The organism is Micromonospora sp. NBC_00389, assembly GCF_036059255.1.
Taxonomy (GTDB): Bacteria; Actinomycetota; Actinomycetes; order Mycobacteriales; family Micromonosporaceae; genus Micromonospora.
In genome coordinates, this window is the sequence record NZ_CP107947.1 from 4,332,270 (window position 1) to 4,559,049 (window position 226,780).

Below are 226,780 nucleotides of genomic sequence, written 5' to 3' on the forward strand. Positions count from 1 at the left end.
ACCCTCAACCCATGGCCGCGCCTGCACGTGACCCACAGCATTGACGACGCGCTCACCGTGATCGAGTCCCGGCTGCTGCACCGCAGCCGCATCCTCGACGAACACGCCCTGACCGACTTGGACGAGCTGCGGCGGACGGTGCCCGACGAGGAAGCGCTACCGCCGGTCATGCTCATCGCCGAGACCCCGCCCGCGAGTGCCCGCATGCGCGCCAAGGTTGCCCTCGCCTTGGGTGAAGGTCTGCACGTGTCCGCGCTGCTGCTCGGCGAATGGGCCCACGGCGCCACCGTCGAGGTCGCCCCGGACGGACACACCACGCTCATCTCCGGGCAGTCCGCCGAACCGCTGCCGCCGAGACTTCCTGTGCTCGAACCGGCCGCCGCCATGCAGATCCTGACGACGCTGCGCGAGGCGCAGACCGGCGAACCGCCCGCGATCACCTCACCGGCCGTGCCGGTCACGATCGTGCCCCTGCACGCCAGCCGTACCGAGATCACGCCCACCGCCACGGACCCGGCTACCCCGATCGCCGTCAAGCCCACCGCCGACGCCGTGTCGGGACGGGCGCGGCTGCGCGTGCTCGGCACCCCGCGCATCGACGGCATCACGGCGGAAGGCCGGCCGCTCCGCGCCAAAGCCCTGGAACTGGCGGTGTACCTCGCCGTCCACCCAGATGGAGCCGGCACCCGCGACATCGGCGAATACCTCGAACCCGACGCCCGCATCAGCCAAGCCGACCAACGCGTACACACCAACGCCTCGAACCTGCGGCACGTCCTCGGCCGCGCCGGCACCGCTGAGACGAAGAACGCCTACGTCATCAAGTCCGCCGGACGGTACCTGCTCGACCCGGCGACCGTGGACGTCGACGTGTGGACACTGCGCGACCTGATGCGCAGCGCCACCATCGCCACCGAGCCGCGCCGCCGCCAACTCCTCACCGCCGCCTGCGACCTCTACACCGCACCCCTTGCGGATGGTCAGGACTACGAGTGGCTTCAGCCACACCGCGAGACGGTCCGCCGCTGGGGCACCGAAGCCCACCTACTGCTGGCCGACGACCTACTCGACAGCAACCCGCAGGCCGCATCCGACCTACTCGACAAGGCCATCGGACTCGACCGCTACAACGAGGCCCTCTACACCAAGGCGATGCACGCCCGACACGCCCTCGGCGACGCCGACGGCATCCGCACCCTGCTACGCGCCCTGACCAAAGCCCTCGCCGACCTCGACGCCGAACCGCAGGAAGACACAATCGCGCTCGCCACACAGCTACGCAACACCCTGGACGAGAATTGACCGTGCCCGCCAGGCCGCCCCGCGCACCTTTGCTACGCCTGCTGGCGCTCGTGCCGATCCTCCACTGGGCGATTGCGTGCAAGGTGCGCCGGACAGCCAGCCATGGCGAGCCGCATACTCATGCGGACAACCCCTCTGGATCAACGCCATCCGCCCGCCAGTTCGCTACACCTCGTGCGGCCTGCGCATCGGCGCGCCCCCGTTAACCGGTCGAAACCGCCACCGTGCTGGCCGCCGTCGCCCTCCCGCTGTCGGGCCGGCCAGCTGGGTGCTGGCCGCCTTCGCGTGGGCAGCGGAATGATCCTGCTCGTGTTCATTGACCTGGCCGAGATGCGACTATCACCGCGATCGGCCTCGGCCTCCGCTGCATGGGTCGCCGGGTGGCCGGAGCCTTCCTGCCGCTCGGATCGTTCCTGGTTGCCGGCGCTGCGGTCGCCCTGCTATCTCCTTGACCAGCGCCTCGAAGAAGCGGGGACGGAACCGCACGTGACCCTTGATGACAGGAGATGGGGTCGCCAGCATCCGCTTCTGCCGAAGAGCGGATGCCGGGCGGGTTGTTGGCAACGCGATCGCCAGTGAGGTGTGCCGGCAGGGCGGCGGTGTCCGTCTGCGTACAATCCGTCCGTGACGGACGAGGACCGAACACTGCCGCCCGCGCTCAAAGAAGCACACGCATCGAGGTTCTTCGAGGAACACGACGGTCACGACTTCCAGCCGGACGACGTGTTCATGTGGTCCGCTGAGACCACCGAGTGGTGGCGCCACTGGACCGGCGACCCGGCCGCTTGGGTCCCACCGTTTCGAGTCTTCGGACGCGACGGGTCCGGCGGGCTGGCTGCCTTCTGGATCCGTGTGCCGGGCGCCGCAGTCGAAATCCAGCCTGTCGTGTTCCTCGGTTCGGAAGGCGAACTACAGGTCATCGCCCGAGACCTGGGTGACTATCTGTGGCTGCTGGCGAACGGTGTCGGACCCCTGGAGACCGTCGACGGTCTCCACCGCGTACCCGAGCCCATCCCCGAACTCGTCGCTATTGCTCGGCGGCACACCGGCACCGCGCCGCCGCCCGTCGAGGCACTCGTCGCCGCCGCCGATGCCGAGCTACCCGCGTTGACAGCTCTGATCAACTCTGCAACCAAGTAGGCACGCCGGGAGCGGTACGGCCGGCGCGTCGTCGTTGTGCCTCCGCCCGACGTCCGGATCTGCCGCGATCCGCACGGTACGCAGCTTCCCGGCCGGCTACCACGGTCAGCGTCCGGTCATGCCGAGAACAGTTCAGGCGATCAACGCCTGCGAGTCTCCGGGATGCCAGGCGCCAGCGGGGCGGGGCTAGCCTGTGCATGACGCCCACACCGCCGGGAGCTCAGTGATGCTCGATGACATGCGCGTCCTGCGTGACGCGGCGGCGGAGTACCGCGCGGCGGCGACGGCTGCGGGCCTTGACTGGCCCGATCACCCCGAAGCGCCCGTCGGGCAGCCACCCGACCTGGTCTACCGACTCTTCGACGTGGACCACATCGCCGAGCAGCTGACCTGGTTGCAGTCGCAGGAATGGCCGCCCCGGCGGCCGCTGCCCAACGGCGGATGGGTCATGCCGTGGCCGACCGACGGGGGCGAGGAACTCGACACCCTGGCGATATCGATCGGCACGCCCTTCCCGTGGCGGCATCAAGTGCGGCTGTTCAACTTCGAGCGCCTCGTCTACACGTTCGTGCTCGCGGGCGACCACGAGGGTGAGATCTGGCGCTACGAGTTCACCCCCGATGCCTGGGGTTCGGCTCGTGCCGCCACCAGTCTCGCCGCGCTCTTCACCGGATGGACGAAGGGGATCACCGCCGGCGCGGTCGTCTACGACGACCTCAACGGTTGGCTTCAGTTCAGGGAAGGCGTGCAGGACGACGTCGCCATGCTCCGGGAACGCGTTCCGGACGTCGATTTCCTGACCTTTCCGGTGTATGTGGCGGATGAGTCGCTGCTGCGGGCGCGACAGCGCGACTGCGGGGTCGACATGGACTGCATCGAGCTGGGCTTCGACTGCTACGAGAAGTTGTTCGACACCGTCCAGGCCACTCGAAGGTCCCTCGGCATCTGATCCGGCGCCGACCACCCGGGGGACCACGAGGAGGATTGCTCACCGCAGCGGTCCGGTTATCCGGCGGGGCCGACCACGTAGGTGCCACGCAGGAGTAGCCGCCACACTCACACGATCGACTGCGCCATCCGCCACCGGCCGTGCGTCATCCAAGGTCACGTGCACGGATCTGCCGCAATCCGAACGCTACTTACCGGGAGTGACGGCAGGCTACTCAGCTGGTGCGCACTTCTGCCGATGACAGTGCGTCCGCCGCGCGCGGGATTCGCCGAGATGGTGCAGCGCTATGCGGCGCACATAGTCGAAAGCTGAGAATGGTCCAGCCGTTGGCGGAGAATACAGTCTCCGACGTGTCGAGGAGACCGCTGGCCACGGGCGGAAGACTCTTCTGGTACCTCGGATAGCCCATGCGCCCGGTGTGGACGATTGCGAAATCGAAGGTCTTACTGACACCCTGTACGCTGCCGTCCCATGAGCCTCGGGGGGCCTCGTGTTCGGGTAGTGGTGGCGGTTGTGGTTCTCTTACTACTCCCGCTTCTCCTCCTCGGCACCACCGTTGCCAACTGGGTGGCGGTTGACCAGGCCGTCGACACAGCGCTCCGGCACGATTCCGGGGCTCATCGCTACTTCATCGAGACGTACGGGTCTGGGATACGCGGCTTCCTAGTCCTCGGCGCGGTGCTACAACTCGGGATCGCCGTGGCGCTGTTGAGCGTGGGGGCGGCGGTCCTGGAGGACCGCCGTTCGGTGAAGGCCCTCGCCATCACCACGCCATGGGTCACGATCTGCTGCGGACTCGGAGCACTCACGATCAACCCGGTCACCAATGTCAGCTGGGTCGGTGAACCGGACGGCGAGTCCATTGTCGGCAACCACTTTCCCGCCTGGCACTGGCCCGTGCTGTGCACGCTGCTCGTGCTCATCGTGCTGTGCTGCGTGACCACGACCATACTGTTCGCCACCACTCGGTCTGCTGAGTTCCGGCAGGCGAGAGACCCCGCTTGAGCACGTCACCACGTTGCCGCGTCGCTACGTCCGCAGCGAGGCGCACCTTGCCGACGCCCGAAAGCGTGCTTCCCGATCTGGAGATCACTCACCGTCTCGCCGAAGGACCCCAGCCGATCGGCGGGTCCAACGAGCAATCCCGCCTCTTCGAACACTGACCGCTGTTAGAACAGCACTCTGGGTGCACTGTTCTGCCGCGATCCGCGCGGTCATGCCGATGACAGGCCGTCTTGCCTCTATGAAAAGGTGAGGATGTGGCTTCCCCGCTGATCCGTTCGGCAAGACAGTCGGAGCTCGATGACTTGGCCCTGCTCGAGGTCCAGGCTGGCGAGCTCTTTCACTCGGTTGGCATGTCAGAGGTGGCCGACCATGTCCCCGATCAGCAGGCCCTGAGTCGAAGTCAGCAGCAAGGGCTGATCTGGGTTGCCGAGGAAGACGGGAAGATCGCCGGCTACATCGTGGCAAGGGTGCTGGACGGTAATGCCCACATAGAACAGGTATCGGTAGCTCCCACTCACGCTCGGCGGGGCATCGGCCGCCGGCTCATATCGCACCTCGAGACATGGGGCAGGCGCAACGATCGGCCAGCGACGACCCTGACGACATTTCGCGACGTGCCCTGGAACGGCCCCTACTACCGGACACTTGGGTACCGAGAGCTACCCGGCGCGGAGATCGGACGCGAGCTGGCAGCCGCGATGCAACACGAAGCGTCGCTGCCCGGACTAGATGCTTCCCGTCGCTGCGCGATGATCAAGTGCAACGACGACGTTTCTTGACGTGCGTCGTCAGGTGCCGCCGATGGTCGCCCTCCCCACGTGCATCCTCAACTGCCGCTGATCGCGCGGTCAAGCCGATGAGCGGGCGTCTGGAGCCGCTCGGACGACGTCCGCGCCTGCCTCCCGTCACGACAGTGCGTAAGGTCGGGACATGCTCGAGTCCCAACGCGAAGCCGTGCCGCGCAACGACGGTGGCGAGTTCGACACCGCCCTTGCCTTCTTGTCCTTCGCTCGATCATGCGTGCTGAAGAAGGTCGCGGGATTGAACGAGGAGCAGCTGCGGCGCCGCCTGGTCGTCTCCGACACCACACTGCTGGGCCTGGTCCAGCACCTGACCGACGCCGAACGGTACTGGTTCGGTTACACGTTCGCCGGCGACCCGCGCTACGCCGACGTCGACTTCGACATGGTGGTCGAACCGGACCGGTCCGTGGACCAGATCATCGCCGGCTACCGGGCTGCGATCGCCGAAAGCGATGCCCGCATCATCGCAGCCGCTGGCCCCGACGTTTCTCACCGCGCAGCCGGTCGGTGACGCGCCTCGTACGCTTCGCTGGGTGCTCGCCCACATGACGAGTGAGACCGTCCGGCATGCCGGTCACGCCGACATCCTGCGGGAGCTTATCGACAATGTCACCGGCCGGTGAGAGGTCGCGACTCGGGCTCGCACGCCGTCCGGTGCTAGGCAGCCTCGTCGGGCGCTCGGGGGCCACCGGTCCGAAGGTTCGGCCAAGTGACGGTGAGGAACGCACGGATCTGCCGCTGACCGCGCGTCACGCCCAGTAAGGGTGGACGCGCCGGCTCACCGTCCGGTCGTGCCGATGAGCGCGCGTTGTCCGGGCAATCACGATCGCCTACAGCTGCGTCCGTGCCTCCTCCACCCAGCGGAGAACACCCAAAGCATCGCAGGCCCCGGCGACCGCGCCCGCCTCCTCGACCAGCGCCAGCGCGTCGTCGCGGTGCCCCTCTCCGGCGCTCAGGTAGGCCAGCGCAAGCAAGCCCGCGGCGACGCCGGGTGAGAACCCGATCTCCCGGCGAAGCCGTACAGATTCCTCCAACCGCTCACGCGCCGCACTACCGGCTCCGGCGGCCATGTCCGCAAAGCCGAGGTGCCGAACCGCATACGACAGCGTCAGCTTGTCACCGGCTTGCGTCGCCAGCTCGTACGACCGCGCAAGAGCCGGAACCGCGCCGTCATTGTCACGCCTGACCACTTGGTGGAAGGTGCCGACCCAGAACAGCGCCTCCGCCTCGCCGCGCACGTCCCTGAGCAGTTGATACAGCTGCGCCGCACGCTCGAATAACGCTAGCTCGTGCGGATCTTCGTTGCCGTCCTTCAGGAACCGCGCATGAAGGATCCGGCCACGGGCCAGGGCGAGATCTGCCTCGACTCCGTCCAGCTCCCGCTCGGCGATCCCCAGCGCGTCGGCGTCGCCGCCGAAGACGGCCCGCTCGTATAGCAGGCGGGCGTGTTCGATTCGTTGTTCACCGCTCATCGCCGCCCCGTCTCCCAGACCCGCCTGTCGGTTGCGTATCGCCCGACGCGGATCCTTCGTGGTTGCATCCGTGGCCCCGGAGCCTAGAGTGCCCGGCGGGGGCTAGCCAGCCCCGGTCGAATGCTCGCTCATGCCGCCGGCCGCTCGATCGCCAGGCAACTGCCGGTGGATCGCAGGTCAAGGTGCGAGCCGCGCTAGAAGCTGAGCGGCACGGCCTCCACGTAGAACTCGGCACCCTCGACTGGATGCCGCGATGTTAGGTAGTCGTCGGCGGCTTGCCGGGTGAGGAACGCCCCGACGGGCGCAACGGTGCCACTCTGACCGGGCCAACTCGTCCTGACCATGACGACGTGCAGGTAGGCGTACTGCGGGTCTGCGACGTCCGTTGGTCGATGGCCTGCCCGCACCGCGGCGACGACCTCCTCCAAGGAGGAGGCGAGGCCATGACTGAGGCCGCCGTCGGCTCCATCCAATGACCGCTGCACCACCGGCTTTCGGCCTTGGTCGAGCCAGACGAAACGGCTGATGTCGCCGGCGTCGTCATCCTCGTGCCACCCGACAGCCATCGCCACGACCCAGTCCAGCGAGTCCGCCGTTTCCAGCGCGAATACCCGATCATCCATGCCTCGCAAGCCACCGGGCATCTGCTGCTGGATGCGCTCCTGCTCCACGCCGCTGGGACAGCGGATCACCAACCCGTCGTAGATCCAGCGGACCTTCTGCGCTGACACGGGCTTGAACAGCACGTCGATGCGGGTTGGGTGGTCAGACGACCGCGGCGAGCGCAGCAGGAGTTGGCCGTGGCTGACCGTCTGCGCCCACAGCCGGAACCTGCGGTGTGACCGGAACAGCTCACGGCCGGGAGCGAAGCGATCCGCCGTGTTCAGCCAGTCCTGCGTATACACCCACAAGATCCTGACATAGGCGGTGCCTGCGGACGCAAGGCCGGCGACAACATCCGCTACTGCCGCCGACCGAGCGTTAGCCAACGCGACAGACCTTCGCGGAGGCTCTGCGTCCGAGTTGTCAGGGTCGGTTGTGCACGAACCACGCGTCACCGGCGGGCAAGGCAACGGCGACCTCCCACCGGCTCAGGTCGAGGTTCGGGGCGAGCGCCTTGAGCTGGCCGGCCGCGGTCCACGCCTCGTCACCCGGCGCCGGGCGACGACCCACCTGGAACTGGAGCATCGTGCCCCACGACGCGACCAAGCGGGCGTCCCACCGGTGACGCCACTGCGCCAGCACCTCGGCGAGCGTCTGCCGGTACTCCCGGGTGAGCGCACCGTAAAAGTCCACCCAGTACCCCGAGCTGCGGACGTCGCTGGTGGGCAGCAACATGAGCAGGACCCTGTCAGGCGTGTACCAGTAGTCGGTCTGCGTCATGAACCGCACGCTGCCAAGCACCCGGGCGTACAGGTCGACGTCGGCGAGCAGCCGATCGTACAGCGCCCGCTCCAGCGCCTGGCGCGGAGTCGGCAGCACCACATCCGACACCAGGGCCGTCAGGTCGACGCCGGCCATGCCACGCGTGTAGTACTCGACCTCGCCCTCGTCGACCTCGTCGTCCTCGCTGTAGTGGCGGTAGGCCAGCCAGGGTTCGGAAGACTCCGCGGCCTCGGCGAACGCACGCAGCTCCGACTCCGACGGACCCGGCTCGGGCTCGGGCCGGATCCTCAGCGTGTCGTCGAAGTCGTCGGTGACCATGACGGGCCGGCGTCCGATGACCGGCACCAGTGCGTCGGCAGCCTGCCAGGCCTCCTGCAGGCGATTGGGGTCGACGTCGGCGACGAGGACGGTGCCCGACGGGCCGTGCCCGATCGGCAGGCCGGCCAGTGGCGTGCCGACGAAAGCCGCTTCGATCTGGTCGAGGTCGTTTCGCACGGTGAAAGTGTCTCCGATCATCGACGCGACGCGGCGTAGAGATGGGTACATGCAGCACCGCCCAGGTCTGGTCGAGAGATTCCTCGCCGTGACCGGATGACTGTCACCGCCCTTATGCCACCCGCAGAACCCACCTTGACCGGACCCTGACCCGTGAAGCTCGATGATTCTACGACATACCAACCAGCCGACGGACGACTGACTGCAGCGCGCACATCTGCCGCTGACCGCGCGACTTTGCCGAATACAGGGCGTCCGGGTGAGGAGGGTCGGTGGGAGTTTGAGCGGCTCAGTGAGAATGCCGGTATGCCGCTGACGAACCCTTGGCTTGCCGGTCCAACTCCTGATCGAGACCTGCCGCGCGAGCAGCTCGAAGAACGCATCCTGAATCTGCTGTCGACTCACAACCTCGCTGTGATCGCCACCGTCAACAAGGACGGCAGCCCTTCCGCGACCCCGGTGCGCTACTGCAGCCTGGGCTTCGAGATCTTCTACACCAGTTGGAATGCCTCGGTGAAGTCCCGGAACCTCAAGCGCGACCCGCGGATCTCCGCAGGGATCGTCGCGCCCCTTGTCGGACAGTCGAGCAGCCGCGGGGCGCAGCTGTTCGGCAGGGCACGGACTCTAGAGCGTGACGACCCCGAGGTTGAGCAGTATTGGGAGGCGTTCCGGTGGCAGTCGGACCACGTTGAGCAAGGACGCTCCCTGAGGGAGCCGCCCACCGACCCTCTGACGATCATCACCCCCAACCGCATCCTTTACACCGAGCACTGGCTGCGACGCGCTGGATACCGACCCCGGCAGACCTGGCGCCCTGCATAGGCGCTGATACCCGCTGCTGGCACCCCTCTGTGTCATCCATGAAGGAGCGGGGCCGGTCAAGGCTGGGGTGTGGCGGGTCAGGGAAGTGACTTTTCCGAAGTGTCGATCTCGGGGTTCAGGTCGGCCGCGCTGGATTGCAGAGTCGCCCCCGCGTGTCCTCCCGGACCCGTCCTGACCAGCTTCGCGTCGGCCATCATCTGCCGGTAGACGATGTCGGACAGGCGCCGCTTCAGTGCCCGTAGGGCCTCCATCGGGGGCGCAGGCCAGATGAGAGCCACACAACCAGCGTGGGCAGCCGAGATGAGAGCGACAGCCCGGGCGCCTCGACCGAAGCCGGGCCGGGCCGGGCCGGGGTCGTAGGTCAATGAAACAAGTAGCCGAATTGAGTATGCCACTCGTGTTGGTTACGGCGATGTGCTGCCCGGCCTCGGCCGGCGCCGCGCAAAGGCCTAGGGCGAGCAGGGGCGTGCCAGCCCAGCGATCGGTGATACATCGTCTCCGGGGGCATGCCGGTCATCGTCCGAGTGTCTCCCGCCGCATCGCATGGCGTGCTCATAGCCGCGCACAGAGAGCCAGTTGGTCACCTGGATGGCCCACTGATCTAGCAATCGGCATGCCTCTGCGCCCGTCGAGCAGTGCGACTCGACTGCATGCGAGCGAGTGGAACGTCCGCAACTGCCGCTGAGCGCGCGTGGCGGAGCGTGACGGCGGCCGCTACCGCTCGGCATCCTGATCTGTCGAGATGAGTGCGTCCTAAAGGGTGTGTTTGTCGAGTTGGGCGCGAAATCCCGGTATCTGTCTCGATACACGAATTGCGCGGGAGCATCGATCTGTGACTACGGTTGAGTGGCGCGGGATTCGAGGTATCGCTGTTCGGGCAGGTTCAGGGCGCCTTGGGCGGCGAAGTGGTAGTGCTCGCGCGCTGTCGCGTGGTCGCCTGTGAGGTCGAGCAGGTGCGCGCGTACCGCGTGGATCCGGTAGTGGTGGGTGAGCGCGGGGTCGGCCTCGGCGGCGGCGAGTTCGGCCAGTGCGGTCTGCGCGCCGTGGACCATCGCCACGGCGACGATGCGGTTGAGCGTGACCATGGGGCCGGGCGCGATGTTGCGGAGCAGGGTGTACAGGCCCAGGATTTGCGTCCAGTCTGTCTCCTTGGCATGGGTGGCTTCGTCGTGCACGGCGGCGACCGCTGCTTGTAGTTGGTACGGGCCGATCGGGGCGGTCGCCATGGTGGCGCTGATCAGGGCGGTTCCTTCGGCGATGGCCGCGGCGTTCCATTGGGAGCGGTCCTGTTCGGCCAGCGGAACCAGGGAGCCGTCTTGGCGCGTGCGTGCGTGTCGGCGGGCGTCGGTGAGCAGCATGAGGGCGAGCAGGCCGGCGATCTCCCCGTCTTGTGGCAGTTGCCGGTGGAGTTGGCGGGTGAGCCGTATGGCCTCTGTGGTGAAATCGACGCGGTGCAGCGACGGCCCGGAGCTGGCGGTGTGTCCCTCGTTGAACACCAGGTACAGCACGTGGAGGATGGCGGCGATCCGCTCGTCCATCTCGGCCGGCGGCGGAATCTGGAACCTCAGGCCGCTGGCCTTGATCCGCTGTTTCGCCCGGCTGATTCGCTGTGCCACGGTCGCCTCGGGGACGAGCAGCGCGCGGGCGATCTCTGCCTTGGTCAGCCCGCCGACGGCGCGCAGCGTCAACGCCACTTGCGATCCGCGGGTCAAGGCAGGGTGGCAGCACATCAGCATCAGGGTGAGCGAGTCGTCGGCTGCGGGGGCGGCGTCCCGGCGGGGCTGGTCGAACTCGGCGAAGGCGTCCTCGCGGCGGCTGCGAGCGGCCTGGTTACGCAACAGTTCGATTCGGCGCCGGGACGCCGTGGTGATCAGCCAGCCCTTCGGGTTGCCGGGCACACCCTGCGCCGGCCACTGCACAGCCGCCGCGAACAGCGCTTCCTGGGTGGCGTCCTCGCAGTCTTCGAAGCCGCCGTAGCGCCGTACGAGCGCGCCGAGGACGTGCGGCGCAAGCTCGCGCAGCACGTCCTCGACGGGTGGCGTTGTCATAGGTCCAACGCCCGGATGTCGAACACCGGACGGAGTTCGACGTAGCAGCGTTGGGCGTCGGATGCTTTCGCGGCGATCTCGATCGCGCGCTCGTGGCTGTCGCACTCGACGAGGTAGAACCCGGCAACGTACTCCTTGATCTCCGCGAACGGCCCGTCAGATGTCACCGTCCGGCCATCGCGCACCGACACCCGTGTCGCCAGCGACTGATCAACCAGAGCCTCGGAGGCGATCAGCTCGCCCGAGGCGAGGAGTTCCTCGGTCAGCCGAAGATGGCTCTTACCGAACTCGATCCGCTCCGCCTCGGTCAGCGTCTCCCAGACCGCGCGGGACTGCTCGTTGCTCTGGATCAGGATCAGGTACTTCATCAACGTTCTCCATGTGGGGCGGACGCGGGCCGGTAGGTCACCTTTACCACGCCGTTGTCGAACACGGTCGATTCCGTGAGTATGAGCTCGACCCGGGCGTTGTCGTCAAACAGCCGCAGACCGACGCCGGCCAGGATCGGAATGATCAGCAGACTCAACTCGTCGAGCAGCCCGTCCCGCAGCAGCGAGCGCACGAGCGCGGTGCTGCCCTGGATGAGTATGTCCTTGCCCGGCTTGGCTTTCAGCGTGGCGAGCTCCGCTGCGAGGTCGCCGTTCAGCTGCGTCACCGGGCCCCAGTCCAGGCCCGCCGCTTTCGAGGTGACGACGTACTTCTGCGTGTCGTTGAAGAACTCCGCCGACCGGTTGCCGCGTTGGTCGGGCCACCGTGTGGCGAACTCGTCATAGGTGCGCCGGCCGAACAGCAGTGCGTCCGTCTGCGCCATCGAGCTGGTGATGCTGGCCATGACGTCGGCGTCCAGATACGGGAACTGCCACCCGTCCGGCGCGTCTGCCACCCCGTCAAGCGACATGAACAGACCCGCGATCATCTTACGCATCATTACCTCCTTCGACACCCCCGTCGGGCGCCTCCAGAAGAGACGTCGATGCTGAACGCCCGAGTTTCGACATCGCGGCTCGTCGAGCGTGCTCGCTGGCCCAGCGACGACGGCTCACGCTCATGCCGCGATCCGCGCACTATGCAGCGTCACGCCGAGCTGGCCCGGTTGCCGTCCCGACGTGCCGAGATGAGTGCGTGTCTGCTGTGGAACTTCGACGACGATCAGCAGCTGGGTCAACGCCTGCCGCGGCTTGCCGCCCTGTTTCTGGAATTAGGTGGCCTGGCCTGCCGTGGTCACCGCATCGGTCGTGGCGGTCGGACGTTGGGTCATCCGAGCCACCGGTCGAACCATGCGCGGGTGCGGCGGAGTACGTCGAATTGGTGGTTGCGTTCGCGGATCGAGTGGTTCTCTCGGGGATATACGACGTACTGGTGCTCGACTCCGAACCTGCGTAGCGCGCGGTGGAAGAACGCCGCCTGTGATACCGGGACGTTGGTGTCGTTCTCGCCGTGCAGGATCAGCACCGGCGTGCGGATCTTGGAGGCGTACGAGATTGGGCTGAGCCGGTCGTGGCGGTGTGGACCTGTTCCTTCCCAGCCGCTGCTGCCGCCGAGGGCGGACTCGAACGGCTCCTGTTCTCCGGTTGCGGCGAGCATTCCCCAGTCGCTGATGCCGGCTCCCATCACGGCGGCCTTGAACCGGTTGGTCTGCCCGACCGCCCAGGCGGCCATGAACCCGCCGTGGCTCCAGCCGCCGATGCCCAGCCGGTCCGGGTCGGCGACGCCGCCGGCGATGAGCAGGTCGATGCCGGCGCAGATGTCGGTCCACTCGTCGAGGCCGACGGCACCGGCGACGCGCACCGCGAAGTCGTGGCCGTGCCCTTTGCCGCCGCGCGGGTTCGGCAGGAACACGGCGTAGCCGGCGGTCGCCAGCCACTGGCCGGACGGGTCCCAGCCGAGCATGAGCCGGTCGGCGTGCCGGTGGTACGGGCCGCCGTGGACCAGTGTCACCAGTGGAAAGGGCCCGTCCTTGTGGGACCGGCCGGCGGGCAGGATCAGCAGGCCGTCGAGGGCCAGCCCGTCGGATGCCTCGTATGACAGGCGTTCCTGGACACCCCACCGGATGTCGCGGAGTTCGGGCCTGAGGTCGGTCAGCCTCGTCAGCGGCCCGCAAGTGGGGCCGGCGTGGACGTTTCCGGGCTCGTAGGACGTGCTGACGACCGCCGCGACGGCGTCACCGTGCCGGTTTGTGGTCAACGACGTCGCGAGGCCGTCGACCCGGGACAGCTCGACGAGGGTGGGCCCGACCGGATCGAGCCGGTGGATCGCGGTATCGAGCCCGTCGGCGACCAGCGCCAGCGGCGGACCGGTGTCGACCTGGACCAGGTTGCTCGGGCAGCCGGTCGTGCCGGCGGTCAGGTTACGGTGCGCGCCCACCGGCCCGCTCACCGGTACGACGACATCGAGAACCGCGTGTCCGCCCACCAGAGCGGGCGGGGTCTTCGCGACATATGCCAGGTGCCAGCCGTCGTCGGCGGACCACCAGACGAGCGACGACGCGTCCGCCGCGGCCGGGCCGAGGTCCCGCGTCACGCCGCTGTCCGGGTCGAGGAGGTGGAGACCGGGCTTGACCAGGCCCGGGTCCACGTCGGGGGTCGACCAGGTGAGGACCGCCAGCATTCCATCGTCGGGCCGCTGGGCCACCTCGACGACATGGCGATCGCCGAACGCATCCGGTGTCCGGATCTCGCGGCTCCGTACGTCGAGCAGCCGCAGCCGGTCCGGGCGTACGCGTTCACCCCACACCCGAGCGTCGTCACGCTCCCTGCCCCGACGTTGGTCCTCAGCGGACGGTTCATCGGCTGCGATCACGATGACCAGGTCGGCATCGGCCAGCGGGAGGTGCCCGGACACCCCACCGGCCCAGGACGTGACCGCCTCCACGACACCGTCGACCAGCCCGACCCGGTGTACTTGCGCCGTGCCACGCTCGGCCCGGTCGGAGAGAAAGTAGACCAGCAGCGAATCCGCGGCCCACCGCGGCGCCGAATCGTGCGCCTCACCCGAAGTTAATCGTCGCGGCGACCCGGTCCCGTCGGTGGCGGCGACCCAGAGTTCGCTAACGGGGTGATCACCAGCCCGTCCGACCGGGGCGACCACGTAGGCGACCCACTTGCCGTCCGGCGACAGCGCCAATGCGCGCGGAACACGACCGTCAACCACCAACTCGGCGGTGAGCTGTGTACGGGCCACCGATGCACAGTAACGATCGATTCCCACGGTGGCCAGCCGCTGCCGCAACGCCTCCGCAGCATGGCTGCGGCGTCCTCGCAAGCAGCCCCGATCTCGACAAACAACGCCAGGAGGAGACGATCTCGCTACTTGATCGGACGCGCACATCTGCCGCCGACCGTGCGTCATGTGGACGACTACGCCGTTGTGGCTCGGGCATCGACGGTGTGCTGCTGGTTTGCTGCGGTGCGCCGGACGACCTGGATACCGCCGGTCGTGGTGGTCACGAGTGCCACGGATGCGGCGACCAGCAGCAGGGTGGTCTCAGCCAGGACAGTGCGCATGTACTCGCCCCCGTTTGCGGTGGCGGACAGGTACTGCACGGCTGCGATCAGGTTGAGGGGTACGGCGACGATCGCGCTCATCCGCCACCACGCCACTGGCGCTGTGGGTGCGACCGGTGGTCCGGTGCGCCAGGCCCGGATGAACCAGTTGGCGACGCCGGCCCAGGCGGTAAGCAGCGTGAGAAGCAGCAGACAGAACATCGCTGCGGACAGCTCGCGAAGCGGCACGATGCTGTCGAGCATGTCCACCGTGCCGGACCCGTCGTGGGTCACTACGCCGATCCGGTGCTCGTACGCCGCGAGGGCGACGATGGTGTGGAAGACGTCAACGATCGTGAGGGCGACAAGGGCGGTCACGGCGGTGCGGGCACCGGGCATCTGACGACGATAGCTGAAGGTGAAACATCGCTTGAGCGTTGATCCTTGGTTCACGGGTCGCCTCGTAGAGTCCACGCTCGCGTGCACGGATCTGCCGCGGATCGAGCGCGTAGGCGGCCGATGCGGCCATCACCGTGCGTAGCTAAGCCAGCTCGACAGATGTGCTTCGCCGGTGTGAGTGCCCGGGTAAGGGGCTACGCCCAGGGCGGGATGTATCGGCCGACGTAGTCGTGAGCACGGGGGAGCGGGTCATGCCAGTACTGGTTCGGCATGCGGTGGTGGTGCTTCTCGCAGAACTCAGCGAGACTGTCTGTGATCTTGATGCGTTCTAGCGGATGGCCTTCGAAGTCTGTGTTGACCGCCAGCAGTTGCGGCTCGGGATTCCAGCCCGAGTGGTCGAACGCCCAGCCATCCCAGGCCGCGTAGGTGTGGAAGACGTGCCGCTCGCCCGGGAAGCGCACCGCGGTTATCTCGATGGGCCGGTCTGGATAGGAATCCCGGCAGACCCAGGCGAGGATGTGACACGCTCCGGCAGCGAAGAAGGCATGGTCCGTCCGTTCCCATGCGACCCGCTGGTCTGATCGCTCGATCGACGTCCGACGAAACGCTCCCGCTGCTTTGGCTGCCACAGCCCGGACGGTAGTGGATGAGCCGACGCATCCGCTCACTGCGCAGACTCATGCCGCCGAGCGCGCGCCTACCAGCCGCTACCGCCCGACTCTGCCGATGAGCGAGCACGTCGTTCCGCCCGCCCGCCGAGAAAACCCATTGCGAGTGGCCGGCACCGGATGTCTGGTTGATCGGCCACCAATCACAGGAGGGAACATGACGCCCATGTCGCTGCCCACCCCCACGCTGCACACCACTCGCCTTAGACTGCGTCCCTTCGACGACGCGGATGCGAACGACCTCTTCGCGCTGCACAGCAGCGCCTACGTGCTGCGCTACTGGGACGCGTCACCGTGGAGCGAGCGCGTGCGTTCTGAGCGGTTCATCACGGCTTGCCGGCAGATGGCAGAGGGGGGCACCGGGGCGCGGCTGGCCGTGGATCGTGACTCCGACGGGGCGTTCATCGGCTGGTGCAGCCTGAACCGGTGGAATCCGGACTACCGCAGCGCATCGCTGGGCTACTGCTTCGACGATGCAGCGTGGGGCCACGGCTACGCGACGGAGGCCGCGCGCGCTTTGCTGCGGTGGGCATTCGACACGCTGGACCTGAATCGCGTCCAGGCTGAGACCGATACACGCAACGTGGCATCTGCCCGCGTGCTGGAGAAGCTCGGGTTCGTGCGTGAAGGGACGTTGCGGGAAGACTGCGTCGTGAACGGCGAGGTCTCTGACTCGTGGGTCTACGGGCTGATCAGGCGAGAGTGGCGGCCGTCGTCCGAGCCGGTGCCCGCCCGCTGAGTCCTCGCTCCCTCGCGCGACGTCGCCCGGCATCCGGGCGCTTCGCTTCGCTGCGGCGAGGGGCCGGCACCAGGCACTCTCATGCCGCAGACAGCTTGCGCTGCGGCCATCCGGACATGCCGCAGAGCGGGCGGGTTACGGGACATCGCGTACAGGTCCGATCTGCTGGACCTGATCGTGGTCACGGCATCAGATGGACGCGGATCCGTCTGGCCGTAACCGCCGCATCCTCCAGGATGGCCAGACGGGGCTCGGCGGATTCGAGCAGGTGTGGATGACGCAGTAGCGCCAGTGGCGACAGACGCCGGTCTGTCAGCACCGCGTCGATCATCGACCGGTCGCCGCCACAGACCAGGGCACTGACTGCATCGTGAGGGTCGGCGATAACACCGGGCGCGTGGGGCAGCATGATCCGCGCGGCGATGTCCGCAGCCCGCTGAGTAGCAGCCTGGGCCTGGTTGGCGCGGCGACGTGCGTAGCGCTGCTGCGAGGAACCGCCGGCCGCGGTGCGACCCTGCACGTAGAAGCGCTCGACCTTCGAGACGGTGATGGTCGTACCGTCTGCGACGCCGGCGGCAACCGCGCCCTTTCGGGCCAGCAGCACGGCGATCCGGGGCGGTCGGATGATGCGGGTCAGCAGCGTGTCGACATCCTGCGCGTCGGCAAGCCCCGGCGGCGGATACAGCGTGGCGGTATCACCGTTGCTCACGCCGGTCAACACGAGGCCCTGCTCGGTGGCGCCGTCGTGGCGGCTGTAGAAGCCGTCGAGCCAACCACGAATCCGCTCCGGTGAGATCTCCACCCACCGCCCGCCACCCGCGGCGGGTCGCGCCTTCACCACGTGAACACCACCTATCGGGAACGGCCGGCCTGCACCCACCATGCTCACATGAAGCGGGTCGCGCCATCGAACACAGCCCAGCTGATGCCCGGTTCTGTCGAATTGAGGGCGTTGGTCGCAGTCTCATGTTGGTCTTCGGCACGGAAGGACTCCCTGAGACCGAACGCTAAGATCGCCGGATGCTGTTCAAGGCGGACCTGGGCAAGCGGGTCGACAACCTGGTCGGCGCGGTGGACAGCCGCGACGACAAGCGGTTCTTCGCGGCCCTGCGGGGCATCGTGGGCGCCACGCCGAAGGCGCGCCCTGACGAGGTCGACGCGGCCCTGGCCAGGTTGACTTCGGTGCTTGCCGAGATCCCGCTCGGGATGGGCGGCGACCTGGCCCAGATTGCCGGCAGCATGGCGGACTACGGCACCGATGCGGCGGTGGTGGTGCCGACGCTTGTCAGGCGGGCCACCAACGCGTTGGAGCAGGCGGCACGCTTCGCCGAGTTGTACGGTGCGGTGTTCGGGGACCTGCCCGACCCCGATGATGCGGAGCAGATCGGCCCGACGATCGGGCGGTTCGTCGAGACGGCGCCCAACCGGGGGATGGCCGAGCCGGACGCCTATAACCTGGTGCAGGCGTGGTTCTCCGGCGGCAATTGGGTTCAGCCGGTGCTGTATCTCTCGCAGCGCAAGGACGTGCGGGCCGTGCTGCCCGAGCGACCGCGGCTTACCGCCGCCATCGACGCGACGCGTGAGCACATCGGCACGGCGCATTGGTTGTACGGGCTGATGCTTGTCCTGGACGACGAACCGCTGGTCGTGCTGCACCGCGCGACCCGACGCGGCTATCGGGTGACGATAAGCGGCGTCGGCGACAACTTTCAGCTGCACACGCTCCTCGCCGCCGCCCTGATCGGCGACGAGTCGCAGGGCCTGGTGCCCGGTCAACGGCCAAGCGCCGCGGAGATCGCGGCGGCCTCCGACGGCGAGGACCTGACACCGGCAGGCGGCATCCGAGGCAACTTCAACCTGGTCGACGCCCACGGCGAATGGATCTGGAACGAGGGCCGTCCCGCGGATATCCCGAAGCTGGAAGGAAAGCGAGTCGTCGTCATCGATCCGCCGCCGTACCCGCGGAGCTGGAACGCCGGCCGGCCATACCCGTTGATGCGCCCGACGGTAACCGTTGATGGCATGCTTCCGGCCGATGAGGCCGCGCATTGGCTCGGTCTGGTCAAACCTTCGCAGCGCGGGTAGGCCCTCACACGGTTCCAGCCTGACAGCGCCATGAAACCTTCGCAGCGGTCGGCTGGCGCTACGAGCGCCGACGCCCGCCAGCTGCGCTGCCGAGTATGTGCCATCTCGAATGATCGAGGCTGACTTGCGTTTCTGCCGCTGGTCCCGCGGTCGCTGGTGGAAGCGCGGCGGGCAGCGGGTTTATGGTGGCCGGATGCTTGACCTGAGCCGGCTAGACCTGGAGGAGATCGCCGCCGCGCTCGAGGACCAGACCGACTACGAGCACCGATGGCTGATCAACCCCCAGACCGGCGAGACCGTGTTCTGGACGACGGACGGCGGCATCGATGGACACGCGCCCGTCGACCTTGGCGATCTCGACCTGATCGGCATCGATCCGCTGCCGTCCTACGTCTGGTACCAGGACATGGCCGACTTCGCTGAGAGGATCAGTGACGCGGTGGCCGGCCGCCGACTCGCGCGAGCTATCCAGGGCAAGGGGGCCTTCCGCCGGTTCAAGAACGAGTTGCACGAGGAGTATCCGCACCTGCTGTCGGCGTGGTACGCCTTCCGCGGCGTGCGCGCGAAGCGGCGGGCGGTTGAATGGCTGGTCGACAACTCGCTGGTCGACGACGAAACGGGCGAGCGTTTCGTGGCCGAGCACCGAGATCTCGACCTTCCATGAGCTGGCGCCCGCGCCGCGCGACTTCCTGTACGACGAACGCACGCATCTGCCGGCGACTGGGCGTCACGGTGCGTCACGAATTCGCGGTGGCACTCGAGGCGCGGTCGTGCCGGTGACCGCGCACCCAGACAACGTCCGCTCGTGCCGAATTGAGTGTGGTCAGTGTGTTTGAGTCGCCCAGACCGGCTGCTGGGGCTCGTCGTTGTGCACGATGATGTTGGCGTGATCGGTCGGGCGGACCGTAGCGAAGTAGAACTGTTGGGAGGGGATGTAACGCCAGCGCCAGCGCCGTTCGACGTCGGCCCGAGTTAACACCCGGCGCTCTCGGATCACGGCACGATCGACAGTCTTGTCGAGGGCGGTCGACACGAAGATGCGCAGGTCCCACCGATCAATCAGTTCCGGGCGCATGAGGAAGACGCCGTCGAAGATCAGCACGGCGTCGGCGGGGGCAGTCGTGACCGGCGGGGACAGTGCAGTATCCGCTGTGCGGTCGTAGACCGCGTGTTGGAAGCGTCGATCTCCGCTTGGGCCGAGCGGAACCCGGTTCAGCGCGTCGTAGTTGTGGGTGTCGAAGTAGCAGCCTTCGGCCGAGTACTCGCCGCGCGGATAGCGCTGTGCCCGGGGGAAGAGGAAATCGTCGATCGTCGCGCGGATGACGTCGCGACCCTGTTCGCGCAAGGCGACGGCCAGCTCATCGGCGAGGGTGGTCTTGCCTGCGGCGGGCGGTCCGTCGATGGCAACCCGCATCGGGTGTGCGACTGTGACGGCCCCGACTGCCTCAGCCAGGCGGCCGAGCATCTCGTCGCGGGTGCCTTGGTCCATGCCCTGCCCCGTCCTAGTCTCGCGAAGGTCGCCATGTCGAGCCGACCTTATGCGCGCCAGCCCTTTCGCGCCTGCCAATGCCCGAGTGAGCGAGATTGCTGCATGCGGAAGTGGCTGCGGTCGTGGCGCAAACGCACTGTCATGCCGGTGCTGGTCGCTCGGTATTGCGTGACCGTTCTGCCGCGTCCCGCGCGGCCATCCGGTTCTGCCGCCTGGAGAGCGTTGCCCACCGACTGTAGTTGTGACGCACCGTGAGGTATGACTACCTCTCCTGCTTCCGGTCCCGGTGTCGTCTCTCCTGATCGTGTCGTTCTGCGTGCAGAGGCCTCTGCCTATCTCGGTCGGTACCGAGGTGACTCGCGGCTGCACACCGAGTCCGACCTGCGGATCTTCCTGACCTGGTGCACCAGCCATGATCTGGATTCGCTGTCGGCCACGCGCGCGGACATCGAGCGGTACGTACGCTGGCTCCAGGACGTGCGCCGCTTCCAGCCCTCGACCGTCTCTCGCCGCCTGTCGGTGGTGGTCGGCTTCTACCGTGTCTGCGTCATCGACGGCCTCCTGCCGCACTCGCCGGCCGACTACGTGCGCAGACCGGTGGTGCCACCGGAATCGCCCACCCTGGGCTGGGTCACCTGCAGTTCGAGGCCCTGATCACCACCGCACGGCAGTCGGCCAACCCGAACGACTTCGCGCTGATCGCCATGCTCGGCCTGCTCGGGTTGCGGATCTTCGAAACCTGCGGCGCCAACATCGGTGACCTCGGAGAGGAACACGGCCACCGCGTCCTTCGCGTCCGCGGCAAGGGCGGCAAAGTCGTCCTCGTTCCGCTGCCGCCTGCCGTGGCCAGGGCCGTGGGCCATGCGGTCGACGGTCCGATCCTGCGCAACACCCTCGGAGCGCGGATGGACCGGCATGCGGCAACCCGCCGGCTCAAGCACCTGGCCGCCACCGCCGGGATCCCGATGCCGGTACCGGCACCTTTCGGGCCGACGGTCGAGGGCTTGACCTTCGGTGGGTTAAACGGTGGTGAGCAGTGCGTCGAGCGGCCGCGGCAAGGTATCCCGGCCAACTGCCGCCTCAGCGAGCAGGCGTGCGTAGCGCAGGTTGCGGCGCGAGCTGCTGCGCAGGAACCGCCACATCTGGGCTTCGGGCTTCTGGCCGCGCCAGGCGGGCTGGCTCTGGAATGAGCGGAACGATCGGAGGTCGCCCTGCGAATCGAAGAGTGCTTCGACCCCTGCGGTGCCGACGGCGCGGATCAGCTCCTCCTCCAGATCGTTGACGCAGACGTAAAACCCGAGGTGCTCCATGTCGGTGCGCGTCCGAGGTGAGCCAACGTGGGTCACGTTCAGTCCGCGCCGGAATATCTCCTCCTCACGCAGGTCGCACAGACCGGCAAGTCGCACCCGGGTGACCAGGGGGCCCAACCTCGTCAGGAAGCGGCCGATCGCGTGCGCCCCGCCGATCGGCACGATCACGACCCGCTCGGCCTCGAGATCCCGGCCGCGGCCCACTGCGGCCGTTTCCAGTGCGATCTGGTCGCTGATGCCCTCGACGAGCACCACGGCTACGGCGGACTCGACCTTCGCTAGGGCGCGGGCCGTTGCCCGGATCGAGGCGGCATTGCCACCCAAGTGGCCATCGAGCGCCCTGCGGGCAAGCTCGCGGCCCTCGGTGACATCCATGGTGGTTTCCCGTCCGGTTGTGATAGCAGAGAACTCTCGCGCACATCCGCCCAGCGGCCTGGTCGGCCATTTGAGTCAACGTCGGCGTCACCGCCTACGACGTGTACGCCAACAACGCGCTGCTGACCACGGTCGGGGGCTCGGGTGGGTTACTGGCCTATGCGTCCATCGATACGCTCGCGCAACAGGTCGACGTGATCCATGTTGCGGGCGTACTCCTCGATCATTCCGACCAGCACCTCGCGCAGCGACATCGGCCCTCCACCGCTGCCATGCTGATTCAAAGGCTCGGTGCCGGTGATGTCGAGACTGGGCGCCGCGGCCATAAACCGCGTGGCGAAGTCCACCTCCGCACGCCATGCGTGCCACGCTTGCGCAACGACTTGGGGGTCGGGAACAGCACCATCGAAGTCACCGTCACGGTCGGTGTCGCAGCAGAACAGCCGGGGCAGGTGCTGTCCCGCCATCAGCCCCCGGAACGTCGCGCGCTCCACCTTGGCCAGGTGCCGCGCCAGCCCCAGCAGCGACATCGTCGAAGGCTCGACGGAACGCCGCGCCATCGCCTCCGCATCAAGACCTGCGCATTTCATCTCGAACATGAGGCGTTGACAGCGCATGGCTTCGACCAGCGTGGTGCGCTCGTTGCCCAACCTTGGTCCGTTCTCACGCGGGCCGTCGTCGGACGGCTCACCGTCCGCGGTGAACATGTCGGCTCGTCGGGTCGTGGCCATGGCCGCAATCATCGGTAATACGCCTATCGGTCGACCAGGGATTTAACTACGGCCCATCTCGTCGACAAGCTTCGCACCCGATACCGCTGAGCTACGCCGCGGCCGGCTGTGTTAGCGGCCAGGTGGGATTCCCCGCTGGCGGCCAGTTAGCGGGGGAGACAACTGGCCGCCACCCGTTACTGAGTGTTAGACGACGCGGGTGAGATCCATGGTCCAGTTGGTCCGCCAGGTGGAGCCGTCGTCGTAGGAGAACGCCTGCTCCCAGCGCGCGGTGTCCGGGCTCGGAGTGGTCCATTCGAATCGGATCTTCACCGCGTGGCCGCCCAGGACGTCGTCGCAGAAGAATCGGCCGCGGCCGTCGCTGAAGGAGTGTGCGCTAGAAGGCGTCGCTTGAGCGATCGGCGAACTACATCCAAGTAGTTCGTTCCAGTCCGGGCACCCTGGCTGACCTAGCCGAGAGGCGAGCGGGGCTCAGCTCGACCAGTACATGACTGGTTCAGCCGAGGCCGGTCCCGACTACGCCGAATTCAGGTCATTCCCCCGACGGGTCCAATTCGCGCAAAACGCCTGGCCATTGAGGTTTGACCGTTTAGCGCGTAGGGTCCAGATGTCGCTCAGGTCCCCAGTGGCTGACAGTCTGCAACGCCGCGCGGACGCAATCACGCCGAGGCGACCACGACCGAGCAGACCGCCGTGTGCAGAAGTTATCAATGTGTCAGGCCGGGACCCTGCTCACCTGCGTCGTGGTCGGTACCGGTTGACGGTATTTTGCGCTGTAGCGCGATGCCCGCCTCTGAATGCACCGGTCACGCTCTGCTCGCGAGTCGGCTGAGCCCGGCCGTCATCGTCGCCCGAACCGCGCTGTCGAGTCCACTTTGCACCGAGGACACCCACGCGGCCTGGGTCAGGCCGGGCTCGACCGGTCCAAGGAACTGAGCACGACGTCCGTTCGGCCTGGCCACGGATTGCGGTCCTGAGTCATCTGGCCGCACCCCAGACGCGAGAAGAGAAGTCATGGAAACAGCACAAGTCCGAAATGACGCCAGTCGCCCGGCCAAGCAGAAGATCTGCATCGTCGGGGCCTCCGGAAAACTCGGGCAATACATGGTGCAACACGCGCTTGACCGCGGCTACGAGGTCGTCGGCGTGTGCCGGGAAGGCAGCGTGGGCAAGCTCGACGCGTTCAAGGGCCGCATCACCGTCATTCCGGGAGCGACAGACGACCGCGACGTCATCAGACGCGCGGTTACCGGGTGCGACGGCGTGTTGACCGTGTTGGTTCCGCGAGGGGTCCACCACTACTCGGCGGGAACGGCCCAGGCGGTCCTCGACCACGCACGTCCCGGAGCACGCCTCGTCTTCTCGTGCGGGTGGCACATCACGCGCGACGGCCGGGACGTGTACTCGTGGAAGCTCAAGGCCATCGTGAAGGTCGCCGGTCCACTGGCGAAACTCGCTCGCTTCGCCGACCTCGACGACCAGGTGGAAGCCTGCCGCCGGGTGTTCGCCAGCGACACGCGGTGGACCGTTGTGCGGGGCAGTGACCTGGAGGAGGGCGACAGTCAGGGCCTACCCGTGTGGAGCGAACATGCGGGTGACCCGATTCTCAAGAGCAACATCACGCGCCGAGTGGACTTTGCCCTATTCATGGTTGAAGCCCTCACCGACGACGAGCTCGTCCATGAGGCACCGGCAATCGTCGGCCGCCAAACACCCTCGGCACTCGCGCACGCCGTCGCCAATCGGGACGGGTCGACATGAGCCCAGCAAGACCGAAAGGAGCTCCGATGACCTCGCTGAGGAAGATCGCGCTCGTCGCGGGCGCGCTCTACCTGCTCACCTTTGTCTCGATCCCGACCCTGGCTCTCTACGGTCCGGTGCGCGAACCGAACTACATCGTCGGCCCCGGCCCGGACACTGCCGTCATGGTCGGCGGCGTCCTGGAGATGATCGTGGCCCTCGCCTGCATCGGCACCGCGGTCGTGCTGTATCCGGTGGTCAAGAGGCAAAACGAAGCGGTCGCGTTGGGCTTCGTCGGCGTACGGGTCCTGGAAGCCGCCACCATCGTTGCTGGCGTCGTGATCCTGATGTCGGTCGTGACCTTGCGGCAGGCCGGAGCCGGAGCAGATGCGTTGGTCACCGGCCAGGCGCTGGTCGCCATGCGTGACTGGACCTTCATGCTCGGCCAAGGCTTCCTCCCGGCCGTGAACGCCCTGTTGCTGGGCTTCCTGCTGTACCGGTCGCGCCTGGTGCCGCGGGTTCTTCCCCTGCTCGGATTCATCGGAGCGCCCCTGCTCGTCGCTTCCGCCGCCGCCACGTTGTTCGGCCTCTGGGAACAGGCGTCCGCGCCGTCGGCGCTCCTGACCATCCCGATCGCACTATGGGGAGCTGTCCCTTGGCGTCTGGTTAGTGGTCAAGGGCTTCAAGCCCTCACTCATCACAACTGGCATGGGCGCCACCAGCACCCCGCCCGCCAGCCGCGTCCCCACCCTCTCTGGGCAGAGCATCTAACCGCCGAACACACGGCCGGGGCCCACAAGGCCCGGCCGCTGTCCGCGCCGCCAGACGGGCGCGACGCACGCTTCTGCCGCCGACCGGGCGCGGCTCTCAATAGTTGATCGCTGCGGCCGAACGTCCGGACGTGCCCGATGAGAGTCCATCGTTGCTGAGAGTGCATCGTTGGGCATCAGGCTATGGATGCTGACGCTAGCCGCTTTACACGACGCGGACGTGCAACGCCGTGGCGTCCGGTTCCGAGGCGAACCGCGCAGCGAACTCGTCCTGCAACGAGAACAGCTCGGCCATGGGCGCCGGCCGCCGGGTGGTGCCAGCGAGGTCCTGGTGCGCTTCGCGCGACCACAGAAACGGGTAGACCGTCATGCCGTGCGACAAGGGCAACCCGCGTGTCTCCTCTTGCCAGCCCGGCCAGCGCAGGGACTCGTAGAACTGGCCGGTACCACCCTCGGCGATCCATGACAGCCAGGCGCCGTGACCAGCGCCGAAGGACTCCCACTCCAACGTGTCCGGCCCGAAGTAGCACACCTCGCCGGGCTCCCCGGGGCGGCCGATGGTCGCCGGATCGGGGCCGTTGACCTCGAATCGTCCGCCGAGCACGTCGTAGCCGACCACCAGCGCCGCGGGCGCCTGCTCATCGCCCGGCAGGCCGTTGACCTCCGCCAGCGAGGGCAGACCGCGCTCGCCACCACCGCCGAGCACACGCAGCCAGCCGTCGTCGACCAGCAGACCACCGGTGTGCAATGCCAACGCACCCAGCCGCGACCGCGTGGAGACCTGCAGGCGGTACAGGCTGTCCCGCCCGACGGTTGCAGAGACCGGCAAGATGTTGATCTGCGGATTCGACAGCAGTTCCATCTCGAGCGCTGGCCACGCCGGATCGGATGTAGCCGTCAGCTCCTCTACGGTGCGCATCCGATCATCATGCCCCGGCCGCTGCACGTCGGCGAAGTGCGTCCCGCTGACCCGCTGACCCCGGTCGAGCAGCCTGACTGCCACCAGGTGGAGTTGGTTTGTGGGGTCGTGCGGGGACGCCCTCATCTGGGCCGCGGTCCTAGGGCAATGAAACAAGTAGTCGAGATCAGTGCGTTCATGGGGTCAGCCGACTCGCCAAGCGGCCGGGTCTACACCGCCGGGCACCGGCGCCGCCGAGTCGTAGGGCTACCGAGTCGTAGGGCTACCGGGTCGTAGGGCTACCGAGTCGGCCGCAGCACGTAGGGGGCCGGCCCCCAGTACCAAGGGCCAGCGAGGTTCAGCAGCTCCGGATCGACCGCGGGCAGCGGCGCCACGGCGCCGGGATCCGCGGCTCCCGCTCGGCGACCGTCCGCACCAGGTCAGCGGCGGTTCGCTGGGTAGACGAACGCCCGGTCGAAGTCCGCCGTCGTTCGCCACCGCCCGTCGGCGTGCGTCGCGGTTTGTTACTCCGTTGGGCGTGCACCCACGCCCCGTCCCGGCCCGCGGTGGTCTGCGCCACCGTGATGGCCAGCCTCACCGCGTGGACCAGCCCACCGATGACATCGCCCTGCTGGCGATCCGCGCCGCCGAGGGCAACCGCGACCGGGTCCTGATCACAGCGCTGACCAGGGCCGTCAGCCGGCCTCGTGGTTCCGCTCCGGCTCAGACCCGTCTCTGCGCGGTGACCCGGACTCGCCGCTCGGTCCCGGTCCGGCCCCGCCGGTCGGGTCCGGCCCACCCTGCTCGCCGGTCAGCTCCGCGTCGGGCTGATAGCGGTACGCCGCCTCCCGTACCGCCGAGTCGGACTCCAGTCCGGCGCCGAGCGCGCCGCCGACCGTCGCCAGCGAGCTGGCCAGCCAGCCCAGCTTGACCTGGTGGGCGACGCCGGCCGGTCGGCCGGTGGATTCAGCGAGCAGGTCCCAGGGGACGAGGGCGATCGCCCCGATCATAGTCAGCGCGGCGAGCGCCACGTACAGCGCGAGGACGCCGATCACCACGGTGAGCACGGTGACCACGTTGAAGAGGACGACCTGCTCCCGGGCACCCGGGTCGCGCGGAACCCGCTCCCAGAGGCGCGCGCCGAGCACCATGGTCAGCACCACCGCCAGGACGGAGCCGGCCGCGAGCAGGCCGAGCCGCAGGTTGCCCAAGGCCGCCGACAGCTGCCAAATATCGGCGCTCACCAGGGCGAGGACGGCGGTCGCGAATGCACCGACCAGCAGCCGGGAGAGCCGGACGGCCAGCCGCCACGGCCGGTTGGCCCGGAGCATGCCGAGCAGCAGCCGCAGGTTGCCTCCGATCACCCCGGCCAGCAGGCCGATGCCGGACGCCTGGTGGTTCACGCGCGCGCCGAGTTCCTGGGCCCGCCGTCCGGTGGCCAGGCGCCGCCGGCGCGGGCCGGCCCGTACCGGGTCGCCGACTGCGTCGGTATCGCCGATCAGTGCCGCGAGGAGCCGGTCCCCGGCCTCGGCCATCCGCCGGGCCACGGCGACGGGGCCGAGCGCGGGCATGGAAAGGACCGCGACGCCGTGGGTGGTGCTGGCGTGCGCGACCACGGGCCGCCGCGCGGTCTGCAACGGCAGGTCCGTCACACAGAGGACCAGACTCCAGCCCTCGGCCAGCATCCGGCGCCGGGTTGCCTCGATGAGCTGACCGAGGTCGGCCGGCCCTTCGACGAGCCGTGCCACCTGGAGGCGTACCGCCCAGTCGACCTCCGGGACGCGGCGGCGGAGCCGGTCGGCGAGCTCCGTGGCGGCCTCCCGCGCCAGGTCGGCCGCGGCCCCGGGGGCGGCCACGACACCCACGACGACGGACCCGCGCCCGGTCACCACACTCCCGGAGCCGGCCCGGCCGCTCCCCCGGGCGTGGCGCCGGTCCGTGGCGCCGTCGTCAACACTCGAGGTCGTCCTTCAGGATGCTCATCGCCATCTTCAGCCGCTCGGTGTAGAGCGGCAGCAGATCCTCCTTGATGGCCGCCCCAGGCCGGCTCGTCCACCGGGTTCAGGGCGTACGTCCACTCGATGCTCGTGGTGCCGTCCTCCTGGTCGCTGACGTACCAGGACCCCTCGATGCTGTCGACCACCTCGCGCAGCCGCTGCGAGCTGAAATTGTCGACCCGGTACGAGAACGAGTTCGGCGGCTCCACCGTCAGTAGTTCGTCCTCGTTGGTCGAGCCGTCGTCAGAGGTGTTCGTCCGGCGCACGCCTGGGGTGTTCCAGCCGGTGGTGACGCTGCTGGCCACGATTGCCGGCGAGTGTCCAAATCTGGGAAAGATGTGGCTCAGGTCGACGTCGATGACGTACTCGAAAACCTGGCCGATGGGAGCGTTGATGGTACGGGTGACCCGGACGAAGTCGTCCCCCACCTCGGTGCAGTCCCGGTCGACGCCCATCGCCGCCTCCCGTCCCTTTCGGCCTGGTCCAGCTAGTCCCCGGTAGGCGCCGACTCATTCATCGGCGCCCGGCGGCCACGCCGGACCCGCCGGTCAGGGCTGGTACTGGCTGCGGGTGCGGGGCAGCCACTGGGGGTGCTGGTCGCGCAGGTAGCGGATCAGTCCCTCGCGTAGGTCGCAGCGTAGGTCCCAGGCGCTGGCGCCGTCCGCGGCCGAGGCCTGCACCTGGATGACCACGGTCTGCGGGGTGGCGTCGACCATCTGGAGCACCCACCGGTCTCGATCCCACAGCGGTGAGGACTCGACCAGTCGGCGTGCCTCCCGGCGCAGGTCGTCCAGGTCGGCGGTGTGGTCGACATGTAGCTGGATCTTGCCGATTACCCGCGACTCGTTCCGGGTCCAGTTCTGGAACGGCCGCTCGGTGAAGTACGTGGTCGGCAGGATGAGCATCCGTTCGTCCCAGAGCCGGATTACCACGTTGGTCAGTTTCACCTCTTCGACCCGGCCCCATTCGCCGTCGACCACCAGTACGTCGCCGACGTGCAGCCCGTCGGCGAAGGCGACCTGGATGCCGGCGAACGCGTTGCCGAGCGCGGTTCGGGCGGAGAGGCCGATCACCGCGCCGACCACCCCGGCCGAGGTCAGAATGGAGATGCCGAAGAGGCGTACCGGCCGGAAGGTGATCAGGATCAGGCCGACTGCGAGGACCGTGACAACGGCCACCGTGAGCCGCCGCACCGGGCGGATCTGGGTGCGGGCCCGCCGGACCCGCCGGTTGGTGACCGGATCGCTCGGCAGTCGGCTGAACGCGACCGCTTCGGCAACGTTCAATGCCTTGATCACCAGCCACGCACTGACGGCGACCAGGACCAGCTGGATGGCGTGCCGCAGATAACGCTGCCACTCGGCCGGTCCGGGCGGCAGCGCGTAGTACAGCGCCCCGACCAGCAGGATCGCGGCCGCCGGGCGGCGGCAGGCGTCCCGCAGCGGCTCCAGCAGCCACTTGTAGCGGCCACGGGCACCCCGGCGGATCAGCACGCCGGAGACCAGGTCCACGACCACGGCCGTCGCCAGCGCGGCCAACACGATCAACGCGGTACGCATCAGAAGCCGTTCACCGTGATCCCGATGCCGCCTCTCCTGGGCTCGCGACCGCACTCCCGCGTTCAGAGTGTCATCAGATCCGGTGGCAAGCGGCGGATATCGGGAATGCCAGACGGCCGTGACCGACGTCCGGCGGCTGCCGAACGAGACGGTCGGCCCGCCCGCAGGCTTCCTGCGAGCCGGCGCAGGATCCATGATCGGCACCCTATGGCCGGTCGCCGACCTGCCGTGGCCGCTCATGCAGCGCTATCAGCTGCTCTTGGGCGTGCCGGAACGTGCGGCCCGGTGCCGTCCCCCGAGGCGCTGCGCGCGGCCGAGCGCTGGCTGGCCGGGGCAGGCGACGCGGAGCTGGCGGCGTACTTCGCGGGCGAGCCCGCGCCCGCCGAGGCACCGCACGACGAGCGTTGGCTATTCGCCGACTCGCATTACTGGGGCCGAGTGCTGTCGGGCCGGTGCAGGACGCGGGCAAGGTGAACGCGGTCCACACGCGGAAAGTACATCGGCGCGGTTGTGTTCGGTCCGCCGGAGCGGTCTCTGCGGCCTCATCCCTGGCCGTGACAGATGCACGGATCTGCCGCCGACCGGGCGCACTGGCTAGGCTTCCGCCTCGTCAAACGGCTCGTCACTCCACCGCTACCACGCCTGGTCGCCATCGATGTGGAGCAGGAACTCACGAACCTCCTGGCCCTCCGGACGCCGAAGTGTCACGGCGTTACGGACTGCCTCGCACGTACGCTCCCAGGACTCGACATCCTCATCGACGCCATTGAGTACCCGCAGTTCCTCGACGAGAAGCGGCCGGACCTCCGCGAGCCCTCCCTTTAAAGCGACACGAGCGTTCCGCCATGGGAAGTCGCCACCAGTCTCCACGAGATCAGCAAGTATCTTGCCGTCGTCGCGCCGGTGGAGCGCCCAGGTGCCGCCGTAATGATCGCTCACGATGACGACGCTAGTGACCGCAGAGAATTGCCTGCTGACTCGTACCCGACTTCGGCCCGGCCACTGGTCACACCGGCCATCGTCTGATGCACGCTTCTGCCGCGGACTGCGCTAGAGGGGCGACGATTCCCGGCGGGCCGCTTCAACGGCTTTCCGCATCACGTCTCGCACGCGCGTCGGCCCCGCTGCCAGAGTTCCTCGAACTCTCTCATCGTGACCAGTTCAAGGGCCGGCTGACCGCCACCAGGGCTCTCGGGGAACCGCGCCTCCGGGACGATGCCGTAGTGGCGTTCGTAGTCAACGACCGCAGTTGTGCCGCCAAGGTCCCTGGCATGAAGCACCTCATCGAGTGACGCTGCGGCGACAACGGCCTGGCCGCTGGCCTGAACCTCAACATGTCGCCTTGCCCACCGCTGATCGTCGAGTTCCTCGTAGCACCACAGATCGCTGTCGGCCCGATACCAGCGGACGTACGTCGCCACACCGTCAGTATCGGCTACGGCGACTTGACCGAAGGCGCCGGAAGCGCACCGTTCTGCCGTGATCCGGAGACGCCGCGTTGGTCGCCTCCCGCAAACTTGGCAAATCTGCCATAGCGACTGAGAAGATCGTGACAATCCGCCAGCGGTGATTCGACCCATCGGTGATCAGCGAGTCTCGATACGGCGAATCGCCGCGATGTCATCGATCCAGCTGCTCAACTTGGTGATCTTGACGATGTCGCCGGTTCTTGGGGCTTGGATGATGAGCCCGTCGCCGAGGTACATGCCGACGTGGCGGGGGTTGGCCATGGTGCCTTGGCTGCCGGGGATGAACACGAGGTCGCCGGGTAGCAGAAGCGTCGGGTCGGCCGCCGGCTTGCCGGCGTTGAGCTGGTCGGTGGTGACCCGCGGGATGGAGATGCCGGCGGCCCGGTACGCCGATTGCATCAGCGAGGAGCAGTCGCATTGTTTGTCGGGGTCGCCGGAGTGCGGGTCGGTGCAGGAGCCGCCGAAGTGGTAGGGCGTGCCGAGTTGGTTCACGGCCCAGGCGATGGCGGTCGCTACGGCGGGTGGGGTGTTGGCGGGTAGCGCGAACCCGGCGGGGAGCGCGTCGAGGGCGTCGGTGGTGCAGGCGGCGAGGGTGTTGGTCAACTGCTTCACGAGGTGCAGGGCGTCGTCGGTCCACGTGGCGTAGGCGTCGGGGAACGCGGACAGCTGGACGGCTTGCGCGGCCTGGGTGAGCGGCATCGTCTGCCAGCCGGGCACGGTCTGGAGCTTGTCGAAGAACTTGCCGGCCTGGTAGGCGGGCTCGGACAGTTGCGCGATGGTGCCCCAGCCTTGGCTGGGGCGTTGCTGGAAGACGCCGATGGAGTCGTGGTTGTTGCGGTCGCCGAGGAAGGGCAGGTTGCGCAGGGCGGATTCCTGCATGGCGGTGGCGACGGCGACGATCCAGCCCCAGCGGGGTACGCCTTTGGCGACCCCGACGTCGATGATCGTTGCGGTGATGTCGAGTTGCTCGGTGTCCCATCGGCCGGGGCCGGGCGGCTGCCCGGAGGGGCGTATGGCGGGCGGGGCGGCGATGGCGCATCCGCCGGGGCCGCCGCCGGTGACGGAGGACAGCAGCAGGAGGGGCAGGCCGAAGCAGGCGGTGACGACGACGGTGACGACGCCGATGATGATCTTTGTCATGGTGATGACCTCTCGGGATAGTGAGAAAGGGCCGGTCTGCGTGAGGGTGCGCGGCCGGAGGCCGCGACGTGAGTTCTAGAGGCGGTAGAGAAGGGGGAGTAGTTCGGCGTGGGTCTCGCGGAGGAGACCGGTGATCAGGGTGCTGGCCGGGAACAGCGGGTGGCCCCTGTCGACGGGGTGGCGTAGCGCCAGTCCCAGTGGCCGGGCTCCAAGCTGGGCACGTACCAGAGGGCGTTGGTGACATCGAGGAACACGGCGCCGTTGATCTGTGGGACGAGCAGGGTCAGGGGTTGGCTGGCGCAGGTGGCCAGGCAATGGCACTCGGGGTTGTTGTAGATCGAGCGCGGTTGGCCGTGGTGGATCGGGCAGCGGCAGTCGCAGGCGCGCTCGCGGGCATTGCGGTAGGTGCGGTGCATAGATGTCTCCCTCGGTCGTGAAGAACGAAAAGGCCGTGGGCCGTCCACATGGGCGGCCCACCTTGAGCGGTCGGGTCAGTCGATGGACCAGCCGAGGACGTTGGCGGCCTGGCGTAGCAGGTGCCCGATGACGAGGCCGGCGTCGTCGACGTCGGCGCGGGTGTCGATCTCTGTGGCGTTGTCCCAGTCCCAGGTGCCGTTGGCCATGGCGGGGACGTGCCAGAGGTCGCCGCCCTGGTCGAGGAAGAGTGCGCGGCCCCGCTGGTTGGCCAGCAGCGTGATGGGTTGGGTGGCGCAGGTGATGGTGCAGGCGCAGCCGGGCTCGTTGTAGGTGGTGCGCGGCAGGCGGTGGTGAATGATGCAGCGGCAGTCGCAGACCCTGCGCCACGGTGGCGTGTACGTCACGGGTTCCTCCGCAAGGGGTGAATGCGCGGACGCCTCGGTCGCCGCCGGCGTAGGGGCGGCTTCCGAGGCGTACGCGGTGGGGACGGGTGGTGTCAGGCCGTCATCGGGTCGACGGCGGGGTGCTGGAGATGGCGTGTGGTCCGAGGAGCAGGTCGTCCTGGATCTGGCGGGTCTCCTGCACGGTGAGCAGGTGGGCCGGCAGGCGGGGCACGTGTTCGCGCCAGGCGCGGTAGAGACGGTGGGTCCCGTCGATGAGCAGCGGGCCGGGCGGGTGTCCGCTGATGCTGAGCTGGCCCACGATCAGCGGCTGGCTCAGGTCGGTGGTCATGGCATAGGCCCGGTTGAGGGCGGTGCTGGTCGGGCCGATGAGGCTGGTTGCCCACGTGTTGGGGTTGTCGAGATGGGCAAGGCCATACGCGGCGGCCCACGCCGGCACGTCCACGGGCCGGGTGTCGCGGGGCGACGCCGCGATCAGCGCCTGCGCGGCGTCGATCGAGAACACCCACGACCCGAAGTGGAACCACTGGGGTAGCCGAGGGCCGGTCACTGGTGGTCCTTCTTCGCGGTGACGCGGGTGTAGATCGCGACGCAGCGCAGGATCAGCTCGTGTGACGGCAGGGTCAGCAGCCGTTGCCGCTTGTCGTCGCGGAGCTGGTCCCAGATGAGGACGGTGACGCTGGCCGACCACAGGTCGACGAGGACACCGTCGATCTTGGCGTGCTGCCGGTCGGCGACGATGCGCCACAGCGTGTCGATGAGCGTGGGGTCTCCGGGTGGATGGTTGGCGTCGTCGGGTCGGGCGGCTTCGGGCAGCAGAGCGGAGCAGTCCTCGCAGGTGGACTCAACGCGTGGCGGGTCTTCGGTCTCCCACCGCTGGACGTCGGCGGCGGGCAGGCCACACACGGACTGTCGGAGGTCGCGGGGGTGGCGGATGTGGCCGATCATCGGCCGGCCGTTCCGTCTGATCCGCGCCGCCTGGTGCTCGGCGGTGCCATGGGGTGTGTCCGTTCTCTGCGGGCCGGGGCAGCGGTCGGTGGACCGCTGCCCCGACGGATCGAGGTGCGGTCAGACCGTCAGCAGGTCGAAGGCGGCCACCTTCAGCTCACCGACGTTGCCGGTGAGCACCCGGTTGGCGCGGGCGAACTCGTTCTTGGCGGGCTGGTAGTGGTCGAGGTACTCGGTGATGGCCTGGTAGCCCGCCCACCTGCTGCCGGCGATGGCCTTCTGGGTGTCGGCCTCGCGGATCAGGTACTTGAGGGTGCCGAGCCGCTGCTTGGCGTTGTTGCGGGTCTGGTCGGAGGCGTTGTCCTTGACCTGCCACACCTCGCCGACGACCTTCTCGAACTCGCGCATGGTCAGCTCGGTCTGGAGCATCCGCTCGGCGGCCTTCTCGAAGGTCTCCATGTACGTCCACATCAGGCCCAGCGCCTCGCGGGCCTGGCTGATCTGGGAGTTGACGTTGGAGGTGTGCCGGAACGTGTAGTGACCGACCGAGTGGGCGAAGGCCGCGCGCTGCGTGTTCGCGCAGATCACCCGGATCGGGCTGGCGTCCACCCGCAGGGCGGCGGTGCCGTCGTGGGAGGTCGTGCCGATCAGGTAGAGGTCCAGCCGGTCCACCCCGGCGATCTCCATCGACGTAGGCAGCTTCATGGTGACGAACACGCTCTTGCCCCGGCGGAGGCTGCCGGCGGTCTCGAAGTGGGCGCCGCCCACCTGATCGACCAGGCGGTCGAGCATCTCGGCGCACTGCTCGTTCTGGACCACCGTGTAGTCGGTGCCGACGATGCCCAGGTACTCGGTGCCGCCGGTGACGGGGTTGCGGCGCACGGTCATCCGCTTGTCGTCGGCGGGGATCTGCACCTCGACACCGTCGACGAGGTCGATGCCGACGGTGCGGATGGTGCGCACGCCCCAGTCGCCGAGGCGGGCGGCGGCCATGATCTCCTCTGCCTTCATGGTGTCCTGGGTGACGGTGCCGAGCTGGTGCCAGGCCGACAGGCGGGCGCTGGCGAAGGCGGTCGTTCCGTCGGCGAACGTCTCGAGTTCGTGCGGCACGGGTTTCTCCTTTTCGATGTGTCGTGGGGGCCGAGCGCATGCGCTCGGCCCCCGCGATGGGTGGGGATGGTGCGGGTCAGGACTGTTCGGCGTGGCCTTCGCCGGTCGCGGTGGGGTAGGCGAGGGCCATCGGTTCCTCGGTGACCTGAATGAGGTGACCGGTGGCGGCGGCGTGCAGGCAGTAGTTGATGACGGCGCTGGTGCCGATGGGGCGCCCGTCGAGGGTGGCGGTGATCCCGCGGGCGATCTCGTGCGGCTTCAACGGATGCCTGGCCTCTCGGCGAGGTAGTCCAGAACCAGGTCGGACAGTGGTCGGACGTCGGGCATGAGGGTGCTCCAGTCGCGTCGCTGCGGGACCGCAGGTTGGCCCGGCCCCGCAGCGTGATCGGCGTGTACCGGGTCAGGACTGCTCGGCGTCGTTGTCGTCCTGCCCGGGGTGGTCCGCGCTGGCGTGCGCGGTGGGGTTCTGGTCGGGCTGCGCCGGGTAGGCGAAGGTCAGCGGCGCATCGGAGACCAGGAGGATCCGGCCGGCGGCGGCGGCCTTGGTGCAGTTGTTGCGCACCGCCCCGGAGCTGACCGCGCGACCGAGCTGTCCGCTGATGGCGGTGGCGATGTCCTGCGGGCTCATCGCCCGGCCCGGGTTCGCGGCCAGGACGTTGAGGGTCAGCTTCTCCAACTCGCCCCGGCCGAACGGCTGGCTGCCGTCGGCGTTGGCGCTCGCGTCGCCGCGGCCCACGCTCGCGGTGATGCCCGGCGTACGTTGCGGCGTGCGACGGGGCAGGGTGACGACGTGGGTCTCGCCGTCCGACGCGATGACATGCAGCGTGCCGTCCGCCCGGATCAGGGGCAGCACCGCCGCCGTGGCGCTCGGCGCCGTCGCCAGGCCGCGGATGACCTGGTAGCACAGCGGGCAGCGGGGCGGCTCCGGGTTCGGGCCGACCTCGCTGGCCTTCGTCGGGCCCGGGATCCACCGCTCCGGCAGGCCGGGCAGCCGGCGGGCGGCGTCGGCCTGCTCCATCGCGGTCAGCAGCCGCGAGGCGGTCGGGTGACTGATACCGCTCTCGGCGACGATCACGTCGAGGGTCGCGCCGGCGTCGCCGTAGTCGGCCAGGACACCCTTGATGGCCATGACCTTGCGGTCACCGGGTCGAGAGGGCTGCACGGCGGTGACCGTCGGTGCCTGCTCGTCCTCGCCACGGTCGGCGTCGTCGTCGGGTGTGTCGTCGGGGTCGGTCGCGTCGTCGCTGTCGATCTGGCTGCCGGGCTGGTCGGTCGTCTCGGTGTCCGGCTTGTCGGCGGCGTCGCTGCAGTCGTCCGGTCGGTCGTTCTTGGCGTCGGCGCCGTGGACCGCATCGGTGAGCTGGTGGCCCATCTCCATATGCGGCTGGTCGTTCGCGTTGTCGGCGTCAGGGTCGCCGACGTCGGTCTCGTCGGCCGCGTCGGCAGGCATGAGGGCCTCGGCGTCGCTCGGCGTAGCGAGGGTCCACCGGGCGGGGGTGCCCTCGGCGGGGTCGGCGCCGGTGTCCACCGCGACGATGACACCGGCGTCGGCCAGGGTCTTGATCGCCTTGTCAGCGGTCGAGCGGGGCTTGCCCGACTTGTCGGCCAACTCGTGGAGGTTGCCCTGACCGAGGTCGGTCAGGGCGTCGAGGACGGCCTGCGTGGCAGGCGTCAGGGACAGGTGTTCCATCAGGGTTTCCCTCCTCGGGAACTGGTGGGGACGCCTGGCACGGTGGTGTGCCGGGCGGTGGTGCGTCGGGTCGCGGGCAGCGGTCGGTGCGGCAGGCGCGTGACGTAGTGCGCTGCCGAGGGGTGCGGCCCGGTGGTCGTGGTGGTGGGTGGTGCCGCGCCGGCCGGTCAGTGGCCGGGGACGGCCTCGTCGGCGGCGGCCTGCAGGATGTAGAGGCGGTCCTCGGTCGGATCGCGGTAGATCCCGGCGTCGGCGTGGGACAGCCACAGCGGGTTGACGCTGCCGGGCGGGCGGAGCCTGGCGTCGGACGTGCCGACCTTGATGTGGGTGGCGTGTCCGGCGAGGTTCTGTCGGCGGCAGGAGTCGGTGTGTGGCAGGACGACCAGGACCGTGTCACCGGGGGTGACGTAGCGCCGCCGCACCGACCGGCCCGGGTTCGCTTCGGCGTACGCGGCCCGCGCCTCGTCGCCGATGAGGGTGTCGATCCAGTTGCGGGTGTACCGGTACTCGCGGGCCAGTTCCCTGATGGTCTCCACCGGGCTGGCGACCGTGTTGGTGGAGCCGTTCAGGTCGTCGTCGTTGATCAGTAGGGTGCGCAGCCGGTCCACCGCGAGCAGCAGTTCGGTCCGCAGGTGCCGCAGGGTGGCGGCGGCTTCGGGCAGGTGCGCGGCGGCGGGGATGGGGTCGGTGGCGTGTTGGTCGAGGGTGCGGTCGGTCGTCGCGGTGATCCAGCGGCTGATCGTGTCGAGGTGCGGCATGGGGTTCCCCGCGTCAGGTGGTGAGGTGGGCGAGTTCGGCGGGGTCGAGTTGGTCTGGGGTGCGGTTGCGCCAGGTGTCGGAGTGGCGTAGGTGCCACCAGCGCAGCAGGGACCGGCAGGCGGGGGCGAGGTCGTCGCACGCGGGCAGGGGATACGCCATCGTGGGCGGGGGCTGGTGCAGCGAGGCGATGTACGCGGTTGGCGTCCACCCAAGGGCGCTTTCGCTGACCTCGCCGATGACACGGTCCGAGTAAGGGATGTCGAAGGCGCTGGCGGCCTCGCTGTCGGGCAGCACCAGCCAGGTGTCTGCCTCGCTGCGGTGCAGGGTGGCGACGCCGCGCGACGGATCACCGGGGTACAGCAGGAGGTGCCGCTGGTCGCGGTCGCCGATCGTTCGGTGGTTGCGCCAGGCGCGGTAGGCGCCAACGAGCACGGTTGCGAGGACGATGTGTCGCTCGCGGGCGACGAGCGCGTCGGTGAGGGCTTGGTGGTAGCCGGCCATGTGCAGGTCGGCGCGGGCGGCCAACCCCTGTCGTGCCCGCTCGGCGAGCCCACCAGTGCGGGCGAGGGCCTGGTCGAGCGTGGTGGTGCTGTCGGTGAACTCGCGGGCGGTTTTGTGTAGGACGCGGGCGAGGTCGCCGAGGGCGTCGAGGGTGGCCGTGTCGTGGCGCCAGAGGTGCTCGGGTAGGACGTCGTTGGTGTCGGCGGCGATGCGCCGCAGCGCGGGATCGGTCAGGAACACAAGTTTCTCCTTCGCAGGCGGTCGGGTTGTGGGCATGGCGGGGACCGGTCGCAGCGGGGCTGCGACCGGTCCTCGGTGTGGTTAGGCGGTTAGGCGATGGTGACGGCGCACAGTCGTGCGCTGGAGCGCAGGCTGCGGAGGTAGCCGCATGCCTCGTTGAGGAAGCGGAACCGGTCGGCCACGGAGTCACTGGCCGGCATGAGTAGGCGGCCGTCAGTGGTGATCAGCGCGTCGCCGATCAGCGCGATGCGCCAGTACAGCCCGACGTAGGTGGCCTCGCCTGCCTGGTAGACGGACAGCTCGTACGGGTTGAAGGAGAAGGCGAGCATCGCCAGGACTCCGGGTTGCTGCTCGAAGCGGCGGCGGGCCTCGGCCAGGCTCACCTTGGTCGGGTCCGCGTGGTGCTGGGCGAGGTAGTCCTCGAAGGGACGGGCCGGACGGGTTGTCGCGGCGATGTGGGTGTGCCAGGCACGCCAGCGCAGGGCGGCGTGGTGAGCAGCCTTGGCCGCGGTGCCGGTGAGGTCGAGGCGACCCTTGCGGCCTCCGGCGGCCATGGTGAGCGCGCCGAAGCGGCGGGCGGCGTCGAGGAGGTAGTAGCCGAGGAAGCGGGTCAGCCAGCCGATGAGGCGGCGGTGGCGGACGTGGTAGCGGCGGGCCGGGGTGCCGTTGGCGTGCAGGAGGTCGTTGACCTTCTCCGAGGCGGCGAACCAGTCGGCGTCTTCGCCGGGGGCGAAGCAGACGGTGACGACCGGGGCGGTGAGCGGCATGGACGTGGGCATGGCAGGGTGCTCCCTTCGGGCAGGAGTGGGCGTGGAGGGTGTGCGTCGTGGTGCCACCGGATCGCTGCGTCCGGGCCGGGAAGCTGCCGTGGAGGGCGCGGGGCGTGGATCACGAGCCGACCGGGAGGTGGGCTGTGGGTGATCCCGCTGGCGCGGGCAGGTCCAGGGGACAGACGGGCGGCGGTGCGAGCAAAAGAAGAAGCTGCACCGTAGCGTCGCGACCTGACAGCGCCAGCTCTGTCAGGATTGCCGTCCATGCCTCTGAGCTGCGCTGACAGGATTTCCTCGCGGGACTGTCAGGGTCTGTCAGAGCACGAAGCCGCTCTCGTCGTAGTTCGGGTTGTCTGCCACGGGCTGGCCGTGGTCGCTGGGCAGCTCGGTGAGCCGGACTCGGCCGGTGGCGCCGCCAGGAAGCCAGACCGCTTCGGCGGGGTCGGTGGCGTGGGTGGCGGTCGCGAGGGGAACGTTGTCGCGTCGGCCGCGCAGGAGCCGGTGCAGGTGTTCCTCACGGTGTTCGCTGCCGAGCCAGAACAGCACCGGGTAGCGGGGGCCGCCGCGGCGGATCAGCTGCGCGTACCGGTCGAGCTTGGCCACCACCCGACCCAGCGGCTCGGTGCCGGTATCGGCCTCCAGGAAGAACCCCACCGTGGTGTCCGCGACGCTCCACAGGCCGTGCCCGTCGGCGGTGATGGTCCGGAACTGCCTGGTGGTCGTCGTCTCGGACCACCACCGGTCCAGCCGCGCCTGCGGGTGCTGGCGGGCGTGCACGGTGAGCCGGACGAAGAACTCGTTGGCCATGAGCAGGTGGGTCAGGTTCGGGTTGGCCGAGAGCCGGTCGACGCTCTGGCGGCTGGTGCGCACGGTGGGCTCAGGCCGGTGGTGAGCGGCGGCCTGGAACCGGTGCCCCTGGTGGCCGAGGGTCCAGTGCCACGGATGGCTACCACCCCCGGCGCGGGCGAACCGGAACCGGTCCAGTAGACCCAAAGCGGCCAGCTCACCGAGCCGGATCTGGCAGGTACGGCGGGCGAGAAACAGCATGCGGTGAATCTGATCGGTGGTGAGGACCCGGTGGTCGTCGAGCAGCTGGAGAAGCCGACGGTCACGGCCGGTGATGTGGGGATAGATGGCCAGCAGACTGGCCGGGCGCGATTGCGGCATAGGTGGTCACACCCCTGGAGAGAGAGTCCCGTAGGGAGTCTGGATGAGTTGATCTCGATTTCGGTCCTGGCGCCGGGTGGGTTAGGGCAGCTCAGGCACCTGACAGACCAGGTGCGGAGGGCTCGTGTGGGGTCTCGTGTCGCGGACACCCCCCGACGAGCCCCCGGTGCCGCACCCAACCGAGCACCCGAACGCCCGGCCGGGGTCAGCGGTCGCGGTCGGTCATGCGCCGCTTCATCGCGGTACGGGCGAGCTGCTGCATCGGCGGCTCACCACCGGTGCGGCTGTGGGTGGCGGCGCACTCCTGCCGGATCGCGGTCGCTTCACCCACCGGTGGCGCCGGCGGGTTGGTCACGAAGGTGAACGCCGGCAGCTCCCGGTTGCCGACCAGCAGCCGGGCGGCGGCGGTGTAGACGTCGAGGTGGGCGAGGTCGTGCTCGTCCAGCTCGGGTTTGGTGTGCCGGGACAGGTCCCGCGCGTCGGCCGGGTCGACGTTGAAGAACAGCTTCGACCGCGCGTTGGCCGACACCGCCGCGGCGATGTCGTGGGGCAGTTGCGCCAGGTCCTGGTGGGCCAGGACGAGCCCGAGCCGGAACCCGCGCGCCTCGGCCAGCATGTCCCCGACGTTGCCGGGCAGCGTGAGGAAGTTGTGGCACTCATCCACGTAGAGGCTGGCGTCTCGTCGCTGGTCTTCGGGGATGCTGGCGCGGGCGATGGCGGCCTGCCACACCCGGGCGACGATCATCGAGCCGAGGATGCGGCTGGTCTCCTCGCCGAGGACGCCCTTGGGTAGGCGGCAGAGCAGCACTCCGCCGTCGAGTACCCGGCCCATGTCGAACGACGAATGGGCGTTGCCGATCACGCTTTTGACGAAGTCCCGCAGCAGGAAGGCCCGGAGTCGGGCGAGGACGGGTGCGATGACCTGGCCGCGGAACTGCTCGTTGATGCCGTCGTACCAGAGCCAGAACCCGCCGAGGCCGTCCGGGTCGTCCAGGCCGTGGGTGAACCGGGCCCGGAAGTCCCGGTCCTGCAACAGCGACGGGACCAGGCTCAGGGTTGGTTTCGCGTGGCGCATCAGCGTGAGGCAGGCGACCCGCATGGTGTCGTCCATGCGGGGCCCCCACTGGCCTTGAAAGATTTTGGCGAAGATGCCGACGAGGTTGTCCACGGCCAGGTGCGGATCGCCGCCGTCATCGAGCGGGTTGAAGCAGCCGGGGTTCTCCTGGTCCGGGTCGATGATCACGATCTTTGTGGCGTGAGAGGCGGGCAACCGGTCGAGGATGTCGGTGATCAAATCCCCGCGGGGGTCGATGACCACGGTCCCGCGCCCGGCCTTGATGTCGCCGAGGATCATGTTCAACAGCAGGGTGGACTTGCCGACGCCGGTCTTGCCGACGACGTGCACGTGCTGGCGGGCGTCGACGACCTTGAGGCCGACGCTGTGGTGGCCTATCTGTGAGCGGCCCAGCACCTTCACGCCCCGGCCGCCGGAGGGGACCTGCACGGGCGCCGGCACGGCCTTGGCCCGGGCCCGATCGAGGCCCGGGACGGCGAGGTCTTGCGGCAGCGCGGCGAGGGCCGCGAGTTCTGGCACGCTGGCCAGGAACCCGTGCCGCAGTCGCCTTCCGGCGATCGTGGCCACCGGCCGGGGCATCTTCATGCGCCGCAGCCGGTTCGGGCCGGTGTACGCCGCGGCGGCCGAGGCAATGGTGTGCCCGAGCCCGCCGAGGCGTGAGCGGACGTGGGTGGCCCGCTCCGGGTCTGGTGGGGACGTGCCGGCGTCGGCCGCGACGGCGAACCGGACCGCGATCTCGTAGTGCGGCACCCGCACGGCCTTGTCCACCATGGTGCGGGCATCGGCGGTGGCCACCGGGTCCCGCTCGGCCGGACGCACCACTGGGGCATGACCCGGGGTGCGTGGCCGCGACGAGCCGGGCGTGAACACGTCGAGGAACCACAGCAGGGGCTCGATGGCCAGCCGCACCGCCCCGGTGACGGCGCGGGTGGCCAGGTCAGGCCGCCCGTGGCGATGATGGCTGGTGCTCGCCGCGGCCCTGCGGGCCGAGCGGACCCGGCCGGTGGGCGCCGGGCGGGCCAGGATCTGCACACACGCGTGTTCGCGGTGACGTACCTCGGCCCCGGCGGCGAGCAGCGCCCGCAGTGGGTCGGTGTCGTGCTCGCTGCGCAGCGGCAGCCCGTCGGTGTGCTGCGGCCAGTGCGCCCCACCCACCTCCTCGGCGACGGTGCGCGGAATCGGCGGTGCGGCGTGGGCGGTGGTGAGGGTGGCCGCAGGCCATGCCGCCCGGACGGCGGCCTCGACCGCGCCGCCCGGCACCGTGCCGGGCACCCAGACCCGGATGGTCAAAGACCGGCCGGTCCAGATGTACTCCCACCCGACGTGCGCGATGCCGAACAGGCGCTGCTGCCACACCGACGGCGTCAGCACGCCGACCAGCGTGGTCCAGAACGCCGCGGCAGCCTCGGCGGTGACCTCCGGCGGGGCGGCGATCGTCAGCCACCGGGCGCCGGCCGCGAACCGCTTGTGCCGCCAGGCAAGCACCTGATCATGGCCGAACACCGCGCTGACGACCGCGGCGGCGGCGAGGAAGCCCAGCCACGGCCGGGCGATGACCCAGTCCCCGACGTCGGCGGGCCAGGTCGGGGTCGGTGTCATTCGGCCTCCCCGATTCCAGTCACGGCCAGCTTGTGCTCGGCCGCCGATCCGACACTGCGGAACGGAATCCGGCTACGACCAGCGACGAGCAGGCCCTCACCGCGCGGCGCCGACAGCAGCAGCCTCGACTCCCCGGCGGTCAGACCGAACGCCTCGGACACCGCGTCGATGGACTGCGTGGACTGGCGCATCAGCACCTGCGTGGCGGCGTTGGACACCACCGCCAGGCCGAGATCCGTCGACAGGACATCGGAGGCGTCCTGAGTGATGACACACAAACCTGCGGAGCGCTTCCGCGCGGCCTTGGCCATCCGGAACAGGAACCGGGCGCCCTCGCCGTCGCGCATCAGCAGCCACGCCTCGTCCACGATGACAAGCCGTCGACGCCGGCGGGCGCCGGCGGGCGGAGAGTCGATGCCCGCCCAGATCCAGTCCAGGGCGAGCAGAGTTCCCACGGTGCGCAGCTCGTCGGGCAAGTGCCGCAGGCTCCACACCACCAGGTGGCCCTCCGGCCGGGTGGATGTCGGCCCGTCGAACATGCTGGCGAAGTTGCCGAGCGTCCACGGCACGAGCCGGGCGGCCAGTTGCCCGGCGGCAGGGTCGTCGTCCGCGTCGAGGGTTGCCGCCAGGTCGCGCAGCAGCGGCGCCGGTTTGGTCCAGGTGGCCGGGTCACCGTTGATCCCGGCATGGGCGTAGGTGGCGGTGAGGGCCCGGTCGAGAGCGGCGCGTTCGGCCGGCGGCGGGGTTCCGCCGAGCATGACCGAGATCAGCGTGTGCAGGTACAGCCCGCGCCGGGTCAGGGTGTCAGGACGGTTGTCGGCGGGCAGGTCGAACGGGTTGACCCGGACGCCGGGCTGACCGAGCTGCACAACGGTGCCGCCAACGTGCTCCGCTAGGGGCGTGTACTCGTCCTCGGGGTCGATGACCGACACCGTCGTGCCCTGGTACAGGTTGCGCAGCACCTCGAGCTTGACGAAGTAGGACTTCCCGGCGCCGCTGCGCGCCAGGACCACGCTGTTGTGGTTGTCCTGCGCCCACCGGTTCCAGATGAGCACGCCGTTGCTGGTGGTATTCACCCCGTACAGCACACCTTCCGGCGGGGCGACGGTGCCCGGTGCCGGCGCGGCCAGGTCCGCCGAGGCGAGGGGGAACGCCGCCGCGAGGGCGGTGGTGTCGAGGAAGCGGCGCATCCGCAGCGGGTCCACGCCGACCGGCAGCGTGGCCACCCAGCCCTGCTGGTGCCGGAACGTCGCCGGCTGCACGTCCAGCAGCACGCTGGCGGCGGCGGACTTCACGCCCGCGGTAACGGTGGCAAGTTCGTCGAGGGTCCGGGCGTGGATGGTGACGTAGATGCCGACGTCGAACAGCTTCGCCGCCCCGCGGGCGACCCGCTCGGCGAGGTCGGCCGCATCCGCCGCTGCCGCCTCGACCATCGGATCACCCAAGCGTCCCTGGTCGGCGTCCAGCCGGCGCGAGGATTCGAGGCGGGCGCGCTGGCGCTTGAGCATCGGCGCGGCCAGTTGCGGCGCCACCGGGTCCAGGTGCACCGCGACGTCGACCCGTCCGGGGTAGGACAGCAGCGGGTCGAGCCACGCCGGGCCGACCTCAGCCGGATAGCCGCACACCGCGTAGGTGGCGGCATACCCGTCGCCGACCTGCACGTGCCACGGTGTGACCGACAACGCGGCCGGGGAGGGCATCCCCTCCCCGGCTGTGACACTGATCTTGGACTTTTTCAACAGGTTCACGATGGGCTCCGCAGGGTGATGGGGGCGCCGGGTACCGCACGCGGACCAGGCACAGGCGGGGAGAACGGATCGACCGAGCCGGCCAGCGCGGAGGCGACAGCCGGCCCGTCCAAGACGGCGGCCTCCACGCCGAGCGCAGACAGGGCGCGCACGGCGGTGTCGGCCGCGTGCTCTCCGGTGACGACGGCGAGGACCTGGCGGCGCAGCGGATCGCGCCGGTTGTCGAGGTCCAGCAGGAACTCGGCGTAGTCGGCGGCGGCGGCCTGCAACGCCGGATGCGCCAGGCGCGGCGCGTGGTCGACCGTTGCCTGCGCGTAGACGGTCAGGTCGTGCCGCTGCGCAGCCACGACGATCTGCGCCGGCCCGGTCAGGCTGTTGAGGAACCGGCCGAACCCCTCCAACAGCGCGCCCTGCTCACTCCCGGTGCGCAGGTGGATGTTCGTCGTGCCGCAGGCGATCAGGACCTTGACGCTGCCCTCCGAGATCAGGACTCCGGTCGGACTGACCGCCGTGACCGGAGAGCGCAGCGGCGCCGGAAGGCTCGGCTTGCCGGCCACGACCGCGACCGCGCTGACCCGAGCACCACCCGGAGTGAGGGTGCGCGGCCTGCGGCTGAGCGCGAACCCGTATCGCAGCCACACGTCCAGCGGCAGGCCGTCACGGCGGCCGAGCGCCACCACGACCGCCACAGCGAACACGAAAGCCCCGGCGACGATCCAGGCCACCTGCGGCAGCAGATGCCCGAACGTGCGGTAGACCCCGAACCCGCCGAGGCCGGCACCGCCGACGATGCCCAACTGTCGGAACGTCAGCCCGAACGCGATGCGGTCGGGCTCGTTGACGTTGGCCGGAATCCGTGCCCTATACAACCCGTCAGTCTCGTCGGGTTTCGGACTCATTGGTGATCACTCATCCGTTCCATCCGTTGAAGGGGCAGAGCCTGGTTGTGCTGTTCATGCAGCGCAGGCGGCATGGTCTGTTCTTTGTGTGTGAGGTCGAGGGGAGGCGGCGGATCACGGTGGCTCAGGACTGGACCGACCGCGGTGTCGCCGCGTCGTCGGATCGGCTGGCGGTGGACGGCTTGTCGGCGGCGCGTGCGTTGATCGACAACATCGATCCAGCGCTGGCGGTGGCGGATTGCCATGGACAGGCTCCTGACATTGAGGTGAACGAGGAAGGCCCGAGCGGGCCGGGATCGGGGAACGGTGAGCGGGTGGGACGTGCGCCAGGCGGTGATGGCCGTGGCGAACATGGTCGAAATGCTTCTGCGCGGAGCGGTCAGCGATGACGCCGTCGTCGAAGATCACAGCGAGTCATCTGTCCCGGCTGGCGATCGTCTATGTGCGGCAGTCGACGTCGGCTCAGGTGCGGCAGAACACCGAATCGACCCAGCGCCAGTACGGTCTTGCCACCACTGCCGCCGAGCTGGGTTGGCTGGCCGAGCAGATCATCGTGGTCGACGCCGATCTGGGCGTGTCCGGACGGTTCGGGTCCGAGCGGGAGGGTTACCGGGAGATCGTGGCCCGGTTGTGCATGGGCGAGGTCGGGGCGGTGTTCGGCCTGGAGGTGTCCCGGCTGGGGCGCTCCAACGCCGACCTGAGCCGGTTGATGGAGTTGGCCCGGCTGACGGACACGCTGCTCATCGACACCGATGGCGTGTACGACCTGGCCAATGTCAACGACCGGATCCTGCTGGGGCTCAAGGGCCAGATGTCGGAGATCGAGCTGCACTTCCTGCTCGGCCGGTTGCACGGGGCGAAGCTGGCGGCGGCCCACCGCGGTGACCTACGCCATCCGCTGCCGGTCGGGTACGTCTACGACGAGGACGGGCAGATCATCAAGGACTCCGACGAGCAGGTCCGCCGCGCCGTCGAGGACCTGTTCGCCGAGTTCCAGCGCACGGGCTCGGCGCTCAGGACGGTGCGTGCCTTCCACGAGACCGGTCGCCTGTTCCCGCAACGGGCGTGGGCGGGAGCGTGGGCCGGGACGATCAAGTGGGGCAAGCTCACCCACTCCCGGGTCGCGCAGGCGCTGAAGAACCCGACCTACGCCGGTGTCTACACGTTCGGCAAGACTCGGGAGGTGCGCCGCGTTCTGCCCGACGGCACGGTGCGGTCCAGCCGCCGACGCCGGGCACGGGAGGAGTGGACGGTCCTGATCGAGGACCACCACGACAGCTACGTGACCTGGGCCGAGTTTCTGGTGACGGAGGCCAAGCTCGCGGCGAACAACACCCAGCGCGGCGCCCGGCCGGTCCGTGAGGGCACCCCGTTGTGCCAGGGCATCATCTTGTGCGGTACCTGCGGCGGTCGGGTCGGTACCCGGTACAGCCGTAAGGATCGCAAGGTGACCTACAAGTGCGCTGAGCCGACCGTGCGCTGCCGGACCGTCACCGCCGACACCGTCGATGACGCGGTCGCCGTCCTGTTGCTGCAAACCATGACGCCGCAACAGATTCAGGTCGCCTTGGCGGCTGCGGACGAGGTCGCCGACCGGCGGGTGCGCAGCCATCGGGCTGCCGAACTGGCGGTCGAACGGGCCGGCTACGAGGCCGACCGCGCTGAGCGTGCCTTCAGCCAGGTCGAGCCGGAGAACCGGCTGGTGGCGCGGACGCTGGAAACACGGTGGGAGGCCAAACTCTCCGCGCTTGCCGAGGCCGAAGCGGCGCTGGCCACCGCGCGGGCGGTCAAACCGCCGGTGCCCGACCATGAGGCGCTGCGGGCGCTGGCCGCGGACCTGCCGCGGTTGTGGGACGCGCCGACCACGAGCCCGCGTGACCGCAAGCGGTTGCTGCGCACGCTGATCGCCGACGTGACCCTGCTGCTGGAGCAGGACTCTGATGCCGTGCGCATCGGGGTGCGGTGGCACACCGGCGCCACCGACGAGGTCACCGTCGAGCGCCGCGGACCAGGCCGAACTCCGCCCGAGGCCCTCGACCTCGTGCGCCAGTACGGCGCGACCCACAGCAATGTGCAGATCGCGAAGATGCTCAACGACGCCGGCCTGCGCACCGGCAAGAACCTGCGCTTCACCCCGCGGCACGTCGCGGCGGTACGCGGCATCTACAAGATCTTCACTCCGCGCACGGTCGCGGTCCAGGAAGGGGAACTCAGCGTAAAACAGGCCGCCGAGATCTTGGGCATCCCCGCCGACGCGGTCTACAACTGGCTACGCCTCGGACAGGTCCCGGCCAATACTCGTGCGGGACGCTGGTGCATCCCCTGGGATTCGCAGACTCAGGAGATCTACCGGCAGAAGGTCGCGGGCTCGTTCCGGCTCAAGCCGAAGCCACCCGCGGAGTGCGATGGCTGACCTCGCCGCCTGTGGCCGAGCACACTGATCAGGCACGGGGCATACTGCACCACTAGTGCACTATACTGCACGGGTGGATGAGAGTACCGCCGCGCTCGCGCTGGCGATCGGGCTTCGGGTCAAGCGGGAACGTCAGGCACGGGGCTGGACCCTGGATCGGCTGGCGGAAGCGGCCGGGGTCAGCCGCCGAATGGTGGTCAATGTCGAGCAAGGCAGCGCGAACCCGAGCGTGGGGACGCTGCTGAGGATCAGCGACGCGCTCGGTGTCGGCCTGCCCGCCCTGGTCGAGCCACCCCAGCCCCGGCCGGTGAAGGTCACCCGCAGCGGCGACGGGGCCGTGTTGTGGAGCGGCGACTTCGGTGGACGCGGCGTGCTGGTGGCCGGCACGCAGCCGCCGGATGTGGTCGAGCTGTGGGACTGGACCTTGGAACCAGGCGACCGGCACATCAGCGAGGCCCACACAACGGGGACCAAGGAACTGCTGCTGGTGCACAACGGCACGGTCACGGTCGTGGTGGCCGGGCAGTCGTACACCCTCGACGCCCGGGACGCCCTCGCGTTCGGCGGCGACGTCGCGCACTCCTACACCAACGAGACCGCGCTGCCGGCACGGTTCTGCCTGGCGGTGTTCGAGCCGGGCGTCGGAACAATCCCACGATCGGAGACGCATGATGCCTGACATCGGCCTTGAACAGTTCCTCGTCGGGGGCGAGGTCGACACCGCGGTATTCGGGCTGCGACCGGATTACCGTGTCATGCTGCTGGCGGTCGACGGGCTTGTCCCGGGAGCCAGTGACCAGGCCAGCGACACGCTACTGCAAGCGGCAGAGAATGCGGCCCGTGACTCGTTGAGGGACGGGCCGGTGGAACAGCTGGCGCACGTGGCGGCCTGGCGGGAGGCGTACCGGGCGTTCGGCGCCAAACCGCAGCGCACCCGCAACAGCCTGGAGGCGTTGATGCGCCGCGTGGATGCCGGGCTGCCGCGGGTGAACCGGCTCACCGACATCTACAACGCGGTCTCGGTGCTGCACCAGCTCCCGCTCGGCGGAGAGGACCTGGCCCGCTACACCGGCGCGCCGCGGCTGGTCCGCGCGGCCGGTACGGAGCCGTTCGACACCGTCGCCGACGGCGCCACCGTGATCGAGCATCCCGAGCCCGGCGAGGTCGTGTGGTGCGACGACACAGGGGTGACCTGCCGCCGCTGGAACTGGCGCCAAGCCCGCCGCACCCAGCTGCGCGACGACACCACGACGGCATTGTTCATCCTCGACGCGCTCGACCCGCTCACCGAGCACGCCCTGCACACCGCCGCCGACGACCTGACCACCCACCTGATGCGGCTGGGACCTGACGTCCACACCGCCCGCCGTCTCATCACCGCTCACACGGCGTCCGTTGAAGGAGCCTGAAATGTTCATCCAGCCCTGGGATTCCGCCCTCGACCCGGCCGAGTGGCACGACTGGCTGTCCGCCACCGACCGGTTCGGGGTACTCGCGGTCAACAACCTCGACCCCGCCCAGGCACCGATCATGGTGCCCACCCACTTCACCGCCCGCAGCGACGAACTGCTGATCCACCTGGCCCGCCCGAACCCGGTCTGGCCGCACCTGGAAGCCGCCGCCGAGGTGCGCCTGGCGGTGATCGGCGACTACGCCTACATCCCCACCTACTGGCGCACCAAGCCCGGCGACGCCGACGAGGATGGCGTGCCGACCAGCTACTACGCCACGGTACAGTTCGTGTGCCGCCCCACGATCATCGACGACCCGCAGGGCAAGGCGCAGATCCTCGCCACCCAGCTGGCCGACTTCCAACCCGAAGGCCGCCACGGCACCGCCGCCGTCGACGCGCAACCCTACGGGCGGATGCTGCCCGGCATCCGCGGCCTGCGGCTCGCGGTCGTACGCGTCGACGCGAAGTTCAAGTACGACGACCACAAGCCTGTCGAGCACCGCGAACGCGTCACCGATCACCTGCAACAGCGCGGCCACGGCCTCGACGCCGGTGCCGCCGTCCAGCAACGCCGCCGTCTGGCCGCGATCGGCGACTGGCAGGACCACCGGGACCGGTCATGAACAACTCGGACCTCGCACCGGCCGTGCGCCCGGACAAGCATGAGTACGCGACGCTGGACAACGATTCGTGGGCCGTGCACGGCGGCAACCGCCCCGACCCGACGACCGGCGCGATCCGCACCCCGATCGTGATGGCGAACTCCTACCAGCTCCCACACGACCCGACCGACCTCGACGACACCGACCCCGACACCCTGGTCTACACCCGAGAGTCGGGCGCCAACCAGCTCGGCCTGCAAGCGAAGCTGGCCGCGATCGAACACGGTGAGGCAGCCGCGGTCTTCGCTACCGGCATGGCCGCCCTGCACGCCGCGTTCTTCACCCTGCTCAACCCCGGCGATCACGCGATCGTCTCCGACGTCGTCTACGGGCGCGTCTTCGGCCTGTTCGGTACCCTGCTGCCCGCCAAGCTCGGTATCGACGTCGACTTCGTCGACATCACCGACCTCGACGCCGCACGCGCGGCCGTACGCGACAACACCCGGCTCATCCACACCGAGGCCATCGCCAACCCGGACCTGCGCGTCGCCGACATCGCCGCACTGGCACACATCGCCCACACCAGCGGAGCACGGCTGACCGTCGACTCGACCTTCACACCACCGCCGATGCTGCGGCCCCTCGACCACGGCGCGGACCTCGTCATCCACTCCCTGACGAAATACATCAACGGTCACGGCGACGCGATGGGCGGCGCGGTCATCGGCAACCGCGACCTCATCGACGAGATCAAGACCGGGGCGATGCACCACATCGGCGGCGCCATCACCCCGTTCAACGCCTGGCTCATCATGCGAGGCTCGGTCACCCTCCCCCTGCGCCTGCAACGGCACTGCGACAACGCCCTGGCCATCGCCACCTTCCTCGCCCAAGATCCCCGGATTGCGTACGTCGCCTACCCCGGGCTGCCCGGCGACCCGCAGCACGCCCGCGCAGCCGCCCAGCTCAACGGCGGCTACGGCGGAGTCGTCTCCTTCGCCATCGCCGGCAACCACGAAGACCGAGTGCGATTCGTCAACGACCTGCGACTCATCACCTCCGCGGTGTCGCTCGGTCACGACGAAACACTCATCGCCTACGAGCAATACCCCGAGGCCAGAGCAGCTGCCTTCGCAGCACAATTCCGCGAGCACGGCCTCATCCGCCTCGCCGTCGGCCTCGAATCAGCCCACGACCTCATCGCCGACCTCGACGCCGCACTCACCACCGTCTACGGCCCACCAGCGACCAGCCGCTGACCCACCCAGAACACTGCGTCGGGCATCCGGCTGAGGCAGCCGCACGGCCCGCCGTGCGTACGTGCGGCTGCCCACGCCGAATGCTGCAGATCCCTACGCTCGTTGAAACCTTCGTCAGCCGGTCACGCCGCGCCAACCGCGCGACGAATCCAAAAAGCAACTACGGAGAGGCAGTATGAAACGCCCGTCGGAACAACGGCACGCGGGACGCTGTCCTCGATCGTCATCGCCCACCTCGTAAGGCGGTACGTCCGAACCCGCCGATCGGTAGACGGCGGGTGACGCCCTGGATGACCACCGCCCGCAGCAGAACCCCGCCGATCTTCGGCGACCCCTTGCCCGTCGCGTAGCGGCCCATCATCCCGGGGATCTTGACCGTCATCCACAACACCATCGCGACCAGCAGCAGGTTCAACACGTCCGAACCCGGCAGGCCGATCAGGACCGGAATGCTCGCGTCCGGGTCGGTGAGCAGTTGGATGCCGGTGGAGAACGCAATGGCCTGCAGCACGGCCGTGCCGAGGCAGCCCAGCAGGCTGCGCCACCACAGTTCGGCAGTGGGTTGCGTCCAGGGCAGGCAATAGCAGGCCAGCGCGACCGGGGCGAGCCCCGCCAGGATGACCAGCACCGCAACACGTACGACCCAACCGGTGACGAGGGCGAACATCAGTCCGACGATCAGCAGCCCGATGATCACGGCGAGGAGCGCGTTGGCCGGATCGCGGAGGGCGGAGGCCACGTGGGTGCGGACCACCGTGACCGCTTGCATGGTCGGAGCCGCAGTGCCGACCATGGCCACCGTCAACGCGTTGGCCACATCGATGAGCACGGCGCAGAGTGGGACCGCAAAGTTCGACAGGATGAACCCGACAACGAGGCGCGGCACGAGTTCCTTGACGCCGTATCGCATCTCGACCGAACTGCTGGTCATCGTCACGATGCCGGCGGTCACCAGCGCGAGGACGTAGCAGGCGTTGACGACCAGCGCACTCTTCGCGGCGATGGTCTGCACCTGCGGCAACACGGTGACGTCCGGCGACAGGAACAACGACGACGTCAGATAGGCAAGCAGCCCGCCGAGCAGGTCTTGCAGCCGATCGGCGAGCCACTCCACCAGGCCATCCATCATCCAGTTGACCATGACGGATGTCCTCAGCCGCCGATGATGCCCTGCAGCACCTGCAGGATCACGGGGGAGAGGACCGCCAACGCGTAGCCGATCAACGCGGACTTGAGGTTGCCCTTCGCCTGCTCGACCTGGGCCGGGTCGCCGCCGGCGGCCATGTAGCGCAGGCCGCCGATGACCAGGAACATTGTCGCGACCAGCGCGATGATGCCCATGATCCAGGCGGTGATGGAGGAGATGACGTCGTTGATGGATTTTGGAGCCGCCAGTGGCTGCGGCGCGGCGGCAGCGAGGTCGGACAGAACCGACAGAGTTGTGTGCATTGCGACGCTCCACAGGAGATCTGCGGGCCGCCGCGGTGGGGACCAAGGCGAGGCTCCGACTGGGCCGGTGGGGGCGCTCCTCCCTTGCGTTGGGCGAGGGGTTGCGGTGTCAGTACGCCGCGCCAGCCGTGCCGGACCAGTGGCCTCGCCGGATGGGCGGTCCCCACCGGGCGGGCATGCCGTGGATGACATGCACTGCCCAGATCTCGGCTGTCAGGCCGATCGAACTCGCCTGGCGCCTGTCACGACCTGACAAGACCGGTCAGCGACTCACGTAGTCCCCCTGGGAGCGCGAACCAGGAAGGTTGGCGCGGACCGAAACGCCAAGAGGCCGTCCCGGGCGTTCACACGAGACGGCCTTGTGCCGAGACCAGTAAGGGATCGGCGTGCAGCCCAAAAACAGAGCCAGGAGAGTGCTCGGAGTGAAACTGGGCAGCAGGTAGCCATTCCTTCAGCAGTGAATAAGGCGGGAATCCCGGCCGTTTACGGCCGGGTGGAACGCCGTCACGGACCTGGACGCTTCTGGTTCTCGACGTACTCCTCGACCACACTTAGTGGGGCACCGCCGCACGAGCCGGCGAAGTACGACGGCGACCATAGGTGACCGCCCCACAGATACCGACTGAGGTGAGACGAGAACTCCTGCCGGAGATACCGGGCCGAGACACCCTTGAGCGAGTTGACCAACTTCGACAGAGCCACGGTTGGCGGGTAGTGCACGAGCAGGTGGACGTGGTCGTCTTCGCCGTTGAACTCGCGCAGCTGCGCGCCGAAGTCTTCGCACACCTGGGCCATGACCTGCTGGCAGCGGGTGAGGATCGGATCGGTGAGGGCGCCGCGTCGGTACTTGGTGGTGAAGACCAAGTGCGCGTGAAGATTGTAGACGACGCTGCGACCCCTGCGCACGTCTGGGTCGGGAGTCCATCGAGGTGACATGGACCAAATGATACGATGGGCTGGTGAAGCTGATCGTGCAGGTGAAGCTGCTGCCGACGTCGGAGCAGGCGTCCGCGCTGACGGCGACTCTGCGCGCCTGCAACGAGGCGGCGTCCGATGTGGCGCGGATGGCCCGCGACATCGACTGCTACCGCAACTACGACCTGCGCCGGCACGCATACCACGGCATCAGGACCGACTACCGGCTCGGGGCGCAGGCCGCGCAGCACGTCATCAAGAAGGTCGCCGACGCCTACACCACGCTGCACGCCAACATCACGGCCGGTAACTACGGCAAGCCAGGGTCGCAGCGCCGGCGGCGGGTCGAGGCGACGCCGGTCCGATTCCGGTGGGACGCCGCGCAGCCGTACGACGCCAGGATGCTGTCGTGGCAGTCCGACTCGCGCACCGTGTCGATCTGGACGATCGACGGACGGTGCAAGGGTGTCGCCTACACCGGTTCACCCGAGCAGCTCAAGGCCGTGGCCGAGTTGTCGGTCGGGGAATCCGACCTCGTGCGCCGCGACGGCACGTGGTTTCTGTGCGCCACTGTCGAGGTTGCCGAGGCTGATCCGGTCGACCCGCAGGGGTTCCTTGGCGTGGATCTCGGCGTGGTGAACATCGCCACCGACTCCGACGGGCGGGTATACGCCGGGGAGAAGCTGAACCGCTACCGGCGGCGGCAGTTGCGACTGCGCGCCCGTCTGCAAGCCAAGGGCACCAAGTCCGCGCGGCGGCTGCTGGCCCGGCGCAAGCGCAAGGAAGCGCGGCATGCCACCGACACCAACCATGTGATCTCGAAAAGCATCGTGGCCGAGGCCGCACGCACCTCGCGCGGGGTCGCCGTCGAGCAGTTGACGGGGATCCGGCAGAGGGTACGGTTGCGCAAGCCCCAACGGGCCGCGGTGCATTCGTGGGCGTTCGCCCAGCTCGGCTCTTTCCTGACCTACAAGGCTCGCCGGGCCGGTGTCGCTCTTGTCCAGGTCGACCCGGCGTATACCTCGCAGACGTGTGCGCAGTGTGGTCACTGGGACAAGCGGAACCGGCCCGACCAGGCCACCTTCATCTGCCGGTCGTGCGGGGTCGTTGCCCACGCCGATCGGAATGCGGCCGTCAACATCGCCCAGCGCGGTGTGGACGGCTGGGGAGCAGTCAATCGCCCACACGCGGCACCTCGTTGCACCCAGCAGCGGGGTTGATCCGCAAGCCCGCCCATTCATGGGCGGGTAGTTGACAGAGCAGCTGTTTGACGTCCGAGGGATCTGACGGTCAGCGCGGGTGGGTGACCCTGCGTGTCAGATGCCCTCTGCGCGGCTGACCGCTTAACTCTCGGATCTGCCGAGGTGAGTGCGTCAATCGTCGACGGCGCGGCAGAGGAAGCGCTCACCCACCTCGGCGATGTCCTCGGTGGTCCACTCGAGCGCGGGCGCGGCGACGGTGACCTCGGCCATCGCGATACCCGGTACGGCCGTTGCCTGCCAGCCGGCGACGAACCACAGCTTCTCCTCCTCGGCGAGCGCCAGCGCAGCGTCGTTCAGTGCCTGCGCCGGGTGGGGCAGCCAGAGACGGAATCGATGGGTATGCGGAGGTTCTGGATACACCCGCGCGCCGGGAAGCGCCGCGAGTGCCGCAGCGACTGTCCGCGCGTGCCGTACGTATTCGGGGATGCGGGGCAACTCCCTGTTCAGACCGGCGAGTGCGCTCAGGGCGGCTGGCCACTGCTGGAACACCTCGCCGCCATAGCGGTGCCGCCAGACGCGGGCGTAGGAGGCGAGCTCCGTGGTGCCCGCGAGCGCCGCACCGCTGATGCCGCCGATCGTCTTGTAGAACGACACGTAGGTGCTGTCGGCGAGGTTCGCGATCTCGCTGAGGGTATGCGCCAGGTGTGTGGTGGATTCCCAAATCCGAGCGCCGTCGAAATGGACGCGTGCACCGATGGCGCGAGCTGCGGCGGATACGGCGGCGAGTTCGTCCCAGGAGGGAAGGACGAAGCCGGCGTCGCGCAGTGGGAGTTCGATGACGACGGTGCTCACGGGCTCGCCGAGCGCGGTGATCTCGTCGGCGGTCGGGTTGCGGGGCGCGGTTGTCGGCCAGGTACTGCTCAGGCCACTGAGGTGGGCATAGGCATGGCGTTGGTGTACTTCCAGGTGCCCGAGCGGGTGGACAGCGACCGTCGGGTTCCCTGTGCGGTCAGCGCCATGGCGCAGCGCGACCTGCTGGGCCATCGTGCCGGTGGGGAAGAATACGGCCGCTTCGGTTCCCAGTAGGTCTGCCACGCGTTCTTCTAGCGTGGTCACCGGACCGTCGCCGTAGTAGTCGGGCCAATTATCGAGATCACCGCCCGCGTCCATGTCTGCGAGCCGCTCCCTCATGGTGGTGGGCGGGTCGCCGGAAAGAATCCGGTCGCAGGCTCGTAGCGCGGCAAGCCGACGTTGCCTCGTGTTGTGCGACATCGGCGGATCGTTGCATGCCAGCCAGGAGCGGGCCACCTGGATTCGGAGGCAGGTCGGCATCCTATGCACGCCTCTCGTATGGCACGTGGGATGCAGGCCGCGGCGTTTGGAGGAGCGGGCCGAGACCCGCATCGGCGAGGAGCTAACCCTGAACCTGGTGCACCTGTCGCGCACTCGATTGCCGCCGACCGCGCCCGCCGGTCGTTGAAGGGGCCCGTCACTGGCTGTAGCCGAAGGTAGCCGGCTTGGGCGTCCCATCATGCCGATGAGCGGACGTCTCGGGGATAGTGCTTGCGTTGGTCGGGTTGTCCGGCACCGGCCGCAACCGGCCGGCGCCGGACGTTGCGGTTCAACCGCCGATCATTGCTGGTCGGGTGCGTAGACGTTCATGACAACGTCGTTGGAAGGGTTGTGAGCGGAGCAGCCGCAGGCCGGTCGGCTGGGGTTGCTCGCCACGATGCACGACCTCTCCATCGCCGGCGAGTACGCCGACCGGATGGTGCTGCTCGCCGACGGCCGGGGCGTCGCCGCAGGCACCCCCGGGAAGCGCTCACCGAGAAGCTGCTCGCCGAGCACTACCGGGCAAGCGTGCGGGTGGTGGACGGCGAGCATGGGCCGCTGGTGGTGCCGGTGCGGCCGGAGCCGCGCCCGGTCAGGGCGGAGTGGTCCCGAGGATCGAGAAGAACGCCCCCTGTGGATCGGTGAGCACGGCGAACCGGCCCCGCGTGAGGTCGGTCGGCTGGACGGCGAGGGTCGCGCCCATCCCTAGCGACTCGGCGACGACCCTGTCGGTGTCGGTGACCGCGAAGTAGACCATCCAGTGGGACGGGAGGTCACCCCAGTCTTCGCCGATCATGGGCATCATCCCGGCGACGGGGCTGCCATCCAGCTGCCAGGTGGTGTAGGTGATCGGGCCCATCGGTTGGTCGTCCGCCGTCCAGCCGAACACCGACCCGTAGAACTCCTTAGCCCGGTCCGACTCCCGCGTGGTCAGCTCGGCCCAGGTCAGCGAGCCGGGTACGTCGAACACCTCGGCCCCCGGCATGCCGAGCGACTGCCACACCCCGAACGGTGCCCCGGCCGGGTCGGCGAAGAGCGCCGTCCGCCGGGAGCCGGGGACGTCGAAGGGCTCGGTCAGGATCCGGCCGCCGGCGGCGGTCACCCGCCGGCCGGCCCCGCCGGCGTCGTCGGTCGCCAGGTAGGGCATCCAGGCGGGCGGCCGTTGCGGGCCCGTCCCCAGCCCGGCGCCGGCGACCGGTCTGCCCTGCTGATGGAAGACGAGGTGACCGTCAGCCGGGGGTTGCCGGTCTGCCTCGGCAACGGCCCAGCCGAACAGGGGCGCGTAGAAGCGCGCCGCGCCGGCGAGGTCGGTGGTGACCAGGTTGACCCAGGCGGGTGCCCCCGGTGGAATGTCCGTCATGGCGTCGGCTCGGCTTCCTCTGCTCGTGGGCGGCTCTGGGCGGGATGGCGGGCGGGCCGTACAGCCGGTGGCCGTCAGCCGGCACCGGGGCTGGCGAGGGCGATGACGTTGAAGAGGGCGCACTGCGGGTCGCGGAGGGCGGCGTAGCGGCCGGCCGGAATGTCCTGGGGCGGGACCAGGATGGTGCCGCCCAGCTCGCCGGCGCGGGCGGCCGGCTCCGCGTCGACCACCGCGAAGTACACCGACCAGTAGGCGGGCGAGTCCGCCGGGAAGTCGTCGCCGAGCGGCGGCACTATCCCCGCCACGATCTGCGCGCCGAGCCGCCAGCTGGTGCGGGTGATCGTTCCCATCGGCTGGTCGTCTGGGTGCCAGCCGAAGACCAGCTCGTAGAAGACCTTCGCGCCTACCGGGTCGGGGGTGACCAGTTCGTTCCAGGCCATCGCGCCGGGCACGTTGAACACCTCGGCGCCGGGCATCGCCATCGTCTGCCAGACGCTGAACGTCGCGCCGGCCGGGTCGGCGAAGATCGCCATCCGCCCCCGGTCGAAGACCTCGAACGGGGGCACCACCACCTGCCCGCCGGCCCGCTCGACCCGGCCGGCCAACAGGTCTGCGTCGTCGATCGCCACGTACGTCGACCAGATCGGCACCTGCTCGGGAACGGCCGGGGGGGCCGGCCCCGGCCACCGCCCTGCCACCGAGGAGGAAGACCGTGAAGCCGCCCGCCTCGGGCTCCGGCGCCACCCGTCCGGTCCAGCCGAACAGTTCCGGGTAGAAGCGCCGCGCGTCGGCGAGGCCCGGGGCGGCCAGGTCGGCCCAGCAGGGCGTGCCCGGCGGGACGCTGTTCACGTCGACCCCTCTCGACTGGGGGCGGCCACCGCCGGCACGCCCTGCCGGCATCGTGGCACCGTTCGCGCGTCGTACGGGGCGGATCGGGCGAATCGTCAGCTGACCGTCGTCCGGATCTGCCGCAGACCGCGCGCTACGCAGCGTCACCACAACTGCATCAAGCCCGCACCCGGTCGTGCCGAGATGCGTGCACCTCACTTCGAGTTGTTGCTGGGCCTGCGGGCTTTTTCGCTGTGTGAGGTGGGTGGCAAGGACCAGCCCGTTCCAGACGGTGACCTTGACGCGGCACCACATCTCTAGTAGATATATCTGGCAGATAGTTCAACCGAGTGTGAGGCAATGACGATGGCGCGTTCGAGTCAGACCGACATGGCCGTCCTCGGGGCGCTGAGCACCGAGCCGATGACTGGTTACGCGCTGCGCGAAGCGATCCGCGATGTTCTCGGGCACTTCTGGAGCGAGAGCTTCGGGCAGATCTACCCGGCGCTCGCCGAGCTGGAGCGCCACGGGCTTGTGAGGCGGAGCGGGTCGGCCAAGGCAGGCTCGTCAACATTCGCCATCACCCCGTCGGGGACCCGCCGCCTGCGCGAGCTGCTTGCCCAGCCGGTCCAAGCAGTGCCGGCCCGCAACGGCCTGCTCCTGCGTTTGTTCTTCGGCCGCACCCTGGGTGTTGCGGCGTGCCGTGCCCTCATCACCGCGGCCGAGGCCGAGGCACAACAGCGGCTGCTCCAGTTCGACGAGCTGGCCGTCCAAATTGCCGGAGAGCCGCAGTACGCCGACGACGCACCCTTCTGGCAACTCACGATCTCAGCGGGCCGCCACAGTGCCCACGCGGCGATCGCCTGGGCGCAGGAATGCCTCGCGGCGCTCGATGACATCGATCCCTCGCGACAGGAGAACACCGGATGACCGCGACAACGATGGGCTGGACTCTGGTAAAGGGTGCGCCGATGGCAGCCGCCGTCGGGTTGGTCGGCATCGCGCTGTTCCAGCTCGCCCTCGCTGTGGGGGCGCCGCTGGGGCGAGCCGCATGGGGCGGTACCCACGTGGGCCCGTTGCCCACCGGGTGGAGAGTCGCAAGCGGTGTGGCGGTCATCGTCTGGACGTTCGCCGCGCTGGTCGTGCTCCGTCGGGGCGGGATGGGACTGCTCGGGATGCCCGAGACCGTGGCCCGCTGGGGCACGTGGGTCCTTTTCGGACTCTTGCTCCTTGGCGTTCTGATGAATGTCGCGTCCTCAAGCGCCTGGGAGCGGTACTTTTGGGGGCCGTACGCGCTGATCCTCGCCGGCCTGTGCTCCCTGGCAGCCAACAGCGACGGGACCTGATCGCGGCGGCGCCGAAGGCCCCGCCGGATGACGCGCGCCGCCTGCTGGCCATGCATCCTCAATTGCCGCTGTCCGCCCCGGTGGCAGCCCCTCCTGGCGTCACACACTAGGCGACGATGAACGAACACGGTCCAGACACGACCCTTCCCGTGCGCCGGAAGTGGCCATACAACGTGCTGGCACGGGGCCTGACCACGAAGGAGGTGTTGGCATTGCCTGTCGGCCGGCTCCACCATCTGGTCGTCGACTGCCCGGATCCGATGGCCGAGGCGCGGTTCTGGAGCGCGGTCCTCGGCGACCCGATCACCTACGCGGACGAGGACTTCGTCGTCGTGTCGGCCAGCACGGCGGCGTCCGGGCTGGCGTTTCAGCGCGCCGCCGACCTGACGCCGCCGACGTGGCCGGAGCCGGCAGTGCCGCAGCAGATGCACCTTGACGTAATGGTCGACGACCAGGATGCCGCGGGTGAGGCAGTGCTCGCGCTGGGCGCGCGGCGGTTGCCCGGCGATCACGTGTACGCCGATCCCGCTGGCCACCCCTTCTGCCTGATCAGGCGCCCCACCTGGGCGCCGCCGGTGAACTGAGCCTCAGCGCTGGCTCGTGCTCCGGACCGGCGTGGCTCCCTTCGGCGGCCACTTGATCGTCCGGCCGACCAGCAACTGCCAGGCCGGCCAGTCTCGTAAGCCCACGGCTTGATCCGGTGCGCACATCTGCCGCCGACCGTGCGCGCTGGGCCTCGAGGCGCCCTGACGCTCGGTCTTCAACAGCAGCTGGCGCGGCTGGGAATCATCCGAGTGCGGTCCTCACCGAGCGATCGGCGGCGGTTCTGCGGAACCCGCAGCATGGCGAGCTGTTCATCGTTGACCAGCCGACGCAACCCTGCCCTGCCAACGCGGACGCCCCGGGCCCGCGCTCAGTCCACGTCGGCCGGGATCGGGTCGAACGACGTCCCGTCCGCCGGGCCCACCTCGTGCAACCGCCCGTCCCGCACCAGGTACACGAAATTGTGCCGGGTCCGCGCGGCGAAGTCGGCCCGCTGCTCGTCGGTCCAGTCGTCGCGGTGGGTGCGGGGGTACTCGGCGTGGTCCGGTTCGGTCAGCAGCCGGACCACGTAGACGGCGTTGGCGCGCACCTCGATACGCCAGCGGTCGTCGGGCCACTCGCCCTCGGCCTCGATGACGCCGTCGACGACGTGGCCGAAGGTGAACCTGTCCAGCGCGGGCGGATACACCCGGCCGGGCACCGGGTCGACCCGCTCGCGCGCGACGGTGGCGTCCTGCTTCAGGAACGTGTGCACCAGGTACCCCATCCAGAATTCGGCATCGTAGAACTTCTCGTTCTCGTTCCAGGCGATCGCGGTGCCGTCGGCGGTCGGCGCCCACTTGCACCAGTACCCGGGCTTGCGCGGGTCTGGATCCCTGGCGTCCTCGATCTCGTCGCCGTAGCCGAGGGCGTAGGGGCCGGTGGACCGCGGTTCGTGCCTGGTCTCGGCGAACGCCAGCAGGTAGTCGATCTCGTGCTGGTTCAGCGGAGGAGTGATCGTCACCTGGCCGGTGAACGTGGTCTCGTAACCCACGGCGGTTCCCTTCCACGAAGCGTCGCATGTGTATACCAAAGCGTGGAAGGCACTGATCCGAGCGTGCAGGAGTTCGGGAGTGGAGCTGACCGGCACGTTGGCGGAGACCCACTGGGAATCGCATCGACCTGCGATCTTCGGGGCGGCCTACCGGATCCTCGAGGCCGAGGCCGAGGCCTGCCTGTCGGCGGCGTGGCAGCGCAGGAGCCGAACGCAAGATCTGAAATCGGCGAAGGTATCCGCTTCTGCCGCCGACCGCGCGCTATCCAGCGTCACGACAACCGGGTCAAGCCGGCGCGCGGTCGTGCCGATGAGCCGTTGCCTGCCTCTCCGTCGCGGGTACGGCTTTGGCGAGAACCACTGCTCGTCAGCGGCGGAGCCAAAAGACATCCCTAAGGATCGCGTTGCCAACACGCTCGTCGGTGACCCAGGTCAAGCCCCTGCGCTCGAAGGGGAAGCCGGAGCGGTAGAACAGCACCATGGCGGGCACGAGTGTCACGCAGCCGACTGCCCAGGCCCCCATGAAGACCGGTTGCGGCAGCGTGGGCGCAATCTGCGCTACGGAGACGATGCCCCAGACAACCACCGGAAGCAGCACAAGGTTGGCCACGCGAGCCAACCAGACGGCGGTTCGGTACACTGCGCTCCGCCGGATGCCCAGCAGTGCATCATCCTCGATCGGCAGCATGCGGGCCATCGTAGAGCGACCCTGCCACGTCGAGTCCCCTGTCGCACGAGGCGATCGGCTCCTCCCACGGCCCCTCGCAAATGGGCCCTCGCGTCCTCAACTGCCGCGATCCGCACATGGCGGAGCGTGACGGCGGCCGCTACCGCTCGGCATCCTGATCTGCCGAGATGAGTGCGCCTGATCTTGCGGGCCAGGGCGTCATGCACGATTGACAGAACGCGCAGTCTGACTGCGCGTTCTGTCGGATGGCCATGGACGCAACGGCCGCCGGCCTACGTCGCCATGTCAGTCGTCGGGCTCCACGGTGAACCACCAGTCACCGCTGACGTGGACCTGCAGCCTGACGCCGAGTCCTGTCTCCGTCCGCACCTCTTCTGGTGCGTCGGCCGGGGTGCCGGGAACGTAGGAGTAGTACCAGTTCCACCTCCAGGAGCTGTCGCGGAGGTGGAACGACGTGCCGGGGCCCCAGCCGCCCTTCTCAATCCGGTGCACATTCACGCCAGAGTGCTCGATCGCGTCGGACACCCGCGTGAACGCAGCCTCGCTCTCAGCGTCGAACGGCAGCTCGGGGTCGTCGGGATTCGCGCAACTCGAGTCGCGGTCCCGGAACGCTCCGTGCGACCAGGTGAACACGCGGCACGCCGGACGACCCCACGCCGCTTTCTCGTCGATGTACAGGGTGAGCCCCCAGTCGTCTGCCACCGGCAGAACCTGACGTTCCAGGTCCGCGACGTCGTCAAGCTGCCTTTGGCGCGGGAACACCGGCGGCTCACCCTGGTTGATGAGCGAATGGACGTCGTACCCGCCAGGCATGACGAACCTGCCGCCGCCGGGCAGCTCGATTGGGCCTGCCGCCGTGAGTCCGACGACCGCGGCCACGACCGCGGCGACGCTGCCAAGCGCCCGCCGGCGCCGGCTGCGGCGCATTGCTCGCCGTGCGGCGGCGAGGGTACGCCCAGCGTCGGGACCGGCATCCGGGTAGCCCGGGGCGCCCGCCCGCAGCCGGGCGAGAACGTCATCATCGTGAAGCTGGACGCTCATCGCAGATCCCCTTCCGCGAAGATCTCGCGCAGCCGGGCGATCCCGCGCGCGTGGTGGGACTTAACCGTGCCGACCGAGATCCCCAGCTCGTGGGCAACCTCGGTCTCGGTGAGGTCGAGCAGGTGTCGCAGCACCACGACCCGCCGCTGCGCCAGCGGCAGCCGGGCCAGAGCCTGGACCACGGCGTTGCGGGCGACGACGGCACCCGTGTTGTCAGGCCCGGCCTGTTCGGGCAGCGCGCCCGGGTCGACGACGACCTCGCGACGCGTGCGCCGCCACCCATCCACCCGCAGGTTGACCAGCACCCGACGCGCGTACGCCTGCGGGTCGCCGTCGCGCGCCACGCGTCGCCAGGATCGATACATGCGCTCGTAGGTGGCCTGGACCAACTCCTCCGCACGGACCGGGTCACCACACAGCAGCACAGCAGTGCGTAACAAATATCGACCGGACGCGACCACGAACGAGACGAACTCCTGATCACGCGTGCCCCCTGGCCTGACGCGGACGGGGGCACCCCCAAGCTCATCAACCACCGTGGGCGCCACGGGTACGGAGCCAGCGGCAGACGGCTCGCTATACATGCTCACACTCATCACCACGCAGCAGCATCACTGAACGTTGTCAACGGATCAGGTCAATCCCAAGCGGCGCCCGGCAGGGCCATACGCGCATCGATGACGCCAAGCAAGGTCAAGCGACCGATCATGCCGCTGTCCGGGCGCCCATGATGCTGGCCATGGTGCATGGTCATGTCGATGACAGCGTGTCGTAGCTCGCGTACGTTGGCGCCGTGGCGACTTTTTGGACCTTGGGATGCGATGCCGACGATCCCCAGCGGATCGCTGCTTTCTGGGCGCTGGCCCTCGGCTATGTCAAGGAATCCGGTTTCGACGAGCCCGACAACGCGTCCATCGTCGACCTGGATGGCCGGGGCCCTGCCATTGGTTTCCTCAAGGTGCCCGAGGGCAAGTCCGCCAAGAACCGTATGCATATCGATATCCGGGTGGCCGGTCCAGGCCCCTGGGACATGGCCGAGCGCGCCCGACTGATCCGGCAGAAAGTGCCCGAGCTGGTTGCCGCCGGCGCGACGGTGGTCCGCGAGGAGTGGTACGGCGACGTCCTCGGGCACGTCGTCATGCATGACCCCGAGGGCAACGAGTTCTGCGTCGCTTGATGCCATGATCAGTGCCGCATTCCGGCATCCGGATCTGCCGCGGATCGAGCGCGTAGGCGGCCGATGCGGCCATCACCGTGCGTAGCTAAGCCAGCTCGACAGATGTGCTTCGCCGGTGTGAGTGCCCGGGTAAGGGGCTACGCCCAGGGCGGGATGTATCGGCCGACGTAGTCGTGAGCACGGGGGAGCGGGTCATGCCAGTACTGGTTCGGCATGCGGTGGTGGTGCTTCTCGCAGAACTCAGCGAGGCTGTCTGTGATCTTGATGCGTTCTAGCGGATGGCCTTCGAAGTCTGTGTTGACCGCCAGTAGTTGCGGCTCGGGATTCCAGCCCGAGTGGTCGAACGCCCAGCCATCCCAGGCCGCGTAGGTGTGGAAGACGTGCCGCTCGCCCGGGAAGCGCACCGCGGTTATTTCGATGGGCCGGTCTGGATAGGAATCCCGGCAGACCCAGGCGAGGATGTGACACGCTCCGGCAGCGAAGAAGGCATGGTCCGTCCGTTCCCATGCGACCCGCTGGTCTGATCGCTCGATCGACGTCCGACGAAACGCTCCCGCTGCTGCCGCTGGCGCTCTGCGGCCGTCATACCTGACGCCCGGCGGCTGGCGCGGAGAGCGGGGAGCCCAGAGGGCCGCCGCAGAACGAGAGACAGTTGACGGGTGGTGTGCTGGGCCGGCAGCCGGCCGAGCCGCGCGGCCAGCATCCCGCACGGCGTAGGGAAGCGCACGCCGGCCGCGTCGGCGAGCTGGCGGCGGTCGCAGGGTTGCGGTTAGGGCGCCTCCGGCGGGGGCGCTCCGGCTCCAGGATGGCCGGGGGCTCCGCCGGCGGGTCGCGGTCCGTGGGTGGTTGCGGTAGGCCATCCCGCTTGCCATCGACCCGGGCAAGCCGAGCAGACCACCGCCCGACCCGCCAGCGTCCGTACGGGCGTCAAGGTCCGCTTGACGTGACGGGCCGGGCGGCGGCCCGCTCCCCAGGAGGGCGGGTCGAGGGCAGACGGGACGGCAGGTTCCCTCCGGGCTGCTGCTGCCGGCCGCGATCGGATCGCCTTGTGTCCGTTAGAAGCCATGCAGATGGGGTAACCGCCAACGGCTCCCGAGCGTGTCGGGATAGAAGGAAAGGGCGACAATGACCAGAATCGGCATCATCATCGGCAGCACCCGTCCCGGTCGTAACGGGGAGGCGGTGGCCCGCTGGGTGCACGACATCGCCACCAAGCGTGGCGACGCCGAGTACGAACTCGTCGACCTCAAGGACTTCAACCTGCCACACCTCGACGAGATGACACCCCCGTCAATGGGCCAGTACACCCAGCCACACACCCTGCGATGGGCCGAAAAGGTCGCCTCCTTCGACGGGTACGTCTTCGTGACACCGGAGTACAACCACTCCACATCCGGGGCGCTGAAGAACGCGATCGACTTCATCTACGCCGAGTGGAACAACAAGGCCGCCGGGTTCGTCAGCTACGGCAGCGTCGGCGGCACCCGTGCAGTGGAGCACCTGCGCCTGGTGGTGGCCGAGTTGCAGATGGCGGACGTACGGGCACAGGTGGCACTCTCGCTCTTCACCGACTTCGAGAACTTCAGCGTCTTCAAGCCCGGCCCTCATCAGGTGGATGCGGTGAACACGATGCTCGACCAGTTGGCGGCCTGGAGCGGTGTGTTGGCAACCCTGCGGGCTGGCACGACGATGGCGACGGCCCAGTCCGGTACGTAGCCGAGCGTGGCGCTGCCGACGGCCGGATCCCTCGGTCGTGGCGGCCCTGCGGCGGTCCGTGCCGTCGCCGAACCGGTGAGCTGAACCGGATGCCACAACCCTGCACGATTGGCTGTGCGAAAGCAGCCAGGAGGCAGCAAGACCGTCGCCATGGACGAGTCGACCTGTACGCCGCTGCCGGCATGGATGAACACCTCCCGAGGGTCCAGCTGGCACTGTGGCGGGCGGACGCACTGGTGCTGTTCGACTGGCTCCAAGACGTCGTGACCTGGACGCGGTGCCGGTCAGCCACCGGCGCAGAAGCAAGCGTTGATGGATGTCTCTTGATGCGCCTGGAGGAGACGGACGTGGTTCAGCAGTGAATAAGGCGGGAACCCCGGCCATTTACGGCCGGGAGGAACGCCGTCACGGACCTGGACGCTTCTGGTTCTCGACGTACTCCGCAAGCGCCTTGATGTAGTTCGAGGCCGTGTCGTTGGGCATCGCCGCCTCGATGCCGATGGCCCGCTACGTTCGGGCGGCCAGGCGGTGTTCCCGGGGGCTGACGCCGCGGATGCGTTTGAAGGCGGTGCTCAGGGCGAAGGAGCTGCCGTAGCCGACCTGCCGGGCGACCGCGCCGACGGTGGCGTCCGGCTCGCGGAGCAGGTCGGCGGCCAGGGCCAGCCGCCACTCGGTGAGGTATGACATGGGCGGTTCGCCGACTAGCGCGGTGAACCGGCGGGCCAGCGCCGCCCGGGAGACCCCGGTCTTGGCGGCCAGTGACGCCACGGTCCAGGGCTCGGCCGGGTTGTTGTGGAGCATCTGCAGGGCCCGGCCGACGACGGGATCGCTGTGCGCCCTGTACCAGGCGGGGGCTTTGGCCGAGGGTCGGGCGAACCACTCGCGTAGCGCGGCGATGAGCAGCAGGTCGAGCAGCCGGTCGAGGACCGCTTCCTGACCGGGGTCGTCCTTAACGATCTCGGTGGCCAGCAGCGGGACCAGTGGGGAGTCCCAGGAGTCGCCCGGGACGAGCAGCAGTGGCGGCAGTGCGCTCAGGAGCCGCTGGCTGACCTCGCCCTGCATGGTGTAGGTGCCGGTGAGCAGCATTGTTGGGCCGTCCGGGCTGTTGCCCCAGGTGCGTACGCCCAGCTCCATCATCTCGGGCACCTCCTGCCCGTCTGGGGTGGTGCAGAGCTGTCCCGGATGAATGACGACCTGCGGCGGCGTGGCCGGCTCGTCGGCGACGGTGTACGGGCCGGGGCCGCGAATGATCGCCACATCGCCAGGACTGAGCCGGACAGCCGAACTCTCCTCGGGAACGACGCAGGCATCGCCCCGGACCATGGCCACCAGGGTGAGCGGCGCCTGGTCCTCGATCCGCATCGACCAGGGCGGGGTCAGGACCGAGCGAAGCAGGAAAGCTCCTTGGGCTCGGGGTCCGTCGAGAAGACCGGCAACTGCGTCCACGTAGACGATTAAACACAAAGCTGCGCGCTATGGCTATGTAAAGTCTCACGCCGCTGCACTTCAATGATCGATATGACGAACGAACGAGAGCAGCAGACGATCCTGGTCCTCGGCGGAACCGGCAAGACCGGCCGCCGCATCGTGGAGCGGTTGCAGGAGAGCGGAGTGCCCGTTCGGGTCGGTTCCCGCTCCGCAGGGCAGCCGTTCGACTGGGCGGACCGGGCGACCTGGGCGCCGGTGCTGCAGGGCGTCGGCACGGTGTACGTGTCCTACTACCCGGACCTGGCCGTGCCGGGCGCACCCGAGACGGTCGGCGCGTTCACCGAGCTAGCGGTGGCGTCGGGCGTCTCCCGGCTGGTACTGCTGTCCGGTCGCGGTGAGGACGAGGCCCAGGCGAGCGAGAAGCTCATCCAGTCGGCCGGGGTCGAGTGGACGATCCTGCGGTCCAGTTGGTTCAGCCAGAACTTCAGCGAGGACTATCTGCTGGAGCCGGTGCTGGGCGGCGAGGTCGTCCTCCCGGTCGGGAACGTGCCCGAGCCATTTGTGGACGCCGACGACATCGCCGAGGTGGCCGTGGCGGCGCTGACGGAGGACGGGCACGCGGGGCAGGTCTACGAGCTGACCGGACCCCGGCTGCTCACCTTCGCCCAGGCGATCGCCGAGATCTCCACAGCGACGGGCCAGCGGATCGAATTCGTCCAGGTATCCTCTGCGGACTACGCGGACGCGCTCACCGCCGACGGGGTTCCGCAGGGGGTCGTCGAGCTGCTGATGTACCTGTTCACGACCGTGCTGGACGGGCGCAACGCCCATCTGGGCGACGGGGTTCAGCGCGCCCTGGGCCGGCAGCCCCGGGACTTCGCCGACTACGCCACCGACACCGCCGCCACCGGCATCTGGGACAAGGAATAGGACACCATGAGACTCGCACAGAACGTGTCGCTGGTCGCCGCCATCATCACCACCGGGCTCATGGCAGGGCTGTTCGCCGCCTTCGCCTACGCAGTCATGCCCGCACTCAAAGGGGCCGACGACCGGACGTTCGTGGACACGATGCAGCGGATCAACGTGACCATCGTCAACGGCTGGTTCATGCTGAGCTTCCTGGGCGCACTGGTGTTCGCCGCACTGTCGGCTCTCCTGGCCTGGCGCGGAGAAGGCCGCCCGGCACTGCCGTGGATCATCGGCGGGTTCGCCCTGTACCTGACGATGTTCATCATCACCACCGCCGTCAACGTCCCGCTCAACGACAAGCTCGCGGCGGCCGGCAATCCCGGCCACATCGCCGATCTCGCAGCCGTACGCGAGCAATTCGAATCCAGCTGGGTCACCTGGAACATCGTCCGCGCGCTGGCCAGCACGGCCGCGTTCGGCTGCCTCACCTGGGCTCTGATTGTCTATGGCCGTACCACCGACTGAGTCAGCAGGCGAGACGGTGAGGTCTGCTCACCTCGTTCTGCGCCGGCCTGTACGGCCGCCACGACGCCCTCACCGTCCTGGCCGGCTCCGACCTACGCCGCATGCAGATCGGCCCTACCTCGTCAGCAAAGACACCTAAGCGCCGGGCAATGCCTGAGTCCAGCCCGCGGCCGGTTGGCCGGGCGGTAGAGCCTCGCGGCCGGAAGATCATCAGCACTCTCTTGCCGCGATCAGGGCGTCGGTCGTGGCCGCGCAACGACCGGATCTGGCACCTCTCTGTGTCATCCATGAAGGAGCGGGGCCGGTCAAGGCTGGGATTTTGACCGGCTGACGTTGATTTTTCCGGTTCCGGCATTGGGTTTCGGGCAGGCGTGTGTGCGGTGCCGGGGTCAACGGCTGGGCCGTAGGCCCACCCCGCAGGGGCTTGGCCTTGACGCCGGCGCCGTGCGCGCCATGCTCGTGATGCCGGAAGGCGTTGTGGGTGGTCGCGTCACCAGTTCCGACGTCCTCGCCGAACGCCCCGATGTTGGAGATCACGTAGACGTATCCGGCGCGGATGTTCGCGGCCCGATAGTCCACGGCCTCGGCCGCCGCCTCGTCGATGCGCTGGCTGCCCGGCAGGACGCCAGCTAGATCCGGCCTTGGGGACCATCGGTACAGCCGTTGGCGTTAAGCACTTGATCTTGTTCCCTGGGCCGCCGAGGTGAGCCCGAAAGGGGCCATGGGATCATCTTGCTCGATGAGTGATGAGCAGAAATCAGGTGTGCGGTGGGCCTGGTTGGCCCGTTTCCTTGAGCGTCGGCGGGACCGGCCACCGGCCCGTCGGAGGCTGTCCCCCGATGAGGCCGCCGAACGCGCTGCCGACTACTTGGAGGGCCGGTAGCAGGCAGGGCAGGCCCTACCGCATCTCGGCGTTGGGGTGGGGCTGGGCCTGGAGCCGGTCGCGGAGGTCGATCTCCTCGGCGGTGAGCGGGTCTTCGGGCCGGCGGATACGGGCGGGCTTGGGCCGGAGCGGCAGGCCGTCGTCCACCGCGGCGGCCTCGGCTTCCGAGAGCGCCCGGTAGAGCGAGGCGACCGAGGGGTGCTTGCCCGCGTTCTTCCCGAACTTGATGGTGAGCTTCTTGGCGATCTCGGGGACGGGGACGCCCTTGTCCTTCAGGGCGACGGCGAAGGTGAGCATGTCGTCGTCGATGACCTTCGGCCGTCCGCCGTGGTTGCCCTTGGACGCGGCGATGACCTGGCCTTCGAGGGTCTTCTCCCGGATGTAGTTGCGCTCGATCTGCCCGGCGACGGCGAGCACGGCGAAGAACATGGCGCCCATGCCGTTGGGGTCGTAGATCCCGGTGAGTGGTCCGGTGAGGAGTTCGAGCTGGATGCCGCCGGCCTGGAGCTCGGCGGACAGACTCATCAGCTCGGCCGCGTTCCTCGCCAGCCTCTTGAGCTCGTGCACCGTGAAGATGACCGGCGTATCGGGTGCGGCCTCCTTGAACTGGTGGGCCAGCGCGAGCGCCTTCTCCAGCTCGGGCCGCACCTTCACGCGGGTGCTGATCTGCTCCTTGAAGCTCTTGTGGCACTCCGCCCGGTGCAGGGCTTCGAGCTGGCTCGCCAGCTCCTGCCGTGCGGTCGACGTCCTCGCGTACCCGATCCTCACCGGCCGCTCGGTGCGGGGCGCGGGGACGACGGCGAGCGCCGGCCCCTGCTTCCACGCGCGGCCGGGAGCGCGGTCGGCGGGGACGGGGATCTCCAGTTCCTCGCGGAGCGCGGGGACGAGGACGAAGCGGGGGGTGTGGTACTTCGCGGCGGTCTTCCCGCCCCGGGTGCGGCAGGCGCTGCCGGCGAGCGCGTCACATTTCGTGCAGTCGTGACGTTCTACCGCAACTGCGGCCTGATCGGGCGTGAGATCCATGCGGGAAGTCTCTCAGAAGTGCCTCGCACAACGTGCAGGTTTTGAGGGGACTTTTGCGAGTGGCGACCTGCGGAAACGTGATCACCCGGGGGCCGTTCTCAGAACTCTCACAGATGGTCATTTGTGAGAATGCCCTTGCGTCACGCGGACGTGACGGCATGGTTCCGCGTGACCGCGCCGGACGTGGCACCCCGTGTTGGGGGTCAGGCGCGGCGGGCGGCCCAGACGGTGCGTTCGGTGCGTACCGTCAGGTCGTCGCGGCGCAGGATGCTGTGCGGGCTGGTGGTGTCGAGGAGCCGGTCGAGCGCGGAGAGGTCCTCGGGGGAGAGCCTGTCGGCGATGACGCTGCGGATGCGCTGCAGGACGCCAAGGGCGTAGCGGCCGATCGCTTCGCTGCGGTCGCCCGCGATGTCCAAGGCGATGGTGCGTTCGTCCTCGACGGTGAAGCCGGCGGCGGCCAGCATCGGGCCCCAGTCGGCGCCGCGGTGGGGCATGTGTTCGGCTTGGCGGCGGTCGGCTGCGGCGTGGACGCGCTCTTCCAGGCCGGGCCGGTCCGTGGGGGCATTCTCGGGCAGGAAGCGGGGGTGGCCGGCCAGTTCGACGACGGCGAACAGGCCGTTGGGCGCGAGCGTGTCGTGGACGGTGCGCAGCGCGCGCTCGGGGTGGGCCATGTGGTGCATCGATGCCGATGCCCAGATCAGGTCGGGCGAGCCGAGGTCGGGCCAGGCGTCGTCGTCGAGGTCGGCCTGCACGGTGCGTACGCGTTCCTCGACGCCGCGGGTGCACGCCTTGGTGCGCAGGCGCTGAAGGTGTTCGGCGGACGTGTCGACGGCGGTGACGTGCGCGTCGGGGAAGCGGTCGAGGAGGGCGAAGGTGCCCGTGCCCGTGCCGCAGCCGAGGTCCACGATGTGGCCGGGGGCGGTCTTCAGTGGCAGCGACGCGGTGATGGAGGCGGTGTGCTCGGCGAGGACCTCGGCGTCCAGGTCGAGGATCTCCGCCTGGCCGCTGGTGTCCTGCTCGTGGTGGTGGCCGTGCGAAACGCCGTGGTGGGGGGTGTGCGTGTGTGCTTGATTCATGCTCTTCACCCTAGGTCGACTATGCGTCAGAGGCGTACTGTCTCCCTATTTGCGCAAGACGATGGCCGTAGGTGCTGCCTGACGCGCAAAAGGGCACCGCTGCGGAGGCCGTCGTGCGGCTCGCGCCGTCATTCGGGAGGGCCTTGAGCGTCGCCGCCGTCTCCGTCGTCGCGCTGGTGGCCGCGGCGGGCGTCGCGGTCGAAGAGACCCAGGATCTCGCAGGGTCCGCCCTCGGCGCCGATCGCGTGCGGCATCATCGTGGGGAACTCAGCGGCCTGGTTGGTCTCGATGCGGAAGCGGCGCTGGCCGAGCATGAGGATCGCGGTGCCGGACAGTACGACGAGCCACTCGCGCCCCGGGTGGGCGCGCATGCGGGCGGGGTTGTCGGGCGGGGGGTCGGTCAGGCGCTGGCGCACCACGCTCATGCCGGGGTCGGCCTTCAGGGTCCAGCGCATCCGGCCGTGGGTGCTGTCGATCGTCGGACTGGTGACGACGTCGTCGGTGGCGGTCTCCACGAGCTGGTCCAGCGTCGTGTCCAGGGCGCGGGCGAGGGTGACCAGCTGGTCCAGTGCGAGGCGGCGCTGGCCGTTCTCGATGCGGCTCAGTGAGGACTGGCTGAGGTGGGCGCGGGTGGCCAGTTCTTCCAGTGACAGGCCCTGCGCCACCCGCAGCGCGCGGATGCGTTTGCGTACGAGGCTGTCCAGCTCTCCACTTTCTTGCGTCATGAGCAACATTGTATGCCCCGAATGCAATGCGGGGTTAGCGTCTGTGTAGATGGTCCGCAGTGTCTGGGACCACGCACGACGAAAGAGCAGGAGGACATGGCTATGACGACTTCTCCGTACGCGAGCGACGCACTGCCCGGTGGAACCGTCGACGCAGTGGTGATCGGCGGGGGCGCCGCAGGGCTGAACGGCGCCTTGACGCTGGCCCGCTCCCGCCGGTCGGTCGTCGTGATCGACAGCGGCTCCCCGCGCAACGCGCCGGCTGCGGCCATGCACGGCTTCATCGTGCTGGACGGCACCCCGCCGCGCGAGATCCTCCGGCGGGGCCGGGAGCAGGTGCGCCAGTACGGCGGACACATCGTCTTCGGCACGGTGGCCTCTGCCGCCCCGGCCGCCCCGTCGGCCGACGGAGACTTGCGTTTCACCCTCACCCTGGCCGACGGCCACAGCATCACCGCGCGCCGCCTCCTGGTGGCCACGGGTCTGCGGGACGTGCTGCCCGAGGTCCCCGGCCTCGCCGAACACTGGGGAGACAGTGTGGTGCACTGCCCGTACTGCCACGGCTGGGAGGTCCGCGACCAGCCCATCGGCGTCCTCGCCACCGGCCCGGCCTCCGTCCACCACGCACTCCTGTTCCGCCAACTGACCGAGGACCTGACCTACTTCACCCACGGCACTGCCCTGGATGAGGACACCCGCGCCCGCTTCGCCGCCCGCAACATCCCCATCGTCGACACCCCGGTGCAGGAGGTCGTCAACCACGAGGACGGCACCCTCGCCGGGCTGCGCCTGACCGGCGGCCAGGTCGTGGGCCGCCGCGTCCTCGCGGTCGCCACACAGATGCAGGCCCGCACCGAGGGCCTGGACGCGCTGAAGCTGCCCATGGAGGACCTGCCCGACCACATGGGCCGCCGCTTCGCCTCCGGCATGGCCGGCACCACCGAGGTGCCGGGCGTGTGGGTGGCAGGCAACGCCACCGACCTTGCCGCCCAGGTCGGCGCCTCCGCCGCGGCCGGCGCCCTGGCCGGCTCCCACATCAACGCCGTGCTGGTCACCGCGGACACCGACGCCGCGCTCGCCGCCGCGCGGGGCGAGACACCCGCCCCCTGACATCCCCTCCCGGGGGCCCGGCCGACCGCCCGGCCCAACCCGCCCCGTTCACCCACCGACCGGCCCTGCCCGGCGTCAGCTCGGCATGCCCATTTTGTGAGGAAATCCATGAGCACACCCCAGCCCCCACAAGCCGCGCCAGCCAGTGGCGAAGGCAGCCCAGACGCGCGTCAGCTGCGGACGGTCCTGATCACCGTCTCCCTCGCGCTGATGTCGGTCATCGCCTCGGTGTCCGGGCTGAACGTCGCGCAGACCCACATGGCCGTGGAGTTCGGCGCCTCGCAGAACACGGTCCTGTGGATCATCAACATCTACACCCTCGCCCTGGCCGCCCTGCTGCTGCCGCTCGGCGCCATCGGCGACCGCCTGGGACGCAAGCCCATGCTCCTCGCCGGACTGGGCTTCTTCGGCGTCGCCACCGTCGTCTCGGCCCTGGCCCCGACGGCGGAGGTGATGATTGCCGCACGCGTCGCCAGCGGTATCGGCGCCGCGATGATCATGCCGATCACCCTGGCCGTCATCACCTCTACCTTCCCCGAGGAACAGCGCGGCAAGGCGATCGGCGTATGGACCGGCGTCGCCGGCGGCGGCGGCATCCTGGGCATGTTCCTCTCCGCCCTCCTCGTCGACGTCGCCTCCTGGCGCTGGCTGTTCGCTCTGCCGGTGGCCCTGATCCTCGCGGCCCTGGCCATGACGGCGAAGTCGGTTCCCAACTCCCGCGAGACCTCGGCCCACCGCTTCGACACCGCCGGCGCGCTGCTCTCCACCCTCGCCGTGACCGGCCTCATCTTCGTCCTGCAAGAAGGCCCCGAACGCGGCTGGACCGTCCCCGTCACTCTGATCAGCCTCGCCGTCGGTCTCCTCGCGGCCATCGGCTTCGTGGCCTGGGAGCTGCACCGCCGCGATAGCGCACTGCTGGACGTGCGGCTGTTCCGCGAGCGCGGCCTGAGCGGCGGCTCGATCACACTGCTGGTGGTCTTCGGTGTCCAGGCGGGCATCGGCGTGGTCCTCTTCCCGTTCTTCCAGGCCGTGCTCGGCTGGTCCGGGCTGCTGTCCACGGCCGCCATGATGCCCATGGCCGTCATGATGATGGCCACCTCCGGCCTGGCCCCCAAGCTCGCCGCGGGCATCGGTTCCCGCTCCACCATGGCGGCAGGCATCGCGCTGGCCGGACTCGGTCTCGTGCTCATGGCCCTGCTCGTCTCCGTCAAGGGCGGCTACCTGTCCATCCTGCCCGGACTGCTCGCCACGGGACTGGGCATGGGTCTGTCGATGACCCCGTCCACCACCGCCATCACCGCGTCCCTGCCGCGCGCCAAGCAGGGCGTGGCCTCTGCCCTGAACGACGTCACCCGCGAGTTCGGCACCGCACTCGGCGTCGCTCTGCTCGGCGCGCTGCTGGCCAACGGCTACCGCGGCGCCATCGACAACCGGCTGCACGGCATCCCCCAAGGAACCGCGGACACCGCGCGCGACGGCGTTGCCAACGCCGTCGAAGCGGCCGGCAACGCCGGCCCGCACGCCCAGGACCTGCTCCACGCAGCCCAGCAGTCCTTCGTCGACGGCTGGCAGCAGTCCATGTGGGCAGGCGCCGCCGTCATGGGCGCCCTGCTCGTCTACATCGTCTTCGGCGGCCCCAAGAACACAACACCTGCGGTCACCGCCGAGGCAGAAACCGCCGAGGCCCTCGCCGCCCGCTGACCGCACAAGAGCCAGACGCACACCAGACACACCGCTCCGCGTACATCGCGTTCGCCGGCGCACGATCGGCCGACCGGATCCCGGCCCGGCCCGGCTGATCGTGCGCCGATTTCGTGACCCGGGCCATGACATGCAGCCACCAACGGCTCCCCGACCTCGGTGATCCGTGCCTTCAGTTGGCGTCTGTATGGACCGTGTTCATGCTCGTCCCCGGTGAGCTCGACGTCGTCCCTGGCCCTCATGATGCCCAAGCCGCCCCGTGTGCCGGGCTCACTCGTCGTTGCCGTCGTCATCGTCGTCGAGATCGACGGCTTCCGGATCGCGCAGCGGGCGCAGGCCGTCGCCCGGCTGGGAGGCGGTGAAGCTGTAGCGGCCCAGGACGTTCAGATTCCTGTGCTTGAGCGGGGACAGCCGGGCCACGTCCTCGTCCCTGATGTCGTGGCCCTCGGCGCGGAGTTGGACGACGGCGGCATCGATGTACCGGGTCGTCCAGAGCACCACGGCGTTCAAAACGAGACCCAGCGAGCCCAACTGATTCTCCATCCCGTCCCGGTACGCCTGGTGGATGGTGCCCTTCTTGCCGTGGCAGATGTTCCGGGCGAGGTTGTGGCGGGACTCCTGGACGGTGAGCTGCTTGTGCATCTGGCGCCGGTACGTGTCGTCCATGGGGTCGACGACGGCGAGCAGGTGCAGGGTCTTGGCGATCCGCCCGTACTCGGCGAACGCCTGCCCGAGCGGGGTCGGGTGGCCCTCGCGGCCGAACATCCGCAGCAGGTCGTAGGCCCTCACCTGGTTGGTGACCAGGGAGCCGGCCACCCGCAGCATGTCCGGCCAGTGTGATCACCTTCTTCACGTTCACCTTGTTGCGGGCGATGGCCTCCAGCGGCCCGTACCCGCCGGCGTTCTCGGCGCCGGGCATCTGGGCCTTCCAGAACCGCTGGTCCTCCAGATCCTTGAAGCGCGGGGAGAAGCGGTAGCCGAGCATCTTGAAGATGCCGAACACCATGTCGCTGTAAGAAGCGTTGTCGGTGGCGACCATCTCCGGCTTCACCCCGCCGTCCAGGTTCAGCAGGGCATCCAGGATGAACAGGGAGTCACGCGGGGTGCCGGGCACCACCATCTGCCCGATGCCGATCACCTGGTCATTGATCGCGTTCAGCCAGGTGATGCCCTTCTTCTTCGCGAAGTACTTCGGCGAGGGTGCGGCGTTGATGGTCCGCGTGGGGACGACGAAGCGCAGGCCGTCGATTGAGGCCAGCAGGCCCTTGCCCCAGAACTGCACGATCGGCACCCGGGCCTGGGCCTCGATCAGGGCGGCGTTTGCCGCGGCGATGGTATCCGCGCGCAGGTAGTACTGGTCGACGTGGACCAGCCGGGATCGGGTCAGTGCCTCGTAGCCCGGGTTGATGACCGGCGTCATGCCGATGTTGCACGCCTCCGAGACCAGCAGCGCGACCATCGAGGTCGTCAGGTCCTTCATGCGGGTCTTGCCGTCGCCCAGGTGCACGAAGGCGTCCAGGAACCCGGTCCAGGCGTGCACCTCGAACAACAGGTCCGGCAGGTCGATCTTCGGGAGCATCTTCTCGACGCGCTCGCGCAGCCACTTCAGCGACTTCGGCTCACCGAGCGCGTGGAGCTTCTCCACGTTCAGCTTCGCCCGCCCGTTGGGCTGCACCTCGATGCTGATCTTCGCGTCGTCGCCGGCCTCCTCCAGCCGCTCAGCCATCTGCTTCCACGTCGCGTCCAGCACATCAACCAGTTCCCGAAGGTGCCACTCCGCGTCCTCGTCCAGGCTCAGGCCCGCCAGGACGTCCTCGCGCACCGCCTCCCACCCCTTGCCCTGGAGCAGGCGGGCGCGCGGGTCGGACCACCGGTGCGAGGGAGAGGCGAAGATGTCGCGGCGCTTGAGGGCTCCGAAGAGCTGTTCCAGCACGCACACCACGTACGCATCGCGGTCCACCGCCCCCTCCGGCAGGTCCGCGTTCGCGTACACCGCCTTGCGCCAGTGCGACGGAGCCAGCTTGTCGTCGACCTCACGCGGCAGCAGCGGCTTCTCGACCACCTTCCTCCGCGAGAGCGCCGGGAGCCGCTGCACCCCGGTGAGAATCCGCCTGCCGCCGGGCGCAGCGTCCAGCGCCTTCGACTCACCCAGCAAGGACAGGAACGGCTTGACGGTGTTGTAGCGCAGCGCCAGCGCGCTCCGCAGTGCGGTCTCGGCCGTGTCGTCGCCCTCCGGCACCAGGCTCACCACCGTGACTGCCGCGCTGGACAGCGCCGCCCGGGGCGCGACCTCCTCCAGCGCCGCCCACAGCGCGGCCACGTCCACATCGCAGCCGGTCTGCTCGATGAGCTCCAGTTCCTCGATGCATACCGCCGCCGCCCTCGCCACCAGCCGCGATGCCTTCTCCAACTGCGGCAGCGTGGACAGGCGCTGCTTCTCGCTGGACCGCTTCGCGGTGCTGATCAGCCTCGTGGCCATCAGGATCTCGAACAGGTCCAGGGCGTCGTCGATCGCCTTGGCCTCCCGGTGGCGCATCACTGCGGTGAGCATCGCCGTGCGCTTGGGCTCACTGGTCCTCTCCAGCTTCGCCGCCTTGGTGCCCAGCCCGTAGCGGGCCAGCGCGGACAGCCGGTTCGGCGGAATCTTGTCCAGCTTCACCCGCCCCAGATGGAAGGCGGCGATGTCCTCGACCCGCTGCAAAGCGCCCTTCATCGCGGTGCCCGTGGTCCGCGTCGGCGGCCGGCGCATCCGCTCCAGTTCCGAATACCGCTTGCCCTCCGGCGTCTTCAGCGTGGCCACCAGGTCCCCGGGCAGCGCCGCGTCCGCCCGCCGGACCTCCTTGGCGACCGTAGCGTGCAGCCGTTTGTCCGCGATGGCGCGGACCTCGGCGACCTGCCGGGCCAGCACGCTCACCCCCGGCAGCAGCACCCGGTGCCGGCGCAGCCAGCCCACCGCGTGATCGAACAGCGCCTTCGGCCCCTCCGCATGAGCCGTCCACGCCCGCCCGTGCAGGAACGTCCGGAACCTCCGGCCCTGATCGTGGTCCTCGTACGGGTGGTAGCCGTACGCGTCACGTATCTCCCACGCGTGCTCATACGCCGTCTTCAGCCGCTCGGTGTACTCCTTGACGCACGAGACGTCCTCGATCTCCAGCTGCGCGGCGAGGTGTTCCACCACCGGCCACGGCACGGCCAGAGGGTCCTCCAGGAACAGCCCGATGTAGCGGACCGTGCACATCTGGAGGGCAAAGCCGAGCCGGTTGTGGTCACCGCGCCGCTTCGCGATCAGCTTCCGATCCTCGTCGTCGAGGAAGAAGAACCGCTCCAGCTCGGGCCTCGTCGGCTCCTCGGCAAACTTCCCGTACGCCTCGGCCTGCTCATCAGTCAAAAATTCCACCGGCATGCTGCGGACGGTAGCCAGCGACCGCCAGCGACCGCCAGCGACCGAGGATCTTCCGGAGAACCCCCGCAGCAGGCCGATTACCCGTGCTAGACGACCATGATCAATTCCTTAGCGCCAACGGCTGTACCGCTGGTCCCCAACGCCGAGATCCGCCCACCTCACGCACGACCGACGCGATCCGTCAGAGGGGGGCACGGTCCGGGCGGGACGGGAACGGCGTGCCCGGCCGCCCCAGGGTCGGCCGGGCGCGGAGCCCTACCGGCTCCGCAGTCACTTCGCCCGATCGGTCGGCGGGCTCGGCGGTGAGCCGGCCGTTCAGGTACGCCGCTGCGGCCCGGTCCTCGTCCGTGGGGGCCGCAAGCAGCGCGTAGACCAGGCCGACCACCACGAAGATCACCGCCAGGATGATCGGCACCAGCAGGGTGCTCACGTCCGCACCCGTGACCTCACCCCCGCCCGGATGCAGGTGCGCAGAGAGGGCACTCATCCCGGTGAAATGCATGCCGTTGACCGCAACGCCCATCACCAGCGCGGAGCCGAAAATCGCCAGGCCTCGGCGGACGGTCACCGCCAGCCAGAGCGCCACCGCGGCGGCGACCACCGCGATGACAATCGAGAGCACCACCCGGGTCCGGTCGTAGCTGAGCCGTCCGTCGAGCCGCATCGCCGCCATGCCGGTGTAGTGCATCGCCGCGACCCCGGCGCCGGTGAAGAGGCCGCCGCCGACGATGCGCAGTACGGACACCCGCCCGGTGCCGGCAATGGCCAGTCCGATGCCGACCGCCACCACGGCGAAGACCGCGCTGGCCGCGGTGATCGGCAGGTCGTACCGGATCCGGGTACCCTCGACGGCGAAGCCGAGCATCGCCATGAAGTGCATGGTCCAGATGGCGGTGCCGCCGATCGCCAGGGCGGCCAACCCGCCCCACCAGACCCGCTGGCCTGCGCTGCTCGCGATGCGGATGCGGGTGGCACAGATCAGGCCCAGGAACGAGCCGAGCACCGATAGCGCGTAGCTCAACGCGGGCGTGATCCACCCGTACTCAAAGTGATTGATCTCCGCCACGGCAGTTTCCCCCGAAGAATGGCCCGTGCGTAACGATGTGCCACGGCCATGATCCGGGGGCGTCTCACGAGGCGCAACGGCACCTTCGGGCATTCAGTGCCGTCGTGGTGACTGTCCAATGCGTCTATTCACCGTCGCCGCCTGCCCGAATGATGAATCAGGCGGCCGCGTGGTCGGCCAGCACCCTCCGGTCGAACGCGGCGATCGCCTGCCGGCCGGTGGACCGCAGGTCAGCCGACGGCCCGCCGGAGTCGGCGAGCTGGCCGAGCAGGTCGACCACCCTGTTCAAACCTGATGCCAGTCGAGGCCGCCGTCGCCCCTCATCGGTGTCGCGGCGTGGATACCCCTGGCTTCAGGCGGGGGAGGAAACGCCGCTCCCTCCCCTCAGGGATAGACTTACATGAACTACTGGTAGGATGTGAGGCATGGGGGTGAGGTGGTGAAGCGGGCGTACAAGTACCGCTTCTATCCGACCCCGCTGCAGGCTGAGCAGTTGAACCGCACTTTCGGGTGCGTGCGCAAGGTGTACAACCTGGCCTTGGAGGCGCGCACCCGCGCGTGGGCGGTGCACGGGCAGCGCAGCACCTATGTGCAGTCGTCGGCGTGGCTGACGGAGTGGAAGCGCACCGAGGAGCTGGTGTTCCTCAATGAGGTCAGTTCCGTGCCGTTGCAGCAGGCGCTGCGGCATCTGCAAGCCGGGTTCGCCGGGTTTTGGGGTAAGCGGTCGCGTTACCCGCGTTTCAAGTCCAAGCGTAAGTCTCGGGCGTCGGCGGAGTACACCCGCTCGGCGTTCCGCTGGCGCGAGGGGCAGCTCACCCTGGCCAAGATGGACGCGCCGCTGACCATCGTGTGGTCCAGGGCCCTGCCGGCGGGCGCGCAGCCGTCCACGGTCACGGTGTCCCGCGACCCGGCCGGTCGCTGGTTCGTGTCCCTGCTGGTCGAGGATCCCACCGTGACGCCGCTCCCGCCGGTCGACACGGCGGTGGGGGTGGACGCGGGCATCACCAGTCTGCTCACCTTGTCCACCGGGGAGAAGGTCACCAACCCGCGTCATGAGCGCGTTGACCGGCGCAAGTTGGCCAAGGCGCAACGCCGGCTGGCCCGTAAGGCCAAGGACTCCGCTAACCGGGCCAAAGCCCGCGTGGCGGTGGCCCGCATCCATGTCCGCATCGGCGATCGGCGGCGGGATCACCTGCACAAGCTGTCGACTCGACTCGTCCGTGAGAATCAAACGGTCGTGATCGAGGATCTCAGTGTGCGCACCATGCTGCGCAACCACTTGCTGGCCCGCGCCATTTCCGACGCGGCATGGACGCAGCTGCGCGGCATGATCGAGTACAAGGCCGCCTGGTACGGGCGGACGGTGATCGCCGTTGACCGCTGGTATCCGAGCACGAAGACCTGTTCGGCGTGCGGGCGGATCAACACCGCGATGGCTCTTGGCGTTCGTGTCTGGACGTGTCCCGGCTGTGATGCCGTGCATGACCGGGATGTCAACGCCGCGAAGAACATTCTCGCCGCCGGGCTGGCGGAGAGGTGAAACGCCTGTGGAGGGACGGTGAGACCCGACCCGCGAAAGCGGTGAAGGCGCGGCCCGGTGAAGCAGGAACCCCCTCGGGCGACCGAGGGAATCCCCGCCCTTCAGGGCGGTGGAGGATGTCAACTGAACGAACATGCTGCCGACGAAACCGTCCAGCCGCGCGGCCAGGGGGTCGAGGGTCTGCAGCGGTCCGGTCATCGGCTTCAGCCACTCGTGGGCGACGTGAACGAGCTGCTCAGGGAACTCGCGCTGAGCACCGCAGGTGAAGACCATCCTGGGACGGTCGCAGGTCACCGTCGACACCGAGCAGGCCGTACCGCTCCGGCGGGACCTCGCCCCAGCCCCGGCTGGTCCGGCCGGCTTCTTTCCGGTCGTGGTTGCCGGTCGATCAACCACCGCACCGGCCCGTCACCGCGACTCCAACCACATGGTCACGATCATCCCAGCCGTACATGTGCCGACCCGACTTTGGGCCTTGTCGTCACCGCCGACCACCGCCGGCATCCTGATCTGCCGCAGACCGCACGCCCGGTCAGCGTCCGTTCGTGTCGAGAAGGGGATGCCCGATCAATCCCTTCCTGCATGCTGGTTCTCGACAAGGGTCAGCAGGGCGGAGTGCGTTTGCTCGTCGGCGGCCACGACGAGACCGCCCGCTCCGGTGTGAAGTGGCTGGCCGTCGATCCCGGTGACCACACAGCCGGAGGCTTGGCAGAGGGCGATACCGGCCGCGAAGTGGACGCTGTCGCGTAGGTGGCCATCGGTCACGTAGGCGGCGCGTCGGCCGGCAGCGACCCAAGCCACCGCCAGGGTGGTGGAGACGACGCGTGGGCGAAACTGCTCGATGAACCCTTTGTCGGTAAGTAACCGGGCGGCCCGGAAGACTCGCTCGTTGGGGAACGGTGGATCGAGATTGACGTCTACCAGCCTCGACTCGGCCGACGGGGCGAGTCGCTCGTCCACGCCGCCGCGACGCACGTTCGCACCAGCGCCGTCAGTCCAGAACACCTCATCGGCGAAGGGGTCCGCCGAGGCTGCCACGACGACCTGTGTGCCGGTTCGCAGAGCTACGTTGACCGAGACCAGCATGTTGTGTACGGCATAGTTCAGCGTCCCGCACAGCGGGTCGACCAGCCACGTACGTCCATTCCCGCCGGTTCCCGTGCGTCCGCTTTCCTCTCCCACCACGACGTCGTCCGGCCGGGCAGCGTGCAAGACGTCGAGGATGGCCTTCTCCGCTTCGATGTCGGCCGTCGTGGCGAAGTCCCCTGCAGACTTCTCGAAGCGTGTCAGGGTTATCCCGTAGTGAGAGCGCACGACCGCAGCCCCCGCTTCCGCCGCCTTGATGACCAGATCCCGATCGTTGATCGACATGCACGCACAATAGATCGGGCGGGTTCCGAGTGTGAGCTGCCGTCCGGCCCACAGCGGGCGAGCCTCGATCAGATATCCGGATCTGCCGCCGATCGTGCGTTAACAGTCCGTCGCTGGTCACCAGGTGCTCTGGTGGGGCCTCGATGCGGAGAAGGCCGCTGCCGGCCGTCATCCACTGGGTGACGCTCTCCGCTGCGGTGAGCGTCACCGTCAGTGACAGTCGCGGCTCCGGCGAGGTGATTGCTCTGGCGGTCGCACGTGCGCTGCCGGGCGTTCGCTAGCAGAGGTTGTCACGCCAGTAGCGGTAGGCCAGGCCTCGTGCCACCTCAATCGATCCTGCTGCGACGAGACAGGTAAGAAGATCATCCCCGGTCGGTGCGTCGACGTCGAAGGCAACGATCACTGGCGGTTCTTCACCGACGTGCCGACGCACCAGTGCGCGCTCGTCGAGGGTGGGCCCCGGAACCAGGAATCCCGGAACAGGGTCGGGCAGGCCAGGTAGCACCTCAACTACATCCTCGCCGCGTACATGGACTCCAGAACATGATGAGCGACTCTGCCGAGAAGAGTGCATGCGTGTCGTCGCGCTGCTCGCCCTGCCCCGTGCCGTAATTTGTCGCGCCCGGGGCCGACTACCTCTTGACGAGGCTAACGTTGTTAGCCTACGGTCCGGCTAACGATGTTAGCCAGATCCGAGGAGAGTTGATGATCACCAGCATTTCCACCGTGTCGACCACATCGGCGCGGTCGCCGCGACCTGGCCGCGATCGGATCGCAAGGATCATGCTGTGGCTTGCCGCCGTCGGCGCCGCCGGCGCCGCGCTCACCGCGGCCAGCACGGTTTGGGACGCCGATGGCGGGACCAAAGTCGTCGAGACCTGGCGAGCCTACGGCCTCGTCGTCTTCACGGGACTGTTCGTGCTGCTTGCGCTGGCACCGCGCAGCTACCGAGGTGTGTGGGAGCTGGTGATCTTCCACAAGATCGCGCTCACGGTGACCGCCTTGCTCTACGCCGCTCACGGCGGCATCGCCGACACCGCAACGATCGTCGGTTGGGATGGCACCGTCTCGGTGCTCCTCGTCGGCGCCTACGTGTTGAGTCGCGGTTGGACGTCGTCCCCGGACTGGCGCGGCACCACCCAGCGCGCCGGATGAGGACACTGGTAGCGATCCCGGCTTGTCCGAGGCGCTGGTGAACCGCCGCGGCGAGGTGGTCGACGCGGCCGAGCGGATCCTGGAACGTGAAGGCCCAGACGCGGTGACCATGCGGCGCCTCGCCGACGAACTGCGCATCCAGGCACCCTCGCTGTACAAACACATCGCCGGCAAGACCGAGATCGAAACTGCACTGCAACAGCGCGCGCTCGAACGGCTCGCTGCCGCGCTGGCCGGGGCCAGCGCCGACCTGGCCACGCTCGTCGCCGCCTACCGGCGGTGGGCGCTTGAGCACCCTCGCCTCTACGAGCTCAGTGCCCGCCATTCCCTGGATCGTCCACGTCTCGCGCCCGGCGTCGAGGCCGCGGCGGCCGCGCCCCTGCTGAAGGTCACCGCCGGCAACATCGCAGCCGCGCGTGCCATCTGGGGCCTCGCACACGGCCTTGTCGATCTCGAGCTGGCCAACCGATTCCCACCCAACGCCGACCTCGACGCGGCCTGGGCCCACGCGATCAGCGCGTTCGCCATCTACTGCACACCACAGCCCCAAGGAGACCCGTGACACACGCACCTTTCTGACCATGCCAAACGGAGGTCGGCCTCATGACGGACGAGCGGTACGTGCGCTGGCTCCAGGACGTACGCCGCTTTCAGCCCTCGACCGTCTCCCGCCGCCTGTCGGTGGTGGTCGGCTTCTACCGCGTCTGCGTCATCGACCACATCCTGCCGCACTCACCCGCCGACTACGTCCGTCGACCGGTCGTGCCACCCGAATCACCCACCCTCGGGCTGGACCACCTAAAGTTCGAAGCCCTGATCACCACCGCACGACAGTCGGCCAACCCGAACGACTTCGCGCTGATCGCCATGCTCGGACTCCTTTGGCTGCGGATCTTCGAAACCTGCGGCGCCAACATCGGCGACCTCGGAGAGGAACACGGCCACCGCGTCCTTCGCGTCCGCGGCAAGGGCGGCAAAGTCGTCCTCGTCCCGCTCCGGCCCGCGGTGGCCAGGGCCGTGGACCGTGCGGTGGACGGCCGCATCGACGGTCCGATTCTGCGCAATGCCATCGGGGCGCGGATGGACCGGCATGCGGCGACCCGCCGGCTCAAGCACCTGGCTGCCGCCGCCGGGATCCGGATGCCGAGGATGCACCCGCACATGCTGCGCCACACCTTCGTCACCACCATGCTCGACGCCGGCGTGAGCCTGCGCGACGTACAGATCGCCGCCCGCCACGCCGACCTTCGCACCACCATGCGCTACGACCGCGCCCGCAAGAACCTCGACCGGCACCCCAACTACATCCTCGCCGCCTACATGGCCTCCGGAACGTAGCGACCACAACGAGCGGATCTGCCGATGAGTGTGAGTCCTCTGCGCGGCTGTTGACTGTTCTTGCGCGGGCCGTTGAGGCCTGCGGCCCGTCACGGGATAAGCAGTCCCCAATAGGCCGCCCAGGGTAGGAACAGCAGGCCGGCTGCGACGAGTAGGCCGAGTCGGGCTCGGTGGGCATGCGTGAGATCACGGCGGTGACGTCGCCACGACAGCGCGGTCGCCACGGTGGCCACGACGGTGGCGACGGCGAGGACCTGCAGGACGAGCCAGGGCATCGGGCGGCCGATCAGAACGGGTCCGACGACATGCGCTGCGGTGGCCATCACGAAGAAGAGGTAGACCAGGAAACCCAGTGTGGTTGCCAGGCCGGTGGCGGCCAGCCAGCGCGCGGGACGCCGTACCGGTGGCGCGCCGCGGCGGCCACGAATCCGACGGACGGCGGCGGTCAGCGGGTAGCCGGCGAAGGCCACCAGAAACACCAGCAGGGCTGCGAGTTGGAGCCAGGGTGACTCGTACCAGGCCAGCGGCGTGAGGGTCGGGCTGGGAATGTGCTGAGGCGGCGCCGGGTCGGCGCTTGCGTTGGGCAGGGCGTGCGTCAGGCGGTCGATCCAGGACGCCTCGTAGTCGCCGTAGTTGGCCGGGATTCTGGCGAGTCGGTCGAACCCGCCGTTGGCGGTGAGGTACAGGTTATGCCGGACCGCAGGGACGAACCGGATCGTGTAATGGGTGTTGCCGCCACGCTCCAACGCCTGCCGGATGGTCTGACTGCTCTCCCTCGGGAGGGCTTCTCGGTCCAACTCACCCCATTGGGCGAGTACCGGCTGGCGTACCTGTTCCCAGGCCGGTGCCGGGTCGAAGAAGGCCTCGGGGAAGACACCCGCGCCGATCGTCATCCGCACGGCGGTCACCCGCATCGTGTGCGTGAAGGACCCGGAGACTCCGGCGTGCCGCAGTTGCTCGTCGTAACCCCACGCGGTCTGGGCGGCCGGAGTGATACCGACCGCACCGGCAGTGATCAGGAATTTCACGTCGGTCGAGCGGCTCGCGGCCAGTGGCGCGACAAACGCCCCCTCGGACAGCGCCCACATCCCGAGCCGGGCCGGATCGATGTCGGCGCGCGAGCGCAGCAGTCGCAGGCCGGCGAGCGCATCGTCGGCCAGCACCGAATAGTCGCGATGTAACAGGTTGTAGCCTTCGGTCCGCTTGTCGTAAATGAGCGTGACAATTCCGCGCTGGGCGAGTGCTTCGGCCGCGAGGCGCAGCTCCTGTCGGCCTCGATTGCCCGCTCCCTCGATCATGACCATCCCTGGTCGGCGCTGTGTCGTCGACACTGGTGCCAGGACGGTGCCGTGCAGGACCACGCCACCGTTGCCGGCGAAGGACACTTCGGTGGCGGTCGGTCCGTCAGGCGCGGCGTTCGCGGGAGCAGCCGGAAGGACGAGGACCGAGCAGACGAGTACGGTAAGAGCCGCCAGGATCCGCGGCAAGAGCCAGGCCCAGCCCGTTCTGGATACGGTGGTTCCCCCGGTTCGACCCGTCACGCTCGTACGAGCCGTTGTGTGCCGCATTGCAGCCATCCTCTTCAGATTGTTGGACGCGTCCGGCGGCGCGCCATTCGCGGCATTCAGACTCGCCTGCTCGCCCGACACGGACCAGGGCCGCCGCACCTGAGGTCGAAGGGGTGCAGGCACCTGAACGGATCGGGGTATCTGCCTCATCGACTCCGACCGGCACGGCAAATAGTGTTGATCTCTGTTCGGTAAGGGACGTCCGACCTGGCGCCCGCGAATACGACTGAAAGAATTATCAAAATGCGGCAGAAACTTATACGCGGGGCCAACGAACTCGGACAGTTGCTCGCCGGTACGGCCATCGGGCTGGCCGCGCCGTTCCTCCTGTTCCTGACGCTGGCCTCGGTGCCGTCGAGCCTTGCGGCGGGCCTGGGCATCCTGCTCTTCGTCGGCGTGGTGTGGCTGACCCGTCGACTGGCCGATCTGCAACGCCACCGGGCCGCCGCTGCGCTGGGTGAATCGGTGCCGTCCCCCTACGCACCGTTACCCAAGGGCGTACTTGCCCGGACCCGGACGTTGATCGGCGAGCCGGCCACCTGGCGCGATCTCGCCTGGATACTGTGCCAGTTCCCGGTGGCTCTGCTGAGTGTGACGCTGGCGATCGGACTATGGCTGGGGGCCGTGCAGTGCCTGTTCGCGCCGTTGCTGCGGGCGCTGCTGCCGACCCGTGCGAACTTCGATCCCGTAGTGCTGGAGATCACCGGCAGGTCCGGGCCGTTGACCTGGCTGATGGTGCCGGTCGGCGTCGGGTTGGTGGTGCTCGCCTACCGCCTGCCCCGGCACCTCCTCACCGGTCAGGCCCGGCTGGCGAGCGCGCTGCTGGGACCCACGTCCACCGCTCGGCTCTCCGCCCGGGTGGACCGGTTGACCGCCACCAGGGCCGCTGCCGTTGACGCCTCCGCCGTAGAACTACGCCGCGTCGAGCGAGATCTGCATGACGGCGCACAGGTACGCCTCGTCGCGGCAACCATGAACCTCGGCATGGCCGAGGACGTCATCGACGCCGACCCGGCCGGCGCCAAGACCCTGATGGCCGAGGCGAAGGCCAGCGTCGGCGCCGCCCTCACGGAACTCCGCGACCTGGTACGCGGCATCCATCCGCCGGTGCTGGCCGATCGGGGCCTGACCGGGGCGGTCCAGGCCCTGGCACTGAAGCTGACCAGCGGCATCACGATCGAGCTGGATCTGCGACTCGACCGACGGCTGGCCGCGCCGGTGGAGTCTGCGGCGTACTTCGTCATCGCCGAGTCGCTCGGCAACGCCCTGCGGCACAGCGGCGCCCAGCACATCCAGGTCACCGTCACCGACCAGGGGAACCTGCTGCACATCACCGTCGGCGACAACGGTCACGGCGGCGCCGACCCGTCACGCGGCACCGGACTGCGTGGCATCCAACGGAGGTTGTCCGCCTTCGACGGAACCCTCCACATCACCAGCCCCCTGGGCGGGCCTACCCTGCTGGACATGGAACTGCCATGCGCGTCCTGATCGCCGAAGACCAACTACTGCTGCGCGACGGGCTGACCCGGATGTTGACCGCGTACGGTTTCGACGTGGTGGCCGCCATCGACGACGGTTCACAACTGATCGAGGCGCTCGTCTCGCTCCGGCCAGACGTCGCCGTGGTCGACGTGCGCCTACCGCCCACCTTCACCGACGAAGGGCTACGCGCCGCCACCGCCGCCCGCGCCGAGATACCCGGCCTGCCCGTCCTGATCCTCTCCCAGTACGTCGAACGCCTCTACGCCCGTGAACTGCTCTCCGACCGCGCCGGTGCGGTCGGATACCTCCTCAAGGACCGGGTCGGCGACGTACGGCAGTTCATCGACGCGATCCGTCAGGTCGCCGCCGGCGGGACGGTCATGGACCCAGAGGTCGTCGCCCAACTGCTACACCAGCGCGACACCCTGGCCGCGCTCACCGCACGAGAGCGGGACGTGCTCCGCCTGATGGCCGAGGGGCGCACCAACGCCGCGATCGCCGAACACATGGTCATCACCGAAAAGTCGGTCAGCAACCACATCAACACGCTCTTCGCCAAACTCGGCTTACCACCATCAGGCAGCGGCCACCGCCGCGTACTCGCCGTTTTGACCTACCTCGACCAGTAAACCGGCCCGACGGCAGCATCTGGGAACCCCGCCCGTTTCACATAGACCATGACTCCTGTTCTAAGGAGCCAGCCTGGCGTGTGAGCCGAGGAAGCTACGCCCCCTGACTGGCAAGTCACCCCTCAGCCATTGCCTCGAAACGCACGCTCATGCCGCCGACCGCGCGTCACGCAGCGTCACCGTTGGTCAATCAAGGCAGCACTCGGTCTTGCCGAGAAGAGTGCGGACATTCGGTGATCGTCGGGGCATACGGTTCCGATGTGACGGCCTACGACATCGCCGCGCAGTTGCCTACCATCGACGTGTTGCGGCAGCGGTGCAAGGCATTGGCGATGCACGACACAATCATCGGGGGCGACTACTACACGTACGACCGTGCAGGGGGCGCCGACGAGGCAGCGTCGATGCGCAACGGCAGCCGCGAGGAGTACGACATCGTTTTCGACGGCGTTCCGGCCGGTTTCACGCCCGGCGGGCGATTTTCAAGAAACGAAGGTGTGTTGAAGCAGGCGGCTCGACCAGGGCTGCGCAGGTCTAGCGCGACTTTTCCGGGGTTGAGGAGGGATGGTACAGGAATTAGCGGTAAGGACGAACATGAAGGCGACGACGATCTCGAACCACTGGATTGACCGGTTGCTGGCCCGGACCGAGGAGAGAGAGTCATCGTGTGCCACAGAATTGCTTATTCTCTGCCACAGAGCCGGTGATCAACCCTCCGCGACCTGCGCCACGCCGTGGCGTCGCGGCGTGCGACTCGGCAACATTCTGTGTCACATCTCCACGTCCGCTGCCCACCCGCAAGATCACCCTTACCGCTAATTCCTGTACCGGTCTTCCTCAACCCCGGATCCCGGGCTCCAGGCGTCGCCGGGTTGACTACCGTAAGCACGGGCGTACCTTCCCGAGCCGCGTTGGCACGCGGCCTTGCCTGATACCTGCAGCGGTTATCCCTGGAAGGTACGCCCCTCTCAAAGTCATCTACGGGTTTCAAGCATTGCTCCGTCTGCGGGCTTCTCCGATTGTGAAGGGCTGAACAGCATGACCAAGCGTTCCGGTATCGACGCCGTGCATAACTTCTGGGCGCGTGTTTGGCAGGCGCCGCAGGACTACGACGCCATCGACGGCCTCGTGGTGGAGGACTTCGTCCTCATCTCCGGTGGCAAGCGCATCGAGTCGCGCGCCCGCTTCAAGGAGTGGGTGCGGAGCTTCAGCGCGGTCATCGACAACCTCGATTTCAAGATCATCGAGTCGTTCGAGAACCACGACGGTTCGCGCGTGGCATCTATCTTCTGCTTAACCGGCAACAACAACGGCGTGTTCGGAACCGCCCCTGACGGCGCGCCGCTCGAGATATGCGGTACTGCCGTCTGGGCGGTACGCGAGGACGGCATGCTGCTTTGGAACCGTGTCGAGCGCAACGCGTTCGAGGTTTACCAGCAGCTCACCGGCCGCACGCGGTAAGCGCAGCCCGTTCCTTCCCCCAGTCCGGGGCTGTCCCTATGGGTTTTGTCAACCAGCGGCGGGGCGGGCGTGGTAGGTCGTCTTGTCGCGGAGCATGGCGTGCAGGACGTCGACGCGGCGTCGGGCGAGGCAGATGAGGGCGGCGTTGTGTTTCCGCCCATGCCTCCATGCCGAACATCCTCCCTCGGCGGTCGCCTGGTCTAGCCGTAACGCGATGTCGTCCGTAATGCCGCGACGTTACTCTCATGCCGCAGAGCGGGCGGGTTACGGGACATCGCGTACAGGTCCGACCTGCTGGACCTGATCGTGGTCACGGCATCAGATGGACGCGGATCCGTCTGGCCGTAACCGCCGCATCCTCCAGGATGGCCAGACGGGGCTCGGCGGATTCGAGCAGGTGTGGATGACGCAGTAGCGCCAGTGGCGACAGACGCCGGTCTGTCAGCACCGCGTCGATCATCGACCGGTCGCCGCCACAGACCAGGGCACTGACTGCATCGTGAGGGTCGGCGATAACACCGGGCGCGTGGGGCAGCATGATCCGCGCGGCGATGCCCGCAGCCCGCTGAGTAGCAGCCTGGGCCTGGTTGGCGCGGCGACGTGCGTAGCGCTGCTGCGAGGAACCGCCGGCCGCGGTGCGACCCTGCACGTAGAAGCGCTCGACCTTCGAGACGGTGATGGTCGTACCGTCCGCGACGCCGGCGGCAACCGCGCCCTTTCGGGCCAGCAGCACGGCGATCCGGGGCGGTCGGATGATGCGGGCCAGCAGCGTGTCGACATCCTGCGCGTCGGCAAGCCCCGGCGGCGGATACAGCGTGGCGGTATCACCGTTGCTCACGCCGGTCAACACGAGGCCCTGCTCGGTGGCGCCGTCGTGGCGGCTGTAGAAGCCGTCGAGCCAACCACGAATCCGCTCCGGTGAGATTTCCACCCACCGCCCGCCACCCGCGGCGGGTCGCGCCTTCACCACGTGAACACCACCTATCGGGAACGGCCGGCCTGCACCCACCATGCTCACATGAAGCGGGTCGCGCCATCGAACACAGCCCAGCTGATGCCCGGTTCTGCCGAGATGAGTGCGTGGCTGCTGTGGAACCTCGACGCCGATCAGCAACTGCGGTAACGCCTGCCGCGGCTTGCCGCTCTGTATCTGGAATAGGTGCCCTAGCTGCCGCGGTCAGCCGCATCGGTCGTGGCGGTCGTGGCGGTCATCCGAGCCACCGGTCGAACCATGCGCGGGTGCGGCGGAGTACGTCGAGTTGGTGGTTGCGTTCGCGGATCGAGTGGTTCTCTCGGGGATATACGACGTACTGGTGCTCGACTCCGAACCTGCGTAGCGCGCGGTGGAAGAACGCCGCCTGTGATACCGGGACGTTGGTGTCGTTCTCGCCGTGCAGGATCAGCACCGGCGTGCGGATCTTGGAGGCGTACGAGATTGGGCTGAGCCGGTCGTGGCGGTGTGGACCTGTTCCTTCCCAGCCGCTGCTGCCGCCGAGGGCGGACTCGAACGGCTCCTGTTCTCCGGTTGCGGCGAGCATTCCCCAGTCGCTGATGCCGGCTCCCATCACGGCGGCCTTGAACCGGTTGGTCTGGCCGACCGCCCAGGCGGCCATGAAGCCGCCGTGGCTCCAGCCGCCTATGCCCAGCCGGTCGGGGTTGGCGACGCCGTCGGCGATGAGCAGGTCGATGCCGGCGCAGATGTCGGTCCACTCGTCGAGGCCGACCGCGCCGGCGACGCGCACCGCGAAGTCGTGGCCGTGCCCTTTGCCGCCGCGCGGGTTCGGCAGGAACACGGCGTAGCCGGCGGTCGCCAGCCACTGGCCGGACGGGTCCCAGCCGAGCATGAGCCGGTCGGCGTGCCGGTGGTACGGGCCGCCGTGGACCAGTGTCACCAGTGGAAAGGGCCCGTCCTTGTGGGACCGGCCGGCGGGCAGGATCAGCAGGCCGTCGAGGGCCAGCCCGTCGGATGCCTCGTATGACAGGCGTTCCTGGACACCCCACCGGATGTCGCGGAGTTCGGGCCTGAGGTCGGTCAGCCTCGTCAGCGGCCCGCAAGTGGGGCCGGCGTGGACGTTTCCGGGCTCGTAGGACGTGCTGACGACCGCCGCGACGGCGTCACCGTGCCGGTTTGTGGTCAACGACGTCGCGAGGCCGTCGACCCGGGACAGCTCGACGAGGGTGGGCCCGACCGGATCGAGCCGGTGGATCGCGGTATCGAGCCCGTCGGCGACCAGCGCCAGCGGCGGACCGGTGTCGACCTGGACCAGGTTGCTCGGGCAGCCGGTCGTGCCGGCGGTCAGGTTACGGTGCGCGCCCACCGGCCCGCTCACCGGTACGACGACATCGAGAACCGCGTGTCCGCCCACCAGAGCGGGCGGGGTCTTCGCGACATATGCCAGGTGCCAGCCGTCGTCGGCGGACCACCAGACGAGCGACGACGCGTCCGCCGCGGCCGGGCCGAGGTCCCGCGTCACGCCGCTGTCCGGGTCGAGGAGGTGGAGACCGGGCTTGACCAGGCCCGGGTCCACGTCGGGGGTCGACCAGGTGAGGACCGCCAGCATTCCATCGTCGGGCCGCTGGGCCACCTCGACGACATGGCGATCGCCGAACGCATCCGGTGTCCGGATCTCGCGGCTCCGTACGTCGAGCAGCCGCAGCCGGTCCGGGCGTACGCGTTCACCCCACACCCGAGCGTCGTCACGCTCCCTGCCCCGACGTTGGTCCTCAGCGGACGGTTCATCGGCTGCGATCACGATGACCAGGTCGGCATCGGCCAGCGGGAGGTGCCCGGACACCCCACCGGCCCAGGACGTGACCGCCTCCACGACACCGTCGACCAGCCCGACCCGGTGTACTTGCGCCGTGCCACGCTCGGCCCGGTCGGAGAGAAAGTAGACCAGCAGCGAATCCGCGGCCCACCGCGGCGCCGAATCGTGCGCCTCACCCGAAGTTAATCGTCGCGGCGACCCGGTCCCGTCGGTGGCGGCGACCCAGAGTTCGCTAACGGGGTGATCACCAGCCCGTCCGACCGGGGCGACCACGTAGGCGACCCACTTGCCGTCCGGCGACAGCGCCAATGCGCGCGGAACACGACCGTCAACCACCAACTCGGCGGTGAGCTGTGTACGGGCCACCGATGCACAGTAACGATCAACCACCACGGCGACCAACCGCTGCCGCAACGCCTCCGCAGCATGGCTGCGGCGCCCTCCCAGGGGCTGTCCCGATCTCGACAACAACGCCAGGAGGAGACGATCTGGCTGCTTGATCGGGTTCGCACATCTGCCGCCGACCGCGCCCGCCGGTCGTTGAAGGGCCCGTCACTGGCTGTAGCCGAAGGTAGCCGGCTTGGGCGTCCCATCATGCCGATGACCGGATGCAGGGGATTCAACCGGACGGAAGTGCCGAGCAGCGATGGATCTACGGGCCGCTCGGCGATGCGGTTGTCCGTGCCTCGTCGCGACGAGGCAGCCGGTCAGGCTCAGGCAGGGAACGAAGCAATGCCGGCAGGGCGCCAAACACGAGGGGAAGGCCGCCCAGCTCGCTGATCCCGACCCATTCGATGTCGTCATGCTCCTCAGGTGCACGGTTGGTGGGAGAGCCGACCCAGTCTCTGATTTGCCAGACGCCCACGTGGACGGCGTCCTCGCCACTGCCGGCATGCAGGTCGCCCAACCGTGACGAGGACTCCGCCACAATGTGAACCCCTAGCTCCTCGTGCATCTCACGCGCGAGGGCTTGTAGTTCCGACTCACCCGCTTCGACGTGCCCCCCGGGCAGGTCCCAGAGATCCGGGTATGCCCGGCGGGTCGGGCTGCGGTGTACCAGCAGGACCGCGCCGTTCTCCACGAGTGCGCCGCAGACGACGACATGCATGACGGGATTAGAGCACAGGGATAGGACAAGCTCGCTCCAGCCAGAGGGCACGCGCAGACATCCGGCTCTGCCGCGGTTCGGGAGCGCTGTCTGGCCGAAGCGCTTGGCTCCTGCTACACACGGTGCATGGGGATGGGCATCTATGACCAGTACGAGCGGGACGCTGACCAGCACCTGGCCGCCTACGGTGTGCGGGTCGGCGCTGACCAGGTCTCGATCGTGCGGGATGTCCTCGTGCGCGAAGCCCGGCGCGAGGCGGAGACCTACTCTGGAACGGGCACCGTACCCGGCAACACGCAGTTGATGCGGATGTGCGCCGTCCAGCTGTGGCACGTCGGCGCCGTCGAGGACGCGCTGTTGGTTCACCGCGCTCGCGGCACCAGTATGGACGCGGCCGGCACCATCGACGCGGAACTGATGCTGGGGGCGGGCGTCGCCAGGACCAAGGAGTATCTCACCACCGTATGCACCGAGGAAGCCCGAGAGATCCTCGATGTGATCACGTGGGTGGAGGAGGCGTACGACCACGGACAATACGCAGCTTTCCTCGACAGGTACTACCGAGCTGGGTCCCACTGAGAACATTCTGGCCAGGGCTTCATGCCGGCCTGAGAATCTTCGGCTGCTCCTACGGTGCTGCCTCTCGATGCCATGTCTCGGCGAGGAGGGCGTAGGTGTAGCCGTCCACCCAGCCCAGTTCGGCGTGCCAGGAATCGCCGACGCCGTGCTGCTCACGACGCATGCCGACCTTTTCGAGGATTCGCACCGAGGCGAGGTTGTCCGCGAAGCAGCCAGCGGTGATTCTCCGAATGCCCAGCCGGTCGAATGCGTGCGCCACCACCGCGGTGACCGCCTCGGTCGCGTAGCCATTTCCGCCGTAGGCTGGATCGAAGATGTAGCCGAGCTGGGCCTCGGTCCGTGGTGGCATGCCGGGTTGACCCATGCCGTCGACGACGTCGAGCGAGACGGTTCCGATCACCACGCCGTTGAGCGTGGCCGCCATGCTGTGGTCGTCGGGGTCTGCGGCCGCGCGTCGCCATGCCGCGCGGAAGGATGCAGGGTCGACCTGCGTGCGGAGTAGCCAGCGCGTGGCCTGCGGCAGGTTGCGGTACTCCAGGATCCGGTCGACGTCCTCGTCCCGCACCGGGCGAAGCTCGAGGCGTTCGGTGCGTACGGTGGTGTTCTCCATGAGGCGGGACGCTAGTGGACGCATCCCGGCGAGACGCCCGAATATCGGTCCGCCCGCCCCGACATGGCGCACTATCTGGTGGCCCCCGCCCCGTGTCCTCGGCAGCACAGGACGCACGCTCATGCCGCGATCCGCGCCCTACGCAGCGTCACGCCGAGCTGGCCCGGTTGCCGTCCGGACATGCCGAGAAGAGTGCACCGCGTCAGCAGTCGATCATGATCTGGGACCGGTGGTAGCGCCAGGAAGCCGAGAGTCATCGGCACGAGCGGAGACCAGCTCACCGAGGCTTCGGGGCGACTACCTCAAACGCAGCTAACTCCGCCACTTCCCGGTCGACAGCTGCCTCCTCATCGCCACCAGCCCGGCCCGACCCGAGCGCGAGAGGGCTGAGCCAGCAGACATGCCACCTCGTCAGGACTGGACCTTGGCGGTGTGGCCGATGGTGACGACGATGACCGAGTGTTCCTCGTGGGAAGCATGCGCGGTGTGGGTCTCGACGGTGACCAGCATCTCGCGGGACGGGCCCGCGCCAAGCCGCTGGCGTCGTACCGCCGGACGGTCCCTGCCGCCGCTGCCCGTCGCCGCTGTCGGGACCGCGCGTGACCCGGCCGCCCCGCGTCGGCCTGGCCGCGGTCGTGTTCGACCTCGACGGCACCCTGGTCGACACGATGACGATCGCCCCCACCGTGTACGTCGACACGATCCGCGCCCTCGGCGGGCCGGAGGTCTCGCCAGCGACTGTGGTCGCTACCTGGCACATCGGGGCCACACCGTTCGTGCTTGCCCACCTCCTGGGCCGCCCCGTCTCGGCCGAAGACGTCGAGTGCTACCACCGGCACTTTGCGGCGACAGTCGCGGACGTTCGACCGTTCCCCGGCGTACCCGAACTGGCCGACGATCTCGATCGGGCCGGCTGTCAGCTCGGCATCTTCACCGCCGCCACCCGCCGGACCACGGCCCTCGTACTGGCCTCCACCGGGCTCGACCGACTGTTCCCGGTCGTCGTCTGTGGTGACGACATCGCCGAACCGAAGCCCGCACCGGAAGGCCTATTGCTGGCCTGTCAGCGCCTGGGTGTCGACGTCGCCGAAGCCGCGTACGTCGGCGACGCGGAGGTGGACCTCAAGTGTGCCGAGGCGGCCAGGTTGCTGGCCATACACGCCCGCTGGGGCATCACGTCCCCCGCACCGGCCGAGGTCATGGTGGCCCACCGGCCTGCCGACGTCCTCGAACTGCTCGCAGGACCGGCACCCGGGTCGCCGGATCACGCCACCGCCGCAGGACAGACGCACCGCACGACACCCCGAAAGGACAACCCTTGATCAGCGTCACCCCGCTTCAATCCGACGACCGCCCCACCTGGGAAGAGCTGTTCTCCGGCTACAACGCCTTCTACGGGCGCACCTGGCCGGCGGAGAACTACGACCATGCCTGGCGGGAGTTCCAGCGAGACAAGCGGATCCATGCGCTCGGCGCCCGGCTCGACGGCCGGCTTGCCGGCATCGCCCACTTCCTCGTCCACTCCAGCACAACCTCGCCCGACGTCTGCTACCTCCAGGACCTGTTTACCGCCCCGAACGCCCGAGGCAAGGGCGTCGCCCGAGCCCTGATCCGGGCCGTCGAGGAATGGGCCCGCGAGCAGGGCTGTACCCGGCTCTACTGGCACACCCAGCAGCACAACCACACCGCCCGCCGGCTATACGACCAGGTTGCGGATTTCCGCGACTTCATCGTGTACGCGATGCCGCTGTAGCCAACGCCGGACTGCGGTCGGCGTCGCTCGCGCCCAGCGAAATCGACGGTAGGGCGTGTCAGGTAGGGACGACCCCGCAAGAGCAGCACCCTCTTTGCCGCTGACCGCGCCCCGCCAGCGTCCGCTCCTGCCGATGAGGCTGATCCTCAATCCTTGGCCGTCTGGTGGTGGTGGCACTCGGCGAGTTGCTTCAGGTTCAGTAGCTGACGTCGAGCCATGATCAGGTCGCCGACGGACAGTCCGAGGGCGGCCCAACGGGCGGTCTGCATGACGACCTTGAGCAGCAAGCGCGTGTCGTGCTGCTGGGGCACGAGGACGTAGGACATGAAGGCGCCCATGATGGTGCCCGTCAGCTGTTTCCCCGGGTCGACCGAGACGATTCTGCCCAGCTCCCGCCCGCCAGCAGTAGTGAATCTCTCTCCGACTTGCGGCTCGGGAAGGCCTACCAGCTCTCGAGGTGAACGACGGCCAAGGTTGTCGATCCAGTCATAGGAGTATGGCGCCAGCCTCACTTGTGCAACCCACGGCCACACCACTTCGGCAGACGCCTCGACGCGCACACCCCGCCACGCCTGCAGCGCGGGTGAGACGACGAACTCGTCGCACGGATAGCAGCGCAATTTCTCGCTGTCGGTCACGCCCCACCGGTCACCGATCATGTATCCATCCTCCACCAACGCCCGGCATCCGGATCTGCCGCCGACCGTGCGCGTGGCTGTTGGTCGACTGTCACCGCTACGCGGGTTCCTCTGCCGTGCTGCCGTACAGGGTGGCGAGGACACGATGCCGCAAGATCTCGTACTGCTGGCGACATCGCCGGGGAGGGCCGGGCGGGCGCTGCTGCACCTGACCGCCGACAACGACTTCCTGCAGGTAGAACTGATCAGCGGTGAGGTCGACGTCGCGGCCGTCGGGTAACCGATTCCAATAGTGGTAGCCGACCTTGGCGTCTCTGGCGAAGACTTCACCGAGGATCAGTTCTCCGCCGAGCAGGTCCTGAATGATCAGTGCGGTCACTCCGCATTGACCACGGGCTGCGTTGTCTGGATGCCAGTCCTGCACATCATGCGGGTCGCAGGTATCCGCTCCCCAGCCGGCCCGCATTATCGGCTGCAGCAATTCCAGGCTAATCAAGAGCGGGTCTGTTCGCTTGTCGCCTCCGGACGTCACCCAAGCAGAGTGAGCCCTCGACCGGGTCGAGGGTCAAGTAAACCTCGGGCCACGGGTTTCCCGGTTGGCCGAAGAGCGCCACCGCCGGGCGTACTCAACGGCCGCGATCCGCGCGTGGCGGAGCGTGACGGCGACCGCTACCGCTCGGCATCCTGATCTGCCGATGTGCGTGCACGGACTCATGCTGTCGATCGCACGCATCGACGTTCACGCAGCCCCGCTCGTCGGGGTGGCGGCCGAGGGGGTGCTGTGGGCGTTGCGGGGCGCTGCGCCACAGCCGATAGGTCGTGGGTTTGGGCGCGGACTGTAGTCGGTCGGCTAACCTCCGTCTTTCGCTTGGCCGCTGATTCATAGTGGCTCCTCGATGGCCAGGCGTTGTGTGCTGTGCATCGGTTCGCTGGCATGTTGAAGGCCCGGCGCGGGGCCGGGTTCCTCCGTGCGTTGGTCGGGGTGTGAGGCCGTGGGGTCAGCCGGCGGGCTGGGGTAGCGCCGCGAGGCGGTTGAATGCGCTGGTCAGTTCGTTGGTCCAGGGCCAGTTCGCGGCGATGGCGAGGCGGGTCTGTCGGGCGGTGCGGGTGATGCGGGCCGCGACGTGCAGCAGCCGGTAACGCAGTTTCTTCGGCTCGGCTGCGGCGAGGTCACCGTCCAGGAGCAGGGTCTGGGTCCAGGCGAGTAGGTCGATGCCGGTCAGGGCCAGTTGCAGCCAGGCCTGGTTGATCGCGAAGACGCGGGACGGGAACCGGCCGAAGCCGGTGTTTTTGCCGCAGCGGATGCGGTCCTCGACCCGGGCGTGGCCGCGGTGGCGGGCCTCGAGGAACTGGATGCTGCCGTGCCCGGGCGGAGTGTCGGTGGCGACGACCTGGTGCCGCCAGCCTTCGATGGTGTCGAACAGCGACAGTTGGGCGCCGGGGTGCGGGCGTTCCCGGCGGACCAGGAACCGGGTGCCCTCGGGCCAGCCGGCTGCGTCGAACAGGCCGGTGATCTCACAGACCTCGGCGTGTTCCCGCAGGTCACCACCAGCATCGACGGCGGGACACCAGTCGGTTGCGGCGCGGATCGCTTGCCGCAGCGGCTCGGTGATCGCGGCGCCGACGGAGAACCGGATGTCCAGGTGCTGCCGGCGCAGACCACGGAGGTGGGCGAGGAAGCCGTGACTGGAACCGGCCGAATCGGAGCGGAGCAGGATCGGGGTGCCGTGCCGGTGGGCATCGGGGATCTGGGCGAGGGCCTGGTCGAGGACGGTGATGTGGTCGGCGGTGGTGTTCGATCCGGCCCGACCCTCGCGTAGCAGCCCGGACAGTGCTTCCCCGGTGTTGTCCAGGAAACAGAACAACGGGTGGAAGCCGAAGGTCTTCTTCCAGGTGCGGGTCGCGGATTCCTTCTCGGAGTGGCAGATCACGATCGTCGCGTCGATGTCCAGGACCAGGCCGTCGACCGGGCGGCCGGCCGCGGTCACCTGCGGCAGGTCGCCGCGGGTCTCGGCGTGCTGGGCCCAGGCGACCTCACGAGCATGGGCCCGCGCGGCACGTAGTTCGGCCAGCATCGGCTCGTCCAGCTGCGACAACAGCCGCCACGCTGTCGGATCCGAGGCGACCGGCCCGAACAAGCCGGGCTGGTCACGCAGCACCGCCAGATCCGCGATGGCCTCACCGCCGTCGGCCAGCATCACCGCCACATCCACGGCGATCCGACCCGGGTCGTGTCCGCCCTGCCGTTGCCGCAGGCCGGCCAGTGCCTGACTGAAGGCGCTGGTCAGGCCGGTCGTATCGGCAAGATCGGCGAGTAGTCGGGCACCGGCGTGACCGACCACGCCTCGCCCGTCCCCGGTCACCATGATCTTCGGACGTGTTCCGGTAGCCTTCACCCAGCAAGTGCCTTCCGTGACAGGAACATGGGACCTTCGACAAGCCCTATTTTCCCTGATCAGAAGGCACTTCTTTGTTTCCTGCCCAGCCCGTGGACAGCCCTTAACGAAGGGCCGAGGCTAACTCGCGACTTCGCCGGCCCTGCCGCTCTGGGACCCTAGCCGTACCGCAGCGCTATCGGTGGGCAGCCCGATCGGCGGCACTGACCATTCGTCAACGAGCTCGAAGTCGACCGTGCCGCCAGAGAACGTCGCGCGGTGGAAGTGGACCGTGCCGCCAGTGAACAACGCGTACGGGAAGTCGACCGTGCCGCCAGAAAACGTCGCACCGTGGAAGTCGACCGTGCCGTCGGAGAACGTCGCCTCGTAGAACGTGACCGTGCCGGCAGAGAACCTCGCGTACCGGAAGTCAACCGTGCCGCCAGTGAACAACGCGTACGGGAAGTCGACCGTGCCGCCAGAAAACGTCGCACCGTGGAAGTCGACCGTGCCGCCGGAGAACGTCGCCTCGTAGAACGTGACCGTGCCGCCGGAGAACGTCGCGTCGTGGAGGTCGACCGCGCCGCCGGAGAACGTCGCCTCGCGGAAGAGGGCCGCGCCGCCGGAGAACGTCGCGTCGTGGAAGTCCACCGTGCCGCCGGAGAACGTCGCACCGTGGAAGGTGACCGTGCCGCCGGAGAACGTCGCCTCGCGGAAGGTGACCGCGCCGCCGGAGAACGTCGCCTCGCGGAAGGTGACCGTGCCGCCGGAGAACGTCGCCTCGCGGAAGGTGACCGCGCCGCTGGAGAACGTTGCGCCGTGGAAGTTGACGCTGCCACCGGAGAGCGTCGTGCCGTCAAAGTCGAGCGTCGTGCCGTTGGCGATGTCGATACCGCTGAGATTGCCGCCATGAAACTCGGCGCCGGCGAAGTCGAACTGGTGTCCGTGCCATCGCTCAACATCGCCCCGCTTCCCAGGCCGGAGATGGTCACGAATCACACGGATGATCGTGTGCCGTACCTGCCGTTCCTCAGCGATCTCCCGTGCGGTCACGACCGAGGCGGCGACCGTGCCGTCCTCGGGCTGCGGAGATTCCGCCTCGGCCGGTTCCTGAGGCGGCGGCAGTTCCGGCCACGGCATCCGGATGTAGGCGCACAGCACGTCGATGCACGTCTGCCGACCTTCGCGCCAATCATCCGCAAGGCCGGCGAGCGCATGCACGCCCGCCAGCCGGACGGCAGCCTTGTCCGAGCCGAGCTGATCAGCGGCCTTGCCGAAGCGTTCGTTGTACAGCTTCGTGTCTTCCCGATGCTCGGCCGCCTCGCCCTGATCCTGCTTGCGATACGCGACCGTCAATGCCACCACCGCGCCGACCCCGGCCACCACCGACAACACAATCTTCATCGCGTCGAACGTGTTCGCCACCGTCCACGCCGCCGCACCCGGCGCCGTCGGCAACGGCTCAAGCCTCGGAGGGCCCAGCGCCCACCACAGCAGCGCTCCCATCCCGACCGCGATTGCGACCGACAGCACCAGCAACCCGCCGACGTGCGCCCAAAGTGGCAACCAGACCATCGTCGGCACCCGCCGATCCCGCCGGACCGACTCCGGCCACCGGCGCCGGTGCAGTGTCCGTATCGCCCACCAGATCAGGACGAGCGCACCGCCACCGAGCAGTAGCCCCGGCGGCCAGTGCCGGCATGCCCACGTGATCGCGGTCCGCCCGACTGCACCCCACCAGCTCGGTGCGACCGCGACCGCCCCGACCGCGAGCAGGAGCGCGCTGAACGGCAACAGCCATCGTCCCGAGCGCGCCTTAAACCCATCCCATAGTCCACGCAGCCACGTACCCGCCGTTGCTGACCATCGACGCGTCATGTTGTCCATTGCACCGAGGTCCGACAACATCCGGCTCCCCCAAGTGGGCGAGGGCGTAGGAAGTCGTTCGGACATTACGCGGACAGAACTTGCTCGAACCTTCCGCTGCAGGTCATTGCCACTTGACGCATGGGCTGTAAATCCGTCGCCGCTCGCTCGCCACCCAGCTGCCAGCTCATCGATCTTGGCATCCGGATCTGCCGCGATCCGCGCCTGCCGATGCCGTGGTTAGGTCACTCCCTGTAGGGGCTCGGCGGGTTTGGCGTCGTTCTACTTCTTGTGCGTACGTGGAACGCAGGGGCGTTCCCGGATCCACGAGCTAGATGAACGTGACCTGGCTGAGTCAGAACAAGCCAAGCTGCCCCGGCATCGGCTCATCCGGACGGACCGCCGAGGGCGCCCGGAGCTCTCGGGCCGCTATGACAATCGGGTGATCCGCTTCCTCGGCGTCTTCTAGCCAGGCCAGCATCGGCCGGAACCGATCGCCCCGCTCGTTGATCGGCCGATAGCTGATGTCCGCCGCTGCAGCCTGCAACGACCGCAAGAGCGCGTCGTCGACTGGCGGCAGCCCGAGAGCCTCCCGCAGGCGATTACGGTCGTCGTCGAGTTCCGGCCAGTCCCTGCGGATCTCGTCGGCGGCGCGGGCGAGGAAGTCACACAGGACCCGGCCGTCGTCCTCGTCGACGGGGAACGCGGTGGCGTCGTGCAGGCTGGAGACGCCGACGACGAGGGTCAGCGCGTCTCGAAGACTCGTAGCGACCAGGCCCCCCTCGCCCTCCGAGCCGACATAGAGCACCGGCCGCACGGCGCCCGCACCGACCAGTAAGAAGGATCCACCGGATCCGTCGTCGGCGATCGTCGCCAGTGGCTCGCCGCCGGGCAGGGTCACCGGCTCGATCGGTCCGTCGGCGGCACGGGCGACCTTGAAGTCGAAGAGGGTAAGCAGGTCGGCCATCCACCGAGTGCCATGGATTATGTCGAGCAGTTCACGGTCCGTCACGGTGTCTTGAATACCAGGGCCCCGTCGCCGCGCAAGCCCTGTACCGGCAAGTCACCCCGTGTTCCAAGCGCCTGCGCCGGATCGTTCGGAACGGACAGGTGTGCAGCGGCCCAAACTGGGCCTCAATCGGGTTCGCCTAGGACGTGCCGGTCCTGGCCGTCCTCGCACTCGCGTAGGAAGACCGGCATCGGGGCGGAGGCCGGGGTTGCCCTGATCCCGCCAGGCTGCGAGGTGGCTATCTCGCTCGCCGCGAAATGCGGGTCGGCGGGATACTGCAGCCTGTATCAAATAACGGATCACCGGAGACGGTCACTGCCTCGTTCGCACGCCAATGGTGACGGGCGCTGATGACCAATGCGTGCGCTCTGGTGGAGGACGCGGATGTTCTGGCAGCACACGGCAGTATGGGCCGGGCCCAAGCATTGCTAGTCCTGCGATGGAGGAGCTGGCCAAGGCCCGCTGGCTGTACGAGGCCGCGGAGTACCAGTGGAGCCGGCCGCTGGGCCTGTACGGGCTGGAGCCCCAGCCGGCTGGCGACATTGTGGTTCCCGAGCAGTTGCGCAACCGGCGTCTGCCCCATCTGACCAAGTTGCAGACCGTCGAGCAGTACGCCTCAGGGCTGGGCGGCTTCAACGTTGTCGCAGCATCAGCGAAACGACTTCCACCGCCGCACGGATCTGCCGCATCGTAGGTCAGGGACCTCGACTAGCTGTCCGATACGGCTCTCGATCAAAGCTGGTGGCCTGGATACGCTGCGCCTCATGCCCTACGTGCCGGATCTCAATGCGGTGTTGGCCACCGGGTATCGCGCCGAGTGCGATGGGGTCACCTACCGTGTCGAGCCGTACGAACTCGGGCCGGTGGTGCTGCCGACCGGCAAGATCGTGGGGTGCGATCCGCTGGTAGCGCACACCACGCCGTTCGTTGACTCGGTGGCCCCCGGCCGGTACCCACTGTGGGCTTGGGTGGCGGGGTTGGACGCCGACGGCGGCGAGTGGCAGCGACGGATCACCGCCCTGCAGTTGACGGTTGACGACTCGCCGGCTGCTCCCAGGCCAGGACATCGCCTCACTCGGTGACGAGGACTTCTTCGGGTACGCGGTCGATGCGGGTACCGGGACGCTGGCCGACCAAGTCCCCATCGAAGCATTACGCGAGTGGGACTTCGAGAGGGTCGACGAGGTTTTCATTCCGGCGCAGGTCCCGGAACACCCGATCGACGCCGTCGTCACCGCGGTAGTAGAGGAACAGACCGGAGCCAACGTGTACGTCGTCGGTTCGGGATGGGGCGACGGCGTATATGCAACCTACGTAGGTCGCACCGCCGAAGGGCGCATCGCCAGTTTCGTTACCGACTTCCGCCATCGTGCCGCCCGAATAGCCTTCCACGGTAGCGCCCCGAGGCGACGAGCTCACCGGCACGTGCCAACCAAGATTGGGCGTACGCACATGCCGCTGTCGCGCGGTCCTACCCACGAGTGAGCGCCAGGGTCCCACGCGGCCGGCACCCGATCGTGCCGAGAAGAGTGCGCCGCCTATCGTTTGGCTTCGTTGGACTCGAGGACTTCCTTCATCTCCTCGATTCCTCGCTCGACCCGGCCCCGCACCGCATCGATCATGGCATGTGGGAGGACATCGGTCAGCCAGACTAGCCGGCTGTGATCGCCGTCGTCGAATACTTGGAACGCCGCGTGGTGGTAGGTCAACGGCAACGTTGCCCCTCCGTCACCGTGTACGCCATCCTGCGGATGGTGTGGTCGATCGCGAGAATGAGCTCGCGGACCCGCGACCCGTCCGGCATGGTCAGGATGCGGACGTCACCCTCGATCTGGGCATCAGCCACCCGGCCGGGCAACAGTCGCCGGTGTACCGCACCAACATCCGCGACGGCCTCCCACACCCGCTGCTCCGGGATGTCGATGGTGACTTCGACACAGACCGTGGCCATGACTCGATACTTCCCATCGATGCACGGAGGCGATGCTGGCCGGCGCAGCCTACCGGCCCCGCTCACCCAATCGCCGGAAGGACTGAGGCGTGGATTCTGGCATCGCTTCTGGCATCCGCCGACCGCGCGTGGTAGCCAGCGGCGAACCGTCACGCTCGGTAGCGGCTCACTTGGCGAGCCGACACCCTGAACTGCTGATGAGAGTGCGCTGAAAATTCGGCAATCATTCGCGGCGGCCTCCATTTTCCCTGCGCAGCCCTTTGAATCATCGTTGTCCAACAAGGACGTCGCGGCGCAAGGGTCAGCCGTCGAGGCCCGATGGTGCGTCCTCCAATTGGACCTTTGCTGTGGCCTGGCCCCGTGCGCGGCGAAGCCCTTGCCGTGGCCTGCGATCGCCGTGTTGACAGGTCCAGCACCATGGCCTCATGGTTCGAGGATCAGACCTCGGGTGGTGGGGCAAGCACCCCTACGTCTACATGATGTTCACGACCACCGCCGCGGTGGCGTGCTGGACGACCGTGCTCGTGGCCGCGTTCGCGGTCCCGGAGGCGGCCATCGGCTTCGTGTCGTGCGGTGCGCTGTTCGGCGTACTCATGACGATCGCCGCTGTGTACGCCTGGCACTGGCTGCTCAGAGGCCGGCATCGCGACCGTCGTGCGAACGACAGGATGCGGTGGAATTGGGACATGGCGTTGCTGAGGGCCAGTTCGGTGTTCCTCTGGCTGTTCTTCCTCGGGCTGCTGGCGGGGACCGCGATCAGTTTCTACGACGGGTGGCGGTTCGACCAGTATGGTGTGACGGCGGAGGCGGTCGTGACGAAGGTCGATGGTAGCTTCGTCACGGTCGCTGTCGCGGCGCGGGATGGCGATCGGTTGGGCGTGCTGGAGACCGTTAGGGGCGATCCACAGCTGGCCGCCGGTGACCGGATTCAGATCGTCTACGACCCTGAACCCGGCGCCAACGACGTCATCTTCGCCGATGGTTGGCCCTACGGGCAGGTGATCCCGCTGGCGATCGGTACGGTGGTCGCGGGCGCGTTCGTGCTGGTGCCGTCCGCACGTCGACGGCTCACCGATTCCGCGCTCAAGCACTGGCGATCGTCGAATGGCCGTATTCGCCCGCCGCACTGATCTGCCGCGAGCGGTGCGCGCGGGATGAGAAGTTCCATCACCGTCCGTAGGGTTCTGCCGCGGGTTCCGATCGCTCTGCGGCTTCCCGCACCAGCCGGCACACGATGCCCCTTCGGCGTAGCTGTACGTGAACGCGGTCCTACCCACTCGGGTGCCCTGGCGGGCTGAGCCGCCGCTCAGTCAAGCCAGCAGATCACCGCGTCGCCATCCTCGGCGGCTGCAGCGAAGAAGCTTCGGACGCCTGGCAGATAGTGGGCCACCCACGCCAGCTCGCCGGGTCTTTCCCAGGTTCCGGGGTAGATCTCGGCCCGGTTCAACTCCAGCGGGTCGACGCCGCAGATGAGGTCGTCTTCGGTGAGCGCGGCCAGCCGCGAGGCCGCAGCCTCTACCTGGACCGGTGTCAGATAGGAGGGCGGCCCGTAGCCCCAGTCGTCTTCGAGGTTCTCCAGGAAATCGAACATCTCCTCGCTGTCGGGTTCGACGTCTGGCAGTTCCACGAATCCCTCCGCTCCTAAGGCGTGTTTCAAAAGTGGAGTCTGATCGAAGTCACCGCGTGGCGGTGATCGACAGCTGAAGAGGTCTCCGGTAACTGGTTCTGCGACCAAGCAAGAACTTCATACCGGAGACCTCGTGCCCAGCGTAGCGGTGACGAGGCGGCATGACCTGACCGACGGGCAGTGGGCTGTTCTGGCTCCGTTGCTGCCTGCCGTGCCGAGGACGGGTCGTCCGCCGAAGTGGAAGAAACGACAGCTCATTGACGGGATCCGGTGGCGGATCCGGATCGGTGCCCCGTGGCGTGACGTCCCGTCCGAGTACGCGCCCTGGCCCACCGTCTACGGCCTGTTCCGCCGCTGGCAGCGTGACGGAACCTGGGACAAGATCCTGTCCGCGCTGCAAGCCGCTGGCGACGCGACCGGCCGGATCGGTTGGACGGTGAGCGTGGACTCGATGACCAGCCGCGCCCACCAGCACGCCGCCGGAGCCCGCACCGACGGGCATCTGCAGAAGGAGCCGCCCGGCGGGGTGCACGACGAGCCGGCCGATCACGCGCTGGGCCGATCGCGCGGCGGGCTGACCACCAAGACTCATCTGGCCTGCGAGCAGGGACAGAAGGTCCTCTCCCTGATCGTGACCGCCGGGCACCGTGGTGACAGCCCGCAGTTCATCCCCGTCCTGCGCCGCATCCATGTGACCCGCCTCGGCGTGGGTCGACCCCGCACCTGCCCCGACCTGGTCTTGGCCGACAAGGCCTACACCAGCCGCGGCAACCGCAGTCATCTGCGCTCACGCGGGATCCAGGCCTGCATCCCCAGCAAGACCGACCAGGACGCCCATCGCAAGGCCAAAGGCTCCAAGGGTGGCCGCCCACCCGCGTTCGACAAGGACCTCTACCGGCTACGCCACGCCGTGGAGAACGGCATCAACCGGCTCAAACGCCACCGCGGCGTCGCCACCCGCTACGACAAGCTGGCAGTCCGCTTCCAAGCCGTTCTCACCATCACGATCATCACCGAGTGGCTCTGACCGGCTTATGAAACGCGCCTTAGGACCAGCGGAATCTCGAGGCCAAGCCGGTCGAGTAGGAAATCGAGTCCGTTCCATGCCTTGTCGGTGGCGGTCCAGCGTTCGGAGTTGTCGTCCCGTTCCGTCATGGCGAGTTCGTAGGCCCAGCCGAGGTCGGTCCTGGCCTGCTCCAGTTCGTCCGGGGAAACGCGCAGCCAGTTGCCGTTCATGCTCACGGCGCCAGCCTAAATTCCGGCTACGACAGTTCCCCCGTGCTGCGGCCGTCCGGGCGCAGCACGGAGCCACAACACACCAGGCGGCGGGGCTGGCAACGGTCCACGCAGATGTTCCGCCGGCTCAGGACGGTGCAGGCGACCGGCGGCCAGAGGGACGCCCAGGTGGCGGCAGCTCGGCCGCGGAATCCGGCACCAGGCACGGATGCACTATCCGTCCACGGGATGCATCAGCGCCCCGGGCGCCGGCGGTGCCACCTCGGCGTCGATGGTCAGGACCAGCCTCCGCGTCGCCGGATCCTCCCCGACGCGAACCGCCGCGATCGGTACGTCGGCGCCACCGTCCACGAGTCTCGCCGGTTCCCCGTCTCGGATCTCGCCGTCGAGGCGGCCCAGCAGGTGCACACCCGCACCGTCCGCCAAGGCCTCAGCCACCTCGAACCGCCATCGCGGCACCGTGCGGCCCGCCGCGCGCGGCCGGTACTCCCGGCTACCCGATCGACTGCGAAAGAACCGGCCACCGAACGCGAGATCGACCTCCCGCAGCTCGTTCAGCGACGCGTCCTGCATGTGCCGCAGCGCGTGCCGGGCCCGACACATCCGTACGCCGTGCCGGATCTCCCACATCCCCGGACCCCACCCCTCCGGATCCACGAGATCACTGACGAGCGTGTCGACGTCGCCGGTCGCGCCCACGGACCGCAAGGCCTCCGCAACGACCGTACGGGCATCCGCCGGCACCACTCCGTCGCCCATGAACGGCAATGCCAACAAGAGCCGCTGCTCGCGGGTCAGCACCGGATCGGGCATGTCGGCCAGCGCGTGCAGTTCTTCCCAGCACAATGCGGGACCGTAGAACTCGCCCAACCCGGCGATCCGGACAGCCGACCCGCCCAGATCCGAGGTGACCAGCACGTCGAGCCCGCCATCGCCGGGCATGTTGCGATTGACGATGCGCAACCAGCGCCACCACCGCTGAGTCGCCGGCGTCAGCCGCACCGACAACACCGGCCACCGCGCCCCATCCAGAAGCGCCCGCTCCATGTCAGAGCGTTCGGACTCGGGTACGTCGAACGCCGCCGACGTGTCATACACCTCGCCGCCCATGTAGGTCAGGTACACCGGCCAGAACCCGGGCCGTTCCAGTAAGACATTCCCGTCGACAAGCCGGGCACCGTCCGGCAGCTCGTACCCGGGAATCGTCAGCGCCAGCTCAGACATGGCCGCCATCCTGGCAGAAGCGACCCCGCAGCGCGTGGCCCCTACGGATTTGCCGGCGGCCAGGGACTCGCCTCCCGTTCCCGAAGCGGTCGAAGTTGGCCAGCACGATCGGCACCGGACGACCCGACGCTTGGCGCCCGACGCTGACATCGCAACGTCGAGGTCACACACTGCGGAACGAGTAGCCACAACGTCGGCGGCGCACGGATCTGCCGCTCCGGGCGTGCTGGCGTTCATCGCCGCTGGGGACGGTGATGTATGGCTGTCTTTCCTGCTCCCGCTTCCGGTGGCGTACCTGCCGATCAGGTCCTTTTTCGCGCCGCGGTGTCCGCCTTTCTGGGCCGCTACCGTGGCCAGACTCGCATTCATACCGAGTCCGACCTGCGAGTCTTCCTACGCTGGTGCGCCGACCAGGACCTCGACCCGCTGGCTGCGGCACGGGTGGACACCGAGCGGTACGTGCGCTGGCTGCAGGACGTGCGCCGGTACCAGCCCTCGACGGTCTCGCGGCGCCTGTCCGTCGTGGTCGGGTTCTATCGGGTCTGCGTCATCGACGCCGTCCTGGACCACTCGCCGGCCGACTACGTTCGCCGGCCCACGGTGCCGGCCGAGTCGCCGACCCTCGGGCTGGGTCACCTGCAGTTCGAAGCCCTGATCACCACCGCCCGGCTGTCGACCAACCCGAACGACTTCGCCCTGGTCGCGCTTCTGGGCCTGCTCGGCCTGCGGATCTTCGACGCCTGCGGGGCCAGCATCGCCGACCTGGGTGAGGAGCACGGCCACCGGGTACTGCGCGTGCGCGGCAAGGGTGGCAAGGTCGTGCTCGTCCCGCTGCCACCTGCAGTGGCCGGAGCCATCGACCGGGCCGTCGACGACCGCACCGGCGGGCCGATCCTGCGCAACACCCTCGGCGTGCGGATGGACCGGCACGCCACCACCCGCCGGCTCAAGCACCTGGCCCAGGCAGCAGGGCTTCGGATGCCGAAGATGCATCCCCACATGCTGCGCCACACGTTCGTGACAACCATGCTCGACGCCGGCGTCAGCCTGCGCGACGTGCAGATCGCCGCCCGCCACGCCGACCCGCGAACCACCATGCGCTACGACCGGGCCCGCAAGAACCTCGACCGGCACCCCAACTACATCCTGGCCGCGTACATGGCCTCCGGGACATGACCAGCCGCTCGCGGCTTTGCCGAACTGCCGCTGGTCGGACGCGTTCAGCCGTGCACGACGACGTTGGGGTGAGTGTTCTCCCGCTGGTGGTCAGACGTCGGCGACGGGGCAACGGATCCGGGCGTGGAGTACGCGTTTCCTCAATGTCTTGATTCCGGCCGACGCTGCCCGGGCTTCCCCCAGCCGGCAGGGCCGCCGTCCGGCAGGTACCCTCGGCCGGTGTTCTCGCCTCAAGGCCCGTCTCTGCGTGAACTGTGCATACAGGCGCTGTCCTCGGTCCAGCGGGGCTACGACCTCCTGGCTCCGAAGTTCGACCACACGCCCTTTCGCACCCCGGAGAGCATTCTCGGCGCGACCGCCCACGTGCTGTCCGAACTCGGACCGTTCAGCCAGGGACTGGACGTCTGCTGCGGTACTGGTGCGGGCATGCAGGTTCTCAGGCCCCTGTGCCAAGGACGGATCACGGGCGTCGACTTCAGCGCGGGCATGCTCGCGCAGGCGCGCAGCGCACACCCGGACGCCACGTGGGTGCAGGCCGACGCCCGGGCCCTGCCTTTCGCTGAGAACTTCGACCTCGCGGTCACCTTCGGAGCGCTCGGGCACTTCCTGCCCACCGAACGGACTGCACTCTTCGAGGGGGTGTACCGCGCACTGCGGCCCGGCGGGCTCTTCACCTTCGCGATCGGCGCGCCGCCGCCCCTCACCTCGGTATCGCACTGGGCCACGCTCGGATTCGACCTGGCCATGCGGGTCCGCAATGCCGTGTGGCGCCCCCCATTCGTCATGTACTACCGCAGCAGCCCGCTGCCCGCAGTCCTCGACGAACTGACGGCGGCTGGCTTCACCGCGACGGCCGTCGCCTTGACCGGCCTGGGCCGGCACCGGGACAGCAGCCCACGGTACCGGCTCATCCTCGCGCGTAAGCCGGCAGACCATCACTGATGCCCGGTCGCGCATCGAGTGGTTCGCCCGCCCCAAGCGACGGGCCAGTCACCGGAGGCGACGACGCCGGATTCTCGACCATAAGGAGATGCTGCCAGGGACGACCGGCCAGGTGAGCATTCCAGCCGGAACGCACAGGCCTTGGCCAGTGGGTACGGGCATGGCTGGTCTCGTCGGCTCTGGCCCGGGCTACGCGCGGGGCCCGACCCTTGCTGTCCGCGCGCCTCTGGACAGCCAAACAGAACGGTCAACCGCAGCCATCTGCCGCAGGCAAGGCGCGGCAGTGCTGGCGCGTCCGTCACTATCGGTAGCCGTCGACCATGGCGCGTCCAGGCGCGAGAACGCCCGGTCGTGCGGATGAGAGTGTGGCTATCCGTTCAGCCCGGCCCCCGCCGCGTCGCTTCCGGGGCATCGCGTTGCCCAGCCAGTCAGGTACGCCCCTGGTGTACACCGGCGCTTGGGAGGTGTACGAGCCCCGGGGTTGGGTAGCCCACGGACCGCGTGTGTCATCAGAGGGAGTGGCAATGGGCGGCGAGCGGATTCCGGGTTCCTTCACGGAGCAGACGGCGCAGGTCGGCGACGTCACGATCAACTATGTTCGGGGCGGTCGGGGCAGGACACTGGTCCTGCTGCACGGCTATCCCCAGACGTGGTACATGTGGCGCAAGGTTCTGCCGGAGCTTGCCAAGCACTACACGGTCATCGCGCCTGACCTTCGGGGAGCCGGCGGCAGCGACGCCCCGGCAGGAGGCTACGACAAGAAGACCCTCGCTGGCGACGTGTACGGCCTGCTCACCCAACTCGGCCTCGATGACGACGTCAGCATCGTCGGACACGACATTGGGACCATGGTCGCGTATGCGTATGCCGCCGCTCACCGCGATCGCGTGCGCAAGCTCGTGCTCACGGAAGCGCCTATCCCTGACCAGAGCCTGTACCAGGCCCCGGCACTGACCCCGAAGGGACCGGGTTTCTGGAACTTCGGCTTCTTCAGCCTCCCAAACGGCCTGCCGGAACAGATCGTGGACGGTCGCGAGGCTCTCTGGGTGGATCGGTTCACCGATTCGATGGAAGTCCAGAAGACCGGCATCGGCGATGACGATGTCCGCGAGTACGCCCGGTACCTGCAAGACGACGCTCATCTGCGGGCCAGCTTCGACTACTTCCGAGCACTGCCCCGAGATGTCGCCGACAACGCTGAGTACGGCAAGACGAAGCTGACCATGCCGGTTCTCGCACTCGGCGCCCGAGCCAGCCTCGGGGAAGCGGTACCTACCCAGGTCGCGCAGTACGCCACGACGGTAACTGGTGGCGTCATCGAGGACTCTGGCCACTGGATCTTCGAGGAACAGCCGGCCGAACTCACCGCGCAGCTCATGCAATTTCTCCAACAGACCTGAGCCGAACCTAGCCCCGCCCGACAAGAGGCGCGTGGCGCATGCGCTTCTGCCGCTGTCGGTGCGCGATCGGCCGGGCTACAGGTTCCCGGACTCTGGCCACCTGGACCAGTGAGTGTTGGGTGGCATGTCTGGTGCGTACCGTCTCACATCTCCTGTCGTCAGCACGTCGGCGAGCTGGCGGAAGGTCATTGACTGACTGGGAACTGTGTCCTGGAGAAGGTCTGGGTGGTGCCACCGATCCAGCCGCATGATCTCTGGGATGTCGGCCGGGATCCGCCGCCGCAGCTCGACTTCGTCGGCCAAGAGCAGGTCCCGGTGGTCCGGGACGAGCCGGCGAAGCACGTCGACCAGTTCCTCGCCCCGCTCGGCGGCTACCGCGATCCGCCGGCCTCGTAGCACGATCGACGCTCCGCGGTAGATCTCAGGCTGGTCAACGTCCTCGATCTCGTCCCTGTTGTCGACCCGGCTGAGGAAGTCCTCGTTGCCAAAGCCCGGTTCGCCCTTGGTCAGACAGTTGCCGAAGGGCGTGTGGCCGATCATTGAGGTGATCTCAGCAAGATCGGCTTGATGTAAGCGGTTCTGCCTGTGTCTGTGGGGATGGCTGGGTTTTAGCGGCTTGATTTGGCCCCACCTGACGGTTTGATTCGGCCCCATCGGTCGGGGTGCCGAATGTTGTGTCGGTTTGATTGGCCCCACCTGGAGGTTTGACAGGAGCGCTACCCGGTCTACCTCAGGGCGTCGTCGAGCGGCGCCGCGAGCTGGACACGACCATCGCCGCCGATCGCGCACTGATGGACCGCATCGCCGACCTCCAGGCGGCGCACCTCCACCAGCTCGCCGCGCTCCCGACGGCCGCCCGCCCGGCCAGCACCTAGGTCAGGCCCGCCGGATGCTCGAGAAGTACCGCGTCCAGCTCTGGGCCCAGCAGCTCGGCACCGCGCAGACGGTCAGCGATGCCCGCATCCGCACGATGCTGAGTCCGTAGCCGGCCCTACTCAGCGTCCTGTGCCTCGATCAGGTCGAGGTCGCGGACGCAGAAGCCGTGGTGCTCGAAGGTCTCGTTGAGCACCGTGCCGAGGCACTGCCGCACCAAGCGGCCCCGGGCGTACGGCGGCCAGACATCGTCGTCGGGCACCGGCGCTCGCGCTGCGAGCTGCACAGCGGTGACCTCGTCGAGCCAGGCCTCGAGCTCGGCGGCCTGTGCGTCACGCACGCTCACGATCTCGTCGAGGGCCGGATCGAGCGAGAGGTCAAGCCCGTGCGCTCCACGGTAGGGCTCGACGGTCGTCCCGATGCCCATCGGCGTGAACAGCTCCGTCGAGCCCAGGCAGCAGCGGCGGAACCACGAGTCGTGGACGAAGACCAGGTGGCGCATCGTCTGCACCGCCGACCACTCGTCGTTCACGCTGCGGCGCTCGATGCCGGGCGTACGGCGGATTCGCTCGATCGTGGCGGCCCAGCCGGCATGGAGCTGACGCGATGCCTCGCGCAGATCGGCAGGGTCCTCGGAGCGGATCAGCACCCGCACCGGATGACGCCGGTCGAGCTCTGCCTCGACGTACTCGGTGACCTCGACACCGTTCACCACGAGGTTGGTGATGAGCCCGTCGATCACGGCATCCTGCATGACGACGCCGATCAGGCGTGCCCCGGTCAGATCGCACTCGCGGAACTCCGCACCGTGCAGATCCTCGTCGACATACCGCGTCATGCTCCGCATACTAGGTCCGAGCACCGACAAGCCAGCCTCCCCGGCTTGATTTGGCCTCTTCCAGGTCCTGTTGCAATTGAGGATTGCCCGTCCGGATCAGTTCATGCAGAGGCAGAAGGGGTGACCTGCCGGGTCGAGGAAGACCCGGAAAGACGTACCGGGTTGGTGCGGGTGTTTGGTTGCGCCGAGATCGAGCACTGCCGCCTCGGCGGCATCGAGGTCGTCAACGATCACATCGAGGTGCATCTGCTGGGGCAGGTCCTGGGTTGGCCACGTCGGCGGCGTGTACCCATCTACCTGCTGGAACGAGATGCACTGACCGTACTCCGCGCGGGCCTCAGCCCAGTCGGAGGAGACGTCGACCTTCCAATCCAACATCGCGCCGTAGAACCTTGCGAGCGCACCAGGATCGGGACAGTCGATGACGATGCTGGGGAAGCGAGCGATGGCCACGCCGGCCATGGTACGGGCGGTTGCGGACGATGCACGTCCGGATTGCCTCGGTGACGTGCCGCGCTGTTGGCCGTCGAACGTCCTCTCACTCATGCCGCGACCCGGTCGCTACGGGTAGCGGTTGTCTCGGCAGGCGTAGGCGTAGCGCCGAGGACCGCCAGCGCTGCAGAACACCCGTCAACCAGGTGATGGAGGATGTCGACCGGATCCCTGATGGCCCGTAATCGCGGACGTCCGGCATCATGACTGGCATGGACGTCGAGGAACTGATCGCGCGCCATCCGCGGGTCTTCCACACGATGTCGGCGATCGCTTGGCCATCGGTGCAACGGCACGGCCTGCTCTCCACACAGCAACTGATCGATCTGTTCGGCCTCGACGCCGGCGAGCGTGAGCGACTCCTGAGTGCACCTCGCAAGCAGTCCACGGTTCTGCGCGTGTCCGGCCTGCTGCCGGCCGTGATCCGCGATCAGAAGCCGATGAAATTCGTCGCGGAGAAGATTGATCCACACTCCTCGCTGACCGAGTACCTCGCCGCCATCAACTCCCGGGTCTTCTTCTGGGCCAGCGCTGAGCGACTGGACCGGCTGCGTCAAGCGAAGGAGTACCGCACCGAGGACCAAGTCGTCCTGCACGTCGACACCCGCGCCCTCGTCAAGCGATACGGCCCACGAATCGAGCTCTGCCGGCTCAACTCCGGGGCGGTAACGCAGAAGAACCACCCCCTACGAGGACACCGGTCCTGGCTGCCGATCGCCGACTACCCCTACGACGAGTACCGCCGCCGGTTTGGCCGCGATGGCGCCTTGGTCGAGGTCACCGTTTTGGACGCCGTCCCTGACATCCTCGACCTGACCGACAAGATCGAAGGCACCATCGACTGAGTCCCGCACCCTTCGCGGCCACAGGACTGCATTGCGCTCCACCCAGCAGGCCGGCGTACGAACACGTGCCCGGGATCAGCCTTCACCAACTCGCCGGTCCTTCCCGCGGCTTCCTCGTCCTCGACGACTCCAGTGGCCTACCACCGTCGGGACCGATGACCGGCAGGACGCGCGTTTCATCAGCTCTACAAGCCCGGCCGCCAGCGGCGCGGCCAGACTGAGCTGCAGTGCCCGATCGATCTTGACATTCGGTCATGCCGCGATCCGCGCGCTTGCCATGGCGGAGCGGGGATCAGGTCTCGCCGGCTGGAGTGGTCGGCTTGGTAGCGAGAGCATTGCCCGAGTAGGTGCAATGATCGCGTCGAAAGTGGATCTTGATCTGTCGCAGCGTTACCGGTATGTACTCGGCCTGTTGCCGAGCGGGTGGTGTTGTCGGGCCCCCATGGCGGCTTCGCAGCGGCCGGACGGGGGGATCGGGCCGGACAGGTCGCCCTGCGTGACGGCGGCGGCCACGACGCGTTCGGCGCGGCGGCGGCGCATCCGCAGGACTGGCGCGGTCACGCCCTTCTCGGCAGCCAGGTGCTCGATCAGCGCGTCGCCGAACCGGGTGGCGCTGATCAGCTCAGCGGCCTCGGCCGTGATCAGTCCGGCGGCGGCTGCCCGGCCGAGCAGCAGGTCCGGGTGCCCGTAGGGCATCCTTGGTGAGCGCGACCCGGTGGACAGGTCCAGCGGCAGTTCCTCGCCGTCGTCGGCCTTGACGACCGCGGCTCCGGCGCGCCAGGCCGCCCAGCACAGCCGCAGCCATAGCCGGGGTGGGGCGAGATCCGCTCTACGCAGAGATTGCAGAAATCCGGCCAGGACTTCGGAGTCGATGTCGTCGGCGTGCCGGGCGTAGCCGCGGCTGATCTTCGCCGCGAGGTGCGTCAACGCGGGCAACGCCACGCCGATCGCGCCGACAACCCAGGCCGGTCCCCATTCGCGGGCGTGGTGGGCCAGCTGCCGCCACAGCTCGTCGGTGGTGTCGCTGTCGTAGCGCCCGAGCATGAGCAGCTTGCGCAGCTCGTCCAACGGCATCGTCGTGTCCGGCAGGCCCGGCACCAGCCGGGCGTTGAACACCAGCGGCGCGGGTTCGCAGGTCAGCAGCTCGAAAGCCTTCTCGGCGGTGGTCAGAGCCGTGTTGGTCGTTCTCATGTGGGTGGTCGTTGCCATGGTGATGTCCCCCTTGACGGGAGCGCTTCGCCCGGTGCGAAGGCTCCGAGACCTCCGATTGGGACAGCCCGACCTGGCACCACGAGCGTTTGTCAGACCCGGATAGGTCGTGACGGGTCGTGTCAGGTTCGCCACTGTGCTCACCACCGCCGACCCGCTGACGTGGCTGTCAGACCGGCCCGGATGACCGGTGCTGTCAGGTCAGGGGCGGGTTCGATCGGCCTGTCAGCGGCGCACTGGGAATCGTCAGTACGCCCGCCGGTCCGGGGGCCACCGTGCCCATGACCGACAGAAACCATCACCGCGCGCCGGTCCCCGTGGGGGACGTGGTGCCCGGCGACCCGCCCGTGCCGATCACTGTCTGGCCGGTCCCCGCCCCGCACGAGGGGGAGACCATGTCCAACGCGATGGGCGTGCGGTTGGTCCACAACCTCGCCCATCCGTCCGACCTCATCATCGACCTGGCCGAAGGACCGCAGCTGGCCCGCGCGATCATCGCGGCGCACCGCCGCAGTCACCTGCAGACGGCCCGCCCCGCCGGCTGGGGTCGCGAGTCGGCGACGCTGATCGTCACCGGCTGGCCGGTTCCCGACGCCTCACCGGTCGACTTCTTCCTCCGCTGCCGCGCCCACCTCGCGCCGGGCGGCTGCGTGGCGGTGTTGTTGGCGCACGGTGACGTCGGCCTGCCGGTCGACGTCGTCATCGCCGCGAAGCGGGCCGGGCTGGCGTACCTGCAGCACATCGTGGCGGCCGACCGGCCGCCGCGGCGTGGCCAGCAGGCGCAGCTGGCGATCCACACCGACGTGCTGATCCTGACCCGCAGCGCGATAAAGAGTGGGAGCGGCGATGGCTGAGAGCCTGCCGATCACCTCGGTGTGGCTGACCTGCCAAATACCCGCCCGTGACCAGCGGCGAGGCCGCTACGTCCGGGAGACCTCCAGCCATCCGGCCAAGATGTTGCCGCACCTGGCCGCGCACGCGATCAGCGCGTACACGGCGCCGGGCGATGTGGTGTTCGACCCGATGTGCGGGTGCGGCACCACGTTGCTGGAGGCCATGCACCTCGGCCGGCAGGGCATCGGTGTCGACATCGAGCCTCGCTACACCGCCCTCGCCGAGGCCAACGTTGCCCTGCCACGTCGCAGGGCGCCGCCGGCGCGGCGACGGTGCTCACCGGGGATGCCACCGGCTTGCTCGACCTGGTGCCCGCGTCGGCGGTTGGCCAGGTGAGCCTCGTACTCACGTCACCGCCGTACGGGCGCGGGACACATGGCCTCGTGCAGACGACGAGGACCGGGGTACGCAAGCGGGACCACCTGTATGCCGACCGGGAACGAGGCAACCTCGCCTATACGGGATGGTCCCGCCTGCTCGACGGGTTCGCCTCCATCCTGTCCGCCAGCTACCAACTGCTGCGTCCCGGCGGAACCGTGGTAATCACCTCCCGACCGGTACGCCGCCAACGCGACGACCTGATCGACCTGCCCGGCCAGCTGCTCGCCGTCGCGCAATCAGCCGGGCTGACCCCGGTGGAGCGGACGGCGGCGATGCTCGCCGCCGTCCGCGACGGGCAGGTCGTGCACCGGGCCAGCATGTTCGGGATGATGGCCGTCCGCCGCAGCCGCGACGACGGCATCCCCGTGCACCTGGTGGCGCACGAGGACGTGCTGGTCCTTCGCCGCCGTTGAGAGCCTTGCCGAGTTCATCAGTTCTGAACCTGGCAAGGCAGACGCCGGGAAACGTGACCAACCGTGCGGTCGTGGTCCATGGCGGCCCGGTCAAAGGAGGGCAAGGGCCAGGGCTCAAGCCACCGTCCTCCGCCTTATGCCTGGCCCATCGCGGACGATGGCCCAAATGGCGGGCGGGCCATCCGGCCGGTTGGACTTGTCCGTCCAGCGAGACCGAGCAGGACAAACAAGATCGCACGGAGCGCTGATCCGAGGAGGAACTGTTGCTCGATGCGTTGGGCGATCCGTGGGTGTAGTGCCACGCCAAGTCGTTCCGCCGCGGTGAGCTTGGCAACGCCGTACCTGAGGGTCTCCGCACCGAGTCCCGCCGCACGCCGGCTGGCCTTCGTGGCGGCTGGTGTGGGGGCACGTCCGTGTGTTCTCACCGTGGCGGTACAACATCGACCTCGCAGCGCGGCGGCTGCTCGACGACGCCGGCGCAGCGCGCAGAACGCCGACCGCCCAGCCGTCATCAACTGTCCGCGGGTTAGGAGCCGGCGCCCGTCGGGTTGAGGAAGACGAACCGGATCGCCGGGTTACGCGCGGTGAGCCGTCGTCTGGCCTCGTCGGCCACGTCCTCGATGTCGGCGGCCCGGACTTGGTCGGCAAAGTCGATCTTCGCGACCACGAGAATGTCGTCGGGACCGAGCTGCAGGGTCAGCAGCTCCACGATGCCTTGCACGTTTGGCAGGGCGGCCAATTCCCGGCGAATCTCGTCCTGAACTGGCTCCCTTGCTGACCGGCCGACGAGCAGGGCGAGGTTGTTGCGGGCCAGAATGGTGGCCACCACGAGGAGCAGTACACCGATGGCGACCGATGCGATGCCATCCCAAACCGGGTCACCGGTCAGCTCGGCGAGCCCCAGGCCTGCACCCGCCATCCCCAGGCCGATCAGGGCGGCGCTGTCCTCCAGGAACACCGCCTTGATGGCGGTGTTGGGCGTGCGCCGCAGGACCCTAGCTGGACTGATACCCCAGCGCTTGGCCCGGCGCCGTACCTGCCGCACCGTCCGCATCAGGGACACCGACTCGAGGACGAAGGAGACGACCAGCACCACGTACGAGACGAGGTAATCCCCAGTCTCCTTGGCCGATGCGATGACGTGCACGCCGTGGGTGATGGAGAAGCCGGCGCCGCTGACGAAGGTGAAGACTGCGGCGAGGAGGGCCCAGATGTAGCTCTCCCGACCGTAGCCGAAGGGACGCCCGGGGTCGGCCCGGCGGCGGCCACGACGCAGCGCCACGAACAGCAGCACCTCGGTCGTGGTGTCGGCGAACGAATGCGCGGCTTCCGACAGCATGGCTGCCGAGCCCGAGAGTAGACCCGCAACCACCTTGGCTGCGGCGACAGCGACGTTGACGGAACCGGCCACGATCACCGTGCGGACGCTCTGCGACTTCTCGTCCGATTCGGTCATGAGGCCAGGCTATGGGCCGGGTGTCGGCGGGGCGGACAAAACCGACAGGCACAGGCGGTGCCGTGGACCACCAGCCGCCGGCTGAGCTTCGCCCACGACCGCACCCTCCGCAGCTGATCGCGGTGACCGACGACGTGAATCAGGTTAGGGGCGACCAGGATCGGTCGACATGGCAGCGCCGCTGTCGTCCTACCGGTGCACCTACAGCATGAGGTGGACCGCCGTGAGATACAGCTGGGGCCTGCCCCTGCAGTCGTCCGAGAAGACCGCCTGCAGGGCATGCTCAACACCTGGAGCTCCTGAACAAGCGATCGTCGCCGCCGCGCCGCGCCGCGCCTTCCGCCTGCCAGCAGAGGCGTGGCCGGGGAGCAATTCCAGACGTGATGGTGCTGTCCACCCACCGTGCCGTTGGCCGTCGGAATTTCTGCCCTGCCGGGCCGGATCCGCGCGGATCTGCAGCCCGTTCGGGAGTCGAGGGCGAACGGGGTGGTAGCGGCCAGGGAATTGCGGGCTGTCAGGTTCTGCCAGGAGGCCGAACCTGACAGCCCGGCCAACGGTGCTCCCCGCGCGGCTAACTTGAGGGTTCTCCTGCTTTCCAAATGCCACTGATCCGACGCCTCCCGCGACGGCATCGCGCCCACCAGTCACGGTCGGCCGCCGCCGCCAGCCTCGGATCTGGCACGCACAGAGCCCACGCCCCTCGCCCACGCGACCGGGGCGCGGCACCCCCATCCCTTCAGGCGGCCACCAACCGGTAGCCGCCTTCTTGCTGTCCTGTGGAGGACAACATGCTTCGTCCCACCTGGCGCCTGAGAGACAGCAAGCCTCCAGCCGACCTCCACTACGCCACCCCACTCAGCCTCCGCCCCAGCACCTCCGCGGTCGTCGGCAGACACGCCGCAGCGCGCGCAGCCCACGACGTGGCCACCGATCGGCTGGCTTCGCGCGCCGGGTTGGTCGCGGGCACGCCCTCGACTACTGCCGGCAGTCGGGCGGTGCAGCGATGACCGACGGGACGACGAGGTGGCCTGGCTGACCGTGCCGCTGACGCACAGGCCGGTGCGGGATCTCGCCGTTGACAGTCAACCGCACGACCAGCACGTCACCTTCTGGGCCGAGGTCACGCACCGCGCCGACGAGCCGCTCGTGCCGGCGCCCGTGACCGTGCTCGCGCTCACCGCGTGGCGCTGCAGTGACGGCGTCCTGGCCGTCATGGCCGCCGAGCGTGCCCTGCAGGTCGACTCCGATTACCAGCTCGCCGGCCTGCTCGTGCAGGCCCTACACGCCGGTCTGCCGCCCTCCGTCGTCGAGCAGGCGATCACCGGCACCCACCCCAGCCCGTCGACCCGGAACCCGAACACCCCCTCACAACAGGAGCAACCACGGTGGATCCCATTCGAAGCATCCTGCTGTCTCTCGCCCGCACCGCCGAAGAAGCCCGAATGCGCTGGCACGCCGAACGCGCCGCCCTGCGCGCCCGCGGGGAAACGCCCACCCGCACCGAGGCATTCGCCTACGACGTCCAGGCCAACCTGTGCCTGATCACCGCGATCACCGCGGCCGACCTTCCGGTGAACTTCCGCCTCTACGACACCACCCTGTCCCGAGACCCGCTCACGGCAGCCGCACAGCTTCGCCAGGTCACCTCCGCCTACGACCACAGTGGCCCGATCGAGGCCGCACACGAGGCAGCGCGGCTGGCCTACAAGGCGGCGTTCGCCGAGCCGCTCACCGCGCAGGAACAGCACTACGTCGACTTGCTCGTCGACCTGCCCGCCGCGCGACGCGACAAGATCATCGAAGTGGCAGAGGAACGCGCCCGCCACCTGCCGGCATGAGCATCGGCGCACCTGCCGCCGGCATCCCCACTCGCCCTCCTACCGGGGGCGCAGCAGCACGCCGTGCTCCCTCACCGGCGTGGCGGACCAGACCCCGCCGGCGTCCAACAGCGTGGGCCACGACGGGGGAGTGAGCCACGACGACGCAACATCCCGCCCGGCAAAACCATCCAGGTCAGCGGCCGCTGCTGCACGACCTGCCGCGGGCGCCTGACGTGCCGGGCAGGGGCAGCAACCCCAGGAAAGGAACACATGAGCCTGTACACCCTCACACCCAAACCCGGGTTCGAGCGGTACACCATCCAGGTCGGCTGGAATCCCCACCGCACGTACTTCGCCACCGTCGTCGACTTCACCTGGGACCCGGTCACCGAACCCCACCACGAACCCGACACCATCCACCTCGGCCGGATCGAGACGATTCTCGACCCGGCCGAGGTGCTTCTGGCCGTCGAACCCTACGCCGAGATACCAGCCGACCTGCCCGCCAGACTTCGCGCCGACCAGACCGCGCACCCGGTGCGCCGCTGACACCAACTCCCGGTCGGCGGACGTCGCATCGCGCGCCAACGGCGGCAACCAACTCGCAGGCCCACCGCTACGAGCGCTGCTGACTGAACCGCCCCGATGACGCCTCCTCGGGGAGGTCGTCGTCATCGCCGATGCCGTGAGCCCGAGCGGCACGAACCCGTAAACCCGGCCCGCCACAGGCGGGCCGTCGTCGTATCAGGACCCGGGACGCGCCGCCTGGAAACGTCCGCGTCCCGGGTTCTCCCGCAAAGGAGGAACCCAGTGTCCCTATCACTGATCATGATCGCCACCGCGACGGTGGCGTTCGCCCTCGGCAGGCTCACCGCCTGGCCGACAATCCACGGCCTCCGCACCCAACTCGCCGACGCCACCTCGTCGATGCTCCACGACCCGCTCACCGGCATGCTCAACCGCGCCGGCCTGCAGGCCGCGCACGCAACCCTCGCCAAAACCGCCCCCGCACAGCCCCTCATCGTCGCCCTGATCGACCTCGACGACTTCAAACACATCAACGACACCCACGGCCACGGCCGAGGAGACGACCTCCTCATCGACGTCGGCGACCGCATCACCGACATCGCCGCTCTTCACGGAGGCGCCGCCGCACGGCTCGCCGGCGACGAATACGCCGCCATACTGCCGGCCCGCACCGACGACCTGAACCGCATCGCCGACACCCTCGCCACGATCATCTCCCAGCCCATCGCGCTTCCCGCAGACGACAACCCCACCACCGTCACCGCCAGCGTGGGCCTGGCCCTCGTCGACGCCGGCGACCCCTTCACTGAGGTGGCCCTGCACCGCGCCGACATCGCCATGTACCACGCCAAGCGACAGGGCCGGGACCGCCACGCCATCTACCAACCGGGCATGACCATGCCGCCCGCACAGCACCGTCGCGGACCTCGCCTGCGCGACCGCCGCCAGCCGACCGACGGGGCCACGGCATGACCGCCCCGCACGAAGAGATGGCCTGCCAGACCTGCCTCTCCCCGCTGAACACCCTCGGCGTGCCACCCACCTACGTACACCCGACCCACCTCGCCACCGACGGACACGAACCAGCGCCCGTCCCAGTCAGCCAGCTCGACACCGTCCGCCGAAGCTGCGACTTCTGCGGCGACCCGTACCCGATCTGGACACTGCACGGCGGCGAGGTATCCGCCATTACCATCGGCCCCACCGCAGAGTTGGTCCAAGACTTCGGCCACTCCTGGGCAGCATGCGCGGCCTGCCAAACCCACATCGACGAGGGTCGCAACGACAAGGTCATCGACCGCGCGGTACGGGCACTCGGCCTCGCCAACCATCCACAGGCACGACAACGCATCGAGGAACTGCACCTAGCGTTCCTCAACGCCCGACTCCCCGGCCGAACGCTCATCACGACGACCGCCTGGCCGGCCACCACCATCACCGCCGGAGAGCTGCCCAAGGTCCGTGACCGGCTCACCCGCTTCTATCGGAGCACCGACAACCTGCCCGCCGCACTCGGAATCACCGACGTACGTCAGCAGATAGCCGCCGGTCTCGAGCGATCACACCTGTACTGGATCGACAACGACTTCACCGACCTGGCCGAGCACGCCGCAGCACAGCTGCCCGACGTACGCGTCAGCCGCGACCTGATCCCCTCAGCCGACGGAATACTCATCTGGCCCCGGCCAGTCACACGCTGGCAGCTCACCGCCGCATCCTGGACCGACACCATCCACGGCTGCCAGGTGGTCCTCTACCGCACCATCGGCGCCGGACTGCACGGCAAACCGCTGCAACGGCTACGCGAACAGGTCGGCTGGCTCGCACCAATGAGCGCAGCCCATCTCCCCGAACAGCACCTGATACCCGGTGACCATCCGGCGGCAGCGCTGGTCGCGACGTGGCTCCTGATCGCACAGCAAACCGCAGAAGTCACCACGGCGCGAGTCGACAAAGCCGTCGCCAAGACCTACGCCCGTACCAACCGGCCCGTACCCGAGCTGCGCATCGTGCGCATCCGCGGCCGCCGCACCATCCCAGCGCCGGACGGGGAACCCGCGTCAGGCAGCCAAGGGCGCTTCCAGACCAGTCGGTTCTGGGTCTCCGGTCACTGGCGCAACCAAGCCCACGGCCCCGGCCGGTTGCTGCGCCGCCCTGTCTACATCCACCCGTTCCTCAGGGGCCCCGACGATGCGCCGATCCGGTTGAGCACCACCGTACGCATGCTCAGCAGCCACCAACCCAAGCCCCAAGATCATAAGTAGATAGCGATGTCGGCGGTGGCACAGTTCCGCCTGTTCCACCGCCGACATCGGAAACTTGATCACCGTTGGGAGGGCACCGCAGCCCACGACGCAAGAGGGTGCAGACGCCGTTGGTGGCTAGGCCGATGCCGAGGCTTGGTGTTGCACATTGCGTGAACTAGCAATGCTGTGGGGAGCACTTCGTTCACCATCGAAGACCTCGGCGTCATGGTCCGCCGCCACCGCCCCGACGACTCCGTCGCCCGCGCGATGACCAGACTGATCCGCACCGACCTGATCATCATCGACGACATCGGCCTGTTACCGGTCTCCCCGGACGCCGCCGAGGCTTCTACCGCCTCGTCGACGCCGCCTACGAGCGACGCAGTCTCGCGGTCAGCTCGAACCTGCACCCCTCCGGCTTCGACGAGATCGGCCGGCAGCTCGGCCAGCGCCCGCAACTGGGCCGTAGCTCCAGTTACGCCCCGGCGCACGTGGTCCCGCAACCCGGGGCCGAATCTCCGAGTGGTACCGGACGCGACATCGAGCAGGCGAGGGCGGGCACCATGGATGTAGATCTGCGCCCGCGTCAGCGGCCTTCTCGACCAGGGCTATCAGCTGTATGGGTCCCCGGCGCTGACCTCCAACGGTGAACGCGTCATCGCCGCTCAAGCGTTGGTGCTGCCGCACTACGTCGGCCCCGAGGCGTCCGAGGGCAGCGCCAGGTAGAGACGCACGCTCACGCCGCTGACCGCGCGCTCATGCCCCGGGCTGGCGTTCAGCGAGGGTTGTCGGACTTCGCCGCTATGGTCCCCGCACAGGCCGAGCCGCTGCCACCGCAGAGGCCGTGACGGAAAGCAGGATGTCGTGGGCGCATCTGCGTGGGGCCACTTTGTCCCCTACCAGCCAGACCTAGACCTCGCGCTTCAGGCGCTGCGTCAGAAAGTGTTCGCGGAGGGCGACTACTACTGGGGCCTCACCGCAGACTGGGTGCCTCCGGAGGAGCGGCGTCCGCGGCCGCAAAGGATAGCGGAGCTCTTCGCTGACGAATACGTCCAGGAGTGTGGGACACACTCGATACTCGACATGGACCACGTGTTGGGTCCCGAGGAACGCCCGGATTACCGCACCGTGGAGCCGGTGTCGGCAGACGAAGCCAAGGAACGGGCGGGAACCGACCGCCTGACGCGGGCGCATATCGACGCCATCGATGGACTTGTCAGGGGACGATGGTTCGGTCGCTGTGCGGTGCTGCACGACGACGCTGGTCAACCTGCGGAGATCTACTTCTGGGGCTACTCGGGCGACTGATTCCGACGGCCGCCGCGCCCGTCCAGCGACGGGCGACCAGATCACGACTCCATCGCAGCGCGCAACGTCGCCCGACGGCATCCGCTATGCCGCGATCCGCGCCTTACAGACCGTGACTGCCGGCGTCCCGCTGGGCGTCCGGACGTGCCGATGACAGTGCAGTGCCGACCGTAGAAGCTGACGATCTCATGCGGGTATCGGGCCGATCTGATTGCGTCGGGGCCGGCCGCCGCTGCGCGCGGGGTTTCGATCGGGATTCGTGGGCGCTACCGCAGTTGGTCGCGGCGGCGGGTCAGGTTGGCGGTCTGGGCGGTGTTGCCGGCCAGCTCGATGGCTTTGTCGTAGGCCGCGCGCGACTGCTGACTTTGGCCCAGCCGGCGCAGCAGGTCGGCGCGGGTCGCGTGGTAGGCGTGATAGCCGGCCAGCTTGTCCTCAAGACGGTCGACGGCCGCCAGCGCCACCTCCGGTCCGTCGAGCTCGGCGACCGCGATGGCCCGGTTGAGGGCGACGATCGGCGAGGAGTCGAGGTGGACGAGTAGGTCGTAGAGGGCGACGACCTGCGACCAGTCGGTGTCGCGGATGTCGCGGGCGGAGGTGTGCACGGCGTTGATCGCGGCGAGGATCTGGTAGCGACCCGGAGCCACCCCGGCGGCGGCAGCGGCGAGGCGCTCGCGCACGAGCCGGTGACCCTCGGCGATCAGCGCCGTGTCCCAGGCCCCACGGTCCTGCTCGTCGAGGGTGACCAGTTCGCCGCTGGCCGAAACCCGAGCGGTGCGGCGGGCCTCGGTGAGCAGCATCAGCGCCAGCAGCCCGGCCACCTCACCGTCCTCCGGCAGCAGAGCGCGGATCAGGCGGGTGAGCCGGATCGCCTCGGCGGTCAGGGCGTGACGTACGGGATCGGTGTCGGGGCCGGTCGCCAGGTAGCCCTCGTTGAAGACGAGATACAGCACGGCGAGTACGCCGGAGACGCGTGCCGGGAGATCCTCGGCGGCCGGCACGCGATAGGGGATCCGAGCCGCCTTGATCTTGGCTTTCGCGCGGGTGATCCGCTGCTCCAAGGTGGTCTCCCGCACCAGGAAGGCGCGGGCGATATCGGGCACGGTCAGCCCGCCGAGCATGCGCAGCGTCAGCGCCACGCGGGCTTCCATCGCCAGCGCCGGGTGACAGCAGGTGAAGATCAGCCGCAGCCGGTCGTCGTCGATGGCGCCGAGAGGCTCGGGTGGGGTGTTGTCGTACACCATCTGAGCCTCCTTGTGCTTGTCGTCGCGCTTGTTCTCGCGCCGGATCCGGTCGATGGCCTTGCGAACGGCGGTGGTGGTCAGCCAGGCGCCGGGGTTGGGGGGTATGCCGCCGGCCGGCCACCGCTCCACGGCGGTCGCGAACGCCTCGGCCGCTGCCTCCTCGGCGATGTCGAGGTCACCGAAACGCCGGGTCAGCGAGGCGACCACCCGGGCCCACTCGTCGTGGTGGGCCCGGGTGACCGCCTCCTCGTCGTCGCTCACTGGAACGGCCGCACCTCGATCTTCCGATCGCAGACCTTCGACGCCTCGGCGGCGAGCTTGAGCGCCACATCCAGATCGGGGACCTCCCACACCCAGACGCCGGCGAGGTACTCCTTCGACTCCACGAAAGGCCCGTCGCTGAACACCGCCTGCTCGCCCCGGTTGTCGATGACGGTGGCCGCGTCGGTGTCCGCGAGTCCGCCCGCGAAAACCCAGTAGCCCTCGGCGATCAGTCGTTCGTTGAACGCGCTGATGGCAGGCCGCCTGTCCGTGCTGCCGGGATTGCTCTTGTCATCGATCACGGAAACCAGGTACTGCATCTGAAGATCATCTCCTCTGGTATCAAGACAGCGTGGTTCGGCGGTCAGGGACTTCAGGCCGTTGCATACCGCGGGCGCCCGGCCGGCCGGTAGACCTGGATCGTCACGCCCTTCGAGTCGACCCGCGACTCGACCAGGTCGAGCGCAAGATCCGGACCGGTCTCCGGGAACAGTCTCGCGCCCTGGCCGAGGATCACCGGGATCACGATCAGAGTCATCTCGTCGACCAGATCGTTCTCCAGCAGCCACCGGGTCAGGGCGCCACTGCCGTGCACCTGCAGCTCACCCCCGGGCTTGGCCTTCAGCTCACTGATGGCCGCCGCGAGGTCACCGCGGAGAACGGTCGTGTCCTCCCAACGCGGCGCGGTGAGCGTGGTCGAGGCAACGTACTTGGGGGCCTCGTTCAAGGCCACGCCGATGGGATGTGCACGCATCTGGTCGATTGATCCCCAGGAGCCGGCGAACAACTCGTAGGTGCGCCGGCCGAACAGGAACGCGTCGGCGCGCTGGTAGGTCTGCGTGATGAACGTCCTGGTCTCGTCGTCACCCGCCCCCCGGGCCCATCCGCCGCGCTCGAATCCGTTCCTGCGGTCATCCGACGCGGCGCCGTTTCCCTGCATCACTCCATCGAGGGTGACCTGGGTCATGGTCGTCAGCTTCATGATCGCGGTTCCTTTGCCTTGGCGCTGCCCCTTGTGGGCGGCCTCACCCCTGCTACGAACACCACCGCCCCGATCCGACACCCCCTCCCGGACTTCTTTGAAGAATTTTCCGGGACGCGGTCGTCATCGCTCCGACAACACGGCAGTTTCGCAGCGATTGCGCTCCGCCTCCTCAAGCACGCCCAGCGCGGACAAGCTCCTGGACCAGATCGACCGATCACGAAGATCCTTACTAGTCGTCCGCACATGCCGCAGATCGGGCGTCACTGTGCGTGGCAGGCGCGCAGTAGTGCTCGACGCGAGTCATGCGCCGGACAGCACAGATGACAGCAACCACTCCACATCGCGGCGACCGGCGCGGCATCGGCCAGACTTGCGACTACAGGCGTCGGGGGCCGTCGGGTGTACCGGGACGGCCGAACTGGCCAGCTGGCAGGCTGGCAGGGAGAAGCATCGGCGGCAGGACGGAGACGTGCACGTGGCGGGCTGGAGCGCGATGGCGGGAATGCACGACTTCGTCGTACCGGACGAGGCAGCCGCACAGGCGTCCGCTGAGGAGTTGGCGGCGTACGGGTTCCCGCGCGTCCTCGCCCGGCCGCACCCGGACGGCGGCTGGCTGGTGATGGCGCTCGACGAGGGCCCCTATCCGGTTGACACCGTTGGCCGCCGGTAGATCGAGGCGGTGAGCCGCGAAGCGGCGGTGATCGCGCGGGCGCACGGCGGACGGCCCAGTGGTGGCGGCCGGTTCGACGTCAGCCGGATCGCTGAGCATCGCGCCTGGACCGCCCCGATCAAGGTGATCGGCACCAAGGCGCGTCCACCGGTCCCGGAGGTCACCGTCGTCCCGGCGCCGCCCCTGGAGCCCTTGGCGCTCACGCCGGACTTCTCCGCGCCCGGGACCGTGGAGCTGACCGGGCTCGACGACGTGCCGTGGGCCGATCTGGAGCATGCGCACGGCTCCGCCGACGACATTCCCGACCTGCTGCGCGAGCTGGCAGGCGGGACGCAGGAGTGGGACGGGGTCCTCGACGAGCTGTTCGGCGACGACCTGCTGCACCAGGGCGACTGCTACGAGGCCACGGCCCCGGCGTTGCCGTTCCTGACTGAGCTGATCGTCGCGGACGTGGTGCCGGCGCGGCAGCGCCGCGATCTCTACCTGTGGCTGATGGTGGCCGGTGGCCGCCGCAACGACAACCTGGTCGGGTTCGCCGAGTTCGCCCGGGACGAGGGGGAGACCCTCCAGCCGGGCGCCTGGACGGAGGAGGTCTTCCGGACCGTCGGCGACCAGGTTCCGGTGTTGCTGGACCGGTGGGACGCCGAGCCGCAGGGGATACGGTTCGTGCTCGCCGTCCTCGCCGCGCAACATCCCGGTCACGTGGTGCGGGCCGCCGACCGGATCGCCGCCCTGGCCGCCGAGCTCGAAGGGACGCAGCAGGGCGCGTACCTGCGGCTCGCCCTAGAGCTCGTGCACGGCCGCGACGAGCGGGCGCTTGCACTCGCGACGGAGATCGTCGGCTGGGCCGATCGGCTGGAGCCGGAGTGGCTGGAGGCTCCCGGTGTGCCCGACGGGATCAAGGCGGCGCACGTGCTCGCCGAAGGCGCGCTCTACATCATCGAGTAGCCGCATTACTCGGCCACCGGGACGGCGATCCTGGTCGCCCGCTCGTGCGGCTCGGTCTCGCCGGGCGTGACGAGGTACGCCTCCCGCACCGGCGCCAGCGGGCGCAACCCTCGCTCGTGGATCCAGGAGAACAGGGCAGTGTCGGCGAGCGGCAGCTCGGCGTACGTTCGGTCCCACGACACCGCAGTCAACTCAGGTCCCGGATTGGATGAAGGCTGGGTCATGCCGCTCTCCGGGCGGCCACCTCAACTCGCCACGCCATACGACCAGTGCAGCGCGACGTCAGGCTTCATCCGTAGCCACAGGGCGGAAGCCGGCGAGTCATCCGGGAAATCGAGCCGTACCAGCTCGCGACCATGGATACGCTCGACTCGGACGCTTTGAACGCCACGCAAATCCAGGTCGAGCAGCTCAGGTCTTTCCGGGACGGTCCGCAACCGTAGCCGAACGACCTCGTATCCCGGCTCGATGTACATCTCGATGGCGTAGCCGGCTCGCGTGGTTCGGAACGTCACTGCCGTTTAGGGCCACAGCTCTCGCCGGTCGAACTCGTATCCGGCCTCACGCTTCGTCGTCCGCGTACCGATGGACCGGCTCCGCCTCGAACAGCCAGGTCCTCGTAGCTGGGACCGGTTCCATGACCACCAGAAGATCCTTGCACGGATACCGGAGAGGCCCGCGCGACATCCGCACCTGCCGCTGACCGCGCGCTCGATCAGCGTCCGGTCGTGCCGATGTGAGCGCGTTCGTCGCTGGTTGCCGCGACCAGCGCCGTGGCAGGCACCACGGGCGGGTCTGCCGACCGTTTCGATGGGCCAGCTCCTAACTGGGCTTGCTCCGTAGCTGCTCGTGGAGCTGGCCAGCGGTATTGACCACCGCAACGAAGTCGAACACCTCAATTTGGTCGACGTCGAAGCTGCCGGTGACGATCGGCGGCGGCGCATAGGCATAGATCTGGTCGGCGTCCAGGCGAAGCCCGCGCCGGTGGTATGCGGCCATAGCGAGGCTGGCCAGAAGGTACCTGTCCTGGCCAGCTTCGGTGTCCAGCTCGGCAGTGAGGTCGGCACGGGTGTTCCACCCCCGTACGAGGTCCCCTTCGAAGCTGTCGAGGAACCACCATGCCCCTTCCGTAGACTCAAGGAACACATCGCCGAACAGCGAGGTAAACCGCGGAGCCTTACCGTCGAGATCCAGCAAGGTCCATGACTCCAGCGCCCGAGCGTATTGCTGCTCGCTGAACTGCTTGGTGAGTTCCATCGCGCCATTGGATCATGTATCCCCTCACGTTGCCCCGTAGCACAGCAGCGGTGGCAGCGGCCGACGCATCTGGCCAGCCCGCGCAGCATCCGCTTCTGCCGCCGACCGCGCCCGCCGGTCGTTGAAGGGCCCGTCACTGGCTGTAGCCGAAGGTTGCCTGCTTGGGCGTCCCATCATGCCGATGAGCGCGCAGCAACGTGTCCGCTGGCGTGTTACGAGCACTGGGATAGTCGTGATGACGTACCGTCGCCGCGCGGATCGTCCGTCCTGGGCTGGCGGCGTCCTGGATCCGGCCTGTGTGGCACGGCCGCACGAGGGGGCATCATGAAGGTGATCTCGAAAGACGGCACGTCGATCGTGTACGAGCGGCAGGGCACCGGGCCGGCGCTGGTCCTGGTTGGTGGGGGCTTGGACGACGGCTCCGAGAACGCTCCGCTTGTCCCGGCGCTAGCCGAGCACTTCACCGTCTACAACTACGCCCGCCGTGGCCGCGCCGGCAGCGGAGACACCGCGCCGTACGCCGTGCAGCGGGAGATCGAGGACATCGCGGCGCTTATCGCCGAGGCCGGCCCACCCGTTTTCGTGTACGGCGTCTCGTCCGGCGGAATGTTCGCCTTGGAGGCCGCCGCGGCTGGGCTGCCGATCGACAAGCTTGCGGTGTACGACGTCCCGTACGACCCGGACCCCGACTCTGCTCCCCACTACGACGAGTATCGGCAGCGCCTCGCCGTGGCCCTCGCGGCGGACCGGCGCGGCGACGCGGTGGCGCTGTTCATGAGGCTCGCCGGCTCGTCCGAGACCGACCTCGAGAGCGCCCGCCAGTCGCCGTACTGGCCGGGCCTGGAAACCCTCGCCCCGACGCTGGCCAATGACGCCGCCCTTTACGGCCCGCCGCCGGCCGACCGCCTCGCGACGGTCACCCAGCCGGCGCTGATCGCCACCGGCGAGCACAACGGCTTCTTCGCTCCCGCGGCGGACGCCGTTGCCGCGCTCCTCCCGAACGCCGTGCGCCAGACGTTCGCCGGCCAGGGACACGTAGCCTCCCCGGCGGTCGTCGCGCCCGCACTGCACCGCTTCTTCACCGCCTGACCGCCGTGCCCTGCCCCGACCTTATGACTATCCACCCTGAACGACATCGTGAACGCCCGGCCGACCCGTCGACGCTGCTCCACTGGTTTTCGAGCGCCTCACCGCCAGGTTCCATCCGGCGGATCATGGAGGAAGCCAGAGCCAGATCGCGGCGACGGTGCCGGTGCCGTGCAAGACGTAGGCCCGCTTGTCGTACCTCGTGGCCACGGCCCGGAAGTTCTTGAGCCTGTCGATCGTCCGCTCGACCTCGCTCCTACGCTTGTAGATCGTCTTGTCGAAGCCGGAGGGCCGACCGCCTTTTGACGCGGTGCTGCGCCGGGCCGGAATGGCCCGCCTGGCCCATCTCGACCGCGCAGTCGTCGCAACACCTTGTCGGAAAGGTGAAGCGATGGGCAGTGGCCCGGGGCAGAAGCGGGTTCGGCACGTGCGGTGGCGGTCGACGCGCGGTCCTGCCGAGATCAGGATGTCTCGTCGAAACCGTCAAGCAGTGAGACGAAACGGCATGTGAACTCGGCGGCGTCGCGTACCTGGGGCGCGGAGCTGAGCGTGCCACACTGGCGCGATGGGCAGGCCTCAGACGGTCGACGAGTACATCGAGGGCTTCAGCGGGCCGGGCCGCGAGCTGCTTGAGCAGCTGCGCGCACTGGCCCACGAGGCGGTTCCTCAGGCGAGCGAGGCGATCAAGTGGGGTTATCCGGCGTGGGTGCACCCGTCCGGGACGATACTTCTTATGGTGAGCGGTCACGCTAAACACGTGAGCGTCGCTTTCACGCCCAGCACTCGCAACGAGTTCGATGCCGACCTCGCCGGCTTTGCCACCGGCAAGGGCACGGTCAAACTCCCGTACGGCCAACCTGTGCCGGTCGACCTGCTGCGCCGGATGATCGCGTTTCGTGTGGGCGAGCACGAGGACGAGGGTGTGCTGTGGATGTGACTGCGTCCTGAAGTGGTGAGATCGCTTCCAGCTGGGCAACGTGAGTGTGCTGGAGCCGCAGCACGCCTGGATTTGGCGCCGTGGCTCGGCCTGCCTCGCTGCAAGACAAGTCACTCCTAGACAGCGTCAAGGCCGATCGCCAGGCTGCCCGGAGAGCCGTTCGCGCGGCGGGTCGCGACGCACACATCTGTCGCGATGCGAGCGCCGCCGTGACGACGACGGATGTCCGGGCTCGGGCTTTCGAGGCGGTTGCTCCTATCCTCTCTGTTCACCAATCCGCCGCGACAGGTAGGCGGCGGTCGTCCCCGCGAGGCTGCCGAAGGACAGGGCGAAGGCCAGCGGGAGGAACAAGTCCCACCGGGGGGGCGGCCGGAATACGGCAGAAACGGGGCCGCGGCGGCGATCGGCGCGTGGTCGACGCCCAGCTCGCCGACCCCGCCCCTCAGTGCTCGGCACCAGGACAAAAATGGGTGGCCTCGCCAGCCCGTCCCGCCCTACCTTGTAACTGGATCTTTCTTCTCCGACCCACTCACAAGAGGACTTCACCCCGCGTGACACCGCCTGCTCTTTAGACCTGACACCTTCCCCGTGCATCGGTCGCCGACGTCGCCGTCGGCTCTTTCCCATGCCTTCCGTCAGGTCTTCAGAGAGATCATGTCTATGCGTCCTCATATCGTGCTGTCCTGGACCCTTCGGCGCACGCGCCTTCCCCTGCTCGCGTTCCACTGCGTCCACTGCCATTCCGGCCTCGCCAGCACCGGCGACGGGAAGTTCCGCGTCAATGCCGACGGCAAACTCCTCGACATCTGGCTCCTGGTTGCCTGCGTTTCCTGCGACCGAACCAGCAAAATCACCGTTCACGATCGCGTCCCGGTCCGGTACCTGGATCCGATCCTTCTGGAGGACTACTCCGGCAACTGCTCTGCCCTCGTCGCCCGCGTCCCTCTCGACCCGCTGATCGCCCGGCGCAACCGGTTCGCCCTGGAGTGGGACTCATGCTGGGAACTGCTCGCCCCGTCCCCTCCCGAAAGCCCCTGGCCCGTCCAGGTTCCGGTCATCTTCGACGACCCCGTACCTCTTCGCCCCGAACGGCTCATCGCCCAAGGGGCTGGGCATCAGCTGCGGGGAGATCGCTCGCCGCGTCAAGATCAGCATTCCGCTGAACCGCAGAACTCACAGGGACCTCTCGTTCGTCCTGCCATGAGCCGCCGCCGTGGGCCTGAGCCGGGACGAGAGGCAAGGTGGCCTTGCCCCGGACTGCATCACGCGGCGGTCAGCGCGCGGTCGCTCATGACCGGGCGCGAACGAAGGTCAGGGCCGGCCCGATACCGGCGACGAAGGTGAACGCCCGGGTGCATACATCCGGACGTGCCGATGACAGGGCGTTTGGTGCCGCGTTCGGTTATGACAACCACGACGTCGGCCTCGGCATGGTTCTATGAGCGAGTCGCCTCGTAGTCGGGGAGTGTGGCCGGGGTGGTCCGGGTTGCCGGGCGCATGGTCAGGATCAGTACGGCCAGCCCGGCGAAGATGACCGCGGCGAAGACGCCGGTGACGTGCAGGCTGGCGGTGAACGCCTCCCCCGCGGTGTGCAGCAGTTCCGCGCCCTGGCTGGCGGGAAGGTGTTGGCTGGCTGCGACCGCGCCGGCCAGCGAGTCGGACGTGCCGTCCATCCGGCTGCGGTAGACCACCGCGGCCACCACGCCGAGCAGCGCGAAGCCGAGCGAACCGCCGAAGTAGTTGCCGGTCTCCGACATCGACGCCGCCGAACCGGCGCGCTCGGGCGGTACGGACCCGACGACCAGCCCGGTGCCCAGCGCGAACAGCGGGCCGGTGCCCAGCGCCAGGACGGCGATGCCGATCATCACCAGCGGCAGGGCCCTCGCACCGTCAACGCCGACCAGCAGCAGGCTGCCCAGCGCCGACCCCGCCAGCCCGCCGGCGATCGCGGTCGTCTGCTTCATCCGTCGGGCCAGCGCCGGCGCGGCCATGGTGCCGACCGCCACGCCCAGGCCCATTGGTGCGAACAGCACCGCCGACGCGACCGGCGAGAAGCCCAGCACGCTCTGTAGGTACTGGGTCACCAGCAGGCCCGTACCAGCCATGGCGATGCCGGCGAAGACCAGCGCGACGAGTACGGCCGTGAACGGGCGGTTGCGGAACAGCCGCAGATCCAGCAGCGGCGTCTCCAGCCGCAGTTGCCGGTGTACGAACAGCAATCCGATGGCCCCGCCGGCGACGAGGGCCACCGTCGGGACGACTGGCACGCTCTCGACGGTGAGCTGCTTAATGCCGTAGACCATCAAAAGCACCGCCAGGAGCGACAGCCCGACGCTGGCCAGGTCCAGCCGGCCGGGCTGGTCGGTGCGGAACTCCGGCAGCAGGACCGGCCCAGCGAGCAGCAGCAACGCCATCGCCGGTACGGCGGCCAGGAACACCGATCCCCACCAGAAGTGCTGGAGCAGGAGTCCGGCGAGTACGGGTCCGAGCGCGCCGCCGGTGAACTGGCAGGTCGCCCAGATCGCGATGGCCTGCCCACGCTGCCGTTCGTCGCGGAACATGTTGGTGATCAAGGCGAGGGTGGACGGCGCCAGGGTCGCGCCGGCGACGCCCAGCAGCGCACGCGCGAGGATCAGCATCAGCGGGCTGACCGCGAAGGCGGCCAGAACCGACAGCACCAGGAACGCCGCTCCGCCGATCATCAGCAGCCGCCGGCGGCCGATCCGGTCGCCGAGCGTACCCATCGTGATGACCAGGCCGGCCACCATGAATCCGTAGCTGTCACTGATCCACAGCTGCTGGACGTTGGTGGCACCCAGGTCAGCGCTCAGCCGTGGGAGCGCGAGGAGCAACGCCGTCGCGTCGATCGCGACGAGCAATGTCGGCAGCATGAGGACGACCAGTCCCAGCCATGCCCGGTTGACTCGCATATCCGAAACTTCCTGTTCTCTCGACGTTTCGCCAGTTGGTCGGAGCGGTCGAGAGTTTCTTGACATCGGGACGGACGGAAATCTCCCGCGGCTGCCACGGCGGGGGGCACCTGAAATGGCGATCTCGCGGTCCGGCGATGCGACGGCGAAAACTCATGCGTAAGTTCTGGCGGGGGATGTCAAGACGGCGGCGGCGGGTCCGACCAACCGGGTGAAGGGCCCAGCCGGGGCTCGCGAACGACGAGGAGTACGAGGTGAAGTTCCTGATCAGCATGCATATCAACCCGGCCGTGCTGGACGCGCTGACCGACGAGGAGAAGGCGGCGATCGGCGACGGCCACGGCGAGTTCATCAAGGCGCTGAAGGCGTCCGGCGAGTTGATCAACACGCAGGCGCTAAGGCGTGTTTCATAAGCCGGTCAGAGCCACTCGGTGATGATCGTGATGGTGAGAACGGCTTGGAAGCGGACTGCCAGCTTGTCGTAGCGGGTGGCGACGCCGCGGTGGCGTTTGAGCCGGTTGATGCCGTTCTCCACGGCGTGGCGTAGCCGGTAGAGGTCCTTGTCGAACGCGGGTGGGCGGCCACCCTTGGAGCCTTTGGCCTTGCGATGGGCGTCCTGGTCGGTCTTGCTGGGGATGCAGGCCTGGATCCCGCGTGAGCGCAGATGACTGCGGTTGCCGCGGCTGGTGTAGGCCTTGTCGGCCAAGACCAGGTCGGGGCAGGTGCGGGGTCGACCCACGCCGAGGCGGGTCACATGGATGCGGCGCAGGACGGGGATGAACTGCGGGCTGTCACCACGGTGCCCGGCGGTCACGATCAGGGAGAGGACCTTCTGTCCCTGCTCGCAGGCCAGATGAGTCTTGGTGGTCAGCCCGCCGCGCGATCGGCCCAGCGCGTGATCGGCCGGCTCGTCGTGCACCCCGCCGGGCGGCTCCTTCTGCAGATGCCCGTCGGTGCGGGCTCCGGCGGCGTGCTGGTGGGCGCGGCTGGTCATCGAGTCCACGCTCACCGTCCAACCGATCCGGCCGGTCGCGTCGCCAGCGGCTTGCAGCGCGGACAGGATCTTGTCCCAGGTTCCGTCACGCTGCCAGCGGCGGAACAGGCCGTAGACGGTGGGCCAGGGCGCGTACTCGGACGGGACGTCACGCCACGGGGCACCGATCCGGATCCGCCACCGGATCCCGTCAATGAGCTGTCGTTTCTTCCACTTCGGCGGACGACCCGTCCTCGGCGCGGCAGGCAGCAACGGAGCCAGAACAGCCCACTGCCCGTCGGTCAGGTCATGCCGCCTCGTCACCGCTACGCTGGGCACGAGGTCTCCGGTATGAAGTTCTTGCTTGGTCGCAGAACCAGTTACCGGAGACCTCTTCAGCTGTCGATCACCGCCACGCGGTGACTTCGATCAGACTCCACTTTTGAAACACGCCTTAGCCGACCCGTCACAGGCCGTTGTGGTATCCGTACGCAACGGCCAGCCGGTGGTGACTGACGGCCCTTTCCTGGAGTCCAAGGAGTATCTGGGCGGTTTCTACCTGATCGACTGCGAGAACAAGGAGCGGGCAATCGAGCTGGCATTGCAGATCCCGGACAGCGGAATCGAGGGTCTGGGGGTCGAGGTGCGGCAGGTGATGTTCGCTGACGGACAATTGGAGGCATGACGGTGCCAGCCGCCGAGGACCTGCTGCGTGAGCTCACGCCGCAGGTCCTCGGCGCGTTGGTACGTCGGCACGGCCAGTTCGAAGGATGTGAGGACGCCGTGCAGGAGGCCGTGCTCGCCGCCGCCGTGCAGTGGCCGGCCGAGGGAGTGCCGAACAACCCGCGCGGCTGGCTGGTGACTGTCGCGTCCCGGCGGCTCATCGACCAGATGCGAAGTGACCAGGCGCGCCGCGAGCGGGAGTCGGCGACGGCCGCCGAGGTGGTGCCCGAGGATGTACCGGACACCGACGACTCACTCGTTCTGCTGTTCCTGTGCTGCCATCCGACGCTGACCGCGGCCTCCCAGACCGCCCTCACGCTGCGGGCGGTCGGCGGCCTGACCACTGCCGAGATCGCCCACGCATTCCTGGTGCCGGAGGCCACGATGGCGGCCAGGATCAGCCGGGCCAAGCAGCGCATCAAGGCCGCCGGCAGCTCGTTCAGGCTGCCGGACGGCGCGGAGCGCGAGGAGCGGCTACGGGTCGTCCTGCACGTGCTGTACCTGATCTTCAACGAGGGCTACACCGCCTCCTCGGGCAGCGAGTTGCACCGCGCCGACCTCGCGCACGAGGCGATCCGGCTGGCCAGGATGGTGCACGCGCAGCTGCCCGAGGACGGCGAGGTGACCGGGCTGCTCGCGCTGATGCTGCTGACCCACGCTCGCCGGGAGGCACGTACGACGGCGGCCGGTGACCTGGTGCCGCTGGACGAGCAGGACCGTACGAAGTGGGACCGAGGGCTGATCGACGAGGGCATCGAGCTGGTCAAGGCGTCGCTGGCCGGCCCGGCGCTGGGGCCTTATCAGCTGCAGGCCGCCATCGCCGCCACGCACGACGACGCGGCCACGGCCGAGGAGACCAACTGGCCGCAGGTGCACACCCTTTACCTGATCCTGGAACGGATCGCGTCCAACCCGATGGTCACCCTCAACCGGGCGATCGCGCTCGCCGAGACCGAGGGCCCGCTGGCCGGGCTGGCCCTGCTATCCACATTGGACAGCGACGAGCGGATGGCCGGGCATCACCGGCTGCTGTCCGTACGGGCGCATCTGCTCGAGAAGGCCGGCGACATGGCCGGGGCGTACGAGCACTACCGGCGCGCCGCGAAGTCCACCGCCAGCATCGCCGAGCAACGCTACCTGGGGTCCCGGGCCAGCCGGGTGAGAACATAGATTCTGCCCCAAACCCCTCCACTAGGTCACGCGCAGCTTCGGCGCTGCGAGGTTCGCGATCCACGCCACGGAGGGCAGATCCTCAAAGTAGGACGTACTCAACGACTCGCCACGCCTGGTCGTGCTGGCCCGAGCAGGCGCGGCGTCAGCGCGGCGAGGCGCGTCAGCGGAATCGACCGGCCGTTCCACGTGCTGTCAGCGCAGCGCGGGTCGGCGTCGGTCCGGTCGACTCCGCACTGATCGGAGTCGCGTCGGTTGATCCGCCAGCGCCGTCGAGATGGCAGATGACGGCAGATGACGGCCAGCCTCACCGAGTCCGTCACGACGAGCGTCAGCTCACCTGCCACCACCTGGAAGACCGTGCCCACGGCGGGTACGTCGGCATCACGTGCTGGACAAAGGCATCCACCACGCCTACATCAAGCCACGAACGCTGCGGCTCAACGGCAAGGTGGAGAGATCCCACCGCATCGACGCCGAGGAGTTCTACCGGATGCTCGACGGTGTCGTCATCGACGACGCCCAAGTCTTCAACGACAAGCTCCGCGAATGGGAGGACTACTACAACTACCATCGCCCCCACGGCGGCCTCGGCGGCCAAACCCCCTACGAACGCCTCAAGCAAAAGACCACGACCCAGGCGTAAACGATCACCGTCGGTTGCACACGGCCGCCGGCAGATGTCTAGTCCCACCACCTGCTTGACGAATCCGTCCCAGCACATGCACGACAGTCGGCCTTGGTTCCTCGGTCGTCCTGGTTACAGTCGGTGACATCTGAGCGCCTGCGCGCGCACTCAAACTCAGGCAGAGAACGAACCAATGCCGCCAAGACGCCATGCACGAGGGGAAGGCCGCCCAGCTCGCTGATCCCGATCCATGCGATGTCGTCATGCTCGTCAGGTGCACGGTTGGTCGGAGAGCCAACCCAGTCTCCAATTTGCCAGACGCCCACGTGAACGGCGTCCTCACCACTGCCGGCATGCAAGACGCCCAGCCGTGAAGCGGACTCGGCCACAATGTGGACACCGAGCTCCTCGTGCATCTCACGCGCGAGGGCTTGTAGTTCCGACTCACCCGCTTCGACCTGCCCCCCGGGCAGATCCCAGACATCTGGGTATACCCGTTTGGTCGGCCTGCGGTGTACTACAGCGGTTGAAAGTCTGGGGTCTGTTTCGGTCATAGTGGTTCCGGTTCCAGGCTGAGTCCGGTCTGGGCGAGGAACCCGGGGATCAGGTCCGGTCGGTACTGAATGCGCTTGAGTCGGTTGCGGATGATCGCGGCGAGGTGGTCCACGCCGTCGACGGCCAGGTTGCCCAGGCTGGACTTCACCGTTGACCACAGGCCCTCGACCGGGTTGAGGTCGGGTGCGTACGCGGGTAGCTGGACCACGGTCAGCCACCGGTGGCGGGCGGCGATGAGCTGGCGCATCAGTGCGCTGGTGTGGGTGTTGACCCCGTCCCAGATCAGGATGATCGGGGCGTGGAGCTGGCGGTGCGCGGCGGTGACCAGGGTGGCGTAGTCGTCCTCGGACAGGCTGCGGCGTTCGCCTTTGCGTCCGCGGTGGACGCGGAGGCGGTAGAAGACGTGGCCGCGCTGGCCGGGCTTGTAGGAGATCAGTCCGGCGATCGAGACCCGACCCGAGCCCTTGCCGTTGACCCGCACGGTGGGGCGTCTCCCGAGCGCCGGGGGCCGGCCGCCGCCTCGAGGGCGGCGACCCGGTCGGGGTGACCGTGGAAGCGTCGCCAGCCGTAGACCACGAGCGCCAGGGTCACCACCCCGGAGACCATGTGGCTGACCCCGGCCCAGAGCCCCGGGCAGCCAGGTCTACGAGGGCAGCGCCCACCATCGCGGCTGCTTCGGCGACCACACCCACGGCAGGCCCGCCAGCGTGTTGGCCAGGGTGATCACGAACAAGCAGACCGCTCTGGTCAGCGTCCGCACGCCATGGGCCACCTTCACCAGCGCACGGCGCTTGAAGCTGTGCACGCGCTCGGCCGCCCAGGGGTGGTGCTTGGCCAGCGTCGCCATCCCCAGCGCGAGCAGGAGCAGGCCCGGCCCGGGGAGGGGGAACAACAGTGCGCCGGCGACCAGCTGCACCCAGCCCAGCGCGGTGAACACGGTGCGCTGGCTGAACGGGCGACCCGGGCGGGCGGAGGACCGTGGGTCCGGCACCAGCGCGAGCTCGACCGGCCGGCCGGGGGCGGCGGCCGGCGTGCGGAACGGCGGCCCACCGGGGATCTCCCGGTGGGCCGCCTGATTCTCCGTCATGGGATCCGTCAGTGACGCGACATCAGTCGACGTCGGTGCCGGGCAGGGCTGCGCCCGGGACGTCCTTCGGCAGGTAGATCTTGGAGTCGCCCGGGTAGGGCAGGTCCCAGTTGTGGGCGCCGTACCACGTGTACCGGTTCATCAGCGCCGGGTTCGCGTAGTCGGCCTGCGCCCACTTGCCGGTGAGGCGCTGCTTGGACACCCACTTGTCCCACTCCTCCGAGTAGGAGACGAAGTTCGCCGGCACCGGGCCCTGGAGGGCGGCCGCGTTGGCGCCGGTCGGCGTGTCGAGGCCGCACGCGGGCGCGGTGTTGATGTTCTCGGTCAGCGAGATGTTGTTGGCCTTCGCGGTGTACGGCGTGAAGTCGGCCTTGGGCGTGAAGGCGTCGTACATCGGGGTGGCCGCGGCGACCTTCTGGTTCAGCGGCTCCGCGCCCAGGATCTGCTCGATGGTGCGGACCATGTTGATCTGGGAGTAGTAGGTCGAGACCGTCTTGCCGTGGACGGCGTAGGGGCTGATGACCTGGATCGGGGCCCGGTGGCCGTCGACGTGGTCAGGGCCGGCCTGGCTGTCGTCCTCGACCACGAAGATCGCGGAGTCCTTCCAGTACGGGCTGTGCGAGATCGTCTCGACGATCTTGCCCAGGGCCAGGTCGCCACCGGCGACGTTCGACCGCTGCGAGACCGGACCACCGGTGTGGTCGTCGGAGAGCCACACCATGTTGAACTCGGCCGGACCGTTCTTCTCGAAGTCCTGCTTCCAGATCTGGTACCGGTACAGGTCCGGGATCTGCATGTCGAACGGCGGTGCCTCCGGGACGGTGATGTCGTTGAGCGACGGGATCGGGGAGCCGTAGTCGCCCTTGAGTGCGGGGCTGGTCAGCTGCGCCGGGTCGCCGCCGGCCTCGACGGACTGGTTGGCGCAGTAGTACTGCTGCCAGGTCGAGCCGGCCGGCTTGCCGCTCGAGGAGTAGACGAACTCGCCGAAGTTCTTGGCGGTGTGGCCGGCGTCCTGGACGGCGGTCCACAGGAAGCCCGAGCGCTGGTGGCCCAGCACATCCTCCTGCGTGTCGTAGCTGCGGACGTACTCGCCGGCGCTGGACTCGGTGTACTCCGGGTTGTCACCCTGCATGATCCAGTTGTGACCCTCGGCGGAGTTGGTGCCGACGTCGTAGGTGTTGTCGTAGAGACCGAACTGGCGCGAAAGCGCGTGGATGTTGGGCGTGACCTGCTCGCCGAACTGTGCCAGCGACGGGTCGCCGTTGCCCTCGGGCATGTCGCCGTGGACCTGGTCGTAGGTGCGGTTCTCCTTGACCAGCATGAAGACGTGCTTGATCGTGGAGTGGTCACCGATGCGCCGGGGCACGGGGCGGGGCGCCACGTTGCTGCCCGGGACGGCGCGCTTGACGTCGCTGTCCGCGCCGCCCCAGCCGTTCTGCTTGAAGACCTGCGGGGTGTAGGTGTCCCTGATCTCGCTGTCGGAGGGGAGGGTGAAGCGGGTCAGCGAGGCGGTCGTGGCGTGGGTGCCGTGGCCGGTCGCCGGGGTGGTGCCGAAGCCCTGGTTGTAGGTGATGGCCGGGCCCCGGGCGTCGATGCCGCGGCGGTTGGCCACGACGATCTGGTCGTCGACCGCGAAGACGTCCTCGGGGTAGTAGTCGGTCGGGACGAGGCCGACGTAGCTGACCGGGTCGAGCGCGCTCTCGCCGAGCTTGTAGACGGCGATCGCGTTGACGCGGCCGAGGCTGACGAGCAGACGGCCGTTGTACACGGCGATCGCGTCGGGCTCGTAGCCGACCTCCGAGCTCTGCCAGGGCTTGGTCTCGATCGTCTGGACGACCTTGTCCGTGGTGGTGTCGACCACCGAGATGGTGTCGTCGTTGGTGTTGGCCACGTAGAGCGCGCTGCCCTCGAGGTGCATGTCGGTCGGGTGGAGACCGACCTCGATCTGGCCGATGGGCGCCGCGGCGTTGGCCGTGTCGATGACGCTGAGGACACCGGTGGTCGAGGTGCCGAGCACCGGGTCCGCCGGGACGTTGGTGCCGTAGGACTTGATGGTGTCCTCACCCGGCTGGGCCAGGCGGCCGCCCTCGTCGCTGACGTAGAGCTTGGTGCCGACGAACTTCAGCTGACGCGGCGCGATGCCGACGGGGTAGGTCGCCTTGATGGTGCCGGCAACCGGGTCGATCGTGACCACCGAGTTCTGGCCGTTGACGGCGGCGTACAGCGTGCTGCCGTCGGGCGAGAACGTCATGCCGGCGGTGAGCGCCTGACGGGTGGGGCCGGTCAGGTTGGGGATGGCGATCTTGGTGCCGGCCGCCAGGGTGCCGTCGGCGTTGACCGGGAACCGGGTGATGCCGGTCGCGTTCGGCATGAAGAGGAACTTGCCGTCGGGGGAGTAGAGGGGGCTCTCCTGGCCGACGGTGTTGTCGGACGGACGCAGGTTGGCGCCCGAGGCGGTGCCCGCGCGGAAGATCAGGTGGTAGGTCTCCAGGTCGAAGATCTGCAGCGAGATCGACCGGTCGTTGGCGGTCGCGGCCAGGAAGCGGCCGTCGGGGCTGATCGTGGAGCCCATGAACTTGCCGTAGTTGGTCACGAGCCGCTCGCCGAGCGGCTTGATGATCTGGTTGGAGGAGACCTGCAGGCCGTCGGTGTACTCCTCGCCGACCAGATTCTCACCGAAACCCATGGTGGAACCGTAGGCAACACCACCCGTAATGACCGCGAGGGCCACGCCGCCGGCCACGAGGCCGGTGGGCAACGAGCGCAGGAGGCGACGACGAGGCCGCTTCACGACGCGGTTGCGCCTTACATTCATCTGCATTCCCTTCACTTTGTAGTTGCCAGCAGGTCAACGACTCCGTCGAACTGCCACAGCGGGTTCGGTCGGTCACCCAGGGGGGTGGCGACCTGGAAGAACCCGTTGACCTGGATTGGCCCGTCGCCGTCGGCGACGTACCGTCCGTCCGCGGTCACCTCGAGCTGATAGATCGCGTCGGCGGTCGCGGTCGCACCAGGGAGGGTCCACGTCACGACGCAGCGCCAGTCGGCGCCCGGACCGTGGTCCTCGACGCGCTCCCCGGCCTTGTCGCACTTGGCCGTGGCGTGGAGCTGCTCCTCGGTGACCGCCTGCCGGTTGAGCTGCTCGGTCTGCAGGACGTACAGGTGCGAGAACGACGTCGCCAGCGAGGCCTCGAGCTTGGGCCGCTCGATGCCCGTGCCGGTGGCACCCGTGGTCACGGCGACGACCACGGTCGTGACCGCGGCCAGGCCCGCCAGCGGGGCCAGACCCGCGACCAGGAAGCGGCGGCCCATGCCGTCGTAGGCCAGGTCGGTGAAGTCGCGACGCACGAAGAGCCGGTAGGCGAGGTAGGTGGCCAGCGCCGTCCAGGCCAGGCTGACGGCGAGCCCGATCCACAGCGACCCGAGCTGACCTGGGGCCATGAAGAGGCCGCGGTAGGTAATGAAGGCGTTCATCGGCGTCGCCACCCGGAGCGCCACCGGGACCGGCATCAGCTGGACACCTTCGAGGATGAGCGCGATGACCACCGGCATCAGTAGGCCCAGCGGGGAGCGCCCCAGCGCGACCGACCCGAGCAGGCCGACCGCGGAGAAGGCGAGCGTGGGCGGGACGATGGTCAGCCAGCCGAGGAGGACCGTCCGGGTGAGCTCACCGGAGTCCATGATGTGCCCGTCCAGTCCCGGCATCGGCTGGGTGCCGAGCGCCAGCAGGCCGCCGGCCAGCGACGACACGAGGAGTGCGGCGAGAAGCGCCAGGGTGACGGTGAGCGCGGCCATCGCCTTGGACACGAAGATCCGGCGCGGCGAGCGCACCGCGACCATCAGGTGCCGCCACGTGCCGAGCCGGTCCTCGACGGCGAAGACGTCACCGGCCACGAGACAGGTGAGCAGGGGCAGCACCAACGTGCCCATGAAGACGAGGATGACCAGGGAGCCCGCCCAGCCGGACTGGTTCATCCAGCGGCCGTAGACCGCGTCGGCGGGAAGGGAGGTCTGCTGGCTGATCACCGCCGTGTAGATGGCCGGGGCGAGCAGGCACGCCAGGAAGACCAGCCGGACGCGCCACTGCGAGACCAGCTTGACCAGCTCGAACGTGTAGCAGCGGCTCAGCGCCACGGGCTGTGGCTGCGTGCGGACGGGGGCATCGACGATGGCCGCGGTCATCGGGAGGTCTCCTGGAGGTCGGGGGTGGAGGCAGGGCTGATGTCGGCGTCTGGGCCGGGGTCGGTGTCGGCGTCGGCGCCGGTGAGCGCCAGGAAAGCGGCCTCCAGAGGGGGCACGACGGGGCCGAGCTCGCGGACCGCGATGCCCGCGCCGACGAGCCGGGCGACCAGGTCGTCGAGGGCCGGCTCCGGGCCCCGCACGACGACCGACTGGTCGTCGTACTGCGACTGCGACTTCCGGCCCGCGACCTGGCTCAGGCCCGGGATGTCGTCGGCGAGCCGGCGTGCGCCGTCGGCGTCGGTCGTGACGAGCCGGTAGTCGAGCTCGCCGCTCTCCGTGGCCAGCTTGTGCACCGGGCCCGAGAAGACGACCCGGCCGGTGGACAGCAGGGTGACGTCGTCACAGAGCGCCGCGAGGTCGTCCATGCGGTGGCTGGAGAGGACCACGGTGCCGCCGGCCTCGGCGAGGTCGGTGAGGACCTGGTGGACCTGTCGCTTGCCGGCGGGGTCGAGGCCGTTGGCCGGTTCGTCGAGGACCAGCAGACGCGGCTCGCCGAGCAGGGCGGCGGCCAGCCCGAGGCGCTGCCGCATGCCGAGCGAGAAGCCGCGGACGCTGTCACCCGCCACCTCGGTGAGCCCGACCCGGTCGAGCAGCTCGTCGACGTCGGCGGAGCGGCCGGCGCCGCTCCGCAGGGAGACCAGGGCCTTAAGGTTCTGGCGCGCCGTCAGCTCGGGATACAGACCGGGGCCGTCCACGAAGCCCGTGACGCCGCCGGGCACCGACAGGATGCGCCCGACCGGTGAGCCGAGGATCTCCAGTGAGCCGCCGTCGGCCACCGCCAGGCCCAGCAGCATGCCCAGGAGAGTGGTCTTGCCGGCGCCGTTGGGCCCGACGAGCCCGTGGATCTGCCCCTCGGGGAGGTCGAGATCGACCCCGTCGAGGGCGATGACGTCGCCGAAGGTCTTGGTGATGCCGCGCGCACGAACGGCAGCAGCTGGTTGCATCGGGGTTTCGTCCCATCTGGCCGCGAGCAGCCAAAAACAGTTGCCAACTCCAACTTCCTTCGACGGCGAAGCTAAGGAGGCCAGATGACCTGACCCGATCGATTTGCTGAACGTATTGCAAACGTCCAACCAAACGCCTACAGCGGTTGAATGGCCGGGGTCTGGTCTGGCTTGTCACATGTGATCAACCACTATGGACGTCTGGTCAGCTTGGATCTATGCCTGGGGTATGAGGTACGCCGATAGTGGTGGCCTGTCCGCTGCGGGACGGGCCAAGCGGGAGCAGGTACGGACGCAGGCCGCGCGGATGTTCGCCGTCGATGTGCCGGCGACGCAGGTCGCGGCCCGGCTACGGGTCTCGACGAAGTCGGTCTACCAGTGGCGGCGCCGCTGGCGCACGGGTGGAATGACAGCCCTGGCCTCGACCGGGCCCGGTGGAAACGTCTCCCGGCTCTCGCCCGACCAGCTGCTGCGGCTACAGGCCGAGTTGGACCTCGGCCCGGCGGCACACGGCTGGCGCGAGGACCAACGCTGGACCCTGGCCCGGGTCGCCACCCTGATCGGCCGACTGTTCCATGTCTCCTACACCCTCCGCGGCGTGTCCTATCTGCTGCACCGCATCGGCTACACCCCGCAGGTGCCCAAACATCGGGCGACCCCACGCGACGAGGACGCGATCGCCGCCTGGCGGGCCACCACCTGGGCGAAGGTACGAGGCTAGCGGCGGCGACCGGAGCGTGGATCGTCTTCGAGGACGAGGCCGGACAGACCCTCCGCCCGCCCAGGGCCCGCACCTGGGCCCGCAAGGGCCACGCACCCACCGTGCGGGTCAACGGCAAGGGCTCGGGTCGGGTCTCGATCGCCGGACTGATCTCCTACAAGCCCGGCCAGCGCGGCCACGTCTTCTACCGCCTCCGCGTCCACCGCGGACGCAAAGGCGAACGCCGCAGCCTGTCCGAGGACGACTACGCCACCCTGGTCACCGCCGCGCACCGCCAGCTCCACGCCCCGATCATCCTGATCTGGGACGGGGTCAACACCCACACCAGCGCACTGATGCGCCAGCTCATCGCCGCCCGCCACCGGTGGCTGACCGTGGTCCAGCTACCCGCGTACGCACCCGACCTCAACCCGGTCGAGGGCCTGTGGTCAACGGTGAAGTCCAGCCTGGGCAACCTGGCCGTCGACGGCGTGGACCACCTCGCCGCGATCATCCGCAACCGACTCAAGCGCATTCAGTACCGACCGGACCTGATCCCCGGGTTCCTCGCCCAGACCGGACTCAGCCTGGAACCGGAACCACTATGACCGAAACAGACCCCAGACTTTCAACCGCTGTAGCAGGACCGCGCCGTTTTCAACGAGTGCGCCTGTGACGACGACATGCATGACGGGATTAGAGCACAGCGATAGGACAAGCTCGCTCCAGCCAAAGGGGACACCCAGACGTCCGGATCTGCCGCAGAGCGAGCGTTGTCCTCCCGCTGGGGGGCTGTCTGGCGACTACGCGGCGTTGGACCACGAGCGGCTGGAAAGGACGAGGCGATAACCGTCCGGATCTTCGACCGTGATACCCCACCGATCCCAGTACGCGCCTTGGGAGACGCGCTTGCCGCCGGCCTGTTTAAGGCGGGCCACGAGCGCGTCGTCGATCGGTTCGGACAGATAGAGCACAAGGAGATCTTCGCTCGTCGGTGTCGGCTGCACGGGGAGGCTTAGGCCCCCAACCAGTTCCAGATGCCATGACGCCCCGCGCCAGCCCAGCATCAGCAGGTCATGTTCTCCGGGGCCGCCCGCAGCCCGGTAGAGCACCTCCAGTCCCAGCCCCTGCACATAGAAGCGTTCGACCGCCGCAAGGTCCCGGGTGGGCCGGGCGAGGCGAATACTTACGTTCGGGTCGATCATTCAGATAGCTCCGTCCAGACGATTGACGATCAGGCTGCAAGCTGAACCTTGCTTAAAGTCAAGACAGCTCATCTCGACGCGCCACCCCATGATCAAACATCCTCTCTTGCCGCCGACCGCGCGCTATGCAGCGTCACGACAACCGGGTCAAGCCGGCGCGCGGTCGTGCCGATGAGCCGTTGCCTGCCTCTCCGTCGCGGGTACGGCTGTCGCGGGTACGGCTTTGGCGAGAACCACTGCTCGTCAGCGGCGGAGCCAAAAGACATCCCGAAGGATCGCGTTGCCAACACGCTCGTCGGTGACCCAGGTCAAGCCCCTGCGCTCGAAGGGGATGCCGGAGCGGTAGAACAGCACCACGGCGGGCACGAGTGTCACGCAGCCGACTGCCCAGGCCCCCATGAAGACCGGTTGCGGCAGCGTGGGCGCAATCTGCGCTACGGAGATGATGCCCCAGACAACCACCGGAAGCAGGACAAGGTTGGCCGCGCGAGCCAACCAGACGGCGGTTCGGTACACCGCGCTCCGCCGGATGCCCAGCAGTGCATCATCCTCGATCGGCAGCATGCAGGCCATCGTAGAGCGACCATGCCACGTCGAGTCCTCTGCCGCACGAGGCGATCGGCTCCTCCCACGGCCCCTCGCAACTGGGCCCTCGCGCGTCCTCAACTGCCGCGATCCGCGCGCTACGCAGCGTCACGCCGAGCTGGCCCGGTTGCCGTCCGGACGTGCCGATGTGCGTGCACTGGTGCCGCCAGATCATGCTCGTAGTCGAAGCTGATAGGCCAGGGGGCAGCGATACCTCGGGCACGGTCGAAGGGCAGCCATCCTTGCTGGATGGTTGCCCTTCGACAGGCGTTCGGCTCCCCGAATACCTACCGAGGCGGGAAGAACGACGCTCAGCAAGTCACGGCATAACCTGGAGGCCTTGGCGCCAGGTGGGGTGTGTCGGGTGCCAGCCCAGTTCGCGCTTGGCCTTGGCGTTGGATGCGCCGCGCAGTTCGGTCATGAGTACGACGCCGGCCTGTCCGGCGGCCAGCCGTCCGATGAACCGCGGTACGCGCATCGGTTTCTTGGCGCCCAGCATCGCTGCCAGTTCCGGCAGCCATTCGGCGACCGGGGCGGGGTCGTCATCGACGATGTTGTAGACACCGCGGCCGCCGTTCTCTACCGCTGCGACCGTGGCCTCGGCGGCGTCGGCGATGTGGACGAACGACCACACCCCGCCGCCGTCGCCGACGACCGGGAACTTGCGGTTGCGGATCATCTCGAGCTGCTCGGAGCCTAGCGCCATGGAGGTGCCGGGTCCGTAGAACGCGCCGTAGCGCAGCACGATCCCTTCGGTCCAGGCGGCGCCCAGCACGGCCTTCTCCAAGTGCTCGATCGCGGCGATCATCGGGGCCATCTGGCCGATCGGTGAGCGATCCAGGGGGTCTTGTTCGTTCTTGACCGGCCCGCCGGTCCGGTTGTAGGTAAACGCGCCGTTGCTCTGGGCGACGAACCGTCGTACTCCTGTGGCGCGTGCGGCCGCGAGCAGGTTGTCGGTGCCCTCGATCCGCAGCCGGTCGGTGGCGGCGAAGCTGCGTTCGAAATGACGGGTGTCGATGTGCCCGATGGCGGTCAGCTGGTTAACGATCACCTCCGGGGCCGCCTGCCGCACGGCCGCCTCGACCTGGGCGCGATCCAGCGCATCGGCGATGACCGGTACCGCGCCCAGCTGTGATGCCCTGGCCTTGTTAGATTCGCTGCGGATCATGGCGAACACCTCGTGTCCCGCATCGACCAGACGCGGCACCAGTTCCTTGCCCATCGCTCCGGTCGCTCCTGCCACCAGCACTCTCATCGTCGGCTCCCTTGCTGTCCGGTTCGTATTTGTCACTTGAACCGGATGGCCTGCCGATTCCTGACAGGAGCCAAAGGTGATACACGTCCCATCATGAGCAGGGGCTCCCCATGGTTGGCCGCCGCCCATTGCTCGGTCGCGCGTTCGAGCTTGTCGGGGTTTGCCTGGGTACGGCAGGCAGTGATGCCCTCGGCGGTGACCTCCAGGCACATGATGGCGACGACCCGGCCTTCCACGACGGCCACAACGGCGGGTTCGCCATTGGCGGCCCAGGCGTATATCTCGGGCGAGCCGCCGACGATGGCGCGCTTGGCCTCGGCGGGCTTGAACATGGCCCACACGAACTTCGCGACCGCGACGGCTCCCTCGAACGCCTTGGTGCGTGCCGGAACCTTCCCTCCGCCGTCGCCGATGGAGATGGCGTCCTTGGTGAGCAGGCGTACGAGCTCATCGGTCTGGCCACTGGTGGTGGCCGCGAGGAACTCCTCGACGATCCGCTGGGCGGCGGCCTGGTCGATTTCGCTGCGGGCTTTGCCGTACGCGACATGCCTCTTGGCACGGTGAAAGATCTGCTGGCTGGCGGTCTCGGTGATGTCGAGGATCTCGGCGATCTCCCGGTGCGGGTAGTCGAAGGCTTCCCGCAGCACGTACACGGCCCGTTCGTTGGGGGACAGGCGCTCCATGAGGGTGAGGACCGCGTACGAGACCGATTCGCGCTGCTCAGCGGTGTCGGCCGGGCCGAGCATCGGGTCCCCCGCGAGCAGCGGCTCGGGGAGCCATCGGCCCACGTAGGTCTCGCGGCGTGCCCGCGTTTCGCTGCCGTCAGGGACACCCGCGGCTACGGCCTCGTGAGGCGCCCCGAGTTTGCCGGCACGACGGGCGGCGATGTGAACGACGGTGACGAAGATCAGGTGCGCAGATCTGCCGCGTTCCGCTCGCCCGTACGGAAGGTCATTCCGCTGCGCCCCGGCCGCGGCACTCAAGTCGGGGCGGACGTCTCGGTCACCGCGCGCTTGGCCGCCAAGGTCAAGACCGCGATCTCCTCGATCCCCGAGGACGCCTGGACCACGATCGAGTACACCGACGCCGTCTACGACGAACAGACCAGTCGTTTCTCCCGCTCGATGTCACATCCGCGGCCCGGCCGGTGTCTCCATGGCGTGACGACCTATCAACCCGTCGGCACAGCCACCGACACAGGAGGAGACATGGAGCACACGACCCGCATCCCCCCGGCCGAGATCACCGGCGTCAAGGGAGCGCTGATCAAGCGGATGATCGAGAAGAAACTGGGTAAGGTGCCGACGGCGGTGGGCGTCTACTGGCACAACCCCAAGGTGCTGTTCGCCAGCTTCGGCTTCGGCGGCAAGCTGCAGAAGTGGGACGCCTGCGACGAGCGCCTGAAGTCGTTCGCCCACATGGCGGTCGCGTCGCTAGTCGGCTGCACATGGTGCCTGGACTTCAACTACTTCGAGACCCGCAACAAGGGGCTCGACGTGGAGAAGGCGCGCGAGATCCCGCGGTGGCGGGAGGCGGACGTCTTCACTCCGCTGGAGAGGGACGTCCTGGAGTACGCCGAGGCGATGAGCCAGACACCGCCGACCGTGACCGACGAGCTGGTGGACCGGCTGCACGCCGAGCTGGGACCTCCCGCCGTGGTCGAGCTCACCTCGGTGATCGCATTCGCGAACATGAGCACGCGTGGCAACGTGGCGCTCGGCATCGAGTCCGACGGCTTCGCCGCCACGTGTGGCTTAAAGCCGCTGGCCGAGCGACCGGGAGTAGCGTCCGCGTCATGAGCGAGGACCCCTTCGTCGCCCACCGCAGCCTGCTGTTCACCGTTGCCTACGAGATGCTCGGCTCGGTCGCCGACGCCGAGGACGTGGTGCAGGAGACCTGGCTGCGGTGGGCAGCCTCGGTCGGGGCCGAACGCTGCGAGGTCCGGGACCCCCGGGCGTACCTCGTGCGGATCGTGACCCGGCTCTGCCTCAACCGGCTGCGCACGCTCGCGCGGCAGCGCGAGGAGTACGTGGGCGAGTGGCTGCCCGAGCCCGTGCTGACCAGCCCGGACGTCGCCGAGGACGTCGAGCTCGCGGAGAGCGTGTCGATCGCCATGCTGGCGGTACTCGAGACGCTGCTACCGACGGAGCGCGCGGTCTTCGTGCTCCGCGAGGTCTTCGACGTGCCGTACGACGAGATCGCCGAGGCGCTGGACAAGTCGCCGGCGGCGGTGCGCCAGATCGCGACGCGGGCCCGCAAGCACGTGGCGGCGCGCCGGCCGCGGATGTCGGTGAGCCGCACCGAGCAGGAGCGGGTGGTCGAGCGGTTCCTCGCCGCGTTGACCACCGGCGACGTGCCCGGCCTGCTCGAAGTGCTGGCTCCCGACGTGCTCGTCGTGGGCGACGGCGGCGGCCTGGCCCCGACAATCCCGAAGCCGGTCCGCGGGGCCGCGAAGCTCGCCCCGGTGATGGCCCGCTTTGCCGAGGTCGCGCCCGGCGCCAGGGCTTTCATCGTCGACCTCAACGGCGGCATCGCGGCGCGCATCGACCCCGGCGGCGAGACCGACACGGCCGTGTCGTTCGTCATCGAGGACGGCCGGATCACCCAGATCTACGCGATCCGCAACCCGCACAAGCTCGAGCGGCTGGGCGAGGTGGCCGAGCTTCGACGGTGAGTCCAGGCTTACGCATGCTCGCATCTGCCGCGATCCGCGCGCTACGCAGCGTCACGACGTGCCGACTCGGCCAGCATGCGCACATGCCGATGACCGGATGTGCCGTGCTGAGCGTCCTTCGAGATTGGACGGCGTCGTAAGGGTCTGCGCGGGGGCCGCCTGACGATTACGCTCTCCGCCGTGCTGAAGAACATGTCGTGGTTGAACGAGCCGCGTGACTGGTCACTGGAGGACGGCGTCCTCCGCGCAGTCACGGAACTGAGGACCGATTTCTGGCGCGAGACGTTCTACGGCTGGACCACCGACAACGGGCACTTCTTCTACCAGCCGACGACTGGTGACTTCACTGCCGAGGTCATCGTGTCTGCCACGCATACGACACGGTTCGACCAGGCCGGCATGATGATCCGAGCCGACGAGCGCAACTGGCTGAAGGCCGGCTTGGAGGTCACGTCGGACGCTGTGCAGATCAGCACGGTCTTCACACGTGATTTCTCAGACGTGTCGATGGCGCCGATCGCGGGGGTTCCCAGCGAGGTCTCGATGCGAGTCACCCGCTTCGGCGCCGCAGTGACCGTGCACTGCCGCAGCGGCGACGGTCCCTGGCAGTTGTTGCGCCTTGGTTATCTCGACCTTCCCGCCACTGTGGACGTCGGCATCATGTGCTGCTCGCCGGAGCGTGCCGGTCTGCGAGCTACATTCCGGGACCTTCGGATCGGGCCGCCGATCTCACGGGAAAACCTCGAGTAGTTCGGGCACGCTCGTGACGCGAGAAGCGAGATGGGCTTGTGCCCGTCGTCAACGTGGCCTCACGCCATACCCGTGAGCCAGCTTGCTACGGACGGTGGCCCTTGACCCGCAGCTGAGCATCCGCTCATGCCGATGTGCGGATGCACTGACCCGGAGCCGTCTGCGATGACGCGTACGATCGTGACGTGCGTTCTACGGGGACGGTTCGCGTCAGTGTACCTACGTGGGACATCGCGGTCCCGATGCGGCCGAGTCGGCTGGCGGGCACCACCATGGCGGGGTTCAGCGATCGGGCCAACAGCTTCGTCGACGTTGAGGTGGTGCCGCATCCGGCCGTCATGATGGTCTTCGACCTCGGCGACCGGGCTCTGGTCGTCGATGACGGCAATGGGCGGGAACAACGAGGGTGTGTCGTCGCCGGACTGGCGCCTAACCGCGCTCGAGGGCAGGGCCAGGCTGGCAGCTTCACGTGCCTTCAGGTGCGGATGTCGCCCGTGATCGCACACATGGTCCTAGGTGCTGCGTCGGAGCTGAGCGGGGCGGTACTCAACCTCGACGACCTCTGGGGAGGCGACGCCGTGCGGACCCAGGAGCGGCTGCGCGCCGCCAAGTCGTGGGAAGACCGGTTCGCGATCGTGGAGGTCGCGTTGGCCCGGCGTCACGGCGCGGGCCACGCGGTCGATCCGGAAGTCGCGTTCTGTTGGGGACGGATGGTGAACGGCCGGGGGCAGACACGGGTCGAGCGGTTGGCCGCTGAGGTCGGATGGAGCCGCAAACGGTTGTGGTCACGGTTCCGGTTGCAGATCGGCATCACCCCCAAGCGCGCCGCCCAGCTCATCCGGTTCGATCACGCGGCCCATCGCCTCGCCGCTGGTCACACCGCCGCCGCGGTGGCGGTGGATAGCGGTTACGCGGACCAGTCCCACCTTCATCGCGACGTCATGACCTTCACCGGGGTGACGCCTGGGGCGGTGGCGAGCGCGCCGTTCCTCGCCGTCGACGATGTCGCGTGGTCTGCCCGGCCGTGACGCAGCACTCGATCGGAGTCCGTGGCTGACGGCCCGGGAACATTCGTCCAATCCACCGGCGGGCCGTGGCTGTGACAGTGGGTTCATAGCGTCGTTGCACCGCGGAGGACACATGAGAAGCAAGGCTCCACTAGGTACCCGCATCCTCAGGGACACCCAGGACTGGGAGGCCCTGAGCGACGATCAGGTGATCACCGCGCGTGAGAAGACCAATCGGGCAGCATTGTCCCGTGCCGCCCGGATCGTCACTGGCTTGCCCGACCGCCGCGCGCACATCAAGGAGACCAGGATCGATCTTCCTGGCCGCCGCCTGATGCTGCGCGTACACCGACCGAAGGACGCAGGTCGGAAACTGCCGCTGATCGTGTCGTTTCATGGTGGAGGCTTCATCGCGGGGACCGCAACACAGAACGACTGGCTCAACAGCCACCTCGCGGTCCGGTGCCCCGCGGTGGTCGTATCGGTGGAGTACCGCCTCGCCCCGGAGCACCCGCTGCCCCAGCCGATCGAAGACGGCTTCGACACCCTCGTCCGGCTCGTCGAAGACGCCGCCGATTGGGGCGTCGATCCCGGCGCTGTCGCGGTCATGGGCGAGAGCGCCGGCGGCACGATCGCCGCGCTCATCGCCTTGCGCGCCGGCAAGGACGGCCCACCGCTCCTTGCCCAGGTGCTGAACTACCCCGTCACGGACTGGACCGAGACCATGACCGAGTACTCGTCGATTGACGAGAACGCCGACAATCCCACCCTGCCGCTGTCCCGGTTGCGCGCAGCCCGCAAGCTGAGCGTCCCACCGGGCCTCGACGCTCGCGGCGTGTCGCCCCTCACGTTCGACAGCCTCGCCGGGCTGCCATCGGCACTGGTCGTCACGGCCGCGCTGGATCCGCTGGCCGACCATGGACGCCGCTACGTCGAACGACTCCGCGAAGACGGCACCGACGCTCACCTGACCTGCTACCCGAGGGCCACCCACACCTTCCTGAGCATCCCCGGTCTGGTGCCGGCCGCCCGGCCAGCGCGACGCGAAATCCTCACCTTCCTGCGTAGCCATCTACACCCGGCTTCGCGAGGATGACCAACCCTTAGAGGTTGTCACGCCAGTAGCGGTAGGCCAGGCCTCGTGCCACCTCAATCGATCCTGCTGCGACGAGACAGGTAAGAAGATCATCCCCGGTCGGTGCGTCGACGTCGAAGGCAACGATCACTGGCGGTTCTTCACCGACGTGCCGACGCACCAGTGCGCGCTCGTCGAGGGTTGGCCCCGGAACCAGGAATCCCGGAACAGGGTCGGGCAGGCCAGGTAGCACCTCAACTACATCCTCGTGTTGGTTACGGCGATGTGCTGCCCGGCCTCGGCCGGCGCCGCGCAAGGGCCTAGGCCGCCGCCTCCGCCCGGATGCCGTTCAGCAGCAGGCGCAGGCCGTATGCGAATTGCTCGGCCGAGCCTGTTACCGGCAGTTCGGCACCCGGCGGGGCGCCTGGCAGCGTCGAGAACATCTCGCCGAGCTGGCGCCAGCGGGCGTCCGGCTCGCCGGCGGCGATGCTCATCGCGAGAGCCGCCGCGACGTACGCGATCAGGGCCTGTGTCGCTCGGACGACGTCGGCGGGCGAGAGCCCGGCCTCGGCGAGTGCGGCCGTCAGGGCGGCGGCGAGGCGGAGGCCGTTGTCCTGCAGGGGCGGACGGGCGGCGACGTGAGCGGCGATGCCGGGGTGCCGGAAGGCGGCCTCGCGCACCGCGGACAGGATGCCGCGTACCCGCTCGTCCCATGCGCCGGGGGGCACGGTGACGTCGGCGAGGGCGAGGTCGGCGACCGAGTCGAGCAGTGCGGTGCGGTCGGGAAAGTGCCGGTAGAGGGCCATCGGGTCGCAGCCGAGTTCGGCGGCGATACGTCGCATGGTCATCGCCTTGGGGCCCTCGGCATCGCCGACTCGAAGCGCCGCGGCGGTGATCAGCTCAGGGGTTAGGCGGCGTTGCACCCGCCTATCCTAACGCCTCGTCTACACCGTAGACAGCAGCGGTATCTCATGTCTACCATGTAGACATGAGCCCTACGCTTCTTCGCCTCGGCCGGATCACCGCCGTCGCCATCAGCGCCGGCACGCTTGCCTTCCTCGTGCCGAACTGGACCGCCGACAACCTCTTCCTCGTGCCCGACCTGCTGCTCTCCGCGACCCTGCTGGCGGCCGCCGCCCTGCCTGCGCGCCACGCGCGCACGGCGCTGCTAGCCGCATTCTGCTTCGCGGCCGGCGTGCTCATCACCGCCGTAGCGTCGTACGCGGTCCAGGGCCGGATCGGCATCGGCAGCCTGGTCGGGGCGGTCGCGGCCGTCGCCATGGGCGCGGCGTTCCTCCGCCTCCGGTCGTCGGCCGGCTCGCCGTGACCACCGCGCGCCGCCGCGTGGTCGTCGAACACGTCGGTGGCCCGGAGGTCCTGCGCGTCGTCACCGACGCCGCGCCGGAGCCGGGCCCCGGCCAAGTACGGCTGCGTGTGCTCGCGGCCGGGCTGGCGCGCGCCGACCTGCTCATGCGGGCCGGGTGCTATCCCGGCCCGGCGCCCCGGCCTCCGTTCGTCGCTGGCTGGGACGCGACGGGCATAGTTGACGCGTGCGGGCCCGGCGCGGAGCCGTCGTGGGCCGGTCGGCGCGCCCTCGCGCTGACCCTTACCGGCGGCCATGCCAGCCACGTCGTCGTGCCGGAGTCTGGACTGGTGGCGGTGCCCGACGGCGTCGATACGGCCGCGGCGGCATGCCTACCGCTCAACTACCTCACCGCCTACGAGATGCTGCATCACGCCGCGCGGGTGCGGCCCGGCGAGCGGGTGCTGGTACATGGAGCCGCCGGCGCCGTGGGCACGGCCGTGCTGGACGTCGGTCGGCTGCTCGGCGCGGAGACGTACGGCGTCGCGCGGCCCGCGGACCGGCGGCTCGTCCAATCGTTCGGTGCGTCGCATGTGGACCGCTCCGGGTGGGACCGGATGCGTGCCGACGTCGTGCTCGACCCTGTTGGCGGCGCCCACGTCCGGCGGTCGTTCCGGGCGCTGCGGCCCGGTGGGCGGCTGGTGGCCTACGGCTTCCTGGCCGACGGCGCGTCGCCGCTAGGCGGGCTCGCCCGGCGGCGGCTGTGGGACGCGCTACCCAACGGCCGTCGCGCGGCTTTCTACCGGCTCAGCGTCGCCGCGCGGAGGAATCCGCGTCGCCTCAACACCGCCACCGCAGCGCTCGTCGCGGCGCTGGCCGCTGGCCGGCTGCGCCCTGTGGTCGCCGCGTGCGTGCCACTAGACGCGACCGCGGAGGCCCATCGCCTGCTTGCGGCCGGCACCCTGCGCGGCAAGGTGCTGTTAGCCCCGTGACGGCAGACGGCCCTTGTTAACGGCGAACGCGACAGTGTTCCTCCACCTAGGGCGAGCAGCGGCGTGCCAGCCCAGCGATCGGTGATACATCGTCTCCGGGGGCATGCCGGTCATCGTCCGAGTGTCTCCCGCCGCATCGCATGGCGTGCTCATAGCCGCGCACAGAGAGCCAGTTGGTCACCTGGATCGCCCACTGATCTAGCAATCGGCATGCCTCTGCGCCCGTCGAGCAGTGCGACTCGACTGCATGCGAGCGAGTGGAACGTCCGCAACTGCCGCGATCCGATCGCTACGGGGCGTGGCAGCCCATCGCCGGCGATTCGGCCATGCCGCGATGCGCGCCCGTGTCGCGGACCGTGAAGGCTTCCGCGGCGCCCTCTGAGGATCATGTCGGGCATCAGGTGGGACGTGAGCGTCAAGCGTGTCCCGTGACAGGACACCGGCCTGCCGGCGATGTCGGGTCTCAGGACCTCCGTGACAGATCGGTCTCGGGACGTGGGTGACACGTCCGGCTAGGAAATCCTGGGTTTGCTGCTCGCCGTGATTATTCGAGGGGACGGTGTATGCGGTCAACGGTGTGATGCTGTCCGGGCGTTGCCCGTTGGACGGGGCCCGGGCTCGGACTCAGGTGAGGTCTTCGAGTTGCTGGACGACCGTCTCGATCGGTGCCGAGGTGTCGATCTCGACGGTGGCGGTGGCCCGCAGGCGGGGTTCGACGTCGGCGAGGTGCTGCAGGATGGCAGCGCGTTCCTCGGGCCGCTTGCCGTAGGGGTTGTTCGTGCGGGTGGCGATGCGGGCCAGCAGCACGTCGGCGGGGGCGCTGAGCAGGACGATGTGGTCGAACTGGGGATAGAACTTGCCTTGGTTGCTTTTGCAGCCGGCCACGAAGGCTGCCGGTGTGGTGACCGGCGAGCAGACCGGTCATGGCCGGCTCGCGCCAGATCCAGTCTGAGGATCCGTCCGGCAACCTCACCCAGTGGCTCCATTGGTCGGTGTCGGATTCGACGGTGCGGTGTCCTTGTGGGGCGAGGATTTGCAGCAGGGTCGACTTGCCGGTGCCCGACATCCCGGTGATCAAGACCTTCGCCATGCCGCGAGCCTAGGTGGCGACTACATCGATGTCGGGGGCGCCCGGGTCGTGGCGGTTCGGGTTTGCGGACCTTGAACCTGGCTACGTCCTTGGCAGTGGTGCGGGCGACTTCGGTGAGGAGTTGGTCGCCGTTGTGGACGCGGAAGGTGGTGTCGGCGGCTTCGACGGTGAGGGTGGATCCAGCGTGGGCGACGCCGACGTGGATGCGTTGACCGGCGATGACTAGGGCTCCGCGGCTGCTTACGCGGCGTTCGACCCGCAGCGGCTGGGACGCGGGCTGCGGTGGTGGTCCGGCGGGGCGGGCGTCGCGGATGTGGGCGGTCTCGGCCGTGGTGAGGGGGTCGGGCAGGCTGCGTAGCAGGACACCATCGGCGGTGATCTGCATGAGGCCGCGGTCGAGGCGGACGGTGACACGCCTGCCGGCGAAGTGGTAGCCGACGGGGTGTTGCCAGCCGGCGAGGCCGATCAGGCCGGTGGCGTTGACGAGCCGTTCGACCTCGATCGGGGCGCCGGCCTGGATGGGCCCGGTGGCGATCGGTGGTGGTCCGGCCGGGACGCCGTCGTCGGCGAGGAACTGGTGCAGGTGGCCGGGGGTGAGCCGGGACGGGACGGTCTTGAGTCGGACGCCGTCGCTGACTGATGGCCAAGGCTCGGGGATATTGCTGGTCTTTCACGGTATGGGGTGTGGGTGGGTAATCATCTGGCACCTGCGGTCGGCTGCCACATGATGCGTTCGTAGCAGACGAGGGCGGCGAGGACAGCGGTGATCACGCCGAAGGCGCCGAGGGCGGGCAGGCTCCGGGCGACGGGAAGCAGTGCGAGCATGATGCCGGCCGCGACGATTTGGGCGCGTGGGGTGTGTCCGACGGTGAAACGGAGGAACAGGCCCCGGCCGATGAGGTAGACGACCGGGCCGCCGAACAGGGCTGCTGTGGGGGTCCAATCCAGCGGCGCCCCGGCAGGATGCTGCGACGGGTGGTGGGCCAGGTGCTCGAGGACGAGTTCGATGCCCAGGGCCAGGTAGATGATCCCGGCGATGAGCGGGAAGTGGGCCAGGCTGTAGGCGTTGATGGCAGGCCGGACGCGGTCCTGGTCGGGGAGGCGCGCCAGGGCCTGTCCGGCCGGTGCGGCGGCGTTCTCGAAGTACAGCCACCACAGGGCCGTGGCAATGGCCACGGCGAGCAGTGCGGCGATCAGGACCGGCCAGCGGGTGACCGCCGATCCGGCGCCGGCGCCCACCGCGATCAGCGACTCGCCCAGGGCGATAATCAGTAACAGGCCATGCCGGTCGCACAGGTGGCTAGCACTGCGCAACCGAAATCGCTCTCTGCTGAACACCGAGACGCACGCGGTACCGAGGCAGTCGATGAGGAACGCTGCGGCCCACAACAGCGTTTGTGTGGCCCCGCCGAGCACCGCCCCGAGCAGCAGCGGAATCCAGCCCCCCGCGATTGGGATGGCATAGCGGAAGCCGGGCGCCGGGATTCGCGGGTTAACGACGGCCACGTGCCAATTGAGTAGGTAAAACACGGTCCGGATTACGATGTACGCCACCGCCACCGTCAGCGCTTCGGACACCGTCCACCTGCCGTGCCCCCACGCGTACGGGATGATCAAGCCGGCCACGAACATTGCGGCCATCACCACGACCAGCCCGGCGCGGACCAGGCCCACGTCGGCGCGGACCCGGTTGGCCAGCCAGGCGAAGGTAGTGAAGGGCCACCACAGCAGCATCAGGAACACCAGGCCCTGCACCAGGACGAGCGGCGTCGGCGACCCTGCCATGAACGTGGCCACGCGGATGAAGGCGAACGCGAACACCAGGTCGAAGAAGACCTCAAACGGGGTAGTGCGTTGGACCTCGCCAATCGGCACCGGTCGCCGAATCCCCAAGATATGCCCCATAGGCGCATCTTCCTACTCAACCGGCCGATACGGACCCGGACGCCTAATATGGTGCCAGTCCACCAGCGGTCCACAGCCGAGACGTTCCCAGCGGTTCGGGCGATCTCCGTCGTCGACGCACCGCCTGGACTTCCAGCACCACGCGATTCCGCTGCTCCGTCGCGGCAAACTCCACCAGCACACGGCGCACTGTCACGCAGGTTCTGCAATCAGACAGGCTGGCTGCCGGCGATGTCGGGTCTCCGGACGTCTGTGACAGATCAGTCTCGGGACGTGGGTGACACGTCCGGCTAGACGATCTTTTACGGCTCAGGCTACAAGTCCTGGCGAATGCCCTGGGTGGGGCTGGATTCCGACTGTTATGGAGCTGCTTGGTCAGGTGGTGCATCGGTTGGCGTGGGGTGGATGCCGAACTTTTCGATCATGAACCGCCCAGAACAGGGGGCGAGGAGCGCGGCCGGCTGGATCGGTCGGCAAGCCCTTCCAGGCCCTCGTCCTGATACCAGGCCAGCCAGCGGTGCACCGCTTGGCGGGAGACTCCGAACCGTTCGGCGACGTCCGTGACCGTGGATCCGGCAAGCACGTCGTGGACGGCTCGATACCGCTGTTCCATCACGCTCATCTCCACCACACTCGGCGGAGTGTCACGTAGGTCCTGATACCGATGCGTCATGCAGGTCCCGAGACTGGACACCGGGCTGCCGGCGATGTCGGGTCTCAGGACGTCCGTGACAGATCAGTCTCGGGACGTGGGTGACACGTCCGGCTAGGGCGTGTCCTGCCGATCTTGTAGTGGTTGATCGTTGACGATGTGCCGGTGGTGCGTCGTGGTGAGTTGACCGATGAAGCGTGGGCGGTGATCGCGCCGCTGCTGCCGGAGCCGGGCGGTGCGCGGGGGCGGTGGCGCGATCACCGTCAGGTCGTTAACGGGATCTTGTGGAAGCTGCGGACCGGTGCGCCGTGGCGTGACCTGCCCGAACGGTATGGGCCGTGGAAGACCTGCCATGAGCGGCTGCGGCGCTGGACGGCCGACGGGACGTGGGATCGGATCCTCGCGGCGGCACAGGTGCATGACGACGGGACACCGGTGCAGTGGACGATCAGCGTGGACTCGTCGATCGTGCGGGCGCACCAGCATGCCGCTGGCGCCCGCAAAAAGGGGGCTCCGCAACACGTGCGGCGACGCCTGGTACGCAAGATGGCGAGGCCATCGGCCGATCCCGCGGCGGGCTGAGCACGAAGATTCACCTCGCCGTCGACGGACGCGGCAGGCCGCTGTCGATCCTGCTCACTCCCGGCCAGGCCGGCGACAACCCTCAACTGTTGGCGTTGCTGGACGCGATCTGCGTCAACGAGCCCGGACCGGGTCGACCCCGCAAACGTCCCGAGGTGCTGATCGCGGACAAGGGCTACGCGCACGACTCGACCCGCCGAGCGTTGCGTCACCGCGGGATCCGGCACGTCATCCCCGAACGATCCGACCAGGTCGCCCGCCGCGCCGCCAAGGGCAGCAACGGCGGGCGGCCACCAGCCTTCGACAAGGCGATCTACCGCAAGCGCAACGTCGTGGAACGCTGCTTCAACCGGTTCAAGCAATGGCGTGACCTGGCCACCCGCTACGCCAAACGCGCATCTCTCTACCGCGCCAGCCTCGTCCTCATCGCCGCCATCATCTGGCTTCCATGATCGGCAGGACACGCCCTGGACGATCTTGTGTGAGGGTAGTCCCGTTGCGTGTCGAGCGGCTAGCTCGTTCTGCGCCGCGTTGCCTGACGCGCCTAATACCAAAAGGCTTTGATCACGGTATGTCCCGCTAGCGCGGCCCGCCCGTAAAAGGTGCGCAGGTCGTTGTGGTAGCCGAGGAAGATGTTCCTGGCGGCGTTCTTGTCCTCCCACCCGATGTACGGCTTGGAGAGCTCCGTCCCCGCGACCTGCCAGCGCTCGTCGAACGAAACGGTCCGGAGGAACTCCGCTACCCCGCGCACCTCGGCCGGGTTGAGGATGACGAACGGCGGTCGGTCCTTTGTCGGGCTGTGTATGTGACGGCCGCCGAAGATCGGCAGGGTGTTGGCGGCAATCGTGGCGTCGCCCTGGTCCGCGCCCATGGTGTAGAGCTCGTGGACGTGGCCGAAGTCCTTTTCGATGGAATCGGCGATGCCAGCCGCGTACTCCTGCTGGTGGTCCTCCCAGGCGGCTCCCATGAAGTCAAGCAGCGACGAGAAATCCTCTGGGGCCTCCCTGGAGGTCGTGGCGCGCAGGTGCATGTGGAAGCTCACTGAGCTGCTACTCCTTGCCTTGACCCCTGCGTGGGACCGGCGGGTGGACCCGCTGCTCTGTCCGCTGTCCGTCGAGGGGGCTCTGGTTTACGGGCTTTGAATCTAGCGATGGCCTTGGTGGTGGATTGAGCCACTTCGGTGATCAGCTGGTCGGCATCGTAAACGCGGAAGGTGGTGTCGGCGGCTTCGACAGCGAGAGTGCGGCCGGCGTGGGCGATGCCGACGTGGATGCGTTGCCCGGCGATGACGAGGGCTCCTCGGCTGCTGACGCGGCGTTGGACCCGCAGCGGTTCGGGTGCTGGGGTGGGTGGGGGTCCGGCGGGGCGGGCGTCGCGAATCGTGGCGGTCTCGGCGGCTGTGAGGGGGTTGGGCAGGCTGCGCAGCAGGACGCCGGCGGCGGTGATCTGCATGAGGCCGCGGTCGAGGCGGACGGTGACGCGCCTGCCGGCGAAGTGGTAGCCGATGGGGTGTTGCCGGCCGGCGAGGCTGATCAGGCCGGTGGCGTTGACGAGCCGTTCGACCTCAATCGGGGCGCCGGCTTGGACGGTGCCTGTGGTGATCGGTGGTGGTCCGGCGGGTTGGGCGCCGTCGGCGAGGAGTTGGCGCAGGTGGGCGGGGGTGAGCCGGGACGGGACGGTCTTGAGTCGGACGCCGTCGATGAGCAGGTGAACGACGGTGGTGTCGGCCCAGAGGGTGACCGGGAGTCCGGCTCGGGTAGGGCTGAGCCAGAACTGTTGCCCGCAGACGGTGAGGTTGCCCGAGGCGGGAACGAGGCGGGTGACTTCCACGGGCGCGGGAAGCGGAAGCCCAAGGGGCCGCCGCAGAACGACTGGGCAGTGATCGGTGGGGTCAGGGGTTGGCAGCCGGCCGGGCCGCGCGGCCAGCACCGCGCGGCGTAGGGGAGCGCACGCCGGCCGCGTCGGCGAGCTGGCGGCGGTCGCGGGGTTGCGGCTAAGGCGTGTTTCAAAAGTGGAGTCTGATCGAAGTCACCGCGTGGCGGTGATCGACAGCTGAAGAGGTCTCCGGTAACTGGTTCTGCGACCAAGCAAGAACTTCATACCGGAGACCTCGTGCCCAGCGTAGCGGTGACGAGGCGGCATGACCTGACCGACGGGCAGTGGGCTGTTCTGGCTCCGTTGCTGCCTGCCGTGCCGAGGACGGGTCGTCCGCCGAAGTGGAAGAAACGACAGCTCATTGACGGGATCCGGTGGCGGATCCGGATCGGTGCCCCGTGGCGTGACGTCCCGTCCGAGTACGCGCCCTGGCCCACCGTCTACGGCCTGTTCCGCCGCTGGCAGCGTGACGGAACCTGGGACAAGATCCTGTCCGCGCTGCAAGCCGCTGGCGACGCGACCGGCCGGATCGGTTGGACGGTGAGCGTGGACTCGATGACCAGCCGCGCCCACCAGCACGCCGCCGGAGCCCGCACCGACGGGCATCTGCAGAAGGAGCCGCCCGGCGGGGTGCACGACGAGCCGGCCGATCACGCGCTGGGCCGATCGCGCGGCGGGCTGACCACCAAGACTCATCTGGCCTGCGAGCAGGGACAGAAGGTCCTCTCCCTGATCGTGACCGCCGGGCACCGTGGTGACAGCCCGCAGTTCATCCCCGTCCTGCGCCGCATCCATGTGACCCGCCTCGGCGTGGGTCGACCCCGCACCTGCCCCGACCTGGTCTTGGCCGACAAGGCCTACACCAGCCGCGGCAACCGCAGTCATCTGCGCTCACGCGGGATCCAGGCCTGCATCCCCAGCAAGACCGACCAGGACGCCCATCGCAAGGCCAAAGGCTCCAAGGGTGGCCGCCCACCCGCGTTCGACAAGGACCTCTACCGGCTACGCCACGCCGTGGAGAACGGCATCAACCGGCTCAAACGCCACCGCGGCGTCGCCACCCGCTACGACAAGCTGGCAGTCCGCTTCCAAGCCGTTCTCACCATCACGATCATCACCGAGTGGCTCTGACCGGCTTATGAAACGCGCCTTAGGGCGCCTCCGGCGGGGGCGCTCCGGCTCCAGGATGGCCGGGGCTCCGCCGGCGGGTCGCGGTCCGTGGGTGGTTACGGTAGCGCCATCCCACCGCCGAAGACCCGGGGCGAGCCGAGCAGACCGCCGCCGGGACCGCCAGCGTCCGTCCGTGCGTCAAGGCCGTCTTGACGTGGCGGCCCCGACGGCGGCCCGCTCCCACAAGGGCGGGTCGACGGCGACGGGATGGCGAGGTTCCGCTGGCTGGGTCAATGCCTCACCAACACGCATGCGACACGGGGCGGGTCGAGCATCCACCCGGCCCTCAGCTATTGATGGGGTCGCCAGATCTTGTCGGCGGCTGCGGGGTGGCGGCTGCGTCGATCGTTTGGGCGAGGGCCGTCAGAGTGGGTCGAGGCGGCGCTTGAGCAGGCAGAACTCGTTGCCTTCTGGATCGGCGAGGACGTGCCAGGACGCATCCGCAGGCTGACCGATGTCGACGAGTTTGGCCCCGGCGGCCAGGAGGCGCTCGAGCTCGGCGTCCTGATCGCGGTCGGTGGGGTTGACGTCGATGTGCAGCCGGGCATGCCCGTTCTTCGGCTCGTCGTTGCGGATGAGGAAGATCGTCGGCTGCGGGCCGCCGAACCCTTCGCGCGGGCCTATCTCGATGTAGACCCCCTCTTCGCGATCGAGCACTATGAAGTCCAGGACCTCGCACCAGAACCGCGCCAGCACCTCGGGGTCGCGGCACTTGAGCACGAGCTCACCGATACGGCATGCCATTGACGAAACCTGCTCTCAGCATGGGAACTGCCGGGGCGGCCGCACGCGGATATCATGGGCTCCCTGCAGTGCGAACAAGCTCGCGATCGTACCGGGTGAGGCGAGCGGGGCTGGACGAGGGTGCCCGTCGGGCTGAGCCCTGACGGTCGTCAGTCAGCAGGAAGTCAGCGAGACGCGCGACAACAGCCGTCAACCGTTGGTACGGGACAGCAAAGTCCCGGACGACAACACCAGTCGTCGGCATTGATCAGCAAGCATCAACTGTGTGGAGCCGCCTTTGCAAGGCAGGGGTTAGGGGTTCGAGTCCCCTGGGCTCCACCAGCACTTTCCTTGGTTGATCTCGGTCCCGAGTACAGCCAAGCGGTCACGCCGTCCGCTCCTGGCCGAGGACCCGATCTATGGCCGAGGCAGCCTGACGAGCCCTCGCCGGCAGAACGTGGCCGTAGGTGTCGGCCGTCATGAAGCTCTCCGCGCCCACCGCAAGGGGCCTAGCGGCAGGTCGGCGGAGCGTGAGCGCACGGATCTGCCGATGACAGTGCACTCGATCATGCCGACGAGAGGTGCACCGACTGAGGCGTCGCCACAGCTTTCCCGTGGGCGTTTTCAAGCCTGCATCGCCAACTCGGCACCGAGACGACTATCGAGCTGCCACAAGATCCTCTCACTGTTGGAATTCAAGGCCCGGAGTGAAGGACTCGAGTGACCGGGGTCACGCTCGGGTATGTCACGGATCGGAAGGCCGCCTTGTCCCATGGCCATGACGGAGATGAAGAACCAGAGTGTGATCGTGGCCGGAGCCAGTGGTGTTTTCGGCCGGCACATCCGCGAGGCGCTGACCGACGCCGGGCACACCGTGCTAGGCGTGGGCCGCGGCGAGGGCAACGAGATCCGCGCCGACCTGCTCGACCGCGACGGACTGCTGCGGGCGTTCGAGGGGATCAAGGCCGACGTCGTGGTGCACGCCGCGACCGCGTTGCGCAAGCCGCCGATGACGCACAAGGGCATGTTCGGCACCGACGACCTGCGGGTCACCGGGACCGCAAACCTGATCGAGGCGGCCAAACTTGCGGGCGTACGCCGCTTCATCGGCGAGAACGTCGCCGTCGGCTACGGCTACCGCGACTTCGGCGACCGCGTTCTGACCGAGGCCGACGAGTTCGGGGCGTCCGTGACGGACCCGAACATCAACCGGCACCTGGAGGGCATGCGGGAGAAGGAGCGCTTGCCCCGGGAGTCGGGGCTGGAGGCGATCTCACTGCGATTCGGCTTCTTCTACGGGCCGGGGGGCACCGAGACGATGGTGCACATGCTGCGGAAGCGACAACTGCCGGCGTTCAACGACCACGGTCACCTCTCGCCGTGGACGCACCTGGCCGACGCGGCCGCCGCCGTCGTCGTGGCGATCGATCGCGGCCGGCCCGGTGAGGCGTACAACGTCGTCGATGACCACATGGGCTTCGGGGAGATGATCCGGGCGATCGCCGAGACCTTCGGCACGCCCAAGCCGTTCACCGTGCCCACGTGGATGATGGCGGTCGCGCCCTACATGCACCTGATGCTCGGCGTCACCATGCGGGTCTCGAGCGAGAAGGCCCGCCGCGAGCTCGGGTGGCAGCCCGCGTACGCGACGGTGCTGGACGGGCTGCGGGCGCAGGCGCTCGGTCACGTCTAGCCTGTTCCCATGATCGATAGCCAGGTCTTCGCTCAGCATCGGCGGCTGCTCTTCGACGTCGCGTACCGGATGACGGGGAGCGTCGCCGATGCCGAGGACATCCTGCAGGAGGCCTGGCTGCGGTGCCGCGACGTCGACGGCGGCCAGCTCGCGAACCCCCGGGCGTACCTGGTCAAGACCGTCACCAACCTCTCGCTCAACCAACTCACCTCGGCCCGCGCCCGCCGCGAGACGTATGTCGGGCCGTGGCTGCCCGAGCCGGTGCTCACCGCGCCCGACGCGGGCCAGGAGGCCGAGATGGCCGAGTCGATCTCGATGGCGATGCTCGTCGTCCTGGAGACGCTCACCCCCGCCGAACGCGCGATCTTCCTGCTCCACGACGTTTTCGGCTACAACCACGCCGAGGTCGCATCCATTCTGGACAGGTCCGAGGTCGCGGTGCGGCAGACCGCGGTCCGGGCGCGGGCGCACGTCGCGGCCCGCCGGCCTCGCTTCGACGTCGACCAAGGCGTACGCCGAGAAGCAGTGGACCGGTTCCGCAAGGCCTGTGCCGGAGGCGACCTGAACGCGATGATGGAACTCCTGGCGCCCAAGGTGATCTGCTGGTCGGACGGCGGTGGCAAGGTGACCGCGGCCCGCCGGCCGCTGGAAGGCGCCGACAACGTCGCCCGCTGGCTGCTCGGGGTCTTCGCCAAGCCGGAGACGCAGAACACACGGCTCGTGATCACCGAGATCAACGGCGGGCCGGGCATCCTCGGCCTGGCCGACGGGCAACCGGCCGGGGCGATCTGCCTCGACTTCGACGGCGAGCGGATCACCGGCGTACGCATGCAGGGCAACCCGGACAAGCTCCGAGGCCTAACCCGCTGATCCCACCTCCCCCGTCGATCATGAACCTAAGATGATCCTCAACGGAACAGTTCCGGATCACCGTTCCATTCAGCCAGCCACATCAACGAGTACGCCGACAAGCGGTAAGTTGAACAGCCAGCGACCTGGTCGGCCACCGCAAACACGGCCACGTCGCCCTCAACGCACGGATTTGCCGAGTTGCATGCACTCGATCATGCCGGGCTGGCGGGTCGTAGATCGGTTCGGATTCGTGGTCCCGTAGCTTACAGTCGCTGCCATGGACCTCCCGACCAGCTTTCGCCGGCAAACGCGCCAGGCCCTGGAAGTGGCCGGGTGGCACGACGGCCGCGCTGTCGATACGACGCGGTGGGAGGCCCAACTGGCCGCAGACGGCTTTCCGGTCCTGCATCCGGTAGCTATCCAGTTCCTCTCCGGGTTTGGAGGCCTCACCTTTCCTGATGGCGGCGCCGGCGTCACCCGCGCCCGGGAGCCATTCACGCTCCTGCCGACCGAATGCTCCGGCGAAGCCGACAGATTCATCGCATGGGGCGAGCACATCGGCCGCAACATCGCCCCGATCGGCGAACTGGCAGGCGGAACGTGTTCGTGCGCATTTCTCGGCATCGACGAGCAGGAAGAGGTCTACCTCGTGATCGATGAGCTGGCCACCTTCGGCCGCATGCCGCAGGCCATGGACCACCTCGTTCTCGGATACATGCCCCGCGGCATCAACTGACGCCACGCCCGAGCAGCCTTCGCCGGATATCCGGACATGCCGCGATCCGCGCGCTACGCAGCGTCACGCGGAGCTGGCCCGGTTGCCGTCCGGACGTGTCGATGAGCGGATGTTCAGATCGTGGGGCAGGCGAGACGAAGGTCGCGGGACGAGCCTTGATCGTCGCTCTCGATAACCGGCACGTCCGGCGCGTAGGTCCGGACGGCGCCGCACGATGGTTGGGTCAAGGTGCGGTTGGTTCCACCAGTGGCGGCCGCTCGTTAGACCGGACCAACAACAGTCCAGCGCCGAGGACGAGCCCCGGTGCCATTACGAGCAGCACGGCCTCCGTGGGTCCCGACACCAACGGCACGTCCCACACACCGAATGGCCTTGGCAGCCCCAGGTGGATCGCAACGAACCCGGCCGCGCCCGCCCCCATCAGCGTCAGGACTCGACTGCGCACGGCCCGATCGACGCCAATGACGGTGGCCAGGGCCAGGGTCAGCACGACCGCGAATGTCAGGCCGCCAACAGCGCCGCCGAGCCGCGACGAGACGACGAATACGGCGTGGAACCCCGGATCGATGGAGTCTGCTTGTGACGGCCCGTTGTACTCCCCGAGTAGAGGAATCGCCGTCGCCGTGAGCGCGGTGACCGCTGCGGCGACTGCGAGCAGCCAACGCCCACGGCGTGTCAGCAGGTCCAGGCCGCGGCCGACCGAAGCGGTGGCGCTCAACAGCACTGCTGCCGCGACCGCCAGCAGCAGCGGCCATACCAGCAGGTCAAGCGGCGCGTCGTAGCCTTGGTCGCCCTTGAGGCGCGTTGCCACCACGACGATCTCGTACAACACGGCCGACCATGCGCCCAGCGCCGCAGCGGTCCGCCACCGCGCGAGGATGGCAATGCTAATCGCGACCCACGCGGCGGCGCGGGGCCAGGTCGCCGCCGGCACGGAGGCCACCGTTTCGCCTGTACGGGCGAGAAAGGCCGCCGCCTCGGCGAGCGGACGTAGCTGGCGGGCAGTCAGGATCAGTGTGACAACGACGGCGACAACGGCGGCGCCGTCCGCCCATCGGACTGGGCTGGACGGCTGATCGAGGGTTCCCATCGTTGCTTAAGACGCGCAATCCCCCAGCATGGTTGCAGGACACCTCCGCAGCGTGGTGCGGCGCATCGGACGAGCGGCCGTAGGGCCACCCGGAGATGTACGAGGGCCCACCCGATCACTCTTCTGCCGCCGTTCGTGCGCGTCGGCCGCCGGTATGCACATCACTGGCCGTAGCCGGTCGCTCGCTGGCGTGGCGTCGCTGATGGGCATCGCGGCCACGGTGGTGCTGGTCATCGGCGCGCTTTTCGTGGTGGTGGCTCCGGTGCTGTGGACCGTCGGGGCCGACGGGGCGGTTCACGACTGGTTCGCCTGACGCGCTTGTCGCTGCCCCGGCTGCCGCCTTACGGTCACGGCCGGATTTTGCTAGGTTGACCGCCGTGGCCGTCGTACGGGCGTTCGAGCACGACGATTACTCTCCCGAATATGGACTCGTCGTCCTGCGGGACCCGGACGACTCGGGGGAGCCGGGCGACGATCCGGAGTTGCCGCGCGGGAGTGACCGTGAAGACGAGCCGACCGGCACGTTCGCCGGAGCTGGCGCCGGCTGGATCCTGTGTCAGGCCGGCGACGGCCACCACATGGTGCGTGTGGAGCTGCACGACGGCCCGCCGCCAGCTGACCACGCAGGCTTCGACGACGTGCTGGAGACTCCCTACCGTGCGAGCTCCCGGGGTCTGTCGCTGACCGTGCTGACCGGCGGCGCCGGTCCGGCCGACCTCGAGCTGGGTGGCGCCGGCTGCTACCGGGTCCGGGTGGCACGCCGGCGGGGCGACACCGAGGACGGGTTCGGGGATCGCTGGTTGCTGCGCTTCTGGCCGGATCCGGCACCCGAGCCGCCGGTCTGGCTGGCGCGCGGCCGGCCCGCCGTCGGTCCGGGCTACAACGGCTGGCAGTCCGAGCTGCAGTACGAGCCGATGGAATTGGCCGGCATTGTCAACGCCGCGGCCCGTGAGCACGCCGGGCCGGTGACCGTGGAGCACATCGACGACTGGGGCCGCGCGCACTCGCGCCTGCCGGGATGGCTCGACGCGCCGCTGTGGCAACCACCCCGGGAGCCGTTGACCACCGGCCACGCCGACCTCGACGAGCGCAACGCCGCCCAGCGCGCGGAGGTGGTGGCTCGGCTGGCCGGGCAGCAGCGCCGGCTTGACGGAATCGCTGCCGAGCTGGGCGTGCCGCCGGTGCGCCGCAAGCGTGACCTGCTGCCGCTGCTGGCCGCCGCCGGCATCCTGGTTCGCGAGGGCCCGGACGGCTACCGCGCCGGGCGGCCGGCCCGGGTGGACACGGTGCTGTCGTTACCGCCCGACCGGGTCCGGTCCGTCCGGCTGCAGGACGCCCGCAGCCGGTTCGGCCCGCTGGCGGAGGATCTCGAGGCGGTGCTGAGGTGGGCATCCCGGGCACCGCTGGAGACCACGGCCGCCGAGCTGGCCGAACGGCTGCTGGTGAGCGAGGCAGAGCTGCGCGACGGGCTGGCCTTCGCGCAGCGGACGGGCCTGCTGCACGCCGACGGCGGGGAGCCGCTGCAGCTGTGGCTGGGACGCCGCCCGAGCCCGGCGTCGGCCGCCCCGACCGCGCCGGCCACCCCAACCGTACCGGCCGTCCCAACCGCGCCGGCCGTCCCAACCGCGCCGGCCGCGCCCGTTACACCGATCGGGACGTCGGTCGCCGCGCCGATGCTGTCCGGTCCGGCGCCGAACTCGGACGGCCCGTCGACCAGAAGCTTCCTGCTGGGCGCGATGGCGCGGGTGGCGGGCGATGCGGCGGACGGCCGCGGGATGTTCGTGAGGTTCCCGCAGCGCAACCGGGAGGAGCCGCCCGGCCCGCCGTTCGGTGCGCCGCCGCGGGCCGGCGTGATCGAGGCGAACGGCACCCTGGTCGGGTGGCGCGACGGCGCGCGGGTGGACCTGGCCCGGCTCGAAGCCGCGCGCTGGAGCCGGGCACTCCAAACCAGGCAGGGCGTGCTTGTGGTGAGCCACGGGCACCCGGCCCGGTTGGTCTCCGCGGCCGGCGAGGTGACCGAGATCGACGAGGTGCGGATGCCGGGCGTGATGCTGCTGGGCGACGGCCGGCGGGTGGCGGTGGTCGACAGCAAGCACCACCGGCGGGTGTCGCGGTACCAGCTGCGGGTGATCGACCTGGGCGGCGGCCCGGTGGAGACCATGCCGTGGCCAGACGACCGGGGGATCGGCCTCGTCGGGGCGTACCGCGACACGGTCTTCTTCGTCGACCACCAGGCCCGGTGGGCCACAATGCGCTGGACACCCGGCACCGACCCGGAGCGGTACGCGCACCCGGTGCAGCAGGTCGACCCGCTCACGGGCACCGGCAGTGCGCGGAAGGTGGAGGGGATCACCGTAGTTCGGCCAGACGGGACGACGGTGACGGTGCCGGTCGACCAGATGGCCCGGCTCGCGCCCGGCGGTGACCGGTTGTGGACGGTGCGCTCCAACCCGCCGGCGCTCACGCTGTTCCCGGTCGAGCCGGGAGCTACGGTGCAGCCGCAGGTGTGGTGGTTGCCTGAGGACCGCCGGCGGTCCCCACAGGGGACGTATCGGGAGCCGGTCTGGGAGGACACCGAACACGTGCTGTTCGGCTACCACCCCTGGCACTTCCCGCGCGAACCCGCTAGCGGAGTACGGCTGTCGGTGCGCGACGGCGCGATCGAGCGGTTACCCGCCGTCGGCTCCCGCGGGCAGTCGGTGATGTTCGTGGAGCCGCTGTTGACGCCGTAGCCCTTTGTGCAAGGACGTCAATGTGGACTTTCATAAGGCGGCCACGACGATGACGACCGCTACCCAACGGATCACGCCGATCGTTGCCCCTCGCCGAAGATCAGACACACGCATCTGGTTCCCATCTAGGTCAAGGGATCATGGCAACCTTGTTCTAGGCTTCTTGGTGGCGGGTCCGGGTTGTGACTTGTCCGAAGAGGCGGCTGTCGGGATAAGGCCGTCCGCGCTGGATTGCAGAGTCGCTCCCGAGTGTCCTCCCGGACCCGTTTCACCAGCTCGGCCACGTCTTGCGTCGTGGATCATTCGCTTGTAGACGACGTCGGACAGGTGGCGTTTGAAAGCGCGGAGCGCTTCCATCGTGGTTTTGCCTTCGGTGAGGCGGCACCGGTAGTAGGCGCGGCCGGGCGTGTCACGGCCTAGCTGGACGACGGCCATGGTGAGACTCGGTTGATGCGACGGTTGCCGGCGCGGGACAGTCGGTGACGGCGCTGGTCGCCGGAGGACGCCTCGAGTGGGGCGGTGCCGTTCCAGGACGCGGAATGCGCGGCGGTGCGGAACCGGTGGATGTTACCGATGTCGCCGATTAGCCGGGCTGCGCCGGACGGGCCGATCGGACAGGGAGCTGCCGTGCTAGGTGACGAGCTGGCGCAACTGCTGTCGGCGCCCCGGATCTTGGCGTCGATCAGGGTGAGTTCCTCGATGAGTTCGCGGGCCAGATCGTGGCGGGTCTGGGCCACGATGTTCTTCGGCGGTGGGGCGGTGCGCAGCAGGTAGCTGGCCTGGCCGCGGGTGAGGAGCTTCTTCGCTCCGCCGGGGATGAGCTCCAGTAGCAGGTGATGGATGCGGCTGATGATGTCGGTGCGGGCCCGGCCGAGTTCGTCGCGGCGATCGGCCATCAGACGCACCACGACCGTGACGTCGTCGGGGGTGACGGTGCGCAGGTTGCGGCTGCGCAGCCCGGCGACCGCGACGCTGTGCGCGTCGACCGTGTTGGTCTTGCGGCCCTGGCCGGTGTCGAAGACCCGGACTCGTGCCGACAGCTTCGGTGGTACGTCGAGCACCGGTCGCCGTCGGCGACCAGGCGCTGGGCGATGTGCCGGCCGATGCCGGAACAGCCTTCGACCGCCCATACCCGATCGTTGAAGGCGCACACGGGGGACTTCCTGCCCGTCGCCAAGCCTCTCGTAGACGAGCTGCCGCATCCATCTGCATCGGATCCTTCATAGGGGCGGGCCCAAATGTAGGCAGGAGGGGCGCTACGGCTGTCGACAGCAACGCCGACAGCAACCGGGCTGGACGGCAGCAGGCCGGCCGGCACGGAGACGGACGGCACTCCGAGCGTATGGCCGCTCACGTACGAGCGCGGATATGTTGCACAGAGCTTTAAGCGAGGCGTCGCCGTAGTCTTACGCCCGTGGATCCCGCTCAGCCAACTCCCCGGCGTGAACGAGCTCCGGGTGCAGTCGCAGGACGTTCTGGCTCAGCCGGGCTGTGGGTGAGGCTGTGGGACCGTCTGGCTCCTGCCGCAAGGTCGACACCTACCGGCCTCCAGCGCGACGAGTCCGGTACCAGCGGAAGGCATCGTGTTCGACGATCAAGGCAAGACGAGCGGCGGGATTCTGCTGTTCGTCCACGAAGGCCAACTGGCGGACCTTGAGGTGTACTCGTACGACGATCCGCTGCCGATGCCCTCGCCCGATCGGGTTTCGTGGTTCCTCAGAGATCGCTGAATGACTCCTGCGCCGTCAAGGGTGAGCAGCCAAGCGAGCAGCCAAACCCACGAGCAGAGGCGGACTATGACGAACGGGGACGCCAGTTCACGCCCGGTCGGCACCCCTGCAAGCAGGAGCCCGGGACCGACTCGTAATGCGCGGATCTGTTGACGCTGGCTGACTACCGCGACCAGGCTCCCCCCCGACGGGGGTCGTGACCTGACACCCGCCAGTGTTGGGTAGCGCTATGCCCGGACCCAGTGGTTTACCAAGGACACCACAGCTGCCTGCTGGGACTGGATGGCTTCTAGGTCTGGGAAGGTCACGACGCCCCGGTCGGGTGCCAGCCATGTCATCAGCCCAGTGGGATCTTGGAAGGTGAACTCGGCAAGGTCCGATCGGACCTTCGCTCCGCGGTGGAAGATGAGTTGCAGACGGTCCGCGGGTCGAAGCCGGAAGGTCACCCGGTCCTCTCCGTTGTACCGGAAGCTCGGGGCGTTCCATTTCACATGCTCTGAGATGTCAGCGTTTGACGCCAAGATTGCCAATCTCAACTCCTCGACACCGGCCTTCAGCGGGTGATTGAGAGTCTCCATGAAGTCGTCAACCTCGCCAGACTTGCTTGGCACCTGCCACGTCCTTCCGTGGTGTTATCGAAGGATGAGAGACCATCAGTCTGACATCTGCGGCTGACATCAACTGTTGCAGACGGCGGTGGACAGACGCGGACTCGCGGCCGGGCCGGCCAGGATGTGGCAGACGTCGCTGAAGGCACGGCACAAGCTGGAAGCGCCTTGTAAGCAGATGTCGCTGGCTCGATTCGAGTCGGCTACTCGACCAGGCATGTCCCGCGGGCCGGCTACCGACGACGCGGTGTCTTAGGAGCCCTGCTGGCGGAGTAGCGTGCGGGAGCGTGCTGCGAAGTTGGAGGCTGGCGGGTTTCATGCTGGTATTCGCGGTGGTCGTGGCAGCTACGCGGTTTGCCGAGCGTTCGTACGGGCCCGGTGCCGTTGAGCTCCTAGTGTTCCTTTTGATGGCGTGGCTGATGTCTCCGCTGGTCTTCCCGGTTCAGTTGGCGCCGTTCAAGCGCAGCGCGGACGATGGCCGGCCAATCGTCTCCTGGCGGCCCGGCTGCCAATACTGCTTACGGCTGCGACTCCGGCTCGGCCGGGACGCCCGGCTGGCGTACTGGGTCAATATTTGGAGCGATCCAGCTGGTGCCGCTGCGGTCAGGGCGGTAACGGGGGGGCGATGAGACGGTGCCGACTGTTGTGGTCGAGGGACAGCCTTTCGTTAACCCCGACCCGCTCTGGCTGCGTGACCAGCTGTGAGCCTCCTAGCGCCGCCAGGTTCATCCGGAGCAGCCACAACGAGCAGCCAAGCCGGCGAGCACCGACAGGCTGAGTTCCCCCCGCTTTGCTGGAGCGGTGGTTACCTGCTGCCGGCTGGTGCAGGGGTGGCGATAGGTGGCTCGGCCTGGTCGTGCTGGCTGGTGTGCCAGGCGGTCTCGTATTCGTCGGGGCTGAGGTAGCCGAGTTCTTTCTGGATGCGGTGGGTGTTGTACCAGCCGTCGATGTACGCGAAGATCGCGTTCTCGGCCTCGTCGCGGGTTCGCCAGCTCGTGCGGTAGACGAGTTCGATCTTCAGCGTGGACCAGAAGTTCTCCATCAGGGCGTTGTCGTACGAGTCACCGACGGAGCCCATGGACGGCAGGATTCCGTTGTCCTGCAGCCGTTGCGTGAACCGGAAAGACGTATAGTTCGATCCCCTGTCGCTGTGATGGATCAACTGGCCGTCTCGGACATCGCGTGACCAGATCCCGTATTCGAGGGCGGCGAGGATCAGGTCGGTGTCGCAGCGGTCGGAGGTCTTCCAGCCGACGATCCGGCGGGAGAAGACATCGCGGACCGCCGCCAGCCAGAACACGCCCTCACCGCACGGGATGCGGGTGGCGTCGGCGACCCACAGCCGGTTCGGCCCGGCGGCGGTGAACTGCCGGTTGACCAGATCTGGCGCCGGCGTCGCCCGAGGGTCCTGCCGGGTAGAGCCGCCGCGCCAGCCGCGACGCAGGAACGCGCCCTGCCAGCCCTGGTCGGCCATCAGCCGCTCGACCCGCTTGCGGCCCACCCGGATGCCGTCACGGCGGAGCTGCCGGTGCACTCGGTCCGCGCCGTAGGTGTGCCCGGACGCGCTCCAGATCTCGTGGATGTTGGAGATCAGGCCCAGGTCGACCATGTCGCGGTCGCAGGGTTGTTCGGCCTGCTTGACCCACGCGTAGTAGGTGGAGGCGCCGACGTTGAGAACCCGTAACAGGAGCGCGACCGCGAACTGGTCACGGTGTTCATAAATGAACGTCATGACCGTCGCCGGGTCGGGTCGAGCTCCGCCGCGAAATACGCGCTCGCCGCTTTCAGGATCTCGTTCGCCCGTCGCAGCTCGGCGACTTCCTTGCGCAGCCGGCGGTTCTCCTCGGCCATCTCGCTGGTGGGCCGGTCGTGACGCTCGTCAGCGTCGGCCTCGGCCTGCCGGATCCAGTTCCGCAAAGCCTCGTGATGCACGCCGAGCTGCTCGGCGAGACGCCGGATCACGGGCTTCGGGTCCGACTCGCGATACAAACGCACAGCACGCTGACGCAGCTCGTCGGGGTACTTCTTCGGTGCTGCCACAGAAACTTCCTCCCCACGGCCATCAGACCATGATCAAGAAGCTCCATGAAAGCGGGGGTGGCTCAGGCGGTTGCGGACCCGAACAGCAGTTGACGCGGCTCGAGCATCCGTGAAAGCAGGAACCGCCGCAAGGACCGCCTTGCCCGGTCGATCCCCACGGATAGGCCGGGCGTTCCGCCGTGGTCGTAGACCGCCTGAACCTCCGCCAGGTATACCGCTTCGACCAATTCATCCCGGTTGAATCAGTTATGGTCGAGAGTACCGATACGGACCCCGTCCGGCGGGTCACCTCCGCCAGGGTGGCCTCCGCGCCCAGTTCGCCGAAGACGCCGCGGGCCGTGCGCAGGATGGCGTCGAAGTTGCGGGGCGGCGTCGGCGACGGGGCCGCCGGCGAGCCAGAATCGAGATGACCATGACGTCTGGCTCCCCGTCCACCCCGCCCACGATCATCATTGGCGGCGACCTTCCGGTCGGACGGGTCGGCTTCGGGGCGATGCAGCTCACCGGCGACCAGGTCTGGGGCCCGTACCCCGACCACGAGCGTGGGCTGGCGCTGCTGCGCGCGGTGGTGGCGGAGGGCGTCACCTTCATCGACACCGCCGATGTCTACGGGCCGCACACCAACGAGCTGCTGATCCGCGAGGCGCTGCACCCCTACCCGGCGGGGCTGGTGGTGGCGAGCAAGGGCGGCTTCGTCCGGGGCGGCCACGACTACTCGACCCTGGGCTGGGTGGGCAACCCGAAGTACCTGCGGCAGTCAGCCATGCTGAGCCTGCGCCGCCTCGGCGTGGATCGGTTCGACCTCTACTACCTGCACAGCGGGTACGCGACCGACGCCCCGTTCGAGGACCAGGTCGGCGAGCTGAGGAAGCTGCAGGACGAGGGCTGGATCCGGCACATCGGGCTGTCCAACGTCACCGTGGCGCAGTTCGAACTCGCCCGGTCGATTGCGGAGATCGCCGCGGTGACCGCCCTGTACAACATCGGCAACCGCACCGGTGCGGACCTGCTTGCGGCGGCGGAGCGGACCAGAGCGGTGTTCTCGCCCTGGCACCCGGTCAGCCTGCGCGACGGCGGGGACAACGCCGGCCAGGTCGCCGCCGCCCTCGCGCCGATCGCCGCCCGGCACGCGGCCACGCCCCAGCAGATCGCGCTGGCCTGGCTGCTGCACCGCTCTTCGGCGATGCTGCCCATCCCCGGCACCACGAGCCTGGCCCACCTGCGGGAGAACCTCGCGGCGGCGCGGATCGCGCTGAGCGACGCTGAGGTCGCGGAGCTGACCGCCCTCGTTCCCGAGACCGCCGCCTAACCGGGCACCGCCTCCCGCAGCTGGACCAGCTGGATGCCGGGAAGCATGCTCCGGCCACTCTCGGAAGCAGCGAGGAGGCAGCAGACGTGTCACCTGCGGCCGACACGTAACGACAGCAGGCGGGGTCGTAGCTAGGCTGAGAGGGACGGGACGGTAACCGATGGCAACAGACGATGCGCCGTAGCGGCGTTCGGGACGAAGAGGTCACGTGACGAAGGTGCCGGCCGGACTCATAATTTCGTCTCGCGCCAGCGGTATCGACGCCGACAAGCCGCCGTCGTCCACGGCGACCGACAGGCGGATCCGACCCTCGCCGTCATCAATGGCGTAGCTGACCACGCTGTACCGCTTGCCGTCCTCGCCGACGACCAGGCGCATCTCCTTGTCGTCGAGCATCGCGCACCACTCGCCATACCCGGTGCGTCGCCATTCCGCCAGGCGTGCCTCGGCGAGCTGCGCTTCGGCCTCCTTGTCCAGCCCCACGCGCTCACTCTTTCACCCCGGGTGGCTGTCGACAGCAACGGTGACAGCAACGAGCCACGACAGGGACAGCCGCCCGCCGCCGGGCGCGCACAGTCGTCCGAGGTCGCGAACGCGGACAGCGACGCCGGACGACCTGCACACAGCTTGTAAGCGAGTGTCCGTGGCCAAGCGTCGGGCCGTCTCTGGCCCGTATGCGGCCGAAGCCTCAAGCTTCCGCGCCGTTCCGGAACGTGTCAAGGGATTGAGGCCAGCGGGAGTTAAGCGGCTTGTGGTTCGGGTTCTGGCTTGTTGATCCAGACCTGGTCGGGCAGGTCGAGGATCTTGGGCAGGAGCCGGGTCGTGCTGAACCGGTGCGGGTGCGCGGCGCGGGCCGCGGTCAGGGTCTGTTCCCGGCCGGCCCGCACGGTGTTATGCCGGCCGTGGTGGACTTCGGCGGGGGTGTGCAGGCCGATCCCGCTATGCCGGTGGGCGTGGTTGTACCAGGTCACGAAGTCGGTCATGAACGCCCGGGCGTCGGCGAGGGACGCGAACCGGTCCGGGAAGACCTGCGCGTACTTCAACGTCTTGAACCAGGCTTCGCTGTACGGATTGTCGTTGGACACCTTCGGCCGTGAGTGCGAGCGGGTCACGGTCAGGTCTTCGAGCAGGTCAGCAACCGACTTCGAGGTCATCGAGGTGCCTCTGTCGGCGTGGACCACGTGCGGGACACCGTGGACGTCGAACACTTTCCGCATCATGGCCTCGGCCAACGGTCCGGACTCGCGGGCGTGCACGCGCACCCCGACGATGTACCGCGACCAGATATCGATCATCACGTAGGCGTCGTAGTAGACGCCCTTGGCCGGGCCGGCGAGTTTCGTGATGTCCCAGCTGTAGACCTGCCGCGGCCCGTCGGCGACCAGCTCGGGACGCTTGCGGGCCGGATGCCGGGCCAGCCTGCGACGCTCACGCACCTGCCGGTACTCGCGCAGGATCCGGTACATCGTGGCAATCGAGCCCACATACACGCCCTGGTCTAGCAGCGCCGCATAGATCTGCGCCGGAGCGGCGTCGACGAATTCCGGGCTGTCCAGCACCGCCAAAACCTGCTCCCGCTCGGCGGTGCTGAGCGCGTTCGCCGGCGCCCGCCGCGGCGAGGCCGTCGGGCTTGGTCGGCGCCGGTCCCGATCCGCGCTGGCCCGGGCGATCCCGGTCACCCGCGCCGCGTCCCGCGTCGTGGTCCCCGCATCGGTCAATGCCTGGTAGGCGTCCATCAACGCCTGCCGAGCCCGAACACGTCCGGACCGTCCGGCTCGCTCCTGGAGATGTCCTCCAAGAGCTCGCGCGCTTTTCCCATGATCTGCAGCGCCGTCTCCGTCCGCGCCAACCGCGACTGCGTACGCTCCAACTCACGCCGCAACCGGGCGATCTCCGCCTGCTCGGCGCTGGGCCGCCCGACCGTCTCCCCGGCCGGCTTGCCCTGCAACAACCCGGCGTCCCGCGCCCGGCGCCACTCCGACATCAACGACGAGTACAAACCCTCCCGCCGCAGGAACGCCCCACCCTCACCCGCCGCCACGGCCTGCTCATACCGGGCCAGCAGGTCCAGCTTCTGACCTGGGGTGAACGACCGACGCGCCCGCGGCCCGTCCGAGCGTGGACCTCTCTTACGACTCATGACCCCATCCTGGGCCGCCACCATGTCAACAGCAGTATCCAACGCTTCTCGATCCTGAACTCGCCCCGTCAGACGGACTTGCTACGAGCCGCTGGCCTCAACTCACCCTGACAGACAGGGTTCGGCCGGACTGCGGGCGCCCGGGCCAGTCGCCACCGCGTCGCGCCGTAGCCGAGCAGGAAGACGATCGCGGCCGCTTCCAGGCTCGGAATCATGGTCGCGGCAAGGGCCGGTCGGCTCGGAGCAGTCAGGGCGCCGAAGAACGGGTCAGCGGTCATGTACAGCGACCCGCAGATTGGGACGACGACGGCCACCGTAACCGCCCACCAGCGGTTGAGTAGCGCGGCCAGGCCGATCCCAACGATCGCGAACAGCGGGACACCGGCCGCCGCGCGAAGCACCACCGGCCACACCGACTCGTCGGCCAAGATCTGTACCGGCAAGAAGATGTCCTTCGAGGCCACTTCGCGCCGAACCCAGTGGTCGGCGACCACTCTGGGCGCCAGTGGCAGCACTGCGGCGAGGTCGGCCACGGCGAGGAGCACACCGAACAGCGCGGCCACGCCCGCCTTCGCTATTAAGTACCGGCCGGGACGGGGCGGCGGGGGGAGCCGGGCCGGCGGGGATACCAGGGCCGGCAGGGAGAGCCGGGCCGGGCGGCCGGTCAGCCATGGATCACGCAGTACCAGGAACGCCCCGGCCGCCAGCGCGGCCAGTTGAGCCCAGCCGAGGCCCGAGGTGTGGATCGCCTTGACGTCGAAGTGATACGCGTCAAGCTGTTCCTCGAAAGTCTGCGGGTCGTAGTAGACGTAGAACATGTAGGCGTCGTCGTTGAACGAAAGACTGCTCAGGCCGGCGAGCGCGACCAGGGGCGGCAGGAGCCACAGCGCCCGACTGCGGGCCAACCCGCGCAACTCCTGACGCAACAGACCGCTCATCGGCGTCAATCTACCCGTTGGCCGATTTGGCTCGCGGACGGCGCCGGGCGGGGCCAGCTCCTGCTTACGTCTGCCTTTGGCGGCCAGGTGGTGAACAGATCCGCTGTCTCACCGGTCGCGTTGCCGTCCGGGTGATCGCCCGTGGGAGCTTTGCTACCGGCAGTGGCGAGGAGCAGCCAACCGAGCAGCCAAGCCCGCGGACGTCAGGGGACTGGTGCGCACGCCGGCGCCAGCCGGATCGAGCGGCGCAGCGCCAAGACCGTCGGGGTCGCTAGCGACTCGTAATGCGTAGGTCTCGGTGACCGGTCAAGCTTGCGGACGTCCCGGACGGTGACAGACGCCGCGACTATCGCCGGGCGCGCCTTACAAGCGAGTGGTCAGGAGGGGAAAGCCCTGGCGTGCCCGTTGCGTGCCCGATGCCGCAGTCGCCGACGGGCAACGACGGTTAAGGCATGCTGCCTCGCGAGGCGTCTGGTCAGCGGCAACGGCAGGTAGCAGGGTCGAGGAATCCCGAGCGCCGACAGTTCCTAAACCGTGTGTCGGCCCCGCGCGCCTGACATCTGCGGCTGACATCAACGATCGCGGGCGGCCAGGGACGAAGGCGCACCCACCACAGTGACGACTAGGACGTCACGTCGGGTCTCGGGACCTGCGACGGCTGACTGGCCCGCTCAGTCGGGGACAGGGCAGGTGCCAGGCGGTAAGGAAGGCTGCCCGGCCGCCGCAACCGCCTGGTTGGCCTCCGTTGGCGTGCGGATGCTCTCGAACGCGCTTCCCAGAATGACATCAATCCGGTCGTTGGAGCGGTGGATGTCGAACTCGGTCTTCACCTGTCCTTGGATGTATGACGACACGAGCCAGCCGGCCCCGACTGTCTGCGGCCCGTAGCGGATCACGGCCGCTTCGGGATAGCGTCGCCCGTCCCGGTACCGGTCGGTTGTGGAGAGCATCTGGAAGCCCCGCTTCCCGAGCTCCACGAACACCGTGAGCTCAAGTCCTTTGACGTCGCTCGCATTGAGCACGTTCAGCCTGGTCCCGTCCGGCCTGGGTACGGTGAGATCGACGGGAACCAGCCCTGGGGGACAAGTCGGCGACGCGTTTGGTTGAGCTGTCCCTTGGGCAGTCGGCATCGTGGGGGCGTCGCACCCCGACACGGCCAGCGCGGCGATCGAGGCGGCGAGGATACGTACCCGCGTCTTCACGATGACGACCATAGCCAGCCGTCGACAGCAACGGCGACAGCAACCGGGCTGGACGAGGACGCCCGTCGGCAGAAGCGTGCGGACAGTCGCCCGAGGTCGCGAACGCGGACAGACGACGCCGGACGACCCGCACAGAGCTTGTAAGCGAGATGTAGCCGCGGGGTTCGGCTGGCCTGGTCGTAACCGCCGCTGGCTCAGTCGTCGCAGAAGGAGTCCTCGTACTTGGGCCAGAAGGTGACCTCGACGCTGTAGTAGCCGGGCCGACCGGCTTCATCGCGGAAGACGCTCAACCATAGGCAACGATCCCGCAGCGTCTTCATGGCGAATACAAGCCGCCGGTCTGAGACGTCGAACGTCCACCCCGACTCGCGGGCAACCGCCTCATAGTGGCCTCGAATCTCCTCGTCCGACAGGTCACTGCGATACTCGACGGTCACCTCGCCGAAGATCTTGCTCTCACTGTCGCGGCGACCGTCGGCGCACGGCTGCTGCACGGTCGGCCCGCCAATCGACGAAGCGCCTGCCGGCACCCGCTGAAACACCGCCTCATCAGCTAGCTTCGTCGGCTCGTTTGGTGCGGCGATGCACCCGCCCGTGATCGGTGAGAGAAGCGTGTAGACCGCCTTAGCCACGACAGGTCGCGCGAGGTAGCCACCGGCAGCGCATACGACGAGCATGACGGCGAGGCTGGCCGCAATCCTCAAGAACCGCGCTCGCCAACGAGGATGAGGCTCGCCATTCACGACGTTCACCCTACGCAGCGACTGCATTGGATTGGTGCCCGCTTGGCAACGTGCGTACGAGGCCCAGGCCGTCGGCGACCGCATCCGGTACAAGTTTCGGGCTACGGCGGAGACGACCAAGCCGAGGGCTGGAGGCAGCGACGAGGCAGCAGGCCCTTTGATCTAGGCGGGTAGGAGGCAGCAGAGAACATCTCGCGTCAGCTGCTCGGTCGCACTGGTCGACAACGCCCGGCACGAGTCGACGAGCTGTGTCCGCTTCCCCCCGACGGGGTCATGAACGACGGATCGGACGCGCCCGAGCCGACGAGATTCCCTTGGGGCGTGTCACCACTGCTCATCGAGGGCTGCGATCTGCTTGCGGAGGGTTCGGGCATCCTTCGGAGGCAGGACCACAACGGCGACGTCCAGGATCCAGCGCAGCTCGGGCGGATTCGGACAGCACTCCATCACCCCACAGCCGGAGGTGGGGTCCCACAAGCGATGCCATGGGTGGCGCACGAACCATGACCAGGTCCGCAGTGCATCAGTGACGGCCTGGTTCCAGAGGCGGGTGCGTTCGAGGTAGGCGATGGCTCTCAATCCCCGGACCGAGAGCCCGGGGATGACAGAGGTTGATCCGTCAAGCGGTCGCCGGTAGATGGAGTCGGCACGCAGTTGTGCGGGGCGCCTACGCGGCATTGCCCTTTCGTGGAGTCGACATGCCGATCATCGTTGCACATCCGCATTCGGCTCACCTGCGCGACGACCTACGTGCGTGGGGACCGGACCACGACGACTCCCACGGTGGGGGTCGGCCTGGGTCGCGGCGGAACGGCTGTCGACAGCAACGCTGACAGCAACGCCGCCGGACGGCGGCCCGCTGACAAGCGCCAGCACGGCCGGGCGGGTAGGGCGGTGAGGACCACGACCAGGCTGAGGGCCTTGTTGAGGATCACGGCCTGCAGAGCGGCGAACCCGAACAGCATGATCAGCAGGGGCAGAGGGAACTCGGCGCCGCCGAGGCCGATCATCCCGCCGAGCACGCCGACGGCCGCGGCGGCGGCGAACGCCAGTGCCAGCGCCAGGAAAGAACGAACGGCGGGGCGGTCGGGCGCCGGCGAGGTCGGCACGCCCGAACCCTTTGCGGTAGCGGCGGACCTGGATGTGGGCCAGCGGCCGGCCTTCGAGTTGAGCTGGTTAGAACCTGACTCTTATCACTGGGTCGGTTTTCGGCGGGTCGTAGGGCGTTGACCTGGGGTTCCGGTCGGGAGGTTGCGCACTAATCGTGGCCTCTAGGCTTGTCGGCCGTGTCGCCGTACGTGCGAACGGTGAGGACGGCCTCACCCGCGAACTCACCGAGATCCATGAGCAGTTGGCCGTGGCCCACGCTGACCTCCGGGAAGCTCGCCGGCCAGCTGGCGCAGCCGTACGTGACTGACGCCCAATCGACCGTTGCCAGCTGTTCGATTTCCTCATCCCATCGAGTCGGTCAGGCGGCGCCGGAGAGCCGTCTTCACTCGCCCACCGACGTGCGGGAATTCGGTTGGTCCCAGGTCAACGCGTGGTTACGGTCTTCCACTGTGACACGCCCAGGTTTTGACTCGTACCTGATCTGCGCGACGCCCCGCTCGGGAAGTACCTTGCTGTGCGGTCTGCTGGACTCGTCCGGGGTTGCCGGCCACCCAGCCTCCTACTTCAATCGCAAGAGTTTGAATGAGTACGCCGACGACTGGCGTATAGCACGACCGCGTGACGGACGGATCGACGAAGCGTTCGTTCGAGCGGCGCTAACCGCCGGCAAGACTTCGAACGGTGTCTTTGGCGGGAGGATCATGGCAGAGACGCTGCCGGAACTGATAAGTGGCCTTGCCGCCGCCGCATCTACACCAGCGGTGACGGATGTAGACCTATTGAGCGCCCAGTTGGGTCAACTCAGATTCGTTCACCTGCGTCGACGCGACGTCGTGGCCCAGGCGGTGTCGTGGGCAAAGTCACTGCAAACCCATTTCTGGCATCCGGGCGAAGCCGTCGCGCCCGGAGGTCAGGATCCTCATTACGACGAAGAGCTGATTGGTCGGCTTGTCGCCACGATCGAGAGATCCGAGGCGGACTGGACAGTCTGGTTCGCCTCTCACAGCATCGTGCCTTGCGAGGTGACGTATGAGGAGTTGGCGGCAGATCCGCCCCGCACTGCACAAAAGGTGCTCGACTATCTCGGTCTGAATGTTCCGCCGGATCGGCAACTGGTGGTCGGGCACCGTCGACAGGCCGATCAACTCAACGCAGACTGGATAACGAGATTTAAGTCTCGCTGAACCGTCTGTTCTACCCGAGCGTCTCCCGCTAGCAGTCCGGGCGACGGCGGAATGGGGTCGGAGAGTCATCCGGGGCATAAGACGCCGTGAAACGTCGTCAACCAGCGAGGAACCATGACAGCCGCAGACGCCGTGTGAGCAGGCGTCGCGGGCCGTTCCCGCTGGTGGTGGGACAGCCGCTCTCAGTTCCGCTTCAACAGCTGACACGGCTAGCGGTGCTTCGGGCCAGCATCAGCCGCTACGGTGCGCTCATGAGCCTGGCACACGGCGGCGTCTAGTACTCCAGCCGGGGATGTTGACCTTCGCTGAGCTGGGGCCTGATGCGGTCCGGGCACGAAGGCAGCCACCGTCGATCATGGACGGTTGTGTGGACTGACCATGACGCAGCGGTGGCTGCCGGATACAGGGTAGACGCCCAGCGATGGCGGGTGTTGTTCGACGACCTCATGTTGACCATCGGGCGGCGTTTCCGCAGGCCGGAGCCCCGACGTCGAGTTGGTGACTTGGTGCGGGGACTGCTGGCGCCGCTACCGCGTAAGAACTGCTGGACCATCGCCGAGCACGCCGGTGATGCGGGCCCGGACGGGATGCAGGACTTGTTGACCCGGGTGAAGTGGGACGATGCCGCAGTCCGTGCCGATGTCCGCGGGTTCGTCGCCGAGCAGCTCGGTGATGCCGACGCGGTGCTGGTCATCGACGAGACCGGTGATCTGATGAAGGGCCGGCACACCGTCGGAGTCCAGCGGCAGTACTCCGGCACGGCCGGGAAGATCGAGAACTGCCAGCTTGCCGTGCATCTGGTCTACGCCACCGAAACTGTCCACGCGATGCTGGACGCAGCCCTCTACCTGCCCAAATCCTGGTGCGATGACCCGCAGCGGCGGTCCGAGGCGGGTGTCCCCGAACAGGTGCGGTTCGCGACCAAGCCGCAACTGGCAACCCGGATGATCGAGGCCGCGGTCCTTGCCGGGTTGCCCTGCCGCTGGGTGGCCGGCGACGAAGCCTACGGCGGCGACCCGCGCTTGGCCGCCAAGCTGCGCACGCTGCGATTGGGCTACGTCCTGGCGGTGGCCCGTTCATATCAGGTGGCCACCGGTCTGGGCGTCTATCGCGCTGATGTGCTGGCCGCCGGACTCCCCGCTTCGGCTTGGCAGCGGATGTCGGCCGGCCCCGGCGCTAAAGGCCACCGCTACTACGACTGGTCTTTCACCGCCCTGCCTCACGCCGCGGACAGCCACGGCGGGCAGCATTGGCTGCTGATTCGCCGCAACCGCACCACCGGCGAGCTGGCCTTTTATCGTTGCTGGTCACCCGAACTCACCGCGCTGCGCACCCTGGTCACGGTTGCCGGGCGTCGATGGAAGATCGAAGAGTCGTTCCAAGCCGCCAAGACCGGCCTCGGTCTGGACCAGCACCAACACCGCCGCTGGACGTCCTGGCATCGGTGGACCACTCTGGCGATCCTCGCCCACGCCTTCCTCGCCGCCGCTACAGCTCACCGCGACCGGCCCGACCCCATCGGGCTGATCCCGCTGACCGTCAACGAGCTACGCCACCTGTTCCACGTCCTGATCATCGAACCTGCCCGCCGCCGAACCGACCCACTGCACTGGTCGATCCGCCGACGCCGCCACCAAGCCCGAGCCAGAAACAGCCACTACGCCCGACAAGCCCTCATCGAACCGTGATCACGATCCCCGGCTGGAGTACTAGGTGCTCGTGCATCAGCTTCACCTCGGGGGATGGCCAGCCCTGGCCGCGAACCAGGGCTCGTCGCCGGGGCTGGCGTGGCGGTCAGCTACAGCTGGTGCAGGCGCTTGCGCAGAGCAAAAATGTCAATTCCTGTGGATGGCTGAACCACGGTGGCGGGCTGGTGCCTTGAATCTCCTGCGATCCCATGCTGTTCGGCCCGATAGTTTCAGCCGGCTGCCAGGACTTCCACGCCGCGCGCCGTGAGCCACTCGACGACTGCGTGGTGGGGGTCGGCGTCGGTGATCAGTCCGCTGATGTCTTCCCAGGGCAGGACGCGGAACCGTGATGCTGTGCCGATCTTCTCGGACGAGGCGAGGATGTAGGTGTCCGCGGCCCGCGCGGCCAGGGTGCGCTTCATCGCGGCCTCTTCAGCGTCGCCGGTGGTAAGCCCCGCGTCTGGGTGGACGCCGGTGACGCCCAACAGGCAAAGGTCGGCGGAGATGTTCTGAGCGGCCTCGACCGCGGCCGCGCCGCAGGCAACCGCGGAGTGCTTGAAGATGCGGCCGCCGAGCAGGAAAACCTCGGCCTGCGGATGCTCCAGCAGCGCGGCCGCGACGGTCGGGCTGTGGGTGATCACGGTGCAGTCCAGGTCCGGCGGAAGGGCATGAGCTACAGCGAGGGCGGTGGTGCCGCCGTCCAGGATCAGGGCGCTGCCCGGCCGCACCAGCGCGGCGGCCGCCGCGGCGACCTTCTGCTTGCCGGCGGGGGTGACCGTCTTCCGGGCGGCGTAGTCCGCCACGGCCGGGGAGACGGGCAATGCCCCGCCGTAGACACGCTGGCACAGTCCCTCGGCGGCAAGGTCGCGCAGGTCGCGGCGCACGCTGTCCTCGGAGATGCCCAGGTCTGCGGCGACGTCCTTGGCGACGATCTTGCCCTGCCCGGCGAGCAGGTCCAGCAGGTGAGCACGCCGTTGAGCGGCCAGCATCCACACTCCTTCATGTTCTTGCACGTTTCTGCATGTATCGTAGCGCGTCATGACCGACAAGCCGATGCTCATCCTCATCGCCGGGCCCTACCGCTCCGGCACCGACGGCGACCCGCGGGCCATGGCCGCCAACCTCGGCCGCCTCGAAGCGGCAGCGTGGCCGGTCTTCGCCGCCGGCCACGTGCCCGTGATCGGGGAGTGGGTGGCCCTTCCCGTCCTGCGCTCGGCCGGCGCGGGCCCCACGGACCCCCTCGCCGACCAGGTGCTCTACCCGACCGCCGAGCGCCTGCTCACCCACTGCGACGCCGTGCTCCGGCTCCCCGGTGACTCCACCGGAGCCGACCAGGACGTCGCCACGGCCCGCCGCCGCGGCCCGCCCGTCTACCACGACGCGGCCGAGATCCCGCGCCGCACTCCGCAGGAAGGCAGGGCCGCGTGATGGCCCGCCCCGGCATCGACATCCCCGACCACCGCGGCCGCACCGGCCTCGACCGGGCCGGACGCGACCTGGACCGCAACGCCGACATCGTGGTCCGCGACGTGGAGCTCACCTCCCAGGGCTGGCACATCCTGCGCCGCACCACCTTCGACTACCGCCGCCGCGACGGACGCTGGGAAACCCAGCAGCGCGAGACGTACGACCGCGGCAACGGCGCGGTCGTCCTGCCGTACGACGCCGAGCGCGGCCGTGTGCTGCTCACCCGTCAGTTCCGCTACCCGGCCTACGTCAACGACCACCGGGACGGCATGCTCGTCGAGGCCGCCGCCGGACTGCTCGACGGCGACGACCCGCTCGCCGCCATCCGGCGCGAGGCCGCCGAGGAGCTCGGCGTCACGCTCGGCCCGATCTCCCACGTCCTCGACGCCTATATGAGCCCCGGTTCGGTCACCGAGCGCCTGCACTTCTACGCCGCCCCCTACACCCCGGCCGACCGCACCGGAAACGGCGGCGGTCTTGACGAGGACGGCGAGGACATCGAAGTGCTCGAACTGCCCTTCACAGAGGCGCTCGCCATGGTCCGCGACGGACGCATCGCCGACGGCAAAACGATCCTGCTCCTGCAATGGGCTGCCCTGGACGGACCCTTCGCCCCCGCAGCAGGCACCGGCTGACACCGCCGCCACCCGGTCGGCCTGCCTCGGGTGCGGGTGTCGTCGGTGGTCGGGGCCGCATTCGGTATGCGAAGCTTGCGCCGTCGACCACGGCGGGGGTGGCGACCATCCACGGCGCGTTGACCAGTCCGCTGTCGACTGCAGGTTTCTGGGCGGCCAGCATGCAGAACGACGGCAGGGCGTTCATCAGGTAGAGGTCGAGATCGTCGAAGGGCTCCTGTTCGCCGACGGTCACGCCTGTCCAGACCTCGACCCCGCGCTGGGTCAACGCCTGCCTCAGCGGTTCCACGTCGATGTGGACGGCTCGGTCGAACCGAAGCCCCACCTGCTCGCCCGCCAGCGGCTGCAGGCGCTCTCGCCACTGGCCTGCGCCCTGCATCGGCACGAACCCGCAGACGCCGTACCCGCGACCGGTCAGGTGGTGGCCGTTGCGTTCGAAGACGACTGCGCGGGTGAGGTTGCGCAGACGCAGCGGTACGACGAGCCGGCCGTCGGGAGCGAGCTGCTCCGGCCACGCTGGCGGGATATCCGGCGCGCCGACTTCTCCGGACTTCGATGATCTTGAATCCCGAGTTGACTCAGATTGGTGCGCAACTGGTTTGGACGATTTGATTGTGTCGTGGGCTTGGCCGAGGTCGTCGAGGAGGGTATTGGCGGCGGTGATGATCTCGAAGGGCGGATGTGCCCCGACGTTACGGCGGGGGCAGGCGCTCGCTGAGTTTGTGTGCTGATGTTACGCATTGGCCCGGTGGAGGCGTTCGGCCGCCTGTGCCCGCAGTGCATCGCCACCTGCCGGGGTGCCCCCGCACAGTGCCATTTCCCGGGCGTTGTACGCAGCCATCCACAGGCTGGCCGCCCACGCGATCTCCAGTTCCACGGCCGAGAACAGGCGCCCTCGAATGTCTTGATAGGCCAACAGGAACGCCTCGGAGCTATCGATCGGCGCCAGCATGGGCGGCCCGGCACTGGCGAAAGACCCGCTCGCCGCTCCCACCAGCGCCGCCTCCGGCTGCCACGCCAGCTGTCCCAGTCGTGCACCGCCCACACCCGCCTACCCCGCCACCGCAGGTTCTGCGCCTCGAAGTCGGCGTGGCCGAGCACGCACGGCAAGCCGGCGGCCAGCAGGCGCCCCCGGGCCCGCTCAGCCGTCTGGACAATGTGCTCGGACACCGCACCCTGGTCCCGGCTGTCAAGAAAGTCGATCGTCGGCCACACCCCAGAATCGGTGTGGTCCCAGCGGACCCAGGGCGGACTCGGCAGCGGCGGCGCGACGGTCACGCCGGAAAGCTCGGCCATCAGCCGGGCGAACACCTCAGCGCAGCGCCTGGCTATGTCCAGCGAGTCCCCCCGCAGTACTTCGCCGCCGGGCCGGAATTCCTCGGCGTGCACGGCCAGCGCACCGACACCGACCACCGGCGTGAGCGGCCGGGCACATGCAAACCCGCGCTCGGCCAACCGGGCCTGCGCCGCGACACACGAAGCGGCCCGGCCGTCGTCGGCGCGCGCCTTGACCACGACGTCCCTGCCACCGGCCAACCGCAGACCGAACACCATCGAGACCTGATGCGACTGGAACAGCACGCCGGCGGGTTCGCCGCCCAGATGGTCACGACACCAAGCCGGTAACCAGTCCGGCAACTCGTCCAGCTGCACACTCAGGACTGTGCCATAGGCCCCAGACGCACCGGAGGCGAGATTGTCTGCTGGACGATCATCGGACCTCCGTGACGAGCCACCCTGCCGCACATTTCTGGATCAACGAACTGTAAAGTGATCAGCGATGCGCGGCACTAAGGGACGTCTCGTAACTCCGGTGTCTGTCTGCTGAGGACGATCATCGAGGGTGCCTGGATGCAGGTGATCACCGCAGCCCGCCCTGAGTGGATTTTCCCGTTCACGGGGCTCGCCGAAGGCGCCGACCCGGCCCATAGAGCCGACCAATCCGTTGCGGTGCAACGCCTTGACGAACTTTCGAGACCGGATTTGGCTGCCCCTATCCGAGTGCACGATCGTGCCGGCCGGGCCGCGCAGCCGGGCCGCGTTACGCAGCGCGGTGACGGCCAGTGACACCTTAATCCGAGAGTCGATCGAGTAGCCGACGATCCGGCCGGAGTACACGTTCTTGATCGCGCACAGGTACAGCTTGCCCTCGGCGGTGGCGTGTTCGGTGATGTCGGTCAGGCACACCTGGTTGGGTGCGTCGGCGGTGAACCGGCGTTGCACCAGGTCGCCGTGCACCGGCGGGCCCGCCCGCCTCGTGAGGCCCTTGCGTTTGCCGAACACGGACCAGATGCGCTGCTGTGAGCAGAGCCTGGCCACCCTGTTCGGGCTAGCGGTGATCCGTGGGTGGGCAGTTCGTCGGCGATGAACCGGTACCCGAACGCCGGGTCGTCGTGGTGAATGTCCAGGGCGGCGTTGATCAGGTGCGCGTCGTCGAAGTCCCGCTGCGAGACCGGCTCGGCGCACCACGCGTAGTAGGGCTGCTTGCTGAAACCCAGCACCCGGCAGGTCACCGCGACGGGAATCCCGTCCGCGGCCGGGTCACCGACCAGCGGGTACATCATTTTGGGGCGATCTCCTTGGCGAAGAATGCCGCCGCCCGGCGCAGGATCTCGTTTTCCTGTTCCAGCAGCCTGTTGCGTTTTACGCAACTCCCGCAGCTCAGCGGACTCGCTGCTGGTCGTGCCGGGACGGACCCCGTCGTCGATGTCGGCAAGCTTGAGCCAGCGGTGCAGACACGACTCGGAAATCCCGAAGTCCTTCGCGATCGGCGCCTCACCCTTGCGGGCGACCGCGGCCACGTCACGACGGAACTCCGGCGGGAACGCCTTCGGTATGACAGGCATCCTTCCAGCGAGGAACGCATCCTCACAGGTCAGGAGTCAACCGAACCGGGGGCAGTCCCGAGCCTGTGACGAGCTGATCGTTAGGCGTGGCGGGTGCGGTCCGCGGAGGTGGGTTGCTGCCTTGTGGTTCTGCCCGTCGGACGAGGCGGCATGATTTGGGCATGGCGTTGTCGACGGCGTTCACGGAGATGCTCGGCGTGCGGTACCCGATTGCGCTGGCGCCGATGGGTGGGTCGGCCGGTGGCGCGCTGGCCGCAGCTGTCTCCCGCGGTGGTGGGTTCGGGATTCTGGGCGGCGCGTACGGGGACCCGGAGTGGCTGGCACGTGAGGTGCCGATCGTCGCGGGTACTGAAGGGCCGTGGGGTGTCGGATTCCTGACCTGGGGGATCGATCTCGACGCGGTGGAGCTGGCGCTGAGCTACGGCCCCAGCGCCGTGATGCTGTCCTTCGGCGATCCGAGCCCATACGCGGAGCATGTCCGCCGGGCAGGGGCTCTGTTGATCCTCCAGGTCACAGATCTGGAGGAGGCCAAGCGGGCCGTGGACCTGGGCGCCGATGTGATTGTGGCTCAGGGAACCGAGAGCGGTGGGCACGGAGCCGTGCGCGGGCGGTCCACTTTGCCGTTCGTGCCCGCGGTGGTGGATCTCGTAGCTCCGGTGCCGGTGCTGGCAGCGGGCGGGATCGCCGATGGACGTGGTGTGGCGGCGGCTCTCGTGCTGGGCGCGGCCGGAGCGCTCATCGGCACCCGCTTCCAGGCCAGCACTGAGGCCCTGGTCGATCCTTCGATCACCAAGGCGATCCTCGAGGGGCGGGGGCAGGACACCGAGCGCAGCACCGTGCTGGACATCGCGCGCGGATCCCGGTGGCCGTCGAAGTACCCCGCTCGCACCCTCGGCCATCCCTACCTCGACCGCTGGCGCGGCCGGGAGGCCGAGCTCGCCGCCGATCCCCAAGCCCGTCAGGCGTACCAGGACGACGTGGCACGCGGTGCGGTGCCCCCGCTGCCGGTCTGGGCGGGCGAGGCCGTCGACCTCATCACCGACCTGCCCTCGGCGGAGGACCTGGTCACGGCCATGGCCACCCAGGCCCAGGACGCCCTGACCCGAGCGGGACGCCACTGACCCACCAGCCGTCAGCGCCGTTCCGGCTTGCTCGTCACGCGCCGCGGCGAAGTTATCGAGCGAAGAGCGATCACTCACAGCCACACCGCGACTGGCCGTCCATGGGGAATTTTGGTGGCCGCTGTCAGGCGCGGCTTGCTGGTGCGCGTCTGCGTGGACCAGCGACGCTCCGGAGACCACTCTTTTCACACCGCAGTGCTCAACTGCACCGCACTTACTTCAACTGCGCTCTATGTCGCCTGGTAGGGGAGTATGCGCAGGTCAGGGCGGTAACGACTCTGCGGCCGGGGCGGGCCTTGCACTGGGAGCAGATTGGGTGCGCGTCAACGAAGTGGTCATCGTTGCCGAAGTGCTCAACCAGCCCGCCGCCGGCCAAGGCCGTGAGCAGCAACGATAGAACCGTCCGACGTGCTTGACCTCCCAGTGAAGACCGAAGTAATCAGGCCGACGGCGTTTCGGGGTCGGCCCGCTTTGGCGGCCACGTCGGCTGCCTCAGCGACTCAGCATCAAAGCAGCTAAATCGGCGTACATCGCTGCGCTATGTCATCCGTGGGCCGGCAGCTGTCCTACTTTCTGGAACACCGATCTCACTGGCAATGGGTTGGCCAGGGCTTCCTGCTCGGTGACCTCTTCGGCGGCTCCGAAGTGGTCTTGTGGCGCTAAGTCGCCAATGGGCCGAGCGCCACCGGTCAGGGGAGCATTGGTTTCCTAAACCAACGCTCGTCGATTGATTGCAGGCGCCTGACCTGCTGCTTCGGAATCTCAAACCCCACTCTTGGGGTCGCATTCGCGTGCACGCTGCTCGGCGGGCCGTCGGTCGATTGGTGGTGATGCCACGTTCGCCTCGCTGTGGCATCGGCCTCGTCGACTCACCATTCCCCGATCAGGCCAGGCTCTGGGCCTGCACGGCGCCAGGGCCTACCTGTAACCCGTCGTGCCAACACCGCCATCACTGATCCCAACGCCGCCACACTCGCCCCGGGCGGCAGCGAGCCGGATGGCTGCCGCGCGCGGTTCCGGCTGGTCCGGTTCGGCGCCGATGGCGATCACATAGGCCGATTCAGGCGGCGGGGACGAAGCGAGTTCAAGACGCGGGACCAAGCCGCATCGAAGTCTTAGCTTGCGTCGGTAGACAGTACGGCGAAGGCATGGCGCAGCCCGACGTGCGACCGTTAGGCCGGAGTATTCGATCGTGGCGAGGTCGGCGATGTGGGCCGCTCAGGATGACTCTCGGTGGTGGGGTCGGCGACACAGCGCCCCGGATCATCTGAACGACAGGGGCAGGAAGTCATACCGGGCCGGGCGACGGAGGAGTCCACGGCTGGGGGCTATCAGAGCGTAACGGGGGAGGAGGTGAGCGGCATGTCGGGGCGAGGACACGGTACGGCGCAGCCCGGGAGCCGCCATGACCGGGACGTACTGCGCACCGAACTGTTCAGCGATGCCGTGCTGGCGATCATTATCACCCTGCTCGGACTGGAGCTGCGGCCACCTCAGGTCGAGTCTGGGCGCCTGCTCGCCGGGCTGCTGGCGGAATGGCCGGTCTACCTGGCGTACACGACCTCGTTTGTGAACATCGCTGTAGTGTGGCTGTCCCACCGCACGGCGTTCAGCCGGATCATCCGGGTGGATCTCGGGTTGAGCTGGGCCAACTTCGGGGTGTTGTTCTGCACGGCCCTGCTTCCGTTCGCCACGGCGGTCGTCTCGCAGTCGCTGAAGGACGGTAGCGGGGCGGACATCCGCACTGCGACCGCCTTCTACGGCCTGGTGGGCACGATTCTGCTCGGCAGCTGGTGGATTCTCTACGCCCGGCTCGTCCGGCGCCCGGAGCTGACCGAGCAGGGCGGGCCGGACTTCTTCCGCCGGGAGCGGCGTCGGCCGCTGCTGGGCATGCTCCTGTTTCCCGCTGGGGCCTTGGTTGGCTACTTCTCGTTCTGGGTCGCGTTTGCGATCTTCCTCGCGTTGCCGCTGATCTATGCCACAACAGCCACCCGGGAGTGACCTGCTCCCCGGTGCCGGCCGACGTCTCGTCGCCGAGGACCCGCCGGCCGGCACCACGGTCCCAGTGTCCGGAGCCGCCGTGGCGGCTCCGGACACTGGTTCGGTCAGACCTGGTTCGCGCCACCGTCGACGAAGATCTCGCCGCCGGTCATGAAGCTGCTCTGGTCGGAGGCCAGGAACAGGGCGGCGTTGGCGATCTCCTCCGGCTGGCCCATCCGGCCCATCGGCACGGTGGAGGAAGGGCCTGCCGCGCCAGCGCCGCATCGGCTTCCAACACCCGCCTGGAACCTGCCATACGCCGCCCGCCCCACACGAGCCGCAGCGCACTTGCCAGTGGTGGCCCTACGCCTTCTTCGGCACCGTCACCCTTTCCATCGGCTGCCTCGCACTGGTGGTCGTCACCCTTGGCGATAGCAGGCCGCCAAAGAAGTCCGGACCAGTCGCGACCCAGCCATGTTTGCTCCACGACCCACCGATGGATGCCCAGGTTGGAGAAGCGGTCGGTGCCGCGGCGGGCATGGCCCTCGGTCCGAACCTCGGTGGCCGTTAGTCGTCCTCCTCGGGGGCGTCATCATCATCGACATCGACATCACGCTGGTCGACGTACTGATGCCAAAGATCGCTGAGGCAGCGGCGGCTCTTTCGGTCAACCAGCCAGAACGACCAGCCGTTTTCCGCTGTCCCAGTCACGGCTCGCGCCGCTGCGGATGGCGTGGTGTGCCGGACCCCGCCGATGTCGAGAACCCCGTCAGGCAGGACGATTGCGGTTCGCTCGGCTACCCGCGCCCGTCGGGCATGCAGGGTCGGCAATCTTCGTGGTCGAGGACGACTCCCAGGCGGGCCTCGACCACGTCGGCGGCCACCGCGCCCCGATCCAGATCATCAGCCCCTGGGCCCAGCGCGGCGTCGTCGACAGCCACTACTACACGCAGATCACGATGATCCGGACCATCGAGCAGATCCTCGGGATCCACCCGATGAACCAGAAGGACAGCGCCGCCAGCCCGATGCGTCAGGCGTTCACCCAGAACGCAGACTTCACGCCGTTCACCGCGCTGCCGAACCGGACCTCGCTGACCGCGGGTCTGGCCACCCCGCCTGCCTGCGGCGTGGACACCCCCGCGCCGCAGAACCCCCTCGCCGCAGCCGTGCCGCCGGCGACGGTGCCGGCGGACAAGCAGCAGGTGGCAGCGCAGTGGGACGAGTGGAAGTCGCACCAGCGGCTGACCGGGCCCGACGCCAAGCCCGACTACGCGAACCCCGCGCAGATGAACCACTTCACGTGGTACCAGGCGCACGCGTGGACGAAGCCGTACCCCGGCGAGGACAAGATCTTCGCGCCGGAGGACGTGCCGGGCGCCTACATCCCGTCGGCGAGTCCGACGGCTGACGTAGGCTGATCGCCTCAAAGGGGCCCCTGGCCGGCATGACCGCTGGCCAGGGGCCTCTTCGTGCCCTGCCCGGCCTCCGTCGAATTTCTTCGATCGAAGGTGAACCGGGTGTACCAGGGGTGCGTGCCTACCAGTGAGACCCGAGGTCCCGGCGCGCCTTCCCCGACGATCGTTCTGCGGGCTGTCGACCTCGGGCCATGCCGGGTGTCCACGGCGGGAGACCCGGTAGCCACCAGCAGACTCGCCCGGACGCAACGGCCCCCCGGCCGTCGGCCGCGCCCGGATTGAACGGAAGGGGGAGCACCACAACCCAACCGCGCCAAGCGGCGGCAGTCGGATGGCACGCCGGCCCCCGCCGCCCGCAGAACACTCGCCACCACTCGGGCAAGAGGGAGTTTGGCATGCACGCACGACCTCGCCGTACCGTCGTCCCACGCCGCAAGACCCTGCAAGTGCCGAATGGATCACCCAACGGCCGCGTAACACCCGCCCGCCGCCGAACCCGAGCCGCCACCGTGATGCTGGCCCTGGCCGCATCAGCCCTGTCCATGACCGCCATCGGCGCCCCAGCCCACGCCGAGGGCGGCCCGACAATGCTCGACCCGAAGCTGGCCGTGCGGACTGCCGCAACGGGGTTGACCAGCCCCACCGGCCTGGCATTCATCGGCGACAACGACATGTTCGTGCTCGAGAAGACGACCGGGCGGATCCAACGCGTGGTCAACGGAGCCGTCGCCAGCACGCCACTGGACCTTGCCGTCAACTCCGGCTCCGAGCGAGGCCTGCTCGGGATCGCCCTACACCCCAACTTCCCCGCGAACCCCGGGGTCTACCTGTACTGGACGGAGAGCACGACCGGCGCGGACACCACCGTCCTCAGCGAAACCCCACTGCTCGGCAACCGGGTCGACCGGTTCGTGTGGAACGGCAGCACACTCACCTTCGACCGCAACCTGATCCGCATCCGAGCCCGTCAGGAGGACGCCGGCCAGCCCGCACGCGCCAACCACAACGGCGGAGTGATCGACTTCGGCCGCGACGGGAAGCTGTACACCTTCACCGGCGACCTCGGCCGGCGTGGCCACCTGCAAAACCTCACCTGCGGCCCCACCGCCGTCTGCCCCGGACCGACCGTGCCCGACGACCAGTTCGGCGGCCCGCAAACAGACAACGCCCACCTCAGCGGCGTCGTCCTGCGCCTCAACGACGACGGCACCACACCCACCGACAACCCCTTCTACGGTCCCGGCGCCGCCATGGGCGGCGAGGTCGGCGCCACCTTACAGAAGATCTTCTCCTACGGTCACCGCAACGGCTTCGGCATGGCCGTCGACCCCGACACCGGCAACGTGTGGATGCAGGAGAACGGCGACGACAGCTTCAGCGAGATCAACCGGCTGGAGCCGGGCATGAACGGCGGCTGGATCCAGATCGCAGGACCGGTGCAGCGCGTCGCCCAGTTCAAGGAGATCGAGACGACGTTCGGCGGGCAGAACCTTCAGCAACTGCGCTGGCCGCCGAGCAACATCGCCGACAGCACGCAACAAGCGCTCGGCAGGCTGTACATGCTCCCCGGGGCGCACTACAGCGATCCCGAGTTCAGCTGGAAGTGGGAGGTCGCACCCGGCGGGATGGGCTTCCTCAACAGCCGAGCGCTCGGGCCGCAGTTCAAGGGTGACCTGTTCATGGGCGCCGCGACGCCCGCCCTCAACGGCGGCTACCTGTTCCACTTCAACCTGACCGGCAATGGCCAGAAGATCGCCGTCGACGACCCACGACTGAACGACCGGGTGGCGGACAACCTCGCCAAGCACGAGATCACCGAGAGCGAGAGCCTTCTGATCGGCCGTGACTTCGGGGTCGTCACGGACATCGAGACCGCCCCGGACGGGAACCTGTCCGTCCTCTCGCTGACCAACGGCGCGGTCTACACGGTCTACCGCCGCTGACGAGTGTCAAACCTGACCCGGTGACCCGCCCGCCCGGCATGTCGGACGGGCGGGTCACCCGCGAAGCGGCGGTGCCGACCATCGAAGTGGTCAGCCCATCTCGGGGCGCCGACATCGACGCAGCCCGGACCTCGGAGCCAGACGACTCGGCGACAGCGCCCCTCGCAACCGGAACCCGATCCGAACTGGCTGCAACGTCGAGCAGGCATCAACTAGGCGTTCGACCAAGAGACGTCACCGCTCGATCTGGTGACCCCATCGCCCGGGTCCCGTCGGGCATACCCTGCGCTGCCTCGACCAGCCGGACAAGGGCGCGCTTCTCGATGTCACACCGGCGATGGTCGGGTCGGGTCCAGCAGCTCTCTTACCCCGCCCCGGTCGAGTTGGCCGTGTCAGCCGATCGACCGCCGCCGGTTTCGCGGGCCGAAATTGGGGAGCAGGTTGGGAGCAACCGGGTGCACTGAACGGCGTTAAACAGCGCTCAACGGCACTGAACGGCATCCAACTGCACCCACCACGACGTGCGGGTCCTCGTTTTCGCAGGTCAGAGTAGGTGCGGCGTCCTGTTTCACACAGCAGTGCTCAACGGCTCTGAACGTACTTCAACTGCTGCCTGCGTCGCCTGGTGGGGGAGTGTGAGCCGCTCGGGGCGGTAAGGACCCGGTGTGGCGGCTGGGCCTTGCGTTGGGAGCAGATTGGGTGCAGGCCGGCGAAGTGGTCACCGCAGCGAAGAGCTCACTAGGCTGTTTCCCGGTCAGGCTGCTGACCAGCAACGATGCCGCGCTTCGGGCCGCTTGACCTCCCAGTAGAGGTCGAAGGGGTCACGTACTGCTGCCCCCAGGCTGTCTGACGCCGGCCAGTGCCACGGGACGCCGAAAATCACCGCGGCAGCGCGGCGTAGGTCGATGAGTAGCGTTGGGGTCGATCGTCCTGGAGCTGTCGGCGGTCCCTTCATCTGAGACACCGATCCCACCGGCGATGCCTTGACCAGGCCCTTCTGGTTGGAGAACTCTTCGGCGGCACCGAAGGAGACAGCGGTACTGCGCGACTGACATGAATCCGGGGTGTCCGGCTGGCAGGCGTCACACCCCCGCTTATGTCGTGCACTCGTGGGACCTCGACCAGCAGCGTCGCGGGACGCGTACGGATGGCCGCCACTGCCTTGGCCAGGGCCGCAGCGGATCTTCGTCCTCACCGACATCTGGCAGCGACGGCAGCGAAATTTGGTGGTCTGGCGGCGGCAGTCCGCGCCGCTCAGCGCGGGAACGGTGCCACACCAAGCTCACAAGGTCGTTGTTGCGCTCGTCGGGGAGGCGGCCCAGACGAGGGTAGGCGCCGTCGTTGACCGTCTTGCCGTCGCCGTCTAGAGAGGGTGCCGCGAGGCGACGGGCAACCCGCGATACCCCGGAACGCAGTCGGCGCTTCCGCCCGGCCGGTAACCCGCCCCTGTGCAACTTGGCCTGGTCGAGTCACAGGTTTCCCTGAGGCGGCTGCCGGACCCGGCCACCCCGTCAGGATTGGGGCGAGGTCAGGTTCCGTATCAAACGGGCAAAACCTACCGCCGAAAGACCGGGCAGGCGTCCGGCAGGTGTCCCCAAGAAATCTTGTCTTAACACTTGTGCTCCCAAGAGTTCACATCCTAGGCTGCGAACATCACAGATCTTCTTGGGCGTTTCCCCACACGCTCGCCGCCCCTGCGGCAACCCCCGATTTGAGGTGACTGTATGAGTTCCGAGAAGGGACATCGGTCGAGATCGATGAAAAGGCTCGTGGGTCTCGCCGTCATTGCTGCCCTCCTGGTTGCGGCGGCGCTCGACACCAAGTTCCTCTCGCCCCAGCAGGCGGCGGAGCTGAACCCGGCACCGTTCAATGCGGAAAGCTACGCTGCGAAAGCATTTCCCGAGGTCGCGGGCGCAATCAAGGAGAAGGCAACGGACCTCGAGGTGCTGGCGCCAGCCGTCGAAGCGGACCCTGCGGCCGCCGGCAAGCAGTACGGCCAGGACCTGGGCAGTGGTTCCTACGCCATTCCGGTCAAGGTGACCGGCACGGTGGACCAGGTCGATGAGAACTTCATGCAGCTGAAAGTCTCCGGCGTGCCGGACAGTACCGCGGTTCGCGTCCCGGTGGGGCCGGCCCTCAGTGGAACGCCGGTCCGGGACGCCACTGGAACCATCAAGTTTGGTGATTTCGCAGGACAGAGTGATTACCAGTCGGTGGCCAACCAGTTCAAGCTCCGGATGCAGCAGGACGTGCTCGCCAAGATCGACCCGGCGTCGCTGAAGGGCAAGCGAGTGACGGTCTACGGAGCCTGGTCGACGGGGGGACCGCCGAAATCCTTCGTCATCCAGCCGGTCGAAATCGAGGCGCGGTCGTGATCGCGCCCAGCGCGTCCTCGGTACCCGGTGACGCGCCTCCCGGCATGGACGACGACGTGGTGCTGCGCGCGGTCGACATCACCAAGACATACGGTGTCACCCGAGCGCTGAAGGGCGTCAACTTCGAGGTGCGACGTGGGAAAGTCACCGTTCTGTTTGGTGAAAACGGCGCCGGCAAGTCCACGCTGATGAAGATCCTCTCCGGCGTCGAGCGGCCGACGAGCGGCCACCTCGAACTCGACGGCAAGGTTGTCGACCTGCGGTCGACCACCCAGGCGGTCGACCGCGGCATCTCGATCATCCACCAGGAGCTCAACCTCTGTCCGAACCTGAACGTCCGGGACAACATCTTCGTCGGGCGCGAGCTGCGCTCGCGCCGCGGTGGCGTGGCCTACGCGCGCGAGGGGGAGATCACCCGAGAGCTCATGGCGAGGCTGGAGGAGGACATTGCACCCACCACCCTGGTGGCTGACTTGCGCCTCGGTCAGCAACAGGTGGTGGAGATCGCGCGGGCCCTCGCCACCAACGCTCGAATCCTGATCATGGATGAGCCGACATCAGCGTTGAGCGCGGCCGAGGTCATGGTCCTGTTCAAGGTCATTCGCGAGCTGAAGTCCCAGGGCGTGGCGATCGTGTACATCTCCCACCACCTTGAGGAGGCGATCGAGATCGCCGACCACGCGGTGGTCTTCCGCGACGGGGCGCTGGTCGCCAAGAAGGACGCGGCCGACATCGACCTGCCCTGGGTGGTGTCCAAGATGGTCGGGCGCGCCGCCGAGTACGACTTCACCGGCGAGCCGCGCGGCCACGGGGAGGTCGCCCTTTCCATCGAGAAAGTCCGGGTACCCGATCCGGACGCCAGCGGTCGGTTGGCAGTCAACGACGTCTCGTTGCAGGTGCGCGCCGGAGAGATCGTGTGCCTCTACGGTCTGATGGGCGCAGGCCGTACCGAATTGTTGGAAGCGCTTGCCGGGCGGCAGCCCATCGCGGCCGGCCGGGCGCTCCTGGAAGGCCGGGATCTGCGTCGGCTCTCGATCGAGGAGCGGATCTCCGGCGGCATCGGGCTCGTCCCCGAGGATCGCCAGCGCGACGGTCTCGTCCAGCTCATGTCCGTCGGGGCGAACATGTCGCTGTCCAGCCTGCTGTCCATGGTCAAACGCACGTTCGTCTCCCGCGGCAGGGAGAACGCCGACGTCCAGACCATGATCAAGGAGGTGCGGGTGAAGACCGCCGGACCGGGTGCCCCGCTCACCTCCCTCAGCGGCGGCAACCAGCAGAAGGTCGTCATCGGCAAGATGCTGATGACCCGGCCCAAGGTCCTGCTGCTCGACGAGCCCACCCGCGGCATCGACGTCGGAGCGAAGGGCGAGATCTTCGCCCTGCTGTTCCACGAGGCGCGCAAGGGTCTCGCCGTGCTGTACGCGACGTCCGAGATCAGCGAGGCGCTGACCGCCTCGCATCGGCTGGTCGTCATGTCGAAGGGCCGCATCGTGCGGGAGTTCGACCCGGGCACCGCCACTCGAGAGGAAGTCATGGCCGCCTCCGGCGAGCCCGAGCCTGAGGCCCTACACATCGGAGCATCGGAATGAGCGACACACAGGCCGCCATCGGCCCTCGGATCCTCGGCCGTCGGGTGAACCTCAACAAGCTGCTCGTCGAGGGACGGGCCCTGGTAGCGCTGGCGATCATCATCATCGTCTTCTCGTCGCTGTCGTCAAACTTCCTGCAGCCGGACAACCTCATCCTGATGACCCGGCACGTCGCCATGAACGCGATCCTGGCCATCGGCATGCTGATGGTGATCCTCAACGGCGGCATCGACCTCTCGGTCGGCTCCACCGTCGGCCTGTCAGGCGTGATGGCCGGCTATCTGCTGCAGGGCTCCAACGTTCCCTTCTCGGACATGGTCGCCTACCCGTCGGTGTGGGTGGTGATCCTGGTCTCGCTGGCGGTGGGGGCCCTGGTCGGCTATGTCAACGGGCTGCTGGTCGCCCGGCTGAACGTCGCGCCGTTCATCGCCACCCTCGGCATGCTCTATGTCGCCCGTGGCATCGCGCTGCTGATCACCAACGGGGAGACCTTCACCAAGCTGCGCGGTGAGGAGACACTGGGAAACAGAGGCTTCATCCCGGTCCTCGCCGGCACCCCGCTCGGCATTCCCATGCCGGTGTGGCTGATGGTCGTCTTCGCCATCGTGTTCTCCCTGGTGCTCAACCGCACCGCGTTCGGCCGGTGGCTCTACGCCACCGGTGGCAACGAGCGAGCGGCGGAACTGTCCGGCGTACCGGTGCGGCGGGTCAAGGTCCTCATCTACGTCATCTCCGGCTTCTGCGCCGGCACCGTCGGTCTGCTGCTCGCCGCCGACCTGCCGGCAGCCACCCCGCGGGGCGGCGAATTCTACGAGCTCAATGCAATCGCGGCGGTGGTCATCGGCGGCGCCGCCCTCTCCGGTGGCCGAGGCACGATCCGGGGAACACTCATCGGCGCTTTCGTCATCGGCTTCCTCGTTGACGGTCTCGTCCTGGTCGGGGTGTCCGTCTTCTGGCAGCAGGTGATCAAGGGGGCGGTCATCATCCTCGCCGTCGCTGTTGACCAGATCCAGCAGATGCTGCAGAAGCGCCGCGACCTCAAGCGCGCCGCCGCCCCGAACCCGCCGGCCGACCCTACGTCCACTGCCGGCGACCCGGCACTGGCCGGTGCCCGGTGACGTCGTTCCACCCGTTCACAGACGTCCATCCCCCATCCCCCATCCCTCGAAAAAGAAGGTGTTCGATGAAGCGCAGACTCGCCCTGCTCGCCCTGCCGATGGCGGTGGTTTTCGGCGTCGCCGCTTGTGGCGGCTCCGGCTCCGGCTCCGGCGGCGACAAGGCAGGCGGAACCGTCGCCGTCATCACGGTCGACCCCTCCAACCCGTACTGGAAGGCCGAGGTCGACACTGCGGTCGCCGAGGCCAAGAAGCTCGGGTACGACACCACGGTCGACGCCCACAACAACGACCCCGACAAGCAGAACCAGTTCATCGACGGGGCCATCTCGAAGAAGGTCAAGGCGATCATCCTCGACCCGGCCGGCGCCAAGGAGAGCGTCGGGGCGGTGCGGAAGGCCACTGACGCCGGTATCCCGGTGTTCCTGGTCAACGCCGAGATCGCCGAGCAGGGCATCGCGAAGTCCCAGATCGTGTCCAACAACGCTCAGGGCGCCACCGTAGGTGCTCAGGAGTGGGCCAAGGCCATGGGCGGCAAGGGCAAGTACGTCGAGCTCTTCGGCAACCCGACCGACAACAACGCCAAGGTCCGCTCCGACGGTTACGCCGAGGTGCTGGCCCAGTACCCGGACCTGAAGTCGGTGCAGCGGGAGACCGCGAACTGGGATCGGGCGGAGGGCAAGCAGAAGATGGAGGTCATGCTCCGGGCGCACCCCGACATCACCGGCGTGGTGGCCGGCAACGATGAGATGGCCCTCGGCGCGATCCAGGCACTCAAGGATGCCGGCAAGCTGTCGAAGATCAAGGTTCTCGGGTTCGACGGCAACCAGGACGCGGTCAACGCCGTCAAGGCGGGGGAGATGGTGGCCACCGTGCTGCAGCCCATCGTCCAGGGCACCACGCTCGCGGTGCAGCAGGCCGACCAGTTCCTCAAGAACGGCAAGACCGGTGCGGCCCAGGAGAAGCAGGCACTGGACTGCGTGCTTGTCACCAAGGACAACGCGGACAAGCTGAACAACTTCGTCGTCGCCGGCTGATCCGGCGGTCCGACGGGCCCTTCCGACGACGCGTCGACGGGTCGGTCGTGGGCCCCGGCAGATGACCTCCATCAAGATGGAGCTTGTCGAAGCGGCACACGGCGAATTGCCGGTGCACGCTGCCAGTCCATGACCGACCCCCGGCCCTGCAAGGGACACCACATGAACAACGCCCGGTCCAACGCCCAGGGAACAGTCCGTCAGCGCGAGCGCAAGACGGAGACGCGGCAACGGCAGATTGCCGAGCGCGTGGCCGCGGAGGGTTCCTGCTCTCCACAGGAACTCGCCAGCGCGTTCAACGTGAGCATCATGACCATCCACCGCGACCTCGAACAACTGGAACGACGGGGGATCGTGCGCCGCTTCCACGGCGGGGTGACCGCACAGCCGTCCGGGGTCTTCGAGTCCCAGATGTCGTACCGGATGATGTCCAGGACCGAGGAGAAGAGTGCCATCGCCGCAGCGGCGATGCGCCACGTCGACGCAGGCATGTCGGTGCTACTCGACGACTCGACCACGGTCATGCACATGATCGAAGGCCTGGGCGAGCGGGCGCCCCTGCACGTCGCGACGACCTTCCTGGAGGGCCTGCGCCGGCTCAGCCAGCTCGCCACCGAGACGGACCTGACCGTCATCGGCCTGGGTGGGGTCTACGACGTACCGCACGACTCCTTTGTGGGACTGCAGACCATCGAACAGATCGCCGGCCTGCAGGCCGACGCTCTGTTCCTGTCGACCTCGGCGATCTCGCTGACCGACGCCTTCCACCAGGAGGAGCGCATCGTGGCCCTCAAACGGGCCATGGTGCAGGCCGCGACCCGGCGGTACCTCCTGGTCGACCACAGCAAGCTCGGCCGGGTCGCCCTGCACAAAATCGTGCCGCTCGACGTGTTCGACCTCGTCATCACCGACGCGGGAGCGGATCCGAAGGTGCTGGCCGCGTGGGACGCGGCGGGCATCCGGTACGAGGTGGCCTCATGACGGTCCACAAGTACCGCCGCACCTTGAGCACACGCGGGCAGGAGAGCTGGCGATGACACACATCTACGACAACCCGGCGGATTTCAAGGACCAGGTGATCGCTGGTTTCGCCGCGGCGTACGGTCGCTATGTCGAGCGGGTGCCCGGGGCGTCGGGCTTCCTCCGGCGGGGCGGACCTCGAGCGGGAAAGGTCAGCCTCGTGGTGGGCGGCGGCTCCGGCCACTACCCGTCGTACTCCGGCACGGTTGGTCCCGGTTTCGCCGACGGCTGCGTGTTGGGCGACGTCTTCGCGTCCCCGTCAGCCGAGCAGATCGTCCGCGTCGCCCGGGCAGCCGACGGTGGCGCCGGCGTGGTGCTGTCCTACGGCAACTACGCCGGGGACCGGCTCAACTTCGGCGCCGCACAGGAGCGGCTGCGGGCGGCCGGTGTGGACTGCCGCAACGTGTACGTAACCGACGACATCGCCTCTGCCGGCCCCGACGAGGCCGACCGGCGTCGTGGCATCGCCGGCACCTTCCTCGTCTACAAGATCGGCGGTGCCGCCGCCGACACCGGATGCGACCTCGACACCGTGGAGCGGGTGATGCGTTCGGCCAACGCCGCCACCTTCTCGTTCGGCGTCGCGTTCGGCGGCTGCACGCTGCCCGGGCGGGCCGAGCCGCTGTTCTCCGTCGACAAGAACCAGATGGAATTCGGCCTGGGCATCCACGGCGAACCCGGCATCCGGGCGGCCTCCTGGGTGCCCGCCGAGGAGTTGGCGAAGGTCCTGGTCGAAGCCGTTCTCGCCGAGCGTCCCGCCGGCGCCGGTGGCCGGGCGGCGGTGATCCTCAACGGACTGGGAAGCACCAAGTACGAGGAACTCTTCGTGCTCTACCGACACGTCCAGCGCCGGCTCGCCACCGCCGGGATCGAACCCGTGCTGCCCGAGATCGGCGAGCTGGTGACCAGCCTCGACATGGCCGGCTGTTCGCTGTCGGTCACGTGGCTGGACGAGGAGCTGGAACGGTACTGGGTTGCACCGGCCGACACCGCCGCCTTCCGTCGCGGTGAAACCTCGGCGCTGCCGGCCTACGAACGGCGGGCCGGCGCGATAGAGCACGAGCGCGGCGACTGTGGTTCGGCCGAGGCAAGCGCCGCATCCCGGGCGGCCGCCGACGTCGCTCGGCGGGCCATCGCAGCGATGGCGGATGTCGTCGTGGAGAACGAGGAGGCCCTCGGCCGCATCGACGCCGTAGCGGGCGACGGCGACCACGGCATCGGCATGGTACGTGGCCTGCGTGCGGCGCAGGTGGCAGCCGAGGCGACCGACGGCGGGGTCGGCGATGTGCTGACCGCAGCCGGGGACGCCTTCAGCGACAAGGCCGGCGGCACCAGTGGCTTGCTGTGGGGAGTCAGCCTCGCCGCCGTCGGTGCCGCCCTCGGAAACACCGACCAGGTAACGCCGGAACGCCTGCGGGATGCCGTTTGTGCCGGCGCGGCGACGATCCAGCGGGTCGGCAAAGCGGAGCGGGGCGACAAGACCATGCTCGACGCGCTGTTGCCCTTCGTCGACGAGCTTGAGGAGCGGCTCGATGCCGGCTCCCCCCTGACCGACGCGTGGCGGGGGGCCGCCGCCGTCGCCGTCGAGGCCGGCGCCGCCACCGCATCCCAGCGCGCGCGGGTCGGCCGGGCGCGACCGCTGGCCGAGCGAAGCGTCGGCACCCCTGACGCCGGCGCTGTCTCCATGGGGCTGATCCTCACCGCCGTCGGGGAGGTGCTCGCGAGCAGGCCGACTGCGGCCGATGAGCAACCGCACTCCCGATCCCTTGCCTCTTCGGCTTGCAGCAACCACCGCCACGGCGGTGCGCGCCCACCCCTCGATGAAGGAGAAGCACGATGACCGCGACAAGCATCCAGCCCGTGCCCGAGACCATGCAGGCAGTCGTCTGCCACGGCCCGGAGGATTACCGCTTGGAGGAGGTGCCGGTTCCGCAGCCGGGCCTGGGCGAAGCGCTCGTCCGCGTCGAGGCCGTGGGCATCTGCGCCAGCGACCTGAAGTGCTACCACGGCGCTGCGAAATTCTGGGGCGACGCCAACCGGCCCGCCTGGGCCGAGACCGAGGTCATCCCGGGCCACGAGTTCGTCGGCGAGATCGTGCAGCTCGACGATGAGGCCGCCCGGCGCTGGGGTGTGGCTGTCGGCGACCGCGTCGTGTCCGAGCAGATCGTGCCGTGTTGGAAGTGCCGGTACTGCGTCCGTGGCGAGTACTGGATGTGCGCGCCGCACGACATGTACGGGTTCAAGCGCCGCAACCCGGGCGGGATGGCGTCCTACATGGTCTTCCCGGCGGAGGCGCTCGTCCACAAGATCAGCAAGGACCTGCCCCCGGCCCACGCCGCCTTCACCGAGCCGCTGTCGTGCGCGCTGCACGCCGTCGAGCGGGCCAACATCAAGTTCGAGGACGTCGTGGTCGTCGCCGGCTGCGGCCCCATCGGCCTCGGCATGATCGCCGGCGCGGCCGCGAAGTTCCCGGTCGAAGTGATCGCCCTGGACATGTCGCCGGCCAAGCTCGAACTGGCCAAGCAGTGCGGCGCCACTCGGACCATCAACATCTCCGAGCAGGACGCCGTGGCGCTGATCAAGGAACTCACCGATGGCTACGGTGCGGACGTCTACCTGGAGGGCACCGGGCATCCCTCGGCGGTGGCGCAGGGTCTGAACCTGCTCCGCAAGCTCGGCCGCTACGTCGAGTACAGCGTCTTCGGCTCCGACGTCACCGTCGACTGGAGCATCATCAGCGACGACAAGGAGCTGGACGTGTTGGGCGCCCACCTGGGTCCGCACTGCTGGCCGGCGGCCATCCGGATGCTCGAGTCCGGGAAGCTGCCGATGGACAAGATCTGCACCCACCAGCTCCCTTTGAGCAAGTTCCAGGAGGGGCTCGACCTGGTCGCCGAAGGCACCAAGTCGATCAAGGTTTCCCTGATCCCCGGCTGACATCGCCGGCCGCAGGGGACGACCCGCTGCCACCCACGCCCCTCAAGGAGTGCAGATGACCCGCATCTTCGACGACCCCGCGAACTTCACCGACGACATGCTGGTGGGCTTCCTCGACGCCAACGCCCGGTACGTGACGGGGGTGCCGGGCGGGGTGGTTCGGGCCACCACCACCCGGCCCGGCAAGGTGGCGGTCGTGGTGGGCGGCGGCTCCGGCCACTATCCCGCGTTCTGCGGCATCGTCGGGCCAGGCTTCGCCGATGGCGCTGTCGTCGGCAACGTTTTCACCTCCCCATCGGCGGCCGATGCGGCGTCGGTTGGGCGTGGCGCCGACGGCGGTGCCGGCGTGGTGTTCAGCACCGGCAACTACGCCGGTGACGTGATGAACTTCAACCAGGCGGTGCAGCGGCTCGCCGCCGAGGGGATCGAAGCGCGGTACGTGCTCGTCACCGACGACGTGGCCAGCGCCCCGGCGACGGAACGGTCCCGGCGGCGGGGCATCGCGGGCGACTTCACGGTGTTCAAGGTGGCCTCCGCGGCAGCCGAGGAGGGCTACGACCTTGACGGCGTCGTACGCGTGGCGGAACACGCCAACGGCCGCACGCGTACCCTCGGCGTCGCGTTCGACGGGTGCACGATGCCGGGCGCGCGGGAGCCGCTGTTCATGGTGGAGCCCGGCCGGATGGGGCTCGGTCTCGGCATCCACGGCGAGCCCGGCATCGCCGACGAGGCACTGCCCCGGGCGGCGGACCTCGCCCGGACGCTTGTCAACGGGGTGCTCGCCGAGCAGCCGGACGGTGCCGGGACGAGAGTCACGGCGATCCTGAACGGGCTGGGCCGCACAAAGTACGAGGAACTCTTCATCCTCTGGGCCACGGTGAGCCGGCTGCTGCGCGAGGCCGGACTCGACGTTGTCGAACCCGAGGTGGGGGAGCTCGTCACCAGCCTTGACATGGCGGGCTGCTCGCTAACCCTGATGTGGCTCGACGACGAACTGGAGCGGCTATGGTCCGCTCCGGCCGACACCCCGGCGTACCGGAAAGGGGCCGGAACGGTGGCCGGGGCGACCGGCGAGCGCCGCCGCGCGTCCGATGCGACGACCGCCATCGCCGGCGAGCGGGATCCGGCTATCGTGCCGGACCGTTCGGAGCGGCCCGCCGACGAGGCGGCCCTTAGATGTGCGGCCACCGCCCTCACCGCCCTAGAGGCGATGGCGCACGCCGTGGGCGAGGCCGAGGAGGAACTTGGCCGCCTCGACGCCGTCGCCGGAGACGGGGACCACGGCCGGGGAATGGTCCGGGGGAGCGCGGCCGCCGTACAGGCCGCACGCCATACCCTCGACGCTGGAGCCGGCCCGGGTTCCCTTCTCATCGCCGCAGGCGATGCGTGGGCGTCCAAGGCGGGCGGGACGTCGGGGGTGCTGTGGGGCGCGGCGATCGCGGCGATGGGCCGACGCGTCGGCGATGCCGGACGACCTGACGAGGCGACCGTGGCGGCCGGCGTGCGTGACGGGTACCTCAGCCTTATCAGCACCGGCGGCGCCAAGCCCGGCGACAAGACGATGCTCGACGCGCTGCTGCCCTTCACCGAGTGGCTTTCTACCGCGGTGGCTGCGGGTGAACCACTGGCCACGGCATGGGCGGAGGCCGCCCGGGAGGCGGAGCGTGCCGCCGAGGCGACGGCCTCGCTACGGCCGCAGGTGGGCAGGGCCCGCCCGCTGGCCGAGCGCAGCCTCGGCACCCCGGACCCCGGCGCGGTGTCGATGGCGCTGTGCCTGCGTGCGGTCGCAGACGTACTTGGAGACGGGCACTGAAACAGGGCGGGACGGCTGCCGTCGGCTGCGGCGCAGCAGTGACAAGCAAGGAGAAGGCAATGTCTGACAAGCTACGTATTGTGCTCGGCAGCGATGACGCCGGTGCGCGCTACAAGACGCAACTGACGGCGGACCTGCGGGCCGACGACCGGGTGAGCGAGGTCATCGACCTCGGCGTCGACCAGGACGAGGACACCCACTACCCGCACGTTGCCGCGGCGGCGGCCCGGCTCATCGCCGAGGGAAGGGCCGACCGGGCCCTGCTCATCTGCGGCACCGGCCTCGGAGTGGCGATCACCGCGAACAAGATCCCCGGAATCCGAGCAGTGACCGCCCACGACAGCTACTCCGTGGAGCGGGCGGTGCTGAGCAACAATGCGCAGGTGCTTTGCATGGGCGAGCGGGTGGTCGGCTTGGAGGTCGCCCGCCGGCTGGCGAAGGAGTGGCTGGGCTACCGCTTCGACCCCGGATCCGCCTCGGCAGAAAAGGTCGCCGCCATCAGCGAGTACGAGTCCGGAACCGAGGCGTGAAGGACGGCGATCGTGGGTGACCGGGCCGGTGTCCGCGCTGTCGTGGTGGGCAGCCTGAACGCCGATCTCGTCACCGAGGTGCCCCGAATCCCGCCGGTCGGGCAGACGCTGCAGGCCACCGCGGTGCGTCGGTCGGCCGGCGGCAAGGGCGCGAACCAGGCTGTGGCGCTCGCCCGGCTGGGCGCAACGGTCGACATGGTCGGCGCCGTCGGGAACGATGCCGACGGCCGGAGGATGCTGGATGAGCTGGCCGCAGCCGGCGTGTCGGCCCGCCATGTCGCCGTCGACGCCCACGAGCCGACGGGACTCGCCCTGGTCATGGTGGATGCCAACGGTGACAACGCCATCGTGGTCGTGCCGGGCGCGAACGACAGCGTGGACAAGGCAGCCGTGCCGGCTGGCGGCGGGGCGATCGACGGGTGCGACGTGCTGCTCGCGCAGCTCGAGATTCCGATGTCGGCAGTGGAGGCGGCTCTAAGCCGCGGAGCGGCGTGCGGGGCACTCGTCGTGCTCAATGCGGCGCCGGCGCGGCCCCTGCCCGACGAACTGCTGGCACTCGTGGACGTACTCGTCGTCAATGAGCACGAAGCGCGGGAGCTGTCCGACCGTACCGATGTGGAGGCGGCGGCCGTCCACCTGTGCGGCCGCGGCGCCGCTGCAGTCGTGGTCACGCTCGGTGCCGACGGCGCCCTGATGCTGCGCGGCGACGAACGCGTCACCGCCGCGGGCTTCCCGGTGCGTCCGGTCGACACCACCGGAGCGGGTGACTGCTTCGTCGCCGCGCTCACGATGGCCCTCGCCGCACGTCGCCCCCCAGCGGATGCCCTCCGCTTTGCCAACGCCGCCGCCGCGGTGGCGGTGACCCGCCAGGGCACGCAGTCCGCTATGCCGAGCCGCGACGAGGTGGAGGCGTTCCTCGCCAGCCACCCGCTCGCCTGAGCACTGACGAGGAAGGGGTCTGTCGACCATGCTCTGGATCGGTACGAGCTGGAAGATGAACAAGACCATCGGGGAGAGCCGCGACTACGCCCGGCGGCTGGCCGCGGCACTGGCCGAGGCGCCGCTGCCCCAGGGAGTGCAACCCTTCATCCTGCCGCCGCACACCAGTCTCGCGGCCGTCCGCGACCAGCTCGCCGGCGCGCCCGTGATGCTCGGCGCACAGAACGCGCACTGGGCAAAGGAGGGGGCTTGCACGGGCGAGATCTCCATGCGCATGGTCGCCGACGCGGGCGCCCAAGTCGTCGAAATGGGCCACTCCGAACGGCGGGAGCAGTTCGGGGAAACCGATGAGACCGTGGCGCGCAGGGCCCGCGCGGCCGTCGACCTGGGCCTGCTGCCGCTGATCTGCGTCGGTGAGCCGCGGTCGGTCCGCGCGGCCGGTCGCGCGGAGCGGTTCGTCACCGAGCAGGTACGGGTGGCCCTGTCCCTGCTGCGTCCCGACGAGATCGGAGGAGCGCTGATCGCGTACGAGCCGGTGTGGGCCATCGGCGCTCGCGGAACACCTGCGACCCCCGAGCAGGTCGCGCCTGTCATGGACCTGATCGCCGAAGAGGTCCGCCGTCTCAGCGACGGAGGCGGATGCCACGCCCTGCTGTATGGGGGGGGCGTCGACCTCGACAATGCCGCCCTCCTGCTGCGTGACACGCCCGCGGACGGGCTCTTCGTCGGCCGGGCCGCCTGGGGTGTCGACGGATTGCTGCAACTGCTCGCGATCGGAAGTCGGCACGTCGAGGTCGCTGCCGCGTAGGCGCTTCGCGGCCGCCAATCGCCTGCCACTGGTGGCCCCTCGCCGCGATCGCTAAATCCGCTGGGGTCCTGTTGCGTTGCCGGATCGATGAACGCGTTGTCCCCCGGGGGGGCCGAGGTCAGATCGCCTGGGCGAGCTCAGCAAACGCCGTCGACACCCGCGTTGCCGGCGGGGCATCGACGGCGAGTTCGTAGTGGCCACGTCGTAGGTTCTGCATAAGGCGTGTCCAGCGATGATCACCTGCGTTGTCCTGTCGGTTCGTAGTCCGCGCATCGGTCTCAACCGGTGTTTGAGCTGGCTGTGGTCGGCCTCGATCGGGTTGTTCGCGTACTGCTCGACGTGGTGCCACGCCTGCGGGATCAGCTCGTCGAGCACTCTGCGGTAGACCGGCGCGGCGTCGGTGGGTGTGAGTATGCGGTTGATCGACTTGGTGGAGCGCCTAGACCAGCTCCCCGATGAGGCGACGATCTACGCCGGCCGACCCTGGTCCCCGGAGGCGCGCGCCGAGGCTGTGGTGGACGATGAGAACCAGCGGCCTGACTACCTGCTTGAAGTCAGCCTGGCGCGTGAGGTGCTTGAGGTCTGGTCGGCGTGGCGCGGTGGCCGAACACCAAGCCCAGCCGAGGCGTGCGCCGCCGTAATCCACTACGCGGAATGGGACGCCTACTTGCCGGTGGAGGAGTAGCCGTCAGCCGCCCCTTGACCGAGCGGTCCGTATCTAGTCGGCAAGAGGTCGACGCACAGCGGGGGAGTGGTGTGAGATGTCGGAAGCATTTCCGCTGCTAGACCCCCACGTGCCAGGGCGGCGGGGCGCATTTTGATCTCACAATCCCTCGGTCGCCACGTCGGTCTTGACGAACGCCATTGAGACTCGTCCGGTCGGGCGCTCCACCTTGTCCCCGCCCGGGGAGCCTGGACGGTCTGCGACTGCCCGACGAGGAAATCCGCACCGGGGTAAGTTGCTCTGGTGATAGCACCCGCGTGGGAAGAGATCTCAAGCGAGCGCTACGAGGACTTTTGGGCACCGTTTCAGGCCAGGTTCGACTTTTCTCCTCGCTACACCGAACCGGGTCCCGCGATCGTCGAGCCCCAGCCCTCGGTAACCATCGACCTCGGCCCACTGTTCACCAGCCCGCGCCCTACGTTCGCGGCGGGCCGAGCGGCGGTCAACGCCCTCGCGCTACTGGCCATGACGCAGGCCTTTCCCGACTCCGAGCGGATCCTCGTGCTGGATTGGCAACATCCCAGTTAATGGTTCTGGCCCCACCGAGAGGCCACCGGCGACGACCAGGTGTGGCCGGCGAGGCGGGCGTGGCCGGTCGAGGTGTTTCCGGACGGGGACTACTACGCCTTCCTCACGGAGGACATGACCGAAGGCACCTTCGGCCACCGTGGGAGCAGACCCTCTGCATCTTCCGCCCCCGCCTGAGGCCGAAGCTGGAACCTCTGCTCACCAACTGGTTGCCGGTCAAGCGTTCATACCGGTGATCTTTGCAAGGCAGGGGAGTGGCGTGCCCGTTGCGTGGCCGTTGGCGCGGGAGTCGAGGGTCAACGGCGGTCAGCTTCTGGGCGTGGGTGCCGGCATGGCGACGCAGGTCAAGCCAGGTCACTGCCCCGCGACTCCCGGGCGTGTCCACACTTTCTAAACCGTGTGTCGCAGGTTCGAATCCTGCCGGGGGCACCAGGTCAACGCCTTGATCAACGATCGCTGTTCCGCCTTCCGGGGCTTCGTGCCCGCTGCGTGCCCGATCGCTTTGCCGCCTTCGCCCTGCTCGCGCCCAGGTGCTCGGCGACCTCAGCGTCCCGTCCGTCGACCGGCTGCCGGTTCGATTAGCTGTCAGGTGAGCCGGTGGTCGAGGGCGGTGTGGCGGCGGCCGGCGCCGACGGTGCGCACGGCGGCGGCGAGAGCCCGCCGCGAGCCGATGAGGACGACGAGTTTCTTGGCGCGGGTGACGGCGGTGTAGAGCAGGTTGCGTTGCAGCATCATCCAGGCGCTCGTGGTGAGGGGGATGACCACTGCGGGGTATTCGGAGCCCTGGGATCGGTGGATGGTCATGGCGTAGGCGTGGGCGAGTTCGTCGAGTTCGTCGAAGTCGTAGTCGATGCTTTCGTCCTCGTCAGTGCGCACCGTGAGGGTCTGTTCGTCTGGGGAGAGGGCGGTGACGATGCCGAGGGTGCCGTTGAAGACACCAGCCTGGCCCTTGTCGTAGTTGTTGCGAATCTGGGTGACCTTGTCGCCGATGCGGAACACCCGCCCACCCATTCGCCGCTCCGGCTGGCCCTCGCGGTGCGGGGTGAGGCGCTGCTGGAGCAGGGTGTTGAGTGCGCCGGCGCCGGCGGGGCCGCGGTGCATGGGGGTGAGGACCTGAACGTCCCGGCGCGGGTCGAGCCCGAACTTTGCGGGGATGCGGGTGCATGCGACGTCGACGGTCAGAGCGGCGGTGGCGTCGGTGTCGTCGCAGGCGAACAGGAAGAAATCCGACAGGCCTTCCAGGAGGGGTGAGCGGCCGGCGTTGATGCGGTGGGCGTTGGTGACGACGCCGGACTGGGCGGCCTGGCGGAAGATCTGCGTCAACCGCACCCGCGGGATCGCGGGGGCGGCGAGTAGGTCGCGCAGGACCTCTCCGGCGCCGACGGAGGGGAGTTGGTCGACGTCACCGACCAGCAGTAGGTGCGCGCCGGGCGGAATAGCTTTGACGAGTTTGTTGGCCAGAATCAGGTCGAGCATGGAGGCCTCGTCGACGACGAGCAGATCCACGTCGAGGGGGTTGTCCCGGTCGTAGGAGGCGTCGCCGCCGGGGCGTAGTTGCAGCAGCCGGTGCACGGTGGCCGCGGGGTGCCCGGTGAGCTCGGACAGTCGTTTGGCGGCGCGGCCGGTCGGGGCGACGAGGGTGACCTTGGCTTTCTTAGCGGCGGCGAGTTCGACGATCGAGCGGACGGTGAAGCTCTTGCCGCAGCCCGGCCCGCCCGTCAGCACCGCCACCTTCGACGTCAGCGCCAGGCGGACGGCCTGTTCCTGCTCCGGGGCCAGGTCGGCGCCGGTGCGCACCTTCAACCACGCGAGGGCCTTGCCCCACGCAACGCCGGCGAAGTGGGGCAGCCGGTCGGCCCGGTCGTTGAGCAGGCGCAGCAGGGAGCCAGCGAGGGACTGCTCGGCGCGGTGGAACGGCACCAGATACACCGCCTGCACCGGCTCCCCGTCCGGGCCGGGCAGCGTCTCGCGGACGACGCCCTCGTCGGCGGCGAGGTCGTCGAGGCAGCGGGTGACGAGGTCGCCGGGCACGTCGAGGATCTTCGTGGCGTCGGCGACGAGCTGCGTGGCAGGCAGGAAGCAGTGGCCGCTGTCGGTGGCCTCGGACAGGGTGTACTGCAGCCCGGCCATGACCCGCTGGGGGCTGTCGTGGGGGATCCCGACGGCTTGGGCGATGGTGTCGGCGGTCTTGAACCCGATGCCCCACACGTCCGCGGCCAGCCGGTACGGCTCCTTCGTGACCACGCCGATGGAAGCGTCGCCGTACTGCTTGAAGATCCGCACTCCTAGGGACGTCGACACCCCGACGCCTTGCAGGAAGACCATCACCTCTTTGATGGCTTGCTGCTCCTCCCACGCCGCGGTGATCTTCGCGGTGCGTTTCGGCCCCAGCCCGGGCACCTCGACCAGCCGGGCGGGTTCCTCCTCGATCACCTGCAGGGTGTCCAGGCCGAAGTGGGCCACGATCCGCTCGGCGAACACCGGCCCGATACCTTTGACCAGGCCGGAGCCGAGGTAGCGCTGGATGCCCTGGATCGTGGCCGGCAGGACCGTGGTGTACGAGTCGACCTCGAACTGCCGGCCGTACTTCGGATGCGACGACCACCACCCCGACAACCGCAGGCTCTCCCCAGGCTGCGCCCCCAACAACGACCCCACCACGGTCAACAGGTCGCTGCTGCGGTCGGTAGCCACCCGGGCCACGGTGTAGCCCGTCTCCTCGTTGACATACGTCAGCCGCTCCAGCACCGCGTCCAGCGTGGCAAGCGGCACACGGGCGGCGGCGGTCACGGCAACCATCGTGCCGGCTGCCCGATCCGCCCCGCCACCCGCCCCGGTCGGCGGGACTGCCTGCGGCGGTCGGTCCGCTCGCCATACGCGGTGGGCGAGGTACCGCAACAGGTCCAGGATGTGGCGCTTCGCCTCCGCAGGAACGGAATCGGTCGCCAGCCGCTGGCGGATCGCCCTGCTGTCGGCCTCGACCTCACCCGCGCCGCGACCGGGCGCCTGGCTTCCGGAAGGTCCCTGGGCAAGCGACCCTGCGGCAGTGTGGCTCACGGTAGACGCGATCACTTGGTGATCAACTCTCACATCAGCGATGCCTGCGATCACCGCTGGCACTGGCCTTGACCGCACGCGATCAGGCCGCGGCGGTCGCCGGACGTTTGGTAATGCCATCCGGGACGCCGCGATTTCACGGCCGGACTACCTCAAGCGCGTGGGCTCCGGCCTGCTCCGACGGCGGCGACCGTCAGGAGGTGACCGGTGTCGTCGTACCTGTGGGGCTTGCCGGTGGCGACGCCGGGTCGGTGGACGGGGAGCCGCTGGGCGCCGGGCTGCTCGGCCCCGGCGTGCCGCCCGACGGGGTCGGACCAGGTGTGGACGGGGCCGGGGTGGGGCTGCCGGACGGGCTGGGAGTGGCGGTGGGCGGCGGCAACGAGGGGGCGCCGGTCGATCCGGGCGTCGGACGCACCGTCGGCTTCGTGGTCGGTGGCCTGGTGGCCGGGCTCGTGGCCGTCGGCTTCGGTGCGCTGGTCGCCGAGCGCGGAGTCGCCGGGTCGGCGGTCGGCTGGCGCAGCGACTCGGTCTGGGCCACCGGAACGGTCGGTGGTGCGATGTCGGTGGGAGACGGACCGGAGACGACGTCCGCACTGGGCGTCGCCGGGAGATCCGGCGTGGGGGTGGCCGGTGCCGGCCGGAGGTCCGGCGCGTCGGCGGCCCGCGCCTGTACGGCGCCGCCGGAGTCAGCCTCGGCGTCTCCGATCAGCGCGAAGCCGAGGCCCGCTCCGCCGACCAGCAGGGCGGCGAGGGCTCCGGTCGCGACGGGCAGCGCGGCCGAACGGGGTGGGCGGGGACGCCGGTGGGCGGGCAACGAACACTCCTGACCTGCTGGGACGACTGAGCTGGCGCGACGACGTCGACCCCCGACCCTGCCGCCCGCCATGCGCGACCGCCAATGGCCGGACGGCGGAGGTGACCGGGATCACCACCAATCAGGCATGCGGCGGCCGAGGCAGCCACCAGACCGACATGTCGGACGAGCGCGCCGATGCGGCGGAGATCAACGCCCTGTTGCCCGGCTCGCCGAGCCGGAAATGCTGACCGGCATGGAGAAGCGCGGGCGGTCGGCGGCGTGGACCTGGCCATCGACCCGCCGGCCTGGCTGACCGGCTCGGCTGGGGACTGGCGCGTCGCGCTGGACGCCGGGCAGCCGGGTACCAGCCGGCCGCTGCAATTCTCGTCGATGTCGCAGCCGCGCGGGTCGAAGTGGATGCCCAGGCCGCTGCTCAGCATCGGCAACGCGTCCGGGGTGGCCGCCCATCGTCGGGTGCGCTGCTTGCGGGAGGCGACCACGACCTCGCCGGGCAGGTAGGGGTAGATCCTGTCCTGTTCGTCGGCGTCGTCGTGCAGCACCTTGATCGCCGCGCGCAGCCGCGACGGGTTGCCCGGGTCGGCCTCGCCCACCATCGTCCGCGGGTCCTCCGCGGTGATCAGCGGGGCGCCGGTCTCGTCGTCCAGTTCGCCGACGATGACGTAAGACTCGTGCAGCCAGAGCATCTTGTTGTGGGTATCCGAGGCCACCACCGACAGGCCGGCCCGCTCCCAGACCGCCGCGGCCTCGGCGTCGCCGGTGACGTCGGCGTCCCGCGCGGTGCGGAACCCGACCGGGGTCATCCGCTCCGACCCGGCCGAGGTGATCAGCTCGGCGAAGTTCCACCGGCTGTGCAACGCCTCGAAGGACTCCCGGGCCGCCTCCGCGCCCTCGGGCATCGGCGGCGATCCGGCGTAGTAGTTGTGCAGCTTCCACAGCCGCTGGCGCCGGTTCCGGTCGTTGAGCTGGAAGACCAGCCGCTTCATCCACCAGCCGGGAGAGTTGCGCTGCTCCACGTCGATCGGCACGCCGCGCACCTCCTCGGTGCGCGATCGGCTATGGCTAATCGACGGCTTATTAGCGGATTAAATCCGCCATAATCGGCGCCCGAGTGTCAGCGGGCGCCGATACTCTTCACCACGCGGAAGGTCGGGGTCCGAAGGACTTCTGCACCCGGCCGCCCGAGGCAGTGAACGCCGAGGGCAACGACCCCGGGCCTTCCGTCCAAACCTCGGTCCGCGTTCGGGTCGCGGCCCGATGCCGGCGCCGCCCGTATCCCCCGCAACGGGCGGCGTCCGGCATTTACCGGATCCGCTTCGCGGCGTACGCCTTGCGCCGGCGCGGCTTCACGTTGGCGGCGATCGCGTCGCCGCGCGCCTCGAAACTGAGCACCGCGGCCATCACACTGTCGATGCGGCGAGGCGATTTCGGGTAATCCATCCCGATCTGCACCCCAGCGTTCGTGAGCTTGCGGCGAGCATTCGAGGCATGGCGCCACAGCGTCATCGCCAGCACGGCGCCCTGACGAGACACTTACGGTTGCGGGGCCGGCGGTTCGTCCGACCCCGCAACCAATGCGAGGGACGATGACTGAACCACTGGGCAGCGTCGAGGCGCTGCTGGCGCCAGATCACCGCGTCATCATCGTCGCGGGTGTGGCTGCCGAGTTCCTGGACCTGCCCGCCAGGGCCAGCGCGCTTTGCTACGCCAGCGACGACGTCCTGTACCTGTTGAGCGCCTCCGGCTCCTACCACCGTGCCCGGGTGGTGCTCGAGTCGTGGGCCGCCGTCCCGCCCGACGACCGGTGGGACGTGGACGCTCAGCAGCAGGTGACCCTGGCCCTGAGCGACGGCACCGTGCACGTCTCCGGCATGTTGGAGTTCCAGGCCAGCTCGATTCTGACCCTCGGGCCGCCGGGCCGCTACCACGCTCAGGTCAGTGTCACCGGGCGTGCCGAACTGCGCCGGATCGAGGCCCAACCGGACCACCCCATCCCCATCATGGACGTGGAACGGTTCCGGGTCCGCTTTTGGGCTGCCAGGCCGGGCCGTGGGTGACCGTAAGGCTGGGCCGATTAAGTCCGACCCGAGGCCGCCCTCGAACTTCGGTTATCACGAGCCCGACCTTGACGCGCGACTACGGCCTGCGCTGGAGCCGGTGCGCGCGTCGGCTGGTGGATCCCACGCGCGCTCACTGCCACGGTCAGCTCGCGACTCGCCGGCCACCGACGCTTCGACCCCACCATCTACCAGCAGCGCCACGGAGTCGAGTGCGGCCGGTGAGGGCTGCCAGGGCGAGGGTGGTGAGGTGCCGGCTTGCGCGTGCCACGCCCCGAGTTGATCAAAAGCGGATGGTCGGGTCAGTGAGCCGGGCGGCGGTGATGATCTGGCCTATGTGCGACAGCGCCTGGGGCGTATTGCCCAGGTATTCACCCATCACCAGGTCGATCTGCTCGGCGAAGATGCCGAGGTCGTTGGCCTTGGTGCAGGTGCGCTCGAAGAGCTCCGTCGCTCGTTGGTTGTCGCCGGCGAGCACCAGGCACCCCACCAGCCAAAACGAGCACCACACGAAGCCTGCGGGTTCGTTCGCCGAGCGCCGGACGACGCCGTCGGTGGCGAGTTCCCGCTCGATGGCCTCGATCGTCGCCCGCATCCGCCCATCGGTGGCCGGGAGGAAGTTCACCAGCGGCATCAACAGCACCGAGGCGTCCAACTCGTCCGACCCGAAGGCGTCCGTGAAGGCCCCAACCCGCTCGTTCCAGCCCTGCTCCAGCGTGGCCAGCGCGGGCGCGAGGGCGACGGGTAATTCGACCAGCTCGTAGTCGTGGTCGTCGGCGCCGAGGGTGTCGGCGAGTTCGGTGGTGGTGGCGGTGCCGACCGGGGTGGACAGCGAGGTTGCTCGGTAGGCGCGGGCGCCCTCCAGCCCTTCCAGCACGGCCTCCTCGGTGACGCCGAGGTAGGTCGCGATGTCGATGACCTTCGGGGATCGACTCAGCGCGTCAGCTGACGGTTAGGTCGTCGGATGTTGGCCACACGTCGCTGCCTCGCAGGTCCAGTTTCTCGCCTAGCGCTTGCCGCCACTCGGGCGCGGTGAACGGCTCGCCCCAGTAGTCGGTCACCCGGATCGCCTCGCCATTGCGCAGCTCGGCGATCGAGACGTTGCGGTAGATCCGGCCGTCACCATAATCGTTGCTCCACTCGACGACCAAGGTGTCTCCGCAGGGGTGCCGCATGCCGACGCCGAGCCGCAGCCCGACGAAGTGTGACTCCACTTCCGCTATTCGCGCCCGTCCCCGGATCAGCTCGCCAGACTGCGGCCACTGGCGCACCGCATCCTGCGCGAGCGGTACGCCGAGAATGCGCTCAAGCCGAGTGTTCGAATCGCCGTCCACTCCTGAAATTTTACTGAAAGATCACCCCGGCGGTGCGGAGATCGCCTGACGAGTGCCAAATCGCGCCTGGCCCTGCTCCCGTTGACGTGCAGACGGACCTTGCCTACCGGCGGAATCACCCCTGCACCAAGCGGCCAGAGTCTGACGCTGCTCATTGTCGAGCGCATGGGCGAGGGTCCGTTGCGTTGTCTGATCGGGAGATGCCGTCAGGCCGGATCGGGTCCGGCGGTCAGATCACCTGGGCGAGCTCACTGAACGCCGTAGCGACTCGGAGCTTGGGCTGACTGTCGAGTCCGAGTTCGTAGTGTCCGCGTCGTATGTTTTGCATGAAGGCGTGTCCGGCGATGATCACTTGTGCGGTCTGGTCGGTCCGGAGCCCGCGCATGGGTCGTAGCCGGTGTTTGAGTTGGCTGTGATCGGCCTCGATCGGATTGTTGGCGTGCTGCTCGAGGTGGTGCCGGGCCGAGGGGATGAGGTCGTCGAGCACGGCGGGGTAGACCGGGGCGGCGTCGGTGACGACTTCGCTGGGCGTCACCTTCAGCATCCGCAGTGCACGTTGGAAGAACCGCCGGGCCGCGGCGGCATCTCGGGAGCCGAGACGAGCACGTCAATTACCTGCCCGTGTTGGTCGATCGCGCGGTAGACGTAGCGCCACACGCCGTTGACCCTGACGTAGGTCTCGTCGACAAACCACCGATCACCGGGCGAGTGACGGGCGAACCGGGCGGCATCGGCCAACAGCGGGGTGAACCGTTGCACCCACCGGAACACGGTGACGTGGTCAACCTCAACTCCGCGTTCGATGAGCAGTTCTTCCACGTCTCGGTAGGACAGGTTGTAGCGCAGGTACCACCGGACCGCGACGACGATCACCTCGGAGGGGAAACGGAACCCGGTGAACGCCGACGTCGGTGGCGACCAAGGGCGACGACGGCTCGATAGCTTCACCCGCCAAGCCTGCCTCGACCCCTGGCCACCGGCAACGCAACAGCGCCGTTTCGTCGTTCACCGTCCTGGCGGCAGCCGGTCGCGTCATCATGACCGCGTAGCTGCTTCGGTTGCCGTCCGGGCGTCGGTGGGTGGAGGGGGTGGACGGACGTGCAGGAGGTGGTGGTAGCGCCGGTGGTCACCGGCGCCACGTCGGCGGGCCTGGCGGACATGGTGTGGGACAACGCGCGCCAGGATCCCGAAGGTGTGCAGTTCGTGCGCCCGCATCCGGTTCCCCGGTCCTGGCCGGCCCCGCGATCTGTGCGGGGCGGGGGCGTGCCGGTGACGTGCGCGCAGTTCCGCGACGACGTGCTTTCCCTCGCACGGGGCCTGCTCGCCGCAGGGATCGGGCACGGTGACCGGGTGGGGTTGATGAGCCGCACCCGCTACGAATGGACCCTCGTCGATTACGCGTTGTGGTCGATCGGGGCGGTCACCGTCCCGATCTACGACACGTCCAGCCCGGAGCAGATGGAATGGATTCTGGCTGACTCCGGTGCGGTGGGATGTGTGGTGGAGGCCGACAAGCACGCCGCGATGCTCGCCGGCCTGCGTGATGACCTGCCCGCGGTACGCCAGGTATGGCGGATCGACGCCGGGGACCTGATCGCGCTGGCCGGTCGGGGTCGCGCCGTCGACGACGCTCAGGTCGACGCCCGCCGCACGGCGGTCTCGGGCAGCGATGTGGCGACGATTGTCTACACCAGTGGCACGACCGGCCGGCCGAAGGGCTGTGTGCTGACGCACCGCAACATCTACTGCGACATCACCAACGCCACCGCCGTGCTGCCGGAGCTGTTGCATCCGGGGGCGTCGACGGTGCTGTTCCTGCCGTTGGCGCATGCGTTCGCCCGGCTCATCCAGGTCGGCATGGTGCACGCCCGCGCCACCCTGGTGCACAGCGCCGACATGACCGGCGTACTCGAGCAACTACGGCAGCACCGCCCCACCTTCATCCTCGCCGTGCCGAGGGTTTTCGAGAAGATGCACACCCAGGCACGGCAGAAGGCCGCCGACGCGCACCAGGAACGGCTGTTCACGGTCGCGGACACCGTGGCCGTGCGCTACAGCCGCGCCATGGACACGCCAAAGGGTCCAGGAGTACTGCTGCGGCTGGCGCACGTGGTGTTCGACGTAATCGCCTACCGGAAACTGCGGGCCACGCTGGGCGGACGCTGCCGCACCGCGATCGTCGGCGGCGCCCCGCTGGGGGAGCGGCTCGGGCATTTCTTCCGCGGCGCCGGGCTGACAGCGCTGGAAGGATACGGGCTGACCGAGACGTCACCGGCGTTGACGCTGAACCTGCCGTCCGCGATGCGGATCGGTACGGTCGGCCGCCCGATACCCGGCGTGGAGATCCGCATCGCCGACGACAGGGAGGTCCTCGCACGCGGCGAGGTGGTGTTCCCCGGCTATTGGAACAACCCTGACGCCACCGCGGCGACATTCACCGACGACGGGTGGCTGCGCACCGGGGACCTGGGCAGCCTCGACGACGACGGCTTCCTGCGCATCACCGGCCGCACGAAAGAGATCATCGTGACGGCGGCGGGCACCAACCTCGCCCCCGCCCCCATCGAGGAGAGCATTCGCGCGCATCCCCTGATCAGTCAGTGCATGCTCGTCGGCGACGACCGGCCGTATGTCGCCGCGCTGGTCACCATCGACCCGCAGGCGTGGGAACGCTGGAGCGACACCCATGGCTACCCCCGCGCGTCCCTGACGGACCAGCGAGACAACGCCGAGCTGCGCGAGCAGATCCAGGAAGCCGTCGACCAGGCCAACGAGACGGTGTCCCGGGCGGAACAGGTCAAGACCTTCCGCATCCTGCCCCGAGACCTCACCGAAGCCGACGGCGAACTCACCCCCACCCTCAAGATCAAACGAGAGGCGGTTCAGTCACGCTACACCGCCGACATCGACGCCCTCTACCGCGGCCACTGACCCCGCCACCACCACATCGAAGGACCCTTGTTCAGATTCGGAGAAGCCCGCGATACATCGGCCAACGGCGGCCCACGCCGCCTCCCTCGCCGTCGCCGACGGGCGGCAATGCCAACGGTCGGACTTCCACCGATCGTCGAGCGGCACCTGCCCGACGACCATGAACCAGGAGCCCGCGGCCAGCACACCATCGCCTCGCCGGTAGCCGCCGTAGCCAGCCGGCCCTTGTCTCCGGGTCGTACAGGTCCAGCCCCACCCATCGCTCGAAGGGGCCGACCGCGTCCGCGCCGGCGAGAGCATGTCCGGGACTGCAGGTGGTGTTCGTGTTAGCGAGCGGTGCGTGAAGGGTTCGTTGCAGTGCGGCGGCGTCGCCACGCCTCGGCGAGCATCAGCACGCCGGCCACGATGGCGTAGGCGCCGATAACCTGTGCTATGGCCACTGCGCCGACGTCGGGGCGGAGCAGCAGAAGGACGCCGGCGACGATCGACAAGATCCCGACCACGGCGAGCAGCCACCGGCGCCGCCGCACCAGCAGCGGCCTCCTTGACCGGAAACGCCGTAAGCCGTAGCTTACCGTTCGTGGCTACTTACCATGCTGGCGACGGCTGGGACGCATTGGGAGATCCCACCAGGCGCGCCATCGTGGCGTGCCTGGCCGAACGACCGCGGGCCGTCGGCGAGCTCGCCGAGGCGCTGCCGATCAGCCGGCCAGCGGTATCCCAGCACCTCAAGGTGCTCAAGGACGCCGGACTGGTCACTGACCGCGCTGCCGGCACCCGCCGGGTCTACCGGCTCAACCCGGCGGGCGTGGCCGCGCTGCGCGATCAGCTCGAGACGTACTGGAACCGCGCGCTGGACAGTTACCAGGACGTCGCCGAACAACCGACCGAGGAGAGGTCATGACCCAAGCAGCTGAAGTCGTGGTGCGCCGGCACATCGTCGTCGAGGCACCGATCGAACGGGCCTTCACCGTGTTCACCGAGCGGTTCGGCGACTTCAAACCGCCGGAGCACAACCTCCTCGGTGCAGCTATTGCCGAGACCGTGTTCGAACCGAAGGTCGGCGGACACATCTACGACCGGAGCGTCGACGGCCGCGAGTGCCGCTGGGCGCGGGTGCTGGCCTACGAGCCACCGGACCGCGTCGTGTTCAGCTGGGACATCAGCCCGCAATGGCAGATCGAGACCGACCCGGACAACACCAGCGAGGTCGAGGTCAAGTTCATCGCCGAAACCCCAGACCGCACTCGGGTGGAACTGGAGCACCGCCACCTCGACCGGCACGGCCCCGGCTGGCAGGCCGTCAGCGACGGCGTCGCCCACGACCAGGGATGGCCGCTGTACCTCACCCGGTACGCCGCACTGTTCACCGAGGGCAGCTGAATGCCGCCGATCACCGCCACTACAGAAGTGGACCGGTCGGCGGAGGACGTGTTCGCCTACGCCACCGACCCGACCCGCTTCCACGAGTGGCAGAAAGGTGTCATCGACGGCCACATGGACCAGCCGGGCACCCCCGCCGTCGGAGCGCGGTGCCAGACCACCCGGCGCATCGGCGGCGCCAACCGTCCCAGCACCGCCGAAGTCGTGCACATCAACCCACCCACGACCTGGGCGTCCGCGGCAACGCCGACCCCATCAGGGCCATCGTCGACGTCACCGTCGAACCCCTGACCGCCCACCGATCCCGCCTCACCATCGCCGTCGACTTCCAGGGCCACGGCATCGGCAAGCTACTCGTCCCGCTCATCGTCCGCCGCGAAGCACGCAAGGAGATGCCGACCAACCTCGCGACACTGAAGCAGCGACTCTGGGCTTGACCCGTTTCGACGGACAGGGTCGATGTGTTGATCTTAGTCAGGCTGCCTG

Annotated in this window: 232 protein-coding genes and 16 pseudogenes (2 of these 248 only partly in view); 119 read left to right on the plus strand and 129 right to left on the minus strand. The window is 68.5% G+C overall.

Annotated elements, in window-relative coordinates; genetic code table 11:
- The 6 genes and pseudogenes from OG470_RS20560 to OG470_RS20585 form a co-directional block, all read left to right on the plus strand.
- On the plus strand, positions 1-1,302 hold the 3' portion of the coding sequence (locus tag OG470_RS20560; protein WP_328414568.1) for an AfsR/SARP family transcriptional regulator. The gene continues 408 nt to the left of window position 1, outside the view; 1,302 of the gene's 1,710 nt are visible here — the last part of the coding sequence; its start codon lies off the left edge, out of view; it ends in the stop codon at positions 1,300-1,302.
- A gap of 624 nt (positions 1,303-1,926) precedes the next feature.
- Positions 1,927-2,442 (plus strand): SMI1/KNR4 family protein, encoded by a 516-nt coding sequence (locus OG470_RS20565; protein ID WP_328414570.1) that lies wholly within the window; start codon positions 1,927-1,929, stop codon positions 2,440-2,442.
- A 238-nt stretch (positions 2,443-2,680) separates the two neighbouring features.
- Positions 2,681-3,391: a hypothetical protein gene (locus OG470_RS20570; RefSeq protein ID WP_328414572.1), complete on the plus strand. Its 711-nt coding sequence runs from the start codon at positions 2,681-2,683 to the stop codon at positions 3,389-3,391.
- 471 nt (positions 3,392-3,862) lie between these two features.
- A complete protein-coding gene (locus tag OG470_RS20575) occupies positions 3,863-4,396 on the plus strand; it encodes a hypothetical protein (protein ID WP_328414574.1) in 534 nt (177 codons plus the stop codon).
- Positions 4,397-4,650: 254 nt separating this feature from the next.
- Complete coding sequence (locus tag OG470_RS20580) at positions 4,651-5,175, plus strand: GNAT family N-acetyltransferase (RefSeq protein ID WP_328414576.1); 525 nt, start codon at positions 4,651-4,653, stop codon at positions 5,173-5,175.
- A 151-nt stretch (positions 5,176-5,326) separates the two neighbouring features.
- A pseudogene (locus tag OG470_RS20585) lies at positions 5,327-5,822 on the plus strand (DinB family protein).
- Between the two features lie 207 nt (positions 5,823-6,029).
- Here OG470_RS20585 and OG470_RS20590 read toward each other — a convergent pair.
- From OG470_RS20590 to OG470_RS20600, 3 genes are all read right to left on the minus strand, one after another.
- Entirely contained in the window at positions 6,030-6,671 is a 642-nt protein-coding gene (locus OG470_RS20590; protein WP_328414578.1) for a tetratricopeptide repeat protein, read from the minus strand.
- A 194-nt stretch (positions 6,672-6,865) separates the two neighbouring features.
- Entirely contained in the window at positions 6,866-7,660 is a 795-nt protein-coding gene (locus OG470_RS20595; RefSeq protein ID WP_328414580.1) for a hypothetical protein, read from the minus strand.
- Between the two features lie 37 nt (positions 7,661-7,697).
- Positions 7,698-8,552: a DUF4253 domain-containing protein gene (locus tag OG470_RS20600; RefSeq protein ID WP_328414582.1), complete on the minus strand. Its 855-nt coding sequence runs from the start codon at positions 8,550-8,552 to the stop codon at positions 7,698-7,700.
- A gap of 306 nt (positions 8,553-8,858) precedes the next feature.
- Here OG470_RS20600 and OG470_RS20605 point away from each other — a divergent pair, with 306 nt between their 5' ends.
- Entirely contained in the window at positions 8,859-9,374 is a 516-nt protein-coding gene (locus OG470_RS20605) for a pyridoxamine 5'-phosphate oxidase family protein (RefSeq protein ID WP_089013234.1), read from the plus strand.
- Between the two features lie 77 nt (positions 9,375-9,451).
- On the opposite strand, the gene OG470_RS20610 is transcribed toward OG470_RS20605, so the two are convergent.
- From OG470_RS20610 to OG470_RS20640, 7 genes are all read right to left on the minus strand, one after another.
- Entirely contained in the window at positions 9,452-9,652 is a 201-nt protein-coding gene (locus OG470_RS20610; protein ID WP_328414587.1) for a hypothetical protein, read from the minus strand.
- A 558-nt stretch (positions 9,653-10,210) separates the two neighbouring features.
- Positions 10,211-11,422: an RNA polymerase sigma factor gene (locus tag OG470_RS20615; protein ID WP_328414589.1), complete on the minus strand. Its 1,212-nt coding sequence runs from the start codon at positions 11,420-11,422 to the stop codon at positions 10,211-10,213.
- Positions 11,419-11,790: a YciI family protein gene (locus tag OG470_RS20620; RefSeq protein WP_328414591.1), complete on the minus strand. Its 372-nt coding sequence runs from the start codon at positions 11,788-11,790 to the stop codon at positions 11,419-11,421. The genes OG470_RS20615 and OG470_RS20620 overlap by 4 nt, the downstream gene beginning before the upstream one ends.
- Positions 11,790-12,347 (minus strand): dihydrofolate reductase family protein, encoded by a 558-nt coding sequence (locus OG470_RS20625; RefSeq protein WP_328414593.1) that lies wholly within the window; start codon positions 12,345-12,347, stop codon positions 11,790-11,792. Before OG470_RS20625 ends, OG470_RS20620 begins: the two co-directional genes overlap by 1 nt.
- A gap of 329 nt (positions 12,348-12,676) precedes the next feature.
- Positions 12,677-14,602, minus strand: a complete 1,926-nt coding sequence (locus tag OG470_RS20630) for a S9 family peptidase (protein WP_328414594.1) — start codon at positions 14,600-14,602, stop codon at positions 12,677-12,679.
- A 176-nt stretch (positions 14,603-14,778) separates the two neighbouring features.
- Positions 14,779-15,303, minus strand: coding sequence for a hypothetical protein (locus tag OG470_RS20635; protein WP_328414596.1), 525 nt, complete (start codon positions 15,301-15,303; stop codon positions 14,779-14,781).
- A gap of 194 nt (positions 15,304-15,497) precedes the next feature.
- Positions 15,498-15,932: a hypothetical protein gene (locus OG470_RS20640; RefSeq protein WP_328414598.1), complete on the minus strand. Its 435-nt coding sequence runs from the start codon at positions 15,930-15,932 to the stop codon at positions 15,498-15,500.
- Positions 15,933-16,137: 205 nt separating this feature from the next.
- Here OG470_RS20640 and OG470_RS20645 point away from each other — a divergent pair, with 205 nt between their 5' ends.
- A complete protein-coding gene (locus OG470_RS20645; RefSeq protein WP_328414600.1) occupies positions 16,138-16,710 on the plus strand; it encodes a GNAT family N-acetyltransferase in 573 nt (190 codons plus the stop codon).
- 181 nt (positions 16,711-16,891) lie between these two features.
- On the opposite strand, the gene OG470_RS20650 is transcribed toward OG470_RS20645, so the two are convergent.
- Positions 16,892-17,551 (minus strand): acVLRF1 family peptidyl-tRNA hydrolase, encoded by a 660-nt coding sequence (locus OG470_RS20650; RefSeq protein ID WP_328414602.1) that lies wholly within the window; start codon positions 17,549-17,551, stop codon positions 16,892-16,894.
- A gap of 179 nt (positions 17,552-17,730) precedes the next feature.
- On the opposite strand from OG470_RS20650, the gene OG470_RS20655 reads away from it, so the two are divergent.
- Both OG470_RS20655 and OG470_RS20660 read left to right on the plus strand, forming a co-directional pair.
- Entirely contained in the window at positions 17,731-18,795 is a 1,065-nt protein-coding gene (locus OG470_RS20655) for a hypothetical protein (RefSeq protein WP_328414604.1), read from the plus strand.
- Positions 18,796-18,904: 109 nt separating this feature from the next.
- Positions 18,905-19,459 carry a UPF0158 family protein gene (locus OG470_RS20660; RefSeq protein ID WP_328414606.1) on the plus strand — a complete coding sequence of 185 codons (555 nt, stop codon included), beginning with the start codon at positions 18,905-18,907 and terminating at the stop codon, positions 19,457-19,459.
- 159 nt (positions 19,460-19,618) lie between these two features.
- Here OG470_RS20660 and OG470_RS20665 read toward each other — a convergent pair whose 3' ends face one another.
- Positions 19,619-20,284, minus strand: a complete 666-nt coding sequence (locus OG470_RS20665) for a cytidylate kinase family protein (RefSeq protein ID WP_328414608.1) — start codon at positions 20,282-20,284, stop codon at positions 19,619-19,621.
- Between the two features lie 258 nt (positions 20,285-20,542).
- Here OG470_RS20665 and OG470_RS37295 point away from each other — a divergent pair, with 258 nt between their 5' ends.
- Positions 20,543-20,938 (plus strand): site-specific integrase, encoded by a 396-nt coding sequence (locus OG470_RS37295; protein WP_442930927.1) that lies wholly within the window; start codon positions 20,543-20,545, stop codon positions 20,936-20,938.
- Here OG470_RS37295 and OG470_RS20670 read toward each other — a convergent pair.
- The 4 genes from OG470_RS20670 to OG470_RS20685 form a co-directional block, all read right to left on the minus strand.
- A complete protein-coding gene (locus tag OG470_RS20670) occupies positions 20,866-21,201 on the minus strand; it encodes a hypothetical protein (RefSeq protein WP_328414610.1) in 336 nt (111 codons plus the stop codon). The two genes, OG470_RS37295 and OG470_RS20670, sit on opposite strands and share 73 nt — an antisense overlap.
- A gap of 102 nt (positions 21,202-21,303) precedes the next feature.
- Positions 21,304-21,969: a TOPRIM nucleotidyl transferase/hydrolase domain-containing protein gene (locus OG470_RS20675; protein WP_328414612.1), complete on the minus strand. Its 666-nt coding sequence runs from the start codon at positions 21,967-21,969 to the stop codon at positions 21,304-21,306.
- Positions 21,970-22,118: 149 nt separating this feature from the next.
- Complete coding sequence (locus OG470_RS20680; RefSeq protein ID WP_328414614.1) at positions 22,119-22,700, minus strand: DinB family protein; 582 nt, start codon at positions 22,698-22,700, stop codon at positions 22,119-22,121.
- A gap of 186 nt (positions 22,701-22,886) precedes the next feature.
- Positions 22,887-23,012: a hypothetical protein gene (locus tag OG470_RS20685; protein ID WP_328414616.1), complete on the minus strand. Its 126-nt coding sequence runs from the start codon at positions 23,010-23,012 to the stop codon at positions 22,887-22,889.
- A 702-nt stretch (positions 23,013-23,714) separates the two neighbouring features.
- On the opposite strand from OG470_RS20685, the gene OG470_RS20690 reads away from it, so the two are divergent.
- Positions 23,715-24,461: an NAD(P)-dependent oxidoreductase gene (locus OG470_RS20690; RefSeq protein WP_328414618.1), complete on the plus strand. Its 747-nt coding sequence runs from the start codon at positions 23,715-23,717 to the stop codon at positions 24,459-24,461.
- A gap of 26 nt (positions 24,462-24,487) precedes the next feature.
- Complete coding sequence (locus OG470_RS20695) at positions 24,488-25,318, plus strand: DUF4386 domain-containing protein (RefSeq protein WP_328414620.1); 831 nt, start codon at positions 24,488-24,490, stop codon at positions 25,316-25,318.
- 97 nt (positions 25,319-25,415) lie between these two features.
- Here the strand turns inward: OG470_RS20695 and OG470_RS20700 are convergent, their stop codons facing one another.
- The 21 genes from OG470_RS20700 to OG470_RS20800 all read right to left on the minus strand — a co-directional run bounded on the left by OG470_RS20700 (position 25,416) and on the right by OG470_RS20800 (position 45,597).
- Positions 25,416-26,129: a DUF2625 family protein gene (locus OG470_RS20700; protein ID WP_328414622.1), complete on the minus strand. Its 714-nt coding sequence runs from the start codon at positions 26,127-26,129 to the stop codon at positions 25,416-25,418.
- Between the two features lie 674 nt (positions 26,130-26,803).
- Complete coding sequence (locus OG470_RS20705; protein WP_328414624.1) at positions 26,804-27,997, minus strand: hypothetical protein; 1,194 nt, start codon at positions 27,995-27,997, stop codon at positions 26,804-26,806.
- Complete coding sequence (locus OG470_RS20710) at positions 27,994-28,560, minus strand: SRPBCC family protein (RefSeq protein WP_328414626.1); 567 nt, start codon at positions 28,558-28,560, stop codon at positions 27,994-27,996. The genes OG470_RS20705 and OG470_RS20710 overlap by 4 nt, the downstream gene beginning before the upstream one ends.
- Before the next feature lie 93 nt (positions 28,561-28,653).
- Complete coding sequence (locus tag OG470_RS20715) at positions 28,654-29,664, minus strand: mechanosensitive ion channel family protein (protein ID WP_328414628.1); 1,011 nt, start codon at positions 29,662-29,664, stop codon at positions 28,654-28,656.
- Positions 29,665-30,297: 633 nt separating this feature from the next.
- Entirely contained in the window at positions 30,298-30,603 is a 306-nt protein-coding gene (locus OG470_RS20720) for a hypothetical protein (RefSeq protein WP_328414630.1), read from the minus strand.
- Positions 30,604-30,761: 158 nt separating this feature from the next.
- Complete coding sequence (locus OG470_RS20725) at positions 30,762-31,085, minus strand: hypothetical protein (protein WP_328414632.1); 324 nt, start codon at positions 31,083-31,085, stop codon at positions 30,762-30,764.
- 165 nt (positions 31,086-31,250) lie between these two features.
- Entirely contained in the window at positions 31,251-32,273 is a 1,023-nt protein-coding gene (locus tag OG470_RS20730) for a C40 family peptidase (RefSeq protein ID WP_328414634.1), read from the minus strand.
- Between the two features lie 134 nt (positions 32,274-32,407).
- Positions 32,408-32,689, minus strand: coding sequence for a hypothetical protein (locus OG470_RS20735; protein ID WP_328414635.1), 282 nt, complete (start codon positions 32,687-32,689; stop codon positions 32,408-32,410).
- A gap of 75 nt (positions 32,690-32,764) precedes the next feature.
- Positions 32,765-33,094, minus strand: a complete 330-nt coding sequence (locus OG470_RS20740) for a hypothetical protein (RefSeq protein ID WP_328414637.1) — start codon at positions 33,092-33,094, stop codon at positions 32,765-32,767.
- A gap of 100 nt (positions 33,095-33,194) precedes the next feature.
- On the minus strand, positions 33,195-33,641 hold the full coding sequence (locus OG470_RS20745; RefSeq protein WP_328414639.1) for a hypothetical protein: 447 nt from the start codon (positions 33,639-33,641) through the stop codon (positions 33,195-33,197).
- Positions 33,638-34,039 (minus strand): hypothetical protein, encoded by a 402-nt coding sequence (locus OG470_RS20750; protein WP_328414640.1) that lies wholly within the window; start codon positions 34,037-34,039, stop codon positions 33,638-33,640. Before OG470_RS20750 ends, OG470_RS20745 begins: the two co-directional genes overlap by 4 nt.
- Before the next feature lie 120 nt (positions 34,040-34,159).
- A complete protein-coding gene (locus OG470_RS20755) occupies positions 34,160-35,149 on the minus strand; it encodes a DUF932 domain-containing protein (RefSeq protein WP_328414642.1) in 990 nt (329 codons plus the stop codon).
- Positions 35,150-35,225: 76 nt separating this feature from the next.
- Positions 35,226-35,411 carry a hypothetical protein gene (locus OG470_RS20760; RefSeq protein WP_328414644.1) on the minus strand — a complete coding sequence of 62 codons (186 nt, stop codon included), beginning with the start codon at positions 35,409-35,411 and terminating at the stop codon, positions 35,226-35,228.
- Positions 35,412-35,549: 138 nt separating this feature from the next.
- On the minus strand, positions 35,550-36,839 hold the full coding sequence (locus OG470_RS20765; RefSeq protein WP_328414646.1) for a helix-turn-helix domain-containing protein: 1,290 nt from the start codon (positions 36,837-36,839) through the stop codon (positions 35,550-35,552).
- Positions 36,840-37,006: 167 nt separating this feature from the next.
- Complete coding sequence (locus tag OG470_RS20770) at positions 37,007-37,597, minus strand: hypothetical protein (RefSeq protein WP_328414648.1); 591 nt, start codon at positions 37,595-37,597, stop codon at positions 37,007-37,009.
- Between the two features lie 13 nt (positions 37,598-37,610).
- Complete coding sequence (locus tag OG470_RS20775; protein ID WP_328414650.1) at positions 37,611-38,339, minus strand: hypothetical protein; 729 nt, start codon at positions 38,337-38,339, stop codon at positions 37,611-37,613.
- A gap of 89 nt (positions 38,340-38,428) precedes the next feature.
- Positions 38,429-39,118, minus strand: a complete 690-nt coding sequence (locus OG470_RS20780) for a hypothetical protein (protein ID WP_328414651.1) — start codon at positions 39,116-39,118, stop codon at positions 38,429-38,431.
- A gap of 306 nt (positions 39,119-39,424) precedes the next feature.
- Complete coding sequence (locus OG470_RS20785) at positions 39,425-40,276, minus strand: replication-relaxation family protein (protein ID WP_328414653.1); 852 nt, start codon at positions 40,274-40,276, stop codon at positions 39,425-39,427.
- A gap of 205 nt (positions 40,277-40,481) precedes the next feature.
- Positions 40,482-42,950, minus strand: coding sequence for a helicase HerA domain-containing protein (locus OG470_RS20790; RefSeq protein WP_328414655.1), 2,469 nt, complete (start codon positions 42,948-42,950; stop codon positions 40,482-40,484).
- Positions 42,947-44,650 (minus strand): VirB4 family type IV secretion system protein, encoded by a 1,704-nt coding sequence (locus OG470_RS20795; RefSeq protein ID WP_328426498.1) that lies wholly within the window; start codon positions 44,648-44,650, stop codon positions 42,947-42,949. Before OG470_RS20795 ends, OG470_RS20790 begins: the two co-directional genes overlap by 4 nt.
- A gap of 44 nt (positions 44,651-44,694) precedes the next feature.
- Positions 44,695-45,597 (minus strand): PrgI family protein, encoded by a 903-nt coding sequence (locus OG470_RS20800; RefSeq protein ID WP_328414656.1) that lies wholly within the window; start codon positions 45,595-45,597, stop codon positions 44,695-44,697.
- 2 nt (positions 45,598-45,599) lie between these two features.
- Between OG470_RS20800 and OG470_RS20805 the strand changes: the two genes are divergently transcribed.
- From OG470_RS20805 to OG470_RS20830, 6 genes are all read left to right on the plus strand, one after another.
- Positions 45,600-45,986, plus strand: a complete 387-nt coding sequence (locus tag OG470_RS20805; protein WP_328414658.1) for a DUF5372 family protein — start codon at positions 45,600-45,602, stop codon at positions 45,984-45,986.
- A complete protein-coding gene (locus OG470_RS20810; protein ID WP_328414660.1) occupies positions 45,983-48,010 on the plus strand; it encodes a recombinase family protein in 2,028 nt (675 codons plus the stop codon). Before OG470_RS20805 ends, OG470_RS20810 begins: the two co-directional genes overlap by 4 nt.
- Before the next feature lie 73 nt (positions 48,011-48,083).
- The gene (locus tag OG470_RS20815; protein ID WP_328414662.1) at positions 48,084-48,689 is read left to right on the plus strand and encodes a helix-turn-helix domain-containing protein; all 606 of its coding nucleotides are present in this window, start codon (positions 48,084-48,086) and stop codon (positions 48,687-48,689) included.
- Positions 48,682-49,419, plus strand: a complete 738-nt coding sequence (locus OG470_RS20820) for a B3/B4 domain-containing protein (RefSeq protein WP_328414664.1) — start codon at positions 48,682-48,684, stop codon at positions 49,417-49,419. The genes OG470_RS20815 and OG470_RS20820 overlap by 8 nt, the downstream gene beginning before the upstream one ends.
- 1 nt (position 49,420) lies before the next feature.
- The gene (locus OG470_RS20825; protein WP_328414666.1) at positions 49,421-50,086 is read left to right on the plus strand and encodes an FMN-binding negative transcriptional regulator; all 666 of its coding nucleotides are present in this window, start codon (positions 49,421-49,423) and stop codon (positions 50,084-50,086) included.
- Positions 50,083-51,324 (plus strand): trans-sulfuration enzyme family protein, encoded by a 1,242-nt coding sequence (locus tag OG470_RS20830; RefSeq protein ID WP_328414668.1) that lies wholly within the window; start codon positions 50,083-50,085, stop codon positions 51,322-51,324. The genes OG470_RS20825 and OG470_RS20830 overlap by 4 nt, the downstream gene beginning before the upstream one ends.
- A gap of 223 nt (positions 51,325-51,547) precedes the next feature.
- Here the strand turns inward: OG470_RS20830 and OG470_RS20835 are convergent, their stop codons facing one another.
- From OG470_RS20835 to tnpA, 3 genes are all read right to left on the minus strand, one after another.
- Positions 51,548-52,465, minus strand: a complete 918-nt coding sequence (locus tag OG470_RS20835; protein WP_328414670.1) for a hypothetical protein — start codon at positions 52,463-52,465, stop codon at positions 51,548-51,550.
- Between the two features lie 11 nt (positions 52,466-52,476).
- Complete coding sequence (locus OG470_RS20840; protein WP_328414672.1) at positions 52,477-52,773, minus strand: pilin; 297 nt, start codon at positions 52,771-52,773, stop codon at positions 52,477-52,479.
- Positions 52,774-53,277: 504 nt separating this feature from the next.
- A complete protein-coding gene (tnpA, locus tag OG470_RS20845) occupies positions 53,278-53,709 on the minus strand; it encodes an IS200/IS605 family transposase (protein ID WP_328414674.1) in 432 nt (143 codons plus the stop codon).
- Positions 53,710-53,732: 23 nt separating this feature from the next.
- On the opposite strand from tnpA, the gene OG470_RS20850 reads away from it, so the two are divergent.
- Positions 53,733-54,908, plus strand: coding sequence for an RNA-guided endonuclease InsQ/TnpB family protein (locus OG470_RS20850; protein WP_328414676.1), 1,176 nt, complete (start codon positions 53,733-53,735; stop codon positions 54,906-54,908).
- Positions 54,909-55,061: 153 nt separating this feature from the next.
- Here the strand turns inward: OG470_RS20850 and OG470_RS20855 are convergent, their stop codons facing one another.
- Positions 55,062-56,162, minus strand: coding sequence for a threonine aldolase family protein (locus OG470_RS20855; RefSeq protein ID WP_328414678.1), 1,101 nt, complete (start codon positions 56,160-56,162; stop codon positions 55,062-55,064).
- Positions 56,163-56,601: 439 nt separating this feature from the next.
- On the opposite strand from OG470_RS20855, the pseudogene OG470_RS20860 reads away from it, so the two are divergent.
- Positions 56,602-56,867 (plus strand): annotated as a pseudogene (locus OG470_RS20860) (hypothetical protein); the annotation flags it as partial.
- Here OG470_RS20860 and OG470_RS20865 read toward each other — a convergent pair.
- Positions 56,815-57,582, minus strand: a complete 768-nt coding sequence (locus OG470_RS20865; RefSeq protein ID WP_328414679.1) for a VOC family protein — start codon at positions 57,580-57,582, stop codon at positions 56,815-56,817. The pseudogene OG470_RS20860 and the gene OG470_RS20865 overlap by 53 nt on opposite strands.
- Positions 57,583-57,656: 74 nt before the next feature.
- Positions 57,657-58,482, minus strand: a pseudogene (locus OG470_RS20870) (VOC family protein).
- 288 nt (positions 58,483-58,770) lie between these two features.
- On the opposite strand from OG470_RS20870, the gene OG470_RS20875 reads away from it, so the two are divergent.
- The 3 genes from OG470_RS20875 (at position 58,771) to OG470_RS20885 (ending at position 60,340) form a co-directional block, all read left to right on the plus strand.
- A complete protein-coding gene (locus tag OG470_RS20875; RefSeq protein WP_328414681.1) occupies positions 58,771-59,340 on the plus strand; it encodes a PadR family transcriptional regulator in 570 nt (189 codons plus the stop codon).
- The gene (locus OG470_RS20880) at positions 59,337-59,756 is read left to right on the plus strand and encodes a hypothetical protein (RefSeq protein ID WP_328414683.1); all 420 of its coding nucleotides are present in this window, start codon (positions 59,337-59,339) and stop codon (positions 59,754-59,756) included. The genes OG470_RS20875 and OG470_RS20880 overlap by 4 nt, the downstream gene beginning before the upstream one ends.
- Positions 59,757-59,968: 212 nt before the next feature.
- Entirely contained in the window at positions 59,969-60,340 is a 372-nt protein-coding gene (locus OG470_RS20885) for a VOC family protein (protein WP_442931202.1), read from the plus strand.
- A gap of 329 nt (positions 60,341-60,669) precedes the next feature.
- Here OG470_RS20885 and OG470_RS20890 read toward each other — a convergent pair whose 3' ends face one another.
- From OG470_RS20890 to OG470_RS20905, 4 genes are all read right to left on the minus strand, one after another.
- Complete coding sequence (locus OG470_RS20890; protein WP_328414685.1) at positions 60,670-61,332, minus strand: hypothetical protein; 663 nt, start codon at positions 61,330-61,332, stop codon at positions 60,670-60,672.
- A 367-nt stretch (positions 61,333-61,699) separates the two neighbouring features.
- Positions 61,700-62,020 carry a hypothetical protein gene (locus OG470_RS20895; protein ID WP_328414687.1) on the minus strand — a complete coding sequence of 107 codons (321 nt, stop codon included), beginning with the start codon at positions 62,018-62,020 and terminating at the stop codon, positions 61,700-61,702.
- Between the two features lie 285 nt (positions 62,021-62,305).
- Positions 62,306-62,899, minus strand: a complete 594-nt coding sequence (locus OG470_RS20900) for a hypothetical protein (RefSeq protein WP_328414689.1) — start codon at positions 62,897-62,899, stop codon at positions 62,306-62,308.
- 158 nt (positions 62,900-63,057) lie between these two features.
- Entirely contained in the window at positions 63,058-63,657 is a 600-nt protein-coding gene (locus tag OG470_RS20905) for a SigE family RNA polymerase sigma factor (RefSeq protein ID WP_328414692.1), read from the minus strand.
- A 197-nt stretch (positions 63,658-63,854) separates the two neighbouring features.
- On the opposite strand from OG470_RS20905, the gene OG470_RS20910 reads away from it, so the two are divergent.
- Positions 63,855-64,238 (plus strand): VOC family protein, encoded by a 384-nt coding sequence (locus OG470_RS20910; RefSeq protein WP_328414693.1) that lies wholly within the window; start codon positions 63,855-63,857, stop codon positions 64,236-64,238.
- A 137-nt stretch (positions 64,239-64,375) separates the two neighbouring features.
- Here the strand turns inward: OG470_RS20910 and OG470_RS20915 are convergent, their stop codons facing one another.
- Positions 64,376-64,642 (minus strand): hypothetical protein, encoded by a 267-nt coding sequence (locus OG470_RS20915; RefSeq protein WP_328414695.1) that lies wholly within the window; start codon positions 64,640-64,642, stop codon positions 64,376-64,378.
- Positions 64,643-65,363: 721 nt separating this feature from the next.
- Between OG470_RS20915 and OG470_RS20920 the strand changes: the two genes are divergently transcribed.
- Positions 65,364-65,954, plus strand: coding sequence for an NADPH-dependent FMN reductase (locus OG470_RS20920; protein WP_328414698.1), 591 nt, complete (start codon positions 65,364-65,366; stop codon positions 65,952-65,954).
- Positions 65,955-66,461: 507 nt separating this feature from the next.
- Here the strand turns inward: OG470_RS20920 and OG470_RS20925 are convergent.
- Positions 66,462-67,400: an AraC family transcriptional regulator gene (locus OG470_RS20925; RefSeq protein ID WP_328414700.1), complete on the minus strand. Its 939-nt coding sequence runs from the start codon at positions 67,398-67,400 to the stop codon at positions 66,462-66,464.
- 72 nt (positions 67,401-67,472) lie between these two features.
- Here OG470_RS20925 and OG470_RS20930 point away from each other — a divergent pair, with 72 nt between their 5' ends.
- Both OG470_RS20930 and OG470_RS20935 read left to right on the plus strand, forming a co-directional pair.
- Positions 67,473-68,312 carry an NAD(P)H-binding protein gene (locus OG470_RS20930; protein ID WP_328414701.1) on the plus strand — a complete coding sequence of 280 codons (840 nt, stop codon included), beginning with the start codon at positions 67,473-67,475 and terminating at the stop codon, positions 68,310-68,312.
- 24 nt (positions 68,313-68,336) lie between these two features.
- Positions 68,337-68,819 (plus strand): anthrone oxygenase family protein, encoded by a 483-nt coding sequence (locus OG470_RS20935; protein WP_328414702.1) that lies wholly within the window; start codon positions 68,337-68,339, stop codon positions 68,817-68,819.
- An 898-nt stretch (positions 68,820-69,717) separates the two neighbouring features.
- On the opposite strand, the gene OG470_RS20940 is transcribed toward OG470_RS20935, so the two are convergent.
- From OG470_RS20940 to OG470_RS20950, 3 genes are all read right to left on the minus strand, one after another.
- The gene (locus OG470_RS20940) at positions 69,718-70,725 is read right to left on the minus strand and encodes a recombinase family protein (RefSeq protein ID WP_328414703.1); all 1,008 of its coding nucleotides are present in this window, start codon (positions 70,723-70,725) and stop codon (positions 69,718-69,720) included.
- Positions 70,726-70,928: 203 nt separating this feature from the next.
- On the minus strand, positions 70,929-71,801 hold the full coding sequence (locus OG470_RS20945; protein ID WP_328414705.1) for a class I SAM-dependent methyltransferase: 873 nt from the start codon (positions 71,799-71,801) through the stop codon (positions 70,929-70,931).
- A 128-nt stretch (positions 71,802-71,929) separates the two neighbouring features.
- Positions 71,930-72,526: an XRE family transcriptional regulator gene (locus OG470_RS20950; RefSeq protein WP_328414707.1), complete on the minus strand. Its 597-nt coding sequence runs from the start codon at positions 72,524-72,526 to the stop codon at positions 71,930-71,932.
- A gap of 102 nt (positions 72,527-72,628) precedes the next feature.
- Between OG470_RS20950 and OG470_RS20955 the strand changes: the two genes are divergently transcribed.
- Both OG470_RS20955 and OG470_RS20960 read left to right on the plus strand, forming a co-directional pair.
- Positions 72,629-73,636, plus strand: a complete 1,008-nt coding sequence (locus tag OG470_RS20955) for an NAD(P)/FAD-dependent oxidoreductase (protein WP_328414709.1) — start codon at positions 72,629-72,631, stop codon at positions 73,634-73,636.
- A gap of 108 nt (positions 73,637-73,744) precedes the next feature.
- A complete protein-coding gene (locus OG470_RS20960) occupies positions 73,745-75,337 on the plus strand; it encodes an MFS transporter (protein WP_328414711.1) in 1,593 nt (530 codons plus the stop codon).
- A gap of 270 nt (positions 75,338-75,607) precedes the next feature.
- Here OG470_RS20960 and OG470_RS20965 read toward each other — a convergent pair.
- The 3 genes and pseudogenes from OG470_RS20965 to OG470_RS20975 form a co-directional block, all read right to left on the minus strand.
- Positions 75,608-78,740: pseudogene (locus tag OG470_RS20965) on the minus strand (Tn3 family transposase).
- Between the two features lie 181 nt (positions 78,741-78,921).
- A complete protein-coding gene (locus tag OG470_RS20970; protein WP_328414712.1) occupies positions 78,922-79,806 on the minus strand; it encodes an MHYT domain-containing protein in 885 nt (294 codons plus the stop codon).
- A gap of 157 nt (positions 79,807-79,963) precedes the next feature.
- The gene (locus OG470_RS20975) at positions 79,964-80,095 is read right to left on the minus strand and encodes a hypothetical protein (protein ID WP_328414713.1); all 132 of its coding nucleotides are present in this window, start codon (positions 80,093-80,095) and stop codon (positions 79,964-79,966) included.
- A 150-nt stretch (positions 80,096-80,245) separates the two neighbouring features.
- Between OG470_RS20975 and OG470_RS20980 the strand changes: the two genes are divergently transcribed.
- Complete coding sequence (locus OG470_RS20980) at positions 80,246-81,346, plus strand: RNA-guided endonuclease InsQ/TnpB family protein (protein WP_328414715.1); 1,101 nt, start codon at positions 80,246-80,248, stop codon at positions 81,344-81,346.
- Positions 81,347-81,913: 567 nt separating this feature from the next.
- Here the strand turns inward: OG470_RS20980 and OG470_RS20985 are convergent.
- On the minus strand, positions 81,914-82,717 hold the full coding sequence (locus OG470_RS20985; RefSeq protein ID WP_328414717.1) for an inositol monophosphatase family protein: 804 nt from the start codon (positions 82,715-82,717) through the stop codon (positions 81,914-81,916).
- Between the two features lie 702 nt (positions 82,718-83,419).
- On the opposite strand from OG470_RS20985, the gene OG470_RS20990 reads away from it, so the two are divergent.
- From OG470_RS20990 to OG470_RS21000, 3 genes are read left to right on the plus strand one after another with little or no spacing between them, the layout of a single operon-like run.
- On the plus strand, positions 83,420-83,872 hold the full coding sequence (locus OG470_RS20990; protein ID WP_328414719.1) for a hypothetical protein: 453 nt from the start codon (positions 83,420-83,422) through the stop codon (positions 83,870-83,872).
- 22 nt (positions 83,873-83,894) lie between these two features.
- Positions 83,895-84,434, plus strand: coding sequence for a TetR/AcrR family transcriptional regulator (locus OG470_RS20995; RefSeq protein ID WP_328414721.1), 540 nt, complete (start codon positions 83,895-83,897; stop codon positions 84,432-84,434).
- Between the two features lie 41 nt (positions 84,435-84,475).
- Positions 84,476-85,210, plus strand: a complete 735-nt coding sequence (locus OG470_RS21000; RefSeq protein ID WP_328414722.1) for a tyrosine-type recombinase/integrase — start codon at positions 84,476-84,478, stop codon at positions 85,208-85,210.
- A gap of 89 nt (positions 85,211-85,299) precedes the next feature.
- On the opposite strand, the gene OG470_RS21005 is transcribed toward OG470_RS21000, so the two are convergent.
- Positions 85,300-86,508, minus strand: a complete 1,209-nt coding sequence (locus OG470_RS21005; RefSeq protein WP_328414724.1) for an alpha/beta hydrolase family protein — start codon at positions 86,506-86,508, stop codon at positions 85,300-85,302.
- A gap of 513 nt (positions 86,509-87,021) precedes the next feature.
- Between OG470_RS21005 and OG470_RS21010 the strand changes: the two genes are divergently transcribed.
- The 4 genes from OG470_RS21010 (at position 87,022) to OG470_RS21025 (ending at position 90,353) form a co-directional block, all read left to right on the plus strand.
- A complete protein-coding gene (locus OG470_RS21010; protein ID WP_328414725.1) occupies positions 87,022-88,269 on the plus strand; it encodes a sensor histidine kinase in 1,248 nt (415 codons plus the stop codon).
- Entirely contained in the window at positions 88,257-88,892 is a 636-nt protein-coding gene (locus OG470_RS21015; protein ID WP_328414727.1) for a response regulator transcription factor, read from the plus strand. Before OG470_RS21010 ends, OG470_RS21015 begins: the two co-directional genes overlap by 13 nt.
- Positions 88,893-89,152: 260 nt before the next feature.
- Positions 89,153-89,521, plus strand: coding sequence for a hypothetical protein (locus OG470_RS21020; RefSeq protein WP_328414728.1), 369 nt, complete (start codon positions 89,153-89,155; stop codon positions 89,519-89,521).
- Positions 89,522-89,930: 409 nt separating this feature from the next.
- Entirely contained in the window at positions 89,931-90,353 is a 423-nt protein-coding gene (locus OG470_RS21025) for a nuclear transport factor 2 family protein (RefSeq protein WP_328414730.1), read from the plus strand.
- 310 nt (positions 90,354-90,663) lie between these two features.
- On the opposite strand, the gene OG470_RS21030 is transcribed toward OG470_RS21025, so the two are convergent.
- The 3 genes from OG470_RS21030 to OG470_RS21040 form a co-directional block, all read right to left on the minus strand.
- Positions 90,664-91,323, minus strand: coding sequence for an acVLRF1 family peptidyl-tRNA hydrolase (locus OG470_RS21030; RefSeq protein ID WP_328414732.1), 660 nt, complete (start codon positions 91,321-91,323; stop codon positions 90,664-90,666).
- A 238-nt stretch (positions 91,324-91,561) separates the two neighbouring features.
- Complete coding sequence (locus OG470_RS21035; RefSeq protein WP_328414734.1) at positions 91,562-93,487, minus strand: S9 family peptidase; 1,926 nt, start codon at positions 93,485-93,487, stop codon at positions 91,562-91,564.
- A 286-nt stretch (positions 93,488-93,773) separates the two neighbouring features.
- Positions 93,774-94,229: an NUDIX domain-containing protein gene (locus OG470_RS21040; RefSeq protein ID WP_328414736.1), complete on the minus strand. Its 456-nt coding sequence runs from the start codon at positions 94,227-94,229 to the stop codon at positions 93,774-93,776.
- A gap of 132 nt (positions 94,230-94,361) precedes the next feature.
- On the opposite strand from OG470_RS21040, the gene OG470_RS21045 reads away from it, so the two are divergent.
- Positions 94,362-94,808 (plus strand): hypothetical protein, encoded by a 447-nt coding sequence (locus OG470_RS21045; protein WP_328414739.1) that lies wholly within the window; start codon positions 94,362-94,364, stop codon positions 94,806-94,808.
- A gap of 49 nt (positions 94,809-94,857) precedes the next feature.
- Here OG470_RS21045 and OG470_RS21050 read toward each other — a convergent pair whose 3' ends face one another.
- Positions 94,858-95,418, minus strand: coding sequence for a GNAT family N-acetyltransferase (locus OG470_RS21050; RefSeq protein ID WP_328414741.1), 561 nt, complete (start codon positions 95,416-95,418; stop codon positions 94,858-94,860).
- 599 nt (positions 95,419-96,017) lie between these two features.
- Here OG470_RS21050 and OG470_RS21055 point away from each other — a divergent pair.
- Entirely contained in the window at positions 96,018-96,740 is a 723-nt protein-coding gene (locus tag OG470_RS21055; RefSeq protein WP_328414743.1) for an HAD family hydrolase, read from the plus strand.
- A complete protein-coding gene (locus tag OG470_RS21060; RefSeq protein ID WP_328414745.1) occupies positions 96,737-97,171 on the plus strand; it encodes a GNAT family N-acetyltransferase in 435 nt (144 codons plus the stop codon). The genes OG470_RS21055 and OG470_RS21060 overlap by 4 nt, the downstream gene beginning before the upstream one ends.
- A 146-nt stretch (positions 97,172-97,317) precedes the next feature.
- Here the strand turns inward: OG470_RS21060 and OG470_RS21065 are convergent, their stop codons facing one another.
- The 5 genes from OG470_RS21065 to OG470_RS21085 all read right to left on the minus strand — a co-directional run bounded on the left by OG470_RS21065 (position 97,318) and on the right by OG470_RS21085 (position 102,951).
- The gene (locus OG470_RS21065; RefSeq protein ID WP_328414747.1) at positions 97,318-97,830 is read right to left on the minus strand and encodes a polyketide cyclase; all 513 of its coding nucleotides are present in this window, start codon (positions 97,828-97,830) and stop codon (positions 97,318-97,320) included.
- Positions 97,831-97,906: 76 nt separating this feature from the next.
- A complete protein-coding gene (locus OG470_RS21070; RefSeq protein ID WP_328414749.1) occupies positions 97,907-98,341 on the minus strand; it encodes a YunG family protein in 435 nt (144 codons plus the stop codon).
- Positions 98,342-98,807: 466 nt separating this feature from the next.
- On the minus strand, positions 98,808-100,205 hold the full coding sequence (locus OG470_RS21075) for an IS1380 family transposase (RefSeq protein WP_442930928.1): 1,398 nt from the start codon (positions 100,203-100,205) through the stop codon (positions 98,808-98,810).
- A gap of 120 nt (positions 100,206-100,325) precedes the next feature.
- Entirely contained in the window at positions 100,326-101,759 is a 1,434-nt protein-coding gene (locus tag OG470_RS21080; protein ID WP_328426504.1) for a pentapeptide repeat-containing protein, read from the minus strand.
- 646 nt (positions 101,760-102,405) lie between these two features.
- Positions 102,406-102,951, minus strand: coding sequence for a hypothetical protein (locus OG470_RS21085; RefSeq protein ID WP_328414751.1), 546 nt, complete (start codon positions 102,949-102,951; stop codon positions 102,406-102,408).
- A 547-nt stretch (positions 102,952-103,498) separates the two neighbouring features.
- On the opposite strand from OG470_RS21085, the gene OG470_RS21090 reads away from it, so the two are divergent.
- The gene (locus OG470_RS21090) at positions 103,499-103,753 is read left to right on the plus strand and encodes a hypothetical protein (protein WP_328414753.1); all 255 of its coding nucleotides are present in this window, start codon (positions 103,499-103,501) and stop codon (positions 103,751-103,753) included.
- 70 nt (positions 103,754-103,823) lie between these two features.
- Positions 103,824-104,544 (plus strand): annotated as a pseudogene (locus OG470_RS21095) (DUF4241 domain-containing protein).
- A gap of 53 nt (positions 104,545-104,597) precedes the next feature.
- Here OG470_RS21095 and OG470_RS21100 read toward each other — a convergent pair.
- Positions 104,598-104,774 (minus strand): hypothetical protein, encoded by a 177-nt coding sequence (locus OG470_RS21100; protein WP_328414755.1) that lies wholly within the window; start codon positions 104,772-104,774, stop codon positions 104,598-104,600.
- On the minus strand, positions 104,765-105,010 hold the full coding sequence (locus OG470_RS21105; protein ID WP_328414756.1) for a hypothetical protein: 246 nt from the start codon (positions 105,008-105,010) through the stop codon (positions 104,765-104,767). The genes OG470_RS21100 and OG470_RS21105 overlap by 10 nt, the downstream gene beginning before the upstream one ends.
- A 479-nt stretch (positions 105,011-105,489) precedes the next feature.
- Between OG470_RS21105 and OG470_RS21110 the strand changes: the two genes are divergently transcribed.
- A complete protein-coding gene (locus OG470_RS21110) occupies positions 105,490-106,140 on the plus strand; it encodes a hypothetical protein (protein ID WP_328414758.1) in 651 nt (216 codons plus the stop codon).
- A gap of 176 nt (positions 106,141-106,316) precedes the next feature.
- Here OG470_RS21110 and OG470_RS21115 read toward each other — a convergent pair whose 3' ends face one another.
- Positions 106,317-106,637 carry a DUF1877 family protein gene (locus OG470_RS21115; RefSeq protein WP_328414759.1) on the minus strand — a complete coding sequence of 107 codons (321 nt, stop codon included), beginning with the start codon at positions 106,635-106,637 and terminating at the stop codon, positions 106,317-106,319.
- A gap of 148 nt (positions 106,638-106,785) precedes the next feature.
- On the opposite strand from OG470_RS21115, the gene OG470_RS21120 reads away from it, so the two are divergent.
- Positions 106,786-107,664 carry an IS5 family transposase gene (locus tag OG470_RS21120; RefSeq protein WP_442930925.1) on the plus strand — a complete coding sequence of 293 codons (879 nt, stop codon included), beginning with the start codon at positions 106,786-106,788 and terminating at the stop codon, positions 107,662-107,664.
- A gap of 5 nt (positions 107,665-107,669) precedes the next feature.
- Here the strand turns inward: OG470_RS21120 and OG470_RS21125 are convergent, their stop codons facing one another.
- Together OG470_RS21125 and OG470_RS21130 are read right to left on the minus strand one after the other, a co-directional pair.
- Positions 107,670-107,873, minus strand: a complete 204-nt coding sequence (locus OG470_RS21125) for a DUF1877 family protein (protein WP_328426506.1) — start codon at positions 107,871-107,873, stop codon at positions 107,670-107,672.
- A 213-nt stretch (positions 107,874-108,086) separates the two neighbouring features.
- Entirely contained in the window at positions 108,087-108,983 is an 897-nt protein-coding gene (locus tag OG470_RS21130; RefSeq protein ID WP_328414761.1) for a hypothetical protein, read from the minus strand.
- 438 nt (positions 108,984-109,421) lie between these two features.
- Here OG470_RS21130 and OG470_RS21135 point away from each other — a divergent pair, with 438 nt between their 5' ends.
- The 3 genes from OG470_RS21135 to OG470_RS21145 all read left to right on the plus strand — a co-directional run bounded on the left by OG470_RS21135 (position 109,422) and on the right by OG470_RS21145 (position 112,615).
- Positions 109,422-110,273, plus strand: a complete 852-nt coding sequence (locus OG470_RS21135) for a tyrosine-type recombinase/integrase (RefSeq protein WP_328414763.1) — start codon at positions 109,422-109,424, stop codon at positions 110,271-110,273.
- 219 nt (positions 110,274-110,492) lie between these two features.
- Positions 110,493-111,215, plus strand: coding sequence for a class I SAM-dependent methyltransferase (locus OG470_RS21140; protein WP_328414765.1), 723 nt, complete (start codon positions 110,493-110,495; stop codon positions 111,213-111,215).
- Positions 111,216-111,739: 524 nt separating this feature from the next.
- The gene (locus OG470_RS21145) at positions 111,740-112,615 is read left to right on the plus strand and encodes an alpha/beta fold hydrolase (protein ID WP_328414767.1); all 876 of its coding nucleotides are present in this window, start codon (positions 111,740-111,742) and stop codon (positions 112,613-112,615) included.
- Between the two features lie 75 nt (positions 112,616-112,690).
- Here the strand turns inward: OG470_RS21145 and OG470_RS21150 are convergent, their stop codons facing one another.
- The gene (locus OG470_RS21150) at positions 112,691-113,155 is read right to left on the minus strand and encodes a DUF7003 family protein (protein ID WP_328414769.1); all 465 of its coding nucleotides are present in this window, start codon (positions 113,153-113,155) and stop codon (positions 112,691-112,693) included.
- A 164-nt stretch (positions 113,156-113,319) separates the two neighbouring features.
- Here OG470_RS21150 and OG470_RS21155 point away from each other — a divergent pair, with 164 nt between their 5' ends.
- Both OG470_RS21155 and OG470_RS21160 read left to right on the plus strand, forming a co-directional pair.
- Positions 113,320-113,490 carry a hypothetical protein gene (locus tag OG470_RS21155; protein ID WP_326918608.1) on the plus strand — a complete coding sequence of 57 codons (171 nt, stop codon included), beginning with the start codon at positions 113,320-113,322 and terminating at the stop codon, positions 113,488-113,490.
- Positions 113,491-113,504: 14 nt separating this feature from the next.
- Positions 113,505-113,600 carry a DUF3418 domain-containing protein gene (locus OG470_RS21160; RefSeq protein WP_328414771.1) on the plus strand — a complete coding sequence of 32 codons (96 nt, stop codon included), beginning with the start codon at positions 113,505-113,507 and terminating at the stop codon, positions 113,598-113,600.
- A 6-nt stretch (positions 113,601-113,606) separates the two neighbouring features.
- Here the strand turns inward: OG470_RS21160 and OG470_RS21165 are convergent, their stop codons facing one another.
- Both OG470_RS21165 and OG470_RS21170 read right to left on the minus strand, forming a co-directional pair.
- A complete protein-coding gene (locus OG470_RS21165) occupies positions 113,607-114,350 on the minus strand; it encodes a DinB family protein (RefSeq protein WP_328426508.1) in 744 nt (247 codons plus the stop codon).
- 72 nt (positions 114,351-114,422) lie between these two features.
- Entirely contained in the window at positions 114,423-114,779 is a 357-nt protein-coding gene (locus tag OG470_RS21170) for a VOC family protein (RefSeq protein ID WP_442930929.1), read from the minus strand.
- A 251-nt stretch (positions 114,780-115,030) separates the two neighbouring features.
- Here OG470_RS21170 and OG470_RS21175 point away from each other — a divergent pair, with 251 nt between their 5' ends.
- Entirely contained in the window at positions 115,031-115,663 is a 633-nt protein-coding gene (locus OG470_RS21175) for a DUF7002 family protein (RefSeq protein ID WP_328414774.1), read from the plus strand.
- 390 nt (positions 115,664-116,053) lie between these two features.
- Here the strand turns inward: OG470_RS21175 and OG470_RS21180 are convergent, their stop codons facing one another.
- Complete coding sequence (locus tag OG470_RS21180) at positions 116,054-116,854, minus strand: hypothetical protein (protein ID WP_328414775.1); 801 nt, start codon at positions 116,852-116,854, stop codon at positions 116,054-116,056.
- A 299-nt stretch (positions 116,855-117,153) separates the two neighbouring features.
- Between OG470_RS21180 and OG470_RS21185 the strand changes: the two genes are divergently transcribed.
- The 3 genes from OG470_RS21185 to OG470_RS21195 are packed head-to-tail and all read left to right on the plus strand — an operon-like array spanning position 117,154 to position 118,560.
- Positions 117,154-117,726, plus strand: a complete 573-nt coding sequence (locus OG470_RS21185; RefSeq protein ID WP_328414776.1) for a hypothetical protein — start codon at positions 117,154-117,156, stop codon at positions 117,724-117,726.
- The gene (locus OG470_RS21190) at positions 117,719-118,102 is read left to right on the plus strand and encodes a DNA methyltransferase (RefSeq protein WP_328414778.1); all 384 of its coding nucleotides are present in this window, start codon (positions 117,719-117,721) and stop codon (positions 118,100-118,102) included. Before OG470_RS21185 ends, OG470_RS21190 begins: the two co-directional genes overlap by 8 nt.
- Before the next feature lie 47 nt (positions 118,103-118,149).
- Positions 118,150-118,560, plus strand: coding sequence for a hypothetical protein (locus tag OG470_RS21195; protein ID WP_328414780.1), 411 nt, complete (start codon positions 118,150-118,152; stop codon positions 118,558-118,560).
- Between the two features lie 526 nt (positions 118,561-119,086).
- Here the strand turns inward: OG470_RS21195 and OG470_RS21200 are convergent.
- Positions 119,087-119,977, minus strand: coding sequence for a cation diffusion facilitator family transporter (locus tag OG470_RS21200; RefSeq protein WP_328414782.1), 891 nt, complete (start codon positions 119,975-119,977; stop codon positions 119,087-119,089).
- Positions 119,978-120,946: 969 nt separating this feature from the next.
- On the opposite strand from OG470_RS21200, the pseudogene OG470_RS21205 reads away from it, so the two are divergent.
- The 8 genes and pseudogenes from OG470_RS21205 to OG470_RS21240 form a co-directional block, all read left to right on the plus strand.
- Positions 120,947-121,303 (plus strand): annotated as a pseudogene (locus tag OG470_RS21205) (DUF4192 family protein); the annotation flags it as partial.
- A 98-nt stretch (positions 121,304-121,401) separates the two neighbouring features.
- The gene (locus OG470_RS21210) at positions 121,402-121,854 is read left to right on the plus strand and encodes a hypothetical protein (RefSeq protein ID WP_328414783.1); all 453 of its coding nucleotides are present in this window, start codon (positions 121,402-121,404) and stop codon (positions 121,852-121,854) included.
- 252 nt (positions 121,855-122,106) lie between these two features.
- Entirely contained in the window at positions 122,107-122,385 is a 279-nt protein-coding gene (locus OG470_RS21215) for a hypothetical protein (RefSeq protein ID WP_328414784.1), read from the plus strand.
- 261 nt (positions 122,386-122,646) lie between these two features.
- On the plus strand, positions 122,647-123,336 hold the full coding sequence (locus tag OG470_RS21220) for a GGDEF domain-containing protein (protein WP_328414785.1): 690 nt from the start codon (positions 122,647-122,649) through the stop codon (positions 123,334-123,336).
- Entirely contained in the window at positions 123,333-124,628 is a 1,296-nt protein-coding gene (locus tag OG470_RS21225; protein ID WP_328414786.1) for a hypothetical protein, read from the plus strand. The genes OG470_RS21220 and OG470_RS21225 overlap by 4 nt, the downstream gene beginning before the upstream one ends.
- A 183-nt stretch (positions 124,629-124,811) precedes the next feature.
- Positions 124,812-125,041: pseudogene (locus tag OG470_RS21230) on the plus strand (ATP-binding protein); the annotation flags it as partial.
- A 142-nt stretch (positions 125,042-125,183) separates the two neighbouring features.
- The gene (locus tag OG470_RS21235; protein ID WP_328426510.1) at positions 125,184-125,336 is read left to right on the plus strand and encodes a DUF1737 domain-containing protein; all 153 of its coding nucleotides are present in this window, start codon (positions 125,184-125,186) and stop codon (positions 125,334-125,336) included.
- A 138-nt stretch (positions 125,337-125,474) separates the two neighbouring features.
- The gene (locus OG470_RS21240; protein WP_328414788.1) at positions 125,475-125,918 is read left to right on the plus strand and encodes a hypothetical protein; all 444 of its coding nucleotides are present in this window, start codon (positions 125,475-125,477) and stop codon (positions 125,916-125,918) included.
- Positions 125,919-126,184: 266 nt separating this feature from the next.
- On the opposite strand, the gene OG470_RS21245 is transcribed toward OG470_RS21240, so the two are convergent.
- Genes OG470_RS21245 through OG470_RS21255 form a run of 3 tightly spaced genes read right to left on the minus strand, consistent with a single transcriptional unit; the run spans position 126,185 to position 128,402 of the window.
- Positions 126,185-127,420 carry an RNA polymerase sigma factor gene (locus tag OG470_RS21245; protein ID WP_328414790.1) on the minus strand — a complete coding sequence of 412 codons (1,236 nt, stop codon included), beginning with the start codon at positions 127,418-127,420 and terminating at the stop codon, positions 126,185-126,187.
- On the minus strand, positions 127,417-127,740 hold the full coding sequence (locus OG470_RS21250) for a YciI family protein (RefSeq protein ID WP_319461441.1): 324 nt from the start codon (positions 127,738-127,740) through the stop codon (positions 127,417-127,419). The genes OG470_RS21245 and OG470_RS21250 overlap by 4 nt, the downstream gene beginning before the upstream one ends.
- A 53-nt stretch (positions 127,741-127,793) precedes the next feature.
- Positions 127,794-128,402, minus strand: coding sequence for a dihydrofolate reductase family protein (locus tag OG470_RS21255; protein WP_328414795.1), 609 nt, complete (start codon positions 128,400-128,402; stop codon positions 127,794-127,796).
- 478 nt (positions 128,403-128,880) lie between these two features.
- On the opposite strand from OG470_RS21255, the gene OG470_RS21260 reads away from it, so the two are divergent.
- Both OG470_RS21260 and OG470_RS21265 read left to right on the plus strand, forming a co-directional pair.
- The gene (locus OG470_RS21260) at positions 128,881-129,075 is read left to right on the plus strand and encodes a hypothetical protein (protein ID WP_328414797.1); all 195 of its coding nucleotides are present in this window, start codon (positions 128,881-128,883) and stop codon (positions 129,073-129,075) included.
- 9 nt (positions 129,076-129,084) lie between these two features.
- Complete coding sequence (locus tag OG470_RS21265) at positions 129,085-130,023, plus strand: hypothetical protein (protein ID WP_328414799.1); 939 nt, start codon at positions 129,085-129,087, stop codon at positions 130,021-130,023.
- Between the two features lie 5 nt (positions 130,024-130,028).
- Here the strand turns inward: OG470_RS21265 and OG470_RS21270 are convergent, their stop codons facing one another.
- The 3 genes from OG470_RS21270 to OG470_RS21280 all read right to left on the minus strand — a co-directional run bounded on the left by OG470_RS21270 (position 130,029) and on the right by OG470_RS21280 (position 131,280).
- Positions 130,029-130,205 carry a GyrI-like domain-containing protein gene (locus OG470_RS21270; RefSeq protein WP_328414801.1) on the minus strand — a complete coding sequence of 59 codons (177 nt, stop codon included), beginning with the start codon at positions 130,203-130,205 and terminating at the stop codon, positions 130,029-130,031.
- A gap of 63 nt (positions 130,206-130,268) precedes the next feature.
- Positions 130,269-130,499, minus strand: coding sequence for a hypothetical protein (locus tag OG470_RS21275; protein ID WP_328414803.1), 231 nt, complete (start codon positions 130,497-130,499; stop codon positions 130,269-130,271).
- 346 nt (positions 130,500-130,845) lie between these two features.
- Entirely contained in the window at positions 130,846-131,280 is a 435-nt protein-coding gene (locus tag OG470_RS21280; RefSeq protein ID WP_328414805.1) for a hypothetical protein, read from the minus strand.
- Positions 131,281-131,604: 324 nt separating this feature from the next.
- On the opposite strand from OG470_RS21280, the gene OG470_RS21285 reads away from it, so the two are divergent.
- The gene (locus OG470_RS21285; RefSeq protein ID WP_328414807.1) at positions 131,605-132,369 is read left to right on the plus strand and encodes an alpha/beta fold hydrolase; all 765 of its coding nucleotides are present in this window, start codon (positions 131,605-131,607) and stop codon (positions 132,367-132,369) included.
- 123 nt (positions 132,370-132,492) lie between these two features.
- On the opposite strand, the pseudogene OG470_RS21290 reads toward OG470_RS21285, so the two are convergent.
- Positions 132,493-132,720: pseudogene (locus OG470_RS21290) on the minus strand (transposase); the annotation flags it as partial.
- Positions 132,721-132,931: 211 nt separating this feature from the next.
- Between OG470_RS21290 and OG470_RS21295 the strand changes: the two are divergent.
- Together OG470_RS21295 and OG470_RS21300 are read left to right on the plus strand one after the other, a co-directional pair.
- Positions 132,932-133,303 (plus strand): iron chaperone, encoded by a 372-nt coding sequence (locus OG470_RS21295; protein WP_328414808.1) that lies wholly within the window; start codon positions 132,932-132,934, stop codon positions 133,301-133,303.
- Between the two features lie 660 nt (positions 133,304-133,963).
- Positions 133,964-134,647 carry a DUF1062 domain-containing protein gene (locus OG470_RS21300; protein ID WP_328426512.1) on the plus strand — a complete coding sequence of 228 codons (684 nt, stop codon included), beginning with the start codon at positions 133,964-133,966 and terminating at the stop codon, positions 134,645-134,647.
- Positions 134,648-134,739: 92 nt separating this feature from the next.
- On the opposite strand, the gene OG470_RS21305 is transcribed toward OG470_RS21300, so the two are convergent.
- Entirely contained in the window at positions 134,740-136,233 is a 1,494-nt protein-coding gene (locus OG470_RS21305) for an MFS transporter (protein WP_328414810.1), read from the minus strand.
- A 254-nt stretch (positions 136,234-136,487) separates the two neighbouring features.
- Between OG470_RS21305 and OG470_RS21310 the strand changes: the two genes are divergently transcribed.
- Positions 136,488-136,646: a hypothetical protein gene (locus OG470_RS21310; protein WP_328414811.1), complete on the plus strand. Its 159-nt coding sequence runs from the start codon at positions 136,488-136,490 to the stop codon at positions 136,644-136,646.
- A gap of 5 nt (positions 136,647-136,651) precedes the next feature.
- On the opposite strand, the gene OG470_RS21315 is transcribed toward OG470_RS21310, so the two are convergent.
- Complete coding sequence (locus OG470_RS21315; protein WP_442930932.1) at positions 136,652-137,530, minus strand: IS5 family transposase; 879 nt, start codon at positions 137,528-137,530, stop codon at positions 136,652-136,654.
- 154 nt (positions 137,531-137,684) lie between these two features.
- Here OG470_RS21315 and OG470_RS21320 point away from each other — a divergent pair, with 154 nt between their 5' ends.
- Positions 137,685-137,891, plus strand: coding sequence for a YciI family protein (locus OG470_RS21320; RefSeq protein ID WP_328426514.1), 207 nt, complete (start codon positions 137,685-137,687; stop codon positions 137,889-137,891).
- Complete coding sequence (locus tag OG470_RS21325; protein ID WP_328414814.1) at positions 137,888-139,099, plus strand: RNA polymerase sigma factor; 1,212 nt, start codon at positions 137,888-137,890, stop codon at positions 139,097-139,099. The genes OG470_RS21320 and OG470_RS21325 overlap by 4 nt, the downstream gene beginning before the upstream one ends.
- A gap of 98 nt (positions 139,100-139,197) precedes the next feature.
- On the opposite strand, the gene OG470_RS21330 is transcribed toward OG470_RS21325, so the two are convergent.
- On the minus strand, positions 139,198-139,467 hold the full coding sequence (locus OG470_RS21330; RefSeq protein WP_328414815.1) for a hypothetical protein: 270 nt from the start codon (positions 139,465-139,467) through the stop codon (positions 139,198-139,200).
- Between the two features lie 20 nt (positions 139,468-139,487).
- Here OG470_RS21330 and OG470_RS21335 point away from each other — a divergent pair, with 20 nt between their 5' ends.
- Positions 139,488-139,745, plus strand: coding sequence for an integrase core domain-containing protein (locus OG470_RS21335; protein ID WP_328414818.1), 258 nt, complete (start codon positions 139,488-139,490; stop codon positions 139,743-139,745).
- A 38-nt stretch (positions 139,746-139,783) separates the two neighbouring features.
- Here the strand turns inward: OG470_RS21335 and OG470_RS21340 are convergent, their stop codons facing one another.
- The 6 genes from OG470_RS21340 to OG470_RS21365 form a co-directional block, all read right to left on the minus strand.
- On the minus strand, positions 139,784-140,281 hold the full coding sequence (locus OG470_RS21340) for an NUDIX domain-containing protein (protein WP_328414820.1): 498 nt from the start codon (positions 140,279-140,281) through the stop codon (positions 139,784-139,786).
- Positions 140,278-140,763, minus strand: a complete 486-nt coding sequence (locus OG470_RS21345; RefSeq protein ID WP_328414822.1) for a transposase — start codon at positions 140,761-140,763, stop codon at positions 140,278-140,280. Before OG470_RS21345 ends, OG470_RS21340 begins: the two co-directional genes overlap by 4 nt.
- A gap of 162 nt (positions 140,764-140,925) precedes the next feature.
- On the minus strand, positions 140,926-141,369 hold the full coding sequence (locus tag OG470_RS21350; protein ID WP_328414824.1) for a PGPGW domain-containing protein: 444 nt from the start codon (positions 141,367-141,369) through the stop codon (positions 140,926-140,928).
- 22 nt (positions 141,370-141,391) lie between these two features.
- Complete coding sequence (locus OG470_RS21355; protein ID WP_328414825.1) at positions 141,392-144,055, minus strand: bifunctional YncE family protein/alkaline phosphatase family protein; 2,664 nt, start codon at positions 144,053-144,055, stop codon at positions 141,392-141,394.
- A gap of 140 nt (positions 144,056-144,195) precedes the next feature.
- Entirely contained in the window at positions 144,196-145,551 is a 1,356-nt protein-coding gene (locus tag OG470_RS21360) for an ABC transporter permease (protein ID WP_328414826.1), read from the minus strand.
- Positions 145,548-146,555, minus strand: coding sequence for an ABC transporter ATP-binding protein (locus tag OG470_RS21365; protein WP_328414827.1), 1,008 nt, complete (start codon positions 146,553-146,555; stop codon positions 145,548-145,550). Before OG470_RS21365 ends, OG470_RS21360 begins: the two co-directional genes overlap by 4 nt.
- A 229-nt stretch (positions 146,556-146,784) precedes the next feature.
- On the opposite strand from OG470_RS21365, the gene OG470_RS21370 reads away from it, so the two are divergent.
- Complete coding sequence (locus OG470_RS21370; RefSeq protein ID WP_328414828.1) at positions 146,785-147,276, plus strand: winged helix-turn-helix domain-containing protein; 492 nt, start codon at positions 146,785-146,787, stop codon at positions 147,274-147,276.
- A 20-nt stretch (positions 147,277-147,296) separates the two neighbouring features.
- Complete coding sequence (locus OG470_RS21375) at positions 147,297-147,863, plus strand: transposase (RefSeq protein ID WP_328426516.1); 567 nt, start codon at positions 147,297-147,299, stop codon at positions 147,861-147,863.
- A gap of 195 nt (positions 147,864-148,058) precedes the next feature.
- Here the strand turns inward: OG470_RS21375 and OG470_RS21380 are convergent, their stop codons facing one another.
- From OG470_RS21380 to OG470_RS21395, 4 genes and pseudogenes are all read right to left on the minus strand, one after another.
- Positions 148,059-148,460: a VOC family protein gene (locus OG470_RS21380; protein WP_328414830.1), complete on the minus strand. Its 402-nt coding sequence runs from the start codon at positions 148,458-148,460 to the stop codon at positions 148,059-148,061.
- A gap of 243 nt (positions 148,461-148,703) precedes the next feature.
- Complete coding sequence (locus tag OG470_RS21385; protein ID WP_328414832.1) at positions 148,704-149,024, minus strand: hypothetical protein; 321 nt, start codon at positions 149,022-149,024, stop codon at positions 148,704-148,706.
- Between the two features lie 340 nt (positions 149,025-149,364).
- A complete protein-coding gene (locus OG470_RS21390; protein WP_328414834.1) occupies positions 149,365-150,300 on the minus strand; it encodes an NAD-dependent epimerase/dehydratase family protein in 936 nt (311 codons plus the stop codon).
- A 32-nt stretch (positions 150,301-150,332) separates the two neighbouring features.
- Positions 150,333-151,118, minus strand: a pseudogene (locus tag OG470_RS21395) (sigma factor-like helix-turn-helix DNA-binding protein); the annotation flags it as partial.
- 168 nt (positions 151,119-151,286) lie between these two features.
- Here OG470_RS21395 and OG470_RS37300 point away from each other — a divergent pair.
- The 6 genes and pseudogenes from OG470_RS37300 to OG470_RS21420 form a co-directional block, all read left to right on the plus strand.
- Positions 151,287-151,448, plus strand: a pseudogene (locus tag OG470_RS37300) (IS1380 family transposase); the annotation flags it as partial.
- 126 nt (positions 151,449-151,574) lie between these two features.
- Positions 151,575-152,099: a carboxymuconolactone decarboxylase family protein gene (locus OG470_RS21400; protein ID WP_328426518.1), complete on the plus strand. Its 525-nt coding sequence runs from the start codon at positions 151,575-151,577 to the stop codon at positions 152,097-152,099.
- On the plus strand, positions 152,096-152,974 hold the full coding sequence (locus tag OG470_RS21405) for an RNA polymerase sigma-70 factor (RefSeq protein WP_328414836.1): 879 nt from the start codon (positions 152,096-152,098) through the stop codon (positions 152,972-152,974). The genes OG470_RS21400 and OG470_RS21405 overlap by 4 nt, the downstream gene beginning before the upstream one ends.
- Before the next feature lie 180 nt (positions 152,975-153,154).
- On the plus strand, positions 153,155-153,724 hold the full coding sequence (locus OG470_RS21410; protein ID WP_328414838.1) for a DUF1349 domain-containing protein: 570 nt from the start codon (positions 153,155-153,157) through the stop codon (positions 153,722-153,724).
- 272 nt (positions 153,725-153,996) lie between these two features.
- A complete protein-coding gene (locus OG470_RS21415; RefSeq protein WP_328414839.1) occupies positions 153,997-154,752 on the plus strand; it encodes a helix-turn-helix domain-containing protein in 756 nt (251 codons plus the stop codon).
- Between the two features lie 112 nt (positions 154,753-154,864).
- Positions 154,865-155,827, plus strand: coding sequence for an alpha/beta hydrolase (locus OG470_RS21420; protein WP_328414841.1), 963 nt, complete (start codon positions 154,865-154,867; stop codon positions 155,825-155,827).
- A 299-nt stretch (positions 155,828-156,126) separates the two neighbouring features.
- On the opposite strand, the gene OG470_RS21425 is transcribed toward OG470_RS21420, so the two are convergent.
- A complete protein-coding gene (locus OG470_RS21425) occupies positions 156,127-156,729 on the minus strand; it encodes a TetR/AcrR family transcriptional regulator (protein ID WP_328414843.1) in 603 nt (200 codons plus the stop codon).
- Between the two features lie 65 nt (positions 156,730-156,794).
- Between OG470_RS21425 and OG470_RS21430 the strand changes: the two genes are divergently transcribed.
- Both OG470_RS21430 and OG470_RS21435 read left to right on the plus strand, forming a co-directional pair.
- Positions 156,795-157,133 carry a hypothetical protein gene (locus OG470_RS21430; RefSeq protein WP_328414845.1) on the plus strand — a complete coding sequence of 113 codons (339 nt, stop codon included), beginning with the start codon at positions 156,795-156,797 and terminating at the stop codon, positions 157,131-157,133.
- Entirely contained in the window at positions 157,130-158,101 is a 972-nt protein-coding gene (locus tag OG470_RS21435) for a zinc-binding dehydrogenase (RefSeq protein WP_328414847.1), read from the plus strand. Before OG470_RS21430 ends, OG470_RS21435 begins: the two co-directional genes overlap by 4 nt.
- Positions 158,102-158,725: 624 nt before the next feature.
- Here OG470_RS21435 and OG470_RS21440 read toward each other — a convergent pair.
- Complete coding sequence (locus OG470_RS21440) at positions 158,726-158,986, minus strand: hypothetical protein (protein ID WP_328414849.1); 261 nt, start codon at positions 158,984-158,986, stop codon at positions 158,726-158,728.
- Between the two features lie 233 nt (positions 158,987-159,219).
- Here OG470_RS21440 and OG470_RS21445 point away from each other — a divergent pair, with 233 nt between their 5' ends.
- Entirely contained in the window at positions 159,220-159,417 is a 198-nt protein-coding gene (locus OG470_RS21445) for a hypothetical protein (RefSeq protein ID WP_328414851.1), read from the plus strand.
- A 219-nt stretch (positions 159,418-159,636) separates the two neighbouring features.
- A complete protein-coding gene (locus tag OG470_RS21450) occupies positions 159,637-159,831 on the plus strand; it encodes a hypothetical protein (RefSeq protein ID WP_328414852.1) in 195 nt (64 codons plus the stop codon).
- A gap of 56 nt (positions 159,832-159,887) precedes the next feature.
- Here the strand turns inward: OG470_RS21450 and OG470_RS21455 are convergent, their stop codons facing one another.
- Together OG470_RS21455 and OG470_RS21460 are read right to left on the minus strand one after the other, a co-directional pair.
- Positions 159,888-161,066, minus strand: coding sequence for a low temperature requirement protein A (locus OG470_RS21455; protein ID WP_328414854.1), 1,179 nt, complete (start codon positions 161,064-161,066; stop codon positions 159,888-159,890).
- Positions 161,067-161,538: 472 nt separating this feature from the next.
- A pseudogene (locus OG470_RS21460) lies at positions 161,539-161,769 on the minus strand (helix-turn-helix domain-containing protein); the annotation flags it as partial.
- 147 nt (positions 161,770-161,916) lie between these two features.
- Here OG470_RS21460 and OG470_RS21465 point away from each other — a divergent pair.
- A protein-coding gene (locus OG470_RS21465) for an IS5 family transposase (RefSeq protein ID WP_328426520.1) occupies positions 161,917-162,782 on the plus strand; the annotation gives its coding sequence in 2 pieces (ribosomal slippage) (positions 161,917-162,250 and positions 162,250-162,782; 867 coding nt in all).
- Between the two features lie 92 nt (positions 162,783-162,874).
- On the opposite strand, the gene OG470_RS21470 is transcribed toward OG470_RS21465, so the two are convergent.
- Together OG470_RS21470 and OG470_RS21475 are read right to left on the minus strand one after the other, a co-directional pair.
- Positions 162,875-163,372: a DUF1877 family protein gene (locus OG470_RS21470; RefSeq protein WP_328414856.1), complete on the minus strand. Its 498-nt coding sequence runs from the start codon at positions 163,370-163,372 to the stop codon at positions 162,875-162,877.
- A complete protein-coding gene (locus tag OG470_RS21475; protein ID WP_328414858.1) occupies positions 163,369-164,160 on the minus strand; it encodes a hypothetical protein in 792 nt (263 codons plus the stop codon). Before OG470_RS21475 ends, OG470_RS21470 begins: the two co-directional genes overlap by 4 nt.
- A 297-nt stretch (positions 164,161-164,457) precedes the next feature.
- Between OG470_RS21475 and OG470_RS21480 the strand changes: the two genes are divergently transcribed.
- On the plus strand, positions 164,458-165,336 hold the full coding sequence (locus OG470_RS21480; RefSeq protein WP_442930925.1) for an IS5 family transposase: 879 nt from the start codon (positions 164,458-164,460) through the stop codon (positions 165,334-165,336).
- A gap of 402 nt (positions 165,337-165,738) precedes the next feature.
- On the opposite strand, the gene OG470_RS21485 is transcribed toward OG470_RS21480, so the two are convergent.
- The gene (locus OG470_RS21485; protein WP_073837923.1) at positions 165,739-166,119 is read right to left on the minus strand and encodes a VOC family protein; all 381 of its coding nucleotides are present in this window, start codon (positions 166,117-166,119) and stop codon (positions 165,739-165,741) included.
- A gap of 751 nt (positions 166,120-166,870) precedes the next feature.
- Here OG470_RS21485 and OG470_RS21490 point away from each other — a divergent pair.
- From OG470_RS21490 to OG470_RS21500, 3 genes are all read left to right on the plus strand, one after another.
- On the plus strand, positions 166,871-167,791 hold the full coding sequence (locus OG470_RS21490) for an NAD-dependent epimerase/dehydratase family protein (RefSeq protein ID WP_328414862.1): 921 nt from the start codon (positions 166,871-166,873) through the stop codon (positions 167,789-167,791).
- Positions 167,792-167,800: 9 nt separating this feature from the next.
- Positions 167,801-168,661 carry an RNA polymerase sigma-70 factor gene (locus tag OG470_RS21495; RefSeq protein ID WP_328414864.1) on the plus strand — a complete coding sequence of 287 codons (861 nt, stop codon included), beginning with the start codon at positions 167,801-167,803 and terminating at the stop codon, positions 168,659-168,661.
- 259 nt (positions 168,662-168,920) lie between these two features.
- Positions 168,921-169,379 carry an SUKH-3 domain-containing protein gene (locus tag OG470_RS21500; RefSeq protein WP_328414865.1) on the plus strand — a complete coding sequence of 153 codons (459 nt, stop codon included), beginning with the start codon at positions 168,921-168,923 and terminating at the stop codon, positions 169,377-169,379.
- Between the two features lie 223 nt (positions 169,380-169,602).
- Here the strand turns inward: OG470_RS21500 and OG470_RS21505 are convergent, their stop codons facing one another.
- On the minus strand, positions 169,603-170,469 hold the full coding sequence (locus OG470_RS21505; protein WP_328414866.1) for a hypothetical protein: 867 nt from the start codon (positions 170,467-170,469) through the stop codon (positions 169,603-169,605).
- Positions 170,470-170,623: 154 nt separating this feature from the next.
- Here OG470_RS21505 and OG470_RS21510 point away from each other — a divergent pair, with 154 nt between their 5' ends.
- Positions 170,624-170,782 (plus strand): hypothetical protein, encoded by a 159-nt coding sequence (locus OG470_RS21510; protein WP_328414868.1) that lies wholly within the window; start codon positions 170,624-170,626, stop codon positions 170,780-170,782.
- Between the two features lie 64 nt (positions 170,783-170,846).
- Positions 170,847-173,201 (plus strand): hypothetical protein, encoded by a 2,355-nt coding sequence (locus OG470_RS21515; protein WP_328414870.1) that lies wholly within the window; start codon positions 170,847-170,849, stop codon positions 173,199-173,201.
- 416 nt (positions 173,202-173,617) lie between these two features.
- Here OG470_RS21515 and OG470_RS21520 read toward each other — a convergent pair whose 3' ends face one another.
- A complete protein-coding gene (locus OG470_RS21520) occupies positions 173,618-174,262 on the minus strand; it encodes a transposase (protein ID WP_328414871.1) in 645 nt (214 codons plus the stop codon).
- A 522-nt stretch (positions 174,263-174,784) separates the two neighbouring features.
- Here OG470_RS21520 and OG470_RS21525 point away from each other — a divergent pair.
- Positions 174,785-174,931 (plus strand): hypothetical protein, encoded by a 147-nt coding sequence (locus OG470_RS21525; protein ID WP_328414873.1) that lies wholly within the window; start codon positions 174,785-174,787, stop codon positions 174,929-174,931.
- 227 nt (positions 174,932-175,158) lie between these two features.
- On the opposite strand, the gene OG470_RS21530 is transcribed toward OG470_RS21525, so the two are convergent.
- The 3 genes from OG470_RS21530 to OG470_RS21540 form a co-directional block, all read right to left on the minus strand.
- Entirely contained in the window at positions 175,159-175,542 is a 384-nt protein-coding gene (locus OG470_RS21530; RefSeq protein WP_328414874.1) for a DUF1801 domain-containing protein, read from the minus strand.
- An 802-nt stretch (positions 175,543-176,344) separates the two neighbouring features.
- Positions 176,345-177,271 carry an IS3 family transposase gene (locus OG470_RS21535; protein ID WP_328414876.1) on the minus strand — a complete coding sequence of 309 codons (927 nt, stop codon included), beginning with the start codon at positions 177,269-177,271 and terminating at the stop codon, positions 176,345-176,347.
- The gene (locus OG470_RS21540) at positions 177,268-177,579 is read right to left on the minus strand and encodes a transposase (protein ID WP_328414877.1); all 312 of its coding nucleotides are present in this window, start codon (positions 177,577-177,579) and stop codon (positions 177,268-177,270) included. The genes OG470_RS21535 and OG470_RS21540 overlap by 4 nt, the downstream gene beginning before the upstream one ends.
- A 406-nt stretch (positions 177,580-177,985) precedes the next feature.
- On the opposite strand from OG470_RS21540, the gene OG470_RS21545 reads away from it, so the two are divergent.
- Positions 177,986-178,888: an aldo/keto reductase gene (locus OG470_RS21545; protein WP_328414879.1), complete on the plus strand. Its 903-nt coding sequence runs from the start codon at positions 177,986-177,988 to the stop codon at positions 178,886-178,888.
- Positions 178,889-179,092: 204 nt separating this feature from the next.
- Here OG470_RS21545 and OG470_RS21550 read toward each other — a convergent pair.
- The 6 genes and pseudogenes from OG470_RS21550 to OG470_RS21575 all read right to left on the minus strand — a co-directional run bounded on the left by OG470_RS21550 (position 179,093) and on the right by OG470_RS21575 (position 185,020).
- Positions 179,093-179,421: pseudogene (locus OG470_RS21550) on the minus strand (hypothetical protein).
- Between the two features lie 207 nt (positions 179,422-179,628).
- Positions 179,629-181,052 (minus strand): IS3 family transposase gene (locus tag OG470_RS21555; RefSeq protein WP_442931204.1). Its coding sequence is split into 2 segments (ribosomal slippage): positions 179,629-180,695 and positions 180,695-181,052, totalling 1,425 coding nucleotides; the frame shifts between segments, so codons are not numbered across the junction.
- A 44-nt stretch (positions 181,053-181,096) separates the two neighbouring features.
- Entirely contained in the window at positions 181,097-181,966 is an 870-nt protein-coding gene (locus tag OG470_RS21560; RefSeq protein ID WP_328414880.1) for a hypothetical protein, read from the minus strand.
- Positions 181,967-182,637: 671 nt separating this feature from the next.
- Positions 182,638-183,168: a LytR C-terminal domain-containing protein gene (locus OG470_RS21565; protein ID WP_328414882.1), complete on the minus strand. Its 531-nt coding sequence runs from the start codon at positions 183,166-183,168 to the stop codon at positions 182,638-182,640.
- 194 nt (positions 183,169-183,362) lie between these two features.
- Positions 183,363-183,911: a hypothetical protein gene (locus tag OG470_RS21570; protein ID WP_328414884.1), complete on the minus strand. Its 549-nt coding sequence runs from the start codon at positions 183,909-183,911 to the stop codon at positions 183,363-183,365.
- Positions 183,912-184,657: 746 nt separating this feature from the next.
- A complete protein-coding gene (locus OG470_RS21575) occupies positions 184,658-185,020 on the minus strand; it encodes a hypothetical protein (protein ID WP_328414886.1) in 363 nt (120 codons plus the stop codon).
- A 234-nt stretch (positions 185,021-185,254) separates the two neighbouring features.
- Here OG470_RS21575 and OG470_RS21580 point away from each other — a divergent pair, with 234 nt between their 5' ends.
- Positions 185,255-186,205 carry a Stf0 family sulfotransferase gene (locus OG470_RS21580; protein ID WP_328414888.1) on the plus strand — a complete coding sequence of 317 codons (951 nt, stop codon included), beginning with the start codon at positions 185,255-185,257 and terminating at the stop codon, positions 186,203-186,205.
- A 446-nt stretch (positions 186,206-186,651) separates the two neighbouring features.
- Positions 186,652-187,893, plus strand: coding sequence for an IS701 family transposase (locus OG470_RS21585; protein ID WP_328426522.1), 1,242 nt, complete (start codon positions 186,652-186,654; stop codon positions 187,891-187,893).
- Positions 187,894-188,123: 230 nt separating this feature from the next.
- Here OG470_RS21585 and OG470_RS21590 read toward each other — a convergent pair whose 3' ends face one another.
- Positions 188,124-188,882, minus strand: coding sequence for a DeoR/GlpR family DNA-binding transcription regulator (locus tag OG470_RS21590; protein ID WP_328414889.1), 759 nt, complete (start codon positions 188,880-188,882; stop codon positions 188,124-188,126).
- Between the two features lie 49 nt (positions 188,883-188,931).
- On the opposite strand from OG470_RS21590, the gene OG470_RS21595 reads away from it, so the two are divergent.
- On the plus strand, positions 188,932-189,321 hold the full coding sequence (locus OG470_RS21595; RefSeq protein ID WP_328414890.1) for a DUF4406 domain-containing protein: 390 nt from the start codon (positions 188,932-188,934) through the stop codon (positions 189,319-189,321).
- Positions 189,321-189,995: an NUDIX domain-containing protein gene (locus tag OG470_RS21600; protein ID WP_328426524.1), complete on the plus strand. Its 675-nt coding sequence runs from the start codon at positions 189,321-189,323 to the stop codon at positions 189,993-189,995. Before OG470_RS21595 ends, OG470_RS21600 begins: the two co-directional genes overlap by 1 nt.
- On the opposite strand, the gene OG470_RS21605 is transcribed toward OG470_RS21600, so the two are convergent.
- Entirely contained in the window at positions 189,880-190,662 is a 783-nt protein-coding gene (locus OG470_RS21605; protein ID WP_328426526.1) for a hypothetical protein, read from the minus strand. The genes OG470_RS21600 and OG470_RS21605 overlap by 116 nt on opposite strands.
- Before the next feature lie 66 nt (positions 190,663-190,728).
- A complete protein-coding gene (locus tag OG470_RS21610) occupies positions 190,729-190,989 on the minus strand; it encodes a hypothetical protein (protein ID WP_328414892.1) in 261 nt (86 codons plus the stop codon).
- Positions 190,990-191,084: 95 nt separating this feature from the next.
- Here OG470_RS21610 and OG470_RS21615 point away from each other — a divergent pair, with 95 nt between their 5' ends.
- Positions 191,085-191,621, plus strand: a complete 537-nt coding sequence (locus OG470_RS21615) for a hypothetical protein (RefSeq protein WP_328414894.1) — start codon at positions 191,085-191,087, stop codon at positions 191,619-191,621.
- Between the two features lie 258 nt (positions 191,622-191,879).
- On the opposite strand, the pseudogene OG470_RS21620 reads toward OG470_RS21615, so the two are convergent.
- Positions 191,880-192,832, minus strand: a pseudogene (locus OG470_RS21620) (IS3 family transposase); the annotation flags it as partial.
- Positions 192,833-193,002: 170 nt separating this feature from the next.
- On the opposite strand from OG470_RS21620, the gene OG470_RS21625 reads away from it, so the two are divergent.
- Positions 193,003-193,962, plus strand: a complete 960-nt coding sequence (locus tag OG470_RS21625; protein ID WP_328414896.1) for an NAD(P)H-dependent flavin oxidoreductase — start codon at positions 193,003-193,005, stop codon at positions 193,960-193,962.
- 1,362 nt (positions 193,963-195,324) lie between these two features.
- A complete protein-coding gene (locus OG470_RS21630) occupies positions 195,325-195,963 on the plus strand; it encodes a TMEM175 family protein (RefSeq protein ID WP_328414898.1) in 639 nt (212 codons plus the stop codon).
- Between the two features lie 104 nt (positions 195,964-196,067).
- Here the strand turns inward: OG470_RS21630 and OG470_RS21635 are convergent, their stop codons facing one another.
- A complete protein-coding gene (locus OG470_RS21635; protein WP_442930935.1) occupies positions 196,068-196,187 on the minus strand; it encodes an SDR family oxidoreductase in 120 nt (39 codons plus the stop codon).
- A gap of 322 nt (positions 196,188-196,509) precedes the next feature.
- Positions 196,510-196,773 carry a hypothetical protein gene (locus OG470_RS37305; protein WP_406081244.1) on the minus strand — a complete coding sequence of 88 codons (264 nt, stop codon included), beginning with the start codon at positions 196,771-196,773 and terminating at the stop codon, positions 196,510-196,512.
- Between the two features lie 5 nt (positions 196,774-196,778).
- Here OG470_RS37305 and OG470_RS21640 point away from each other — a divergent pair, with 5 nt between their 5' ends.
- The 13 genes from OG470_RS21640 to OG470_RS21700 all read left to right on the plus strand — a co-directional run bounded on the left by OG470_RS21640 (position 196,779) and on the right by OG470_RS21700 (position 213,466).
- Entirely contained in the window at positions 196,779-197,363 is a 585-nt protein-coding gene (locus tag OG470_RS21640) for a hypothetical protein (protein ID WP_328414900.1), read from the plus strand.
- Between the two features lie 539 nt (positions 197,364-197,902).
- Positions 197,903-199,303 carry a PQQ-dependent sugar dehydrogenase gene (locus OG470_RS21645; protein WP_328414902.1) on the plus strand — a complete coding sequence of 467 codons (1,401 nt, stop codon included), beginning with the start codon at positions 197,903-197,905 and terminating at the stop codon, positions 199,301-199,303.
- A gap of 1,724 nt (positions 199,304-201,027) precedes the next feature.
- Positions 201,028-201,678: a DUF2291 family protein gene (locus tag OG470_RS21650; protein ID WP_328414903.1), complete on the plus strand. Its 651-nt coding sequence runs from the start codon at positions 201,028-201,030 to the stop codon at positions 201,676-201,678.
- A gap of 44 nt (positions 201,679-201,722) precedes the next feature.
- Complete coding sequence (locus tag OG470_RS21655; protein WP_328414905.1) at positions 201,723-203,267, plus strand: sugar ABC transporter ATP-binding protein; 1,545 nt, start codon at positions 201,723-201,725, stop codon at positions 203,265-203,267.
- The gene (locus OG470_RS21660; protein ID WP_328414907.1) at positions 203,264-204,385 is read left to right on the plus strand and encodes an ABC transporter permease; all 1,122 of its coding nucleotides are present in this window, start codon (positions 203,264-203,266) and stop codon (positions 204,383-204,385) included. The genes OG470_RS21655 and OG470_RS21660 overlap by 4 nt, the downstream gene beginning before the upstream one ends.
- Positions 204,386-204,450: 65 nt before the next feature.
- Entirely contained in the window at positions 204,451-205,419 is a 969-nt protein-coding gene (locus OG470_RS21665; protein WP_328414908.1) for a D-ribose ABC transporter substrate-binding protein, read from the plus strand.
- Between the two features lie 129 nt (positions 205,420-205,548).
- On the plus strand, positions 205,549-206,400 hold the full coding sequence (locus OG470_RS21670; RefSeq protein ID WP_328414910.1) for a DeoR/GlpR family DNA-binding transcription regulator: 852 nt from the start codon (positions 205,549-205,551) through the stop codon (positions 206,398-206,400).
- 52 nt (positions 206,401-206,452) lie between these two features.
- A complete protein-coding gene (locus OG470_RS21675; protein WP_328414912.1) occupies positions 206,453-208,279 on the plus strand; it encodes a dihydroxyacetone kinase family protein in 1,827 nt (608 codons plus the stop codon).
- Positions 208,276-209,376: an erythritol/L-threitol dehyrogenase gene (eltD, locus tag OG470_RS21680; RefSeq protein WP_328414914.1), complete on the plus strand. Its 1,101-nt coding sequence runs from the start codon at positions 208,276-208,278 to the stop codon at positions 209,374-209,376. Before OG470_RS21675 ends, eltD begins: the two co-directional genes overlap by 4 nt.
- A gap of 55 nt (positions 209,377-209,431) precedes the next feature.
- The gene (locus tag OG470_RS21685) at positions 209,432-211,189 is read left to right on the plus strand and encodes a dihydroxyacetone kinase family protein (RefSeq protein ID WP_328414916.1); all 1,758 of its coding nucleotides are present in this window, start codon (positions 209,432-209,434) and stop codon (positions 211,187-211,189) included.
- A 59-nt stretch (positions 211,190-211,248) separates the two neighbouring features.
- Positions 211,249-211,719: a ribose-5-phosphate isomerase gene (locus tag OG470_RS21690; RefSeq protein WP_328414918.1), complete on the plus strand. Its 471-nt coding sequence runs from the start codon at positions 211,249-211,251 to the stop codon at positions 211,717-211,719.
- 12 nt (positions 211,720-211,731) lie between these two features.
- On the plus strand, positions 211,732-212,658 hold the full coding sequence (rbsK, locus tag OG470_RS21695; protein ID WP_328414920.1) for a ribokinase: 927 nt from the start codon (positions 211,732-211,734) through the stop codon (positions 212,656-212,658).
- Positions 212,659-212,686: 28 nt separating this feature from the next.
- A complete protein-coding gene (locus OG470_RS21700; protein ID WP_328414922.1) occupies positions 212,687-213,466 on the plus strand; it encodes a triose-phosphate isomerase in 780 nt (259 codons plus the stop codon).
- Positions 213,467-213,584: 118 nt separating this feature from the next.
- On the opposite strand, the pseudogene OG470_RS21705 reads toward OG470_RS21700, so the two are convergent.
- Positions 213,585-213,868 (minus strand): annotated as a pseudogene (locus OG470_RS21705) (DDE-type integrase/transposase/recombinase); the annotation flags it as partial.
- Positions 213,869-213,878: 10 nt separating this feature from the next.
- Between OG470_RS21705 and OG470_RS21710 the strand changes: the two are divergent.
- Together OG470_RS21710 and OG470_RS21715 are read left to right on the plus strand one after the other, a co-directional pair.
- Complete coding sequence (locus OG470_RS21710; RefSeq protein ID WP_328414924.1) at positions 213,879-214,151, plus strand: hypothetical protein; 273 nt, start codon at positions 213,879-213,881, stop codon at positions 214,149-214,151.
- Between the two features lie 282 nt (positions 214,152-214,433).
- Positions 214,434-214,895: pseudogene (locus OG470_RS21715) on the plus strand (DUF2716 domain-containing protein).
- Positions 214,896-215,303: 408 nt separating this feature from the next.
- On the opposite strand, the gene recD2 reads toward OG470_RS21715, so the two are convergent.
- The 3 genes from recD2 to OG470_RS21735 form a co-directional block, all read right to left on the minus strand.
- On the minus strand, positions 215,304-217,517 hold the full coding sequence (recD2, locus tag OG470_RS21720; RefSeq protein ID WP_328426528.1) for an SF1B family DNA helicase RecD2: 2,214 nt from the start codon (positions 217,515-217,517) through the stop codon (positions 215,304-215,306).
- 963 nt (positions 217,518-218,480) lie between these two features.
- Complete coding sequence (locus tag OG470_RS21730; protein WP_328414926.1) at positions 218,481-219,617, minus strand: hypothetical protein; 1,137 nt, start codon at positions 219,615-219,617, stop codon at positions 218,481-218,483.
- A gap of 274 nt (positions 219,618-219,891) precedes the next feature.
- A complete protein-coding gene (locus OG470_RS21735; protein ID WP_328414928.1) occupies positions 219,892-220,095 on the minus strand; it encodes a hypothetical protein in 204 nt (67 codons plus the stop codon).
- A gap of 80 nt (positions 220,096-220,175) precedes the next feature.
- Between OG470_RS21735 and OG470_RS21740 the strand changes: the two genes are divergently transcribed.
- Positions 220,176-220,646 carry a hypothetical protein gene (locus OG470_RS21740; protein WP_328414930.1) on the plus strand — a complete coding sequence of 157 codons (471 nt, stop codon included), beginning with the start codon at positions 220,176-220,178 and terminating at the stop codon, positions 220,644-220,646.
- Between the two features lie 283 nt (positions 220,647-220,929).
- Here the strand turns inward: OG470_RS21740 and OG470_RS21745 are convergent, their stop codons facing one another.
- The 3 genes and pseudogenes from OG470_RS21745 to OG470_RS21755 form a co-directional block, all read right to left on the minus strand.
- Positions 220,930-221,583: a glycoside hydrolase family 15 protein gene (locus tag OG470_RS21745; RefSeq protein ID WP_328426530.1), complete on the minus strand. Its 654-nt coding sequence runs from the start codon at positions 221,581-221,583 to the stop codon at positions 220,930-220,932.
- Between the two features lie 4 nt (positions 221,584-221,587).
- Positions 221,588-221,980: a hypothetical protein gene (locus tag OG470_RS21750; RefSeq protein ID WP_328414932.1), complete on the minus strand. Its 393-nt coding sequence runs from the start codon at positions 221,978-221,980 to the stop codon at positions 221,588-221,590.
- Positions 221,981-222,209: 229 nt separating this feature from the next.
- A pseudogene (locus tag OG470_RS21755) lies at positions 222,210-222,928 on the minus strand (IS6 family transposase).
- A gap of 150 nt (positions 222,929-223,078) precedes the next feature.
- Between OG470_RS21755 and OG470_RS21760 the strand changes: the two are divergent.
- Positions 223,079-224,911 carry an AMP-dependent synthetase/ligase gene (locus tag OG470_RS21760; protein ID WP_328414934.1) on the plus strand — a complete coding sequence of 611 codons (1,833 nt, stop codon included), beginning with the start codon at positions 223,079-223,081 and terminating at the stop codon, positions 224,909-224,911.
- Positions 224,912-225,237: 326 nt separating this feature from the next.
- Here the strand turns inward: OG470_RS21760 and OG470_RS21765 are convergent, their stop codons facing one another.
- Positions 225,238-225,441: a DUF308 domain-containing protein gene (locus tag OG470_RS21765; RefSeq protein WP_328414935.1), complete on the minus strand. Its 204-nt coding sequence runs from the start codon at positions 225,439-225,441 to the stop codon at positions 225,238-225,240.
- Between the two features lie 50 nt (positions 225,442-225,491).
- On the opposite strand from OG470_RS21765, the gene OG470_RS21770 reads away from it, so the two are divergent.
- Genes OG470_RS21770 through OG470_RS37310 form a run of 3 tightly spaced genes read left to right on the plus strand, consistent with a single transcriptional unit; the run spans position 225,492 to position 226,585 of the window.
- Positions 225,492-225,815, plus strand: a complete 324-nt coding sequence (locus OG470_RS21770) for an ArsR/SmtB family transcription factor (protein WP_328414937.1) — start codon at positions 225,492-225,494, stop codon at positions 225,813-225,815.
- Positions 225,812-226,294 (plus strand): SRPBCC family protein, encoded by a 483-nt coding sequence (locus OG470_RS21775; protein WP_328414939.1) that lies wholly within the window; start codon positions 225,812-225,814, stop codon positions 226,292-226,294. The genes OG470_RS21770 and OG470_RS21775 overlap by 4 nt, the downstream gene beginning before the upstream one ends.
- A complete protein-coding gene (locus tag OG470_RS37310) occupies positions 226,295-226,585 on the plus strand; it encodes an SRPBCC family protein (RefSeq protein WP_442930937.1) in 291 nt (96 codons plus the stop codon). It abuts the gene before it with no gap.
- A gap of 183 nt (positions 226,586-226,768) precedes the next feature.
- On the opposite strand, the gene OG470_RS21785 is transcribed toward OG470_RS37310, so the two are convergent.
- On the minus strand, positions 226,769-226,780 hold the end of the coding sequence (locus tag OG470_RS21785) for an IS3 family transposase (protein WP_328414943.1). Its footprint extends 885 nt past the window's final position; 12 of the gene's 897 nt are visible here — the last part of the coding sequence; the start codon falls outside the window, past its right edge; it ends in the stop codon at positions 226,769-226,771.

Bases quoted from the DNA above. Each gene is read 5' to 3' on its own strand.
- OG470_RS21585 (WP_328426522.1), top strand. From the start codon at position 186,652: ATGTTGACCATCGGGCGGCGTTTCCGCAGGCCGGAGCCCCGACGTCGA.
- OG470_RS20790 (WP_328414655.1), bottom strand. From the start codon at position 42,950: ATGACACCGACCCCGACCTGGCCCGCCGACGTCGGGGACTGGGTCATC.
- OG470_RS21590 (WP_328414889.1), bottom strand. From the start codon at position 188,882: ATGCTGGCCGCTCAACGGCGTGCTCACCTGCTGGACCTGCTCGCCGGG.
- OG470_RS20825 (WP_328414666.1), top strand. From the start codon at position 49,421: ATGTTCATCCAGCCCTGGGATTCCGCCCTCGACCCGGCCGAGTGGCAC.
- OG470_RS20865 (WP_328414679.1), bottom strand. From the start codon at position 57,582: ATGACGGACATTCCACCGGGGGCACCCGCCTGGGTCAACCTGGTCACC.
- OG470_RS20905 (WP_328414692.1), bottom strand. From the start codon at position 63,657: ATGAGTGTGAGCATGTATAGCGAGCCGTCTGCCGCTGGCTCCGTACCC.
- OG470_RS20795 (WP_328426498.1), bottom strand. From the start codon at position 44,650: ATGCCCTCCCCGGCCGCGTTGTCGGTCACACCGTGGCACGTGCAGGTC.
- OG470_RS21025 (WP_328414730.1), top strand. From the start codon at position 89,931: ATGACCAAGCGTTCCGGTATCGACGCCGTGCATAACTTCTGGGCGCGT.
- OG470_RS20945 (WP_328414705.1), bottom strand. From the start codon at position 71,801: ATGAATCAAGCACACACGCACACCCCCCACCACGGCGTTTCGCACGGC.
- OG470_RS20735 (WP_328414635.1), bottom strand. From the start codon at position 32,689: ATGCACCGCACCTACCGCAATGCCCGCGAGCGCGCCTGCGACTGCCGC.
- OG470_RS21215 (WP_328414784.1), top strand. From the start codon at position 122,107: ATGAGCCTGTACACCCTCACACCCAAACCCGGGTTCGAGCGGTACACC.
- OG470_RS20570 (WP_328414572.1), top strand. From the start codon at position 2,681: ATGCGCGTCCTGCGTGACGCGGCGGCGGAGTACCGCGCGGCGGCGACG.
- OG470_RS21225 (WP_328414786.1), top strand. From the start codon at position 123,333: ATGACCGCCCCGCACGAAGAGATGGCCTGCCAGACCTGCCTCTCCCCG.
- OG470_RS21175 (WP_328414774.1), top strand. From the start codon at position 115,031: ATGGACGTCGAGGAACTGATCGCGCGCCATCCGCGGGTCTTCCACACG.
- OG470_RS20605 (WP_089013234.1), top strand. From the start codon at position 8,859: ATGCCGCTGACGAACCCTTGGCTTGCCGGTCCAACTCCTGATCGAGAC.
- OG470_RS21365 (WP_328414827.1), bottom strand. From the start codon at position 146,555: ATGCAACCAGCTGCTGCCGTTCGTGCGCGCGGCATCACCAAGACCTTC.
- OG470_RS20810 (WP_328414660.1), top strand. From the start codon at position 45,983: ATGACGCCGTCGTCGAAGATCACAGCGAGTCATCTGTCCCGGCTGGCG.
- OG470_RS20940 (WP_328414703.1), bottom strand. From the start codon at position 70,725: ATGGATCTCACGCCCGATCAGGCCGCAGTTGCGGTAGAACGTCACGAC.
- OG470_RS21735 (WP_328414928.1), bottom strand. From the start codon at position 220,095: ATGACGCTGTGGCGCCATGCCTCGAATGCTCGCCGCAAGCTCACGAAC.
- OG470_RS21295 (WP_328414808.1), top strand. From the start codon at position 132,932: ATGGGCAGGCCTCAGACGGTCGACGAGTACATCGAGGGCTTCAGCGGG.
- OG470_RS20700 (WP_328414622.1), bottom strand. From the start codon at position 26,129: ATGCGCACCGTAGAGGAGCTGACGGCTACATCCGATCCGGCGTGGCCA.
- OG470_RS21255 (WP_328414795.1), bottom strand. From the start codon at position 128,402: ATGAAGCTGACGACCATGACCCAGGTCACCCTCGATGGAGTGATGCAG.
- OG470_RS21065 (WP_328414747.1), bottom strand. From the start codon at position 97,830: ATGATCGGTGACCGGTGGGGCGTGACCGACAGCGAGAAATTGCGCTGC.
- OG470_RS20955 (WP_328414709.1), top strand. From the start codon at position 72,629: ATGACGACTTCTCCGTACGCGAGCGACGCACTGCCCGGTGGAACCGTC.
- OG470_RS20730 (WP_328414634.1), bottom strand. From the start codon at position 32,273: ATGACAAAGATCATCATCGGCGTCGTCACCGTCGTCGTCACCGCCTGC.
- recD2 (WP_328426528.1), bottom strand. From the start codon at position 217,517: ATGGTTGCCGTGACCGCCGCCGCCCGTGTGCCGCTTGCCACGCTGGAC.
- OG470_RS21495 (WP_328414864.1), top strand. From the start codon at position 167,801: ATGATCGATAGCCAGGTCTTCGCTCAGCATCGGCGGCTGCTCTTCGAC.
- OG470_RS21710 (WP_328414924.1), top strand. From the start codon at position 213,879: ATGCGGTTGATCGACTTGGTGGAGCGCCTAGACCAGCTCCCCGATGAG.
- OG470_RS21190 (WP_328414778.1), top strand. From the start codon at position 117,719: ATGGCTGAGAGCCTGCCGATCACCTCGGTGTGGCTGACCTGCCAAATA.
- OG470_RS21740 (WP_328414930.1), top strand. From the start codon at position 220,176: ATGACTGAACCACTGGGCAGCGTCGAGGCGCTGCTGGCGCCAGATCAC.
- OG470_RS21655 (WP_328414905.1), top strand. From the start codon at position 201,723: ATGGACGACGACGTGGTGCTGCGCGCGGTCGACATCACCAAGACATAC.
- OG470_RS21445 (WP_328414851.1), top strand. From the start codon at position 159,220: ATGTCGGGGGCGCCCGGGTCGTGGCGGTTCGGGTTTGCGGACCTTGAA.
- OG470_RS20820 (WP_328414664.1), top strand. From the start codon at position 48,682: ATGCCTGACATCGGCCTTGAACAGTTCCTCGTCGGGGGCGAGGTCGAC.
- OG470_RS20830 (WP_328414668.1), top strand. From the start codon at position 50,083: ATGAACAACTCGGACCTCGCACCGGCCGTGCGCCCGGACAAGCATGAG.
- OG470_RS20675 (WP_328414612.1), bottom strand. From the start codon at position 21,969: ATGGATGTCACCGAGGGCCGCGAGCTTGCCCGCAGGGCGCTCGATGGC.
- OG470_RS20660 (WP_328414606.1), top strand. From the start codon at position 18,905: ATGATCGAGGCTGACTTGCGTTTCTGCCGCTGGTCCCGCGGTCGCTGG.
- OG470_RS21390 (WP_328414834.1), bottom strand. From the start codon at position 150,300: ATGAGAGTGCTGGTGGCAGGAGCGACCGGAGCGATGGGCAAGGAACTG.
- OG470_RS21150 (WP_328414769.1), bottom strand. From the start codon at position 113,155: ATGATCGGCCACACGCCCTTCGGCAACTGTCTGACCAAGGGCGAACCG.
- OG470_RS21645 (WP_328414902.1), top strand. From the start codon at position 197,903: ATGACCGCCATCGGCGCCCCAGCCCACGCCGAGGGCGGCCCGACAATG.
- OG470_RS20695 (WP_328414620.1), top strand. From the start codon at position 24,488: ATGACCTCGCTGAGGAAGATCGCGCTCGTCGCGGGCGCGCTCTACCTG.
- OG470_RS20785 (WP_328414653.1), bottom strand. From the start codon at position 40,276: ATGCCGCAATCGCGCCCGGCCAGTCTGCTGGCCATCTATCCCCACATC.
- OG470_RS21185 (WP_328414776.1), top strand. From the start codon at position 117,154: ATGACCGACAGAAACCATCACCGCGCGCCGGTCCCCGTGGGGGACGTG.
- OG470_RS20655 (WP_328414604.1), top strand. From the start codon at position 17,731: ATGCTGTTCAAGGCGGACCTGGGCAAGCGGGTCGACAACCTGGTCGGC.
- OG470_RS20710 (WP_328414626.1), bottom strand. From the start codon at position 28,560: ATGGGCGTCGACCGGGACTGCACCGAGGTGGGGGACGACTTCGTCCGG.
- OG470_RS21340 (WP_328414820.1), bottom strand. From the start codon at position 140,281: ATGACCGAAACAGACCCCAGACTTTCAACCGCTGTAGTACACCGCAGG.
- OG470_RS21420 (WP_328414841.1), top strand. From the start codon at position 154,865: ATGAGAAGCAAGGCTCCACTAGGTACCCGCATCCTCAGGGACACCCAG.
- OG470_RS21560 (WP_328414880.1), bottom strand. From the start codon at position 181,966: ATGAGCGGTCTGTTGCGTCAGGAGTTGCGCGGGTTGGCCCGCAGTCGG.
- tnpA (WP_328414674.1), bottom strand. From the start codon at position 53,709: ATGTCACCTCGATGGACTCCCGACCCAGACGTGCGCAGGGGTCGCAGC.
- OG470_RS20750 (WP_328414640.1), bottom strand. From the start codon at position 34,039: ATGATCGGCCACATCCGCCACCCCCGCGACCTCCGACAGTCCGTGTGT.
- OG470_RS21180 (WP_328414775.1), bottom strand. From the start codon at position 116,854: ATGAGAACGACCAACACGGCTCTGACCACCGCCGAGAAGGCTTTCGAG.
- OG470_RS20930 (WP_328414701.1), top strand. From the start codon at position 67,473: ATGACGAACGAACGAGAGCAGCAGACGATCCTGGTCCTCGGCGGAACC.
- OG470_RS21690 (WP_328414918.1), top strand. From the start codon at position 211,249: ATGTCTGACAAGCTACGTATTGTGCTCGGCAGCGATGACGCCGGTGCG.
- OG470_RS21130 (WP_328414761.1), bottom strand. From the start codon at position 108,983: ATGGGCGGCGAGGTGTATGACACGTCGGCGGCGTTCGACGTACCCGAG.
- OG470_RS21545 (WP_328414879.1), top strand. From the start codon at position 177,986: ATGACCATGACGTCTGGCTCCCCGTCCACCCCGCCCACGATCATCATT.
- OG470_RS20780 (WP_328414651.1), bottom strand. From the start codon at position 39,118: ATGCCCACGTCCATGCCGCTCACCGCCCCGGTCGTCACCGTCTGCTTC.
- OG470_RS20770 (WP_328414648.1), bottom strand. From the start codon at position 37,597: ATGCCGCACCTCGACACGATCAGCCGCTGGATCACCGCGACGACCGAC.
- OG470_RS21090 (WP_328414753.1), top strand. From the start codon at position 103,499: ATGGAGGAGCTGGCCAAGGCCCGCTGGCTGTACGAGGCCGCGGAGTAC.
- OG470_RS20765 (WP_328414646.1), bottom strand. From the start codon at position 36,839: ATGGAACACCTGTCCCTGACGCCTGCCACGCAGGCCGTCCTCGACGCC.
- OG470_RS21650 (WP_328414903.1), top strand. From the start codon at position 201,028: ATGAGTTCCGAGAAGGGACATCGGTCGAGATCGATGAAAAGGCTCGTG.
- OG470_RS21510 (WP_328414868.1), top strand. From the start codon at position 170,624: ATGCACATCACTGGCCGTAGCCGGTCGCTCGCTGGCGTGGCGTCGCTG.
- OG470_RS21665 (WP_328414908.1), top strand. From the start codon at position 204,451: ATGAAGCGCAGACTCGCCCTGCTCGCCCTGCCGATGGCGGTGGTTTTC.
- OG470_RS21670 (WP_328414910.1), top strand. From the start codon at position 205,549: ATGACCGACCCCCGGCCCTGCAAGGGACACCACATGAACAACGCCCGG.
- OG470_RS21145 (WP_328414767.1), top strand. From the start codon at position 111,740: ATGGGCGGCGAGCGGATTCCGGGTTCCTTCACGGAGCAGACGGCGCAG.
- OG470_RS20800 (WP_328414656.1), bottom strand. From the start codon at position 45,597: ATGAGTCCGAAACCCGACGAGACTGACGGGTTGTATAGGGCACGGATT.
- OG470_RS21370 (WP_328414828.1), top strand. From the start codon at position 146,785: ATGAGGTACGCCGATAGTGGTGGCCTGTCCGCTGCGGGACGGGCCAAG.
- OG470_RS20835 (WP_328414670.1), bottom strand. From the start codon at position 52,465: ATGGTCAACTGGATGATGGATGGCCTGGTGGAGTGGCTCGCCGATCGG.
- OG470_RS20690 (WP_328414618.1), top strand. From the start codon at position 23,715: ATGGAAACAGCACAAGTCCGAAATGACGCCAGTCGCCCGGCCAAGCAG.
- eltD (WP_328414914.1), top strand. From the start codon at position 208,276: ATGACCGCGACAAGCATCCAGCCCGTGCCCGAGACCATGCAGGCAGTC.
- OG470_RS21625 (WP_328414896.1), top strand. From the start codon at position 193,003: ATGGCGTTGTCGACGGCGTTCACGGAGATGCTCGGCGTGCGGTACCCG.
- OG470_RS21775 (WP_328414939.1), top strand. From the start codon at position 225,812: ATGACCCAAGCAGCTGAAGTCGTGGTGCGCCGGCACATCGTCGTCGAG.
- OG470_RS20715 (WP_328414628.1), bottom strand. From the start codon at position 29,664: ATGCGTACCGCGTTGATCGTGTTGGCCGCGCTGGCGACGGCCGTGGTC.
- OG470_RS21045 (WP_328414739.1), top strand. From the start codon at position 94,362: ATGGGCATCTATGACCAGTACGAGCGGGACGCTGACCAGCACCTGGCC.
- OG470_RS21125 (WP_328426506.1), bottom strand. From the start codon at position 107,873: ATGAACGGCAACTGGCTGCGCGTTTCCCCGGACGAACTGGAGCAGGCC.
- OG470_RS21675 (WP_328414912.1), top strand. From the start codon at position 206,453: ATGACACACATCTACGACAACCCGGCGGATTTCAAGGACCAGGTGATC.
- OG470_RS21430 (WP_328414845.1), top strand. From the start codon at position 156,795: ATGAGCCCTACGCTTCTTCGCCTCGGCCGGATCACCGCCGTCGCCATC.
- OG470_RS20645 (WP_328414600.1), top strand. From the start codon at position 16,138: ATGTCGCTGCCCACCCCCACGCTGCACACCACTCGCCTTAGACTGCGT.
- OG470_RS21350 (WP_328414824.1), bottom strand. From the start codon at position 141,369: ATGACGGAGAATCAGGCGGCCCACCGGGAGATCCCCGGTGGGCCGCCG.
- OG470_RS21325 (WP_328414814.1), top strand. From the start codon at position 137,888: ATGACGGTGCCAGCCGCCGAGGACCTGCTGCGTGAGCTCACGCCGCAG.
- OG470_RS21355 (WP_328414825.1), bottom strand. From the start codon at position 144,055: ATGGGTTTCGGTGAGAATCTGGTCGGCGAGGAGTACACCGACGGCCTG.
- OG470_RS21700 (WP_328414922.1), top strand. From the start codon at position 212,687: ATGCTCTGGATCGGTACGAGCTGGAAGATGAACAAGACCATCGGGGAG.
- OG470_RS20615 (WP_328414589.1), bottom strand. From the start codon at position 11,422: ATGACAACGCCACCCGTCGAGGACGTGCTGCGCGAGCTTGCGCCGCAC.
- OG470_RS37295 (WP_442930927.1), top strand. From the start codon at position 20,543: ATGACTACCTCTCCTGCTTCCGGTCCCGGTGTCGTCTCTCCTGATCGT.
- OG470_RS21015 (WP_328414727.1), top strand. From the start codon at position 88,257: ATGCGCGTCCTGATCGCCGAAGACCAACTACTGCTGCGCGACGGGCTG.
- OG470_RS21535 (WP_328414876.1), bottom strand. From the start codon at position 177,271: ATGACGTTCATTTATGAACACCGTGACCAGTTCGCGGTCGCGCTCCTG.
- OG470_RS21300 (WP_328426512.1), top strand. From the start codon at position 133,964: ATGCGTCCTCATATCGTGCTGTCCTGGACCCTTCGGCGCACGCGCCTT.
- OG470_RS20625 (WP_328414593.1), bottom strand. From the start codon at position 12,347: ATGCGTAAGATGATCGCGGGTCTGTTCATGTCGCTTGACGGGGTGGCA.
- OG470_RS21500 (WP_328414865.1), top strand. From the start codon at position 168,921: ATGGACCTCCCGACCAGCTTTCGCCGGCAAACGCGCCAGGCCCTGGAA.
- OG470_RS21360 (WP_328414826.1), bottom strand. From the start codon at position 145,551: ATGACCGCGGCCATCGTCGATGCCCCCGTCCGCACGCAGCCACAGCCC.
- OG470_RS21660 (WP_328414907.1), top strand. From the start codon at position 203,264: ATGAGCGACACACAGGCCGCCATCGGCCCTCGGATCCTCGGCCGTCGG.
- OG470_RS20840 (WP_328414672.1), bottom strand. From the start codon at position 52,773: ATGCACACAACTCTGTCGGTTCTGTCCGACCTCGCTGCCGCCGCGCCG.
- OG470_RS21080 (WP_328426504.1), bottom strand. From the start codon at position 101,759: ATGGTCTGGTTGCCACTTTGGGCGCACGTCGGCGGGTTGCTGGTGCTG.
- OG470_RS21160 (WP_328414771.1), top strand. From the start codon at position 113,505: ATGCTCGAGAAGTACCGCGTCCAGCTCTGGGCCCAGCAGCTCGGCACC.
- OG470_RS21580 (WP_328414888.1), top strand. From the start codon at position 185,255: ATGAGCAGTTGGCCGTGGCCCACGCTGACCTCCGGGAAGCTCGCCGGC.
- OG470_RS21405 (WP_328414836.1), top strand. From the start codon at position 152,096: ATGAGCGAGGACCCCTTCGTCGCCCACCGCAGCCTGCTGTTCACCGTT.
- OG470_RS20665 (WP_328414608.1), bottom strand. From the start codon at position 20,284: ATGGACCAAGGCACCCGCGACGAGATGCTCGGCCGCCTGGCTGAGGCA.
- OG470_RS21380 (WP_328414830.1), bottom strand. From the start codon at position 148,460: ATGATCGACCCGAACGTAAGTATTCGCCTCGCCCGGCCCACCCGGGAC.
- OG470_RS21490 (WP_328414862.1), top strand. From the start codon at position 166,871: ATGGCCATGACGGAGATGAAGAACCAGAGTGTGATCGTGGCCGGAGCC.
- OG470_RS20895 (WP_328414687.1), bottom strand. From the start codon at position 62,020: ATGCTGCCGATCGAGGATGATGCACTGCTGGGCATCCGGCGGAGCGCA.
- OG470_RS21005 (WP_328414724.1), bottom strand. From the start codon at position 86,508: ATGATCGAGGGAGCGGGCAATCGAGGCCGACAGGAGCTGCGCCTCGCG.
- OG470_RS21415 (WP_328414839.1), top strand. From the start codon at position 153,997: ATGGCGGGGTTCAGCGATCGGGCCAACAGCTTCGTCGACGTTGAGGTG.
- OG470_RS20920 (WP_328414698.1), top strand. From the start codon at position 65,364: ATGACCAGAATCGGCATCATCATCGGCAGCACCCGTCCCGGTCGTAAC.
- OG470_RS21600 (WP_328426524.1), top strand. From the start codon at position 189,321: ATGGCCCGCCCCGGCATCGACATCCCCGACCACCGCGGCCGCACCGGC.
- OG470_RS21505 (WP_328414866.1), bottom strand. From the start codon at position 170,469: ATGGGAACCCTCGATCAGCCGTCCAGCCCAGTCCGATGGGCGGACGGC.
- OG470_RS20880 (WP_328414683.1), top strand. From the start codon at position 59,337: ATGACCGCGACAACGATGGGCTGGACTCTGGTAAAGGGTGCGCCGATG.
- OG470_RS20680 (WP_328414614.1), bottom strand. From the start codon at position 22,700: ATGGCCACGACCCGACGAGCCGACATGTTCACCGCGGACGGTGAGCCG.
- OG470_RS21635 (WP_442930935.1), bottom strand. From the start codon at position 196,187: ATGGGCCGGATGGGCCAGCCGGAGGAGATCGCCAACGCCGCCCTGTTC.
- OG470_RS20635 (WP_328414596.1), bottom strand. From the start codon at position 15,303: ATGCCCGGTGCCCGCACCGCCGTGACCGCCCTTGTCGCCCTCACGATC.
- OG470_RS21280 (WP_328414805.1), bottom strand. From the start codon at position 131,280: ATGGAACTCACCAAGCAGTTCAGCGAGCAGCAATACGCTCGGGCGCTG.
- OG470_RS21485 (WP_073837923.1), bottom strand. From the start codon at position 166,119: ATGGCATGCCGTATCGGTGAGCTCGTGCTCAAGTGCCGCGACCCCGAG.
- OG470_RS21385 (WP_328414832.1), bottom strand. From the start codon at position 149,024: ATGCTGCCGATCGAGGATGATGCACTGCTGGGCATCCGGCGGAGCGCG.
- OG470_RS21685 (WP_328414916.1), top strand. From the start codon at position 209,432: ATGACCCGCATCTTCGACGACCCCGCGAACTTCACCGACGACATGCTG.
- OG470_RS20950 (WP_328414707.1), bottom strand. From the start codon at position 72,526: ATGACGCAAGAAAGTGGAGAGCTGGACAGCCTCGTACGCAAACGCATC.
- OG470_RS21050 (WP_328414741.1), bottom strand. From the start codon at position 95,418: ATGGAGAACACCACCGTACGCACCGAACGCCTCGAGCTTCGCCCGGTG.
- OG470_RS21110 (WP_328414758.1), top strand. From the start codon at position 105,490: ATGTTCACGACCACCGCCGCGGTGGCGTGCTGGACGACCGTGCTCGTG.
- OG470_RS20590 (WP_328414578.1), bottom strand. From the start codon at position 6,671: ATGAGCGGTGAACAACGAATCGAACACGCCCGCCTGCTATACGAGCGG.
- OG470_RS20670 (WP_328414610.1), bottom strand. From the start codon at position 21,201: ATGCCGGTCCATCCGCGCTCCGAGGGTGTTGCGCAGGATCGGACCGTC.
- OG470_RS20620 (WP_328414591.1), bottom strand. From the start codon at position 11,790: ATGAAGTACCTGATCCTGATCCAGAGCAACGAGCAGTCCCGCGCGGTC.
- OG470_RS21285 (WP_328414807.1), top strand. From the start codon at position 131,605: ATGAAGGTGATCTCGAAAGACGGCACGTCGATCGTGTACGAGCGGCAG.
- OG470_RS21305 (WP_328414810.1), bottom strand. From the start codon at position 136,233: ATGCGAGTCAACCGGGCATGGCTGGGACTGGTCGTCCTCATGCTGCCG.
- OG470_RS21000 (WP_328414722.1), top strand. From the start codon at position 84,476: ATGACGGACGAGCGGTACGTGCGCTGGCTCCAGGACGTACGCCGCTTT.
- OG470_RS21595 (WP_328414890.1), top strand. From the start codon at position 188,932: ATGACCGACAAGCCGATGCTCATCCTCATCGCCGGGCCCTACCGCTCC.
- OG470_RS37310 (WP_442930937.1), top strand. From the start codon at position 226,295: ATGCCGCCGATCACCGCCACTACAGAAGTGGACCGGTCGGCGGAGGAC.
- OG470_RS20985 (WP_328414717.1), bottom strand. From the start codon at position 82,717: ATGTCGATCAACGATCGGGATCTGGTCATCAAGGCGGCGGAAGCGGGG.
- OG470_RS21040 (WP_328414736.1), bottom strand. From the start codon at position 94,229: ATGCATGTCGTCGTCTGCGGCGCACTCGTGGAGAACGGCGCGGTCCTG.
- OG470_RS20855 (WP_328414678.1), bottom strand. From the start codon at position 56,162: ATGTCGCACAACACGAGGCAACGTCGGCTTGCCGCGCTACGAGCCTGC.
- OG470_RS21630 (WP_328414898.1), top strand. From the start codon at position 195,325: ATGTCGGGGCGAGGACACGGTACGGCGCAGCCCGGGAGCCGCCATGAC.
- OG470_RS21400 (WP_328426518.1), top strand. From the start codon at position 151,575: ATGATCGAGAAGAAACTGGGTAAGGTGCCGACGGCGGTGGGCGTCTAC.
- OG470_RS21010 (WP_328414725.1), top strand. From the start codon at position 87,022: ATGCGGCAGAAACTTATACGCGGGGCCAACGAACTCGGACAGTTGCTC.
- OG470_RS20875 (WP_328414681.1), top strand. From the start codon at position 58,771: ATGACGATGGCGCGTTCGAGTCAGACCGACATGGCCGTCCTCGGGGCG.
- OG470_RS20960 (WP_328414711.1), top strand. From the start codon at position 73,745: ATGAGCACACCCCAGCCCCCACAAGCCGCGCCAGCCAGTGGCGAAGGC.
- OG470_RS21275 (WP_328414803.1), bottom strand. From the start codon at position 130,499: ATGTACATCGAGCCGGGATACGAGGTCGTTCGGCTACGGTTGCGGACC.
- OG470_RS21250 (WP_319461441.1), bottom strand. From the start codon at position 127,740: ATGCAGTACCTGGTTTCCGTGATCGATGACAAGAGCAATCCCGGCAGC.
- OG470_RS21105 (WP_328414756.1), bottom strand. From the start codon at position 105,010: ATGGCCACGGTCTGTGTCGAAGTCACCATCGACATCCCGGAGCAGCGG.
- OG470_RS20575 (WP_328414574.1), top strand. From the start codon at position 3,863: ATGAGCCTCGGGGGGCCTCGTGTTCGGGTAGTGGTGGCGGTTGTGGTT.